Genomic DNA, 227,426 nt, shown 5'->3' with positions numbered 1-227,426 from the left:
CCGCGCTGGTCCTCTACGGCTCCGCCACCGGCGACACCGCCCTGCGCGACCTGGGCATCTACCTGTACACCACCGAGGCCAACGCGGTGCAGCAGTACTGGTTCGACGCCGACCACCGGGCCTTCCCGGCCAACTTCCAGCACGGCACCGTCGGCATGGTCTGGGGCAGCGGCGCCGCCTACTCCACCTGGTGGACCGCCAGCCCGGGCATGATCCACGGCATCAACTTCCTGCCCGTCACCTCCGGCTCGCTCTACCTCGCGCGCCGCAAGGACGACCTCGCCGCCAACCTCGCCGAGCTCAAGGCCAACAACGGCGGTGCCTTCACCGACTGGCGCGACCTGCTCTGGGAGGCCGAGGCGCTCACCGACCCGGCCGCGGCCAAGGCCGACTGGGACGCCGGCAACGCCGGCTACACCCCGGAGGAGGGCGAGTCCAAGGCACACACCAACCACTGGATCAACAACCTCGCGGCGCTCGGCGCCCCCGACACCACCGTCACCGCGGACAGCCCGACCGCGGCCGTCTTCAGCAAGTCCGGCACCCGCACCCACGTGGCGCACAACTACACCACCGCGGCGCGCACCGTCCGCTTCTCCGACGGCTACACGCTGACCGTCCCGGCCCGCTCCACCGCCAGCGAGCGCGGCTCCTTCCCCGACGGCGGCACCGGCGGCGTCAGCCCCTCGCCGACCCCGTCCCCGTCCGCCTCGGCCTCCACCTCCCCGTCCCCGTCGCCCTCCCCGTCGACCAGCACCCCGCCGCAGTCCACCGGCAACACCTTCTACCTGCAGAGCGGCGGCGCCCTGACCACCGCGTACGGCACCGGCGCCGGCGTCGACACCGTCCCGTCGGCCGGCGGCACCAACCACGACGGCGCGCCGTACCAGGCCAAGGTCTACGAGATCCGCAACGTCACCGGCACCCTGCGGGCCGGCGGCAGCACCGACTTCGACCTGTACCTCGACGCGGGCGCCTCGGTCGGCCTGGGCCAGCAGGCCCGGATCTCCTACGACCTGAGCGGCGACGGCACCTTCGACCGGGTCGAGACCTACCGCTACTTCGCCACCGACCCGGTCACCGGCTGGGAGAAGTACACCGGGGCCGCGGCCGGCCTGCAGTCCGCCACCGGCGCCCTCGGCAACCTGAGCAACGGCACCGTCCGGATCGAGGTCTGGTCCGCGATCGGCAACGCCGCCGCGCAGCTGCGGGTCGGCGCCACCCAGGCGCAGGCCAGTGCCTCCGTGGTGCGCATCCCGTTCAACTGACCCGCGCACGCACCGCTCCCCGGCGGGGGAGCGGTGCGTTCCGGAATTCGCGCGCATCGACTCCCGGCGGCGGGCTATGGTCCCGCGCCGGGAGGAACCAATGACTCACGACGACGGAATGTTCTGCGGGATCGACGTGCCCGTACTGCTGGCCGAGGCCGGAGTGCCCGGCTGCTCGGTCGCGGTCCTGGACGGCGGCCGGATCGTCCGGCAGCGGGCCTTCGGCGTCCGCTCGACCACGAGCGGGGAGCCGGTCACCGGGCGGACGATGTTCCAGGCCTGCTCGATCAGCAAGCCGGTCTCGATGCTCGTCGCACTGCAACTGGTGCGACGCGGCGTGCTCGACCTGGACGCCGATGTCGACGGGCGGCTGAACGGCTGGCGGATCCCGCTCAATGTCGACTGGCGAGCTGTCGTGACACTGCGTCAGCTGGCCAGTCACACCGCGGGACTCAGCGCGCCGGGCTACCCCGGCTACCCGCTCGGGGCGGAACTCCCGTCCACCGCACATGTCCTGGCCGGCACCGAGCCCGCGAACGGCCCCGGCGTACGGGTGGACGGTACGCCCGGCCTGCGGTACCGGTACTCGGGTGGCGGCACCACGGTGGTCCAACTGCTGATGGAGACCGCCACCGGCACCCCGGCCGCGCAGCTCCTCGACGAACTGGCGCTCTCGCCGCTCGGCATGGCCGACAGCACCTTCGCCGTGCCGCTGCCCGCGCAGCACGCGCCGTACGCGGCGCACGGCCACCGGGCGGGAGGCCGCCCGGTGCCCGGCGGTTGGCGCAACCACCCCGAACTGTGCGCGGCCGGACTCTGGTCCACCCCGGCCGACCTGCTCCGCTTCGCCCAGGGCGTCCAGGCCGCCTGGCAGGGGAAGCCCGGAGCCCTGCTGCCGGTCGAGGACATCGGCCGCATGCTCACCCCGCACTCCGAGCTGCCCGACGGGGTCGGTGCGAGCGGCGGCTTCCAGTGGATGGGCCTCGGACCCTACCTGCGGACCGCCGGCGGCGGGACCGCCTGGTTCGGCCACCCGGGTTCGAACGACGGCTTCCGCTGCCAGCTGATGGCGAGTACGGCCACCGGCCAGGGCGCCGCCGTGATGACCAACAGCACCTCGGGCGCGGCGGTCATCAGCCGGCTCCTCCCGGCGATCGCCCGCGCATTCGGCTGGTCGGACGTCGAGTTCGGCGAGCCCTACGACCCGCCGGGGCCTGCTCTCCTGGGGGAGCACGCAGGCACCTACACCGCCGCCTCCGGCCTGCGCGTCGAACTCGCCGACACCCCCGACGGCCCCACCGCGGCCATCGGCGGCCAGCCCGCGCTCCACCTGCTCGCCAACGGGCCGGGCGAGTTCGAGGCCGACGAGCTCGACCTGGTGCTCCGGCTCGTCGACCGTGATGTGCTCACCCTGGAAGAGGGCGGCGTCCGCATCGACTGTGCCCGGCCGGCCCGGTGACTCACCAGCGCTCGTACACCGAGAGCGGGTGGCCGTCCTTGCTCCACCGGACCGCGACCACCAGCCCCCGGTAGGTGAGCAGGTCGTCCAGGGAGCCCTCGTAGTCGCCCACCTCGTCGCGGAAGCTCCTGTCGTCGTCCTCGTCGCCGCTGCGGGCGTCGAGGACGTACAGCTCGTCCTCGTACTTGGTGGAGACGGTGATCGCCGTCACCCACTTCCCCTCGGCGTGCACGGCGGCGATGTCCTCCCAGGTGCCCGTGAGGTCGGCCCGCCACAGCTCGCCGCCGCCGGCCAGGTCGAAGGCGACCACCCGCTGCCAGTTGCCCTGGCGGCCCTTGTACTCGGCGACCGCGAACAGCCGGCCGTCGGCGACCGCGATCTGCGCCGGACGGCTCTCCGGGATCCGGCCGTAGTCGCCGACCAGGTCGATCCGGGCCCGGGGCCGGCCGGTCGGCCCGAAGGCGAGGAAGCCGTTCAGGCCGCTCCGGCCCGTCTCCGCGACCTGCAGTACCGGCGGGTCCGCCGCCAGGAAGTGCACCTGTGCGGCGCCGGACACGCCCCGGCGCGCCTCCAGCGGCCCGTCCCATCGCGGCTTCCCGTCCGCCGGGTCGAACGCGGCCAGGTGCTGCTCCGAGCCCGCGCAGACCAGGACGGCCAGCACCTGCGTGGGCGCGGCCGCCACGTCGGTCGCCGAACAGCCGGACGGCAGAGCGGCCGACCAGCGCGGGGCGCCGGTGCGCAGGTCGAAGGCCCGGACCCCGCCGCGGTCGGCCGCTTCGCCGGCGGACCCGGGGGCGCCGCCGAGGACGACGCCGAGCCCGCCGCCGGTGGCGGCCAGGTCCGAGCCGCGCTGCAGGTCGCTGCTCGAAGCGGCCCGGGCCGTGTGCCACAGCTCCCGGCCGTCGGCCAGGTCGATCGCGGCGACCGTCGCGCATCCCGGGCCCGTCGACCGCGACCCGCTCCCCAGCTCGCCGTGGACGACCAGCGCGACGCCGCCGTCCGCGGCCGTGCTCACCGCGCAGACGTCCGACCGGCCGGGTGGCACGTACTGCCAGCGCTGCGTGCCGTGCCGTACGTCGTAGCCCGTGACGGCGTCGAACCGGCTGCGCACCAGGGTGTCCCCGGCCAGCCAGGCGCCGTTGCCGTGCTCGGCGGCGGGCCGTTCGGCCTTCGCCTCCCACGCGGTGGTCATCGAGAACCACGGAATCCAGCCGCTGCCGGACGCGAAGAGCAGCACCACCCCGCCGAGCAGCACCGCCACGACGCCGAGCAGCACCGCCCCGGCCAACAGCTGCCGGACCCACCCGCGCCGTTCCCCGGCTCTGTCCGCCTGCGCCGCCATCCGTCCCCCTCCGTGCAGCAGTTCGAAGCTCCACAGCGTAGGTGATCGTCCCTCACCCGGGCCTTCGGACCTCGCGGCCGGGCGTCACCAGCGCTCGTACACCGAGAACGGCCGCACGCCCTCGCCCCAGCGCACACCGATCACCAGGCCCTGGTGGACGAACAGGTCGGCGAAGTCGTTCGGATGGCCGCCCAGGTCGTCGCGGAACCAACGGTCGTCCTGCTCCTCCCCGGTGCGGGCGTCGAGCACGTAGAGCTCGTCCCGGTACTTCCAGTTGGTGGCCACGGCGGTCACCCGGCCGCCCCCTGCGTGCAGCCCGGTGATGTCCTCCCGCGAGCCCGCGACGTCCGCCCGCCACACCTCGCCGCCGGTCGCCAGGTCGAAGCCGACGACCCGGGACCAGTCGCTCGCGCGGCTCTTGTACTCGGCCACGGCGAAGAGCCGGCCGTCGGCGACCGCGACCTCGGCCGGGCGGTCCTTCGGGATCCGGCCGTAGCCGCCGGTCAGGTCGATCCGGCCCTGCGGGCGGCCCTCCGGCGAGAAGGAGAGGAAGGCCCGCAGACCGCGCTCCTCCGGCTCCACCACCTTCAGCACCACCGGGTCGGCCGACAGGAAGGACACCTCGGCGGAACCGGTCACCCCGCGGCGGGCCTCCACCGGCACGAGCCACCGCTGCCTGCCGTCCACCGGGTCGAACGCGGCCAGCCTCAACTCGGAACGCTCGCAGGCCAGGACGGCCAGCACCTGCCGGGCCGCGACGGCGACCCGGCGGGGGGAGCACCCCGGCGGCAGCGCGGCCTGCCAGCGCGCGGCGCCGGTCCGCAGGTCGAAGGCCCGCACATCGCCCGCGGTGCGCGCCGTTCCCGGCGCTGACGCCCTGCCTGCCGGGGACGCCGGGTCGTCCGGTCGCCGGTCGCCGACGCCGAGGACCACGCCGAGTCCCGCTCCGGTGGCGACCAGGTCCGCCCCCGAGGCCAGGTCGTCGTACGCGGCCGCGCGGGTGGTGTGCCACAGCTCGCGGCCGGTGCCCAGGTCGATCGCCGCGGCGGTGGTGCACGCCTCGCCCTTGCCCTCCGCGGTGCCCACCTCGCCGAGGACGAGCAGCGCGACCCCGCCGTCCGCGGCCGTGCTCACCGCGCAGACATCGGCCCGCCCCGGCGGGACGTACTCCCACCGCTGGGTGCCCTTGCGCACGTCGAACCCGGTGACCGCGTCGAACCGGCTGCGCACCAGGGTGTCCCCGGCCAGCCAGGCGCCGTTGCCGTGCTCGGCGGCGGGCCGGTCGTTCCGCGCCTCCCAGACGGTGGTCACCGAGAAGCCGGGGAGGTACCCGGTGTTGGCCGTGATCGCCGCGACGAGGCCCCCGGCGACGACCAGGGCGATGCCGCTCGGGACCAGCCACCTGACCCGCCCGCGCCACCGTCCGGGCGCGGCACCCCCGGTACCGGTTTCGGTGCCGTCCCCGGTGCCGGTCCCGGTTCCGTCCGCGTCCGTCCGCTCTGCCATGCGAGCCCCCGCCCATGATCGTTCGAAGGGCTCAGCGTAGGCCAGGTGCCGATCGCCCGGCCGGGCGCCCGCGGAAACCCGTGTGCGGAGGCCGCGGCGGGTCTGCGAGCATGCCCGGATGCTTCCCGAGCTCGAAACCATGGTCGTCCGGCACACCCTCCGCCTCCCCGCTCCCGCCGGCCCGGGCGGCGAAGGAGGCGCCGCCGCACGGCAGTTGGACGCCGCGCTGCTGTCGGTGGGCTTCCAGCTGTCCGCCGAGGCACTCCGGTACCTGTCCGGGCTGTCGCGGCGGACCGCGCTCGACACCGCCGAGCGGACGCTGGCCGCCGTCCGGGAGCTGGTGGGCGACCACGTGCGGCACAACGTCTACTTCGTCGACTTCCCGGCCAACGTGCCGGACACCGTGGAGTTCTGGACGAGCTGCCTGGCGAAGGCGCTCGCCCGCCCGGCCTCCCGCGAGGGCACACCGGTGAGCCTGCCGGCGGGCGTGCTCAACCTGCTCGCCCTGCCCGGCTACGGCACCTACCAGCACGCGTACGAGGAGGTGCTCGCCCGGCACGCCGAACTGGTCGAGGCGGGTGGCGACCGGATCACCGTGCTGCACCTGGGTGGCGGGCTCGACGACGAGGTCTCCGCGCTCTACCTGGCGCTGGCGGGCAGCACCACCCCGCTCGGCGAGGAGCACCTGCGCGACCTGGGCGTGCTCGCCGGCCACTGCGTCGACGGCCCGCAGCCCGCGGCGATCCCAGTCCGGGAGATCCGGGCGCAGATCAACCGGGCCCGGCTGGCGGCCGGCGCGGACCTCCTGCTGGACACCGTCACCGACGTGCTGCGGCTGGCCTGCGCGCTCGGCGACGGCGACGTGACGCTGGCGCAGCCGACCCGGTTCGGCCGGTTCTCCCGGCCGGTCCGGCGGGCGCTGCTGGCCGGCCTGGACGCGGTGGTCGCCGCCGCGCCCGCGAAGCTCACCGACGTCCACGCGCACCGCGAGGCGTTCAAGCGGCTCGGCGAGCGCCTCCACCCGCACGAGTACCCGCGCTGGCCGCACGCGGCGCAGGTCTTCGCGGTCGCCCGCGGCGAGCTGCCGGCCCGCACCCTGGAGAGCCGCGTCGAGGAGCTGCTCGGCGCCGGAGAGACCGCCGAGGCGGCGCGGCAGCTGACGGCCGCACCCGGCAAGCTGTTCCGCGCCCTGGACCGGCTGCTGCGCGAGTGCGCCGACGAGGCCGAGCGGGACGCCGTGCTGGCCGCCGCCGCGCAGGTCGCCGAGAAGGTCTCCGGCCGCGTCCTGCTGTCCGTCCGCGAGCACTTCGGCAACCGCGCCCGGGAGGCGGGCCGGCGCCGGGTCTTCGTCAACCGGCTCGGGCGGGCCCACGTCACCGACGACACCCGTTCCGCCGTGGCCGGCACCGCGTCCGGACGCGTGCTCGACCTGCTGGACACCGAGCTGCGCCGCCGGCTCCCGGACCTCGGGCACCTGCTGGTCGACCCGGCCGTGCTGGACGTCGCGCTGCCGCTCAGCGGCCGGGCGGCCGCCGCGGGCTTCGGCGTGCTGCCGCGCGGTTCGCTCTCGGCCGTCGAGGGGGGCGAGCTGCTGCGCTTCTTCGTGTACTGGAAGGAGGCCGCCCGCACCACTGACTTCGACCTGTCGGCGCTGCTGCTGGACGCCGGCTACGGCACGGTCTGCTGGCTGTCGTTCACCGCGCTCACTGAGGTCGAGGGCGAGCACTCCGGCGACGTCACCGCGGCGCCGGACGGCGCCTCGGAGTTCATCAACCTGCGGCTGGGCGCGGTGCGCGGCGACTTCATCGTGCCGCAGGTCAACATCTACTCGGGCGAGGGCTTCGACGAGGTCGAGGAGTCCTTCTTCGGCTTCATGCTGCGCGACGCCGAGCAGGCGGGCCGGCCCTTCGAGCCGCGCACCGTGCGGCTGAAGTCGGACCTGCGCGGGCCGGGCCGGGTCGCGCTGCCGCTGGTGTTCCTGCGGGACGGCGCGGGCCGCTGGCAGGCGAAGTGGCTGCACCTGTACCTGAAGGGCAGCCCGCACGCCAACCAGGTCGAGGGCAACAAGGCCTCGGTGGCCACCCTGGTCCGTGGCGTCGTCGAACGCGAGTACCTCACCGTCCGGTACCTGACCGAGCTGCTGGCCGCCGACGTGACCTCCTGGGACGGCGGCGCGCTCCCGGCCGGCCCGGTGACCTTCATCGGCCTGGAGCGCCCGGACGGCCTCCACCCGGACTCCCGGGTGGTCACCCCGGAAAACCTGCGCGACCTGATCCCGGCCTGACTGCTAGCGTTGGCCCCGGCGAGGCCATGAACGGGCTTCCTTCTACCTTCCTCCAACGAATCAGCCCGTTCGCTCTCCTTGCCGCCGACTCCCGAAGCCGGGGTGCCTCACGGCGCCCCGGCTTCGTCGCTCTCACGCGGAGGAGCGGACCACCAGCTGGGTGGGGGTGATGACGGAGGTGGGGCTGGCCAGGCGGGGGTCGGCGGGGGCCGGGTCGGCGAGCCGGCGGAGCAGCAGCCGGGCCATCAGGCGGCCCATCTCCTCGATGTCCTGCCGGACGGTGGTGAGCGGCGGGTCGGTCCAGGCAGCGATCGACTGGACGTCGTCGAAGCCGACCACGGCGACGTCCTCGGGGACGCGCCGCCCGGCCTCGCGGAGGACCTTGAGCGCGCCGGAGGCCATCGCGTCGGAGGCGGCGAACACCGCGTCGAGGTCGGGGCAGCGGGCGAGCAGCTCGGCCATCGCGCGGCCCCCGCCGTCGGCGGTGAAGTCGCCCTCGGCGATCAGGTCGGGGTCGCCGTCGGGCAGCAGGTCGCGGTAGCCGTCCAGGCGGTCCAGCGAGGAGGTCTGGTCGAGCGGGCCGGTGATGGTGGCGACCCGGCGGCGGCCGAGCGACTTGAGGTGCTGGACGGCGAGCCGGGCGCCGCCGCGGTTGTCGCTGTCGACGTAGACCAGCTCGCGGTCGGACTCGGCGCCCGGCCAGCCGGGGCGGCCGCCGACGACGAAGGGGAGCCCGACCCGGCGGGCGGTGGCCGGCATCGGGTCGGAGTGGTGGAGCGAGAAGAGCAGGACGCCGTCCACGTGGCCGCCGGCGAGGTAGCGGCCGACCCGTTCGTAGTCGCGCTCGTCCTCGATCAGCAGCAGCACCATCTGGTTGTCGGCGGCGGACAGCTCGCGGCTGATGCCGCGCAGGTGCTGGGCGAAGAACGGGTCGGAGAAGATCCGGCTCTCCGGCTCGGCGACCACGACCGCGACGGCGCGGTTGCGGCGGGTGACCAGGGTGCGGGCGGCGAGGTTGGGGGTGTACCCCAGCTCGTCCACGGCCCGCTGGACCTTCTCCCGCAGGGCCTCGCGGACGCCCGCGCCGCCGTTGACCACGCGCGAGGCGGTGGCCCGGGAGACGCCGGCCCGTTCGGCGACGGACTCCAGCGTCGGGCGTGTGCTGTGATCGGGCACCGGGTCTCCTCTCCTCGGATTCGCTCGGATCGCGCGGACCGGTCGGATCGCGCGGATTCGCGGGGGCAGCTCGTACAGAGCTTATCCGGTGCGGCCGGTGTCCTGAGAGCGCTCCCAAGAATATTCCCGGCGGAGCTTCGCGGGCCCGGGAGGGCCATGTCCGATTCCCGCCAGTCGGGGCCCGTGTGATGGCGCAGACTGGAGGACGTGATCGACGACGAGACCAGGTACCGCGCGGTGCACAGCCGGGACGCCCGCTTCGACGGGGTGTTCTTCACGGCTGTCCGCACCACCGGGATCTACTGCCGGCCGAGCTGCCCCGCGGTGACCCCGAAGCGGGTCAACTGCACCTTCTACCCGACGGCCGCCGCCGCCCAGGGCGCCGGCTTCCGCGCCTGCCGCCGCTGCCGACCGGACTCGGTGCCCGGTTCCCCGGAGTGGAACCACCGCGCCGACCTGGTCGGCCGCGCGATGCGGCTGATCGGCGACGGCATCGTGGACCGCGAGGGCGTCGCGGGCCTGGCCGACCGGCTCGGCTACAGCTCCCGGCAGCTGCAGCGCCAGCTGACCGCCGAGCTCGGCGCCGGACCGCTGGCGCTGGCCCGCGCGCAGCGCGCCCAGACCGCCCGGCTGCTCCTGCAGACCACCGAACTCCCGGTCACCGAGGTGGCGTTCGCGGCCGGCTTCGCCTCCGTACGGCAGTTCAACGACACCGTCCGGGAGGTGTACGACCGCACCCCGAGCGGCCTGCGCGGCGAACGCGTTCCGCGGGCCGCCGCCCCCGCCACGGCCGGCACGCTGAGCCTGCGCCTCGCCCACCGGGGCGCGCTGGACAGCGAGCACCTGATCGACTTCCTCGCGCTGCGCGCCGTGCCGGGTGTCGAGGAGGTCGTCCCCGGCAACCGGCCCGGCGTCCGGACCTACCGGCGCACCCTGGCACTCCCGTACGGCCACGGCGTCGCCGAGGTGGACGGCCTCGGCCCCGGCGACGAGCCGCAGCGCGGCTGGCTGGACTGCCGGCTCACCCTCGCCGACCTGCGCGACCTCACCACGGCCGTGCACCGGCTGCGGGCCCTGTTCGACCTGGACGCCGACCCGGACGCGGTCGACGCCCGGCTCGGCGCCCACCCGGCGCTCGCCGCCCAGGTCGCGGCGCGGCCCGGGCTGCGCTCGCCCGGCCACGTCGACCCGCACGAGCTCGCCGTCCGCGCGGTGCTCGGCCAGCAGATCACCGTGACCGCCGCCCGTACCCTGGCCGGCCGGCTCGCCGCGAAGTACGGCGCCGAGCTGCCCGCGCCCAGTGGCGGGCTGCGGCTGCTCTTCCCCACCTCCGCCGCCCTGGCCGCCGCCGACCCGGAGGACCTGGCGATGCCGCAGGCCCGCCGCCGGGCGCTGCTCGGCCTGTGCGCGGCGCTCGCCGAGGGCGCCGTCCGGCTGGACGGCGGGGTGGACCGCGAGGCGGCCGCCGCCGACCTGCTCGCCCTGCCCGGCATCGGGCCCTGGACGGTCGGCTACCTGCGGATGCGCGCGCTCGGCGACCCCGACGTCTTCCTCCCCTCCGACATCGGCGTCCGGGACGGCCTGCGCCGGCTCGGGCTGCCCGGCGACGCCAAGTCGGCGGCCGAGACCGCGAACGGCTGGGCGCCCTGGCGCTCGTACGCCGTGCACCGGCTGTGGACCGCCGCCGGCGCCCCCGCCACCACTTCCGCCCCTGTTCCCGAGGAGACGGCATGACCACCGTGTTCACCCACCTGGAGAGCCCGCTGGGCCTCCTGCTGCTCAGCGGCGTCGACGCGGAGGACGGCTTCGCGCTGACCGCCGTCACCGCGCCCCGGCAGAAAGGCGCGCTCACCGAGCCCGCCGACGGCTGGACCCACGACCCGCAGCCGCTCGCCCCGGCGGTCGAGCAGCTCACCGCGTACTTCGCGGGCGAGCTCACCGAGTTCGACCTGCGGCTGGCGCCGGTCGGCACCGACTTCCGGCAGCGGATCTGGTCGGCGCTCGACGACATCCCGTACGGGAAGACCGTCACCTACGGAGAGCTCGGCGCGGCCGCCGGGCAGTCGCCGCGGGCCGTGCGCGCGGTCGGCGGCGCGGTCGGGGCCAACCCGCTGCTGATCGTCCGCCCCTGCCACCGGGTGATGGGCGCCAACGGCGCGCTCACCGGTTTCGCGGCGGGCGTGGACGCCAAGCGCTGGCTGCTCGCCCACGAGAGCGGCACCACGCTGTTCTGACCCTCATCCGGGGGTGGGGGTCCAGCGGACCGGCAGGTGCTTGAGGCCGTTCTGGAAGTTGGACACCAGGCGGACCGGGGCCGCGTCCGGGTCCGGCTCCAGGCCGGGCAGTCCGGCGAGGGTGTGGCGGAGCAGCGCCCGCATCTGCAGCCGGGCCAGCTGGGCGCCGACGCAGAAGTGCGGGCCGTGGCCGAAGCTGACGTGGTCGTTCGGCGTCCGGGTGATGTCGAAGCGGTCCGGGTCGGCGAAGACCGCCGCGTCCCGGTTGGCGGAGGCGTGCTGCACCACCACCTTGTCGCCGCGCCGGATCCGCTGCCCGCCCAGCTCCACGTCCCGGGTGGCGGTGCGGCGGAAGTGCACCACCGGCGGCCAGAAGCGGAGCATCTCCTCGACCGCCGAGGGCAGCAGCTCGGGTCGCTCCAGCAGCAGCCGGTACTGGTCGGGGTGGGCGAGCAGGGTGTGCAGGCCGCCCGGCAGGCCGTTGCGGACCGTCTCGTTCCCGGCGACCGCGAAGAGGAAGAACATCGTCTCGAACTCGGCGGCGTCCAGGCCGCCCTCGCGCATCCGGGCCAGCAGGCTGCCCGGCTGGGGGCGGGCGGCGAGCGCGTGGGCGTAGCCGAACATGTCGGCGAGCGCGGCGCGCGAGCGCGGGTTGACCGGGCGGCCGTCGGCGGTGGTCCGGGCGGTGGGGCGCAGCGCGAGGGCGGCCCGCCCCTGCTCGGTGAGACGGTCCGGGTCGGCGGTGCGGGCGTCGGCGTAGTCGGCGTCCTGGTAGCCGATCACCCGGTTCGCCCAGTCCAGCAGGAGTACCCGGTCCTGCTCCGGGACGCCCATGACCGCGGCCAGGGTGCGGACCGGCAGGTCGGCGGCGAGCGGGACGAAGTCCGCCCGGCCCGCGTCGCGGACCCGCCGGACGGCGTCGGCCGCCTGCCCGTCGACGGTGTCGGCCAGCTCGGCGAGGGCGCGCGGGGTGAAGGCGGCGGCGACGATCCGGCGCAGCCGGGAGTGGTCCGGCGGGTCCTGGTTGAGCATCATCGTCCGGGCGAAGTCCAGGTCGGCCGCCGAGTCGGGGTCGCGGATCTGGGTGGCGCCCAGGTGCGAGGAGTACGTGCCGGGGTCGCGCAGCACCGCCTTCACGTCGGCGTGCCGCAGCACCGCCCAGTAGCCGGGCCCGGCGGGCCACGGGCCGACCGCAGGCTCCTCCACCCAGCAGACCGGGGCCTGCGCGCGCAGCTCGCCGAACAGCCCGTACGGCACGCCGTCGGCGTAGGTCGACGGGAGGAAGATCCGGTTGACGCGCGCCTGGTCGAGGGTCACCCACCGACCGTACGGCCCCGCCGGCCCGCCGCACCAGGCATCCGCCCCGCCCGGTCGGCCGCTGCCCGCGGTGGGCCGACCGGCCGCTGCCCGCAGGGCCTAGGCGGGGGAGGAGAGGGCGCGGGCGAGCTGTTCGAGGGCGGGGAGGGCGTGGGCGACCGCGTCGCGGTCGGTGGGGCTGAGGCTCTCCAGGGCGTCGGCGAGGCGGCGCTCGTGGGCGCGCTGCCAGTCGTGGAGCTGCTGGCGGCCGGCGGCGGTGAGGGCGATCCGGGCGGTGCGGCGGTCTCCGGGGTCGGGCTGGCGGTCGACGAAGCCGGCGTCGAGGAGCTTGCCGATCAGGCCGCTGACGGTGTTGGGTGCGAGGCGTTGGCGGGCGGCGAGCTCGCCGACCCGCAGGGGCTCGGCGGCGAGCGTCTGGAGCAGTTCGACCTGGGCCATCGGCAGCGACTCCCAGGGGTAGTCGGTGCGGATGCTGCTGCGCAGGGCCCGCCGCAGGCGGGTGATGACGTCGGTGAGCTGCTGGGCTCGGGCGACGGCGGTGGCTCCCGGCTCGTCGGGTGCGGGCGGGGTCGGTGCGGCGTGGGACTGCGGCGGCATGGCGGACAGCGTATCGGTCGGCTCGGACGCAGCGGCGCTGACCAGGGAGTTGCGGGTTTCCCGGTCTGTTGCCGAATTGTTCCTTGGGCGATTATCTCGGGAGCAGATATATTGCTGAGCCGTGACCGCCACCACCGAACCGCCGCCCCGCTCCCGCACCGACGTCCTGCTGGACAGCCGGCTGCTCGCGGAGCGCCCCCGCCCCCGCGCGGTGGCGCGCTGGCGCCACGCGCACTGGCTCGCCGTCGGCACGGTCTGTCTGGGCGCCTTCCTCGGCCAGCTGACGGCCAGCGTCACCTCGCTGGTCTTCCCGGCGCTGCAGGAGCGCTTCGCGACCAACTTCGCGGCCGTCGAGTGGGTCTCGCTGGCCTACCTGCTGGTGCTGGTCGCGCTGCTGGCCCCGGTCGGCCGGCTCTCCGACCTGGTCGGCCGCAAGACCATGTACCTGGGCGGCTTCGCGGTCTTCGCGCTCGCCTCGCTCGGCGCCGGACTGTCGAACAGCCTGGCGCTGCTGGTGGCGTGGCGGGCGGTGCAGGCGGTCGGCGGCGCGATGATGCAGGCCAACAGCGTGGCCCTGGTGGCGCGCGGCGTGCCCGAGCACGCGATGCGCACCGCGCTCGGCATCCAGGCGGCGGCCCAGGCGCTCGGCCTGGCGCTGGGCCCGACGCTGGGCGGCCTGCTGGTGGCGCACGCGTCCTGGCGCTGGGCGTTCTGGATCAACGTGCCGATCGGCGCGCTCGGCCTGCTGGCCGGCTGGTACCTGCTGCCGCGCACCTACCCGGACGGCCGCCCGCCCCGGCCCCCCGCGGACGGCGAGTCCCGCTTCGACCTGCCCGGACTGCTGCTGCTCGCCGGCACCTCGACCGCGCTGCTGCTGGCCCTGTCGGCCGCCTCCGGCCTGCCGCTGCCGTGGTGGGCCGTGCTGGTCCTGCTGGCGGCGGCGGGCGTCCTCGGGGTGCTGCTGGCCCGGCAGGAGCAGCGCGCCGACCGGCCGATCGTCCCGCCCGGCCTGGTCAACACCCCGGGCATCCGGGCGGGCCTGGTGATCGCCCTGATCGGCTACCTGCTGCTGTTCTGCCCGCTGGTGCTGGGCCCGGTGATGCTGGCCGGCGCCGGGGTGGACCCCGCCGCCGCGGGCCTGGTCATCACCGCCCTGCCCGCCGCGTTCGCGGTCGCCGCCACGGTCGGCGGCGGCCTGCTGCCGAACGGCTGCGCCGACGCCACCCGCTGCCGCTGGGGCGCCCTCGCCGCGGCCGGCGGACTGCTCGCCCTCGCCGTCCTGCCCACCGGCCGGCTGACCACTGCGCTGCCGCTGCTCGCCCTCGGCTACGGCCTCGGCCTGCTGCTGCCCGCCAACAACGCGCTGGTGATGCGCGCCATCCCGGCCGAGAGCTCGGCGGTCGGCGGCGGCCTGGTGAACATGGTCCGCAGCCTCGGTACGGCGCTCGGCACCGCCCTGCCGGTGCTCGCCGTCCACCTGGCGGGCCCGTCCGGCGGCGGCCGGGGCGTCCTGCTGCTGCTGGCCGCCACCGCCGCCGTGGCGGCGGTCCTGACGGCGGTCGGCCGGACCGCCCGCCCCTGCTGAGGTCCGGCGGGCCGGGGGGCGTCGCGGGTCGGGCACGGGAACGCCGCGGGGCGCCGCCGGACCGGGCAGGTCCGACAGCGCCCCAGAGGTGTCACGGAGGGCTCAGGAGAGCGGCTTGGCGCCCCGCTCGGCGAGCATGCCGGTGATCAGGTCGATCTCCGACTTCTGCCCGTTCACCATGGTCTGCGCCAGGCGCTTCTCCACGTCGTTGCGACTGGCGTCGACGTACGCCTGCGCCATCTCCACGCCGCCCTTGTGGTGCTCGACCATCAGCTGCAGGTAGAACACCTCGGCCTCGCGGTCGCTCAGCCCGCGCAGCTTCGCCAGGTCGGTGTTGGTCGCCATGCCGGGCATCAGCGAGCCGTCGTGGGCCTCGTACGTGTGGCCCATCCACGCCATCGGCTTGGCCGGGGAGGCCTGGGTCAGCCCCCACTGGTCGAGCCAGCCCATCAGCATGCCGCGCTGGTTGGCCTGGGTGTTGATGATGTCGAACGCCAGGGTGCGGACCGCCGCGTCCTGGGTGCGGTCGCGCACGATGAACGACATGTCGATGGCCTGCTGGTGGTGCGCGGCCATGTCGCGGGCGAACCCGGCCTCCGCCGAGTCGGTCGCCGGGGCGGCCGCCGCCGGGGCGGTGCCGGAGGCGCTGCCGCCGCCGGCGACCAGCGCGGGCACGCCGAGCGCCAGCGCCACCGCGGCGGCCAGCGCGGCCGGCCACCACAGCGCCCGCCGCCGGCGGGCCGGGGCCTCGGCGGTCGGGTCGGCGGCGGTCGGGTCCGGCTCGCCGGTCACTGGCTGACGCTGCACGACGCGCCCGGCTCCTGGGTCTGCGGACCCTGGACGTACTTGGTGAAGAACTGCTCGACCCGCGGGTCGGACGCCTTGTCGACGATCAGCTGGGTGCCCCACGCGCTCAGCGTGATGGTGCCCTCCTCGTCGTTGTACGGGCTCATGAAGGAGTACGGGGTGACCTTGACCTTGTCCGACAGGGTCTTGACGTCGTCCGGGGTCGCCTTGGCGTTGTAGGTGACCCAGACCGCGCCGTGCTCCAGCGAGTGGACGGCGTTCTCGTTCTTCACCGGCTGGTCGTAGACGTTGCCCATGCAGTTGAGCCAGACCGGGTTGTGGTCGCCGCCGACCGGCGGGGTCTGCGGGTACGTGACCGGGGTGGTGACGTGGTTGCGGCCCAGCTTGTCGAAGGTCTTCACCCCGTCGATCGGGACGTTCGCCGCGTCCTTCTTCGCCTGGGCGGCGGCCTTCGCGGCGGCGTCCTTCTGGTCCTGGTCGTGCTTGGCGCTCAGGGTGATCCAGGCGACACCGGCGATCATCGCGGCGACCACGACGGACGAGATGCCGATGGTGATGGCCTTGTTGCGCTTCTCGCGGCGCTCCTCGGCGGCGCGCAGCTCGGCGATCCGCGCGCGGCGCTCGGCCTGCGTGGCCTTGCCGGACGCCTTGTTGTTCGACTGCTTCGAGGCGGAACCCATGGGAGTCATTCCTTGTCCCCGCCGCGCGACGTGCACGGCGGTGTGAGGGGGGTGGCTGGCAGCGGAGCCGCCGGCGCGCCCGGGACGGGGGCCGGCGGTGGGTTCCGCTCAGGACCGGTGGACCTGCAGGACGTGGAGGTCCGGCGCGTGGTCCGGGCCGGACGGCGGGGCCGGCGGCGGGCCGCAGGACAGCCCGGCCGGAGCGACCAGCCGGGGCAGCGTCACGGCGGCCGGCTGGGGCGGGGCGTTCGGAAGCTGCGCCTCCGGGCCGCAGAACGCGTGGCTGGAGCACCCGCTGCCCGGCAGCGGGTGCTCGCCGTCGGCGGCGCACCACACCAGCGGGTTGCCGTCCGCGTCCACCACCGCGACCGCGGCGTGGTGCGACGCGTGCTGCGCCGGACCGGCCGGACGGTCGGCCCGGGCGGAGCTCGCCGGGTGGTGCGCGGACAGCGCGCGGGCGTTGCCGGCGCACGGCAGCAGCGCGAGCAGGCCGACCAGCAGCAGGGACCACAGCACCACGGCCGGGCGGCGGTCCGCGACGGCGGACCTTCCCGGGGCGGGTGCGAGGGAGCCTGGCGCGGTCATGCGCACATATTAATCAGCCGAACGGGTGAAGCGGTGCCCCCCTGGGGACTTCATTTTCCGGCCGGACCCGGGTCGTTCGAGGGCAGGAAGAGCCTGTTCGGGGCGGTTTCGGACGCCACCGGCACCCGTCCCGCCGACGTGGCCGGAACCGCCACCCGGGGGGTCTCGCGATGTGCCCGAATCCCGGACACCGCCCTCGTCGTTGGGGAGAATGACGTCGAGCCAGGGAAACCCCGAACCCGCTCGGTGGACGGCACGCACGGCACACGGACGGCACACAGGGACGAGGAGCGGCCAGTTGAGCGACCACGGCGGCGCACCCCCACACCATCACCGGCCCGAGGACAGCTGGTGGCACGCGGTCTACGCGGGCCCCGCCGACACCCTCCCCGACACCCCGGACACCGCGACAGACACCGCCACCGTCGACGACTGGTTCGACTCCGCCGCCGGCCTGATCGGCCCCCCGCGCACCGAGACCCCACCCGCGAAGCCCGCCCGGACCGACCCCCGCTTCGCCCTCACCCAGCCCGCACCGGCGCCCGCACCGCCGCCGCCCGCCCCCGCACCGGCCCCCGCGCCCGCCCCGCTCCCGCCACCGGCGGTACCCGCACAGGGCGCGCCGCCTGCAGCCGCACCGGCGGCGCCCGCACACCCGCACCGGTCACCGACGCCGCCCCCGGCCGAGCCCGACGCGCACCCCGGCCCGGGAGCCGAGCCGTGGCCCGCCGTGACCGGGCCCACCGTGACCGGGCCCGCCGGGCCCGCGCCCGCTGCGCCTGGTGTCGCGGAGCCGCCCGCTCCGGCGGAGCCGGTGTGCACCGAGCGGGAACCCGCCGTACCGGTGGACGGGTCGCTGCCCGTCGATCCCGTCGCTCCGGTGGCGGAGCCGGTGCCGGCCGGGGCTCTGGCTGCCGGGCGGCGGGCGCGGGTGGAGGGGGCGTTGCCGCACGTGGGGGAGCGGCCGCCGACGTACGCGCCGGAGCCGACCGCGCTGCCCGCCGCCGATCCCGACGTCCTCGCGGCGGTCGTGCCCGACACCGTGGTGGACGGCGCGCAGTACGGCGGTACGGTGCTGCGCGCGGCGTCCGTCCGGGGCGATTCGGCGCGGTTCCGGGGTGAGCCGCGGCGCGATGCGCTGTTGACGGTCCGGTTCGGCAGCGGGGAGGACGGCCTGCTGCTGTGCGTGCTGGCGTCGCCCGCCAGGGAGGCGGACGCGCAGTGGGGTGCGGGCGCCGCCGCGGAGGCGGCCCGCCAGCTCGCGGGGGCGGTCGGCCGTTCCCGCGCCGAGCTCGCCGCGGACCTGCGGACGGGTGCCCGTGACCGGCTGCGGTACGGCCTGCAGCGGCTGGCGGTCCAGGCGGCGCTTCCGCTGCGCCGCGGGGATGCGCTGGACGACCGGCCGGAGGAGCAGCCGGACGTGCCCGGTGGCGAGCACGGTTCGCTGCACTGCGTCCTGGTCTCGCTGGACCCGGCGGCCTCGCACCGGGCCGCGTTCGGCACCGGCCCGGGCGGCCTGTACCTGCTGCGTTCCGGCCACTGGATCGACGCGTACGGGGCGCGCCTGCTGCACCACCCGGACGGCGAGCCGGTGCTGGCGGCGCAGGCGGTGCCGGGGCCGAGGCCGTTCCGCTTCCGGCTGGTGCCGGCGACCCCGGGCGACATCCTGCTGCTCTGCACGCCGGGGCTGGCGGTGCCGATCGCGGACGAGCCGGCGGTCGCGCACTTCCTGTCCAGTCACTGGGCGCATCCGCACCCGCCGGGCACGGTGGACTTCCTCCGCCAGGTCCAGGTGCGGGCCAAGGGCTACGCGGACGACCGGACCGCGGTCGCGCTCTGGACGGAGTGACCGCGGCCTTGCAGGCCGGTGCGGCGGTCAGCCGCCGAGCAGGGCGGCGGTGAGGGCGGAGACCTGGGCGGTGGCGCGTTCGCGGTCGGCGCCGGGCAGGCCGATGGCGATCGGGACGGCGAAGCCGTCCAGCGCGGCCCGCAGCTGTACGGCCCGGTCCTGGGCGGAGCGGGCGCCGTCGTCGGCGGCGGTGAAGACCCCGGCGGCGACGCCGGCGGTGATCAGTGCGACCAGGTCGGCCTGCCAGGGCGCCTCGATGTCCAGCTGTCCCTGCCGGATCTCGGCGCTGGCGGGGGAGCGTCCCCACACCTCCAGCCAGAGGATCCAGCGCGGGTCGCCGGGCCCCTCGGGCAGGTACAGGTCGATGTAGGCGGCGAGCCGCTCGCGGACGTCGCTGTCGGCGCGGGCGAGGGCGGCGCGGCGGCGTTCGCCGAGCTGCTCCTCGCTCCAGCGCAGGGTCTCCAGCAGCAGCTGGTCCTTGCTGCCGAAGTAGTAGAGCAGGTGGCCGGCGCTCATCTGGAGCTGTTTGCCGAGGCCGGCCATGGTCAGCTTGGCGAGCCCGTGCTCCGCGATCGCCGCTCGGGCCGCCGCGAAGACCTCTTCGCGCGGCCGGGCCGGACGTCGCGCCCGCACCTCGCCCATCTGCACTTCCTCCCGGATTCTCCGGGGTGTTCCCGGCTGCTCGGCCCGACCTCCCCACGATACGGCGCCCGCTCCGCGCGTCGTCGGCGCGGGCCGCCGGATCACCAGCCGCCGTGCTCCTGGCCGGACGCCTCCTCCTCGCGTCCGGCCTTCCGTCCCGCCTCGTACACCTTGCGGACGAAGTCGGCGGCCCGCTGCTGGTCGAGGTCGTCGGTGAGCCGCATCAGTTCGTCGGTGAACTCGATCAGCCAGTGTGTGGTCATGACCCCATGACACCCCGTCCGCCGTCGGCCTGCACGCCGTCAGCCCCGCCGGGGTTCCCAGCGGAGCAGGCGGCGGGCGAGGACCGCGACGGCGGCGAGCCAGGCGGCGATCATCAGCAGGGAGGGGCCGGCGGAGGTCCAGCCGTGCAGCAGGTCGAGGTGGGGGAGCGGTCCGCCCTCCCAGCTCTCCGTGCCGAAGTCGCGGCCGAACCAGGCCGTCCGCAGGCTCTCCACGACCGGGGCCAGCGGCAGCGCGTGGGCCGGGCCGCGCAGCCACTCGGGCAGCGAGGCGACCGGGCTGAACACGCCCGCGCCGAACATGCACAGCACCAGCACCGGGGTGGCCACCAGCGGGGCGACCTCGCTGCTCGGCGTGACCCCGGACAGGGCGATCGCCAGCACGGCGAACAGCAGGTAGCCGCCGACCAGGGTGAGCAGCAGCAGGACCGGGTCGGCGGGCAGCGGCGCGCCGAACCAGCCGACCGCCACCCCGCCGAGCACCAGCGCCTGCAGCAGGACCACCACGCCGCCCGCGCCCAGCTGACCGGCGAAGATCGCGGTCGGCGGGACCTCGGTGCCGCGCAGCCGCTTGAGGACCAGGTCCTCGCGGCGGGCGACCACGCCGTTCAGCAGGTTGATGAACGAGGTGACCAGCGCCAGCCCGAGCAGGCCGACCGCGACGTACCCGGCGGCGTTGACCCCGCCGATCTGCCGGCCGCGCAGCGGGGCGGCGATCACCAGGTTGAGCAGCACGGGCAGCAGGAAGCCGATGAAGGTGGAGCGCCGGTTGCGCCAGAACACCTTCCAGGAGAGGCCGAACTGCCCCTTGGCGTACGAGATCCAGGTCATCGCGGCAGCCCTGCCTTCGGACGGGAGTAGTCGGTGCGGTCGAGGTGCCCGGTCGGGGCGAGGTGCGCGGTGTGCTCGTTGCGGTCGGCGAGGTCGAGGAAGAGGTCCTCCAGGGAGCCGCCCCGGACCTCCAGGCCGTCCAGCTCCACGCCGCGGCCGGCGGCCCAGGTGTGCAGGGCGGCCAGCGCGGGGGCGCTGCGCGGCACGGTGTACACCGCGCGGCCGTCCGCGAGGGCGGGCAACGCGCCGTCCAGGGAGGGGAGTTCGCCGATCGTGCAGCCGCGCGGGACGGGCAGCGCGATCCGGTCGCCGCGGCCGGCGAGGACCTCGCCGACGGTGCCGGTGGCGGCGATCGCGCCCCGGTCCATGATGGCCACCCGGTCGGCCAACTGCTGGGCCTCCTCCAGGTAGTGGGTGGTCAGGACGACCGTGGTGCCGGCCGCCTTGAGCTCCTGGACGAGCCGCCAGGTGGTGCGCCGCGCCTCCGGGTCCATGCCGGTGGTGGGCTCGTCCAGGAAGAGCAGTTCGGGGCGGTTGAGCACGGCGAGCGCCAGGTCGAGCCGGCGGCGCTCGCCGCCCGACAGTTGGCCGATCCGGGTGGACGCCTTGGCCTCCAGGCCGACCAGGCCGAGGACCTCGGCCGTCGCGCGGGCCCCGCTGATGAAGGAGCGCCAGCTGTCGACCGTCTCCTTGACCGTCAACTCCTTGAAGAAGCCGCCCTCCTGGAGCATCACTCCGGTCCGGCGGCGGACCTTCGCGCCGTCCGCGTACGGGTCGAGGCCGAACACCCGCACCGTGCCGGCGGTCGGCGGGTGGTAGCCCTCCAGGACCTCCAGGGTGGTGGTCTTGCCGGCGCCGTTGGTGCCGAGCAGGGCGAAGAGTTCACCGCGCGCGATGGTGAAGGACACCCCGCGCACGGCCTCGTATTCGCCGTAGCTGCGCCGCAGGCCGTCCACTTCGACGACCGGCGGCCGGGAATTCTGTGAGCTGCTTTCAGGTGTCATGGAATACAGCGTGACCGGAGTCCCTGCTTTCATGCAAGAGGTGCTGTTTTCGCAGGTCAGAGCCCATTCAAAATGTCACGGTGAGGGTTGTGACATTTTCTCTGCGGCAATTCTGACATCCCGTACTGTTCCTGCCCCGGCGGACGGGCCATATTTGAGTCATCGCCGGGAGCGAAACGGAGAAATCCGAAAGAGCGACCGGGACGGAAAGCGGTGACCGACCCCCTGAGCGGGCCGGCGCCACAACCGGAGGGAGACCCCCATGGCCGAGAACCTGAACACCGAGAACGAGCAGTTCGACATCGAGGTCGAGGAGCTGGACACCGTCAACGGCGGCGTCAGCGTCTCCTCGCTCCTCTCCGCCGCCTGCCCGGTCTCCAGCTTCAGCTCCATCTCGAACTCCGCGGCCGAGACCGCCGCCGAGTAAGGGTTCCGTGCGCTGGGGTGGGACCGTCCGCGGTCCCGCCCCAGCACCCCGCCCGGCCCCGAGCATCAGACAGCGCAAGCGAAACGGAAGAAGGAGAGCCGGGCGACATGGACAGCCTCCGGCACGAGCTGACGCGGTTCATCCAGCAGCCCGCCGCGCAGCAGGACCCACCCGCGCTCTACCGCAGGCTGCTGGCCGAGGCACCCGTCCTGGACCTCGGCCCGCTGTACGTGGTCTCCGGGCACCAGGAGATCCTCAGCGTCCTGATGAACCCCGGCACCGCCGTCGACCCCACCACCGTCGGCCTCCCGCGAGCGGGCGGCACGGCGCTGGTCCAGATCGTCAACCGGATGCTGCCGATGCGCGACGGCGCCGACCACACCCGGCTGAAGCGGCTCGCCACCACGGCGTTCAGCGCCCGGCGGCTGGGGCAGATGCGACAGCGCATCGAGTCCACCACCGAGCGGATGCTCGCCCCGCTGCTCGCCTCCGGCGGCTTCGACCTGGTCGCCGACCTCGCCGTACCGCTGCCGGTCGCCGTCTCCTGCGCCATCCTCGACGTCCCCGACTCCGACCACGACCGGATCACCGGCTGGGCCGGCCTGGTCGCCCGCGCCCTGCTCGACCCCTTCCCCGACGAGGCCCAGGCCGCCGAACTGGACGCCGAGTTCGCCGAGTTCCACGCGTACGTCGAAGAACTCTGCGCCGCCCGCGCCGCCGACCCCGGGGACGACCTGATCAGCCGGCTCACCGTCGCGCGGGCCGAAGGGCGGCTCGACACCGAGGAGTTGCTCGCCTTCGTGGTGATGCTCTTCGCCAACGGCCTGGAGACGCTCACCTCCGGCCTCGCCGTCGCTGCCTTCCAACTGCTCACCACGCCCGGCCTGTCCGAGCGGCTGCGGGCCGAACCCGCCGCCGCCGAGGCCGTCTTCGACGAGGCGCAGCGGCTCGGCAGCCCGGTCCGGGCCAGCGCGCGGGCGCTCACCCGCGACGTCCAGGCCGGCGACACCCTCATCCCGGGCGGCAGCGTCGCCATGCTGCTGTACGCCGCCGCCAACCGTGATCCGCGACGCTACCCCGACCCCGACCGCTTCGACCCGGACCGGGCCGACCGGCACCACCTCGCGTTCGGCCACGGTCCGCACCACTGCCTCGGCGCGCCGCTGTCGCTGATGGCCGGCGCCGCCGTCCTGCGCGGCCTCGCCGCCGCCGACGCCGAACGGCGGCTCGGCACACCGCTCACCGAGGAGACGGTCCAGCGCAGCGAGCAGTTCGCGTTCGGCGGGATGCGCGAGCTGCCGGTGTTCTGCCCGCCCCGCGACGAACTGATCGGAGCGACGGCATGACCACCGCAACCACCCCGCCGGAGGCGGAGACCCCCGCCGGAACGACCCCGACGGCCGAGTCCGGCCCGGCACCCGAACCCGCACCCACGGCCACGGCCGAGGGCTCGCGCCCGCCCGCTCCGGCACAGCCGGGTGCCGGTGGCGACGGGACGCACACGTCTGCGGTCACGCAGGTCGCGCGTCCGTCCGCCGCCGGGCCGGCGGAGTCGCGGAGCCGGGCGGCGGTGGCCGCCGCGCGGGCGGCCGCGGTACTCGAACCCGGGCTGGACCAGCCGGTGCGGCTGATCGGCGCGCGGCTGTGGGTGGCGGGCGTCGCCCTGCTGCTCGCGGTCGGCGCGGGCGCGGGCTGGGCGGCGTTCGGTTCGCTGCCGCACACGCTGACGGTGAACGCCGTGGTCGCGCACGGCCCGGCCCCCGTGCAGGTCGCCGCCGACCGGGCGGGCGCCCTGTTCGAGACCCGGGTCCGTCCCGGGGACCGGGTGGCGGCCGGCCAGACCGTCGCGGTGGTCCGGACGGCAGGGGAGGGCGACGTCGAGGTACGCGCCGCGGGCCCCGGCACGGTCACCGCCCTGCTCGCCGCACCCGGTGCGCAACTCGCGCCCGGCAGCCCGGTGGTGGCGCTCGATCCGAGCGACGCCCCGGCGGTGGTGCGACTGGTCGCGACCAGTGCGAAGGACGCGGCGCGGCTGGCGCCGGGCCGGGCGGTGCTGGTGCCGCTGCCGGGTGGCGGCGTGGTCCGGGCGGTCGTCACGGCCGCGGACCCGCTGCCGGTGGCGGCCGGTTCGCTGGCCGGCACGCTGCCGGTCGCCCCGCCCGGCCTGCCCGCCGGGGACACCCCGGTGTGGCTGGCGTACGCCCAACTCCCGGACGGCATCACGGTCTCCGCGCCGTTCACGCTCCCGGTGAAGGTCGACCTCGGCGCCCGCCACCCGTACCAGGCGGTCCTGAACAAGGAGCCCCGCCGATGAGCATCGACATCCGCCCGGCCGGCCCCGACGCGAACGCGTCCACGGCCGACGGGCCCGACACCTCCGCCACCAGGCTTACGACGGTCACCGTCACCGGCGGAGCCCAGGCCGGGCAGACGACGGCCACCGTCACCGGCGGAGCCGGTTCGCGGAAGGTCTCGGCCGAGCCCGCCGCAGGCGGTGTAGCGGCTGCCGCCGGATCGCCCGGCGACGCCGATGCGCGCGCTGCTGCTTCCGCCACCGTCACCGGCGGAGCCGGGTCCCGCGGGGCGTCGGCCGAGCCCGCCGCAGGCGCAGGGCCGGCTGCCGCCGCTCCGTCCGGCGGAGCCGGTGCGCCGAAGGCGTCGGCCGAGCGCGCCGCAGGCGGGACGCGGGGGCGGCGGTACCTGCGGACGCCGACCGTGCCGCAGATGGAGGAGCAGGACTGCGGGGCGGCGTGCCTGGCCGTGGTGCTGGGGGCGTTCGGGCGGCGGGTGACGCTGCAGGAGGCGTCCCGCGCGTGCGGGGTGAGCCGGGACGGCGTGAGTGCCGCGGCGGTCGCCCGTGCGGCCGGGCGGTACGGGCTGGTGGCCCGGGGCCGTCGGGTGGTGCGCGGCGAGGGCCGGTCGGCCGGTCTGGACGCGGTGCCGGTGCCGTCGATGGTGCTGGTGACGGGTCCGCACTTCGCGGTCTTCGAGGGCATCCGGCGGGGCCGGGTGCACATCAACGATCCTTCGCTGGGCAGCTATTCGGCGACTCCGGCGGAGTTCTGGGACTCGTTCGCGGGGATCGCGGTGGGTTTCGAGCCGGGTCCGGACTTCGAGCGCGGCGGCCGTCGCTTTCCGCTGCTGCGGTCGCTGACCGCGCGCCTTCGCCCGTATCTGGCCCCGCTGCTGGTGGCCGTCCTGGTGGCGATGCTGGTCACCGTGCCGGGTGTGGCGGCAGCGTTCCTGCTGCGCGTGTACCTGTCGGCGGTGGTGACGGGTGGCGCGTCGGACTGGGCGGTGCCGTTGACGCTGGCGGCGGTCGGGGTGACCGGGCTGGTGCTGCTGGGGACGTGGCTGCGGCAGGCGCTGGTGAACCGGGTGCTGGAGGCGATGGCCGCGCATTCTTCGGCGGGTTTCCTGTGGCGGATGCTGCGGCTGCCGGGCGCGTTCTTCCACCGCCGGCAGTTGGGCGGTCTGGTGACCCGGGTGCAGTTGAACGACGGTCTGGCGAATCTGCTGTCGCACCGGGTGGCGTCCGCCGCCGCGTCGGCGGCGTCGTCGGCGGTGCACCTGGCGGCGCTGGTCTGGCTGGTGCCGGAGCTGGCCGCGGTGCCGGTCGCGGTGGCGGTGCTGGACGCGGTCGCGCTGCGGGTCGCGGACCGGCGGCGCGGCGGGATGATCCACCGCCTGCACGCGGAGCAGTACAAGCGCGACGGTGTGGCGTTCGCCGGGGTGTCGGCGATCGAGACGGTGAAGGCGGAGGGCGCGGAGGACTCGCTGTTCCGTTCGTGGGCGGGCTGGCAGGCGCGGGCCGCGCACACGGGTCAGCGGGTGGCGCAGGTGGTCCTGGTGCCGCTGTCGCTGCCGGGGGCGCTGAACTCGGCGGCGAGCGCGGCGGTGGTGGTGGCCGGTACGGCGCTGCTGATCGGTGGTTCGCTGTCGGTCGGGACGCTGCTGGCGTTCCTGCTGCTGCTCAACGGCTTCCTCCTGCCGGTGTCGCAACTGGTGGGCACGGGTGCGGAGTTCACGGTGGCGCGGGCACAGAACGCGCTGCTGGAGGACGTCGAGACGTCCGAGCCGGACCCGTACCTGGCGCCGGTGCTGGACGCCCCGGCGGAGCCGGTCGCGCTGCGCGGTGAACTGGAGCTGCGGGACCTGGCGTTCGGCTACGACCCGAACCGGCCGGCGACGGTGGACGGCGTCTCGCTGACCGTGGCCCCGGGGGAGTGGGTGGCGGTGGTCGGGTCCAGCGGCAGCGGCAAGTCGACGCTGGCCCGGCTGGCGGCGGGGGTGCTGCGGCCGTGGAGCGGCGAGGTGCTGCTGGACGGCCGGCCCCGCGAGTCCTGGCACCGGGCCGTGGTGACCGGCCAGGTCGCCTACGTGGAGCAGCAGTTGCGGTTCTTCGAGGGCACCGTCCGGGACAACCTGACGCTGTGGAACCCGGCCGCCGACGAGGGTGCCCTGCACCGGGCGCTGGCGGACGCGGAGGCGACGGAACTGGTGCGCCGGCGCGGCGGGTTGGACGCCGGGCTGGTGGAGGAGGACGCCCGCAACCTGTCCGGCGGCGAACGGCAGCGGCTGGAGCTGGCCCGCGCGCTGGCGCTGGACCCGGCCCTGCTGGTGCTGGACGAGGCGACCTCCGCGCTGGACGCGCACACCGAGGCGGCGGTCAACGCCAACCTGCGCCGCCGGGGCGTGACCTGCCTGGTGCTGGCGCACCGGGCGAGCACCATCCGGGCGGCCGACCGGGTGGTGGTGCTGGCCGGCGGCCGGGTCGTCCAGCAGGGCACTCCGGCCGAGCTCGCCGACCAGGACGGCCCGTACCGGGACCTGCTCGGCGAGGGCGGTCGCGGCGTCGGCGGCGACGCCCCCAACGGAACCGAGGAGTCGGCATGAGCACCGCGACGATCGACCCCGCAGCGCGCACGGCGGCGGAGGCCGCCACGAGCACTGCGGAGGGCACCGCCGCCGCGAACCGGGCCGCGCTGGCCTCGGCACTGGGGGGTCTGCAGCCCGGCGGTCGTCCGCCGGCAGCGCCGCGCGACCGCGCGGACCAGGCGCAGGCCGTCCTGCGGGCGCTCGGCTTCGAGGGCCCGGCGGAACTCCCGGGCGCGGTACGGAAGGCGGCCGATCCGCTGACCGCGCTGCTGCGGCTGCTGGGCGTCCGCTGGCGCCCGGTGACCCTGCCGGCCGGCCCGGACGGGCACGGCGACCCGAGCGGCACGGACGGCCCGATGGTCGGCTTCGCGGCCGACGACGGCCGCCCGGTCGCCCTGGTCCCGCGCCCGAACGGCCGCCACCGCCGGCACGACCCGGCCGCGCCGGCCGGCCGGCGCGGCGGGCCCGCGCTGGTGCGGCAGGCGCTGCTGCTGCACCGGCCGCTGCCGGCCGGGGCGCCGGGGCCGGGCGGGCTGCTGAGGTTCGCCCTGGCGGTGCCCGGGGCCAAGCGTGACCTGGGGGTGCTGTGCGCGGCGGGTCTGGCGTCGGCGCTGCTGGGTCTTCTGGTTCCACTCAGCACCGGTGTGCTGCTGCCCGGCCTGCTGCTGGCCGAGCGTCATCCGGTGCGGTGGTTGGCGGTGCTGCTGGGTTCGGCGGTGGTGGCCTCGTGGCTGCTGGTGCTGGTCCGCAACACCGCCGCGGTCCGGCTCACCGGCCGGGTGCAGCACGCGCTCGAACCCGCTGTCTGGGACCGGCTGCTGGCCCAGGACGCACGGTTCTTCCGCGACTGGACCACGGGTGACCTGGTGCACCGGGCCAATGCGGTCGCCCAGGCCCGGCAGGCGCTCTCCGAGGTGTTGGTGGGCGCGGTGCTGGGCGCGGTGTTCGCGTGCACGGGACTGTCGGTACTGCTGCTGATCGACTGGCGGCTCGGCGGGCTGCTGCTGCTCGCCGTGCTGGCGGTGATCGCCGGGCTGCTGCTGCTCGGCCGTCGGCGCCAGCGGTACGAGTCCGAGGTGTACGCGGCGCACGGGCGGCTGCACGGCACCCTGTACGGGCTGCTGCTGGGCATCGACAAGATCCAGACCGCCGGACGGGAGATCCAGGCCTTCGCCCGATGGGCCGTCCCGTTCGCCGCGCAGAAACGCGCGGACGCGGCCGCGATGCACGTCGATGCCGCCGCCGGGGCGCTCACCTCGGCCCTGCAGCCGCTGCTGCTCACGGTGCTGCTCGCCGGGGCGACGTTCGGTTCGGGCGCGGAGACCGCCCATCTGATGGCCGCGGGTGTCGCGGCCGGACAGGTGGCCCTCGCGCTCGGCCAGGTCACCCATGCGGCGGCGAGCGCGTACGGGGTGGCGCCGGTGCTGGACCGGCTCCGGCCGATCCTCGCCGAGCCCGCCACCGCCGTAGCCGGCGCCGGGTCCGGGGCCACGACGGTGGCCGAGGACCCGGGCCGGCTCGGCGGGGCGGTCGCCCTGGACGGGGTGACCTTCCGCTACCCGGGGACGGCCCTGCCCGCCCTCGACGGGGTGTCGCTGCACGCCGCGCCGGGGGAGTTCGTCGCGGTGGTCGGCCCGTCCGGGGCGGGCAAGTCCACCCTGATCCGGCTGTTGCTGGGCTTCGAGCAGCCGGAGGCGGGCGCCGTCCGCTACGACGGGCGGGACCTCGCCGGGCTGGACGCCCGGCTGGTCCGCCGCCAGGTCGGCTCGGTCCTCCAGCACGGCCGCATGCTCCGCGGCTCGCTGCTGGAGAACCTGGCCGGCGCCGATCCGGACGTCGAGGAGGACCGGATCTGGCGGGCCGCCGAACTGGCCGGCATCGCCGCCGACCTGCGCGCCCTGCCGATGGGCCTGGGCACCAGGGTCGGCGAGGACGCCCAGGGCTTCTCCGGCGGCCAGGTGCAACGCCTGCTGCTGGCCCGGGCCCTGGTGCGGGAGCCGTCCGTCCTGCTGCTGGACGAGGCGACCTCCGCGCTCGACAACGCCACCCAGGCCAGGGTCGCCGAGGCCGTCGCGGGCCTCGACCGCACCCGGATCGTCATCGCCCACCGACTGAGCACCATCCGCACCGCCGACCGCATCTTCGTGCTGGACGGGGGACGGGTGTCCGCCGAGGGCACCTACCGCGAACTGCTCGGCAACGACCCGCTGTTCACCCGCCTCGCCCGATTCCAGGAGATGTGAGATGTCGCTCGACCTGCAGACCTGGCTCCGCACCACCGGGAGTCCGGCCCCCACCGGCGGCACCGCCGCCGGACCCGTCCTGCTGCCCGACGTGGCCGGCGGCGACGAGCGGCTGCGCGCCGTGGTGTCCGCCGCCGCGTCCTTCGAGGAACGGGCCGCCGCCCGGGCGGACGGCGAGGCGCTGTTCGAACCCGACCCGGGGGAGGACCGGCGCTCCCGGGCCGCCGCCGTGGAGACCTGGCTGAGCCGGGCGGCCGGCGAGCAGCGCGCCGCGGGCGTGCTGCTGGACCACCTGGCCGAGACCGGGCGCCCGCTCGGCGAGGGCCTGCGCCGGGTGCGCCTGGCCGACCCGGCCCGGCTGCCGGCCTGGGCGCACGCCCTGGCCGCCTTCCTGCGCGCCCAGCCGACCGACCGGGCGTCCGGCCCCGGCGCCCTGGTCGAGGGCTTCGTCCGGGCCGCGGCCGCCCTGCTGCCGAGCGCCGCGGGCGGGATCCTGGGCGTCCCGGTCACCGAGGAGGCCCGCGCCGACCTGGCGAAGACCCTGACCGGGCGGCTCACCGAGGCGTGCAACCTGTCCTTCTGCCACGAGTTCCAGCTCTCCACCGGCCGCCCCCGGGCCACCGGGTGGGACGCCGAGGGCGGCCTCGACTCCTCGCAGGACGGCTGGCTGGCCCGGCTGGAGCGGCTGCCCGGCCTGGCGTTCCTGGTCGGCACGGTCTGCCTGCAGTGGCAGCACATGTACACCGAGATGTTCGCCCGGCTCGCCGCCGACCGGCACCTGCTGGTCGGGCGGATGTGGCAGGGCACCGACCCGGGCGCGCTGGCCTCCGTCCAGGGCGACGCGGGCGACCGGCACGCCGGCGGCCGCTCGGTGGCGCTGCTGCGCTTCGCCGACGGGCAGGGCGTGGTCTACAAGCCGAAGGACATGCGGCACGCCACCGCCTTCCTCGCGCTGGCCGCGCGGCTCAACAAGGAGCTGAGCCTGGACCTGCCGCTGCGCACCGTGCTGGTGCGCAGCGACCGGGGCGACGACGGCCACGGCGCCTCGCTGGACACCGGCTGCGAGAGCGACTACGGCTGGGAGGAGCTGGTGCCCAGCCGCCCGTGCGCGGACCGCTCCGGCTTCGCCCGGTTCTACACCCGCCTCGGCATGACGATCCGCCTGGTGCAGCTGCTGGAGGGCCGCGACCTGTGGGCGGACAACCTGCTCGCGGACGGCGAGCACCCGGTGCTGATCGACCTGGAGTGCCTGCTCTACCCGCGGGTCCAGGCCCCGCCGGTGCTCTCCGCCGCCCAGCACGGGCTGCTGGACGAGCTGGAGACCACCGTGGTCCGCACCGCGATGGCCTTCCAGGCATGGACCCCGGCCGGCCGGACCGACGCCCTGGACATCGGCTGCCTCTCCCGGGTCGGCAGCCTGGAGGTCGCGCCCGGCGTGCCCGCGCTGCCGCTGCCGCCGTACCGGCCGGTGGCCGACGGCGAGCCGGCCGACCCGTGGGAGTACACCGAGCAGGTGGTCGAGGGCTACCGCGAGATGCACCGGACGCTGTACCGGCTGCGCGAGGAACTCGCCGACCCCGAGGGCCCGTTGAGCGGGTTCCGGGGGGTCTGGGTGCGCTACATCTGGCGCCACACCTGGGACGGCTACAAGATCCTGCGGGCCTCCACCAGCCCGCTGGCGCTGGACGACGGCGCCACCCGCGAGACGGTGATCGCCGGTGCGCTGCGCGGCGCCGTGGTCGCCCGGGCGGGCGACCCGGACCGCGGCGACCTGCTGGAGGTGGTCCTCTCCGAGCTGGACTCCTTCCGGATCTTCGACATCCCGTTCTTCCGCTCGCTGACCACCTCGTCCTCGGTGTTCACCGCGGACGGCCGGGAGATCCCCGGGCACTTCCAGTCGACCGGCTGGAAGCGCCTGCAGCAGCGGGTCGCCGAACTGGAGGGCTTCGACCTGGAGGCGCACGTCGGCGTGCTGTCCGGTTGCGTGGACGCCGCCCGCCTGGGCACCGAGCTGTCCCGCCCGGCGCCGTCCCCGGTCCGCCGCCGCGCGGTGCCCGGCCCCGGCGAGCTGCTGGAGCGGGCCGCCGCGATCGGCGACCGGATCCTGACCGACCGCCGCCGGACTGGCTGGCTCGGCCAGAGCTGGTACCCGGGCACCGGCCTGCGCCAGGTCGAGGTGCTCGGCCCGGACCTGGTCTCCGGCACCCTGGGCATCGCCCTGCTGTTCGCCGAACTCTGGTCCGCCACCGGCGAACCGCGCTTCCACCGGGCCTCCCACCGGCTGCTCACCGAGGCCGCCGCCCTGGTCGACCCCGACGAGCCGCGCGCCTTCTCCTTCGCCGGCGACTCCCGGCTGGCCTCCGGCGCCCCGGTGCCCGGCGGCTTCGCCGGACCGGGCGCGCTGATCCACGGCCTGGCCCGCGGCGGCCTGCTGCTCGGCGAGCCCGGCTTCCTGAGCGCCGCGCAGGCCCTGGTGCCCGGTGCGCTCACCGTCGCCCGCTCGGCCTCCGACCGGCCCGGCCGCCGGGCCAAGGTGCCGCACGCCGACCTGCCGCTGGGCACCGCCGGCCTGCTGCTCAACCTGCTGCGGCTGCGCCGCGCGTCCGGCGCCGGGCACGCCCCGACGGACGAGGCGATCCGCACCCTGGCCGCCACCGCCGTCGCCGACCTGGGCGATCTCGACGCGCAGATCCCGGAGTTCGACTTCCTCGACCTGGTGCCGGGCGGCGCCGACTCGGTCGCCGCCGCGCTGGCCCGCACGCTGGCCGAGGCGCCCGCCCTGCTGGCCGACCCGGGCGCCGTCCGGGAGCGGCTCGCCGCGCACCGCTTCGCCACCGGCACCCGCAGCGGCCGCCTGGCCTGCCTGGACACCGCGGTCTCGCTCGGCGCGGACGCCGTCGACCAGGCCGACCTGGGCAGTCTCACCCCGCCGGTCACCGGCCCGGCGCTGGCCTCGCTGACCGGCCGCGCCCTGGTCGCCACCGCCGGCGAGGCGCTGACCGCCGCCGAGGCGGGCCTGCTGCACACCGTCCCCGAGGGCACCACCGCCCTGGTGCCCGGCCCGTTCTTCGACGGCCGGGAGGCCGCCGGCCTGCTGGTCCGTGAACTGATGGAGCGTCAGCAGGCGTACGGCACCTGGTTCCCGGACCGGGCCGCCGAGGACTCCGTCAACCTCGGCGCACTCGACGGCACGGTCGCCATCGGCCTGCTGCTGCTGCGCCTGTACGACCCGGCCGCCGCCCCGCTGGCCACCCTGCGCTGAGCGCACCCGGACCCGTAAGGAGGAGTGACCCGCCATGTCCGAACTCATCGGCTTCAAACGCCACTACACCCCGTACGTCGTCGACGGCGAAGCCGTCTACCTGGTCTCCGAACGCGGCGTCTCGGTGGTCGACGGCAACCTCGCCCAGGCCCTCGCCCCGCTGCTGGACGGCACCCGCACCGCCGAGCAGATCGGCGCCGCGCTGCACGGCACCGTCCCCGCCGAGCGGGTCGACGGAGCGGTCGGCAAGCTGCGGGCCGGCGGCTTCGTCGCCCCCGCCGACCCGGCCACCGACCGGCCCGGCGCCGCCTTCTTCGAGATGGCCGGGCTGGACGGCGACGCCGCGATGGGCGCGCTGCGCACCGCCCGGGTCCGGGTCGAGGTGTACGGCGACCTCGACGTCGAGCCCTTCCTCGCCGCGCTGGAGGCCGCCGGGGTCGCGGTCGACGACGGCGCGCCGTTCACCGTCGCCCTCACCGCGGACTACCTGCACCCCGGGCTCGCCGAGCGCAACCGCGCCGCGCTGGCCGACGGCCGGCCCTGGCTGATCGTCCGCCCGGTCGGCTCGATCGTCTGGACCGGACCGGTGTTCGTCCCCGGCGCCGACGGCGAGGAGGGCGCCACCGGCTGCTGGGAGTGCCTGGCGCACCGGCTGTCCGCCAACCGCCAGTCGCTCAGCTACCTGCAGCACCGGCTCGGCCAGGACGAGCCGATCCCGACCGCCGGCGCGCACCTGCCCGCCACCCTGGCCCTCGGCACCCAGCTGGCCGCCCTGGAGACCGCCAAGTGGCTGGCCGGCGCCCGGCCCGCCGAACCCGTGGTGCTCACCCTGGACACCGTCCTGCTGGAGACCGAGCGGCACCGCCTGGTCCGCCGCCCGCAGTGCGAGAGCTGCGGCGACGGCCGGATGGTGACGGAGCGTCAGCTGAAGCCGGTGCGCTTCGAGAGCCGGCCCAAGGCGTTCACCGCCGACGGCGGCCACCGCTCCACCACGCCCGAGGAGATGCTGGACACCTACCGCCCGCAGCTCAGCCCGATCACCGGCGTGGTCACCACCCTGGTCCCGGCCGCCCGGACGCCCACCGGGCTGAAGGTCTACGTCTCCGGGCAGAACCTCTCCCGGCAGAGCGGCGACCTGCGCCAACTGCGCACCGGCCTGCGCTCGGTGAGCTGCGGCAAGGGCCGCACCGACGTCCAGGCCCGGGCCAGCGCGCTCGGTGAGGCGATGGAGCGCTACTCCGGCGTCTTCCAGGGCGACGAGGCCCGCCGGCCGGCCCGCTTCGCCGAACTCGGCGACGCCGCGATCCACCCCTCCCGCACCCTGCTGTACAGCGACCGCCAGTACGCCGAGCGGCAGCGCTGGAACGTCAAGCAGTCGATGTTCAACATCGTCCCCGAGCGCTTCCGCGAGGACGAGGCGATCGAGTGGTCCCCGGCCTGGTCGCTGACCGCGCAGACCACCCGCTGGCTGCCCACCATGTCGATGTACTACGGCTACCGGCACCGCAACGGCTTCTACGCGGCCGGCGACTCCAACGGCTGCGCCGCCGGCACCTCCTTCGAGGACGCCGCCCTGCAGGGCTTCCTGGAGCTGGTGGAGCGCGACTCGGTCGCCCTGTGGTGGTACAACCGGGTCCAGCGCCCCGCGATCGACCTGGACGCCTTCGGCGACCCGTACATCGACAAGCTGAGGGACGTCTACCGCGGGCTGCGCCGCGAGATCTGGGCACTCGACCTGACCTCGGACTTCGGCATCCCGGTGGTCGGCGCGTTCTCCCGCCGCACCGACAAGAACCCTGAGGACGTGCTGATCGCCTTCGGCGCGCACCTCGACCCGCACATCGCGCTCACCCGCGCCCTCACCGAGATGAACCAGTTCCTCGGCCCGGTCGCCGGAGACGCCGAGGGCCGGGTCAACTACGCCGGCTCCGACCACGAGCAGAAGGCCTGGTGGACCACGGCCACCGTGGCCAACCAGCCGTACCTGCTGCCCGACCCGGCCGCCCCGGCCTCCGGCCCCGGCCGCTGGCCCGTGCTGGCCGGCGCCGACCTCGCCGACGACCTGGCGCTCGCCCAGCGGCTGGTCGAGGACCGCGGCATGGAGTTCCTGGTCCTCGACCAGACCCGCCCGGACGTGGGCCTGCCGGTCGCCCGGGTGATCGTCCCCGGCATGCGGCACTTCTGGGCCCGCTACGCCCCCGGCCGCCTCTACGACGTGCCGGTGGAGCTGGGCTGGCTGAAGGAGCCGACCCCGGAGAGCGAGCTCAACCCGATCCCGATCTTCATCTGACGCCGCGTGCGGAGCCGCCGGGCCGACGGGTCCGGCGCCCGCCCATCTGGGGAGAGGTACCCATGACCGTCATCGAACAGCTGCCCCCGACCCGGACCGCCGGGGGCGGACCGCTCCGCCGCCTGCTCCGGCTGCGCCCCGAGGTCGACGTCACGGCCCAGGGCGAGGACGTGGAGCTCGCCCACCCCTGGGGACGCCAGCGGGTCCACGCGCTCGGCGCCGCCACCGTCACCGCGCTCGACGCGCTCACCCGCGAGGACGCCGACCTGGACGAACTCGCCACCCGCCAGGTGCGCCTGCTCAAGCTGCTGGAGCGCTTCCCGTACCTGGTCACCACCACCGTCGCCGACCTGCTCGGCACCCCGCTGGCCACCGCCGTGCCGATCGCCCGGTCGGCCGCGCTGCCCGGCTTCGCCCGGGTCGGCGGTGCCGCGGTGCTCTCCCGCTTCGCCTACCTGCGCCGGCTGCCCGACGGCCACGGCGAGGCGTGCGTGCTGGAGTCGCCGATGGCGCCGTTCCGGCTCACCCTGCACCAGCCCGCCGCCGGCGCGTTCGTCGCCGCGCTGACCACCGCCCGGCCGGTGGCCGAGGCGGCGGCGATGGCGGGGCTGTCCGCCGAGGAGGGCGAGGCGCTGGCCGGACTGCTGGCCGGCGGCGGCTTCCTGGACGCCGGCAGCGGCTCCGAGGCGCCGCTGTGGGACTTCCACGACCTGCTGTTCCACGCCCGCAGCCGCCCCGGCCGGCACGACTACCCGACCGGCGGCGTCTTCGCCCACCAGGACATCGACCAGCTGCCCGCGGTCTCCGGCGCCGGAGCGCGCGAAGAGGGGCCCGGCATCGATCTGCCGGTCCCCGAGTGGGACACCGTGGTCGCCCGCGACCCCGCGCTCAGCGAGGTGCTGGAGGGCCGCCGCTCGGTGCGCCAGTACGCCGACACCCCGGTCACCCTGGAGCAGCTCGGCGAACTGCTCTACCGGGTGGCCCGGGTCCGCCGGATCATCCCCGGCGACCCGGCCGACCCGCACGGCTACGACGGCGTGGACCGCCCGTACCCGGCCGGCGGCGCCACCGGCGAACTGGAGATCTACCTGTCGGTGGTGAACTGCGTCGGCCTGGAGCCGGGCGTCTACCGGTACGACGCCGCCGCGCACCGGCTGCGCCACCGGGTCTTCCACCACCCGGGCGAGAAGCAGGCGTACCACGAGCTGATGACCGCCGCCTGGCGGGCCACCGCGTGCACCGTCGACCCGCAGGTGCTGCTCACCGTCACCACCCGGTTCGGCCGGCTGTCCTGGAAGTACAGCCAGATCGCGTACGCGCTGACGCTCAAGCACGTCGGCGTGCTCTACCAGACGCTGTACCTGGTGGCGACCGCGATGGGCCTGGCACCGTGCGGCCTCGGCTCGGGCGACACCGACGCGGCGGCCCGGGCGCTCGGCCTGGACTGGACGGCGGAGTCCTCGGTCGGCGAGTTCCTGATCGGCAGCCGTCCGGCCGACGTGCCGCGGACCGCGAACGGCTTCGCCGACATCGTCACCGAGGCCAGGGAGGGGTGAACGCACCGGTGCCCCGTCGCGCGCCGCAGGCGGACGGGGTACCGGGGGGACGGCCCGGCCTTACAGCCACCCGCACTCGCGGGCGATCCTGATCGCGTCGCAGCGGTTGCGCGCCCGGGTCTTGGCGATCGCCGCGGAGACGTAGTTGCGCACCGTCCCCGGGGAGAGCGACAGCGCGGCCGCCGCCTCGCGGATGGTCGCGCCGTCCGCTATTTCGGAGAGCACCGCCAACTCGCGGCGGCTGAGCGGCGTCTGCCGGTCGGTGCGGACCACGTCCAGCACCAGCCGGGGGTCGTACACCCGGCCGCCGCGCGCCAGTTCCCGGACGGCGGAGATCAGCGCCCCGGCCGGCACGTCCTTCAGCAGGACCCCGGCGACGCCGTCGGCCAGGGCGCGCTGCAGCTCGTCGGTGCGGCGCACGGCGGGCGCCAGCAGGAGCACCGCGGTGGTCGGGGCCGCCGCGCGGATCATCGCGGCGGTGGCCGGCCCGCCCGGGCCGGGGACGTCCAGGTCGAGCACCGCCACGGCGGGCCGGGTCCGGGCGGCCTCGGCGGCGGCGTCCTCGCCGCAGACCGCCTCGGCGACCACGGACAGGTCGTCCTCCCGGTCGAGCAGGGCGCCCAGCCCGGAGCGGAACAGGTGCTGTCCGTCGGCGAGCAGCACCCCGGTGGTGTCGCGGTCGGCCGCCGCCGGCACGGCGCGGACGGGGTGGAACGGGGCGGCCCGGTCGAGCGGGCGCTCCAGTGCGGTGGTCATCCGGCTACCTCGGGATCTCGGCGGGTCGGGTGCGCTGGCCGGAGAGGTCCGGTCAGCCCCAGCCCCAGGTGTCCTGGTGGCTGACGGAGGGCGAGGGGGAGGCCTCGACGTTGGCCGGGGTGCCGGCGCCGGGCAGCGGGCCGTTGGGCAGGGCCCCGGCCTCGACCGGTCCGCCGGCGGTGGTGCCGTCCGCCGTGACGACGACCGCGGGCCGGTCGGCCCCGTTCAGCTCGGCGGCGGTGGCGACGCCCGCCACGAGCAGCGAACCCAGTGCGGCAATCGCGACAAAACGGATGTTCAGCGTCATGAGGTTGCCCGATCCTCTCGCGTTCGGCTGTGCCCCGGGCTGCTCCGGAGCCAGATGGTGCGGCAGGCGGGCGTTTCAGGAACCTGGTCCGCGTCCCCCGTCGGGGGCTGCTCCCGCGGCTTTCGGTTCCGCCGTTCTGCCGACAACAACGAGAGTGGCCGCTCCGGGGGGTGGCTGTCAGCATTCGGAGCTGGCACCAGAGTGCCGTGACACCCTGAGGCCACCTCGACCCGGGCTCGACCGAGGCTCCAGCGGGGCTCCAGTGGGAGTCCGGCGGCGGGGTCGCTCAGTTCTCGGCGGGCGCCTCGTGCAGGCCCAGGGCGATCCACGGGTCCGCCTCGCACCGCTCCAGCCGCCAGCCGGCCAGCGGGCCGAACGGCACCGTCAGCACCCGGCAGGCGTGCCCCAGCAGGCGCTCCGCCTCCAGCAGCGAGCCGGCCGCGAGGAAGCACACCCCGGAGAGCTCCCCGGGCGCGGAGCGGAACCGGGCGTGCTCCAGCCGGGCCCCGGCCATCCGCAGCAGCGCCGACAGCGCCGAACGGACCGCGGGCTCGGCCGGCTCGGCCGTCCCCGCGGGCGCGGACAGCCCCACTCGGATCGCGTACATTCCTCCAGCCTGACTGATCGACAGGAGCGTGGGGCAGTAAGGTCGGTGTCACATCGACGCCTGGCATCAAGATGACAGTGCGCCGTCGGCCTTCACAGTTCGCCCATGAATCGGCCAGAATTGCCCGCAAGGGTGTTCTACGTTCCCCTCAGTAGCGCTAGTCTGACGCTCTGTCAGAAGATCAGTCCGAGACCCGGAACCGGTCCTCAGGAGGGCGAGATGGCGAGATCCCTGCCGCCGACCGGCCGACGGCCACGAGCGAAGGACGGCCGTTGACGAGCCCCGGCCCGGTCGGACTCGACCCCTTCGGCGAAGCGGTCTACCGCACCATGCTGCTCCACCCCGAGCTGGACGCCCACGGTCTCGCCGCACGGCTGGAGGCCAGCGAGCAGGAGATCCGCGAGGCCCTCGACCGGCTCGCCGACCTCGCCCTCACCCGGCCCACCGGCAGCGGCGACCACTGGCGCGCGGTCAACCCCGAGCGGGGCCTGGCCACCCTGCTCGCCCACCAGGAGGCCGAGGCCGCCCGGCGCCAGCTGGAGATGGAACGCAGCCGGGCCGCCATGGCCGGCCTGATCGCCGAGTACGCCAGCGTCCACAACCCCACCGAGCAGCGCGGCATCGAGGTGATCAGCAGCCTCGACCAGGTCCGCGACCGGCTGATCCAGCTCGCCTCCGACGCCACCGCCGAGGTGCTCTCCTTCGCCCCCGGCGGCCCGCAGCCCGCCCAGGTGATGGAGGCCAGCCGCGCCCTCGACCAGGAGACCCTGGAACGCGGCGTCCGGATGCGCACCGTCTACCAGGACAGCGTCCGCAACGACCCGCCCACCGTCCAGTACGCCCGCTGGCTGCACGGCCTCGGCGGCGCGATCCGCACCGCGCCCACCCTGCCGCTGCGGATGATCCTGGTCGACAACGCCACCGCGATCGTCCCGATCGACCCCGAGGACCCGCGCAAGGGCGCCGTCGTCCTGCACAGCCCCGGTGTCATCGCCGCCCTGCGCGCCCTGTTCGACCAGGTCTGGGAGCAGTCCCGCCCGCTCGGTGAGACCGCCCAGCGCGACCCGCGCGGCCTCACCGGCCAGGAGCGCGAACTGCTGCGCCTGCTCGCCGAAGGCCTCACCGACGAGCGCGCCGGCCAGCGCCTGGGCGTCTCGCTGCGCACCGTCCGCCGGATGATGGCCGACCTGATGGTCCGGATGGACGCCCGCAGCCGCTTCCAGGCCGGCATCCAGGTCGCCGCCCTCGGCTGGCTGGAGGCCCCGGAGGGCGCGGCCACCTGACGCCCCGGGCCGGGCGCGGAGTCCGGGCGGCGGCCCGCGGCCGGTGGTCTGTTACGGTCGTCGGGCCGGCCGCGGGACTCCGGTGCGACTTCCGGAACGTGCCTCTACAGCGATGATTCGCAGCTCGCGCCCCCATTCCCCGGCCGGCACCCCGGCGCCGAAATCCGGGCGACAGCCCCCCGGGGCGTTCTGTTACGGTCGACCGGCCGGCCGCGGGACTCCGGTGCGACTTCCGGAACGTGCCTGTAAAGCGATGATTCGCAGTTCGCGCCCCCATTCCCCGGCCGGCACCCCGACCGCCGACCGGAGGAAGCCGCATGGAGGGCTACGCCGACCTGATCGCCGCCGAGGACGTCCTGCTCTTCGTCAACGCCGCGATCACCGCCACCGGCCAGCGCGAGTTCCACTCCTCCGCGGCCGAGCAGCAGCTCTCGCTGGGCTTCCTGCACGAGTACGTGCTCGGCAACTACCGCGAGCCGTACGCCGCCGCCCTCGCGCTCGACATCAACCACCACAACGCCGCGCTGATCGTCCGCCGGCTGCTGGAGACCGCCGCCGACGCCACCCCCGAACAGCGCCGCACCGAGGGCCGGCTGATCGCCCGCCGGCTGCAACTGCTGCCTCCGCAGCGGGTCTACCGCCTGTTCGGCGAGCTCCGCCGGGCCGGGGTGAACAACCGCCGCACCCGCGCGATCCTGCGCGACTGGCTGGCCGCCCGGCCCGACCCCGCACTGGACGCCGTCAAGTACCGCGGCGGCCTCAAGCGCGTCCTGCGCCACGCCCACCTGGCACCGGCCGCACCGGAGTTGGGCGAGTTCCTGTTCGGCGCGGGCCCGCGCGGCCACTACTCGACGCCGCTGCTGAACAGTTGGCAGCGCGCCCACTACACCCAGGCCGCCCTCTACGAGCTGCCGTACACCGTCGCCGAGGGCTTCGCCCGCAGCCACCGCATCCCGCGCGCCGCCTTCCTGGAGAAGATCGCCCCCCGGCTCACCCGGCTCGAACGCCTCCGCCTGCAGGAGAACGCCCGCGAGCACCGCGCCGAAGCCGTCCGCGCCGACCGGACCGACCTCGGCCGGATGCCGCTCACCCGGCTCGCCCTCTACGCCCTCTCCCTGCCGCCCGCGCAGCGCATCGAGCGCCGCGGCGAGCTCACCGACGCCCTGCGCGCCGCCGCCCGCCGCACCGCCGGCCCGGAGGCCGGCCGCTGGGGCAAGGTCGCCGCCGTCCTCGACGACAGCTACTCGGCGTCCGGCTCCGGCACCAAGCGCCGTCGCCCGCTGGCCGTCGCCCTGGCCTGCCACTTCCTGCTCGAGGCCCTCGCCGAGCGGTACACCCCGCGGTGGACCTCCGGCCGCACCGACGCCCTGCTCGCCCGCCCGCACGGCGCCACCCCGCTCGGGCACCGCATCGTCGACGCCCTCGACACCGCCCCCGACCGGCTGGTGATCGTCTCCGACGGCTGGGACAACGCCCCGCCCGGCCTGGCCGCCGAGGTCCTGCGGATCTGGCGCACCCGGCTCGACCCCGACGCCCGAACCTCCGTCGTCCACCTCAACCCGGTGTACGACGCCGACGGCTTCGACGTCCGCCGGCTCGCCCCCACGGTGCCCACCGCCGGCCTGCGCGACGCCGAGGACCTGCCCGCCCTGGTCGAGTTCGCCCGCTTCGCGGACGGCCGCAGCGACCTCGCCGAGCTCACCGCCCACCTCGCCGCCCGCACCGACCGCTTCCTCACCACCCCTTCGCCCGAGGCCGCCCCGTGAAGACCGTCAGCCACCGACTCGACCTCACCGGCCTGACCACCGGCCCCGCCCAGGTCTGGGGCGGCGTCCGCCTGGTCCCGCTGCTGCGCGCCGAACCCGTTGCCGACCTGCGCCTGCACCAGCAGCTGTACGAGGACGAGGACGGCTGGGTCGAGAGCAGCCGCACCACCGCCTACACCTCGTACATCCCGCACGGCTTCGTCGCCCACTGGACCGGCGACGGCAGCCCGGCCGCCGCGTACGGCACCCAGCTCGGCGCCGACGCCCCCGAGCGGATGCGGCTGCCCCGGCACCGGCTCGCCAAGCGCACCGGCTCCGACCGGATGCGCTTCCTCCCGCTCCACCTCTCCCTGGAGGGTTACCTCTCCCTCCACTTCGGCGGCCCCACCATCGCCTGGGAGCACTGGTCCGCCCAGGCCCTGCGCCGCGGCCTCTCCCCGCGCGAGGAGGAGGCGTACGCCGGGACGCAGATCCGCGGACTCGCGGACGCCCTGCGGGTGTTCGAGATCCACCCCGGCCAGTGCGGCGTCCTGCTGTACACCGCGGACCTGCTCGCCGCCGCCTTCGTCGTCCCGCACCCCGACGACTACCGCGCCCTGCACCAGAGCCTGCTGCTCGACCTGTTCGGCGAACTCGTGCACCACTACGCCCTGCTGTCCGGACCCGTCCCGGACTTCCGCGCGGACCTGTCCGGCGCGGGCATCCGCACCCTCGCGGACCTGCGCGCCGCCGCCGGCCGGGCCGAGCGCGACTGGTCGGCCTTCCACGACGGCGTGATGGCCCGCGACCTGCTCGACGCCGAGTACCGGCTGCGGACCGTCCACCGGATGGGCCGCTTCACCCTCGGCCGCTTCCTGCCGGACTTCCGTCCCAAGCAGGAGAACCACATCGGCGAGACCGTCACCGACGCCGACGGCCGGGTCCTCTACCTCAAGACCTTCCGGCTCTCCGAGGCCCAGGTCCGCCGCGGTCACCTGCTCGACCGGCTCGCCGCCCACGACTGGCACTTCCCGAGCACCGCCACCGCCCTCGGCCTCACCGAACCCGCCCTCGCGCTCCGCCTCGAGAACGCCGGCTTCGGCCACCTCCTCCGCCAGGACATCCTCGACCGCTACCGCAAGACGGCCCGCAGCCGCTGAGCCGCTCCCGGGCCCGGCACGGGAGCGGCTCAGCCCGCGTGTGTCGGCGTCAGCCGACGGTCGCGGCGTACCCGGTCTCCGCGGCGAAGCCCCAACCCGGTGCGGCGTCCCACGGGTTGGCGAGGGTGTCGTCGGTGGCGTAGACGTAGCCCGCGCCGCGGCCGTACGCGGTGTCGAGGGCGCTGCGCATGGCGGGGGCGTCGGGGACGGCGTGGATCAGGTGCCAGAAGGCGGTGCCGCTGGGGTCGAAGGACGCGCCCGAGTAGTAGCCGGCCGTGGAGTTGAAGACGTTGCCGCCGAGCCAGCCGCTGCCGGTGTACGCGGCGTAGGTGTTCTCGAAGGTGACGAAGGTGTCGGCGGTGCGGTGGCCGGGCTCCAGGAAGCAGTCGGCGATGGCGGTGCCGGGGTTGTCGACGACCAGTTCCTCGGCGGCCGGGTCGATCGCGGCGACGGTCTGCTGCACGTACTGGCGCAGCGCGAGGTAGTAGTCGCGGGCGCTGTTGCCGGTGCCGCAGTCGCGGCTGACGGTGTCGAAGAAGATGCCGTCGACGTGCAGCTTGCCGTCCGCGGTCTTCAGGTAGTTGTCGACGGAGGCCTTCACGGCGGCGAGCGGGCGCCCGGCCCACTCGGTGTGGACGTAGCCGAGCACCTTGGTGTGCCCGCCGGTGGCGGTGGTCCGGGCGCGCAGCGCGTCGGCCTGGGCCTGCCAGCTCGCGTCGAACGGGTTGTCGCCGTTGTTCGGGTTGAGGACCACGACGGACGCGGCCGGGCTCGCGCCCTGCAGTCCCGTCACCATCGGGTCGCCCGGGTACACGTAAGCGGGCACCGCGATCTCCAGCCCCCGCGTCCCGGCACAGGCCTGCGGAACCCCGGCCCCGGCGGCCAGTGCCGCCCCTGCGAGAAGGGCCACCAGGCCCCGTACTCCTGCACGCATGTGCGGATCCCCCCTGCTTCGGACCGTCTGCCGACGGCCGTTCGGCTCATCGTACGCACACGCCGGAGCCGCCCGCGGAAAGGGCGGCCCCGGCGTTCTGTCGGTGCGTCAGGGGCGGGGCTGCTGCTGGGTGATGCAGTGGATGCCGCCGCCGTTGGCGAAGATCCCGGTGGCGTCGACCAGTTCGACGGTGCGGCCGGGGTAGGCCTTCTCCAGGACGGCCTTGGCCTCCTCGTCGCGCGGGTCGTCGAAGGCGCAGAGGATCACGGCGCCGTTGGCGACGTAGTGGTTGATGTAGGAGTAGTCGACCGGCTCGTCGTCCTCGTCGAAGAGGACAGTGGGGGCGGGGAGTTCGATGACCTCCAGCTGCCGGCCGGCGGCGTCGGTGGAGGCGCGGAGCAGGTCGACGATCTCCCGGCACACCTCGTGGTCGGGGTGCGCGGGGTCGGGCTGGACGTGCGCGAGGACCACGCCGGGGCGGACGAAGGAGGCGACGATGTCGATGTGGCCGCGGGTGCCGAACTCGTCGTAGTCGCGGGTGAGTCCGCGCGGGACCCAGACCACCTTGGTGGTGCCGAGGAAGGCGTTGAGCTCGGCCTCGACCTGCTCGCGGGTCCAGTCGGAGTTGCGGCCCTCGCCGAGCTGCACGGTGTCGGTGACCAGGACGGTGCCCTCGCCGTCGACGTGGATGCCGCCGCCCTCGTTGATCAGCTTCGAGGCGAAGCGCTGCACGCCGGTCAGCCCGGTGATGTGCTCGGCGATGTGCTGGTCCTTGTCCCAGCGGGCCCAGGACTGGGCGCCCCAGCCGTTGAAGATCCAGTCGGTGGCGGCCAGCCCGCCCTTGCCGTCGATCAGGAAGCTCGGGCCGATGTCGCGCATCCAGGCGTCGTCCAGCGGGCGTTCGACGATCTCCACCTCGGGGGAGACGTAGCCGCGGGCGACCTCGGTCTCACCGGTGTTGACGACCAGGGTGACCGGCTCGTAGCGGACGATGGTGTTGGCCACGGCGGCCCAGGCCTTGCGGCCGGCGTCCAGGTGCTCCGGGCTGTCGAAGGTGGGGTTCTCGGTGGGGAACGCCATCCAGGTGCGCTCGTGGGGGTGCCATTCGGCGGGCATCCGGAAGCCGGCGGCGGCGGGGGTGGTGGTCATGAGGGTCACAGGTCCTATGCGGGGGGGGGCGGGAGTTCAGAGGAAGTAGAGGCGGCTGAGCGAGACGCTGTCGGCCGGGTCGGACTTCAGCGGCGAGCCGTCGAGCGAGACCAGGCCGGTCTCGGAGACCTCGACGTGGCCGACCCGGGCGTTGCGCACCATCGAGCGCGGCCCGATGCCGCGGGTGCCTCGCACGCCCACCCGGCGCCTGCGGGTGGGGAGTTGGTCGGCGGCGACGTCCAGGTAGGAGGCCTCGGCGGCGGCCTGGGAGACGAAGGCGACCGAGATGTCGGCGGCGGTGGCCCCGTGCGCGCCGAACTGCGGGCCGAGGACCAGCGGTTCGCACCGGTCGGTGGAGGCGTTGGGGTCGCCGGTGACGCCGTACGCCGGGAAGCCGGCCTTCAGCACCAGCTGCGGCTTGGCGCCGAAGTGGTCGGGCCGCCACAGCACGATGTCGGCGAGCTTGCCGACCTCGATGGAGCCGACCTCGTGGGCCAGTCCGTGGGCGATGGCGGGGTTGATGGTGAGCTTGGCGATGTAGCGCAGCACGCGCTCGTTGTCGTCACCGCTCTCCGCCGTCCCGTACGAGCCGGTGCCGTCGAGCGGGCCGAGTTCGGCCTTCATCTTGCCGGCCATGGCGAAGGTGCGGCGGACGGTCTCGCCGGCCCGACCCATGCCCTGGGCGTCGGAGGAGGTGATGCCGATGACCCCGAGGTCGTGCAGGACGTCCTCGGCGCCCATGGTGCCGGCCCGGATCCGGTCGCGGGCCATCGCCGCGTCACCGGGCAGGTCGACCTTGAGGTCGTGCGCGGAGACGATCATGCCGAAGTGCTCGCCGAGCGCGTCCCGGCCGAACGGCAGCGTCGGGTTGGTGGAGGAGCCGATGACGTTCTCCACGCCGGCCATCTTGAGCACGTTGGGGACGTGTCCGCCGCCGCAGCCCTCGATGTGGAAGGCGTGGATGGTGCGGCCCTCCAGTACGGCGAGGGTGTCCTCCACCGACAGGCACTCGTTGAGGCCGTCGGTGTGCAGGGCGACCTGGACGTCGTACTCCTCGGCGACCCGCAGCGCGGTGTCCAGGGCGCGGGTGTGGGCGCCCATGTCCTCGTGCACCTTGAAGCCGGACGCGCCGCCCTCGGCGAGCGCCTCCACCAGCGGTGCCGGGTCCGAGGACGAGCCGCGCCCGAGGAAGCCGATGTTGACCGGCCAGGCGTCGAAGGCGTTGAACGCGTGCCGCAGCGCCCAGGGCGAGTTGACGCCGACGCCCCAGACCGGGCCGAACTCCTGGCCGATGATGGTGGTGACGCCGGAGGCCAGCGAGGCCTCCATGATCCGCGGCGAGAGCAGGTGGACGTGGGTGTCGATGGCGCCGGCGGTGGCGATCATGCCTTCGCCGGAGACGATGGTCGTGCCGGTGCCGACCACGACCTCGACGCCGTCCATGGTGTCCGGGTTGCCGGCCCGCCCGACGGAGGCGATCCGGCCGTCGATCAGGCCGATGGACGTCTTGCGGATGCCCTGGACCGCGTCGATCACCACCACGTTGGAGATCACCACGTCGCAGGTGTCGCGGACGGCGGCGGCCTTGAGGTGGAGGCCGTCGCGGGCGGTCTTGCCGAAGCCGGCCAGGAACTCGTCGCCGGGGGCCTGCGAGTCGGACTCGATCCGGATGATCAGGCCGCTGTCGCCGAGCCGGACCCGGTCGCCGGCCCGCGGGCCGTGGACGGAGATGTAGTCGTGCGGGGAGATGCTGGTCACGACTCCACCTCCGGGTCGTCGAAGTCGGTCAGGTAGCCGGTGGCGCGGGCCTTGGCGAGCGCGGCCTCCTTGGCGCCGGGGGCGTCCAGCGGGCCGTCGACCAGGCCGGCGAAGCCGATCGCGACCCGGGCGCCGCCGATCGGCACCAGGCCGACCTCGACGGTCTGCCCGGGGTCGAAGCGCACCGAGGAGCCGGCCGGCACCGCGAGGTGGGTGCCGTACGCGGCCGCCCGGTCGAAGGCCAGGCGCGGGTTGGCCTCGAAGAAGTGGAAGTGCGAGGTCACCGAGATCGGCACGGCCGAGGTGTTGTGGACCGGCAGGAGCACCGACTCCTCCACCGGGTCGTAGCCGGCGCCGGTGCCGGGCAGGGCGACGCCGGGGGCGTCGTCGCCGAGCGAGCCGGCGCCGCGGAACGGGTCGTTGACCACCGCGAGCCGGGTGCCGTCGTCGAACACCGCCTCCACCTGGACCACCCTGACCACGTCCGGCACGCCGGGCAGCACGTCGTCGGCGGAGAGCACGGTCCGGCCGGCCTCGATCGCCTCGGCGAGGCGGCGGCCGTCACGGGCCGCCTCGCAGACGGCGTCCGCGATCAGGGCGGTCGCCTCGGGCACGTTGAGCTTCACGCCGCGGGCGCGGCGCGCGCGGGCCAACTCGGCCGCTGTGAAGATCAGCAGCCGGTCCCGTTCGGTCGGGGTGAGTCGCACGGTTCCTCGCTTTAGAACGGCGTTCAAACATCCGCGGCCCATTGAACCCGGGGAGGGCCGCCGTGTCCAGCGTTGCTCTCGGCGGGGCGGCCCGCACCCGCGCGGCGTGTATCAGGGACCTGATATACATAAGGCGCCTTGTATTCATCCCGGAGGGGGAGACCCGTGCGTGCCATCCGCTACACCCGTACCGGCGGACCGGAAGTCCTGGAGACCGCCGAGATCCCCGCGCCCGAACCCGGCCCGGGCGAGGTCGCGATCGACGTCACCCACGCCGGCGTGCACTTCGCCGACGTGATGTTCCGGCGCGGCCAGTTCCCGCTGCCGCTGCCCGCCGTCCCCGGACTCCAGGTGGCCGGCACCGTCGCCGCCCTCGGCGAGGGCGTCACCGGCCTGCGGACCGGCCAGGCGGTGGCCGCGATCCCGATGGGCTTCGGCGGCCACGCCGAGCGGGTGGTCGCCGCCGAGACCTGCGTCGTCCCGCTGGAGGACGGGCTGGCCGGCCTCGCCCCGGAGCTGGCCGCCGCCACCGCCGTCAACGCGGCCACCGCCGTCGGCACCCTGCGCGGCGCCGCCCGGATCGCCCCCGGCGACCGGGTGCTGGTGCTCGGTGCGTCCGGCGCGCTCGGCCTGCTGCTCGGCCGGCTCGCCCGCGCGTACGGTGCCGAGCTGGTGGTCGGCGCCGCGAGCACCGCCGAACGGGCCGCCCGGGCCGTCGCCGGCGGCTGCCACCACGGGCTGACCTACGGCGAACTCGCCGCCCGCACGCCCGGGCTGACGGACGGCCGGGGCTTCGACGTGGTGGTCGACTCGGTGGGCGGGGAGCCGCGCGAACAGGTCCGCGGCCTGCTCGCCGTGCTCGGCCGGCACGTGGTGATCGGCAACGCCGCCGACCGCGACCTCGCCCTGGAGGCCAACCAGGTCTGGTACGACAGCTTCACCCTGGCCGGCTACAACATGGGCGGCGTGTACGGGCGGCGCCCGGACCTGTTCCGCGCCCAGTTGGAGGAGGGCCTGCGGCTGGTCGCCGACGGCACGCTCGCGGTCGACGTCCGGGAGATCGGCTGGGACGAGGTCGCCGCCGCGCACACCGCGCTGGAGCGCCGGGCCGGGGTCGGCGCCTACGTCCTGAAGGTCGGCTGAGCCCGGGGTGCCGCTACTGTCCTGTCCATGAGTACGGATCCTGCCGCGTTGCTGGCCGGTGCGGCCGGTAGCGGGCTGCGGCTCGGGCTGGCGCTGAAGCTGGCGGAGCAGGCGATGATGGCGGCCAAGGCGGAGGCGCTCCGGGAGCTGGAGCTGACGGTGCCGCAGTACGCGGTGCTGCTCCAGCTCTCGGAGAAGACCGGCATGTCCGGCGCCCAGCTGGCCCGGGGTGCGGCGGTCACCCCGCAGACCATGGCGGGCGTGCTGGCCAACCTGGAGGCGAAGGGCCTGATCGTCCGGGAGCCGTCCGAGCTGCACGGCAAGGTGCTGGTCACCCGCCTGAGCGAGCCGGGCCGAGCCCGTCTGATCGAGGCGGACGCCCGCGCGGTCGCCGTGGAGTCCGCGCTCTGGTCGGCCTTCGACGACACCGAGCGCGAGCAGTTCCGCACCTTCCTGCACCGCGCCGCCGCCGCGCTGAGCGGCCCGGACGGCCCTTAGGGTGCCGCCGGCGCCTGGGCGATGACCTGCTCGGCCAGGGTGCGGGCGGCGGCCGCCGGGTCGGTGGTGGGGCGGGTGGCGCCGGCGGCGAGGGCGCCGTCGATGAGCAGCAGCAGCTGGTCGCCGCCCGGGCCGGGCCGGGGGTGGCCGAGCCGGGCGAGCTCGGCGGCGAGCAGAGCGGAGACGTGCTCGCGGTAGGCGCGGGTGACGGCGTGCCCGGGGTGGTCGGGGTCGGCGAGGGCGAGGTCGGCGGCGAGGTAGCGGCAGCCGCGGAAGTCGTCCTGGGCGATGACCTCGCCGATCCGGTCGAAGACGGCCAGCAGCCTGGTGCGCGGGTCGTCGCCGGCGGCGTCCATGGTCTGCCGGTAGCGGGCCTCGTCCTCGGCGGCGCTGAGCCGCAGCACCTCGGTGATCAGGCCGTCCTTGCCGCCGAAGTGCTCGTACAGCGAGCGGCGGGCGACGCCCGCGCCCTTGAGCAGTGCGTCCACGCCGATGCCCGTGCCGTGCCGGTAGGTCAACTCCTGGGCGGCGTCGAGGAGGCGCTGGCGGGGGCCGGGTTCGGTGCGGGTGGTCATGGGTGCCAGGGTGCCAGGGGTTGACCGGTAGATCAACCGGTCTATATGGTCGAGGCATCAACGGTAGACCGACTGTTCTATCTATCGAGGAGTTCCGATGCTGCCTCGCACCACCGCGGACGTGATCGACCGCTTCAACCTGGCCTTCGTCCGGCACGACCCCGATCTGCTCGACGACCTGGTCGCCGAGGACTGCGTGATGGAGTCCGTCAGCCCCGCCCCCGACGGCAGCCGGACCACCGGCCGCGCCGAGTGCCTGGCCTTCTGGCGGACGCTCGCCGCCGACCGCACCACCCGCTTCGAACCCGGCGAGGTCGTGCTGATGGGGGAGCGGGCCACCATCCGCTGGCGCTACCACTTCGGCGACCGGGAGCACGTCAGCGGCGTCAACCTGATGCGGATCGCCGACGGCCGGATCGTCGAGGCCCTCGGCTTCACCAAGACCGGCGACCTCCCGCTCGCCACGGACGCCGCGTGAACGCCGTCCCCGCGCGGATGCGCAGCTACCACGTGGACAGCGGCGCCGGCATCGACGGTCTCGCCCTGCGCGAGCACCCCGTCCCGGTGCCCGGGCCGGGCCAGGTGCTGGTCGCCGTCCGCGCGGTCTCGCCCAGCTACCGCGACCTGCTGGTCCTCGGCGGCAGGTACGTGCTGCCGGTCCGCCCGGACGTCGTGCCGGTCGCGGAGGGCGCGGGCGAGGTCGTCGCGCTGGGGCCCGGCGTCGGAACCGTCCGGGTCGGCGACCGGGTGATGGCGACGCTCTTCCCCAGCTGGCAGGACGGCCCGTTCGGCCCGCAGCACCTGCCCCAGCTCGGCGGCACGCTCGACGGGCTGCTCACCGAGTACGCGCTGCTCGACGAGCACGGCCTGGTCCCCGTCCCCGCCCACCTCTCCTACGCGGAGGCGGCCACCCTGCCCTGTGTCGCGGTCACCGCGTGGAACGCGCTGACCGGCGACGGCGGGCTGCGCCCCGGGCAGACCGTGGTCACCCAGGGCTCGGGCGGCGTGTCGCTGTTCGCGCTGCAGCTCGCGCGGGCGCTCGGCGCCCGGGTGGCCGCCACCACCGGCGGGCCGGCCAAGGCCGGGCGGCTGACCGCGCTCGGCGCGGACCGGGTGGTCGACCACCGGGCCGAACCGGACTGGCCGGCCGCCGTCCGCGCGGCCACCGGCGGTACGGGCGCGGACCGGGTGGTCGACGTGGTCGGCCGGCTCGACGAATCGGTCCGGGCCGTCACCCTCGGCGGGCACATCGCGATGGTCGGCTTCCGCTCGGAGACCGCCCCGCCGATCGACGCCCGGCGGCTCTTCGCCTCCGGCGCGGTGCTGCGGCCGGTCGCGGTCGGCAGCCGGGCCCAGTTCCGCGCGCTCGACCGGGTCGTCGAGGAGCACCGGATCCGGCCGGTGATCGACCGGGTCTTCCCCTTCGAACGGGCGGCGGACGCCTTCCGGCACTACGCCTCCGGCACCGCCTTCGGAAAGGTGGTGATCGAACTTCCTCCGAACTGACGACACCTGATGTCGCGTCCGCACCCGGTGCCGCGCCCGCACCGCCAAACCTGTCGAACGGATCATTCGCACCCCTCCGAGCCCCGCTTCACCCCAGGTGGCCGGGGATGCACTGTTGCAAAGCGCTCGGAGTGGGCATGAGGATGGTCAGCAAGCGGCCGTCGACAGTGGGGGACTGGAGGACGGCCGTCCACAGAAGGGCGGGGGCGTACGTGATGGATGGTCAGGCAAGGTTCCCGCGGCAGCGGTCGGCCTCGCAGTCGGACGCGATCGGGCCGGTGCGGCCGGTGGCCGGCCCGCCCCCGGTGCACGAGCCGGGGTGCGCGCTGCACCACCGGCTGCACGCCTCGGTGGACGCCGCGGACCTGGTCGCGGTCGGCGCCATCCGGCGCCGGCTGCGCGCGGCACTGGACCGCTGGGGCGTCCCGCAGCTCGCCGACACCGCCGAGCTGCTCGCCTCCGAGCTGGTCACCAACGCCCTGGTGCACACCGGCCACGGCGCGGTGTTCGACGCGGTCCTCACCCCGGAGCAGAAGCTGCGGATCGAGGTGCAGGACGGCACCACCCGGCTGCCGGGCCGCCGGCAGCCCAGCGACTCCGCCACCTCGGGGCGCGGCCTGCTGCTGGTCGAGGCGCTCGCCGACGACTGGGGCGTGCAGCTGCGCGGCGACGGAAAGGTCACCTGGTTCGAGCTCGCCGCGGCGTGAGCGGCGGCACGGGGGACGGCGCGCGAAGCGCAAGAGCGCCTCGGCCAATATCGTGTGCGATCTTCGCCACTCGGCGCACCGGGATTGCCGCCTTGCCGAACATACGAGAGGCTAGTGAGAATGTGTGCCGGTAGGCACACCCGATCGAGCGCGGTCCTCCACCCGGACCGCCCGGCACGGCAGCGGCAGGAGAAGCATGGCGACAGAGCCCGAAGCGCCTGGGCCCGCCCGCCGCACCCCGCCGGCCCAGGTCTCCAGGAGCATCGCCGCAGCGAACCCGCTGCGCACCGCCCCGGGCCTGGCCGCCGGCCGGATCGTGCCCGCGGTCACCCGGGGTCTGCCCACCCGCAGCGGAGAGTCCACCCCCGACTGGCTCGAGCCGGCGATGGCCGCCAACGGCATCGGCTCCTTCGACTGGGACATCCGCCGCGACGTCCTGGAGGGCGACCAGCGCGCCTGCGCCATCCTCGGCCTGGACGGCTCCGCCTTCGACCGCACCTCCGGCTCCTTCCTGTCGATGCTGCACCCCGAGGACGCCCCCGTGGTGCGCCGCCGGGTCGAGCGCGCCGTCGCCGAGCTCGGCCAGTGCGGCGCCTACTACCGCACCGTCTTCCCCAACGGGGAGCTGCACGCGGTCCGCTTCCGCGGCCGGGTGCTCGCCGACGCCTTCGGCCGCGCCTCCCGGATGGTCGGCTTCGTCTGGGACGCCACCGTCGAGCTGCACAAGCGCGAGCGGGCCGGCGAGCTGGCCGCGCTGCGCGAGGACCGCTCCCGCTTCATCAAGGAGGCCGCCCGCGCGCTCTCCGAGGCGGTCACCGTCCGCGACGTGGCCCGGGTCTTCACCGAGCTCCCGCTGCCCGGCCTGCCGCCGGACGGGCTGGCCCTCGCCTCCCTGGAGGCCGGCCGGATCGCCCTGCTCGGCGCCAGCGGCTACGACGACGGGCTGCGCGAGAGGTTCGACCGGGCCCCGCTGCACCCCAACCACCCCGCCGCCGAGGCGATCCGCGGCCGCGCGCCGGTGTTCGTCTCCAGCCTCGACGAGTACCGGGCCCGCTACCCGGAGGCGGCGCCGTTCGCCAACGACAGCGGCCGCTCCGCCTGGGCCTTCCTGCCGCTGGTCGCCAGCGGCCGGCCGATCGGCGTCTGCGTGATCTCCTTCGACGACGACCGCGAGCTGGACGCCGACGAGCGCACCCTGCTGTCCACCCTGGGCGGCCTGGTCGCCCAGTCGCTGGCCCGCGCCCGGCTGCACGACGCCGAGCACGAGCTGGCGGCCGGCCTGCAGCGGGTGATGCTGCCGCGCACCGTCCCGGCCGTGCCCGGGGTCACCACCGCCGTCCGCTACCTGGCGGCCGGCTCCGGCCTGCAGATCGGCGGCGACTGGTACGACGTCGTCCCGCTGCCCGGCGGCCACGTCGGCCTGGTGATCGGCGACGTCCAGGGCCACGACGTGCACGCCGCCGGCATCATGGGCCAGCTGCGGATCGCGCTGCGCGCGTACGCCGCCGAGGGCCACCCGCCGGCCGCCGTGATGGCCCGCGCCTCCCGCTTCCTCGCCGACCTCGACACCGACCACTTCGCCACCTGCACCTACGCCGAGGTCAACGTCGACTACGGCGTGGTGTACGCGGTCCGGGCCGGCCACCTCGACCCGGTGGTGCGCCGCGGCGACGGCACCGCGCACTCCGTCCCGGTGGCCGGCGGCCTGCCGCTCGGCGTCGCCCCCGACGAGGAGTACCGGGTCACCCGCTTCTCGCTGGACCCGGGCGAGACCGTGGTGCTCTGCACCGACGGCCTGGTCGAGGCCCGCGACATGGACCTGGACACCGGGTACGAGCGGCTCTGCGACGCGGTCGCCGGGTACCTGCCCGCCGTCGGCGAATCCCCCCGCGAACCGCTGGAGGAGCTGGCCGACCGGATCACCGCCCGGGCCGCCGACTCCAGCGAGCGCGAGGACGACATAGCGCTGCTGCTGCTCCGCTGGGACGGGCCGGCCGGCGGCCTGGCCGCCCAGCAGCTGCGCCGCCGGATCGGCCAGGCCGACCTGGCCCGGATCTCCGAGCTGCGCGGGGAGCTGCGGGACGCGCTGCGCCGCTGGGGCGTCCCCGAGATGATCGACACCGCCGAGCTGCTCGCCTCCGAGCTGGTCACCAACGCGATCCGGCACACCGACCGGGACGCGATGTTCACCGCCCGGCTGTACCAGGACGGCGGGCGCCCGCGCCTGCGGGTCGAGGTCGAGGACGAGTCGGACCTGTGGCCCACCCGGCGCACGCCGGGCGAGCAGGCCTCCTCCGGTCGCGGCCTGATGCTGGTCGAGGCGCTCGCCGACGGGTGGGGCGTGGAGCCCCGCGGCACCGGCAAGCGCATGTGGTTCGAACTCAGCTGAGCCCGGCTCAGCCGAACTGCTGCTCCAGGTCCTTCAGCTTCTGCTCCAGGGAGTCCAGCCGGGGCAGCGTGATGGTGTCCTCCTCCGGCGTCAGGTCGACGCTGCGGCGGACCGGCAGTCCGGCCGGGGCGACGGCCGGCCCGCCGGGCCCGGTCGGCTCGGCTATGGCGGGCTCCGAGCCGGTCGACACGGGCTGCGGGGCCTCCAGCTGGCGGGCCGCCGAGCGGTGCCGCCAGCCGCCGGGCTGGCGCCCGATCGCGCGGATCTCGGCCCGCTCCCGGCGGCTGGCCATCCGCCGCCGCTCGCGGTTCTCGGCGGCGGTCCGCTTGTCGTCGCGGACCTCCTCCACCGCGTCGTCGAGCGTGCGGACGCCCTCCAGCAGCATCAGCGACCAGGCCGCGTACGTCTCCAGCGGGGCGCGCAGCCAGCGGACGATCCGGATCTGCGGCAGTGGGCGCGGCACCAGCCCCTGCTCGCGCAGCGCGGCCCGGCGGGTCTGCTTCAGCGCCCGGTCGAACAGCACGGCGGCGGAGAGCGACATGCCGGCGAAGAACTGCGGGGATCCGGCGTGGCCCAGGCCGCGCGGGGCGTGCACCCAGTTGAACCAGGCGGAGGCGCCGGCGAACAGCCACACCAGCAGGCGGGAGCCGAGCGCCGCGTCGCCGTGGCTGGCCTCGCGGACCGCGAGGACGGAGCAGAACATCGCGGCGCCGTCGAGGCCGAACGGGACCAGGTACTCCCAGCCGCCGGAGAGATTCAGGTTCTGCTGGCCGAAGCCGACCAGGCCGTGGAAGGAGAGCGCGGCCGCGACACCGGCGCAGCAGAACAGCAGCACGTACGAGGCGCCGCCGTACAGGGATTCCTTGCGCCGTCGGCGTTCCTCGGAGCGTTCCCAGGAATCCGGTCCGCCGGCGGCGGCGACCTGCGCCCGGGTGCGGGCGACGGCGACCACGGCGGAGGCGGTCAGCAGGACGGCCAGCCCCAGTCCGGCCCAGCCCAGCGGTATGTCCGACAGTCTCATAACCTGAACCAGCCTCGCTTTCCACCTGGTGGCGGCCGCCTCCGTGACAGCGCCCACCATCATCTCGGAGGAATTGCGGCGAGGACGACCGGTTCGGGATCAATACGTCATTCGGGGACAATCCCCGAACTCGCGGTCGAGATTCGATCGGAATGTCGCCGCTATTTCTCGCGGGGGCAGCTGAAACAGGCTTCCTCGGGGCGGACGGTGTAGTAGAGGCAGCAGCTCACCCTGTCCCGCAGCCACCGGCCGTCCGCCTGCCGGAAACCCGCCGCGCCGACGAACGGCGGGTGGCCGGGGCCGGCCGGCAGCAGGGCGTCGAGCTCGGCCGTCGCCCGGTCCTCCTCGCCGAGCAGGCCGCCCACGTACCAGAGGCCCTCGACGACGTCGTCCGTGGTCATGCCCCACAGGGTGTGCGGCCCGCGCCGGACCCGGGGGCGGAAGGCGGCCAGCACCGGCGTCAGGTGCTCGGCGACCGCGGCCAGCAGCTCGGCCCGCAGCGCCGCCTCGTCCGGCACCACCCGGGCGCCCGGCGCCGCGGCCGCCGGATCGTCCGGCAGGCAGGCGAACTCCACCGGCTGGACGGTGAGTTCACCGGTCGAGCGGTTGATCGACACCCGCTCGACGGGCAGCCGGGGCACCCGTCGCTCCAGGAACCACGGCACGGTGAAGGCCAGCGCCAGCGGCCAGGTGTACCGGTGCAGGCAGAACCCGGCGGTGACGTCGGGGCGGGCGGCCCGGCCGTACAGCTCCAGGCCGAGCTCGGCGTCGAAGGCGATCATCGCGTCCAGCGCGGCGCCGCCGCCGGCCAGGTCGGCGGCGGCCGTCCAGCCCCCGCCGGACCGCGGCGGCGCACCGTGGATCCGCAGGTCCGGAAGGGCCGCGGACAGCCGGGCCCAGCTGCCGGCCAGGGGTGCGGCCCGGCCGTGGGCGGCGGCGCGCGGCTCGACGCTGCTCGCGGTCATGCGGGGCCCCCTGGGAAGGGCCGACCGGAGCTCGGCGGAGCCCGGACGGCATGCGGTGAGGACCTGCCCGGGGGCTCCCCGGGCAGGTTAGGCTCACCTTAGCTGATGCCGTCCCGCACGTCCTGCCCGATGCGGCCGTCCGGGGGACCGGCGGGCGCGGGCACGATGCCCAGGCGGCCCACCAGCCACACCGGCACGCCCCCGAGCGCCTGCACCAGCCGGGCCGCCTCGGCGCGCAGCCGGGTCGCCTCGGGCGGCTCGCACACCTCGGCGAGCGAGGCGAGCGCCGGGGCGACGCCCACCGTGAAACCCAGGTCCTCGCGCAGCTGCAGCGAGGCCCGGAAGCCCTCCCGGGCCCGCTCCAGGTCGCCCGCGCGCTGGGCGAGCGCGGCCAGATGACGCCAGGTCGAGGAGCGCAGCAGCCGGTCCCCGCGCTGCTCCGCCGCGTCGTGCGCCCGCCGGTACGCGGACTGCGCCGCGTCCGGGTCGTGCAGCAGGTTCTCGGCGACCAGACCGCGCCGGAAGTCCAGCAGCGGCCGGCCCGGCGCGTCCGGCGGCAGCAGCGCGGAGGTCCGGCCGAGCGCGGCCTGCGCCTCGTCGAGGCGGTCCCGGCGGCCCATCACGCTCGCCGTGTACGCCAGGAACCCGCGGGCGCAGGAGGCGGCCGCCCGGTGCTCGGCACCGGCCACCCCGGCCTCGGCCTGCCGCAGCGCGTCCTCCGCCCGCTCCCAGTGCTCGGCGGTGAACAGGCACTGCTCGATGAGGAGTTCGGCCCGCAGCAGCGCTGCGGAGGGGTCCCGGCCGGCCTGGGGCCGCAGCAGATCCGCGGCCTCCTGCCAACACCCGCGCGATCTCAGCCGCCACACGACGTCCGCCATGCCCCCCGGGGCCGTACCGTGCACCGACAACGCCACCTCCTTGTGTGCGCCATCCAGTAAACGGAGTGCTGTGTGGCGGCAATTCAACACGGGGGCGAGCTTGTGCACCAGATCACGAACGCGACAGATTCCGGAACCGGGAGCTCCGTCCGGGGCCGGTCAGGACGTCCAGCCGGTCGCCATCAGGGCCTCCGCCGCGCCGTTGGCGGGCTGCGGGATCCCCGCCTCGTCCAGCGTGAACAGGGCCACCAGCAGCTGTTCTCCGCGCACCACGGCCTGCCGGGAGAAGCCGGCCAGGGCGAACATCGCCGCCGCGACCTGCTCGCTGTGCAGCGTCTCCAGCCAGAGGCACTCGACCTCCCGGACGTCCGTCGGCTCCTCCCAGGTGTCCACCCGGGCCACCATCCGACCACCCAACAGAGTGACGGACCCGCTGTCCTGACCCTCCGTCACCTCCAGGTCGTCGAAGCCCAGCCACTGCAGGTAGCGCGCCGCGGTCAGCACCGCGTCCTGCGCGCCGCGCACCGGCTGCGGGCGGAACGGCGGCCGCAGCACCCGGGCCGAGCCGGAGGCGCCGGGCAGCGGGTCGGCGGAGGCCGAGGGAACGATCGCGGTGGTGTGCGGGCGCACGCCGGCCCGGCCCGGGTACGGCGTGCCGGCCGGCCCGGTGCCCGCCGGCCGCGGGGCCCGGTCGACCGGGAGCCGCACCGTGGCGCCGCAGTTGCAGGTGAACTCCGGCTGCGGCCACTGGTCGCTGCGGCCGCAGTGCGGGCAGCGCATCGACAGCCAGGAGTCCTCCCAGGAGCGGAACCGCACCTGCACCGGCACGCCGCCGCGCAGCAGCGGCACCCGCAGCTGCGCGCCGCACGGGCACGGCAGGCTCGGCGGCTCGTAGAGGTGCTCGATGCGGCAGGCGGGGCAGCGGATCGGTCCCGGGGCGGGGGATGCGCGGTACTCGTCGGTCATGGATGACACCGTCCGTTCCGGGTCTGCTGGGCAGGTCCGGCTCCCATCTTCGCTGATCGGAGGCGTGCTGGGCGCGGAATGAGGTATTCCTCAGGGAGAGTTCAGGGACGCTTCGGGTCGGCCGCCGTCCAGCGGGCGAGGTCCTCCGGGGTGTCGAGATCGTCCGGGGCGGCGATGTCCCCGCACTCGACCAGGACCAGCTCGCCCGGGTGGGCGGCGAGCAGCGCGCGGGCGCCCGCGTCGCCGCTCGCCCCGGCGGCCGCCTCGGCGAGAAAGCGCCGGCCGATCAGCACCGGGTGGCCGCGCCGGCCGTCGTACGCCGCGGCCGCGAGCCCGGCGCCGGCCCGGTGCGCGGCCAGCAGCCGGGCGGCGGCGGCCGGGGTGACGCCCGGGGTGTCGACCAGCAGGACGAGCACGGCCGGCGCGTCCGCCGGGAGGGCGGCCAGCCCGGCCCGCAGCGAGGAGCCCATGCCGGTCGCCCAGTCCGGGTTGTCGACGAGTCGACAGTCGCCGGTGTCCACCCGCTCGCGGACCTCGTCGGCGGCGGCGCCGAGGACGGCGAGCAGCGGGGCGCAGCCGGCGTCCCGGGCGACCGCGAGGGCGTGCTCCAGCAGCGGCCGGCCGCGGTACGGCAGCAGCGCCTTCGGCCGCCCGCCGAGGCGCCGCCCGCCGCCCGCCGCCAGGACCAGCGCGGGGATACGGTCTTCCATGGCGCCAGTCTCCCGGCCGGTCCGCTCCGTCACAGTTGGATGATCACACAACAAGAAGGCGCAGGTCGGGCGGGCACCCCGGCCGTTCGCCCGCTTCACCTTCCGGCGCCGGGCGCCTGTACTGGGCGGATGGCACGCAGGACAGAGCACGCGCACGACGGCATCGAGCCGCTGGCCGACCGGTTCGGCCGGATCCACACCGACCTGAGGGTCTCCCTCACCGACCGGTGCAACCTCCGCTGCACGTACTGCATGCCGGCCGAGGGCCTGAACTGGCTGCCCCGGGCCGAGGTCCTCACCGACGACGAGATCGTCCGGCTGATCACCGTCGCCGTCCGGCGGCTCGGCATCCGCACCGTCCGGCTGACCGGCGGCGAACCGCTGCTGCGGCGCGGCCTGCCGGGGCTGGTCGCCCGGATCGCCGAGCTCGGCCCCGAGCTGTCGCTGACCACCAACGGCATCGGGCTGGCCCGGACCGCGGGCGAGCTGAAGGCCGCCGGGCTGCGCCGGGTCAACGTCAGCCTGGACACCCTGCGGCCCGAGCGGTACGCCGAGATCACCCGGCGGGACCGGATCGCCGACGTCCTCGCCGGCCTGGCGGCGGCCCGGGACGCCGGGCTGGACCCGGTGAAGATCAACGCGGTGCCGGTGCGCGGCGTGAACGACGACGAGATCCTCGACCTGGTGGAGTTCGCCGGCGCGCACGGGTACCGGATGCGCTTCATCGAGTCGATGCCGCTGGACGCGCAGGGCGCCTGGGACCGGCAGCGGATGGTCACCGCCGACGAGATGCTGGAGATCCTCGGCACGCGGTGGGAGCTGGTGCCCGTCGGACGGCACGGCAACGCGCCGGCCGAGGAGTGGCGCCTGGCCGGGACGGACACCGTGGTCGGGGTGATCGCCTCGGTGACCCGGCCGTTCTGCGGCGGCTGCGACCGCGTCCGGCTGACCGCCGACGGGCAGCTGCGCAACTGCCTGTTCGCGACCGAGGAGTCCGACCTGCGGGCGCTGCTGCGCGGCGGCGCGGACGACGCGCGGATCGAGGCGGCCTGGCGCAACACCATCGCCCGCAAGGGCCCGGGCCACGACATCTCCTCGGCGGACTTCGTGCAGCCGGCCCGCCCGATGTCGGCGATCGGCGGCTGAGCGGCCGTTTCTTCGTGCCGGACTTGACCCGGTGTGGGTGGGCTGGTCTCCTGGTGCGCCGTCAGTCCTCACCACCCCCGGGGGAGCCCCGTGCGCGCGCGCCGTACCGCCGTCCTGTCCGTCCTGCTGCCGGTGCTCGCGCTGGCGGGCTGCACCTCCGGCGGGAAGACCTCCAACGAGTCCGTCCCGTCCGGCCAGGCGCAGGGCACCAATCCGCTGCAGAACCCCGACGGCACCAGGCCCGGCCTGGCCCCGATCACCTCGGCGGCCGACCGCGCGGCCGGGATCGCGCTGATCGCCAAGGTGAAGACCGCCGCCCCCGGCCCGAAGACCGGGTACGACCGCGACCAGTTCGGCCCCGCCTGGACGGACAACGTGGACGGCGTCCCGCTCGGCCACAACGACTGCGGCACCCGCGACGACGTCCTGGCCCGGGACGGGCGGGCCGTGGAGCACAAGGACGGCTCGGCGTGCGTGGTCACCGGGATGACCATCTGGGACCCGTACACCGGCAAGAACGTCCAGTGGACGAAGGCGCAGGCGTCGAAGATCCAGATCGATCACGTGATGCCGCTCTCCTACGACTGGCAGCAGGGTGCCGCCCAGTGGGACAAGGCGAAGCGGGTCCAGATCGCCAACGACCCGCTCAACCTGATCCCCGCCGACGGTTCGCAGAACGCGTCCAAGGGCGACTCCGGCCCGGCCTCCTGGCTCCCCGCCAACCAGGCGGTCCGGTGCTCGTACGCGGTGCGCTGGGCGCAGGTCTCGCTCAAGTACCAGCTGCCGGTGACCCCGGCGGACAAGCAGGCGATGCTCCAGCAGTGCGGCGGCTGACCGCCCGGTTCAGCCGACCCTGACCACGTACTTGCCCTCGCCGCGCCCGGCGGCGAGCAGGTCGTGGACGGCGGGGACGGCGGCCAGGCCGGGCAGTTCCACCACCGGGACGGCCAGGCCGTGCCCGGCGACCAGGTCGAACGCGCGGCGCTGGGCGCGGGCGACCCGCGCGGGGTCGGCGGCGAGCAGGACGCGGTGGCTGAACCCGGTGACGGTGAGGTTGGCGCCGAGCAGCCGGCCCGCTGGGGGCAGCGGATCGAGGGTGCCGCCGCCCGCGTTGCCGAACAGCACCACCCGGCCGCCGGTCACCGCGAGGTCCAGGTCGAGGCCGAGCGCCTCGGTGCCGAGCGGGTCGAGGACCAGGTCGACGCCGCGCCCGCCGGTCGCCGCGCGGACCTGCCCGGCGAGTTCGGGCCCGCGGGCGAAGGCGTGGTGGTAGCCGAGGCCGCGGGCGGCGGCCGCCTTCTCCGGCCGCCCGACGGTGCCGATCAGGGTGCCGCCGCCGAGCAGCGGGACCAGCCGGGCGAGCGCGCCGCCGATCCCGCCGCCCGCCGAGTGCACCAGCACGGTGTCACCGGGCTCGAACCGGCCCGCGTCGGTGAGCAGCAGCAGCGCGGTCGCCAGGCCGAGCGGGACGGCGGCGGCCGTCGCGGTGTCCACGCCGTCGGGCAGCGCCACGGTCGCCGCGGCGCTCGCCAGCGCCACCTCGGCGAAGCCGCCGCCGGTGGTGGCGGCCGCCACCCGGTCGCCGACCGCGAACCCGCTCACCCCTTCGCCGAGCTCCCGGACGGTGCCCGCGACCTCCTTGCCCGCCCGGTACGGCCACGCCGGCACGTAGGCCGCGTCGCCGCGCCGGGACATCACGTCGACGAAGTTCACCCCGGCGTGGGCGACGTCGATCGCCAGCTCGCCGGGGCCGGGCCGCGGCACCTCGACGTCCTGGACCAGGCTGTGCTCGGCCCCGCCGGGCCGGGTCATCTCGAGAGCGCGCATGTCCGTCTCCCCTCACGGAAGCTACGATGTTCTACGAACATCGAAATTACACCCATCTTCGATGGTTGTCGAACATGGAGGTGCCGGATGCCCCGCTCCCGACCGGGCCGCGCCCCGCTCGCCCACCCCGCGACCGAGGAGATCGACCTCCTCGACGTCCTGCACGCGCTCGCCGACCCCACCCGGATGACCATCGTGCGCATCCTGCGCGCCGAACCCGAGCGCGCCTGCGGCACCTTCCCGGTCGACGTCGCGCCGTCCACGCTCAGCCACCACTTCAAGGTGCTCCGCGAGGCCGGCGTGGTCCGCCAGCGCGAGGAGGCCAACCGCCGCCTCACCGCGCTGCGCGCCGCCGACCTGGACGCCCGCTTCCCCGGCGTGCTCGACGCCGTCGTCACCGCGTACGAGCGCACCGTATGAGGAGGGCCCCTCGGAGCGGGATGCTCCGAGGGGCCCTGCGGGGGTGTCCGTCAGCTGGTGGCGGCCGCCGAGGAGGTGCCACCGCTCGGGGTCGCGGTCAGGTCGTAGAGGGTGGTGTTGTCCACCGTCTTGGCGGTGTAGTTGGCCGCCACCCAGGAGGCGATCTGGGAGGAGAGCGACTGGCTGCCGCCGCCCATCCCGCCGCCCATGCCGCCACCGCCGATGAAGTAGTGGATCTTTCCTTCCTTCACGTACTGCTGGAACTGCTCCAGCGTCAGCGACGGGTCGGTGCCGTTGAAGCCGCCGAGCGCCATCACCGGCTTGCCGGTGGCGAGCTGGAAGCTGGCCTGGTTCTGCGAGCCGACCGCGGCCGCCACCCAGGTGTAGGAGTCGGCGTCCTGCTTCAGCAGGGCCGCGAGCTCGCTGCTCACCCGGGAGCCGTTCAGCAGGCCGCCCATCCCGCCGGCGCCGCCCATGCCGCCGCGGCCGTCCCGGCCCTCGCCGCCGGGGAACTGGCCGGTGCCGGGGAACTGCCCGCCACCGGGGAACTGACCGGTGCCGCCGTTCTGCGTGCCGCCGCCCGGGAGCTGTCCCGTGCCGTTCTGGGTGCCGCCCGGGAACTGCCCGCCACCGGGGAGCTGCCCGGTGCCGTTCTGGGTGCCGCCGCCGGGCAGCTGACCGCCGCCCGGGAACTGGCCCCGGCCGCCGTCGCCCGTGCCGCCGGGCATCATGCCCCGCCCGCCGCCGCCCGGACCGAAGCCGCCGCCCTGGACCTGCGGACCGGCCGTCACGATCGAACCGGAGTGCCCGACCGACACGGTCTGCACCGCGTACGCCGCCGGGCCGCCGAGGCCCGCCGCCAGCGCGGCGAGTCCGGCCACCGCCGCGATCCGCGCGCCGAGTGCCCGGCCCGCCTGCGCGGCCGCCACCAGCGCGACCGCCGCCGCGATGCCGCCCAGCAGCACCGCCCAGCGCAGCCACGGCAGGAAGTCGGCGCTGCGCCCGAGCAGCACGAACGACCAGATCGCGGTCACCGCGACCACCGCGCCGAGCACCGCCGCGTACGGCAGCCGGTGCCGGGCCCGCCAGAGGCCGTCCACGCCCATGCCGACCACCGCGGCGATCGCCGGGGCGAGCGCCACCGTGTAGTACTGGTGGAAGATGCCGGACATGAAGCTGAAGGTCAGCGCGGTGAAGACCAGCCAGCTGCCCCAGACCAGGAACGCCGTCCGGGCGCCGTCGGTGCGGCCGTAGCGACGGGTCGCCCAGAGGCCGAACACCAGCAGGATCAGCGCGGCCGGCATCAGCCAGGCGATCTGCCCGCCGATGTCGCCGTCGAAGAGCCGGGTGATGCCGGTGGTGCCCCACATGCCGCCGCCGGCGCCGCCCCGGCCGCCACCGCCGCCGCCGACGCTGCCGGTCTCGTCACCGGTGAGCCGGCCGAAGCCGTTGTAGCCGAAGGTGACGGAGAGGAAGGAGTTGTCCTGCGAGCCGCCGATGTACGGCCGGGCGGACGCCGGGACCAGCTCGACGATCGCGACCCACCAGCCGCCCGCCAGGACCATGGCGAGTCCGGCCAGCAGCAGCTGCTTGATCCGGCGGCCGAGCCCGGTCGGCGCGACCACCAGGTAGACCAGAGCGAAACCGGGCAGCACCAGGAAGGCCTGCAGGGTCTTGGTCAGGAAGCCGAAGCCGAACATCACGCCGGTGAACAGCAGCCAGCGGGTGGACGCGGTCTCGGTCGCCCGGACCAGGCCGTAGGCGGCCAGGGTCATCAGCAGCACGAGCAGCGCGTCCGGGTTGTTGAACCGGAACATCAGCGCGGCCACCGGGGTCAGCGCCAGCGCCGCGCCGGCCACCAGGCCGCCGAGCGCGGAGAAGCGCCGGCGCACCGTCGCGTACACCGTGGCGACCGTCGCCACGGCCATCAGGACCTGCGGGGCCAGCAGGCTCCACGAGTTCAGCCCGAAGATCCGGGCGGAGAGTGCCATCGGCCACAGCGACATCGGCGACTTGTCGACCGTGATGAAGTTGGCGGCGTCGGAGGAACCGTAGAAGAACGCCTTCCAGCTCTGGCTGCCGGCCTGCACCGCCGCCGAGTAGAAGGCGTTGGCCCAGCCCGAGGCGGAGAGGTTCCAGAAGTAGAGCACCGCGGTGGCGGCCAGCAGGCCGAGCAGCGCGGGCCGCGCCCAGGCCGGGTCGTCGGGGCGTCCGCGCCAGGCGCGGGCGGGGAGGGTGCGCAGCCGGCCGGCCCAGGAGGCGGGGCCCTTGGGGCCGGGCTCGGGGAGGTCGACCGGCGGGAAGAGCGGTTCGACCGCGGCCTGCGGAGCCTGCCGCTCGGACGGCTCCGGAGGCGGGAAGTTCGCAGCCTCGGGCCACGGAACACTGGACGGAGGTGGGGAACTCGACGTGGTCATGGAGGCTACGCTCCGGGGTCACGCTGAGATTCTCATGAAGCCCGGCTATGAGCAGGGTGTGATCCTTGATCACGTTCCGTCGGGGTCAGCTGAGAGCCTGCGGCCGCGGCTGGTCCAGGCGCTTGCCGAGCCACTCCAGGGCGGGCGGGATCTCCCGGGTCCAGGTGTGGAAGTTGTGTCCGCCGGTGTCCAGGGTGATGGTCGACACCTGGGTGGGGGCCCGGAAGGCGGCCACCATCTGCTGGGTGGCGGGGTAGTTCTCCTCGTTGTAGCTGGTGGCCAGGAGCAGCGAGACCGGCGGCGGGGGCAGGTGGCGGATCCGCCACAGCAGGTCGTTCTCCCGCTTCACCTCGGGCCGGCCGCCGAACAGGTCGCCGGTGGTCGGGTCGTTGCCGGTCTCGTAGTAGCCCGAGAGCGAGACGGCCGAGCGGTAGGCGTCCGGCTTGCGCATCGCGAACTTCAGCGCGCAGTAGCCGCCGGTCGAGTCGCCGATCGCGGCCCGGGCCTCCGGGCGGTCGGTGACCCGGTACGCGGCGGACATCGCCCGCGGCAGGTCCTCGGTGAAGAAGGTCTCCACCTGCGGCCCGCCCGGGACGTCCATGCACTCGGTGTCGCGGTTGCCCACCAGGGTCGGCTTCATCATCACCAGGACGGTCGGCGGCAGCTGCTTGGCCTCGATCGCCTTCAGCGTGGACGCCGGGTACTCCAGCAGCGAGATCAGCTTCTCCGCCGACCCCGGGTAGCCGGAGAGCACCAGCGCCATCGGGAAGCGGGTGTTCGCGTACGCCGGCTGGAAGTACTGCGGCGGTAGGTACACGTACGCCGGCTTGCCGACCAGGCCGGAGGCGGCGCCTCGGATCTCCACCTTCTGGATCATGCCGGAACGTTCCTGCACCGATCCCTGGGAGGAGTACATCTTCTGCTCGCCCGTCACCGAGACGGCCTTGGCGCCCGGCTGATGGTCCACCACCGTGCCCGGACCGCCGTCCAGCCCGAGCAGGTCGCTCCAGGTGGTGTAGAAGCCGAAGTACGAGTTGGCCACCAGGCCCATCGCCGCCAGCACCGCCAGCTGCGTCCCGAGGAACGCGCCCAGCCGCCCGAGCACCGGCCGCCACCCGCTGCCGCCCAGCCGGGGCCACAGCCCCATGGTGGCGGCGAACGCGGCCACCGCGACGACGGTCGCGACGATCTGCAGGGGGAGTCCGGTGAGGCTGGGCACACGATGATCGTAAAGGGACCTGACAGCTGACTCTCAGTCGGCTCCCAGCAAACGGCCGCAGGACGCCCTCCACCTGGGTGATCAGTGAACGTCCGAAGCCGCGGGGCGGCCTGACGATCCGGGCAGGGCGCGCAGGGCGAGCGGCACCGCCGCCGCCGGGAGCAGCGCCAGCACCAGGGCCGGACCGGGCGGCGGCGACGCCATGAGCAGCAGCGCGGCGACCGCCGTCCCGAGCGTCGGCCCGACGTTCAGCGCGGTCTGCTGCAACCCGCCCGCGACCCCCGCCGCGGACGCCTCCGCGTGACGCACCACCACGGCCGTCGCCGTCACCATCACCGCCCCGAAGCCCGCCCCCATCAGCAGGAAGCACCCGCCGGTCGCCGGTGCCGACGCGGCGCCGTCCAGCCGGGCGAGCAGGGCAGCCCCGAGCGCCAGCAGCACCAGCCCGACCGCCACCGTCCGGCGCGGGCCGTACCGGCGGGCGGCCAGCGCCGACACCGGCGCGCCGACCACCATCAGCAGCGGCAGCGGCAGGGCCCGCAGACCCGCCGTCAGCGGATCCAGCCCCTGCACCTCCTGGAGGAAGAAGTTGCCCACGAAGAGCGTGCCGAACAGCGCCGCCGACGCCGCCACCAGCACCCCGAGCGAACCTGCCACCGGCCCTTCGCCCAGCAGCCGCGGCGCGAACAGCGGGTGTGCCGCCGTCCGCAGCCGGCGCGCGAACGCCGCCGCGGCGGCGGCGCCCAGCAGCAGGGCGAGGGCGGGCCACCCGGCGGCCTCCCGCCACGCCGTCAGGGCGTACACCGGCGCGGCGAGGGACAGCGCGAGCAGCGCGGCGCCGGGCAGGTCCAGCGGCGTCCGCTCGCGGCGCGCCGGCACCGGCAGCCGCAGGGCGAACGCCGCCGCGCCGACCAGCAGGGTCGGCCCGACGTTCAGCAGGAACACCGGCCGCCACCCCAGCCAGGCCGTCAGCGCCCCGCCCAGCAGCGGCCCGGCGGCCGCCGCCAGACCGATCGCCCCGGTCCGCAGCGCGATGGGCATCCCCAGTCGGTCCGGCGGGTACGCGGCCCGCAGCATGCCCAGCGTGGCCGGCTGCAGCAGTGCCCCGAACACCCCCTGGGCGACGCGCAGCGCCACCACCCAGCCGATCGACGGCGCCAGCCCGATGCCCGCCGAGGCCGCGCCGAACCCCAGCACGCCGACCGCGAACAGCCGGCCGTGCCCGTACAGGTCGCCCAGCCGCCCCGCCACCACCAGCAGCGCGGCCACCGCGATCAGGTAGCCGGTGCCGGTCCACTGCACCTGGGCGACGGTGGCGCCCAACTCCCGCTGCAGGGTGGGCTGGACGACCGTCAGTACGGTCCCGTCCAGGGCCACCAGGGCCGCGCCGGCGATCGAGCAGGTCAGCGCCAGGCGTCGGCGCGGGCCGACGCTCACCGGGCCACCGGGCCGAGGTGCGCCTCCAGCAGCCGGCCCAGCATGCCGTCGAGGTCGTCACTGCCGGACGCCAGCTGCAGGCTCCGCCAGCTCCACAGCTGGGCCACCCCGTGCAGGTTCGCCCACAGCGCGGCGGCCGCCACCTGCGGCTCCGCCACCCCCGGGCACGCCTGCGCGACCAGCCCGGCCAGCCGGTGGAACAGCGGCAGGCTGGTGTCGCGCAGCCCGGACGTCCCGCTCTCCAACAGGTCGTGACGGAACATCAGTTCGTACATCCCCGGGTTCGCCAGCGCGAACTCCAGGTAGCCGCGGGCCAGCGCCGCCAGCTGCTCCCGCGGCCCGGCCCCGGTGGCCCGGGCGGCCTGTGCGGCCAGCGACGTGAAGCCCTCCCGGGCGATCGCCGACAGCAGCTCCCGGTGGGTGGGGAAGTAGCGGCGCGGTGCCCCGTGGGACACCCCGGCCCGTCGGGCGATCTCCCGCAGCGACAGCGCCCCCGTGCCCTCGGCCGCCACCAGCTCCACCCCGACCGCGACCAGCCGCTCCCGCAGCCCGCGGTCCTGTTCCTGCGCAGCACTCATAGACACTGTCTACCAGGATGGCGTAGACAGTGTCTATTCGGCGGTGGCCCAGGGGAGGCGGGGTCAGGCGTTCAGGGTCAGCGCGACGTAGGGGACGGTGTCGCCGGGGAGCAGGTAGCGCTCGGTCTCGGTGAAACCGTGCCGCAGGGCGAAGCGCAGTCCGCTCTCGTTGCTCGCCAGCACGACCGTCTCGACGCCCTCGCCGCCGAACTCCCGGGCGCGGGCGAGGCCGCGCAGGTAAAGCTCGGTGCCGAAGCCCCGGCCCCGGTGCCCGGGCAGGACGCGGGCGATGACGGTGGCGGCCGGGGTCTCCTCGCAGGGCGGCCGTACGGTGCTGCAGCCGACCGGGGTGTCGCCGAGGTAGGCGACCTCCAGGTGGTAGCGGCCGGCCCGGTCGCGGACGTCGTCCGGGCTGAGCGGGTCGGTCGGGATGATCACGTTGTGGACGTGCCGCCAGTCGGCGAGTTCGGCGTCGTCGGCGGGCTGGATCACGCGAAGGTTCGACATCGCAGCAGCAAAGCCGCGCGGGGCGCGGTGCGTCAACGCAATTCGCGGCTCGACGGATGGAGCGGGAGCGCGCTCTCGCCCTGCCAGGTGGGAGAGCGCTCTCCCGCTGTGTTCCCCAGCCTGCCCCGGCGGGCGGGATGCGTCAAGGGCGATCGGCCGTGCCGTTTCCACCTGCGGAGTTGGCCGCCAAGTTCCGGAACCGGAGTTCTCGTCTGAAGCCTTGACGTGGACCGGCTGGCGGGCAACCATCTCCTCACTGAGAGAGCGCTCTCCCATGTGGACCGCGCCCGTCGTGCCACCGTCCGGCCACCCCTCGGACCTGGCGCGCCCCGGCGTGCAGCCGCGCCCCCACCGCCCACTCAGGAGAGTCCCCCGATGCTCGCTCCACCCACCGCTCAGCCGGTGCCCCGCCGCCGCTCGACCCCACCGCGCCGGCGGTGGCTCGCCGCGCCGCTCGCCGCCTCGATGGTGTCCGGACTGCTGCTGTTGTGGCCCGGGACGGCCGCGCACGCCGCCGACACCGTGATCTCGCAGGGCAAGACCGTCACCGCCTCCTCGATCGAGGGCGGCGGCACCCCGGCGGCCGCCGCGGTCGACGGCAACACCGGCACCCGCTGGTCCAGCACCGCCACCGACCAGCAGTGGCTGCAGGTCGACCTCGGCGCGACCGCGTCGATCTCCAAGGTCGTCCTGCAGTGGGAGTCGGCGTACGGCAAGGCGTACCAGATCCAGACCTCCGCCGACGGCAGCAGCTGGACCACGGTCTACTCCACCACCACCGGCGCCGGCGGCACCGAGACCCTGAACGTCACCGGCTCCGGCCGCTACGTCCGGATGAACGGCATCACCCGCGGCACCGGATACGGCTACTCCCTCTGGGAGTTCCAGGTCTTCGGCTCCTTCACCGGGAGCGGCGGCGGCAGCTGCGACAGTGCCAACGCCGCCCAGGGGAAGACCGCCACCTCCTCCTCCACGGAGAACTACGGCACCCCGGCCGCGAACGCCGTCGACGGCAACACCGGCACCCGCTGGTCGAGCGCCAACACCGACCCGCAGTGGCTGCAGGTCGACCTCGGCAGCGTCCAGCAGATCTGCCGCGTGGTCCTCAACTGGGAGTCGGCGTACGGCAAGGCGTACCAGATCCAGACCTCCGCCGACGGCGCCGCCTGGACCACCGTCTACTCCACCACCACCGGCGCCGGCGGCACCGAGTCGCTGGACGTCACCGGCTCCGGCCGGTACGTGCGGATGAACGGCACCCAGCGCGGCACCGGGTACGGCTACTCGCTCTGGGAGTTCCAGGTCAACACCGGCGGCGGCACCACCACCCCGCCGACCACCCCGCCCACCACGCCGCCCGGCAACTGGAGCACCGTCCTCGACGAGGACTTCTCCGGCGCCGCCGGCTCCGCGCCGAACGCCGCCAACTGGACGGTGCAGACCGGCACCGGCTACCAGGGCGGCCCCGCCAACTGGGGCAGCGGCGAGGTGCAGACCGACACCAACTCCCCGGCCAACGTCGGCCTGGACGGCAACGGCGCGCTCAACCTGACCGCCGTGAAGAACGGCACGGCCTGGACCTCGGGCCGGGTCGAGTCCAAGCGCTCCGACTTCGCCGTGCCGGCCGGCGGCCAGCTGCAGATCTCGGCGACCGTCCGCCAGCCCAACCCGGCCGACGGCGTGGGCTACTGGCCGTCGTTCCGGGCGATGGGAGCCAACAACCGCGGCAACTTCACCGCCTGGCCGGGCGCCGGCGAGAGCGACATCCTGGAGAGCGTCAACGGCCGCAGCCAGCTGTCCGCCACCCTCCACTGCGGGACCGCCCCGGGCGGCAACTGCAAGGAGTACGACGGCATGACCAGCGGCCTGGCGAGCTGCACCGGCTGCCAGACCGGCTTCCACACCTACTCGATGATCCTCGACCGGACCGTCTCCGACGAGCAGATCCGCTGGTACCTGGACGGCAAGCAGGTCTGGCAGGTCAACGAGTCCCAGGTCGGCGTCACCACCTGGGACAACGCGGTCCACCACGGCTTCTACCTGGTGTTCAACCTGGGCATCGGCGGCGGCTACCCCAACGCGGTCTGCAACTGCACCTCGCCGACCGACGCCACCTCCTCCGGCGGCACCATGGCGATCGACCGGGTGACCGTCTCCACCACCAGCGGCGGCGCACCCGCCGCGCTCACCGACCCGGCGGTGCCCACCGGCGCCTCCACCGTCAAGGTGACCGGCTCGCAGGGCAACTGGCAGCTCATGGTGAACGGCCAGCCCTACCAGCTCAAGGGCATCACCTGGGGCCCGGCCATGTCCACCGCCGAGGCGCACATGCGCGAGCTCAAGGCGATGGGCGTCAACACCCTGCGCACCTGGGGCACCGACGCCGCCTCCAAGCCGCTGCTGGACACCGCCGCCGCGTACGGCATCAAGGTGGTCAACGGCTTCTGGCTGAACCAGGGCGCCGACTACGTGGGCGACACCGCGTACATGGACTCCACCCTGGAGTCGATCAAGCAGTGGGTGACCACCTACAAGGACCACCCGGGCGTGCTGCTCTGGGACGTCGGCAACGAGGTGCTGCTCACCACCCAGGACCACACCTACCCGAACGGGCTGACCGTCGAGCAGGAGCGCGTCGCGTACGCCAAGTACGTGGAGCGGATCACCCAGGCGATCCACGCGATCGACCCCAACCACCCGGTGACCTCCACCGACGCGTGGACCGGCTCCTGGGCGTACTACAAGAACCACACCCCCAGCCTCGACCTGCTGGCCGTCAACTCCTACGGTTCGCTCTGCAACGTCAAGAACGACTGGATCAGCGGCGGCTACACCAAGCCGTACATCATCACCGAGGCCGGCGAGGACGGTGAGTGGGAGGTCCCGAACGACGCCAACGGCGTGCCGACCGAGCCCTCCGACATCGCCAAGCGCGACGCCTACCTGAACAACTGGACCTGCATCACCGGGCACCAGGGCGTGGCACTGGGCGCGACCGTCTTCCACTACGGCACCGAGAACGACTTCGGCGGCGTCTGGTACAACACCACCCCGGCCGGCTGGCGGCGCCTCGCCTTCCACTCGGTGGTCAAGGACTACGCCGGCAACGTCGGCTCCAACACCCCGCCGGTGATCTCCTCGATGACGCTGAGCAACACGGCCACCGTGCCGGCCGGCGGCACCTTCGACATCACCGCCAACACCACCGACCCCGACGGCGACCTGATCCGGTACACGCTCTACTACTGCGACAAGTACGCGGGCGGCGGCACCGGCCTCTCCCAGGTGGTCTTCAAGGAGACCTCGCCCGGCCACTTCACCGCGACCGCCCCGAAGAACCTCGGCGTGTACAAGGTGTACGTCTACGCCTTCGACGGCCACGGCAACGTCGGCATCGAGACCAAGTCCTTCCGGGTGGTCGCGCCGACCCCGCAGGGCACCAACGTGGCCAAGGGGAAGACCACCACCGCCTCCACCTTCCAGGCCCAGGGCAACGGAGCGCCGTACCCGGCGTCCAACGCCACCGACGGCAACTGGAACACCCGGTGGGCCAGCGAGTGGGCCGACCCGCAGTGGATCCAGGTCGACCTCGGCCAGCCCACCGCCGTCAAGCACGTCCAGCTCGGCTGGGAGGGCGCCTACGGCAAGGCGTACCAGATCCAGGTCTCCAACGACGGGACCAACTGGACCACCGCGTACTCCACCACCAGCGGCACCGGCGGCGTGGACGACCTCGACGTGACCGCCAACGGGCGCTACGTGCGGGTGAACATCACCCAGCGCGGCACCGCCTACGGCGACTCGCTGTACGAGTTCGGCGTCTACGCCTGACCCGCAGCGCCGCCCGATCCGGACCCCACCGGATCCAGACTCCCGGGGCGGGCCTGGCCCGAGTGCCCGCCCCGGGGCAACCCCCACCCATCCACCACCTGGAGGTCCGATGCGACCCCGTTTCCTGTCCCGAGGCAGGCCACGGCCCCGGTGGGCGGCACTGACCGCCTCCCTGGCCGCGGTGCTCGCCCTCGCGGGCGTGGGCACCACCAGCCAGCAGGCCGCCGCCGCCGACGGACTGATCTCGAAGTCCCGGCCGGTGGTCGCGTCCTCGGTCGAGAACGCCGGCTTCCCGGCCGCCGCGGCGGTCGACGGCGACCCCAACACCCGTTGGGCCAGCGCCTGGAGCGACCCGTCCTGGCTGCAGATCGACCTGGGCGCGGGCGCCCAGGTCAGCTCCGTCGAGCTGGACTGGGAGGCGGCGTACGCGTCCGCCTACCAGCTCCAGGTCTCCAACGACACGACCGCCTGGTCGACCGTCTACTCCACCACCGCCTCGACCGGCGGCGTGCAGAAGCTCAACGTCTCGGCCTCCGGCCGGTACCTGCGGCTCTACGCCACCGCGCGCGGCACCGGCTACGGCTACTCGCTGTACGAGTTCAAGGTGTTCGGCCAGGTCGCCCAGCCGTCCACCGGGTACGTGCTCGCCAACCCGCAGGTGACCGGCGTGACGCCGTCCACCAAGGTGCCGCCGCACGCGTACTTCCACGAGTTCCAGGCCAACTGCTCGGCCAACCACGACGCGCCGGACGACCCGATCGTCTTCCCCGGCCAGGCCGGCGCCTCGCACATGCACACCTTCATGGGCAACACCACCACCAACGCGGCCTCCACCGTGGCCTCGCTGCAGGCGGGTTCGACCACCTGCACGGCGCCGGGGGACAAGTCCGCGTACTGGATGCCCACGCTGTACAACGGCTCCACCCCGATCGACCCGGTCGGCCCGCAGGTCATCTACTACAAGACCAACGTGGTCGACTACACCTCGATCCGGCCGTTCCCGACCGGGCTGCGCTTCGTGGTCGGCAGCCCGACGGCGACGTCCACCCAGTTCGGCACCGACCCCGGGTACGTGGCCGGCTGGGAGTGCGGGGAGAGCTACCACAACATCGACCTGCCGATCAGCTGCCCGGCCAACTCCCAGCTCAACATCCGCTACCAGGCCCCCAGTTGCTGGAACGGACTGTACCTGGACACGCCGGACCACAAGAGCCACATGGCGTACCCGATCGACGGCGTCTGCCCGGCCGACCACCCGGTGGCGCTGCCGATGATCGAGTTCAAGATGGCGTTCCCGGTGCCCGCCGGTGACCTGCCGCAGCTCCACCTGTCGAGTGGACGGGGCTTCTCCTTCCACTACGACTTCTTCAACGCCTGGGACGCCCCGACCCTGGCCGCCCTGGTGAACCACTGCATCGTCGGTGGCCTCCAGTGCAACGCGCGCGGCTACGACGAGGCGCACCCCGAGCGGGGCGCGGCGCTCGACGAGAACTACCGCCTGCCCGCCTGATCCACCCGGAAATCGATCCACCCGGAAATCGCCGGACCCGGGGCGCGTGCCGCCCCGGGTCCGGCCCGTACCCGCGAGGGAGCGCCGTGCGCCGAGCAGTCGCAGCAGTCGCAGGAGTCCTGGTGTCACTGGCGCTGGCCGCGGCGGCGGCCGGCTGCGCCGCCGCACCGCCGGCGCCGGGCCCCTCGCCCGCCGCCGCCCCGCCCACCGCCGCCGCCCGGCAGCCCTCCCGGGCGGCGCTGATGGTCTGCGGCGGCGACGTGGAGCGGGAGGTGACCGGTGCGCTGGGCACCGCCCTGCTCACGCCGCTGACCGGCAGCTGGGTGGATCCGCGGTACACCTGCCCGTACGTCTTCCCGGGCGCCACGCTGGCCCTGGTGGTCGACCAGACCGCCGACCGGCCGGCCGCCGAGGCGCTGTTCGAGCGGCGCCGGGCCGAGGCGGCCGGCGCGACGGCGGTGGACGGCCTGGGGGAGGCGGCGTTCGCCCGGCCGGACGGCTCGGTGGTCGTCCGCAAGGACTCGATGCTGCTGCTGGTGGACGTGGCCGGGCTGCCGGCCGGCTTCGGCACGCCCGTCCGCAGCCGGGCGAACATCGCGCTGACCGTGGCCACGGCCGTGATGACCTGCTGGCGGGAGCATGCCTGATCAGGCCGGTTCCGCAACTCTCCGGCCAACTATGGGAGAGCGCTCTCCCGACGTGCTATAAAGGGCCCATGAGCGAAGCCACTCCCGCGGTCGGACGCCGCTCGGCCACCCTCGAGGACGTCGCCCGGGAAGCCGGTGTCTCCCGGGCCACGGTGTCCCGGGTCGTGAACGGCGTGCGCAATGTGGACCCGGCCATCCAGGAAGCGGTCCGCCGCGCGGTGGCCAGCACCGGGTACACCCCCAACAGCGCGGCCCGCTCGCTGGTCACCCGTCGCCCCGACACCCCCCGGCGGGCCGCCACGGTCGCCCTGGTGGTCACCGGGGCCGGCGAGGACAGCCCCGAGGGCCCGGGCGCCGCGGTCTTCACCGACCCCTTCTTCGGCCGGGTGGTCAGCGGGGTCTTCGCGGCCCTGCGGCCGCACGGCATGCACCCGGTGCTGATGCTGGCCGACACCCCGGCCTCCCGCGAGCAGGTGGTGTCCTACCTGCACGAGGGCGGCGCGGACGGCGCGCTGGTGGTCACCACCCACGCCGAGGACGCGCTGCCCGCCGCGCTGCTGGCCTCCGGCCGGCCGGCGGTCCTGTTCGGCGCCCCGGACGCGGCGCTGCCGCTCAGCTACGTCGACCTGGCCAACCGGGACGGCGCCCGGCTGGCCGCCGACCACCTGGCCGCCCGCGGCTGCCGGCGGGTGGTGACCATCGCCGGCCCGTCCGGCGTCCAGGCCGGCCGGGACCGGCTGGCCGGCTTCCGCGACGCGATGGCCCGGCACGGCCACCCGTTCACCCCCGCCGTGGAGGCGGACTTCACGCACGCCGGGGGCGAGCGGGCGATGGCCCGGCTGCTGGCCGAGGAGCCGGACCTGGACGGCGTGTTCGCCGCCAACGACCTGATGGCCCGGGGCGCGCTCGCCGTGCTCGCCGAGCACGGCCGCCGGGTGCCCGAGGACGTCGCCGTGGTCGGCTTCGACGACAGCAGCGCCGCGCTCTCCGGCCGCCCCTGGCTGACCACGGTGCGACAGCCGGTGGAACGCATGGCCGAGGAGATGACCCGGATCCTGCTGACCCGGCTCGCCGACCCGGCCGCCCGCCCCACCTGCGTGATCTTCGAACCCGAACTGGTGGTCCGGCAGTCGGCCTAGGGTGTGCGGGTGAACCTTCCCGACATCCGCAGCGTCCGCGCCCTGCACGCGCGCTACGCGCCCACCCCCGAGGCCCTCGACCTGGTCCTCACGCACTGCGAGATCGTGGCCCGGATCGCGGTCTCCCTCGCCGGACGCGCGGGGCCGGAGGTGGACGTGGAGCTCGTCGAGGTCGGTGCCCTGCTCCACGACATCGGCGTCTACCGCGTCGGTGACGGCCACTACATCCGGCACGGGGTGCTGGGGCACGAGATCCTCCGGGCGGAGGGGCTTCCCGAGTCGCTGTGCCGGTTCGCCTCCTGCCACACCGGGGTGGGGCTGACCCGGCGGGACGTGACCGAGCAGGGGCTTCCGATCCCGGTCGCCGACTACCTGGCGGGGAGCACCGAGGAGCGGCTGGTGATGTACGCGGACAAGTTCCACTCGAAGAGCAGCCCGCCGAGGTTCCTCGACGGGGCCGCGTACGCCGCGCGGGTCGCGCGGTTCGGGGTGGACAAGGCGGTGGCGTTCCGCTCGCTGGCCGCCGAGTTCGGCGAGCCGGACCTGGGCGGGCTGGTGGCCGAGTACGGCCACGGCTTCGAGGAGGGTGCGGCCCTGCTCCGCTGAGCCGGCCGCGGAGGGCCCGGCAGGGGCTCACGACGGCCCGTCGTGAGCCCCTGCCGGGCCGGTGGGTCAGCCCAGGCTGGTGGACATCGCGTTCAGGAGGGTGGACGAGGTGTCGTCGTTCTCCAGGGCGAAGGCGAACATGCCGCCGAGGCCCTTGGCCTTGGCGTAGGCGCCGCGGGCCTGGATGGCCTGCGGGTTGTCGCCGGTCCAGAAGTTGGTGCCGTCGTAGATCCAGGCGCTCTCGGTGACCGGGTCCCAGTGGGTGTTCGCGGCGGTCGGGGTGAGCTCCCGCCAGCTGGCGAGGCCGGCCTCCTGGCTGCCGGGCTTGGCCGCGGTCGGGCCGGTCGCGCTCTGGTACAGGCCGAAGTTCGAGCCGGCCGGTACGCCGGTCCAGCCGCGCCAGTAGAACGGGACACCGAGGATGATCTTGTTGGCCGGGAAGCCGCCCGCGATGCCGTACTCCGGCAGGCCGGTGGTGTACGCGGTCAGCGTGGTGTCCACGTTGTACTTGCGGGTGCCGGGCGCGATCGGGGTGGTGGGGTCGGCCGGGCTGTCGTGCAGCGGGTCCTGGTGGTTGGTCGGGCCCTTGGCGTCCCACGCGCCGTGCATGTCGTAGGTCATGATGTCGGCGTAGTCCAGGTACGCGCCGATCCGGTCGGTCTCGATGTACTGGATCTTGTCCTGGCCGGAGGGCAGCGCCGCGGTGAGCAGGAAGCGCTTGCCGATGCTCGCGCCGTAGGAGTCCAGCTGGCTGCGGAACTCGGCGAGCAGGGCGGTGAAGTTCGCCTTGTCGGCGGTGGACCAGTGGTTGCCGGTGTGGCCGCCGGCCGAGCCCGGGTACTCCCAGTCGATGTCGATGCCGTCGAAGACGCCCGCGGCGCTGGCGGCGCCGCCGGAGGCGTCACCGGCCACCCCGGTCGGCAGGTTGCCCTTGAGGAACATGTCGATGCAGGAGGAGACCAGCTTCTTGCGCGAGGCGTCGGTGGCGGCCGCGTCGGAGAAGTACTTGGAGTAGGTCCAGCCGCCCAGCGAGAGGGTGATCCGCAGGTTGGGGTTCTTCGCCTTGAGCTGGCGCAGCTGGTTGAAGTTGCCCTTCAGCGGCTGCTGCCAGTCGTCGGCGGAGCCGTCGACCGAGATGGCGTTGGAGAAGTCCATCTGGTAGTCGGCGTACGCGTCGGCGGCGCCGTCGCCCGCGTTCGGGTTGTCCTCGTGGGTGGCGTCGGAGGCCTTGACCGCCTCGAAGCAGTTGAGGTTGGTCGGGTGGATGTTCTCGAACGCGTAGCTGATCACGTCGAGCTTGGCGGCGGCGCCCGAGGTGTCGACGTTCTTCGGGTAGTAGGCGGCGTCGTAGACCGACCACTGGTCGAAGTAGGCGGACCTGAGCGGGGTCGCGGCGCCGGCGGCGGCCGTGCTGGTGGTCACCGCGGCGGACTGCTGGGAGGCGTGCCCGGCCTTGTCGTACGCCTGCACGGTGAAGGTGTACGAGGTGCCCGGCAGGAGCGAGGTGACCGCGATCGAGGTGCCCATCGAGGTGCCGACCAGTTGGCCGTTCGACCAGACCTTGTAGCCGACGTAGTTGTCGGTGGAGTCGGTGGAGGCGTTCCACTTCAGCGCGACGGCGTTGGCGGTGGTGCGGGTGACGGCCACCCCGCCGGGGACGGTGATCTTCCCGTCGCCGCCGGGGCCGTTGCCGGTGCCGGAGGTGGGGCCGGCGCTGCCGGACGGGCTCGCCGAGGTCGAGGTCGAGGCCGAGGCCGAGGCGCTGGCACTCGCGCTGGCGCTGGCGCTCACGGACGGGCTGGTCGATGCGGTCGGGCTGGTGGAGCCGCCGGCCGGGCCGGTCAGGGTGAGGTCGTCGGCCCGGTAGGTGCCCTGGCCGTACCAGCCGTGGGTGAAGACGGTGACCGAGGTGGTCGAGGCGCCGGTCTTGAAGGTGGTGCTCAGCTGGGTCCAGCCGGTCGCGGAGGGCGCCCAGGTGGAGGCGTTGACGCCGGTGCCGGTGGCGCCGAGGTACACATAGCTGCCCTGCACCCAGCCCGCGAGGGTGTAACTGGTGTTGGGCTGGACGGTGACGGTCTGGCTGCACTGGGCGGTGTCGGAGGCCGAGGCCGCGCCGGAGAGCGCGTAACTGCCGCTGTGCACCGGGGTGGTGACGACGGATCCACTGACACAGGTCCAGCCCTGCAGGCTGCCGGTCTCGAAGCCGGCGTTGGCCAGCAGGTTCACGGCGGCCGCCGAGGCGGTGCCGAGCGAGGCGGCGAGCGCGGCGCTGCCGCCGGTGAGCACGGCCGCCAGGGCGAGCGCGCCGGCCCGGCGACGGGGAGCGGCCCGGAGCGCCTGGGGGCGCACGGGCGTTGCTCGGTCGAGCATGAGGTTTACCTCCGGATGAGTGGGGTTGTCCGGTAGGTGTGGGAGCCTCGGTGGGGGATGCCGGGGTCAAGATTGGACTGGACCATTGATCGCCGTCAAGGGGTCGTGGACGCACGGGAGCGCCCCGCCCGGGGGCGGCCGAGGTGGCCGACCGCCCGGACGGGGCGCTCAGGTGGTGCTCCGTCAGGGGAAGGAGACCACGTTGGACGGGGTGGTCGAGGTCCCCGAGGTCGGAGCGCCGGTGTTGTTCACCACGTGGGCGAACTGGCCGTTGCCGCCGAGCGAGTTGACCAGGATGTCGTGCAGCTTCACGCCCGCCTTGACCGGGACCTCGAAGCCGTGGTCCATGATGATCGTCGGGTCGACGTTGAAGTAGCAGTAGCTGCCCAGGCCCCAGCCCTCGTGGGTGTTGACGGCGTCGTCGACCTTGTAGGCCGCGTAGCCGCGGGTGCTGCCGTTCTGGATCGCGGCCTGGTTGGGCGCGTCGTACGCCTTCTCGTTCTGGAAGAAGATCGTCCGGCCGCCGTTGCCCTTCCACCAGACGTCGTACTTGTTGAAGTGCTCGACGAACAGGCCGGTCGCCAGGACGTCGTTGCCGCCGACCACGAAGCCGTAGTCGGAGCGGTTGCTCTCCCAGCCGACACCCGCGCCGTGGTCCGCGCGCCAGATCCAGGTGTGGTCGACGACGGTGTTGTTGGCGTTGATCACCATGCCGTTGGTGGCCTTGCCGGCGGTCACGCCGCCGACCCGGACGAAGACGTCCTGGATGACGATCGGGTCGGCCGCGTGGCTCGCGCCCGGCCCGGCCTCGCCGACCTGCAGCAGGGCGGGGGAGTTGACGGTGCCGGCGTCCAGCAGCAGGCCGGAGACCTTGACACCGTCGACGTCGGCGACCTTGATCGCGGTCACGCCGTTGTCCGGGATGACGGTGGCCAGGCCGAGGCCGAGCACCACGGTGTCCGGGCGGGTGATGTTGATCGTCTGGTCGACGTGGTAGACGCCCGGGGTGAACAGCAGGTTGAGGCCCTGCGCCAGCGCCTGGTTGATGGTCGCGGCGGTGGCGCCCGGCTTGACCACGTAGAACTGGTTCAGCGGCAGCGAGGCGCCCTGCGGCGCGCCGTTGCCCCAGGAGACGCCGCGGGCGTTGGTGCGCTTGGCCGGCACGAAGACCTTGTAGTCGCTGCCGTCCAGGTAGAGGAACGGCTTCTCCTGCGAGATCGGGGTGGTGTCCAGCGTGGTGTACGGCGGGTCGGGGAAGCCCTGCGCGGGCGCGCCCTGGACGCCGGAGAAGGTCTGGTTCCAGACGCCGTTGGAGAAGCCGCCGATCGAGCTGTCGCGGGTGTACCACTGCTGCTGCGAGTAGTTGCCGACCTGGCCGTCGATCTTCGAGTCGGCGATGTAGCCGCCGGAGGCCCAGCCGTAGCTCGCCGGGGCGAGGTTGAGGCCGCCCTCGACGTGCATCCGGCGGAACGGCGCGGCCTGCGAGACGGCCCAGCGGTCGGTGCCGCTGACCGGCTTGAGGTGCAGGTTCTCGGCGGAGCGCCAGAAGTTCTGGGTGGCGTTGCCGTTGAACCAGCCGGCGTCGACGGTGACGTCGCCGTTGAAGGTGGTGTCGTCCGGGTTCAGGCCCAGGCCCGCGATCGAGGTGTAGAAGCCGATCTGGGCGTTGATGTTGCTGTAGGTGCCGGGCTTGAACAGCAGCGCGTAGCGCTCGGTGCCGAACTGGTTCGACTCCTGCTTGGTGAAGACCTCGTCGACCTTGGCCTGGATGTTCGGCGTGGACGGGTCGAAGACCAGCACGTTCGGGCCGAGGTCGCCGCCGCCCTGCACCGGCGGGACCGAGGTGCCCCCGGTGTGCACCGCGAACTCCCAGAGGGAGTAGCCGTATCCGGTGCCGCGCTGGGTGCCGTACATCCGGACGTAGCGGCCGGAGCCGTTGACGTTGAGGGTCTCGTTGCCGCCGGTGCCGGTGGTGGTCGAGTAGACGGTCGACCAGTTGGTGCCGTCGTTGGAGGTCTGGATCTGGTAGGCCTTGCCGTAGGCGGCCTCCCAGTTCAACTGGACCTGGCAGAGCTGCTGTTCGGTGCCGAGGTCGACCTGCAGCCACTGCGGGTCGGCGGCGGCGGAGGCCCAGCGGGTGCCGGTGTTGCCGTCGACCGCGTTGCCGGCGGCGGTGCCGCCGTTCTCGGTGCTGGACGAGGTCGCGGCCTTGCCCTGCGCCGCGTTGGCCGTCCCGCAGCCGGTGCCGCCGCCGGTCGTCGAGCCGAAGACCTGGAACTCCCAGAGGGAGTAGCCGTATCCGGTGCCGCGGGTGATGCCGTTCATCCGGACGTAGCGGCCGGAGCCGGTGACGTTCAGGGTCTCGGTGCCGCCGGCGCCGGTGGTGGTGGAGTAGACCGTGGTCCAGGTGGCGCCGTCGGCGGAGGTCTGGATCTGGTAGGCCTTGCCGTAGGCGGCCTCCCACTGCAGGACGACCTTGCTGATCGAGGCCGACGCGCCGAGGTCGACCTGCAGCCACTGCTGGTCGCTTGCGGCGCTCGACCAGCGGGTGCCGGTGTTGCCGTCGACCGCGGCGGCCGCCGGGGTGCCGCCGTTCTCGACCGAGGACGAAGTGACGGTCCTGCCCTGGGAGATCAGGGTGTCCGCGGCGTGGGCGGCGGAGCCGGGCAGGGCCAGGACGGTCCCGGCGAGCATGGCGAGTCCGACGACGCCGGCCGAACCGCTGCGCGAGCGTGCTGAGGTGAGCCTCACGGGCTACTCCTCCGGTGGGGGTGGGGTGGGAGTCTGGGTGGGGTGGGGCGCCCCGCCAACCGGAGTCTCCGGGAGCGCTCTCAAAGGTGTCAAGGTTCCGGCGAAGTTCCGGAACCAGCAGCTCACGGCTTTACTCGATGCTTGGATCAGATTGTGAACTAAGTGCCCAGCTCCCAGGCCCGGACCGCGCCGAAACCGCCGTGAAACGGCGTTGAAACGGAATCCGGCGCCGTCTCAGGACGCGGTACGCGGAATCCGCCGCTCCCACTCCCGTTCGAAGACCACGTCGGCGCCCTCCAGCGCCCGCAGACGGTCGCGGGTGGTGAAGTGGGTGGCGTCGCAGGAGATCTCGGACCGGGTCTGCACGGTGACGTCCCATCCGATGTCCGGCCGCTCCATCCGGATCGTCCGGTCCGAGCGGGTCCGCGCGCTCAGCGGGTCGTCGGACCGGATCCGGTACGCCTCCAGCGCGTGCTCCTCGTGCACCAGTCCGTCCGGATAGGCGTGCGAACCGCCCCGGTCGGGGGCGGCCTCCAGCCGCCACTCGCCCTGTGCGACATCGTGCACCACCAGGCGCTCGGGCCGGGCGGTGAGCGGCTCGGTGGACCGGACGCCGAGCGGCGCGGACTGCTCGGGCGCCTCGAAGGTGATCGGCGCACTGCCCGCGTCGGCCGCCAGGTGGCGGACCGGCAGGGTCAACACGCTGTGCCCGGGGTCGAGTTCGAATCCGGACGGGTCGGGCTGCGGCCACACCCAGGGCCAGTACGCGGAGGACAGCGCCAGCCGGATCCGGTGCCCGGCGGGGAAGTCGTGGGCGATGCCGACGAGTTCGAGCCCGACGTCCTCGACGGCGCCCGGCTCCCACTCGGCCACCAGGTCCCGCCCGGCCCGCGCGGCGAGGTTGAGCACCCCGCGGGTGACCAGGGTCGACGACCCGTCAGGGGCCACGTCGCACAGCCGGGCGACCAGCTGCCCGCGCCGGGCCTGGCTGCGCACCCGCAGGCTCAGCGACGCCCGGCCGAGGATCTCCACCGGCTCGGGCAGCGGCGCGGAGTCGAAGCAGACCGAGCGGCCGTCCTCCTCGCGCTGGTCGGGCGGCAGGTCGGCGGCGTTCCCGGACGGGACGAAGCGGCCGGCGTCGATGCCGGTGTGCTGCGGGGAGCGGACCGGCACGAAGCGGTCGCCGGACGGGGTGCCGGCGGTGCGCAGCGCGTCGTCCAGGCCGTAGCGGACCTCGCGCACGTCGGGCGAGGGCCAGCTCTCGTCGCCGACCCAGCGGCCCGGCCGGTTGGCGTAGCCGGTGGCGGGCGGGACGGACTCGTTCATCCAGGTGCGCAGGGCGGGCTCGGCCATGACGCCGGTGTCCTCGTCCTTCAGCCAGTGGTCCCACCAGCGCAGGGTCTCCTGGAGGAAGCCGATCGCCGGCCCGGGCGGCAGGCCCTGGTCGGGGTACTGGTGCGGCCAGGGGCCGATCAGCCCGCGGACGGGCGCCCGGAGGTGCTCGACCAGCCGCAGCACGGTGTCCCGGTGCGGGTCGGCCCAGCCGCCGACGGCGAGCACGGCGGCCCGGACGCCCGCGTGGTCCTCGCGGACGCTGCCGCGCCGCCAGTAGGCGTCCCGGGTCTGGTGGGCGAGCCAGGGGTGGATCTGGGGTTCGAGGGCCTCCAGACGCTCCAGCCACATCGACTTCCAGGCGTCGCCGACGTACCGCGGGTCCGGCGGGCGGGCGGTGAGGGCGAGCAGGGCGGCCGACCGGGCGTGCATGTCGACGGCGAGCAGGGAGCCGCCGATGTAGTGCCCGCCGTTGTCGTAGGGGTCGTCGCTGGAGCAGACGGTGACCACGGCCCGCAGGGCGGGCGGGGCGAGGGCGGCGAGCCGCAGGCTGCCGGAGCCGCCCCAGGAGGTCCCGAACATGCCGACCCGCCCGCCGCACCAGGGCCGGTCGGCCAGCCACTCGATCACCGCGACGCCGTCGGCGAGCTGCTGCCCGGAGTAGTGGTCGCCGGGCAGCCCGCCGGAGTTGCCGTGGCCGCGGGCGTCGACCCGGACGGAGGCGTAGCCGTGCCCGGCGTACCAGGGGTGCCGCTGGGCGTCGCGCGGCGCGGTCCGGTCGCCGAGCCGGTCCGGCAGGTACTCCAGCAGGGCGGGCACCGGGTGGTCGGTCACCGGTCGCCAGACCCGGGCGGCCAGCTCGGTGCCGTCCGGCAGCGGGATGCGCAGGTCCTCGCGGGTGACGGAGTGGGGGTACGCGTCGGGGTGCCGCATGGCCGTCTCCACTCCGCCGGGTGATCACTTGATTCCGACCATAAGGGATATGTACGGCCATTTCCCGGCTCGGCGTGCGCCCCGGCGCGCGCCTGGGGCTCTCAGTTGCGAATGACTTGCAATTGCCAGCCGATCGACGAAAGGATGTCCGGGCTCACCTCGGCCGTGCCACCCGGAAGGACACCCCAGATGCCAGCCCCCAGCCGTCTCCGTGACCGACTCACCCGCGAGGAGTGGATCCGTCTGGCCGGCATGGGTGGCTTCGTGCTCCTGCTGCACGTGGTCGGCTGGGTCACCCTGCTGGCGGTCATCGCGCCCAGGCACTACGACGTCGGCGGCCAGGTCTTCGGCGCGGGCATGGGCCTGACCGCGTACACCCTCGGCATGCGGCACGCCTTCGACGCCGACCACATCGCCGCGATCGACAACACCACCCGCAAGCTGATGGGCCAGGGCAAGCGGCCGCTGTCGGTCGGCTTCTGGTTCTCGCTCGGCCACTCCTCGATCGTCTTCGGGCTGTGCGCGCTGCTCGCCTTCGGCATCCGCTCGCTGGCCGGGCAGGTCGAGTCGGACGAGTCGACGCTGCACGCCGCGACCGGGCTGATCGGCGTCTCGGTCTCCGGTACCTTCCTGGTGCTGATCGGCCTGATCAACCTGGGCGCCTTCAACGGCATCCTCAAGGTGTTCCGCAAGATGCGCCAGGGCGAGTTCGACGAGGCCGAGCTGGAGCGCCAGCTCGACAAGCGGGGTTTCCTCAACCGGATCCTCGGCCGGGTCACCCGGGCGGTCACCAAGTCCTGGCACATGTACCCGGTCGGCCTGCTCTTCGGTCTCGGCTTCGACACCGCCACCGAGGTCTCGCTGCTGGTGCTGGCCGGCGGCGCGGCGGCCTTCTCGCTGCCCTGGTACGCGCTGCTGGTGCTGCCGATCCTGTTCGCCGCCGGCATGAGCCTGCTGGACACCATCGACGGCTCGTTCATGAACTTCGCCTACGAGTGGGCCTTCTCCAAGCCGATCCGCAAGATCTACTACAACCTGACCGTCACCGGCCTGTCCGTCGTGGTCGCCCTGGTGATCGGCGTGATCGAGCTGGTCGGCCTGCTCGCCGAGAAGCTGGACATCACCTCCGGCCCGGTCGGCTGGATCGCCGAGCTGGACCTCAACCTGGTCGGGTACGCGATCGTCGGCCTGTTCGTGGTCACCTGGGCCGGGGCGCTGGCGTTCTGGAAGTTCGGCAAGGTCGAGCAGAAGTGGTCGGCGGCGCTGCCCGCCGAGCGGAGCGTCGTCGAGGTGGACTGACGCTCCGTCACCGAGGCTGTCGAGCCGGGTCGCCCGCGGGCGGCCCGGCTCTTCTGTTCGGTGCCAAGAGTTAACGTCGGGCATCTTGTCGTGTCATCTTCTACGCGCGTATCTTCAGGCTCCGGATCTACGCGAGTAGTCCGCTGACCGACCCTCAGCCGACCCGGCCGCCCCCACGGCGTCCGGGCGTCCGGGCTGCCCATGAAGGAGTCCTGCACGGTGACCAAGTCCACCGCCCACCGCCCCCGTTCGCGCAGGAAGCTGCTGCGCGCGACCGTTCCCGCGGCCGTCGCGGCCTCCCTGGTCCTGGTGCCGCTGCCCGGCGCGGTCGCCGCCCCCTCCACCGGCGCGGTGATCGCCGAGGTGTACGGCGGCGGTGGCAACTCCGGCGCCACCCTGAAGAACGACTTCATCGAGCTGGGCAACCCGAGCGGCGCCGCCTTCGGCCTGACCGGCTACAGCGTCCAGTACCTGACCGGCACCCCGGGCGCCAACAGCCAGTGGGGCGTCACCCAGCTGACCGGCTCGATCGCCCCCGGCGGCCGCTACCTGGTCGCCGAGGCGGCCGGCGCCGGCGGCACCGTCGACCTGCCCGCCGCGGACGCCTCCGGCAACCTGGCGCTCTCCGGCACCAGCGGCACCGTCGCGCTGGTCTCCGGCACCGCCCCGCTCACCTGCAAGACCGCCGCGGACTGCGGCGCCGACCCGCGCGTGGTCGACCTGGTCGGCTTCGGCACCGCCGTGGTCCGCGAGGGCTCCCCGGTCACCGGCGCCTCCAACACCGCCTCGGTGGCCCGCGGTTCGTCGCTGGCCGACACCGACAACAACGCCGCCGACCTGAAGTCCGGCGCCCCGAGCCCGGTCAACGGCAAGGGCGAGGCCCCCGACCTCCCGGACGGCGGCTCCGGCTCCACCGGCCCGACCGAGCCCGGCACCGTCCGGATCCACGACATCCAGGGCGCCACCCGGCTCTCGTCGAAGACCGGCAAGACCATATCCGGCGTCCCCGGCATCGTCACCGGCGTGCGCGGCTACGGCTCCAAGGGCTTCTGGATGCAGGACCCGAACCCGGACGCCGACCCGGCCACCAGCGAGGGCGTGTTCGTCTACACCGGCAGCGCCACCCCGGCCGTCAAGGTCGGCGACGCGGTCCTGGTGACCGCCAAGGTCGCCGAGTACTACCCCAACTACAACGGCGGCAGCCAGTCGATCACCGAGCTGACCAGCCCGCAGGTCACCGTGGTCTCCTCGGGCAACGCGGTGCCCGCGCCGGTGCTGCTGGACGACTCGAGCATCCCCGCCGCGTACACCCAGGACGCGGCCGGCGGCTCGATCGAGAACCTGCCGCTGAAGCCCGCGGACTACGCGCTCGACCTGTACGAGTCGCTGGAGGGCATGAACGTCCAGGTCGTCCACGTCCGCGTGGTGCAGGCCACCGACAAGTACAACGAGCTGTGGGTGGACGCCCGCAACCAGGACCGGCCGACCCGCCGGGGCGGCGTCGTCTACCTCGGCTACGACCAGCCCAACCCGGGCCGCCTGATGGTCCAGTCGCTCGTCCCGGTCGCCGAGCAGCCGTTCCCGCAGCTCAACGTCGGCGACGAGCTGGAGGGCGTCACCGCCGGTCCGCTGGACTACAACCAGTTCGGCGGCTACACCGTCGCCGCCACCACCATCGGCAAGACCTGGGACAGCAAGCTCCAGCGCGAGGTCGCCGACCCCGCCAGGCCGAGCCAGCTCACCATCGCCACCTACAACGTGGAGAACCTCGACCCGAGCGACCCGGACGAGAAGTTCGCCCAGCTGGCCCAGGGCGTGGTCACCAACCTGCGCTCGCCCGACATCGTCACCCTGGAGGAGATCCAGGACAACAACGGCGCGGTCAACGACGGCACGGTGGACGCGAGCCAGACCGTCGCCAAGTTCCTCGCCGCGATCAAGGCGGCCGGCGGCCCGGCCTACGACTGGCGCTCCGTCGACCCGGAGAACGGCAAGGACGGCGGCGAGCCCGGCGGCAACATCCGCCAGGTCTTCCTGTTCAACCCCGACCGGGTCTCCTTCACCGACATCGCCGGCGGCGACTCCACCACCGCCGTGGACGTGACCGGCACCGGCAAGCGCACCTCGCTGACCGCCTCGCCCGGCCGGATCGACCCCGGCAACGAGGCCTGGAACAGCAGCCGCAAGCCGCTGGTCGGCCAGTTCAGCTTCCACAACAAGCCGGTCTTCGTGATCGCCAACCACTTCAACAGCAAGGGCGGCGACCAGGGCATCGACAGCCGCTTCCAGGCCCCGGGCCGCAGCTCCGAGGTGCAGCGCATCAAGCAGGCGACCGTCGAGCAGGCCTTCGTGGCCAAGCTGCTGGCCGCCGACAAGAACGCCCGGGTGGTCTCCCTCGGCGACTTCAACGACTACCAGTTCTCGCCCGCGCTGGACGCCCTCACCAAGGACGACGTGCTGCGCGACCTGGTGATCCAGCTGCCCGAGCGCGAGCGCTACTCCTACGTCTACCAGGGCAACTCCCAGGTCCTCGACCACATCCTGGTCAGCCCCACCCTCAAGTGGCACGACGTGGACTACGAAGTGGTGCACATCAACAGCGAGTTCGCCGTCCAGGCCAGCGACCACGACCCGCAGGTGGTCCGCATCAAGCCGTGACCCGGCCGGCTCCCCGTACGCTGTCCGGATGATCAGGCCGATAGAGCTCGTCGTCCTCGACTGCGACGGGGTGCTGGTGGACAGTGAACGGATCGCGCTCGGCGTCCAGGTCGCCCTGGGCGCCGAGTTCGGCTGGCCGCTGACCGAGCAGGACGTGGTGGAGCGCTTCATCGGGCGCTCCACCGCATCGATCGGGGAGCAGGTCGCGGAGCGGCTCGGCGCGGCCGCCGCGGCCGCGTGGGGGCGGCGGTTCGAGGAACTGCACCGGGAGCGGGTCGACGCCGGGCTCCGGCCCGTGGACGGCCTGCCCGAGGCGCTGGACGCCATCGCGCTGCCGACCTGCGTGGCCTCCAGCGGCTCGCACGAGAAGATGCGTCACACCCTGGGCCGGACCGGCCTGTACGACCGCTTCGAGGGCCGGATCTTCTCCTCGACCGAGGTCGCCCGCGGCAAGCCCGCCCCGGACCTCTTCCTGCACGCCGCCCGGCGGATGGGCGTCGACCCGGCCGCCTGCGCGGTGGTCGAGGACAGCGCGCCGGGTGTCGCGGCGGCCCGCGCGGCCGGCATGCGGGCCTTCGGGTACGCGGGCGGGCTCACCCCCGCCGAGCGGCTCGCCGGGCCGGGCACCGTGGTGTTCCACGACATGCGCGAGCTGCCGGGCCTGCTGGAGCCCTGAGACGCGTGGGCGCCCCGGCCCTGAGGGTGGGAGCCGGGGCGCCGGTTCGGGAGGCGGTCAGCGGCCGAGGGCCTTGAGGACCGCGCCGGCCATCGCCGCCTCGCCGGTGGCGTTGGGGTGGAACGGGACGGTCGGCGAGCCCGGCAGCGCGCCCTCCACCCAGCGGTCGTCCGAGCAGACGTCGTGGCCGCGGGTCGGGGTGAGGGTGTCCACGTAGGTGGCGCCGTTCGCCTTCGCGGTGGCGGCCAGCATGGTGTTCACCTTCCCGAGCACGCCCCGCAGGTAGGCCACGTCGCCGACGGTGACCGGCTGCCGGCCAAAGCAGTCCCGCTCGTTCTCCGGCAGTACCGAGGGGTAGCCGACCACCAGCACCCTGGCGTTCGGCGCCTTGGCGTGGATCTTCTGCAGCACGGAGGCGAGTTGCGGCGCCGCGCCGTCGACCCGCTTCGCCAGCGAGTCCTCGCCCCAGACCCACGCCCACTGGCTCCAGCTCCAGTGCCCGTCGGCGTAGTGGTCCTTGCACGGGGTGCCCAGCGGGTTGACCACGGCGCCCGCGATGCAGGTGGCGATCACGTCGGCGATGCCGAGGTCCGAGGTGCCCAGGTCGTTGCCGCCGATCCCGAGGGTGACCAGGGTGGTGTCCGCGGTGACCGCGTTCAGCTGCGGGTCGTTGACCCGGAACGGGCCGTCCCACTGCGCCTCGGTCATCGCCTTCACCTTCGCCGCGCCGCAGGTGACGTCGGTGTACGAGCCACCGATCCGGGCCGCCACCAGGTGGCCGTAATTGCGGTCGGAACGCAGGCACAGGCCCGCGTACTGACCCGGGACACCGGACCCGGCGGCGTACGAGTCGCCGAGCGCGACGTACTTTCCCCCCGCCGCGGCGGCGTGCGCGGGGGACGTGGCGCCGGACAGGGCGGCGGCCAGCAGGACGCCGCTGACCAGGACGGACGAGCGCTTCAGGGCAGGACGGAGCACGGTTCCTCCTGGGGGAGAGGACGGTGGGGGTGGGTGCCGTACCAATCGGTAAGTTACCGACGCGTCAAATCGCTGTCCAGATTTTCGACACGATTTCCCGAAAGCCCGTCAGCGGTATTAGGAATTCCGCTCCGGTGCGTAGCGGAGGCAATTCTGATACGCCGTGGAGCGGAATTCCGGGCGGGGGAGGTTGACCGCCCGGCCGGAAGGACGCAGGATCATGGCACCCCACCGCCCCGGAAGGACCCGCCGCATGGCATTCGACGCCGACGTGATCGTGATCGGAGCCGGCCTCGCGGGCCTGGCCGCCACCGCCGAACTCGCCGACGCCGGGCGGAAGGTGATCCTGCTCGACCAGGAGCCCGCGGTCTCGCTGGGCGGCCAGGCGCACTGGTCCTTCGGCGGCCTGTTCCTGGTCGACTCGCCGGAGCAGCGCCGGATGCGGATCCGCGACTCCCGCGAGCTCGCCTGGCAGGACTGGCTCGGCTCGGCCGGCTTCGACCGTCCCGAGGACGCCTGGCCGCGCCGCTGGGCGGAGGCGTACGTGGACTTCGCCGCGGGCGAGAAGCGCGCCTGGCTGCACGCCATGGGCGTGCGCTTCTTCCCGGTGGTCGGCTGGGCCGAGCGCGGCGGACTGCTGGCCAGCGGCCCCGGCAACTCGGTGCCGCGCTTCCACATCACCTGGGGCACCGGCCCCGGCCTGGTCGAGCCGTTCGCCCGCCGGGTCCGCGAGGCGGCCGCCCGCGGCCTGGTCGAGCTGCGCTTCCGCCACCGGGTGACCGGCCTGTCCGCCTCGGCGGGCGCGGTGGACACCGTCAGCGGCGAGGTCCTGGCGCCGAGTCGGGTCCAGCGCGGCGAGTCCAGCTCCCGCGAGGTGGAGGAGGGCTTCGAGCTGCGCGCCCAGGCCGTGGTGGTCGCCTCCGGCGGCATCGGCGGCAACCACGACAAGGTGCGCGCCGCCTGGCCGAAGCGGCTCGGCACCCCGCCGGCGCGGATGCTCTCCGGCGTGCCCGCGCACGTCGACGGGCTGATGCTGGACGTCGCCGAGGCGGCCGGCGGCCGGCTGATCAACGGCGACCGGATGTGGCACTACACCGAGGGCATCGAGAACTGGAACCCGATCTGGCCCGCCCACGGCATCCGGATCCTGCCCGGCCCGTCCTCGCTCTGGCTGGACGCCCGCGGCCGCCGGCTGCCCGTCCCGCTCTTCCCCGGCTTCGACACCCTCGGCACCCTCGAACACATCATGACCACCGGGCACGACCACACCTGGTTCGTGCTCACCCAGAAGATCATCGAGAAGGAGTTCGCGCTCTCCGGCTCCGAGCAGAACCCCGACCTCACCGGCAAGTCCGTCCGCGACGTGCTCGGCCGCGCCCTGCCCGGCGCCCCCGGCCCGGTCGAGGCGTTCAAGCGCAACGGTGTGGACTTCGTGGTCGCCGACACCCTCGGCGAGCTGGTCCGCGGCATGAACGCCAAGACCCCGGACACCCCGATCGACGAGGCCGACCTGCGCCGCGAGATCGAGGCCCGGGACCGCGAGATCGCCAACCCCTTCGCCAAGGACCTGCAGGTCACCGCCATCCACGGGGCCCGCCGCTACCTGGGCGACAAGCTGATCCGCACCGCCGCCCCGCACCGGCTGCTGGACCCCAAGGCCGGGCCGCTGATCGCGGTGCGGCTCAACATCCTCACCCGCAAGTCGCTCGGCGGCCTGGAGACCGACCTGTCCGGGCGGGTGCTCACCGCCGACGGCACGCCCCTGGAGGGCGTCTACGCGGCCGGCGAGGCGGCCGGCTTCGGCGGCGGAGGGGTGCACGGCTACCGCTCGCTGGAGGGCACCTTCCTGGGCGGCTGCCTGTTCTCGGGCCGGAACGCAGGACGGGCGGCGGCCGCAGCCACCGCCTGACCCGCGCCGTGCCCGGCGTTACTTGTCGATGTACATCGAGTCCATGAACTCGATCAGCTGGCGGTCGGTCACCCGCATGCCGTCGCGGTGGCCGGACGCCAGGTCCTTCTCGCTGATCATGCCGACCAGCATCTCGCCGTCGATCACCGGGATGCGGCGGATCTGGTGCTGCTCCATCTTCTTCAGCACGTCGTCCATGGAGTCGTCCGCGCGGACGCAGTGCAGGTGACCGGCCAGCTCCATCGCCTTCATCGTCATCGGGTCCTTGCCCTCGGCGATACATCGGGTGACGATGTCACGGTCGGTGATGATGCCCTTGAGCTTGCCGTCGCTGCCGCAGATCGGCATCGCGCCGACCCCCATGTCGCGCATCATCATCGAGGCGTCCATCAGGGTCTGGTCGGCACCGACGCACTGGGCACCGGCATGCATGATGTCACGGGCTGTGATCACGGATCTTCCTCTCCTCGTCCGCGCGCAAGCCGCGGAGGGTGGTGGTCCTGCCACCGTAGGACGAGGTCCCGCCGCCCGCGCGGGGAGTTGCTCCGGGGCCCGGCGGCCGGACGGCCCGGGCACTGCGGCAGAATCTGGTGACCGCCCGTGTCCGGCCACCGCCGGACCGCAGCCCTCGCGGTCCGCGGCCGACGACGGCGGCGGGCCACCACGGAAGGACACTTGATGGCCCGTCGAGCCGACCGGCAGCCCGCCGCCGCCCCCGCCGCACCGGTGACCGTGACCGTCTGCCGGGGCTGCTGCTGCGGCACGACGGCCAAGCACCCGGGGGTCGACCATGCGGGTCAGCTGGCCCGGCTGCGGGCCGGCGTCGGCACCGCCGGACAGGTCCGGGCGGTGGACTGCCTGGACGCCTGCGGGCACTCCAACGTGGTGGTGGTCAGCCCCTCCGCCGAGGGGCGCAGGGCGGGCGGCCGGCCGGTCTGGCTGGGCTGGGTGCTGGCCGAGGACATGATCGACGAGATCGGCGAGTGGGTCCGGGCCGGCGGCCCGGGCATCGTCCCGGCGCCGGGCGTGCTCGACCTGCAGGAGTTCCAGGTCTCCCGCCGGGTCCGCGACGGCCTCCCGGGCTGACCGCGCACCCCGCACCCGGCCGGTCCGGCCCGCCGGTCGGCTGCCATCCTTGAGGGCATGACCGAACTCGACGGGCGGCCGGTGGACCCGGCGGAGCTGCAGGTGCTGGCGCTCACCAACTACGGGCACTTCACCACCGTGCGGGTGGAGGACGGCCGGGTCCGGGGGCTGGCGCTGCACCTGGAGCGGCTGACCGCCGACTGCCGGGCGCTGTTCGGCACCGAGCCGGACCTGGACCGGGTGCGGGCGTACGTCCGGCGGGTGCTGCCCGGGGCGGGCACGGTCAACGTACGGGTCACCCTGTTCGACCCGGCGCTGGACCTCGGCACCATCGGCGGCCCGGCCCACCCGCGGGTGCTGGTCACCACCCGCCCCGCCGGCCCGCTCGCCGCGGGGCCGGTCCGGGTGCGCACCGTCCCGTACGTGCGCGACCTGCCGCAGGTGAAGGGTGTCGGGCTGTACGGCGCGCTGCGGCACCGGCGGGAGGCGCTGCTGGCCGGCTTCGACGACGTGCTGTTCACCGACCCGGCGGGCCGGCTGACCGAGGGCGGTACCTGGAACCTCGGGCTGGTCCGGGACGGCCGGGTGGTGTGGCCGCGCGGCGAGATCCTGGTCGGCACCACCATGCGGCTGCTGCAGCGGGCGGACGAGGGCTGGTCGGCGGAGGACGTCCGCTCGGCGGACGGCTTCGAGGCGGCGTTCGCCACCAACGCCGCGGTCGGCGTGCGGGTGGTGTCGGCGGTCGACGGGCGGCCGCTCGCCGGGGAGCACCCGGTGGTCGAGCGGCTGCGCGCCGCGTACCGGGAACTGCCCGGCGAGCCGGTCTGACGCCGGACCGGGTGCCGGAGGTCCGGATCCGGTCAGACGGTGAACCAGGCCTTGCCCTCGGGCGAGTTGACCGCCCGCAGGATGGCGATCGCGATCACGATGCCGAGCAGGCCGGGGACGGAGCCGCTGAACAGGGCGACGATCCCGTTCAGCACCGCCAGGCCCTCGATGGCCGTCACCGTGACGCGCACCCAGCGCAGCCGCCGGGGCACCAGGGCGGCGCAGATCGCCAGCACGAGGGCGAGGAACAGGGTGATGCCGCCGATCGCGCCGAGCACCCCGGAGTCGTCGTCGCCGTTGCTCAGGCCGAGCAGCAGCAGGCCGACCAGGCCGTTGGCGAGCACCTGGAAGACCAGGCCGCCGATCGCGAACTTGAGCTGGCGCGGCATCGGCCCGCCGTACTGATGAACCGTCATGTCCGTTGTCCCCCCGGAGCCGTCGAACTCTTCCCGTGTGGAGAGGATGAGCGGACGGCCCCGGGGTGTCAACGGTGCGTGTGATCAGCTCTCGAAGCCGAAGCCGGCCAGCCGGAGCGCGCCCCGGAGCGTGAGCCGGACGTCGTGCACGCCGGAGGCGGGTGCGGCGAGTTCGGCCGTCAGCCCGGTCCACTCCTGCGGGCCGCCGGTGGGCGGGACCGGGACGGTGGTGACCGTGCCGTCCAGCTCCACCTCGACGGCGGCGGAACCGGGCAGCGCGCGGGCGACGGTCAGCCGGATCCGGCCGGCCCGGCCGCCGAGGTCGCAGTCGTGGAACAGCAGCCGGGCGAGCCCGGCGCCCTCCACCGCCTCGCCGCCCTCCGCGCGGCTGCGCTCGACCAGCCGGGCTCCCGAGGCGTCGTCGAAGTCGCGGGCGAGCACGGTCGTCCCGTGCGCCGGTCGCGGCGCGGACTCCGCGGCCGGCAGCGCGAGTTCGGCGGTGGAGCGGAGGTCGCCGGCGCTGGCGCCGGCGGCCAGCAGCTGGCGGCCGCCGGGGGCGGCCCAGCGGTGGTGGGCGACGTCCCGGTGGCCGAGCGCCTCCAGCGGCACCGCGAACTCCACCTCGCGGGCCTCGCCCGGCGCCAGCTCCACGCGCCGGAAGGCGTGCAGGCGCAGCGGTGCGCTGTGCCGGGCCTCCAGTGCGCGGGCGTACAGCTGGACGGTCTCGGTGCCCGCGCGCCGCCCGGTGTTGGTGACGGTGAGCGCGGCGACCACCCGCCCGCCGTCGAGCGCGACCCGCAGCGGGCCGTACCCGAAGGCGGTGTAGCCGAGGCCGTGGCCGAAGGGGTACAGCGGCTCCTCGCCCAGGTACTGGTAGGTGAGGCGGCCGGAGATGATGTCGTAGTCCAGCAGGCCGGGCAGCGACTGCCCGGCGCGGTACCAGGTCTGCGGCAGGCGGCCGGTGGGCGCGGCGTCGCCGAGCAGGACGTCCGCCAGCGCGGCGCCGCCCTCCTGGCCGCCGTGCGCGGTCCACAGCACGGCCGGGACCTCGCGGGCCGCCCAGTCGACGGCGTACGGGTAGCCGGAGACCACCGCGAGGACGGTGCGCGGGTTGGCGGCGCGGGCGGTGCGCAGCAGCTCCTCCTGCTGCGGGGGGAGGGCGAGGTCGACCCGGTCCTCGGTCTCCCGGCCGTTCAGGTGCGGGTCGTTGCCGGCCACCACGACCACCGTGTCGGCCGCGGCGGCGATCCGGGCGGCCTCGGCGGCGCCGGCCGACACCAGGCGGCAGACGAACGGCTCGGCCTCCTCGTACGCGGTGGTGTACGTGGTGAGCGCGCCGGTGCCGGCCGCCACCGCGATCCAGCGGCCGCTGCCCAGGTGCTGGATCCGGGTGCGGCCGTCCTCGCCGCGCTCCAGTCGGAAGGCCTCCTGGACCACCCACGCGTCGGGGTGGTCGGCGGTGGCGGCGAGCAGCCCGTAGTCGTCCTTGGTGAGGTAGCGGCCGTCGTGCGCCTGCACGGTGGTGACGCCCCGGCCCCAGTCCTGGACGGCGAAGACCTCGCCCTCGCCGACCGCGGGCGCGGTGGCGGCCAGCAGGCCGTCGGGGCCCGCGCTCAGGTAGCCGCCGGTGGTGGTGGAGCGCAGCGCGATCCGGTCCAGGCCGTCGGTCCAGCTGACCCGTTCGGCGCCGAGGCGGGCGCGCAGCGCGTCCAGCAGGGTGGTGCGGTGGGTGAGCGAGCCGCTGTACCAGTCGCGCAGCACGTCGTCGCCGAGCGGGCCGACCACCGCCAGGGTGCCGGTGGGGGCGAGCGGCAGCAGCGCGTCCTCGTTGCGCAGCAGCACCACGGCCTGCCGGGCGCTCTCGCGGGCCAGCGCCCGGTGCTCGGGGCAGTCGACCACGGCCTGGCCGGTTCCGGCGTACGGGTCGAGCCCCGGGTCGAGCTCGCCGGTGCGGATCCGCAGGGTGAGCAGCCGGGCGACGGCCGCGTCGATGTCGGCCTCGTCGACCAGGCCGCGCTCCAGCGCCTCGGTGAACCGGGCGACGGTGACCTGCGGGTCGGCGCCGTGGTCGGTGAAGCTGTCCACCCCGGCGCGCAGCGCGGCGGCGTGGCCGGTGGCGTGGTCGGGGTAGTGGCGCTGCGCGGCGACCAGGTTGGAGGGGGCCTCGGCGTCGCTGCACACCAGCAGGTCGGCGCCGTGCTTCCAGCGGCGCAGCTCGTCCTTCAGGTAGCCGCTGACGTGGGCGGGCCGGCCGTTCACCACGTTGTACGAGGGCATCACGGCGGCGATCGCGCCGGACTCCACCGGGCCGCGGTAGCAGGGGAGTTCGTACTCGTGCAGGACGCGCTGGCGCAGGTCGGAGGAGCTGGTGGTGCGGTCGGTCTCGTTGTTGTAGCCGAGGAAGTGCTTCAGGGTGGGGGCGGTGCGCCAGTACACCGGGTGGTCGCCGCGCAGGCCCCGCGCGTACGCGGTGGCGAGTTCGGCGGTGAGCAGCGGGCACTCGGCGTAGCCCTCCTCGTTGCGGCCCCAGAGCGGGTGGCGCAGCGGATTCACCACCGGGGCCCAGACGTTGAGGCTGACCGGGGCCTCGCGGCCGGGTGCGGGCGGGCGCTCGTGGAAGGCCCGGACCTCGGTGGAGACGGCCTCGCCGACCGCGCGGACCAGCTCGGGGTTCCAGGTCGCGCCGAGGCCGACCGCCTGCGGGAAGGAGGTCGCCCCGCCGAGCCAGGACACCCCGTGCAGCGCCTCGGTGCCGGTCACGTGCGCGGCCAGGCCGAGCCGCGGGACGGCGGGCGCGTACTGGTGCAGCAGGGCGATCTTCTCGGCGGGTTCGAGCCGGGAGAGGAGGTCCTTCACCCGTTCGTCGACGGGCAGCCGCGGGTCGCGGAACGGGGCGTCTGACATGGCGGCGGTCCTCCGGTGGGCTGACGATCGAAGCGCTTCGAAGTTCGCAGCCCGCCGGGGTGGTGTCAAGGCGCGCACCTGGCCCGAAGCGGCCCGTACCGCCTGTGTCGCGGTCAAGTCCTGAACTGTGAAGCTCGTGCAAACCCTTGTGCGGCGGCTCCGGCTGGCCTAGCCTCGGCGCCACGTTGAAGCGCTTCGACAGTGCGCTCGACGGACCCGGTCCCGCACCACCCCAATCGCCGCCCCCGCGCCAGGACGAAGGGCTCCTCCCACCATGAACAGCGCTGACAGAGCCGCGCTCGCCGCCAACCCCTCCCGCCGACGGCTGCTCGCCGGTGCGGTCGCCGCGGTCGCGGCGGCCACCGGCGGCGGGCTGCTTTCCGCCTGCTCCTCGGGCAAGGGCGGCTCCACGGCCAAGGGCGGCGTCGCCGGCAACGACACCCTGGCGAGCGTCCTCCCCGCGTACGCCGCCTCCACCGTGGTCACGCCCGACATCCCGAGCGTCAACGGCTCCACCCCGGCGTTCCTGAAGTTCCCCGCCGAGCTGAAGGCATCTGTGGCCAACAAGCCGGGCAAGGGCGGCAGTTACACCTTCTTCACGCCGCTGTGGGGAGCGGACCCGGGCAGCGGCTCCAAGTACTTCACCGCGATGGACGACGCACTCGGCATCAAGGTCAAGTGGCAGCTCCAGGACGGCGTCACCTACCAGGACAAGCTCGGCGCGGTGCTGGCCGGCGACAACGTCCCGGACCTGTTCTGCATCCCGGGCTGGAACATCCTGGGCCAGATCCCCAACGCCATCGGCGCCAAGGCCGCCGACCTCGGCCCGTACCTCTCCGGCGAGAAGATCAAGAAGTACCCCAACCTGGCCGCGATCCCCACCGGCGCCTGGCAGATGTGCGTCTTCGGCGGCAAGCTGCGCGGCCTGCCGATGCCCAACCGTCCGCTCGGCGGCGTGGTGCCGTACTACCGGGCCGATCTGCTGGAGGCCAAGGGCATCACCCAACTGCCCAAGACCGCCGACGAGTTCCTCAAGCTGGCCAAGGACCTCACCAGTGCCGACGCCAAGGTCTGGGCCTGCGACGACATGTGGTGGACCGCCCAGGTGCTGTTCAACCTGGTGCCCGGCTCGATGCCCAACTACTGGAAGCAGGACGGCGGCAGGCTGGTCCACCGGATCGAGACGCCGGAGTACCTGGAGGCGCTCTCCTGGACCCAGAAGCTCTACGCCCAGGGCAGCGTCCACCCCGACGCGGTGGCCGGCAAGTCCAACGACGCCAAGACCCGCTTCACCTCCGGCCAGACGCTGTTCATGAACGACGGCGACGTGATGCGCGGCATGATGAACGAGCAGGCCAAGGCCAACCCGAAGTTCCGGATGAAGCCGATGGACTTCTTCGCCCACGACGGCGGCAGGCTGGAGCTGTACGTCGGCCAGCCGGCCGGCATCTTCAGCTTCCTGTCCGCCAAGCTCTCCGGCGCGCAGATCGAGGAGCTGCTCGGCGTCGCCGACTTCGCGGCCGCCCCGTTCGGCAGCAAGGAGTTCCTGCTGGAGAAGTTCGGCGTCGAGGGCACCCACTACACCAAGGACGCCTCCGGCACCCCGGTGCAGACCGAGCTCGGCACCAAGGAGGTCGTCTCCTCCTACGAGTTCGTCGCCTCCCCGGCCCCCGCCATCGCCTGGCCCGACCAGCCGCAGGCCGCCACCGACTTCGCCAACTGGATGGGCCGGATGATGGCCTTCGGCAAGAAGCCGATGTTCTACGGCATGCAGGTCCAGGAGCCGACCCGGCTCGCCTCGCTCTACACCCGGTTCAAGGACATCGAGAACGACGTGGTCCGCGGCCGCAAGAAGATCAGTGACATGCAGGACGAGGTCGCCAACTGGAAGAAGAACGGCGGCGACGAACTGCGCGCCTTCTACCAGGACATCCTCGACAAGAACGGCAGCGGGAGCTGATGAGCACCGTCCTCGGCAGCCGCCGGGCCGACCGGGGGGAGGCCGCCGCGCCGGCGGCGGCCGCCCCCCGGGGCATCACCCGGTGGCAGCGGTTCAAGCGCGACCGGGTCCTGGTCCTGATGACCCTGCCCGCGCTCGCGCTGCTGGTCGTCTTCAACTACGTCCCGCTGCTGGGCAACGTCGTCGCCTTCGAGGACTACGACGTCTACGGCGGCGGCATCACCGGCAGCGAGTTCGTCGGGTTCGACAACTTCGCCGCGGTCTTCAACGACGACCAGTTCTGGGCCGCCGTCACCAACACCCTCTCCATCACCGGCATCCAGCTGCTGCTGTTCTTCCCGGTGCCGATCGCGCTCGCCCTGCTGCTCAACAGCATCATGAGCGGCCGCGTCCGCACCGCGGTCCAGTCGATCCTGTACCTGCCGCACTTCTTCTCCTGGGTGCTGGTCATCACGGTCTTCCAGCAGATGCTCGGCGGGGCCGGCCTGATCGCCCAACTGCTGCGCCGGCACGGCGTCCAGGGCTTCGACCTGATGACCGACCCGGGCCTGTTCAAGTTCCTGATCACCGCCCAGGCGGTGTGGAAGGACGCCGGCTGGGGCGTGATCATCTTCCTGGCCGCGCTCAGCTCGGTCAGCCCCGAGCTGTACGAGGCCGCCGCCGCCGACGGCGCCGGCCGGTGGCGGCGGATCTGGCACGTCTCGCTGCCCGCCCTGCGCCCGGTGATCGCCCTGCTGCTGGTCCTGCGGGTCGGCGACTCGCTCACCGTCGGCTTCGAGCAGATCCTGCTGCAGCGCGACGCGGTCGGCGTCGGGGTCTCCGAGGTGCTCGACACCTACGTCTGGTTCCGCGGCATCCGCAGCGGCGACTTCTCCTATGCGGCCGCGGCGGGCCTGGTCAAGGGAGTCTTCAGCTTCCTGATGGTGGTCCTGGCCAACCGGGTGGCCCAACGCCTCGGTGAGGAAGGGGTCTACAGCAGATGAGCACGACGACCCGACCCGTGTGGGAGGAAGAGCCGAGTGCGGTCGGCAAGGGGTTCAAGGGGCTCGGCCTGGGGGCCATCTGCCTGCTGATCCTCGGGCCGCTGTGGGTGGTGGTGCTGACCAGCGTCTCCGACGCCCGGACGATCACCGAGGCCGGCGGGCTGGTGGTGGTGCCCGGCGGCCTGTCGGTCCGGGCGTACCAGGAGATCCTCACCGGCGGCGCGGTCACCCGCGCGGTGGTGGTGAGCCTCGGGCTGACCGGGGTCGGCACGGCGGTGTCGATGCTGGTGTCGGTGCTCGCCGCGTACGGGCTCTCCCGGCGCGGGACGTGGGGCCACCGGCCGATCCTGCTGGCCATGATGGTGACGATGTTCTTCGGCGCCGGGCTGATCCCGACCTACCTGCTGATCCAGAACCTCGGGCTGATGGACAGCTACTGGTCGCTGGTCCTGCCGAGCGCGGTGAACGTCTTCAACCTGCTGGTGCTGCGCGCCTTCTTCATGGGCGTCGCCCCGGAGCTGATCGACAGCGCGCGGATCGACGGCGCCGGCGAGTGGCGGATCCTTCTGCAGATCGTGCTGCCGCTCTCCCGGGCGGTGGTCGCCGTGGTCGCGCTGTTCTACGCGGTCGGGTACTGGAGCGCCTGGTTCAACGCCTCGCTGTACCTGAACGACCAGCACCGCTACCCGCTGCAGAACATCCTCAACTCCTTCGTGCTGCGCCAGCAGGCGCCGACCGGCATGTCGCAGGCCATCAACACCGGTGCGGTGCCCGCGCTCTCGGTGCAGATGGCGGTGATGGTGCTGGCCCTGGTGCCGGTGGTCTGCGTGTACCCGTTCGTCCAGAAGCACTTCCAGAAGGGCATGCTGATCGGCGCCGTCAAGGGCTGATCGCACCGCACCGTCCGAGGAGGACCCGCTGATGCCATCCCTTGCCGACGCCACCCGGGGCCGGATCCTGTTCGGCGGCGACTACAACCCCGAGCAGTGGCCCGAGGAGACCTGGGCGGAGGACGTCCGGCTGATGAAGGAGGCCGGCGTCACCACGGTGACGGTCGGCGTGTTCTCCTGGGCGCGGCTCGAACCCGCGCCGGGGATGCGCGAGTTCGGCTGGCTGCGGCGGCTGCTCGACCTGCTGCACGCGGGCGGCGTCGAGGTGTGCCTGGCCACCCCGACCGCCTCCCCGCCGGCGTGGCTGGGGCGGCTCCACCCCGGCACGCTGCCGGTCACGGCCGACGGGACCACCCTGTGGTGGGGCTCGCGGAACCAGTACTGCCCCTCGTCGGCCGCCTACCGGCGGTACGCGGGCGCGCTGGTGGCCGACCTGGCGGCGGAGTTCGCCGACCACCCGGCGGTGGTGATGTGGCACGTCAACAACGAGTACGGGCCGGTCTGCCACTGCGAGGAGACCGCCGAGCGCTTCCGCGGCTGGCTGCGCGACCGCCACCGGACCTTGGAGGGGCTCAACTCGGCCTGGGGGACGGCCTTCTGGAGTCAGGGCCACAGCTCCTGGGCGACCGTGATCCCGCCTCGCAGCGCGCCGTACCTCCCGAACCCGGCCGCGGTGCTCGACTTTCGGCGGTTCTGCTCGGACGTGCTGCTGGAGTGCTTCACCGCGGAGCGCGACCTGATCCGGCGCCACCGGCCGGACGTGCCGGTCACCACCAACTTCATGACCCTCTACCCGCACGTGGACTGCTGGTCCTTCGCCGCGGCCGAGGACTTCGTCTCGCTGGACAGCTACCCCGACCCGGCGGATCCGCGGGCCGCGGTGTACGCCTCGCTGGGCCAGGACGTGGCCCGGTCGGTCGGCGGCGGCAGGCCCTGGATGCTGATGGAGATGGCGGCGGGCGCCGTCAACTGGCGCCCGGTGAACCGGGCCAAGCCCGCCGAGCGGCTGCGGCTGGAGGCCCTGCAGTCGGTGGCGCGGGGCGCGGACGCGATCCACTTCTTCCAGTGGCGGGCCTCGCGCTCCGGGGCGGAGAAGTTCCACTCGGCGATGCTCCCGCACGCCGGCCCGGACACCCCGCAGCACCGCGCGGTCCGCGAGCTCGGACGGGAGCTCGGCCGGCTCGGCGAGGCGGTCGGCGGCGAGGTCGCGGCCGACGTCGCGGTGGTGCTGGACTGGCCGAACTGGTGGGCGCTGGAACAGCGCGGCCGGCCGAGCGAGCGGGTCGAGCTGCCCGGGCTGCTGCTCGCCTGGCACGGGGCGCTGTGGGACGAGCACCTGACCGTCGACTACGTCCGCCCGGACGCCGACCTCCGGCGCTACCGGATGGTGGCCGTGCCCAACCTCTACCTGGCCGACGACCCGGCCGTGGACAACCTGGTGGCGTACGCCGACGGCGGGGGCACGCTGGTCAGCGGCTTCCTGACCGGCGTCGCGGACGGGAACGACACCGTCCGCGAGGGCGGCACGGACGCCCGGCTGCGCGCGGTGCTGGGGGTGCACCCGCTGGAGTGGCGGCCGCTCGGCGAGGAGAGCGTGCCGCTCACCGGCCTGGACGGCGCCGCGACGCTGTGGAGCGAGGCGCTGCGGGTCGAGGAGGGGACGGAGGTCCTGGCCCGGCTGGCCGACGGCACCCCGGCGGTCACCCGCAGGGGGAGGGCCGTCTACCTGGCGACGCTGCCGGATCCGGCGCTGCTGCGGCGGCTGCTGGGCGGCGCCGCGGCAGCCGCGGGTGTCCGGCCGGAGGTCGAGGGCCTGCCGGACGGCGTCGAGGCGGTCCGGCGGGGCGGGCTGCTCTTCCTGCTCAACCACACCGGCGCGGCCGTCCGGATCGCGTCCGGCGCCGGGCGGCACGAGGTGCTGACCGGCCGGGAGCTGCCGCCGGACGCCGAGCTCGGCCCGTACGACGCGTGGGTGCTGCGGTAACGCGGGGGTTCCACCGGGTGCATCGCCCGGTGCGGTTCTACGATCGAGGACGGTCCTTCCATGTCCAGCCCGGCCCATGGCCTGTTCGACACCGCTCCCGCCGACGACTGGCGGGACGGCTACCTGTGCGGCAACGGCCGGCACGGCGCCGTGGTGCACGGGGACTCCGTCGTGGTGACGCACCACGACCTGGTGCTGCCCGATCCGCTGAGCGGCGTGGAACCGCCCCTGCTCGCGCCCCGGTTGGAGGCGATGCGGGACGCGCTGCTGGCCGGCGACCAGGAGCGCGCGGTGCGGCTGTTCGGCGGCGACTGGGAGCCGCGGTTCGTGCAGCGGTTCCATCCCGGCTTCGCGGTGCGGATCCGCCGGCCGGACGCGGCGCCGGCGGAGGGCTTCCGGCGCACCGTGGACTTCGCGACGGGCGTGGTGGCTGCGGAGTGGACGGACGCGGCGGGGCGATGGCGCTCGGAGTGCTTCGTCTCGCGGGCGGACGACGTCGTGGTGCAGCGGCTGGTGGCGCCCGAGGGGGCGGGCGTCAAGGCGGAGATCGGCGTGGACGGCCGGCTGCCCGGCGTGCCGGAGGAGCTGCGGGCCGCGGTCCGCTCGGTCTACCGGCCGGCGCAGGTGCCGGCGGCGGAGGGCGGCGGGGCCCGCGACGAGGCGCTGCTGCGGCTGCGGGCCCGCTACCCGGGGAGCGAGCTCGGCTACCGCGGGGCGGTCAGGATCCTCGCGCCGGGCGGTGCGGTGCGCTGCGACGGGCCGCGGGTGCACGTCCTGGGCGCGCCCGAGGTGCTGCTGCTGACCCGGGTGGCGCGCGGCCCGGTCGGCCCGGTGGACGGCGACCCGGCCCGGCTGGACACCGGCATGTACGAGCTGCCGCAGGGCCACGCCGAGCTGCTGGAGCGGCACCTGGCCGCGCACCGGCCCGCGTACCAGCGGGTCACCCTCGACCTGGGCGCGGACCCGGCCGAGCGGGCCCGTCCGGTGGCCGAGCTGCTGGCCCGGCAGGAGGCCGACCCGTCCGCGGTGCAGCCCGCGCTGCTGGAGGCGCTGTTCGCGGCCGGCCGCTACCACCTGCTGTCGGCCTCGGGCCACCGTCCGCCCCGGCTGTGCGGGCTGTGGACGGGGGACTGGGACACCGCCTGGGGCGGCGCGTTCACCACCAACGCCAACCTGAACCTGCAGCTGGCGTCCGCCGCGGTCGCCGACCTGCCGGAGGCGGTGCATGCGCTGGCCGCGCTGGTCGCCGACCAGCTGCCCGACTGGCGGACCAATGCCGCCCGCCTGTTCGGCACCCGGGGCGTCGTCGCGCCCGCGCACACCGACGGCGCCAACGGCCTGCAGTACCACTTCAACCACAGCTGGGCGCACCACCTCTGGACGGCGGGCGCCGACTGGCTGCTGCACCCGCTGCTGGAGCACGCCGAGACCACCGGCGAGGCGGTCGACTGGCTGGCGTCGGCGCTCGGCGAGGTGGCGGAGTTCTACCAGGACTTCCTGACCCGGACCGGCCCGGACGGCGCACCCGTCCTGGTGCCGTCCTACTCGCCGGAGAACCACCCGGTCGACCCGGCGACCGGCGCGCCCCTGCCCGGGGCCGCCTCGGTGAACGCCACCATGGACCTGGCCGCCGCCCGGCACGCGCTCGCCGCCGCCGCCCGCCGCACCGCCGACCCGGACGCGGCCGCCGCCTGGCGGACCCTCGCCGAGCGGCTGCCCGGCTACGCCGTGAACGCGGACGGCGCGCTCGCCGAATGGGCCTGGCCCGGCCACCGCGACGGCTACGACCACCGGCACGTCAGCCACCTCTACCCGGTCTGGCCGCTGCACGCGATCACCCCGGAGGACACCCCGGAGCTCGCCGACGCCGCCCGCCGGGCGCTGCGGCTGCGCGGCGACGAGAACCACTCCGGTCACGGACACCTGCACCGCGCGCTGGCCGCCGCCCGGCTCGACGAACCGGCGCTGCTGGCCCGGCCGCTGGCGCACCTGCTCGGCGACGGCTTCTGGTACCGCTCGCTGATGAGCAGCCACTACCCGGGCCGCGAGGCGTACAACGCGGACGTGGCGCACGCGCTGCCCGGGGTGCTGATCGAGGCGCTGGTGCGCTCCACCCCGGAGGAGGACGGGCGGCCCGCCCGGCTGGTGCTGCTGCCCGCGCCGGTCGCCGGGCTGGAGCGCGGGGTGCTGCGCGGCGTGCGCACCCGGTTCGGCGCCACCGTCGAGGAGCTGGCCTGGGACGGCGAGCGGGTCTCGGTGACCCTGCGGGCCCCGGCCGAGCGCCGCTTCGAACTGCGGGTGGTGCCGGGCGGGAAGCCCGCCGAGCCGGTCCGGCTGACCGCCGGCGCCGCCCGGACGCTGGTGTTTCCGCTGGTCTGAGGGCCCGTCGGGCTTTGCGAAGACATGGGGGAGTCTTGCGGTGCGCCAGACCGACACGACCGGGCCCGTTCACCGGACGTCCGGGTGCGGGCCACCGCGCGCTGGAACGCTCCGGCCATGGATATCCCACGCATGGGCGTGCCCGCGAGGCTCGCCGACCGGATGAGCACCGCGGAGCAGCACGAGTACCTGCGCAGCAGGCTCTCCCGGCGCACCCTGCTGCGCAGCGGCGCGGTGACGGTCTCCGCGCTGGCCGTCGGCGGGGTGCTCGGCAGCGGCACCGCCACGGCGGCCCCGGTCGACACCACGGCCGGGATCGACGGCGCGATGGTCGCCCCGATCGGCCGTCACCTCGCGTTCGGCGCCGAGCCGGACACCCAGATCCGGATCTCCTGGCAGGTGCCGGCGCCGGTGAAGAAGCCGTATCTCCGGATCGGCAGGCACCCCTGGGACCTCGGGCAGAAGATCGAGGCCGAGGTGCGGGCGCTGCACACCCCCGCGCTGACCTCGACCGGCACCCCGGTCGACCAGTACTACCTGCACGTCGCGGTGGACCGCCTGCAGCCCGACACCACGTACTACTACGGCGTCGGCCACCAGGGCTTCGACCCCGCCTCGCAGCAGGCGATCTCCACGCTGTCGACGTTCCGCACCGCGCCGTCCCGGCACGGGCGGCACAACCGGCCGTACCCGCCGTTCACCTTCACGGCCTTCGGCGACCAGGGCGTCAGCTCGCACGCGGCCGGCAACGACCACGTGATCCTGGCCCAGAACCCGGCCTTCCACCTGCACGCCGGCGACATCTGCTACGCCGACCCGATGGGCCAGGGCCAGGACGCCGACAAGGTCGCGTACACCGCCACCGCCTGGGACGCCTTCCTGGCGCAGACCGAGACGGTCGCCGCCAAGGTGCCGTGGATGGTCGCGTACGGCAACCACGACATCGAGGCCTGGTACTCGCCGCACGGCTACGGCGGCGACAACGCCCGCTTCTTCCTGCCCACCGACGGCCCGGACCCGCGCAACGCGCCCGGCGTCTACTCCTTCCGCTACGGCAACGTCGGCGTGGTGTCGCTGGACGCCAACGACGTCTCCTACGAGATCCCCGCCAACCTGGGCATCACCGCCGGACGGCAGACCGCCTGGCTGGACCGCAAGCTGCGCGAACTGCGGGCGGACGAGGGCATCGACTTCATCGTGGTGTTCTTCCACCACTGCGCCTTCTCCACCACCCACCAGCACGCCTCCGAGGGCGGTGTCCGCGAGGCGTGGGTGCCGCTGTTCGAGAAGCACCGGGTCGACCTGGTGATCAACGGCCACAACCACGTGTACGAGCGGACCGACGCGATCCTCGGCAACAAGGTCGCCAAGGCGGTGCCCAGCGGCGGGACGGTCGAGCCGGCCCGGGACGGCGTGGTGTACGTGACCGCGGGCGCGGCCGGCCGCAGCCTGTACAGCTTCGACGCGCCGGACAGCTACGAGGGCCACGAGCAGCGGGTCGACGAGGTCGCCACCTACCACTTCGCCAAGGGCGGGGTGAAGGTGCCCGAGACGGTGGAGTGGTCGCGGGTGCGCTACACCGGCTACTCCTTCATCAAGGTGGACGTCACCCCGGCCCACCCGGGCCGCACCGCGACCATGCGGGTCACCGCGCTGGCCGAGAACGGCACCCAGGTCGACCACTACACGGTGGCGCGCCGCGCGGGGGAGTGCGCCTCGTAAACTGCCTGCTCATGACCGTGCTGCGCTCCGCTCTGCTCTTCGTCCTTGCCGCTTTCCTGGAGATCGGCGGAGCGTGGTTGGTCTGGCAGGGCGTGCGCGAGCACCGGGGCTGGGCGTGGATCGGCGCGGGCGTGGTCGCGCTCGGCGCGTACGGCTTCGTCGCCACGCTCCAGCCGGACGCCGCCTTCGGCCGGGTGCTCGCCGCGTACGGCGGGGTGTTCGTGGCGGGCTCGCTGCTCTGGGGGGTCGTCGTGGACGGCTTCCGGCCCACCCGTTACGACGTGGTGGGTGCGCTGATCTGTCTGGCCGGGGTCGCCGTGATCATGTACGGCCCCCGCCGCTGACCCGCTGTTGCTGTCGCGCCCCCGTCGGCCCGTCCGGGCCGGTGGGGGCGTTCGGCGTTTCCGGGTCGTGACGCGAGGGTTGACGCGTCCTCAGCATCGACCCTAAGTTCAAGCCTCGCAATAAGGTTCAGACCAATTCCGGCGGCCGATGTGACGGCCCGTCGGCTGAACCGGCGTGCCCCCACGCGTCCCTGCTGCCAGAGGGAGTCCCCCATGCTCAGAAACGTTTCCCGCGCCCTCGCCGGCGCCGTCGCGCTACCCGTCGCGGTCGCCGGCCTGCTGCTCGCCGGCAGCTCACCGGCCGCCGCCGCGGCCAACCCCGGGCCCGGGTTCCCGGCGCACTACGCGGCGCCGTACATCGAGACCTGGAAGTCCCCGTCGGTGATGGCCGACGTCCGCAACGCGACCGGCCTGAAGTACTTCACCCTCGCGTTCGTGATCGCCGACGGCAGCTGCAACGCCACCTTCAACGGCAACACCCCGATCACCGACGCCGGTTGGACCGGCGCGGTGAACAGCCTGCGGGCGGCCGGCGGCGACGTGATCGCCTCCTTCGGCGGCGCGGCCGGCACCGAGCTGGCCCAGGCCTGCACCAGCGTCTCCGCGCTGCAGGCCCAGTACAAGCGGGTGGTCGACACCCTCAACCTCACCAGGATCGACCTGGACATCGAGGGCGGCGCGCTGAACGACACGGCCGCCAACGACCGCCGCAACCAGGCCCTGGCCGGCCTGCAGCAGAGCTACGCGGCGGCCGGCAGGAAGCTCGCCGTCAACTACACCCTGCCGGTCGACCCGGGCGGCCTGCTGCAGAACTCGCTCGACCTGCTGAACAACGCCAAGTCCCGTGGCCTGGACGTCAACCTGGTCAACATCATGACCATGGACTACGGCCCGGCGCTGGACATGGGCCAGGCCGCGATCGACGCCGCCAACAGCCTGCACACCCAGCTCGGCCGGATCTGGACCACCAAGACCTCCGACCAGCTGTGGGCGATGGAGGGCAACACCCCGATGATCGGGGTCAACGACACCACCGTCGAGGTGTTCACCACCGGCAACGCCACCACCCTGGAGAACTTCGCGGCGAGCCGCGGCATCCAGCAGCTCGCCTTCTGGGCGATCGGCCGGGACAAGGCCTGTGCCACCAACGGCACCCTCTCCGACTCCTGCAGCGGCACCCCGCAGTCCCAGTACCAGTTCAGCCGGATCTTCAACACGATCACCGGCGGCACCACGCCCCCGCAGCAGCGGACCGGCCGGATCACCGGCTACGGCGGCAAGTGCGTGGACGTGGCCGCGGCCTCCACCGCCAACGGCGCCGCGATCCAGCTGTACGACTGCAACGGCACCGCCGCGCAGACCTGGACGGTGGCCACCGACGGCTCGCTGCGCGCGCTCGGCAAGTGCATGGACATCACCGCGGCCGGCACCGCCAACGGCACCCAGGTGCAGCTCTACGACTGCAACGGCACCGGCGCCCAGAAGTGGCAGGCCGGCGCCAACAACACCCTGGTGAACCCGGCCTCCGGCCGCTGCCTGGACGCGACCGGTCCCAGCTCGGCCAACGGCACCCGGCTGCAGATCTGGGACTGCTTCGGCGCCGCCAACCAGCAGTGGAACCTCCCCGCGTGACCGGCGTGACCACCCACCCGCTGCCCCCCAGGAGTTCTCGATGAGTCCGACAGCCCGCAGGAGGGTCGTCCCGCTGAGCAGCGTGCTCGGCCTGCTCGCCACCACCGTCTCCGCGGTGGTCCTCACCCCCGCGTCCGCCGCCCACGCGGCCGTCCCCACCGGTTTCGTCACCGTGGTCGCCAAGAACAGCGGCAAGTGCGTGGACGCCGCCGCGGCCGGCACCGCCAACGGCACCGTCGTCCAGCAGTACGCGTGCAACGGCACCGGCGCGCAGAACTGGCAGTTCCAGGACGCCGGCGGCGGCTACGTCCGGGTCAACGCGCAGGGCGACCCCGGCAAGGTCTGGGACGTCACCGGCGTCTCCACCGCCGACGCCGCCAAGGTCCAGCTGTGGACCTACGGCGGAGGCGCCAACCAGCAGTGGCTGCCGGTGGCCGAGGCCGGCGGCACCTACCACCTGGTCAACCGCAACAGCGGCAAGTGCCTGGACGTCCCGTCCGCCTCCACCGCCGACGCGGTCCAGCTGCAGCAGTACACCTGCAACGGCACCACCGCGCAGTCCTTCACCCTCGGAGTCCAGAACGTGCCCGGTACACCGGACTTCGGGCCGAACGTGACGGTCTTCGACCCGTCGATGCCGGCGTCCAGCATCCAGGCCAAGCTCAACTCGGTCTTCTCCCAGCAGGAGTCCAACCAGTTCGGCACCGAGCGGCAGGCGCTGCTGTTCAAGCCCGGCAGCTACGCGGTCGACGCCAACGTCGGCTTCTACACCCAGGTCGCCGGCCTCGGCCTGTCGCCCGACGACGTCACCATCAACGGCGCGGTGCACGCCGAGGCCGACTGGTTCCAGGGCAACGCCACCCAGAACTTCTGGCGCTCCGCCGAGAACCTCTCGGTCAACCCGACCGGCGGGACCGACCGCTGGGCGGTCTCCCAGGCCGCGCCGTACCGCCGGATGCACGTCCGCGGCAACCTGCAGCTGGACGACGGCGGCTGGTCCAGCGGCGGCTTCATCGCCGACTCGAAGATCGACGGCCAGCTGCGCTCCGGCTCCCAGCAGCAGTGGCTCTCCCGCAACGCCCAGTGGGGCAGCTGGACCGGCTCCAACTGGAACATGGTCTTCGTCGGCGACGTGAACGCGCCCGCCAACACCTTCCCCAACCCGCCGTACACCACCGTCGGCCAGACCCCGGTGGTCCGCGAGAAGCCCTTCCTGTACGTGGACGGGGCCGGCGCCTGGCAGGTGTTCGTCCCGGCGCTGCGCAGCAACAGCAGCGGCGTCACCTGGGCCGGCACCCAGCCCGGCAGCTCGCTGCCGATCGACCGGTTCTACATCGCCAAGCCCGGTGCCACCGCCGCCGACCTCAACGCGGCCCTGGCGCAGGGCAAGAACCTGCTGATCACCCCGGGCGTCTACCACCTCGCGCAGACGCTGAACATCACCCGGCCCGACACCGTGGTGCTGGGCCTCGGCCTGGCCACGCTGATCCCGGACAACGGCGTCACCGCGGTGAACGTCGCCGACGTGGACGGCGTCAAGCTGGCCGGCCTGCTGATCGACGCCGGACCGGTCAACTCCCCGGTGCTGATGCAGATCGGCGCCGGCGGTTCGAGCGCCGACCACGCGGCCGACCCGACCTCGCTGCACGACGTGTTCTTCCGGATCGGCGGCGCCGGTGTCGGCAAGGCCACCCAGTCGCTGGTGGTCAACAGCAACAACGTGATCGGCGACCACCTGTGGATCTGGCGCGCCGACCACGGCAGCGGCGTCGGCTGGACGGCCAACACCGCCGCCAACGGCCTGATCGTGAACGGCCGTTCGGTCACCATGTACGGCCTGTTCGTGGAGCACTTCCAGCAGCACCAGGTGATCTGGAACGGCGAGAACGGCCGCACCTACTTCTTCCAGAACGAGATGCCCTACGACCCGCCGAACCAGGCGGCCTGGACGAACGGCTCCACCCGGGGCTACGCGGCCTACAAGGTCGCCGACTCGGTGGTCGACCACGAGGCCTGGGGCCTGGGCAGCTACTGCTACTTCAACGTCAACCCCGGCGTGGTGGCCGAGCACGCCTTCGAGGTGCCCAACCGGTCGACGGTGCGGTTCCACGACATGGTGACCGTCTCGCTGGGCGGCACCGGCACCATCAACCACGTGATCAACGGGACGGGCGGACCGTCCAACTCGTCGAGCAACGTGGCGAACCTGGTCGCCTACCCGTGACCGACCGGCGGCCGGGCCGGGACTCCAGGCCCGGCCCGGCCGCCGTGTCTCAGGCCGGCTCCCAGCGCCAGCCGTTGTTGTCCACGCACTTGATGGCCCGGCCGCTCGCGTCCGTCCCGTACACGCCGTGGTCGGAACTGCGGCAGTACTGGCCGGCCTTGTAGCAGTTGCCGGCGTTGGAGAGGGGGTGGCAGCCGCCGGCCTGCGGCTGGGTCGGCTGCGGGGCCTGGGTGGTGCGCGTCGGGGTGGGAGTCCTGGTCGCGGCGGCCGTCCGGGTCGGCGTGGCCGCCGGCGCGGCCTGCGCGGGGACCGCCGTCGCGGTGGGCGTCGGCGTCGGGGTGGGCGTCGGCGACGCGGTCGGAGTGGGCGACGGCGTCGCCGGCACCACCGGGGACGGGCTCGCGGGGGCGCTCGCGGCGGTGGTGGACGGCCGGGCCGGCGGCGGCGCGACGGGCTCCGGGTCGCAGGCGGTGGTGAACAGTGCCGCGGCCAGGGCAGCCCCGAGGAGGGCGGCCCTGACGGCTCGTGGCACGGCGCGGTCGGTGTGGTGGCGGGTCATGGCGGCTTTCGTCCGGGGACGGGATGCCGGTCATCCTGGCGAGTGCCGCCGCGGCGCACCGGCGGAGTGATCCAGTCGTTGCCCGCCGGTGACCGGACCGCTACTGGCGGTAGGTGGTGAGGAAGCGGCCGATCCGGCTGATCGCGGTCTCCAGGTCGTCCGCGCGGGGCAGCGTGACGAAGCGGAAGTGGTCCGGGCGGGGCCAGTTGAAGCCGGTGCCCTGGACGATGTGGATCTTCTCGCGGAGCAGCAGGTCCAGCACGAACCGCTCGTCGTCGACGATCTTGTGCACCGCCGGGTCGAGCCTGGCGAAGGCGTACAGCGCGCCCTTGGGCTTGACGCAGCTGACGCCCGGGATGTCGTTGAGCGCCCGCCAGGCGACGTCCCGCTGCTCGGTGAGCCGCCCGGTGGGCAGCACCAGGTCGTTGATCGACTGGTGGCCGCCGAGCGCGGCCTGGACGGCGTACTGGGCGGGCACGTTGGGGCACAGCCGCATGCCGGCCAGCATGGTCAGGCCCTCCAGGTAGTCCTTGGCGAGCTCCTTCGGGCCGGAGACCGCCAGCCAGCCGCTGCGGTAGCCGCACACCCGGTAGGACTTGGACAGGCCGTTGAAGGTGAGGGTGAGGACGTCGTCGGCGAGCGCCGCCAGGCAGTGGTGCTCGGCGCCGTCGTAGAGGATCTTGTCGTAGATCTCGTCGGCGAGCACCATCAGGCCGTGCCGGCGGGCGAGTTCGAGGATGCCCTCCAGGAGCTCCTTCGGGTAGACCGCGCCGGTCGGGTTGTTCGGGTTGATGACGACGATCGCCTTGGTGCGGTGGCTGATCTTGGCGGCGATGTCCTCCAGGTCCGGGTACCAGTCCGCCTCCTCGTCGCAGAGGTAGTGGACCGCCTTGCCGCCGGCCAGCCGGACCACGGCCGTCCAGAGCGGGAAGTCCGGCGCCGGGACGAGCACCTCGTCCCCGTCGTCGACCAGGGCCTGCACCGCCATCTGGATGAGCTCGGACGCGCCGTTGCCCATGTAGACGTCGTCCACGGTGACCCCGGCGACCCCGCGCTGCTGGTAGTACTGCACCACCGCGCGCCGGGCGGGCAGGATGCCGCGCGAGTCGCTGTACCCGTGCGCGTTGGGGAGGTTGCGGATGATGTCCTGGACGATCTCCTCGGGCGCCTCGAAGCCGAACGTCGCCGGGTTGCCGGTGTTCAGCCGGAGCACGCTGTGCCCGGCCTCCTCGAGGGCGTTGGCGGTGTCCACGACCGGGCCACGGATCTCGTAGCACACGTCCTTGAGCTTGCTGGACTGGCGGAACTCCATCAGGGGCCTCCCGGACCGGTCGCCGGGCCACCGCGGCCGGCAATGCTTTGTTCTACCAAGTAGTCGCTTGGAAAGTCCAACCTATTGGCTATGCTGACCGCATGCCACGCCGAAGCTACGACCAGTACTGCGCCGTCGCCCGCGCCCTGGACGCGGTGGGCGAGCGCTGGAGCCTGCTCATCGTCCGGGAGCTGCTCGGCGGTCCGCGCCGCTACACCGACCTGCACGCCGACCTGCCCGGCGTGTCCACCGACATCCTCGCCGCCCGGCTCAAGCAGCTGGAGAGCGAGGGCCTCGCCGAGCGGCACCGGATGGAGAAGCCCGCCAACGCCGTCCTCTACCGGCTGACCGACCGCGGCCTGGCCCTGCGCGGCGTCGTCGAGGCGCTCGCCGCCTGGGGCACGGACGAGCTCGGCGAGCCCCGGCCGACCGACGCGGTGCGCGGCCACTGGTACACCGGGCAGCCGGTGGCGGACGGCTGACCGCCGCCCGGGCGTCCCGGGTGGTGGACCGGGGGTGTCGCGCGGCGCGGCGCGTGGTTAGCGTCGCCGCATGACCACCGAACCCGCGTACCAGCTCGCCCAGATCAACATCGCCCGGATGCTCGCCCCGCTGGACAGCCCGCAACTCGCCGACTTCGTCGCCGCGTTGGAGCCGCTCAACGCCGCCGCCGACCGGGCCGAGGGCTTTGTGTGGCGGCTGGCCGACGGCGAGTACGGCGGCAACGCGACCGGCTCGCGGATCTACGGGGACGACTGGCTGCTCGTCAACATGTCGGTCTGGCGCGACCCCGGGACGCTGGAGGCGTACGTCTACAGCCCGGAGCACCGGCCGGTGCTCAAGCGGCGGCGCGAGTGGTTCGAGCGGCCGGCCGAGGCGATGACCGCGCTGTGGTGGGTGCCCGCCGGGCACCGGCCGACCGTCGCCGAGGCCGAGGTGCGGCTCGACCTGCTGCGGGCGAAGGGCCCCACCGCCGAGGCGTTCACGCTGAAGGACCGCTTCCCGGCGCCGGACGCCTGACCCGGGAAAACTGTTGATCCGTCAGCGCCGCTGTGGTTGAGTGACGCTCCGGCGCACGGAGCGCCGCAGGCCGCCGCGGGCGGAGGAAGGAGGCGTCGCGATGCATCCCGTTCACACCCCGGCGCCTCCGCGTACCGGCCGCTGAGCCGGCCCAGGCGCCTCCCGACTGCTCCGGAGGCAGCGTGTTCTTCCGTCCCACCGTCGAGTCCGACCTCGACGCCGTCCTCTCCGTCACCGTCACCGACCCGATCAGCTGGGCCGACCCCGAGCGGTACCGCCGCTTCCTGGACGCCGGCAGCTACCGGCCCGCGCACACCTGGATCGCCGAGGACGCCGACGGGCGGATGCTCGCCCGCGCCGTCTGGTGGACCTTCCCCGAGGGCGACCGCCCGCTCGCCCTGGACTGCATCTGGGTCGACGAGTCCGTCGCCGACCGGGTCGCCGTCGCCGCCGCGCTGCTGAGCGCCGCGCACCGGGCCTTCCCGGCCGGGAGCCTGCCCGAGTACCACCTCTTCCTTCCGCCGGGCTGGCGGCAGGACCCGGCCGTCGCCGCCGCGGTGCGCTGGCGGCAGGACGCCGCGGCGCGCGCCGGGCTCGGCGCCGAGCTGGAACGGCTGCGCTACGAGTGGACGCCGGAGCTCCCGGTGCCCGCCGACCGCGGCCTGGTCGAGTTCCGGGCCGAGCCCGACGACGCCGCGTTCGTCGAGGTGTTCCGGCGGGTCGCCGTCGGCAGCCTCGACGACGACACCCGGCGCGGCCTCGAACGGGCCGACGCGCAGGCGCAGGCCGAGGACACCCTGGCCGACTACCTGCGGATGCCCGGCGAGCGGGCCTGGTGGCGGCTCGCGTACACCCCGCAGGGCGAGGTCGCGGGCTTCGCCATCCCCTCCGCCAACCAGGGCGGCCCGGTGGTCGGCTACCTCGGCGTCGTCCCCGAGCAGCGCGGCCGCGGACTGGTCGACGACCTGCTCGGCGAGATCACCCGCTCCCACGCCGGCCGCGGCGCCCAGCGGATCGGGGCGGACACCGACTTCGGCAACGCCCCGATGGCCGCCGCCTTCGACCGGGCCGGCTACCGCAACTTCGGCGTCCGCCTGGTCCTCTCGGCGGCCGCGCACTGACCCGACGGCCGGCCGGGCCCTGACCCGCACCGGGCCGCGCGGGCCCGCCCTACCGAGGGGTAGGGCCCGCGCGGCCCGGATCGCGGGTGCGCGTACCATCGGTGGGCCATGGAGAACACACCCGCATCCCCCGTGTCCAGTTACGTCGCCGTCGGTGACTCCTTCACCGAGGGCATGTGCGACGACCTGCTGCCCGACGGCCAGTTCCGCGGCTGGGCCGACCGGGTCGCCGCCGCCCTCGCCGCCGAACGGCCCGGCCGGGAGTTCCGGTACGCGAACCTCGCGGTGCGCGGCAAGCTGATCGGCCAGATCTGCGAGGAGCAGGTCGGCACCGCCGCGACGATGGGCACCGACCTGGTCACCCTCGCCGGCGGGCTGAACGACGTGCTGCGGCCCGGCTGCGACGTCGACGACGTCGAGGAGCGCCTCGGCAAGGCCGCGGCGGCCCTGATCGCCGAGGGCCGGACCGTGGTGATGTTCACCAGCACCGACCCGACCCGCCGACTGCCCGGCTCCACCCGGCTGCTCCCGGCGATCCTGCGGATGAAGGCCTTCGTCGAGTCGATCGCCCGCGACAACCCCGGCCGCGTCGTGGTGGTCGACCTGTACACCGCGCCGTGCTTCGACGACCGCCGGATGTGGGCCGAGGACCGCCTGCACCTCTCGCCGGAAGGCCACCGCCGGGTCGCCGCCGCCGTCCTGGAGGCGCTCGGCCGACCCGCCGCCGAGGACTGGCGGGCCCCGCTCCCCACCGCCGCGCCGCGCGGCCGGGGCGAGAAGCTGCGCGACGACCTGCGCTGGCTGCGCCTGCACCTCGGCCCGTGGATCGGCCGCCGGCTGCGCGGCCGCTCCTCCGGCGACGGCCGCCCCGCCAAGCGGCCCGAACTGCTCCCGTACGAGGGCTGAACTGCTCCCGTACGAGGGCTGAACACACCCGTCCGCCGCGCGTCCGGCCGCCCGTCGTGCCGCCGCGCCCGGGATTCCGCCCGGCCCGACCGGTCGGTCCGGACCTGCCAGAATGGCGGAGTCCCGCGAGGAGAACCAGAGAAGGTGCCGGCTTCGTGACCATGCCAGTCGAACGCAAGATCGCCGATGAGCTGGGCGTCCGCGAAGGGCAGGTGAAGGCGGCCGTCGACCTGCTCGACGGCGGCTCCACCGTGCCGTTCATCGCCCGCTACCGCAAGGAGGCCACCGGCGCGCTCGACGACGCCCAACTGCGCACCCTGGAGGAGCGGCTGCGCTACCTCCGCGAGCTGGAGGACCGCCGGACCGCCGTCCTGGAGTCGATCGAGGCCCAGGGCAAACTGGACGACACGCTGCGCGCCCAGGTCCTCGCCGCGGACTCCAAGGCCCGCCTGGAGGACATCTACCTCCCGTTCAAGCCCAAGCGGCGCACCAAGGCGCAGATCGCCCGCGAGGCCGGCCTCGAACCGCTCGCCGACACCCTGCTCGCCGACCCCACCAAGGACCCGGCCGCGGTCGCCGGCGGCTACCTGAACGAGGCCGTCGCCGACACCGCCGCCGCCCTGGACGGCGCCCGCTCGATCCTGGTCGAGCGCTTCGGCGAGGACGCCGACCTGGTCGGCTCGCTGCGCGAGCGGATGTGGACCCGCGGCCGCCTGGTCGCCAAGGTGCGCGACGGCAAGGAGCAGGACGGCGCCAAGTTCGCCGACTACTTCGACTTCGCCGAGCCGTACACCAAGCTCCCCTCGCACCGCATCCTCGCCATGCTGCGCGGCGAGAAGGAGGAGGTCCTCGACCTCGAACTCTCCCCGCTGGACGGCTCCGAGGCCACCGACCTGCCCGGCGAGAACGACTACGAGCAGCGGATCGCCGCCCGCTTCGGCGTCGCCGACCGCGGCCGCCCCGGCGACAAGTGGCTGACCGACACCGTCCGTTGGGCCTGGCGCACCCGGATCCTGGTCCGGCTCGGCATCGACCAGCGCACCCGGCTGCGCTCCGAGGCCGAGGACGAGGCCGTCCGCGTCTTCGCCGCCAACCTGCGCGACCTGCTGCTCGCCGCCCCCGCCGGCACCCGCGCCACCATGGGCCTCGACCCGGGCTTCCGGACCGGCGTCAAGGTCGCGATCGTGGACGCCACCGGCAAGGTCGTCGCCCACGACACCGTCTACCCCCACCAGCCCGCCAACAAGTGGGACGCCGCGATCGCCACCCTGGCGGCCCTGGCCAAGAAGCACGACGTCGACCTGGTCGCCATCGGCAACGGCACCGCCTCGCGCGAGACCGACAAGCTCGCCGGCGACCTGATCACCCGTCACCCCGACCTGAAGCTCACCAAGGTGATGGTCAGCGAGGCCGGCGCGTCCGTCTACTCGGCGTCCGCGTTCGCCTCGCAGGAACTGCCCGGCCTGGACGTGTCGATCCGCGGCGCGGTCTCCATCGCCCGCCGACTGCAGGACCCGCTGGCCGAGCTGGTGAAGATCGACCCGAAGTCGATCGGCGTCGGCCAGTACCAGCACGACCTCAGCGAGGTGAAGCTCTCCCGCTCGCTGGACGCCGTCGTCGAGGACTGCGTCAACGCCGTCGGCGTGGACGTCAACACCGCGTCGGCGCCGCTGCTCACCCGGGTCTCCGGCATCACCGGCACGCTCGCCGACAACATCGTCGCGCACCGCGACGCCAACGGGCCGTTCCGCACCCGCAAGGCGCTCAAGGACGTGGCCCGGCTCGGCCCGAAGGCGTTCGAGCAGTGCGCGGGCTTCCTGCGCATCCCGGACGGCGACGACCCGCTGGACGCCTCCGCCGTGCACCCCGAGGCGTACCCCGTGGTGCGCCGGATCCTCGCCGCGACCGGCGGCGACCTGCGGACCCTGATCGGCAACGGAGCCGTCCTGCGGTCGCTGAAGCCCGCCGAGTTCGCCGACGACACCTTCGGCGTGCCCACCGTCACCGACATCCTCGGCGAGCTCGACAAGCCCGGCCGCGACCCGCGCCCCGCGTTCCAGACCGCGACCTTCAAGGAGGGCGTCGACAAGATCGGCGACCTGGAGGTCGGCATGGTGCTGGAAGGCGTCGTCACCAACGTGGCGGCGTTCGGCGCGTTCGTCGACATCGGCGTGCACCAGGACGGCCTGGTCCACGTGTCCGCGCTGTCGAAGAACTTCGTCAAGGACCCGCGCGAGGTCGTCAAGCCCGGCGACATCGTCAAGGTCCGGGTCACCACCGTCGACGTGCCGCGCAAGCGGATCGGGCTGACGCTGCGGCTCGACGACGACGTGAAGTCCGGCGGCGGCAACGGTGGTGGCGGCGGTGGCGAGCGGCGCGAGCGCGAGCGCGGGCAGCGCCCGCCGCGCCAGGACCGCCGCGGCGCCGGCGGCAACCAGCCGCCGGCGGCCAACAGCGCGATGGCGGACGCCCTGCGCCGGGCCGGCCTGACCAAGTAGCACGAACCGCCAGGGGCGCGTGGGACCGCGCGACCAGCCACCCGGTACCGGGACGGCCGGCCGCGCCGTCGCACGCGCCCTAGCGGTACTGCTCCACCGCGAGGTCCACGAGCTCGCCCCACCACCCGTCGGGGCCGCGCATCAGGAGCCGCTTGGCCTCCGCCGGCTCCATCGCGCGGACCTCCACGACCTGCTCGCCGTCCGCGGGGTTGGTCGGCGTGGAGTCGACCACGACCTCCGCCCAGCCCCACAGCCACGCCTTCTCGGGGTGCGGCTGCCACGGCTTGTACGGCACCGGGAGGTCGGTGACGGCGCGGTGCGCGCCGAGCCAGGTCGCCGGCCCGACCAGGCGGGCGCCCGCCTCCTCGCGCAACTCGCGTTCCAGGCAGGTCTCCACGGACTCGGCGGCCTCCCGGGTGCCGCCGGGCAGGAACCAGTGGCCGCGGGCGTCGTGGCACAGCACGACCAGCCCGTCGGTGAACCCCACCAGGTGGATGTTGGTGATCAGCCGGTCCGGTGGCAGCTCGGCGGAGAACTGGGCGTCGATGCCGCCCCAGGCCCAGCGCTGGGGTGCGTGCAGGATCGGGAACCGGGCTGCGAGGGCCGCGAGTTCCGCTGCTCTGTCCGTGGTGTCCGTCATTGATCGATCGTAGTGCCCGATGATCCCCGACGCCGGGATATTCGCTGTTCGGAGGTGGGGGGCGGGCTGGCATCATGTCGGCGGAGACTAGGGGGCAGGCAACCATGGCACTGGACGATCGGACCGCGACCGCCGTCGGCTTTCTGCTGCGGATGGCGGACGACGGGGTCGCCGAACGGGTCCGCACCCGGCTCGGCCTCGACGAGGGACGGGCCGCCGCCGGGGGCGTCGTCGACAACTCCTTCCGCGGCGAGGTGCGGCAGGCACCCGCGCAGGTCCGGCTGTGGCTGCTGCAGGCGGACGACCCGGAGGTCAACGCGACCCTGTTCGGCATGGGCCTGCTGCCCGCCGGCCTGGCCCGCGACGTGGTCGCCGGCGTGCCGTTCGGGCCCGGGGACGCCGGCCGGAGGATCGAGCGCAGCCCGTACGTCACCGCGGTCCGGCCGGACGACGAGCGGCTCGGCGAGGGTCTCGCCCTGCCCCGGATCCTGGACCGGCTGTACGGGGCGGTCACTCGAGGATCGCTGAAGCGGGCCCGGCGGGCGGCGCAGGAGGTGCGCACCGCGGACTGGCCCGGCGTCGCGGCGGCCCACGCCGAGCGGCCGCTGCCCGGGTACGCGCGCTGGGCGCTCGCCGAGCGCTTCGACTGTCCGCCCTCGCTGCGGACGGCCTTCGGCACGCACGCCAAGTTCACCCACCGGCTGCGGGAGGCCGGGATCGTCGAAGGCCTGGACGACCTGGTGACCGGGGTGGCACCGGCGATCACCGCGCTGCCGCTGCTGGACGTCCTGTACCGGGCGCAACCGCGCGTGGTGGACCGCAGCGCGGCGGCGGTCCGCCCCCTGGTGCACGAGCGGCTCGGCAGCCACGTCGAGGCCTGGGCGATCGTGGCGCAGCTCCTCCCCGAGTTCATCGGCACCACGGCCGAACTCGTCGACCTGGCCGCAGCCATCGCCGGCCCCGAGCCGGAGGGGTCGTCGGGATGAGCATGCACGTGGTCGACCTGACGGATCGGCGGGCCCTGGCGGAGTGGCGGCCCGCGCCGCCGGAGGTGGTGGCGCAGGCACGGCGGCTGAAGGAGGCGGCGCTGCTGGACTTCGGGTTGACCGAGTCCGCGGTGGCGTCGTGGCTGTACGCGAAGTGCCATCACCAGCTGCCGACCACGGCGGTGGAGACGGCGGCGGTGGTGGCGTCCGGCGACGGGACGTGCCTGCTGCTGTACAACCCGCGGTTCTTCGTGGAGATCGGCCTGGCGGGGGTGAAGTTCGTGCTGTTCCACGAGGCGCGGCACCTGTTGCAGCGGCACCTGTTCGCCGAGCCGGAGCTGCGGGCGGATCCGGTGTTCCGGGTGGCGACCGAGGTGTCGATCAACCACGTGGCGATGGTCCGGCTCGGCCGGTCCGGCCTGCCGGTGGTGGACGGCGAGCCGGTGGGGATCGACCCGCGGGAGATCCACGCCGGGTACGTCGTGGACCTGACCGCGCAGGGCCTGGACGCGCTGGCGTACCCGGATTTCGTGGCGACCGACCAGAGCGTGTACCGGGAGCTGCTGCGGATGACGGATCCGCCGGTGCCGGCCCACCGGTGCCTGCACCTGCTGCCGGGCGGCGTGCCCGCCGACCAGGAGACGGTCGACCGGATCGGGTCCTCGGTGCTGCTGAACACGCTGCTGGCGGCGCGCCGCGGCCAGGCCCTGGCGGAGCGCGAGCTGCTCGACCTGCTGGACCGGACGGACGGCGCGTCCGAGCGCGCGACCCGGCTGTGGGGCACGCTCGGCGCGGGCGCGCTGCGCGGCACCACCACGGCGACCCGCAAGGTCGACTGGTGGCAGCGCTGGCTGGTCGACGTGCTGGCGAGCAAGCTGTCCGAGGGCGAGCGGCTGGTCTACCCGAAGAAGCGCGGCGCCTTGCTGGCGGCGCTGGGGCAGCCGCCGACGCTGTCGCGGCGCGGGCCGGTGCGCACCAAGGTGCTGGTGGTCGCGTACGACACCTCGGGTTCGATGCCGGGCCACGTGGTCGAGTGGCTGACCGAGCTGGTCGGCCGGATCGACGGGGTGGAGGCGCACTGGCTGTCGTTCGACGGCGTGGTGATGCCGTTCCGGCCGGGCGAGCGGGTGTACGGCGGCGGCGGGACGAGTTTCCAGGCGGTCGCCGACCACGTGGAGGGCCGGACGCCGACCGCGGAGGGGCGGGTGTTCGAGGAACGCCCGGACGCGGTGGTCGTGCTCACCGACGGCTACGCCCCGCACATCACCCCCGCCGAGCCCGACAAGTGGATCTGGCTGATCACCGAGGGCGGCGACGACTGGCCCGACCACCACACCCCGCAGATGGCCTGCCACCGGGTCACCACAGGAGCATCATGACCACCACCACGCCCGCCGCCCGGACCTGGCGGCCGAGCGCCACCTACCCGGCTCCGCCGGAGGGCTGGACCGGCACCTCGCCGCTGGAGTCCTTCATCGACGCGATGATCGAGCTCGGCCAGACCGGCCAGGTCTTCGGCGAGCACGGCATCGGCAAGACGTCGACCTTCCATTCGCACCTGGCCGCGGCCTACCCGGACGCGGTGCTGGTGGTCGTCCCGGCGGCCAACCTGACCCCGGACGACCTGCTGGCCAACGCCCCGGTGCGGGATGAGGCCACCGGTGAACTGGTGCTGCGGCAGCTGGTGATGAGCCAGCTGAAGCCGGGCCGGCCGTTCGTGCTGCTGATCGACGACTCGCTGCAGGCGGGGGAGACGATCCAGTCGCAGCTGATGCAGATCGCCTGCAACTGGACGCTCGGCGGGTACGACCTGCGGGCGCTGGGCTGCATCGGGGTGTTCCTCACCGACAACGAGTCACTGGCGGAGACCAGCGCCCGGCGCAGCGACCTGGCGATCCTGGACCGGATGGTGACCCTGCGGATCACCGCCAACGACACCGCCTGGCGGCACCGGCTGGCTGCGGTCCACCGGGACTGGGACCTGTCCAAGGTGTTCCGGATCTGGGCGTCGCTCGACCCGGCGATGCGCGAACTGCTGTCGCCGCGCACCCTGGAGCACGTGCTGGCGATGGCGCGGGAGGGCTTCCCGCTGGTGTGGGGACTCCCGCTGGTCAACGGGGAGCGGATGCGGCTCGCCGAGCCGGGGAAGGACGGCAGGCCGGGCCGGGACCGGACCGGCGAGGTCCTCGACCGGATCGCGGCCGCCGTCGGCGTGCCCAATCCGGACCGGATCGCCGACCCGGTCCGCCGGCTGGTCGAGGCGGCGCTCGCCAACCGCTGGGCGGTCCTGCTGCAGGGCCCGCCCGGCTGCGGGAAGACCGAGCTGGTCCGGGAGCTGACCCGGGCGGCGCTGGGCCACGACGCGCTGTACTTCTCGATGCCGGTGACCAACGTCGAGGACCTCTGCGCGCCCGTCCCCACCCCGGACGGCGCGCTGGAGAACCTGCTCGCCGCCGACTTCACCGGTGCCGGGCCGAAGGCGATCATCTGGGACGAGTACAACCGGCCCAAGGACAAGGCGGCCTTCGCCAAGCTGATGGAGATCACCCAGGAGTGGTCGATCGCCGGCCGCCCGATCGAGGGACTGCGCGCCCAGATCGCCCTGCAGAACCCGCCGTACCACCTGGGCCGCAAGCTGCTGGTCGCCCGCAACAACATCGCCCAGGCGACTCGGTTCACCGCCTCGCTCACCGTCACCCCGGCGGACATCCCGGCCAACGAGTGGTGATCCGGCACTACGGCCGGGACGCCGAGACGGTGCTGGAGTGGTGGAAGAACGACCTCGACGAGGACGGCCGGGCGTGGATCACCAAGCGCACCATGGAGCGCCTGATCAAGCTCCACCGGCGCGGCCTGCCCCTGCAGTTGGGCACCGTCTACCTGGGCGACGGCGAGTACGCCCCGGTGCCGCTGACCGCGCTCACCGACCGGCTCGCCGGGAGGCAGGTCACCGGGCTGAAGGAGATCGCCCGCGACCTGGACGGCTGGCTCGCCCGGCTGCGCTCCGCCGCGGCGGCCGGGGCGGCCGGGGCCGGGGCCGGGTCGGAGGGCAACAACGACACCGACGTGGTCCACCAGGCGGTGGCCAACGCCGAGTTGAGCCAGTTGGAGAAGCACCGCAAGGCGGTGGCGGCGCTGGTCGCGCTGCTGCCGGCGAAGCTGCGCTCCACCTACCTGGTGGGTGCCTCCGCCGAGCAGCAGCGGTACTGGATGAAGGTGTTCGCGCAGATGAGGAGTTGACGGAGGGTCAGGGCGGCGGCGGGGTGCGGTGGACGCTGCGCACCGCCGCCACGTCCGGGGCCACCGCCGGCGGCGGGACGGCCGCGGCGAGCGCGTCCAGGCGGCGCCGGACGGTGGTGGCCACGCCCTTGCCGAAGACGTACCGGGTGGGGGTGGCCGCGTGCGGCGCCAGGTCCAGCAGGCGGTGCGCCTCCCGGCTGCGGGCACCGGTGTTGGCCAGCACCAGGTGGCCCAGCCGGTGCGGGGCGGCGGTCAGCGCGGTGCCGATCCGGTCGGCGGCGGCGTGGTCCAGCCGGTTGTCCGGCGCGCCGAGCGCGGCGGCGGCCCGGACCCGTCCCAGGTCGAGGAGCTCCACCCCGGCGGCGGCCGCGGCGGCCACCAGCCCGGCGAGCGCCTCCGGGCCGATGCCCGAACTCGCCAGCGACAGGCGGCGCAGCCGGCCGTACGGGGCGCGGGCGAGCGCGGCGGCGATCGTCCGGGCACCCGGGTCGCCGAGGCCGGCGGCCGCGGCGTACAGCTCCTCGGTGGCTCCGGCGGCGACCAGGCGGGCCAGCGGCTCGGCGCCGGACGGGCCGAGCGGGTTGCCGCCCAGGTAGAGCCGTTCGAAGGTCCGCCCGCCGGCGAGCAGCGCGTCGGCCAGGGCGGTGAGGCCGGGCGCGTCCAGGCCGGTCTGCACCAGGTCGAGGGTGCGCAGGCGCTCGGCGGCGGAGATCAGTTCGGCGGCCGCCTGTCCGGCCCGGACGCCCAGCGGGTTGCGCTTGAGCCAGAGCGCCCGGACGGTCTGCGGGGAGGCCCGCAGCCGGTCGGCGATCCGGCAGGCCCCGGCGGCGGTGATGGTGTTGCAGCCCAGGTAGAGGGTGTGCACCCCGGCGTCGGCGGCACGGGCGGAGACCGCCTCGGCGCCCTCGTCGCCCAGGCCGTCGGTGCCCAGCAGGAGGTGGCGGACGGGGGAGTCGCCCGCGCCGTCGGCCACCGCTTCGGCGACCAGCCGGGCGCCGTCCGGGCCGAGCTGCTGCTTGCACAGGTCGAGCCGGCCGTCCGGCAGGGCCGTGCCGGCCGGGAAGTCCAGGCGGCGGTCGGTCGGCACACCGGCGCGCAGCCAGGCCAGCAGCGGCTCCAGGTCGGCGACCGGGCGCGGCACCACACTCGGGACACCCGCGAATTCGGCGCCGTCGGTCACCACTCCGCCACCCGGTAGTCCTTGAGGAAGACGCCGGAGAGCGGGTCGCCCGCCTCGCCCCGGACGATCGGGTCGTACACCCGGGCCGCGCCGTCCACGATGTCCAGCGGGGTGCGGAAGCCGTGCGCGGCCAGCCGGGACTTCTTCGGCAGCGGGTTCTCGTCGGTGATCCAGCCGGTGTCCACGGCGCACATGTGCACGCCCCGGCCCGCCAGTTCGGCGGCGCTGGTGCGGGTCAGCATGTTGAGCGCCGCCTTCGCCATGTTGGTGTGCGGGTGGCCGGGCATCTTGTTGCGGACCGCGAACCGGCCCTCCACGGCGGTCACGTTGACGATGTACCGGGACGGGTGCGGGGAGGCCAGCAGCAGCGGCAGCAGGCGGTCGCAGAGCAGCGCCGGCGCGAGCGCGTTGACCAGCTGGGTCTCCAGCACCTCCGCCGGGTCCAGGCCGCCGAGGGTCGCGGACCAGGAGTTGGCCGGCGCGGTGTCGGGGAGCAGCCCGGCCTCGTCCACGGCGGGCAGCACCCGGCCGTCCATCGCGGCGGGCGCCAGTTCGGCGGCGGGCCAGGCGGCGGTCAGCGCGGGCATCGGGGTGAAGCCGGGCGCGTGCGAGACCAGGGCCGGGGTCGGGCCGTCCTCGCCCGCCGCGAGCACCGCGTACGCCTCGGGCGGGCGGCGCAGGGTCTGGGCGGCGTTGTTCACCAGGATGTCCAGCGGCCGGCCGTCGGCGCGCAACTGCTCGCACAGGCCCAGCACCTGGCGCGGGTCGCGCAGGTCGATGCCGACCACCCGCAGCCGGTCCAGCCACCGCTCGCTGCCCTCGGCCGCCCGGAAGCGGCGGACCGTGTCGTGCGGGAAGCGGCTGGTGACGATCAGCTCCGCGCCGTCCCGCAGCAGCATCAGGGCCAGCTGGAAGCCGATCTTGACCCGGCCGCCGGTCAGCAGCGCCCGGCGGCCGCGCAGGTCGGTGGAGAGCGCCCGGCGGGCCGTGTTGTCCGCCGCGCAGGCCGGGCAGAGCAGGTGGTAGAAGCCGTCCACCTGACGGTAAGTCGACTTGCAGACATAGCAGCGCCGGGAGCGGCGCAGCTCGCCGACCGGTCCCGCGGCGGCCTGCGGCGCCAGCGGCGCGTCCTCCCGGCGGGCCCTGGCGCCGGTGGCGGTCGCGGCGAGCAGCGCGGCATCGGCGTCCGTCGCGGTCTCCCGGCGCTCCTGCCGGCGGCCGCGACGGCCGTCCCGGACGAAGGACTCGGCGACCCGCTCGGCCCGCAGCCGCACCGGATGGTCGGCCGGCAGCGCCCGCAGCCGCCCGACCGTCCGGTCGAACGCGGCCAACTCCGCGTCGTCCAGCTCGACCTGCGACATCGTTCCTCCGGGGTGCGGCCTGCATCGGGTGCCGCCCGGGGGCCGGATTCGAACCGGCGTCTGCGCGATGCCATCGCGCCGCGTCTGCCTCTGCGCTACGCCCGGGGGTGAGAGGGATGCTAGCCGCTCGGCCGCGGCGGTCGGCAAGCGGATTGTGTCGGTGGGCCCGGCCGGATTCGAACCGGCGTGTTCCGGATCCGTAGTCCGGCGCGACTGCCCGCTGCGCTACGGGGCCCGAGTGCCGCCCGGGGGCCGGATTCGAACCGGCGTGCTCCGCTTAGCAGGCGGCGCGCCTGCCTCTGCGCTACGCCCGGGGGCGAGAGGGATGCTAGCCGCTCGGCCGCGGCGGTCGGCAAGCGGATTGTGCGCTGGTGGGCCCGGCCGGATTCGAACCGGCGTCCCCCCGGTTCTGGAGACCGGTCGCGTCTGCCTCTGCGCTACGGGGCCCTGAAGCGGCGCCACCCGGGGGCCGGATTCGAACCGGCGGGTCCGCCTTGGAAGGGCGGTGCGCCTGCCTCTGCGCTACGCCCGGATGACGCTACGGATGGTAGCGCGAGCCAGGGTGTGGACCCGACCGGATTCGAACCGGCGTGGACGTCCTTGAAGGGACGCTGCGACTGCCTCTGCGCTACGGGCCCGCGGTGGGGAGCCGCCCGGGGGCCGGATTCGAACCGGCGTGCTCCGCCTTGTGGGGGCGGCGGCGTCTGCCTCTGCGCCTACGCCCGGGCGCGGCCGTGATGCTACCGGGCCGGGTCCGTCCCCGGCTACCAGGTCGGTGCCGGGACGGTGGTGACCCCCAGGGTGCTCTGCGCGGGCAGCAGGCCCGACTGGATGACTGTCAGGAACAGCGGGACCATCAGCTCCATGAAGCGTTCGGTGCCCGCGGTGCCGAGGGCCCACCAGGGTGCGGCGGCGAGCTGGTCGGTGAGCCGCTCGACCTCGTTGCGCCCGGCCCGGCCCCGGTCGGTGGCGGCGCCGTCCGCGTCGACCCAGCCGCGGGTCGCCAGCCGCTCGGTCGCGGCGGTCCACTCCTGCTCGGTCCAGCCGCGGCCGGCGAAGTTGGCGGCCGGTGCGGCCCCGATGGCCGCGAAGGAGACCAGGGACTCGCACGGATCGAGCCCGGCGGCCATCAGCGCGGCCAGGTGTCCGTCGCCCCGGTGCTCGCGCAGGACGGCGAGGGCCTGCCAGAGGTCGAGGTGGGGCTCGTCGGCCGGGCCCAGCGCCGCGTTGGCGGCGGTGAGCGGTCGCCCGGCGCTGTCGGCGGCCGCGGCGTCGGCGGCCCGTCGCGCCAGGCCGGCCAGTTCGGCGAGGTCGGGCATCCCGGCCGGCTCGCCGAACAGGGCCCGGTAGGCGGCGTCCACGGCCCGCAGGCGGGCGTCCAGGACGGCCGCCGGATCGGCCACGGCCCAGACGGCGGGGACGTGGCGGGCGACCGCGGCCGGGCTGAAGCTGTAGAAGGTGGCGGCGGTGAGCTCCGCGCCGACGGCGCCCAGCGGGGCGGCGCGCCAGGCGAAGTAGCTCGGCCAGCGGTCCTCGACGTCGTACCCGAGCCGGGCCGCTTCGGCGAACGCCTCCGGCGCGAAGTACAGCACCGCGTGGGCGGGTTCCAGGTGGTGCCAGGCGCGGCGGGGCAGGGCGCGGTCGAAGGGCACGGTGCCTCCCGGGTGGTGTTCGGGGTGGGACGACCACCGATCGAACACCACCCGGGCGGGCCTGTCCAACGGGAATTGACGGATGATCAGCCCGCGTACTGGGCGAAGATCTTCGAGAACTCGTACGGGCTCTGCGCAACGTTGGTGCACTTGTAGAGCGGGCCGCCGGTGCAGGCGTTGCGGTCGCGGGTCATCTCCCAGAACGCCAGCACGCCCAGGTGCTTCTGCTTGGCGAAGGCCACCAACTGCTGGGCGTCGGCCTGGTTGTAGACGCCGTGGTCGTCGTTCTCGCCCAGCATCGGGGTCACGCCGGTCATCGCCCACAGCTGGGCGTCGGTCTTGGCGGGGTAGAGCGCCTTGATCTGGTCGTGGGTGGACTGGGCGGCCTGCACGGCGTCGTCGCCGTAGTCGGTGGCGGGCCGGTTGTAGTCCATGGCCATCACGTTGACCAGGTCCAGGTTTACGCCCTTGTCGCGGGCGGAGCGGACCACGGAGACACCCTCGGCGGTCAGGCCCTCCGGCAGCACCGGCAGGGTGAGCGACACCTTCAGGCCGGGGTGCGCCTGCTGCAGCTTGGCGAGCGCCGCCGAACGGCGGTCGTTGGCGGCGGTGTCGAGGACGGCGGCGCCCTCGATGTCGAAGTCGACGTACTTCAGGTTGTACGCCTTCACCACCGCGTCGTACTCGGCGAACAGCGAGTCCACCGTCGAGCAGGCCTGGGCGAGTTCGGTGCCGGAGGCGCCGCCGAAGGAGACCTTGACGTCGCCGCCGGCCGCGCGCAGGGCGTCGATCTGGTCCTTGCCCCAGCCGCTGCGCGGGTCGTAGGCGTTGAACCAGGTGGCCTTGCAGCCGGTGGAGGTGACGAACGCCAGCGTGAAGGACTTCAGGTTGCCCGCCGCCGCGAGGTCCGTGAGCACCGGGGTCGGCCAGGAGCCCAGGTCCACGTACGGGGCGACCGGGACGGCGACGTTCGGCGGGGGAGTGGTGGCGGTCGACGACGGCGACGCGGAGGCGGACGCCGAGGCCGAGGCGGACGGGGACGGCGAGGAGCTGCTCGGCGGCGGGCTGGTCGGCGTGCCGCCCGGGCCGGAGAGCACGATGTCGTCGGCGGTGTACGCGCCCTGGCCGTACCAGCCGTGCAGGTAGACGGTGACGCTGGTGGTGGCCGCGCCGGTGGTGAAGCTGGTGGACAGCTGCTGCCAGGAGCTGCCGCCGGGCGTCCAGGTGGCGGGGTCGGTGACGCCGCTGCCGGTCGCGCCGAGGTACACGTACTGGCCCTGCACCCAGGCGCTCAGCGCGTAGGTGGTGTTCGGCTGGACGGCGACGGTCTGGCTGCACTGGGCGGTGCTGGACGCGGAGGCCGCCCCGCGCAGCGCGTACGAGCCGCTGTGCACGGGCGAGTTGACGACCGAGCCGGTGCCGCCGGCGCAGCTCCAGGCGCCGAGCGCGCCGGACTCCAGGCCGGGGTCGGCGAGCAGGTTGGTCGCGGCGGCGTCGGCGGTGGCGCCGAGGCCGGCCAGGCCGCCGGCGGCGAGTGCGGCGGCGCAGAGCGCGGGAACGAGGGCGGAACGCCGCCGGGCGGCGTGACGGTGGAGCTCGCGTGGCATGGGGGTTGCCTTTCGGACGTGCCGCGGCGGCCGGGACGTGGACGGGGCGTCACGGGCGGCGCGGATGTGGGGGATTCGGTCCTGACGCGGTGCCGGGTCGGGCGGCTCCGCGTTCAAAATGGACTGGACCACTTGTGCACGTCAAGCGAACTCATCCGGTTTGACCGGACCTTAAGGTTCCGGCCCGCCGCGCTTCAGCCCCGCCGCTTGACTTCGAGTGCACTCCAAGGGACAGGCTGGTTCCCGCACGACCGGTTCGGAACGAAGAGGAGTGAGGGCGATGCGTACCACCACACTGGGCAGCGGCGGACCCGAGGTCGGCGTGGTCGGGCTCGGCTGCATGGGGATGACCTGGGCGTACGACCCGAACGGCCGGGACGACTCGACCTCGGTGGAGGTGATCCGGGCCGCGCTCGACCTGGGGTCCACGCTGATCGACACGGCCGACATCTACGGCCCGTACGACAACGAGGAGTTGGTCGGCAAGGCGCTGACCGGCGAGTTCCGCGAGCGGGCGGTGCTGGCCACCAAGGTCGGCCTGGTGCCCGGCACCGGCGGGGCGCGGGTCGGCAACGACGGCCGGCCGGAGCACGTGCGGCGCTCGATCGACGACAGCCTGCGCCGCCTGGGCACCGACCACGTCGACCTGTACCAGCTGCACCGGGTCGACCCGGCGGTGCCGATCGAGGAGACCTGGGGCGCGCTGGCGGAGGCGGTGCAGGCCGGCAAGGCGCTGCGGATCGGCCTGTCCGAGGTGACGGTGGAGCAGATCGAGCGGGCACGGGCGGTGCACCCGGTGGCCTCGGTGCAGTCCGAGCTCTCGCTGTGGACCCGCGACGCGCTGGACGAGGTGCTGCCGTACACCGAGGAGCACGGCATCGCCTTCCTGCCGTTCTCCCCGCTCGGCCGGGGGTTCCTGACCGGCCGGTTCGCCTCGGCCGAGGACATCCCGGCGGACGACTGGCGCTCCAACCTGCCGCGCTTCCAGGCGGACGCGCTGGCGGCCAACCTGGCGCTGGTGGAGAAGGTGAAGGAGATCGCCGCCCGGCACGGGGCGACGCCCGCGCAGGTGGCGCTGGCCTGGGTGCTGGCCCAGGGCCGGTACGTGGTGCCGATCCCGGGCACCAAGACGCCCAAGTATCTGGCGGACAACGCCGGTTCGGCCGACGTGCGGCTCACCGCGGCCGACCTGGCGGAGCTGGACGCCCTGCCCCCGGCGGTCGGCTCCCGCTACTGAGCCGGTGCGGGCCCCGCCGCGCGCAGGACGCACGGCGGGGCCTGCCGGAGGCTCAGCGCTCGCGGATCCAGATCTGTCGGCGGCCGGTCTCGGACGGTGCGCCGATCGGGACCTCCTCGACCCGGTCGAAGCGGTAGCCGATCCGGCGCGGGACGCCGGCGCTCGCGGTGTTCGCCTCGTCGCAGTGGATCTCCACCCGCCCGATCCCGGGCAGCGCGAGCGCGGCCTCGGTGAGCGCCCGGGCCGCGCCGGTGGCGATGCCGCGCCCGGTGTGCGCGGCGTCCACCCAGTAGCCGAGCTCCAGCGCGCCCGCGCCGATCCGGCCGTGCAGGCCGAACGCGCCGAGCACCGCGGCGGGGTCGGCGGCGGTGTCGACCACGTACATGAAGTCGGTGCCCTCGTCCCAGATCCGCTCGCCGGCGGCGGCCATCTCCACGCTGTGCGCCATCTCGGGGGCCCGGCCGGCCCAGGGCATCCAGGGGCGCAGGTGCTCCAGGTTGGTGGTGACGGTGGCGTTCAGGCCGGCGGCGTCGGAGCGCCGGCGGCGGCGCAGCCGGTAGCCGTCGAAGAGCGGCAGCAGCTCGGGCGGGCGGCCGGTGGTGACCGGTCGGGGCGTGCTGTCAGGGGCGTCCGGGGAGTGGCTCATGATCGGAGTATGGGCCACCCGGTACCGCCCTGACCAGCGCTTTCCCCGACCGGCCGGTGCGGATCGGAGCCGGATCAGTGCCGGATCGGCGTCGGGTCGGAGCCGGATCGGCGTCGGGTCAGAGCCGGATCGGCGTCGGGTCAGAGCCGGACCAGGACGTCCTCCAGCGGTTTGCGCAGCAGGTCCGGCACCCGCGCCCCGGGCGCGGGGTAGCCGACCGGGATGACGTACGCGGCGCGCTCCTCGGCCGGGCGTTCGCACACCTCGTTGAGGAAGCGCATCGGGCTGGGCGTGTGGGTGAGGGTGGCGAGCCCGGCCTGGTGGAGGGAGGCCAGCAGCAGCCCGACCGCGATGCCGACGGACTCCTTGACGTAGTACGGCCGGGGCGTGTCGGGGCCCTTGTGCACCTCGAAGACCACGATGACCGCGGGCGCGTCCTCCAGGAACGGCTTGTGCCAGTCGGTGCCGATCGGGGCGAGCGCGGCCAGCCACTCCTCGGACGCCCGGCGGCCGTAGAACTCGCGCTCCTCGGCCTCGGCCGCCTCACGCAGCTTCCGCTTGCGCTCGGGGTCGGTGATCACCACGAACCGCCAGGGCTGGACGTGCGCCCCGCTGGGCGCGGTGGCGGCGGTCCGGACCGCCCACTCCAGCACCCCGTCCGGGATCGGATCGGTGGCGTAGTCGCGGACGGTCCGGCGCTGGGCCATCACGTCGTGGAAGGTGCGGCAGCGGTCCGCCGCCTGTTGGGCGGGCACCGTCATGGGTCGGAGCGGGACGGTCGGGTGGGCCGTCGCCGATGCACTGTCAACCATGGTCGCCAGCACAGCACATGACGGTGCGTCGGGGGAAGGGCCTCAGCGCTCGTGGACCAGACCATTCTCGACGACCAGCCGCCGGTTGACCGACACGGTGTCCAGCATCCGCCGGTCGTGGGTGACCAGCAGCAGGGTGCCGGTGTACGAGGCGAGCGCCGACTCCAGCTGCTCGATCGCGGGCAGGTCCAGGTGGTTGGTCGGCTCGTCCAGCACCAGCAGGTTGACCCCGCGGGCCTGCAGCAGCGCCAGCGCCGCGCGGGTCCGCTCGCCGGGGGAGAGGGTGGCGGCCGGGCGCAGCACGTGCGCGGCCTTCAGCCCGAACTTCGCCAGCAGGGTGCGGACCTCCTCCGGGTTCTGGTCCGGCACGGCGGCCTGGAAGGCGTCGGACAGCGGCTCGTCGCCGAGGAACAGGCCGCGGGCCTGGTCGACCTCGCCGACCAGCACGCCCGAGCCCAGGGTGGCGTTGCCGCCGTCCAGGTCGAGCCGGCCGAGCAGCGCGGCCAGCAGGGTGGACTTGCCGGCGCCGTTGGCACCGGTGATCGCCACCCGGTCCGCCCAGTCGATCTGCAGGTCGACCGGGCCGAAGGCGAAGTCGCCGCGGGTGCAGGCGGCGCCGCGCAGGGTGGCGACGACCGAGCCGGAGCGCGGCGCGGAGGCGATCTCCATCCGCAGCTCCCACTCCTTGCGCGGCTCCTCCACCACGTCCAGGCGCTCGATCATGCGCTGGGTCTGCCGGGCCTTGGAGGCCTGCTTCTCGGTGGACTCGGCGCGGGTCGCGCGGGCCTTCTTGTCGTTGTCCGAGCCCTTGCGGCGGGCGTTGCGGACGCCGTGCTCCATCCAGTTGCGCTGCATCTGCGCGCGGGCCTCCAGCGAGGCCTTGGTGTCGGCGTACTCCTCGTAGTCCTCGCGGGCGTGCCGGCGGGCGACGGCCCGCTCCTCGAGGTACGCCTCGTAGCCGCCGCCGTACAGGTTGACCTGCCGCTGGTGCAGGTCCAGCTCCAGCACCCGGGTGACCGTGCGGGCCAGGAACTCGCGGTCGTGGCTGATCAGCACGGTACCCGCGCGCAGGCCCTTGACGAAGGCCTCCAGCCGCTCCAGGCCATCCAGGTCGAGGTCGTTGGTGGGCTCGTCCAGCAGGAAGACGTCGTAGCGGGAGAGCAGCAGCGAGGCGAGGCCCGCGCGGGCCGCCTGGCCGCCGGAGAGCGCGGTCATCGGCAGGTCGAGCGAGACCTTCAGGCCGAGCTGGTCGGCGATCTCCTCGGCCCGCTCGTCCAGGTCGGCGCCGCCCAGTTCCAGCCAGCGGTCCAGGCTCGTGGCGTACGCGTCGTCGGCGCCGGGACGGCCTTCGACCAGGCCCTCGGTGGCCTCGTCCAGCTCGGCCTGGGCGGCGGCCACGCCGGTGCGGCGGGCCAGGAAGGCGCGCACCGACTCGCCGGGGCGGCGGTCCGGCTCCTGCGGCAGGTGGCCGACGTTGGCGGTGGCGGGGCTGAGCCGCAGCTCACCGCCCTCGGGGGTGTCCAGCCCGGCGAGCAGCCGCAGCAGGGTGGACTTGCCCGCGCCGTTCACCCCGACCAGGCCGATCACCTCGCCCGGGGCGACGACCAGGTCCAGGCCGGAGAAGAGGGTGCGGTCGCCGTGGCCGGCGCTCAGATCCTTGGCGACGAGAGTGGCAGTCATGATGGGCCGAGTTTAGTCGGCCCCGGCGGTGCCCCCGAAAAACCCTTTGCGCCGTCCTCGGGCGGTCCCTACCGTTGGGGGCGTCGGAAAGAACTCCCCACGTCTGGAGAAGGCCCTTGCTCCTCTGAAGTCACGAGACACCGCGCCACGCCGCCACCGAGATGGCAGGCGTGCGGTCGGGTGTACGACTTCAGCGTCGAGCGGGCCGTTTTCTGTTTTCCGGACCCCTGCGTTCTCGTACCCCCGCGGTGTCTCCCCGTGCAGTCCCCACACCCACGGCGACCACGCAGGAGGCCCCCACCATGGCGCAACCGACCACTTCCATTCTCTGCACCGAGCTGTCCTTCGAGTGGCCCGACGGCACCCCCGTGCTGGACGGCTTCCACCTCGCGGTCGGCCCCGGCCGGACGGGCCTGATCGGCCTGAACGGCGCGGGCAAGTCCACCCTGATCCGGCTGATCGCCGGCGACCTCACCCCGACCTCCGGCACCGTCCGGATCGCCGGCGAGGTCGCCTACCTGCCGCAGAACCTCACGCTGGCCAACGACCGGAGGGTGGACGAGGCGCTCGGCATCCGGGCGGCCCGCGAGGGCCTGCTCGCCATCGAGTCCGGCGACACCGACGAGCGGCACTTCACCGCGGTCGGCGACGACTGGGACGTCGAGGAGCGCGCCCGCGCCACCCTCGACCGGCTCGGCCTCACCGCGCTCGACCTCGACCGCAGCACCGCCGACCTGTCCGGCGGCGAGGCCGTGCTGCTCCACCTCGCCGCGCTGCTGCTGCGCCGCCCCGACGTGCTGCTGCTCGACGAGCCCACCAACAACCTGGACCGGGTCGCCCGGGCCCGGCTGTACGAGGCGGTGGCCAGCTTCCCCGGCGTGCTGCTGGTGGTCAGCCACGACCGCGAGCTGCTCCAGCACGTCGACCAGATCGCCGACCTGCGCGGCGGCGAGGTCACCTGGTACGGCGGCAACTTCGCCGCGTACGAGGCGACCCTGGCGGCCGAGCAGGAGACCGCGGAGCGGCTGGTGCGCAACGCCGAGGCGGACGTCCGCCGGCAGCAGCGCGACCTGGTCCAGGCCCGGATCCGGTCCGACCGCAGCGCCAGCTACGGCAAGAAGATGGCCGTCACCCGCAACGACCCCAAGATCATCGCGGGGGCGATGAAGCGCAAGGCCGAGGTCACCGCGGGCCGGCTCGCCGGCATGCACACCGACCGGCTGAACGACGCCAAGGACCGGCTCACCGCCGCCGAGGAGGCGGTGCGCGACGACGCGGAGATCCGCATCGACCTGCCGCGCACCGCCGTCCCCGCCGGACGCACGGTGCTCACCCTCGACCGGGTGCGGCTCGCCCACGGGCCGGTCGCCGACCTCGAACTGCGCGGCCCCGAGCGGATCGCGCTGATCGGGCGCAACGGCTCCGGCAAGTCCACCCTGCTGCGCACGATCGCGGGCGAACTCGCCCCGGTCGAGGGCGAGGTGGGCGTGCCGGTGCCGATGCGGTACCTGCCGCAGCGGCTCGACCTGCTGGACGAGCGGCTGAGCGTCTTCGGCAACGTGAGGGCGTTCGCCCCGGCGCAGAGCGACAACGCCGTCCGGGCCCGGCTGGCGCGCTTCCTGTTCCGCGGCGCCCGGGCCGACCAGAGCGCGGCGACGCTCTCCGGCGGCGAGCGCTTCCGGGCGACGCTCGCGGCGCTGCTGCTCGCCGACCCGCCGCCGCAGCTGCTGATGCTCGACGAGCCGACCAACAACCTGGACCTGGCCAGCATGCGCCAGCTCACCCAGGCCCTGGCCGGCTACCGCGGGGCGCTGATCGTGGCCAGCCACGACCTGCCGTTCCTGCGCGGGCTCGGCATCACCCGCTGGATGGAACTCGAGGGAGGCGAACTGCGCACGGTGGACCCGCGGTGACCGCCGCCCTCCGCCTCCCGGGCCGGGTCCTCGTGGTGGACCCGGCCCCGGGCGGCCTGGCCCTGCCGGAGCTGGACGCCCTCCACGGGCTCGGCCTGGAGCCCACCGTCAACCTCCGCCGGGTCGCCGACTCCGGCCTGCGGGCCGAGATCGCGGCCCGGTGGACGACGGTGGACTTCGACGGGTTCGCGGAGGAGCAGCTGGCGTGCGCCCTCGAGTCCGGCGGGGCCGGGTTCGACGCCCTGAAGTGCCGGGCCGGAATCCCGCTCACCGCCGCGGTCCTGGCCCGGGCCACCGCCGCCGGCCTCGGACGCCGCCTGGTCCTGGTCGGCCGGGCCGCGTCCGGGGCCGACACCTTCGACGCCGGGGCGGCCGACCGCCTCGGCGTCGCGATCCGCACCACCCCGGGCGCCAACGCGGCGGCCGTGGCGGAGCTGACGCTGGCGCTGGTCCTCGACGCGCTGCGCGGAGTCTCCCGGCGGTCGGACGCGCTGCGCGCCGGCCGCTGGGGCGACGCGGTCGACGGCCTGCCCACCGGCAGTTTGGCGGGCGCCCGGCTCGGCCTGATCGGCTCCGGGGCGATCGCCCGGCGGGTCGCGGAGCTGGGCCGGGCGTTCGGGGCCGAGGTGCTGGTGCACGGATCGCCCCGGTTCACCGCCGAGCGGGCGGCCGGCTGGCCGGGGCGGCGGGTGCGGACGGTCGAGGAGCTGCTGGCCGCCTGCGACGTGGTGTCCGTGCACGTGCCGGCCACCGCGGAGACCCGAGGACTGATCGGGCGGGAGCGGCTGCGGCTGATGCGGCCCGGGTCGGTGCTGGTGAACACGGCCCGGTCCAGCGTGGTCGACGAGATCGCGCTGGACCGGGCACTGCGGGACCCGCTGTCCGGCCCGTCCCGGGCGGCCGTCGACGTCTTCGACGAAGAGGGGCCGGGCTTCGCCTCGCCGCTCGCGGACAACCCGTTCTGCACGCTGTCCCCGCACGCCGCGGGCATGACCCGGTCGGCGATGGAGGAGTCCTCGCGGCGCCTGGTGCGGGCCTTCGCGGAGTTCCTGGGGGAGGCCGGACCGGCCGGCCGATGAGGGGCCAGGAGGGGGCCGATTGCGAAATGGTGACGGTCCATTCTGTTCATAGAACTGTTTGGCTGTTCACGGACAGGCTCTGACTCGGCTACCCAGCAGCTACCCGACTGGAGTACAGAGTGAGCCCCTCCTCCTCTTCCCCGCGCCGACGCACCCTCACCGCCGGCGCCCTGGCCGCCACCGCCGCCCTGGTCGCGGCCGGTGTGCAGTTCACCACCGTCGCCGACGCCGCCAACGGCCGGGACACCGCCATCGCCAAGGCGAAGGCCAACGTCTCGCGCAACGCCGACCTGTTCGGCTTCGGCGCCGGCCAGGACCTGCAGGTCAAGGACGTGATGATCGACGCGGACGGCACCCAGCACGTCCGCTTCGACCGCACCTACCAGGGCCTGCCGGTGATCGGCGGCGACCTGGTGGTCCACCAGGACTCGCACGGCCGGCTCAAGGACTCCTCGCGCGCCAAGGGCCACAACCCGGCCGTGAAGACCACCGTCCCCGCCGTCCCCGCGCAGACCACCGCCGCCAAGGCGCTCGGCGCCGTCGGCCAGGACGTCACCGCCGCCACCTCCACCCCGCAGCTGGTCGTCTGGGCCGCCGACGGCACCGCCCGGCTCGCCTGGCAGACCACCGTGAGCGGCACCGGCAAGCAGGGCCAGCCCTCCGGCCGGATCGTGGTCACCGACGCCATCACCGGCGCCGAGATCGAGCAGCTCGCCACCGAGCACCAGGCCTCCGCCACCGGCACCGGCCACTCCGAGTACACCGGCGACATCACCTTCGCCGACACCCTGCAGGCCGACGGCACGTACGCGCTGATCGACCCGGTGCGCGGCCACGTCACCAAGGACGCCCACAACCTGTCGTCCAGCAGCATCAAGGCCACCTCCGGCACGCTGTACACCGACGCCGACAACGTCTGGGGCGACGGGAAGAAGTTCTCCACCGACCGCGCCACCGCCGCCGTCGACGCCCACGCCAACACCGCCTGGACGTACGACTACTACAAGAACACCTTCGGCCGCAGCGGCATCAAGAACGACGGCAAGGGCGCCACCGTCTTCGTCCACGTCGGCACCAACTGGGACAACGCCCAGTGGTCGGACGCCTGCTTCTGCATGATGACCGGCGACGGCGACGGCACCGTCGACCCCGAGCAGGTCGACCTGGACACCATGGGCCACGAGATGACCCACGGCGTCACCAGCGCCACCGCCAACCTGCGCTACAGCGGCGAGTCCGGCGGCCTCAACGAGGCCACCAGCGACATCTTCGGCACCATGGTCGAGTTCTACGCCAACAACGCGGTCGACAAGGGCGACTACCTGTTCTCCGACCAGTCCACCCCGCCGTGGCTGCGCCGCTTCGACAAGCCCTCGCTGGACGGCCGCTCGGCCGACTGCTGGAGCAAGTCGGTCGGCCGCCTGGACGTGCACAACTCCTCCGGCGTCGGCAACCACTGGTTCTTCCTCGCCAGCGAGGGCAGCGGCGCCAAGACCATCAACGGCGTCAGCTACAACTCGCCGACCTGCAACGGCAGCACCGTCACCGGCATCGGCAACCAGAAGGTCGCCGCGATCTGGTACCGGGCGCTGACCGTCTACATGACCTCCACCACGGACTACAAGGGCGCCCGCACCGCGTCCCTGAACGCCGCCAAGGACCTGTACGGCAGCGGCAGCACCGAGTACAACGCGGTCGCCGCCGCGTGGAGCGGTGTCAACGTCGCCTGACCCCTTCTCCGTACGCACGGGAACGGCCCGGTCCGCCACGGACCGGGCCGTTCCGTCGTGCCGTAGGACGTCAGAGCTGGGTGACGGTGACGTCGTCGCACCAGCCGTACCCGGTGCCGCTGCGGGCGTAGCAGTAGATCTTCGCGGTGGTGGCGTTCGCCCCGGTGGTGAAGGTGGTGGAGCCCTGCGCGTACGCGGTGGCGGTGAAGGCCGCCCGGGTGGTGGAGCCGAGCGTGTCGTACTGCTTCACACCGAGCGAGAGCTCGCTGCCGGCCGCCGACACCTTGCCCCAGCCGGACAGCCGGTACGTGGTGCCCGGCTTGACGGTGATCACCTGCTCGGCCGCCGCCTGGGCCGGGCCGACCTTCACCGCGTACGTGCCGGAGTGCGCGTTGGCGGTGTCCAGCACCACCCCGCCGTAGTACGTCCACGGGGCGATCGCGCCGGACTCGAAGCCGCCGTTGCGCACCGGGTCGGGCGCCGCACAGGCCGCGTCGTCGAAGGAACCCGCCTGCTGGAAGCCCTGGTCGGGCCGGCAGACCTGCGGGACGGGCGCGCCGAAGAAGTCCTGCCCGCCGTTGGAGGTCACCACCGCTCCCGCGCCGCGGGCCGGGGAGCCGGCCGCCAGGGCGAAGTCGGCAGCGGCGGTGCCCGCCTGGTTGACGAACTTCGGGTCGGCGGTGACCTTGCCCGGGTCGGTGGGCTCGTTGGCCGGGTGGTTGCCCCAGAACAGGTTGGAGTCCCAGGTGAAGTCGCCCGGCTTGTAGGTGCTGGACCCGAAGCCGGTGTACCCGCCGGTGCCCAGGTTGGCGAACACGTTGCCGGACATCAGGGTGGTCGAGGTGCCCGAGCCCTGCTGGATCACCGCCGCGGTCGAACCGCTCGGCAGGTAGGCGGTGTTGTTGTACATCCGGGCGTTCTTCTCGCCGACCGCGAACAGCCAGCGGCTCCTGTCCGCCCGGCTCAGGTTGTACCGGACCACCGTCCCGGTCGAGCTGGACCCGGCACCGCACGCCCCGCAGAACAGCATGAAGCCGCCCTCGTTGTCGTGGCTGTAGTTGTACTGGAACAGCGCGCCGGTGTTGCCGTAGTCCGAGTCGAAGGCCATGCCGTCGTTGTTGTCGGACAGCCGGCGGACGTGGTGGACCTCGTTGTACTGGATCACGCTGTCGTCCGAGTTGATGGTCCAGATCCCGGCGTTGGAGCCCATCGGGCGCATCGCGATGTCGTACGCGGTGTTGTGCTCGACCAGTCCGTGGGACGCGGCCCGCAGCACGATGCCGTCGCCGCCGGTGTCGCTGATGGTGTTGCCGCGGAACACCATGCGGGTGGACGGCCGCCAGTTCACCGTCGAGCCGCAGCCGTCGCCGGTGCCGTACTGCGGGCGGCACATCCAGGTGGTGCGGTTGGTCAGGCCCTCGCGGTCGACGCTCCTGATGGTGGAGTTCTGGACCAGGACGTCGTCGAAGTTGGTGGGGGTGGTGGTGCCGGAGACCCGGAACTGGATGCCGTTGGACCACTTGGTGGCGTCGCCGTTGACGTTGTGCACGTAGACGTCGTCGACCAGGTAGTGGGTGCCGACGCCGTCGGGGAGGTCGGCGACCTCGACCAGCAGGCCGTTGCGCTCGCGCTTGGTGGCGTTGGTGTCGGCGAAGGTGATCTCCAGGTCGCGGATCTCCCACTGCTCGACGTTGTACAGGTGGACGGCGGCCTTCTCGGTGGAGGCGGGGTCGCCGGCGACCACCGGGCGGGCGGTGCCGGTGCCGTACGCGGCGAGGGTGATCGGCGACCCGGCGGTGCCGGAGCCCTGGGGCTTCAGCGTGCCGGTGCAGGTCGCGCCGCGCTTGAGCAGCAGCTTGTCACCGGGCTGGAGGACGTGGGCGTTGGCGGTGGCCAGACTGTTCCACGGGCTGGTCTGACTTCCGGTACCGTCCGAGGCGGCCGAGCAGTCCAGGTACCAGGTGGTGGGGGCGGCGGCCGCGGTGGTGGCGGGAAGGACGGGGAGGAGCAGCGCTGCGGCGACGACGGTGCCGGTGAGCGCGGCGCGGTGCAGGAGCATGGTGGGGACTCCCGAGAATGGAGAGGGTGGGGGTGGGCGCCCGCCCCGCACCGTAGGTTTGGCCGTGTGATCGAGTCAATACATGCAGAGCACTCGATCGAAAGCCGATCGAATGATACAAATTGATCGGACAGGTTCGTGTGCATGACCGAGTCAGTGAAGGGGACCCGATGAGCAGCTCGGCGGACGAACGGCGGGCGCGGATCCTGAAGGCCGTCCGCGAGCTCGGCAGCGTACGCGTCGTCGACCTCGCCGACCGCCTCGCCATCCCGGCGGTCACCGTCCGCCGCGACGTCGCCGCCCTCGCCGACGCCGGTGAACTCCACCGCTCGCACGGCTCGGTCGCCCTCCCCGACAGCGGCCCCTCCGGCCACGCCGGCCCCGGCCGCGACCGGGTGATCGGCATGCTGGTCCCCACCGTCGGCTCCTACTTCGACGAGGTGATCGCCGGCGCCCGCGCCGCCGCCACCGCCGCCGGCGCCCGCCTCGTCCTCGGCATCGCCCCGTACGAGGCCCGGGACGACCGCGCCCAGGTCGACCGGCTGCTCGAATCCGCCGTCGACGGCCTGCTGCTCACCCCGAACTGGCGCCCCGACCAGGACCCCGACCAGCACGACTGGCTCGGCGACCTGCCCGTCCCCGCCGTCCTGGTCGAGCGCAAGGCCCTCCCCGGCAGCCCCGGCGCCGAGCTCGACGCGGTCGGCTCCGACCACCGCCACGGCGTCCTGCTCGCCCTGCGCCACCTCGCCGCGCTCGGCCACGGCACCGTCGCGCTCGCCGCCCGCGACGACACCTGGACCGCCCACCAGGTCCGCACCGGCTACGCCGAGGGCGTCCGCCTGCTCGGCCTCGAACCGCACCCGGTGATCGAGACCCACCGGCCCGGCACCCCGTTCGGCCTGACCGACTCCGAGTGGTCCGCCGACCAGCTGGCCGGCGCCGTCGAGCAGGGCATCCGCGCCTTCATCGTGCACAACGACCAGGACGCCATCCAGCTCCCGCCGCTGCTGCGGGTCCGCGGCCTGCGGGTGCCCGACGACGTCGCGCTGATCTCCTACGACGACGTCTTCGCCGCCCTCGCCGCGCCCCCGCTCACCGCCGTCTCCCCGCCCAAGCGCACGGTCGGCGCCACCGCCCTGGAGCTGCTGCTCCGCCGCCTCGCCGCCGCCGCCCCGATGCCGGGCCACCACCTCGAACTCCTCCCCGAGCTCAAGATCCGCACCTCCTGCGGCGGCAGCTGACGGCTCGTCCCCCGCCCCCCGACCCCCCGGCCCCCGGGGCCTGCGGCCGGTCAGAGCAGCACGAGCAGCTTGGTGCCCGTCACCAGCTTGCGGTTGACGGAGGTCGACTGGACGAACACGGTGTACGCCGGGTTGTCGCCCGGCTTCACCGTGGCCTCCGCCTGCGGCAGGCCGAGGAGCTGACGGGCCGCCGGGCCCGAGAACACCCGGCCCGTCATCCGGCCGGTGGCCGGGTCCTTCTCCGCCACGGCGAGCTGCTTGTTGCCCTGGATCTTCTCGCGCTTGGACAGCTCGTAGAAGGCGCAGCCGGTCTTGTACGTGTGGCCGGCGCTGGTGACGAACTCGCGGATCGGCGACTGCTGGTCGACCGGGATGAGGATGTACTTGCCGTTGTCCATCGCGTCGAGGTTGGCCTTCACGTCGGCCGCGCTCAGGTCCTGACCCATCGCGAAGAGGTTCTTGGTGCCGCGGACACCCTGCTCGCGGCCGCGCAGGAAGCTGGTGGCGGCCGACTTGACGGTGCCGATCGCCTCCTCGACGCCCTGGGTGGAGTCCGCGTCCCAGATCGCGATGTTGCCCGCGGGGAAGCCGTACTCCTGGGCGGTGCGCTTGGCCAGCGAGTTGGGCACCAGGATCGCCGACGTCCAGTGGTCCGGAAGCGCGTCCATCGCGCCGCGGATGCGGCCGAGCCACTTGTCGAGGACCGCGGCGCCCCGCTTGCCGCCCATCCGGACGTGCATCTGGCCGGTCTCCGAGCAGCCCGAGGCGTTCTCCTCGCCGTCGGTGACGACGACCTGGAGGAAGGAGTGCTCGCCGTACCCCTCCCAGATGTTCTTGAGGTCGTCGATGGACTTCACGGCCGCCTCGATCAGCGCCGTCGCGCCGTTCTCGACCCGGTAGAGGCCCCGCAGGGACGGCAGGTGCTTGACGTCCATGTCCCAGACCAGGTTCTCCACCTCGTGGTCGAAGGAGTAGAGGCTGATCCGGGTCTCGTGGCCGAGGCGGTCGGACTCCTCCTGGAGGCCCTTCACGAACTCGTCCACCACCCGGACGAGCTGCGCCTCGTGCTTGCGCATCGACCCGGAATTGTCCACCACCAGCGAGACGTGGTTGACCTTGTGCTTGATCTTCTTGGAAGCCATGGAAATACCCCTTCCCAACGCCTTTTCGGCGCCCCCTCCGACGTTGGTTCCACACTACGGTGCGGCACTGACAGTCCCCTCCGACCTGGGCTGACACCGGATCTGACGGACATTCCGGGAATTCCCCGGCCGTGCGCGGAGGTGATTTCCGGGGTGCCCGGCCGGGAATGCGTCGCCCCGCCCCGACCGGCCCAATACCGGCCGGATGCCGGTCGAATGCCCGGCCGGTCGCCGGGCCGATTCCCCCGGCCGGTCGGCCGGGGTCCGCGTACGCCGCGCGGAGGAGGCGGCGGCCCGCCGGATCGGCCCGCCGGGCGATCCCGGCCGCGCCCGGCCGCGGCTAGCGTGGCGGGCATGACGGACCTGGGCGACCTCGTGCAGCGCACCGCCGACCGGCTCGCCGAGCAGCGGGCGGGCGTGGTGGTGGCCGCCGTCGCGGGCGGCGCGACCGAGATCCGCGGCGCCGGCCGCACGGGCGGCCACGACGGTGCGGTGCCCGGCCCGGACACGGTGTTCGAGATCGGCTCGGTCACCAAGGTGTTCACCGCGCTCGCACTCGCCCGGCTCGCCGTGGCCGGCGCCACCGCCCTCGACGAACCGCTCGCCGACCTGCTCCCGCCCGGGGCCCGCGTCCCCGCCCGCGACGGCGTAGCGATCACCCTGCGCGACCTCGCCACCCACACCTCCGGCCTGCCCCGCCTCCCGAAGGGCATGCTGCTCGGCGCCCTGCTCCGCCCGCACGCGCCCGACCCGTACGCCGGCTGCACCGCCGACCGGCTGCTGGACGGCCTGGCCCGCACCCGGCTCGGCGCCGTCCCGGGCCGGCGGTTCCGCTACTCCAACCTCGGCGCCGGGCTGCTGGGCCTCGCCCTCGCCCGCCGCGCCGGCGGCACGTACGGCGACCTGGTCGGACGGCTGGTCACCGGCCCGCTCGGCCTGGCCGACACCCGGCTCGACTCCGACCCGGCCCGGACCGCGCAGGGCCACTCCGCCCGGCTGCAGCCCGTCCCGCACTGGCACCTCGCCGACCTCGCCGGGGCCGGCGGACTGCGGTCGACCGGCGCCGACCTGGCCCGCTTCCTCCAGGAGCAACTGGACCCCGGTCGGGGGCAGTCGGCCGAGGCGATCGCCCTCACCCGGACCGTCGAGCACCCGGTCGCCCCGGTGGCCGCGGTCCACCTCGGCTGGATGAGCCTGCGCCTCCACCCCCGGCAGGGCGGCCACCGGCGCTACTGGCACAACGGCGGCACCGGCGGCTTCACCTCGTACCTCGGCTTCGACCCGGAGCACGGGGTCGGCGTGCTGGCCCTCGCCAACACGGCCCGCTCGGTGGACTCCGCCGCCGAACTGCTCACCGATCTGCAGAGCGCCGCCTGACCCGGCACCGAGGCGCGGCGTCTCAATAAATCGGACATATCGCCCTAGTCTGGCCCGCATGACGGACCTGGACTTCGCTGACACGACCGACTTCGAGAACGCCGACCGCGGCTTCCTCGGCACCCTCGCGGACCCGCGGATCACCGGCCCGGACGGCCGGGTGGTGTGGGACGCCACCGCATACGCCTTCCTGGACGCCGAGTGCCCGGACACCGCCAACCCGAGCCTGTGGCGGCAGGGACAGCTCACCGCCCGGCACGGCCTGTACGAGGTCACGCAGGGCATCTACCAGGTGCGCGGCCTCGACATGTCCAACATGACCCTGGTCGAGGGAGACACCGGGGTGATCGTCGTCGACCCGCTGATCTCCGTCGAGACCGCCGCCGCGGCCCTGGCCCTGTACCGCGAGCACCGCGGCGACCGCCCGGTCACCGCGATGATCTACACCCACTCGCACGCCGACCACTTCGGCGGCGCCCGGGCGATCGTCCCGCACGGCCAGGACGGCACGGTCCCCGTCCTCGCGCCCGCCGGCTTCCTGGAGCACGCCGTCAGCGAGAACGTCTACGCCGGCACCGCGATGACCCGCCGCGCCGTGTTCATGTACGGCATGGGCCTGCCCGTCGACCCCGCCGGGCAGATCGGCTGCGGCCTCGGCGCCGCCGGATCCACCGGAACGGTCAGCCTGGTCGCGCCGACCCTCGACATCACCCGCACCGGCCAGCGGGAGACCGTCGACGGCGTGGAGATCGTCTTCCAGCTCACCCCGGGCACCGAGGCGCCCTCCGAGATGAACTTCCTCTTCCCGCAGCGCCGGGCCCTGTGCATGGCCGAGAACGCCACCCACACCCTGCACAACATCCTGACCCTGCGCGGCGCACTGGTCCGCGACCCGCGGATCTGGGCCCGCTACCTCTCCGAGGCCCAGGACCTCTTCGCCGACCGCGCCGACGTGGCCTTCGCCTCCCACCACTGGCCGACCTGGGGCCGGGAGAACATCACCGCGTTCCTCACCGCGCAGCGCGACATCTACGCCTACCTCCACGACCAGACGCTGCGCCTGCTCAACCGCGGCCTCACCGGCCCGGAGATCGCCGAGGAGATCACCCTGCCCCCGGCGGTCGAACGGACCTGGTCCACCCGCGGCTACTACGGCTCCGTCAGCCACAACGTCAAGGCGATCTACCAGCGCTACCTCGGCTGGTTCGACGGCAACCCCGCGCACCTGTGGGAGCACCCGCCGGTCGAGCAGGCCCGCCGCTTCACCGCCGACTACGGCGGCATCGCCGCGATCACCGCCAAGGGCCGCGAGTACGCCGCCGCCGGCGACCTGCGGTTCGCCGCCACCCTGCTCAACCACGCCGTCTTCGCCCAGCCCGACCACCACCCGGCCCGCGAGGCGCTGGCCGAGGTCTACGACCGGCTCGGCCGCGGCGCCGAGAACGGCACCTGGCGCAACTTCTACCTCACCGCCGCGATGGAACTGCGCGGCACCCTCGCCAAGGTCGACATCAACCTCGGCAACCCGGAAGTGGCCGTCGCCCTGACGATCGAGCAGCTGATCGACTCGCTGGCGATCCGGATCGACGGCCCGCGCGCCTGGGACACCCGCCTCACCGTCGACTGGCGGATCACCGACCTGAAGCAGGCCTGGCGCCTCACCCTCTCCAACGGCGCCCTCACCTACCGCACCCTCCCGCCCGCCGCCGACCCGGAGCACCCCGCCGACCTCACCCTGACCCTCACCAAGCCCCAACTCCTCGGTGTCCTCGCCGGCAAGGGCCTGGACGGCATCACCCTCGACGGCGACCCCACCGTCCTCGCCCGCCTGGTCGCCCTCCTCGACACCCCGGACCCGAACTTCGCCATCGTCACCCCCTGACCCCCCACCACCCGCGCGGCCCGGAAACCCCGGACGGGGCCCGGGCCGCGTGCGGTTCCGCTACCGCGGGTGGAGCGAGCGCAGGAGGGTTGCCCCGGTGGGGAGTCGGGGCGGGAGCGGGGCGGCGGTGGGGTGCCAGGGGGCCTCGTACTCCCAGGAGACCCAGGTGCCCTCGGGGAGCAGGCGCAGGCAGTCGGCGATCGGGAGGACGCCGGCGCCGAGCGGGAGCGGGGTGAGGTCCGCGGGCGAGGCGATGTCCTTGACCTGGACGTAGCCGAGGTGCGTGGCGAGTGCGCGGTGGGTCTCGGCGGGTGTCTCGCCCGCGAGGTGGGTGTGCATCAGGTCCCACAGGGCGCCCGCCGCGGGGGAGCCGGCGGTGGCGAGCAGGCGGGCGAGGTCGTGGCCGGAGCGGTGCGAGTCGTGGGTCTCCACCAGGATCCGGACGCCGAGTCCGGCCGCCCGGGCGGTGGTGGCGGTGAGCCGGCGGGCGGCGCGGGCGTCCGCCTCGGCGGCCGGTCCGTCGCCGCCGCGCGGGAACACCCGGACGTACGGGGCTCCGAGGTCGGCGGCGAGCTCCAACTGGCCGTTCAGCTCGGCGAGTACGGGCGCGTCCGGGCCGGGCTCGGCGATGCCGACGTACGAGGCGACGGCGAGCGGGGCGATCCCGGCGGCGGTGAACGCGCTTGCCGCGGTGCGGCGTTCGGCGGCGGTCAGGCCGGGGTGGACGGGTTCGCCCGGCGCGGAGCGCAGTTCGAGGCCCTGCCACCCGCTGTCGGCGGCCAGCCGCAGCACCTCGGCGAGCGGCAGCCCGGGGACGCCGAGGGTGGAGAAGGCGATCGGCACGGCGGGTCTCCCGGCTAGTCGGCGCTGACGGTGACGGCGGCGGTGGCGAGCGTCGCCCGGTGCGTGCCGCCGTCGGGCCAGTGGACGGTCACCTGCCAGGCGCTGCCGGAGGGTTCGGCGGTGACCGTGGGCGGGGCGGCGGGCCGCCCGGTGGCGGTCAGTCGGACGGCCGCCACGGACAGCCCGTCGCCGACCGTGCCGTGCAGCTCCGGGACCGCCGCGCCCGGGCCGTACGCGGTGCCCGCCGGGACGTCGGTGACCGCGGCGGTGGTGAATCCGCGCAGGCCGTGCACCTCGCTGAGCAGCGGCGCGTCCGAGGTGTCCGACGGGGCGGACCCGGTGGCGGGGACCGGTACGGCGCGGACCCGGGCGTGCAGGCCCTCCGCCTCGGAGGTGACCCGGCTGCCCGCCGCGGCCCAGCCGCTCGCCCGGACGGGGGTGTCGGCGGGGGCGCCGGTGACCAGGTGGACGCGGAGCTCGTCGGCGCCGCGGGCGAGGGTGAGCGAGGTGACGGTGGTGCCGGGGCGGGGGTGGTGGGCGGAGGCGGCCCAGCCGGGGCCGGCGCCGAGCGGGGTGATCCGGCCGCGTTCGGTCGGCGTGCCGTCGAGGAGCAGCGCGAAGCGGTTGTCGCCGTCGGTCGGCCCGGTCCGGGTGGAGTGGGCGAGCGGGGCGTAGAGCGGGTCGTCGGGGGCGGGTTCGGGTGCGCTGCCGGCGGCGAGCTGGTCGTCGCTGCCGTGGTTGTGCAGCCGGACCAGGCCGTCGGCGGCGGTGGACTGGATCAGCCAGCCCGCCGTGGGCAGTGCGGTGACCGCGTCCGCGCGCTCGCTCGGCCCGGGCTCCTCGACGGCCGTCCAGACCGGGTGGTCGGCGGGCAGCAGCAGTCCGAGGAAGCCCTTGGACGCCCAGTACGGGGAGGCGGGCCCGGAGTAGGGCTGGACCAGCGGCGGGTAGGGGCCGTGCCAGCCGAGGGTGAGCAGGCCGTCGGCGCCGACCGCGCCCCGGTCGAGGAAGTAGCGCAGGGCGCCGGAGGCGAGCCGGCGGGTGGCGCCGGGGGAGAGCGGGGTGCGGTCGGCGAGCGCCCCGGCCCACAGCGGCGCGGCGGCGGCGAACCGGTAGCTGAGCGAGCGGCCCTGGTGGACGGGTGCCCCGCTGCGGTCGAAGAGCCGGGCGTACCCCTCCAGGTGCTCGGCGAGCCGGGCGCCGTAACGCTCCAGCAGGTCGGCGTCCTTGCCCGCCCAGGCGTGCAGCACCGGGTACAGGTGCAGCGCCCAGCCGTTGTAGTGGTCGAGGGCGCGGGGGCGGCCGTCGGTGTACCAGCCGTCGCCGAGGTACCACTGCTCGATCGCTTCGAGTCCGCGGTCGACGGCGGCCCGTGCCGCGTCGGTCGCGATGCCGGCCTCGGCGAGGAAGCCGCCGACGGAGAGCGGGAAGAGCCACCAGTTGTTGTCGTGCGGCTGCCGGTGGAGCGCGTCGGCGAGCCAGCGGCCGGCCCGTTCGCGGACGCCGTCGTCGAGGCGGTCCCACAGCCAGGGGCGGGTGAGGCGCAGGGCGACGGCGACGGAGGCGGCCTCGACCATGGGCTGGGAGCGGTCCTCGATCCGGCCCCAGGACTCGGTGTCGCCGTCGGCGAGGTCGCGTTCGGCGGTGGGGGTGCGGGTGCCGGCGTCGAGGCCGGCGGCGTAGCGCTCCAGCAGGCCGTGCGGGTCGGCGCCGCCGGCGCCGGCGACCCGGAAGGCGGCGAGCAGGAAGGTGCGGGCGTAGCCCTCCAGGCCGTCCGAGCGGTGGCCGGACCAGCTGGGGCGGGTGCCGGGCAGGTTGATCAGGGCCTGGCCGGGGCTTGCGTGCGGGTGGACGGCGGCCAGCAGCCGGTCGGCGGCGGCCTCCCAGTGCGCCCTGGTCCAGCCGGTGTACGGGCTGAGCTCGCGGTCTTCGGGGGGCAGCTGCATCGCACGTCCTTGGGTGGCCGGGGGCGTCGTGGGCGCGTGGGTGTCGTGCCGAATCTAGGAAGCGGGTGATCGGGAGTCAAGAGCAGCTGATCAAGCGATCGCGTTGATCGGATCGTGACCTGGCCCTCCAGGGGCCATTTTCCAAGCTCAAGGGCGGTTGATCGGCCGATCGGCCGCTGATCACATCGGATCATTTGATCCAGATCTCTTGACTCCGATCGCGACCCGACCCAAGATAGCGGTCAACCCAGCCCGACCAGGCCAAACCCGCAGCAATTCGGGCAATCCCCCACAGGAGCCGAGCATGCCCTCTTCCGCTCTCCACCGCCGCAGAGCCCTCCGCGCCGCCGCCGGCGCCACCGCCACCGTCCTGTGCGTGACGCTGCTGGCCGCCTGCGGCAGCAGCGGCGACAAGGGCGCGACCGCGGCCGACGCCAACGACGGCAAGCCGGTCTCGCTGACCTTCTGGGGCTGGGCCAAGGGCACCAAGGACGTGGTGGCCGCGTTCAACGCCTCGCACCCGAACATCCAGGTCACCTTCGAGGAGATCCCCTCCGGCAACGCCGGCGGCTACGCCAAGATCTCCAACGCGGTGAAGGCCGGCAACGCCCCCGACGTGTTCAACGTCGAGTACCCGCAGCTGCCGGACTTCGTCAGCCAGGGCGCCGTCCAGGACATCAGCAAGCTGGTCTCCGCCGACCTGAAGAAGAAGTACCTGTCGCAGGCGGTCGACCTGACCACGCTGGGCGGTTCCACCTTCGCCCTGCCGCTGGACGCCGCGCCGCAGGCCTTCTACTACCGCAAGGACCTGTTCGAGAAGGCCGGCGTCGCCGCACCGAAGACCTGGGACGAGTTCCGCACCGCCGCCGAGAAGCTGAAGGCCGCCGACCCGAACACCCGGATCGCCACCTTCTTCCCCGACGACCCGTCCACCGTCGAGGCGCTGAGCTGGCAGAACGGCGCCCACTGGTTCGCCACCGCCGGCGACACCTGGAAGGTCGACCTGGCCGGCGCGGAGACCAAGAAGGTCACCGACTACTGGCAGAAGCTGATCTCCGACGACCTGGTCCGCTCGATGCCCTCGTTCAGCCAGCAGTGGACCGCCTCCCTGCAGAAGGGCGAGACCGCCGGCTACGTCGGCGCCGCCTGGGGCGGCGGCGTGCTGAAGGGCACCGTCCCGGACGCCTCCGGCAAGTGGGCGGTCGCCCCGGTCCCGACCTGGGACGGCCAGCCGGCCAGCGGCATGCTCGGCGGCTCGACCTTCGCGGTCTCCAAGGACAGCAAGAAGGCCAAGGCCGCGGTCGAGTTCGCCACCTGGGCCACCACCACCCCCGAGGGCATCCAGGCCCGGATCGCCACCGGCACCTCCTCGATGTTCCCGGCCGCGCCCGACCTGGTGCCGGTCGCCAAGGCCGCCTTCAAGACCGACTTCTACGGCGGCCAGGACATCTACTCGGTCTACGTGGATGCCGCGAAGTCCATCAAGCCGAACTGGACCTGGGGCCCGGCGATGAGCGCCACCAACGGCTCGCTCAAGGACTCCTTCGGCAAGCTCGCCCAGGGCGGCACCGTCTCCGGCGCGGTCGACACCGCCCAGCAGGCCACCGTCGCCGAGATGAAGAACCGCGGCCTCAAGGTCAACGGCTGATGTCGACCCCCGCGCCCGCTCCCGCGCAGGCCTCCCGCGCCGCCGCCCGGCGGCGCGGGCGGTACGGGGCGCCGGCCCTGCTGCTCGCCCCGTTCATGGTGCTGTTCACCGCCTGCACGCTGGTCCCGATCGGCTACGCGGTCCACCTCAGCCTGTACACCGAGCACCGCTCGGGCCTCGGCTTCGGCGGCTCCGAGACGGTCTTCACCGGCCTGGGCAACTACACCCGGGCGCTCGGCGACGCGGCCTTCCGGGCCGGCTTCTGGAACACCGCCCAGTACTGCCTGCTGTACATCCCGCTGATGATCGGCCTGTCGCTGCTCACCGCGTTGCTGCTGGACTCCGCGCTGGCCCGCGCCAAGCGCTTCTTCCAGCTCGCACTGTTCCTTCCGCACGCGGTGCCCGGCATCATCGCCGCGCTGGTCTGGGTGTACCTGTACACCCCGGGCATCAGCCCGGTGATCGACGCCCTGAACGGGGTCGGCGCCGAGGTCGACGTGCTCGGCCACCCGCTGTCCGCCGTGGTCAACATCGCGGTCTGGGAGTGGACCGGCTACAACATGGTGATCTTCTACGCCGCGTTGCAGGCCATCCCGCGCGAGGTGCTGGAGGCCGCCGTGGTCGACGGCGCCGGCCCGCTGCGCACCGCGCTCAGCGTCAAGATCCCGCTGATCCGGGCCTCGATCACGATGGTCGGCCTGTTCACCGTGATCGGCTCGCTGCAGCTGTTCACCGAACCGATGATCCTGCACGACGTCGCCCCCGGCGTGGTCTCCACCTGGACCCCCAACATGTACGCCTACTCGGCCGCGTTCGAGCGCAACGACTACGGCCTGGCCGCCGCCTCCTCGGTGTTGCTGGCCCTCGCCGCCGCCGTGCTCTCCTTCGTCGTCACCCGGGCCTCCCGGGGCCGCAGCCGCAAGGAGGACGCCGCATGAGCGCCACGCTGACCCCGTCCCGCCGTACCGCGCCCGCCACCGGTCGGGCCGCGAACCCCCGTCCGCCGCGCCGCCCGTGGACGCTGTCGAAGACCGCCGTCAACGGCGCCCTGGTCCTCGCGACCGTCTACACCCTGCTGCCGCTCGGCTGGCTGATCACCGCCTCCGCCAAGAACACCGGCGACCTGCTGGTCGGCCGCACCCTCACCCCCGAGCGCTTCCACCTCGGCCAGAACCTGCACGACCTGGCCACCACCGGCGACGGCATCTACTTCCGCTGGTACCTCAACTCCCTGCTGTACGCCGGGCTCGGCGCGGTGCTCTGCGCGTTCGTCTGCGTCTGCGCCGGGTACGCCTTCCACGTGTACCGCTTCCCCGGCAAGGAGCAGCTGTTCGGCCTGGTCCTGCTGGGCGTGCTGGTGCCCACCACCGCGCTCGCCCTGCCGATGTACCTGCTCGCCTCCGAGCTGCACGTCGTCAACACCTTCTGGGCGGTCTTCGTGCCCTCGCTGGTCAACCCGTTCGGCGTGTACCTGGCCCGGGTGTTCTGCGCCGGCTACGTGCCCGGCGAGGTGCTGGAGGCGGCCCGGATGGACGGCGCCGGCGAGCTGCGCACCTTCTGGTCGATCGGCCTGAAGATGGTCATGCCCGGCTTCGTCACCGTCTTCCTGTTCCAGTTCACCGCGATCTGGAACAACTTCTTCCTGCCGCTGGTGATGCTCTCCGACAACCGGCTCTTCCCGGTCAGCCTCGGCCTGTACGCCTGGAACACCCAGACCCACGCCTTCCCCGAGTACTACCCGCTGGTCGTCACCGGCTCGCTGCTCGCCGTCCTCCCGCTGGTGATCGCCTTCGTGGTCCTACAGCGGCACTGGAAGGCCGGTCTGACCGCCGGCAGCGTCAAGTAACCAGCCCGCCACCACCGTTCACGACTCCGATCGGGAGCCCCCGATGCCCAACGCCCTGCCCGCGCCCGCCCAGGCGCCGCCCGGCCCCGCCGTCCCGGCCGCCCGGCACCGCCCGCGCGCCCTGCTCGCGATGCACCGCGACCTGGCCGCGAAGCTGATCGACGACACCGCGATGGCCGCGCTGATCGCGGCCGCCGACCTCGACCCGGCGCTGGTCGTCGACGACTTCACCGCCCCCGGTGCCGCCGCCGCCCTCGCCGAGGCCGAGGTGATCGTCTCCAGCTGGGGCTGCCCGCCGCTGGACGAGGCCGTGCTCGCCGCCGCGCCCCGGCTGCGCGCCGTGGTCCACGCGGCCGGGTCGGTCAAGCACCACATCACCGACGCCTGCTGGCGGCGCGGCATCCAGGTCACCTCCGCCGCCTGGGCCAACGCCCTGCCGGTCGCCGAGTACACCCTCGCCGCGATCCTGTTCGCCAACAAGCCGGTGCTCCGGCTGGCCGCCGACTACCGCGAGCGCCGCGCCCCGCACGACTGGCAGGCCGCCTACGCGCGCACCGGCAACTACCGGCGCACCGTCGGCATCGTCGGCGCCTCCCGGATCGGACGCCGGGTCCTGGAGCTGCTCCGGCCGCACGACTTCGAGGTCCTGCTGCACGACCCGTACGTGGACGCCGCCGGCGCCGCCGAGCTCGGCGCCCGCAGCGTGGAGCTCGACGAGCTCTGCGCGCTGAGCGACGTGGTGAGCGTGCACGCGCCCGAACTCCCGGCCACCCAACACCTGATGGACGCCCGCCGGCTCGCCCTGATGCCCGACGGCGCCACCCTGGTGAACACCTCGCGCGGCTCGCTGATCGACCAGGACGCGCTCCTCGCCGAGCTGCGCACCGGCCGGCTGAACGCGGTGCTCGACGTCACCACCCCCGAGGTGCTGCCCGCCGACTCCCCGCTGTACGAGCTGCCGAACGTCCTGCTCACCCCGCACGTGGCGGGCTCGCTCGGCACCGAGCTGCACCGGATGGCCCAGGCCGCCGCGGACGAACTCGCCCGCTACGCCGCCGGGTTGCCGTTCGCCCACCCGGTGCTGGCCGACCAGATCGACCGGACGGCCTGACGCCGGGTCAGCGGGCCACCCGGAAGCCGATGTTGCCGCTGGAGCTGTCCGGGGTGTTGGAGCTGCGGGCGCCCAGCCGGTAGCGGTTGCAGTACGAGGCGTGGCACATGTGGGAGCCGCCGCGCATCACCCGCGAGGCGCCGTCCGGCGGTCCGGCCGGGTCGGTCCGCGGCCCGGTCAGGTGGAAGTCGGCGCTGAACCGGTCGGCGCACCACTCCCAGACGTTGCCGACCGGGTTGTACAGCCCGAAGCCGTTCGGCCGGTAGGAGCGCACCGGCGCGGTGCCGCGGTGCCGGCCGGTCTGCACGGTCGGGAAGACGCCCTGCCAGATGTTCAGCAACTCCCGCCCTCCCGGCGCCAGTTCGTCGCCCCAGGGGTAGCGCTGCTGCTCCCGGCCGCCGCGCGCGGCGTACTCCCACTCGGCCTCGGTGGGCAGCCGGGTGCCCGACCAGGCGCAGTACGCCTGCGCGTCGTGCCAGGAGACGTGCACCACCGGGTGCTGCTGGCGGGCGGCGAAGTCGGACCCCGGCCCCTCCGGCGCCCGCCAGCTGGCCCCCGCCACCGCCCGCCACCACGGGGTGGCGGCCACCGGCGGGGAGACGGCGCGCAGCCGGTCGGTCAGGAACCCCTCGAAGACGAAGCTGGACCCGAAGCGCTCCGCCTCCGTCAGGTACCCGGTCTCCCGGGCGAAGGACGCGAACTCGGCGTTGCTGACCGCGGTCGGCGCGATCGCGAAGCCGGAGACCGTCACCGGCCGGACCGGCCCCTCCCCGTCCGCCGCGATGCCGTCCGGGTCCTCGGCGCCCATCAGGAACGTGCCGCCGGGCAGCGCGATCAGCTGCCGTGCGGCGCGCAGCGCCGCCGCCGAGGGCGGGGCGGCGACGGGCAGCGGCAGCCCGAGCTCGACGGGTTCACGTCCGGGGGTGCAGCAGGACAGCATCGCGGGGGCCTTTCGGGCGGGGTCGGTCAGGAGGTCCGGTCGGCGGCCAGCTGCGCGGCCAGCGCCGGGATGCCGAGCGCCTGCTCGTCCGCCGAACTGGCCTGGTACAGCTTGTTGGTGAGCTGGTACGGGTCGGCCACCAGGTCGTAGTACTCGCGGAAGGCCACCGCCCCGGTGCCGGCCGGCCGGCCGTCGGCGTCGGTGTGGAGCTTGTAGTACTCGGTGTACTGCTCGGTCCTGCTCAGGTACGAGGACCAGGTGTGCGGGCTCTTCGCCTGGTGCACGCCCTGCTCCCACCACTCCACCAGCAGGTGGTCGCGGCTGTAGGAGCCGAGCAGCGAGTGGCCGTCCAGCGACCAGTTCGGGGTGATCCCGGCGGCCTGCAGGACGGTCGGCGCGATGTCGATGTTGGCGACGATCCGGTTGTCGGTGGTGCCGGAGCCGAGCCCGCCGGCCGGCCAGGAGAGGTAGAACGGCACCTCCACCGACGGCAGGTAGGGCACCGACTTCTTCAGCCAGCCGTGGTCGGCCCAGGTGTAGCCGTTGTCGCCCAGGTAGATCACCAGGGTGTTGTCCAACTGGCCGAGCGCGGCCAGCTTGTCGTGGAACGCCTGCACCGCGTCGTCCACCGACAGCAGGGCGCGCAGCTGACGGGTGCGCAGCGCCTGCGCGTCGGCCAGGGTGGCGCCGGCGGTCTGGATCCACTCGGGCTTGTCGCTGCGGTCCGCCTCGGGCACCGAGGGCCGCCCGTTCCAGGCCGGGACGGCCGTGTTGGCGTACTTCGGCTCCGGGGTGTTGGGCTCGTGCGAGGCCTTCGGCGCGACGAACGCGAACCAGGGCCGACTGTCGGTCGCGGCCTTGTCCAGGAAGGCCAGGGTGCGGTTCCTGATGACCGTGGTGGAGTACCCGGCGATGGTGTGGACGGTGCCGTTGTCGTTGTACGTCCCGTCGTTGTAGACGACCGGGTCCTCCAGCAGCCACTCCTCGAAGTGCGGCGGATTGTCGGCCACGTTCCAGGCGTTGAGGTACTTGCCGAACAGGCCGGTGCGGTAGCCCGCCTGCTTCAACGCCCGCTGCAGGGTGGCGCTCTGGTCGAGGTTGTACGGGTGGCCGTTGTCCAGCACGCCGTGGTTGTGCGCGTAGCGTCCGCTGAAGATCGAGGACCGGGACGGCGCGCACAGCGGGGTGGTGACGTGCCCGTCGGTGAAACGGACGCCGTTCCCGGTCAGCCAGGCGACGGTGTTGGGCGTGGCCCACTCGGTGTGCTTGGGCTGGTCGTCGGTCAGGATCACCAGGATGTTCGGGCGGGTCGCGGCCGCGGCGGCGGGCGCCGCGGCGATCGAGGCCGCCGCGGGGACGGCGGTGGCGGCCGCCACGGCGGCGGCGCCGGCCAGGAATCCCCGGCGGCCGAGCTGCGGTTCGTCGTTCCGGCTCATGTGGGCCCTTTCACGGAAAGAGGATGTGAATTCGGGAAACGCGGAACACTTCTCGGCGGGGGAATTCACCGCCATGGCAGGGACCTTAGGGGCGCCGGTCGAACCGGGTGAAGCGGTCGCCGCCAATCAACGCACGGATTTCATGCCGCTGTTGCAATGTTGCGCTGTCCACAGAATGGAACGCCCGCGCACGGTGCGCGGACGTCAGGGCAGGATCGCCGGAGCCCCCACGCCCACCTGGAAGGACGCCCCCCGTGACCGTCGTCGAGGTCCCCGGTTCCAAGTCGGTCACCGCCCGCGCGCTGTTCCTCGCCGCGGCCGCCGAGGGCACCACCACCCTGCTGCGACCGCTCGCCTCGGACGACACCGAGGGCTTCGCCGAGGGCCTGCTGAAGCTCGGGTACCGGGTCGAGCGCGAGGAGCGCGAGTGGCGGATCGAGGGCCGCCCGCAGGGACCGGCCGGCGACGCCGAGGTGTACTGCCGGGACGGCGCCACCACCGCCCGCTTCCTGCCGGTGCTCGCCGCCGCCGGCCGGGGCAGCTACCGCTTCGACGCCTCCGCGCAGATGCGCCGCCGCCCGCTCGGCCCGCTCACCGCCGCCCTGCGCGACCTCGGCGTGCGCCTGCACCACGAGGAGCAGGAGGGCCACCACCCGCTGCGGATCGACGCCGACGGTGTCGCCGGCGGCGAGGTCACCCTGGACGCCGGCCTGTCCTCCCAGTACCTGACCGCGCTGCTGCTGCTCGGCCCGCTCACCCGCGACGGCCTGCGGATCACCGTCACCGACCTGGTCTCCGCGCCGTACGTGGAGATCACCCTGGCGATGATGCGCAGCTTCGGCGCCACCGTGGAGCGCGACGGCAACGTCTTCACCGTCCCGGCCGGCGGCTACCGGGCCGCCGCGTACCCGGTCGAGCCGGACGCCTCCACCGCCTCCTACTTCTTCGCCGCGGCCGCCGTCACCGGCCGCGAGGTCACCGTGCCCGGTCTCGGGCGGGGCGCGCTCCAGGGCGACCTGCGCTTCGTCGAGGTGCTGGACCGGCTCGGCGCCCGGGTTTCGGTGGAGGCCGACCGGGTCACCGTCGCAGGACCGGCGGGCGGGATGCTCTCCGGCGGCACCGTCAACATGCGCGACATCTCCGACACCATGCCGACGCTCGCCGCGATCGCCCCGTTCGCGGCCGGGCCGATCCGGATCGTCGACGTCTACAACACCCGGATCAAGGAGTGCGACCGGCTCGACGCCTGCGCGCAGAACCTGCGCCGGCTCGGCGTCGACGTCGCCACCGGCCGCGACTGGATCGAGATCCGCCCCGGCAACCCGGCCCCCGCCGAGATCGCCACCCACGGCGACCACCGCATCGTGATGTCCTTCGCGGTCACCGGCCTGCGCACGCCCGGCATCACCTTCGACGACCCGGGCTGCGTCCGCAAGACCTTCCCCGACTTCCACCAGGCCTTCGCCGCCTGGGCCGCGACCGAGGACTAGGCGGCGGCTTCCGGGGCGGACCCGGCGGCTTCCGGGGCGGGCCCGGAGACCGGGCGGGTGCGGGTGAAGAGGCGGGTGCCGAGCCGGTCCAGGCCGACCACGGCGGCGGCCAGCAGGACGAACTCCACCGTCAGTTGGCCGATCTGCCCGGCCACCCAGCCGTAGCCGTGCTCGGTCGGGTCGAGGAAGAAGTACGGGTACTTCAGCGGGAAGCCCGGGAAGAGGATCGCCCGGGCCTCGGTGACGACCGCGTACCCCAGCGGGAAGGCCAGCCACAGCGGCAGGTCGCGCCAGCGCGAGGCGTTGCGCGGCTTCAGCACCAGCCAGTCGGCCAGCACCAGCAGCGGCGTGGTGTAGTGCAGGAAGAAGCTCGACCAGTTCTGCAGCCGCTCCGGGCCGGAGACCAGGCCCGGCAGCGGGTTCTCCCCGTGGTTGAGCAGGACGTGCGCGACGATCCCGGTGATCGTGATGTACAGCACCGCCGCCCCGCGCAGCCGCGGCGCGGGCGCGTCCGCGGTCGAGCGCTTCACCGTCCAGTACGCGGCGCCGAGGAAGTAGCCGAGCACGACGACGTTGCTCTGGATGGTGAAGTAGACGAGCGAGCTGTTGCTCAGGACCAGTCCGAGGAAGGCCGAGAGCGCGATGGCCAGCCGCCACCACAGTGCGGGACGGGTCCAGACGTTCATGCGCCGCACTCTACCCACCGGTAGCCAACCGCCGGAAGCACCTGCCGGTCACCCGGAGGTCACCCGGAGTCCATCACGGCCGCACGAAACCCGAGCGGTACGCGACGATCACCGCCTGGGTGCGGTCGCGGGCGCCGAGCTTCGCCAGCACCGAGGCGACGTGCGACTTCACCGTCTGCGCGCCGATCAGCAGCCGCTCGGCGATCTCCAGGTTGCTGAAGCCCGCCGCCATCAGCCGCAGCACCTCCCGCTCGCGCTCGGTGAGCCGGGCGATCCGGCGGGCCGTCTCGGTGTCCCCGTCCGCCGGGCTCCCGTCCGCCGCACCGGGGTCCGCCACGCTGCTGCGCACCGCGGGCGGGAAGAGCAGCGACTCGCCGTGCGCCGCCAGCCGGACCGCGTGCACCATCTCCTCCGGGCGGGCCCGCTTCAGCAGGAAGCCCGCCGCGCCCGCGCGCAGCGCCCGGTGGACGTGGTCGTCGTGCTCGAAGGTGGTCACCACCAGGATCCGCGGCGGCGGGTCGAGCGCGGCCACCAGCTGCTCGGTCGCCCGGATCCCGTCGACCCGGGGCATCCGGACGTCCATCAGCACCACGTCGGGCCGCAACTCCCTTACCAGCGGCACCACTTCGTCCCCGCTCGCGGCCTCGCCGACCACGGTCAGGTCCGGCTCCGCCTCCAGCACCACCCGCAGGCCGGTGCGCACCAGCCGCTCGTCGTCCGCCACGACGATCCGGATCATGCGGCGCCCCCGGTCGGCAGGACCGCCGCGAGCCGCCAGCCGGTGCCGTCGGCGTCCGGGCCGGCGGTGAACTCCCCGCGCAGCGCCGCCGCCCGCTCCGCCAGCCCGCGCAGCCCCCGGCCCCCGCCGGGTCGGCTGGGCCGGCCGGTGCCCAGGGGGTTGGTCAGCTCCAACTCCAGCCTCTCTCCCCGGCGTTCGATCCGCAGCTCGGCCTCGCCGGCTCCCGCGTGCCGCAGCACGTTGCTCAGCCCCTCCTGCACGATCCGGTAGGCCTCGCGGGAGAGCTCCGGCGCCAGCGCGTCCAGGCCGGGGCCGGTCCGGGCCCGTACCCGCAGGCCGGCCAGGCCGACCTGCCGCAGCAGCAGCTCCAGCCCGCCCCCGCCGAGCACCGGGCCGACCCCGCCCCCGTCCTGCTCCTCGCGCAACAGGCCGAGCACGGCGTCGAGTTCACCGACCGCGTCGCGTGCGGTCCGTTCGATCGCGGCCAGCGCCTCGGCGGCGAAGGCCGGATCGCGTTCCAGCACCCGGCCCGCCGCCGCGGCCTGGATCGCCACCGCGCTCAGCGCGTGCCCGATGGAGTCGTGCAACTCGCCGGCCAGCCGGTTGCGTTGGGCGAGCACCAGGGTGCGCCGTTCGGCCTCGGCGATCCGCTCGGCGGGCGTCGGCCCGAGCAGTGGCGGAGCGCAGCGGGCCAGCAGCGCGCCGGCCCCGGCGCTGGTCAGCACCACCAGGGCGGTGAGCGCCGCCGCGAGCAGTGCGGGTGCGGGCGGATGCGGTCCGAACCACAGCCGCAGGCGCTCGTCGTCGGGGCGGACCAGCAGGACCACCACCGCGGGCGGGACGGCCAGCGACATGCCCGCCACCACCCCGCCCAGGCCCAGGTGCAGGACGAACCAGAGCGCGGTCCGCCGGCGGGCCGCCCAGCAGCGGTCCACCACCGTGGCGAGCTCCCCGCCCGCGCCCGCGCACAGCGCCCGGGCCGCCGCCGACTCCAGCACCCGCACCACCGGCACCAGCGCGGTGACCGCGGCGGCCGGCAGCGCCAGCGGCAGGGCGGCGAGGTCGAGCAGCACCGCGCGCCGCGGCCCGTCGCCCGGGACCAGCGGGGTGAGCACCACCACGGCGAGCATCCAGTACGGCATCAGCAGCGCGCCGCCGAGCACCAGGTGCACCCACCGCAGGGCGGCCCGCCGTCCGATCAGTGCGCTCATCGCGCTGACTCTACGTCAGCCGCCGCGGATGCACGTTCGACCAGGGCCAGGGCGCCGACCACCAGCAGCAGCAGCCCCGCGGCGACCTGTGCCGCCCCGGCCAGCAGGGCCGCGGCGGGCAGGGCGTGGGCGGCGTCGCCGGCGCCGCCGAGGACCGTGGCGAGGAAGGTCCAGCCGCCCCAGCAGAACAGCCCGCCGCCCGCGGTCCACACGGCCACCAGCAGCGGAACCACCCGCCCGCCCGGCCGCAGCCGGAACACCAGTGTCAGGTGCGAGCCCGCCGCGCCCACGGCGGCCAGCGCCAGTACGCCCGACATGATCCGCCCGCCCCGGCCGAGGTCCGCCGCCACCGTCGCGGACAGCGCCAGGTCGGAGCCGCCCAGCCAGGCGAGGTGCAGCGCCAGCGCGGGCAGCACCAGGACGGCACCGGCCGCGGCCAGGGTCCGCTGCAGCGGCAGGGTCGCCGTCCCCGGCATCCCGCCGACCCGCCCGCCGAGCAGGGCCGCCCAGCGCTCCCGCCCGTACAGCGCGAACCCGGCCGTCAACGCGACCGCCTGCACCGCGAACCCGCCGTAGACCAGCAGGTACACCCAGGGGGCCAGCCAGTCCGCGCCCGGCCGGGCGGGTTCGGCACCCAGCATTGCGGCCGCGCCGATGTTCAGGACCAGTGCGACCATCAGCGGACCGAGCAGGCCGGTCGCCACCCACATCGGGAACGCCACCAGCCCGCCCGGCAGTCGCCGCCCCCACGGCCGGACGAAGGCCAGGGCCAGCGCCACCGCCGTCGCGTCCAGGCCGAAGGTCAGCAGGTTCAGCCACCACAGCGCGGTGGCCCCGGTGGGTGTGGAGTCCGTGATGCCGACCGTGCTCCCGCTCAGCCAGAGCAGCTTCAGGGTCAGGTACGGCGCGGTGGCCGCGATCGCGGCCGCGCACAGGCCGCGCCGCAGCGGGCCGGAAGGGGTGAGGTCCATGCGGACGACTCTCCCGCCGCGCCCCGGGCCGGCACGTCCCCCCTGGTCGGGATCCGCCTCCCCCGCACGGGGGAGCCCCCGCGCCCCGGACTCGTCCTCATCGGGGCCGGACGCCCACCAGGCGGACCAGGAACCGGTCGACCTGCTCGGCCAGCGGCGGCCAGCCGCGGTCCGGTTCGTTCACCCGCATCGACACCGCCCCGTGCACGGCGGCCCGCAGGTCGAGCGCCACCGCGGCCGGGTCGTCCTCGGGTGCCAGCCCGGCCTCCATGCAGCGGCGGACGGCCGCCTCGGTGCTGCGCGCCAGCACCTCCTTGAAGTGCAGGTCGGCGCGGCGGTTCAGGGTCGACTCGTGCAGCACCTTGTACAGGCCGGGGTGCTCGTGCGCCCATGCGCCCAGGACCAGGGTGCGGGCCCGCAGGCCCGCCGCCGGGTCGTCCGCCCGCTCCTCCGCCTGCCGCACGGCCAGGGCGAGGTCCTGGTGGCAGCGTTCGAGTGCGGCCAGCACCAGGGCGTCGCGGTCCGGGAAGTGCAGGTAGACGGAGGTGGCGGCCACGCCGATCGCGCGGGCGACGGCACGCAGCGACAGCGGCTGGTCGTCGCCCAGTTCGTCCAGCTGCCGGAGGGTCTCGGCGATCACCTCCTCGCGGAGGCGCTCGCCCTGCCCGCGCGGGTTGCGGCCGCGCGGCCTGCGTTCGGAAGGTGACTCGGCATCCACGGGACGTGATTGTATCCGGGCAGCCGTTGCCCTACAGTCGTAGCGCTACAGCTGTTCACATAAGGGGGAGTCATGTCGGGCACCGAGCTCGAAGCCAACAAGCGGACCGTCCTCGCCTTCTACCGGGCGGCCATCGACGAGAAGGACGCCGACGCGGCGGTCGGCCTGCTCGGCGACCGCTACACCCAGCACAATCCACGGATCGCCGACGGCGTCGACGGCTTCCGCGACTTCGTCGCCACCCTGCGCCGCGACTTCCCGCTCCTGCGCGCGGACGTCAAGCGGCTCGTCGCCGAGGGCGACCACGTCGTTGCCCACGTGCACGGAATCCGCGTCCCCGGTGGCCCCGGTACGGCCATCGTCGACATCTTCCGTTTCGAGAACGGGCGCATCGTCGAGCACTGGGACGTCATGCAGCAGGTCCCCGCGGAGTCGCTGAACCCGCACGGGATGTTCTGACGCGGGGCGCCCCGGTCGGCGGGCTGCTCAGAAGATCAGGCGGGGCTGTTCGTGGGTGTGGGACTCGATGCCGGTGGCGGCCTGGTCGACCAGGGCGTGGGCGAGCTGGGAGCAGGCGCGGGCGGCGGCCAGCTCCTCGCCGATGACGGAGTCGGGGCTGTCGTCGGGGCTGCGGCGGGCGGTCCCGGTGCCCTGCACGCCGGGGGCGCTGAAGCCGCTGAGTGAAGCGGTGCAGGTGGTGCGGGTGTCGTCCTCTTCGAAGTTCAGGTCGACGATCCAGTGGTTGTGCATCACGGGCCACCTTCCTCGCGCGAAGCGTCGTCAGCCCCAGAATCCGCCCGCCGGAGGCGCATCGCAAGGCCGGGGCGACCGGCCGCCCCAGGGCCTTGTTACCGGCCGGTCACTTCTCTATCATCGCCACTGTGACAGCTTCACTGTCAAAGACGGAGGACAGGGCGATGGGGCCGCTGGCCGGAGTGCGCGTACTGGAACTCGCCGGGATCGGCCCCGGGCCGTTCGCCGCCATGCTGCTCGCCGACCTGGGCGCGGACGTGGTCCGGGTCGACCGCCCCGGGCCGCCCGCGATCGGGCCGGACCCGGCGTTCGACCTCACCAACCGCAACAAGCGCTCGGTGCAGGTCGACCTGAAGTCGCCGGACGGGCCGGGCCTGGTGCTGGGCCTGGCGGCGCGGGCCGACCTGCTGATCGAGGGCTACCGGCCGGGCGTCGCGGAGCGCCTGGGCGTCGGCCCCGAGGCCTGCCTGGCCCGCAACCCGGCGCTGGTGTACGGCCGGATGACCGGCTGGGGCCAGGACGGCCCGCTCGCCGCCCGGGCCGGCCACGACATCGGCTACCTGGCGACGTCCGGCATCCTCGGCCTGATCGGCCCGGCCGACGGGCCGCCGGCGATCCCGGCGAACCTGCTCGGCGACTACGCCGGCGGCTCGCTGTACCTGGTGGTCGGGCTGCTCGCCGGCCTGCAGCACGCCCGGCGGACCGGCGAGGGCCAGGTGGTGGACGCCGCGATCGTGGACGGCGCGGCGCACCTCGGCGCGATCCTGTGGGGCCTGCTGGGCGCGGGCCAGTGGCAGGACCGGCGCGGCGTGAACCTGCTGGACGGCGGCGCCCCGTTCTACGACACCTACCGGGCGGCGGACGGCGGCCACCTGGCCGTCGGCGCGCTGGAGCCGCAGTTCTGGGCCGAGTTCGCCGCGCTGCTGGAGCTCGGCGAGGACGCGCCCGGGCAGTGGGACACGGAGCGCTGGCCCGAGCTGCGGGCCCGGATCGCGGACCGCTTCGCGAGCCGGACGCAGGCCGAGTGGACGGCCGTGTTCGAGGGCTCGGACGCCTGCGTGGCACCGGTCCTGACGCTCCGGCAGGCCGCCGCCCACCCGCACCTGGCGGCCCGCGGCACCTACACCGACCACGAGGGCCTCACCCAACCCGCCCCGGCCCCGCGCTTCTCCGCCACCCCGACCGCGCTGCGCCGCCCGCCGGCGAAGCCGGGCGAGCACACGGCCGAGGTGTTCGCGGACTGGGCCGTCGAAGCGCCGTGACCTCCCCCCGCGGGACCGACGAAAGGCAATCGCTGTGCAACGCGAGCTGTACGAGCCGGAGCACGAGGCGTTCCGGGAGACCGTGAAGGCGTTCCTGGCGAAGGAGGTGCTGCCGCACCACGACCGCTGGGAGAAGGAGGGCATCGTCGACCGGGAGGCGTGGCTGGCGGCCGGCCGGGCGGGGCTGCTGGGCACCGCCGTCCCCGAGGAGTTCGGCGGCGGCGGGGTGCCGGACTTCCGGTACGCGTCGGTGCTGGCCGAGGAGTTCGTCCGGGCGGGCGCCAGCGGCCTGGCGATCGGCCTGCACAACGACATCATCGGCCCGTACCTGACCTCGCTCGGCACCGAGGAGCAGAAGCGGCGCTGGCTGCCGGGGTTCTGCTCGGGCGAGCTGATCACGGCGATCGCGATGACCGAGCCGGGCGCCGGCTCCGACCTGCAGGGCATCCGGACGACCGCCACCGACGCGGGCGACCACTACCTGCTCAACGGCTCGAAGACCTTCATCTCCAACGGCATCCTGGCCGACCTGGTGGTGGTCGTCGCCCGGACCACCCCCGAGGGCGGCGCGCACGGCCTGAGCCTGCTGGTGGTGGAGCGCGGCATGGCGGGCTTCGAGCGCGGCCGCAACCTGGACAAGATCGGCCAGAAGGCGCAGGACACCGCCGAGCTGTTCTTCCACGACGTGCGCGTCCCCAAGGAGAACCTGCTCGGCGAGGAGAACGGCGCCTTCTACGCCCTGATGCGCAACCTCGCCCAGGAGCGCCTGGCCATCGCGGTGGCCGCGATCGCGGGCGCCGAGCACCTGCTGGAGCTGACCACGGAGTACGTGAAGCAGCGCACCGCCTTCGGCAAGCCGCTCGCCAAGCTGCAGCACGTACGCTTCGAGATCGCCGAGCTGGCGACCGAGTGCGCGGTCACCCGCACCTTCGTGGACCGCTGCGTCACCGAGCACAACCGCTACGCCCTCACCCCCGTGGACGCCTCGATGGCGAAGTGGTGGGCGACCGAGCTGCAGAAGCGCGCCGCCGACCGCTGCCTGCAGCTGCACGGCGGGTACGGCTACATGAGCGAATATCCGGTCGCCAAGGCCTTCACCGACGGCCGGATCCAGACCATCTACGGCGGCACCACCGAGATCATGAAAGAGATCGTCGGCCGCTCCCTCCTCGGCTGACCGACCAACCCCGGGCCAACCCCGAAAGGTATGCACCCCATGACGACCGAAGCGTACGTCTACGACGCGATCCGCACCCCACGCGGTCGCGGCAAGGCCAGCGGCTCGCTGCACGGGACCAAGCCGATCGACCTGGTGGTCGGCCTGATCCACGAGATCCGGCGCCGCTTCCCGTCCCTGGACCCGGCGGCGATCGACGACATCGTGCTCGGTGTGGTCTCGCCGATCGGCGACCAGGGCTCGGACATCGCCCGGGTGGCGGCGATCGCCGCCGGGCTGCCGGACAGCGTGGCCGGCGTGCAGGAGAACCGCTTCTGCGCCTCGGGCCTGGAGGCGGTCAACCTGGCCGCGGCGAAGGTCCGTTCGGGCTGGGAGGACCTGATCCTGGCCGGCGGCGTGGAGTCGATGTCCCGGGTCCGGATGGGCTCGGACGGCGGCGCCTGGTTCGCCGACCCGATGACCGCGTACGAGACCGGCTTCATCCCGCAGGGCGTCGGCGCCGACCTGATCGCCACCATCGAGGGCTTCGGCCGGACCGACGTGGACGCCTTCGCCGCCGAGTCGCAGGCGCGCGCCGCCAAGGCCCAGGCGGACGGCCTGTTCGACCGCTCGGTGGTGCCGGTGCGCGACCGCAGCGGCCTGGTGGTGCTGGAGCGCGACGAGTTCATCCGCCCGGGCACCACGGTGGAGACGCTGGCCGGCCTCAAGCCCTCCTTCGCGGGGATCGGCGAGGCCGGCGGCTTCGACGCGGTGGCGCTGCAGAAGTACCACTGGGTGGAGTCGATCGACCACGTCCACCACGCGGGCAACTCCTCCGGCATCGTGGACGGCGCGGCGCTGGTCGCGATCGGCTCGAAGGAGATCGGCGAGCGGTACGGGCTGACCCCGCGCGCCCGGATCGTCTCGGCGGCGGTCTCCGGCTCCGAGCCGACCATCATGCTGACCGGCCCGGCGCCGGCCACCCGCAAGGCGCTCGCCAAGGCGGGCCTGACTGCCGCCGACATCGACCTGGTCGAGATCAACGAGGCGTTCGCCGCGGTCGCCCTGCGCTTCGTCCGCGAGATGGGCTTCCGCGCCGACCAGGTGAACGTCAACGGCGGCGCGATCGCGCTCGGCCACCCGCTGGGCGCGACCGGCGCGATGCTGATCGGCACCCTGATCGACGAGCTGGAGCGCCGCGACCTGCGCTACGGCCTGGCCACCCTCTGCGTGGGCGGCGGCATGGGCATCGCCACCGTCATCGAGCGCATCTGAGACCCGGGAGACCTACCACCATGACCGACGTGACCGACGCAGCCGCCATCCGCTGGGAGCAGGACCAGGACGGTGTGGTCACCCTCGTCCTCGACGACCCGGCCCAGTCCGCGAACACCATGAACGCCGCCTTCACCGACGCCCTGGAGGCGACGGTCGAGCGGCTGAAGGCCACCGAGAACCTGCGCGGCGTGATCATCACCTCCGCGAAGAAGACCTTCTTCGCCGGCGGCGACCTGAAGCTGATCTCCGCCGCCCGCCCCGAGGACGCCGAGCAGGTGTTCGCCAACTCGATGCGGATCAAGCGCGCGCTGCGCACCCTGGAGACCCTCGGCCGGCCGGTGGTCGCCGCGATCAACGGCGCCGCGCTCGGCGGCGGCCTGGAGATCGCCCTGGCCTGCCACCACCGGGTCGCGCTGGACGCCCCCGGCTCGAAGATCGGCCTGCCCGAGGTCACCCTCGGCCTGCTGCCCGGCGGCGGCGGCGTGGTCCGCACGGTGCGCCTGATGGGCATCACCGACGCCCTGCTCAAGGTGCTGCTCCAGGGCCGCCAGTACCGCCCCGCGCAGGCGCTGGAGAACGGCCTGGTGCACGAGCTGGCCGCCGACCGCGAGGAGATGCTGGCCAAGGCCCGCGCCTTCGTGGACGCCAACCCGGAGGCCGTCCAGCCCTGGGACGTCAAGGGGTACAAGATCCCCGGCGGCACCCCCTCGTCGCCCGCGTTCGCCGCCAACCTGCCCGCCTTCCCGGCGAACCTGCGCAAGCAGCTGGCCGGCGCGCCGTACCCGGCGCCGCGGAACATCCTGGCGGCGGCGGTCGAGTCCACCCAGGTGGACGTCGACACCGCGATGGTGATCGAGGCCCGCTACTTCACCGAGCTCGCCTGCGGCCAGACCTCGAAGAACATGATCCAGGCCTTCTTCTTCGACATGCAGGCGGTCAACTCCGGCGCCGGCCGCCCGAAGGACGTCCCGGCCCGGACGGTGCAGAAGGTCGCCGTGCTCGGCGCCGGCATGATGGGCGCGGGCATCGCGTACTCCTGCGCCAAGGCCGGCATCCAGGTGTTCCTCAAGGACGTCACGCCGGAGGCCGCCGAGCGCGGCAAGGCCTACTCGGCCGGCCTGCTGGACAAGCTGGTGGCCCGCGGCCGGATGACCCCGGAGGCCCGCGAGGAGTTCCTGGCCCGGATCACCCCGACCGCCGAGGCCGCCGACCTGGCGGGCTGCGACGCGGTGATCGAGGCGGTGTTCGAGAACCCCGAGCTGAAGCACAAGGTGTTCCAGGAGGTCCAGGGCGTGATCGCCCCGGACGCGCTGCTCTGCTCCAACACCTCCACGCTGCCGATCGGCCTGCTGGCGGAGGGCGTCGACCGCCCGGCCGACTTCATCGGCCTGCACTTCTTCTCGCCGGTCGACAAGATGCCGCTGGTCGAGATCATCGTCGGCCCGCAGACCGGCCGGGAGGCGCAGGCCCGCGCCTTCGACCTGGTCCGGCAGATCGCCAAGACGCCGATCGTGGTGAACGACTCCCGGGGCTTCTTCACCTCCCGGGTGATCGGCCAGTTCATCAACGAGGGCGTGGCGATGATCGGCGAGGGCCTCGACCCGGTCTCGGTCGAGCAGGCGGCCGCCCAGGCCGGCTACCCGGCCAAGGTGCTCTCGCTGCTGGACGAGCTGACCCTGACCCTGCCGCGCAAGATCCGCAACGAGTCGAAGCTCGCCGTCGAGGCGGCCGGCGGCACCTGGCACACCCACCCCGGCGAGGTGGTGATGGACCGGATGCTGGACGAGTTCGACCGCCCCGGCCGCAGCGGCGGCGCCGGCTTCTACGAGTACCAGGACGGCCGCCGCACCCGGCTCTGGCCGGGCCTGCGCGAGCACTTCGCGGTGCCCGGCAAGGAGATCCCGTTCGAGGACATGAAGGAGCGGATGCTCTTCGCCGAGGCGCTGGACTCCGTCCGCTGCCTGGACGAGAACGTCCTCACCTCGGTCGCCGACGCCAACGTCGGCTCCGTCCTCGGCATCGGCTTCCCGGCCTGGACCGGCGGCGTGCTCCAGTACATCAACGGCTACGACAGCGGGCTGCCGGGCTTCGTCGCCCGGGCCCGGGAGCTGGCGGCCGCGTACGGCGAGCGCTTCGAGCCGCCGGCGACGCTGGTGCGGATGGCCGAGGAGGGCGCGACCTTCCGCGACTGACGCCCGGAGCGGGCCGCCCGGTCACTCCGGCCGGGCGGCCAGCTCCTCGGCGAGCGAGCGCTGGAAGGCGGTCACCAGGGCCTGCACCACCATCGGCTGGATCCGGTCGGTGAGCGCCTTCATCCGCTCCAGCTCCTCCGGCGCGGGGGAGCTCTCCCGGTACGGCTTCCACACCGTCTCGCGGAACAGCCGGTGCAGGTCGTGCGCGGTGGCCTGGCTGTGCAGCCGCACCACCGCGCGGGCCGCGACCAGGGTCTCCAGCGGGATCGGCACGTCCAGCACCTGGACGCCGAGCGGCAGCAGCCCGGGCTCGATCTTGAAGACGTCCGGGTCGGCGGTGCGGTGCAGCGCACCCATCGCGGCCAGGTTGTCCAGGTCGGCGTCGGACAGCGTGCGCCCGGTGCGGCGCTCCAGCTGCTCCCGGGTGGCCTCCTCGGCGCTCTCCGGGGTCCAGGAGGCCACCAGGGCGCGGTGGATCGCCAGGTCGAGGGAGTTGATGTCGGCCGGGAGCTGGGCCAGGTAGCGCTCGATCGCGGCGAGCGTGAGGCCCTGGCGCTGCAGCTCCTCGATCAGCTCCAGCCGGCCCAGGTGCTCGGGGCCGTAGAGGCCGACCCGGCGCGGGCCGAGCTCGGGCGGGGGCAGCAGGCCCTTGGTGGCGTAGAAGCGCAGCGTCCGCACGGTCACCCCGGCCCGGGCGGCCAGTTCGTCGACGGTCAGCCGGGTCGGCGCCTCGTTCAAATGCCCAACTCCCCGTGCCCGAACGCCCGAACCTTGGTGCAGCAGTCTTGCTGTGACAGCGTCAGTGTGACACCGTCGCAGTGCGGCAGTCCACTCCCAGACCGGCCGTCCCGGACCGGGGAGAGCGCCCGGGACGGCCGCCTGGGCGGCGGGGTCAGAGCGGCAGCAGTTCCGCGTGGTGCCGCCGGGTCACCTCGGGGTGGGCGCGCAGGTAGCCCTTGAGCTCGTTGCGGCCGAACTCGGCGTACAGCGGGTTGGCCGGGTCGGCGGTGGCGCCGGGCGCGTGGTGGGCGTGCGGGAATTCCAGCGGCTCGATGTGCGCGTCCAGGCGCGGGTTGTAGAAGAACGGCACCGAGAAGCGCTCGCGGGCCCCGGGCGGGCTGATCACCCGGTGGCTGGTGGCCTTCAGGTAGCCGTCGGTGGCGACCTCCAACAGCTCGCCCAGGTTGACCACGAAGGCGCCCTCCATCGGCGGCACGTCCAGGAACGAGCCGTCCGGGCGGGCCACCTGCAGGCCGCCCACGGTGTCCTGCAGCAGCAGGGTGATGAAGCCGTAGTCCTTGTGGGTGCCCACGCCCTGCCCGGCGCCGTCCGGTGCGGTGCCCGGGTAGCGGACCAGCTTCAGCCGCAGGTGCGGGTGCCCGGCGAAGGCCTCGTCGTAGAAGTCCGGGTCGGCGCCGATCGAGGCCAGCAGCTCGTGCAGCAGCCGGTCGGCGACCGCGCTCAGCCGGTCGATCCAGTTCAGTGCGGCGGCGCGCAGCTCGGGCAGCGCCGCGGGCCACTGGTTGGGGCCCTCCAGCCACCAGTACGGGGGCTCGCCGGGGCCGGGGACGTGCGGCGGCCGCTCGGCGCCGATGTCCAGCTGGTCGCGCCAGTCCTGGCTGCCGCCGGTGCGCTCGTCGCCGGTCCTGGTGTAGCCGCGGAAGTGCGGGGAGTTCAGGTTGCTCACCGCCAGCCGGTCGGCCTCGGGGAGCTCGAAGAAGGCGCGCATCGCGTCGGTGAGGGCGGTGGTCTCCGCCTTGGTGACGCCGTGGCCGGTCAGCTGGAAGAAGCCGACATCGGTGGCGGCGGCCCGCAGGGCGTCGTGCAGGCGGGTCCGGTCCTCGGGGGTGCCGTCGGCGAGCGACAGGTCGATCACGGGGAGGCCGGTGGAACGGGACTGCTGCGTCATGGGTGACATCCGCGAAGGTCGGTGCCCCGGCGGAGCCCGGCGGTCGCCGGGGTCGCTGCCGCAGCCGCCGCCGGGTCGGGCGGTCGGGCGGAGCCGGGGAGCAGGGTGTGTGCCCACAGGAGAGGGGCGGGGAAGGGAAGGAACGAGGTCAGCCGGAGCGTCGACAGGACATGCTCGTGACGCGGAGCAGGTCCACGTGGCGACGGCTGACGAGTATGAGCACGTCACCAGAGTAGAGGACCGTCCCGGGGGCGGGCGAACACCCGTCCGGCCGCCCCGGTCACCGGGCGAGGGCCCGGGCGGCCAGGTCCCGCAGCTCGGTCTTGCGGACCTTGCCGCCGGCCGTCAGCGGGAAGCCCGGCACCACCCGCAGGTACCGGGGCGTCTTGTCGTGCGCGAGCCGGCCCCGGCAGAACGCGGCCGGCTCCTCGATGTCCAGCGCGGCGGCCGGGTCGCGGAGCACCACGAAGGCGCAGACCTCCTCGCCGAGGTGCTCGTCCGGTACCCCGACGACCTGCACGTCCGCGATCGCCGGGTGGGTGTGCAGGAACTCCTCGACCTCCCGCGGGTAGACGTTCTCGCCGCCGCGGATGATCACGTCCTTGATCCGGCCGACCACCGCCAAATAACCGTCGGAGCGCATCACCGCCAGGTCGCCGGTGTGCATCCAGCCGTCCGGGTCCACCGCCTCGGCGGTGCGCTCCGGCTCCTCCAGCAGCCGGTGCCGGCCCGGTTCGCCGATCCACACCGCCTCGCGCAGCGCCGGGCAGTCGGTCGCGGCCTCGGCGGCCATCGCGCGGTGGTCGCCGTCCCGGTACGAGGGCTGCGCCACCAGCACCGAGACGCCCGCCCGGCGCAGCACGTACGCCGGCTCCCGGGTGCGGTACGCCGGGTCGACGCTGACCAGGACGGCCCCGAGCCGGGCCGTCGCGTACTGGGTGAGCACCCACTCCGGGCAGTTCGCCGCCCAGACGGCGACCCGGTCGCCCGGCCGCACCACGAGCGCCCGCAGGCCGCGGGCCGGCCGGTCCACGTCGGCGGCCGGCGCGGACCAGGTCCAGCGCCGCCCGGTCTCCACGTCGACCAGCGCCTCCCGGTCGGGGAAGGCCAGGGCGGTGCGGTCCAGCCGGGCGCGGATCGTCTCGGCCGGCGGCGCGGGCTCGTCGTCGCCGTGCTCCTCGGACAGCTGCTGCTCGGCCACCGCCACCGCCTCCACTCGGATCCGCGTCGCGCCCGACCAGGCTTGGCCAAGTGCGACGGATCGTCAAGAGTGCGCGCCGGGCGGGTCCTCGGCCTGCGCGTGCGGGAACGGGCAGCCACCCGGACGGCCGTCCTCGAAGGTGCCCAGCTCACTGATCCGGTAGCCGTTCGGGTAGCCGCGCACCTGCCGCCCGTCCCGGGCCAGGCTGGGCCGGCGGCGCGGCGGCAGCAGCCGCACGAACCGCCCGCGCAGCCGCATCCCCGCGCGCGCCGCGAAGCGCAGCGCCGCGGGCGGGCGCGGGTAGCCGAACGCCTCCCGCAGCGGGTCGTCCAGCAGGCACAGCGAGGCGTACCGCATCGCCGCGCCGAGCGGCCGCGGGTACCAGCTCGCGGTCAGGTCCAGGGTGGCGTCCGAGACGTCCCGCCCGCCCCGGTCGAAGGCGAAGTGGGCCCGCTCGTAGCCGTCCAGCAGCCGCTCGAACTCCTGGTACGTCTCCGGGACGTCGCGCAGCCCCATCCGGCGCCCCAGCTCCCGGTAGTAGTTGACCGAGGCCCGCACCTCGACGGGGGAGTACGGGCGCCAGCCGAACTCGTCCAGCCAGCGCTTGGGCACCACCACGAAGGTGGACAGCACGTAGACGAAGTCCTCGTTCGTGATCTCGTACCGGCGGTGCATCCGGTTCATCCGGCGCACCGCCTCCCGGCCCTGCTCGGAGTCGAAGCCGTGCTCGACCACCGCCTCCAGGATCAGCACCGTGTCGTCGTACCGCTTCTGGGTGCGCGCGGTGAACTCGCCGGTCTGCGCCAGCAGTCGGCCGATCGACGGCACCGCGTAGGTGCGGTACAGCGCGAAGCCGAGCGCCTGCGTGGTGTCCCACGGGAACTCGTACTGGCTGCTGATCCGGTAGATCTCGGTGTACTCGGTCTCCGGATCGAGCTGCCGGATCCGCTCCAGGTGACGAGCCATCACCAGCCCCCTCTGCTGCGCGCGGCCGCCCCGGGCGGACGGCCGCAGCGACTGTACCGGCGCCGGGCGCTGTACGCTGGCCGCGGCCGCGACTGGCGAAGGTGGACCACCACCGGGGAACGGCCGTGACACCGACGCGAGCGCCGACCGCCTGGGCGCCTCCGTCAGCGACCCACCGCTGAGGAGGCCCGGCCCGTGAACCCCCCGTCCACCGCCATACCGCTGCGCCACGGCACCAACCCGCACCAGCGCGCGTCCCACGCCGTCCCGGTCGCCGAGGACCGGATGCCGATCCGGGTGCTGAACGGCGAACCCTCGTACATCAACCTGCTGGACGCCCTCAACGCCTGGCAGCTCGTCCAGGAGGCCGCCCGCACCCTCGGCCGGCCCGCCGCCGCGTCCTTCAAGCACGTCTCACCCGCCGGCGCCGCCCTCGCCGGCCCCCTCGACGCGGTCACCGCCGAGCTGCACGGCCTCACCGGCACCGCCACCGGCCCGCTCGCCTCCGCCTACCTGCGCGCCCGCGACGCCGACCCCAAGTCCTCCTACGGCGACCTCGCGGCCGTCTCCCACCCCGTCGACGCCGAACTCGCCGAACTGCTCGGCGGACTCGTCTGCGACGGTATCGTCGCCCCCGGCTACGAACCCGGCACCGCCGCGCGGCTCGCCCGCAAGAAGAACGGCCGCTTCCTGGTCGTCGAGGCCGACCCCGACTACACCCCGCCGGTCTGGGAGGCCCGCGAGGTGCACGGCCTGCGCCTCACCCAGGAGCGCGACCGCACCCCCGTCACCGCCGAGCTGCTCGACGGACCCGACCTCCCCCCGCAGGCCCTGGAGGACGTCCTGCTCGGCCTGGTCACCTTGCGCTACACCCAGTCCAACTCGGTCTGCTACGTCCGCGGCGGCCAGACCCTCGGCATCGGTGCCGGCCAGCAGTCCCGGGTCGACTGCACCCGCCTCGCCGGCGCCAAGACCGACACCTGGTGGCTGCGCCGCCACCCCGCCGTCCGCGCCCTCGCCTTCCGCCCCGAGGTCCGCCGCCAGGAACGCATCAACTGGCGGATCCGCCACCTCGAAGGCGACCTCACCCCCGACGAGCACACCCGCCTCGCCGCCGCCCTCACCGCTCCCGCCGGCGAACTCACCGCCGCCGACCGCCGCGCCTGGCTCGCCCGGCTCACCGGCGTCGCCTTCGTCTCCGACGGCGCCCTGCCCTTCCGCGACAACGTCGACCACGCCCACCGCCGCGGCGTCACCACCATCGCCGAACCCGGCGGCTCCGTCCGCTCCGCCGAGGTCGCCGCCGCCTGCGCGGACCTCGGCATCACCCTCACCCGCACCTCCCTGCGCCTCTTCCACCACTGAGCGCGGCGCTGTCACCGGCGGCTGGGATGATCACCCCCGGTCGACCGGAGAGGAACGAGGACATGCTGGAGGACAGGGCGCGGCGGCTCGCCGCGAAGATCCTGGCGCACGCACCCGAGGGCTGGACGGGCGCGGTGCTGACGGCCACCGCGAACGCGGGCAGCATCGGCTGCGCCGGCGGCTACGAGCGGCCCGGCGCGGCCTTCCGGAACCCCACCCTGCCGAACACCTTCGACGAGCTGCGCCTGCTCGCCGCCGACGTACGGGCGGCCCGGGGCTGGCAGGAGATCTGCCTGGAGATCACCTGCCGGCCCTCCGGCGAGTACCGCCTGACCGTCTGCGAGGACACGCTCACCACCGACCCCAACCCCGACGGCGGCGCGCTGCTCGTGCTGGACCCCGACTTCCGGCCGCCGCAGCCCGGAGCGGCCCCAGGCGGCAGTACGGTCGCGCCCGCGGGCGACCCCGACCTGGCCGTCGCCCGCCTCCGGGAGTACGTGCGGCAGCGCGCCGGCCTCCTCGACGAGCCGGGCGAACTGCCGCCGCCGGCCACCGAGGCGGCCGTCGCGGAGACCGAGCGCCTGCTCGGCACGACGCTGCCCGCCGACCTCCGCGCGCTCTACCGGATCGCCGACGGCGACGGGGGCGGGTACCTCTTCGACACCTACGGCTGGATGCCGGTGGCGAGCCTGCCGGACGCCCACCGGTGGGTCCGGCAGGCGCCCTGGTTCGGCTGGGAACTCGGCTGGCACGCCGTGGTGCTCGACGCAGACCCGGCCGACACCGTACGGCGCTGCGGCGGACACCCCGGCTGGATCCCGTTCGCCACCGGCGAGGACGGCAACTACCTCGCCGTCGACCTCGCCCCCGCCCGCGACGGCCGCCCCGGCCAGATCGTCCGGGTCGGCCGCGACTTCGACGGCGGCCCCGCGTACGTCGCCGAGTCGCTCACCGCCCTGCTCGGCGAACAGCTGGAACTGCTGGCCGCCGGCGCCTACGACATCGACGACGACTTCCTCGACCTGCGCCTGCCGCCGCGCCGCCGCGGCCCCCGGGAGCTGATCGGCAGCACCCCGGACCAGGTGGAGCCCACCCACCAGGCCGTCCACCTCAACGACGCCCCCTCCCCGGTGGACCTGCGCCCCTTCACCGCCGCGCCCGCGCTGCGACGGCTCCGCCTCAACCGCTGCTCCACCACCGACCTCGCCCCGCTCCGCGAGCTGCCCGTCGAGGACCTGCGCGTCCACCTCGCGGACGGCGACCTCGACCCGCTCGCCGGGCACCCGCACCTGGCGGCCCTGGAGCTCGGCTCCACCGTCCCGGTCGACCTCGCCCCGCTGCGCACCGTCCCGCACCTGCACGGCCTCGACCTGGCCGCCGCCGTCGTCCCGGACCTCGGCGTCCTCGCCGAGCTGCCCGGCCTGCGCTACCTCTCGCTCGAACGGAAGCAGTGGGCCGAACTGATCGACGGCGGACGGGTGCCCGGCACGCTCGCCGCCGCCCGCCTGGCCGGCGGGGACGTGACGCTCGACGAGGCGCTCGACTGGGCCGCGCGCCTCGGCCACGACACCGGAGCCCTGCGCGTCACGGGCACGGCCGATCCGGACGGGCCGGGCGGCCCGCGGGGACGGTCAGCAGCAGGGCGGTGATGTTGTCCTCGCCGCCCGCGGCCAGCGCACGGCCCACCAGGCCGCGGGCGGCCGCGAGTTGATCGGCGGCACGGTCGCGGGGGAGAGTGGCGCGCAGGTCGTCCGGGTGCGGGAGGTGGCGCCACAGGCCGTCGGTGCACAGCAGCAGCCGGCCCGGGACCGACGGGCGCAGGCTCGCCACCGCCGGCTCGGGCGGCTGGGCACCGGCCCCCAACCAGGCCGTCAGCGCGTCGAGTTCGCCGGTGTCGTCCTCGGTGAGCACCCTGCCGGGGCCGTGTTCGGGCAGCCAGTACGCGCGGCTGTCGCCGACGCCCGCGCACCAGAGGCCGGCCGGTCCGGTGATGCCCGCGAGGTAGGTGCAGGCGGGCGCGTTGTCGGCGGTGCCGCCGGGGGCCAGCGCGGCGACCGCGCGGGCGGCCCGGGCGGCGGACTCGGCGAGCGCGGTCTCCGGGAGCGCGCCCTCCCGCAGCAGGGCGGCCAGCGCCGCCGCCCCGGTCTCGGCCGCGACCTGGGCCGCTCGGTCGGCGCGCGGCGCCATCGACACCCCGTCGCAGACCACCCCGACCGACCACGGGCCGACGGCGGTCAGCGCGAAGGCGTCCGCGTTGGTCGCCTTCCGCAGCCCCCGGTCGGCGACCGCGGCGGAGCCGCACCCGTCCGCCGCCTCCAGTCGCGCCCGGAAGGCGGGTTGGGCCGCCCCGCAGTCCCAGCACCGCCCGTCGGGGGCGACCGTCCCTCCACACACCGCGCAGTTCGGATTCCCTGTCCTCATCGGCACCCATCCTGGCAGAACGCGCCGACTTCACGGACTGACGCGCGGTCACCCCCGCGGCGGCAGGCGCGCGGTCACCCCCGCGGCGGTCGGTGTGCGGTCACCCCCCGGCGGCCGGGGCACGATCGGCCGCCGTCCGGGCGGCGTGCTCGACCCGGGCGCGGTGGGCGGCCCAGCGCTCCCGGTCGCCCGGCGGGAGGTTGCTGTCGCGTTCGCGCAGCCCGGCCGCGCCGTCGATCAGCTCCCGCACCACGTCGGCGTGCCCGGCGTGCCGCCCGGTCTCGGCGACCATGTGCAACAGTGCCTGCTGCAAAGTGAGTTCGGGGTGCGGCTCGAACGGGACGCGGCCGACCGCGTCGAGCGCCAGGGCGTCGATCACCGCGTCGGCGTGCGCCCAGGCCGTCCGGTAGCCGTCGACGATCAGCTCGCGGCTCTCCTCCGGGGTGGCCCAGAAGTCCGCGTCCGGTTCGGCGTCACCGGTGATCCAGAGTGGCGGCGCGTCGAACGGCCGCCCGAAGGTGGCGCCGAAGTACAGCGCCTCCGCGCCGGTCAGGTGCTTGACCAGGCCGAGCAGGTTGGTGCCGGTCGGGGTCATCGGCCGCCGGAGGTCGTACTCGGACAGGCCGTCGAGCTTCCACAGGACCGCCTGGCGGGCGTCGCGCAGGTAGCGGTGCAGATCGGACTTCGGGTCAGGTGCCGAGGATCGGGTCATGCGGCGAGTCTGCCGTGCCCGCGCCGCCGGGCCACCGGATTTTCCGGCCCGCCCGGCCGGTCCGAATTCGCTTGCGGCACGGTCTCCACGGCTGCCTATGATGCGGACGTGCAGCGATATTAGAGGCAGTCCGCGCGCCCTTTCGGGGCGTGCCCGACCATCCGCGTGGTGAGTTCCCCCCGGATGGGACTGCCTCCGTCCTGCCTTCCTCCCGGTGATTCCCGTTCCCGTTCTCCCGGTCGGGCCCGCGTGCGGCGGCGGTCAGCCACCCTCTCCTTGCGACCCCGATGGGACCGACCGTGACCGACATCCTCGACGCGTCCTCGCGCGAACTGACCGCGATCCTGGCGACCGCCCCCGACCTGCGCGAGGGCCCCGCGCTGGAGGAAGTGCTGCGGATCCTCGCCGAGCGGCGGACGATGGACCTGTCTGCCCTCCCCGCAGGCCGGCAGGCCGCGCTGATCCGGGCCCGGTCGGCCCGCCTGCTGCCGGGCGCCGACCGGCTGGCCGAGCTGCTGGAGTCCGCCCGCGCGGACGGGCGGCGGCTGACCGTGAAGTTCGGCATCGACCCGACCGCCGCCGACGTCCACCTGGGCCACGCGGTGCCGATGATCCTCGCCAGCCGGTTCCAACGGATGGGCCACCGGGTGGTGTTCATCGTCGGCGACATCACGGCGAGGATCGGCGACCCGTCCGGCCGCAGCGCCGACCGGCCCCCGCTGACGGACGAGGACATCCGGCGCAACCTGGCCGGCTACCGGGAGCAGGTCACCCCGTTCTTCGACTTCGACCGCGCCGACTTCCGGTTCAACAGCGAGTGGCTGGCGCGGGTCGGGCTGCCGGAGTTCATCGGCGTGCTGGCGCGGCTGCCGCTCGCGGCGTCCCTGCAGCGCGAGGACTTCCGTACCCGGCTGGCGGCCGGCAGCGGGCTGACCATGGCGGAGCTGGTGTACTCGGTGGTGATGGCGCTCGACTCGGTCGAGATCGACGCCGACATCGAACTCGGCGGCCTGGACCAGCTGTTGAACCTCCAGATGTGCCGCCGGGTGATGGAGAACGCGGGCCGGGAGCCCGAGGTGGTGATCGCCACCGGTCTGATCGAGGGCACCGACGGCACCGGCGCGAAGATGAGCAAGAGCAAGGGCAACTACGTCGGACTCGCGTTCGGCCCGCAGGACGTCTTCGGCCGGCTGATGTCCGCGGCCGACCGCCTGCTGCCGGACTACCTCCGCGCGCTCACCGAACTGCTGGACCCAGAAGTGGAGTTGCTGCTGGAGCTGGCCGAGCGGCGGCGGATCCACCCGATGGGCGCGAAGACCCTGCTGGCCTCCGACGTGACCGGCACCGTCCACGGACGGCAGGCCGCCGCCGGGGCCCGCGAGGCCTTCCGGGCCCGCTTCTCGACCCGGCGGTTCTCCGACCTGGCCGGCCTCCCGGCCGCCGCGGTCGCCGAACACGCCGCGACCGGCCCCGCCGAGCTGCTGACCGGCGTCACCGGCGCGGTCGGCAGCCGCAACCAGGTTCGCCGGGTGGCGGCCGGCGGCGGTCTGCGGCTGGTCGCCGAGTCCGCCGCCGGCGGGCAGCGGACGGCCGTCCTCGCGGAGGCCGACGCCGACCTGCCACTGGCCGAACTCCTCCGCGCCCGGCCCGGGTTCGCCCCGGCCGAGGGGCTGCGGGTGTTCCTGAAGTGCGGCCGCCGGCTGGTCGAGCTGGCGAGCTGACCCGGCCGGTCAGGTGGAGCTCCACCCTGCGCGGTGCAGCCGCTCCACCCCGTCCAGCAGCAGGTCCAGCGCGAACTCGAACTCGAACTGGTCGTCGCAGCCCGGCCCCACCACCGAACCCCGGTCGTGCGGCCGGGCGGCGACCACCTCCGCGATGTGCGGGAACGCGGCGGCGAGCGCCGCGGCCTCCGCCGGCGACGGCGCCCCGCCGCCGCCCGGCGGGGCGGGGAACAGCTCCTGGCTGAAGCCCCACACCCGGCTGCCCAGCGCGTGCATGGCGTGGTGGGCCAGGTCGGCCGAGAGGCCGCCCGCCCGGAACAGGCCGATCACCGCGTCCAGGTAGCCCAGTACCCCGGGCGTCGGCGCGGACCGCGACTCGATCACCCGGGACGCCCACGGGTGCCGCAGCAGCGCCCGCCGGGTGGTCAGGATCCGTGAACGCACCGCCGCCCGCCAGTCCCCGCCGGCGTTGTCGCCGTTGTCGCCGTCGATCTCGCCGACGATGAACTCCACCATGCCGTCCAGGAGTTGCTCCTTGTTGGCGACGTGCTTGTAGAGCGCCATGGGGACCACCCCCAGCTCCTGCGCGAGCCCGCGCATGCTCAGCGCGTCGATCCCGGCGCGGTCCGCGTGGGCGACGGCGGCCCGCAGCACCCGCTCCCGGCTGAGCGGCGTCCGGCGCGCCTCGTCCTGCTCCGTCCGCTGGGCCACGGCCCACCCTCTCCTCTTGACGAGTGTACGCCGTACACCCTACCGTCCCGACCATGAGGTGTACGCCGTACACCTCGCTCGGTTTCGCACGGATGAAGGAGTCCCCGTGACCGCCACGAGACGGCGCGCCGCAGCTGTGGGCGCGTGCTACCTGGTCACCCACGTCACCTCGATCGCCGCGCTCGCCCTCTACACGCCGGTGCTGAACGACGCCGGCTGGGTCACCGGCCCCGGTCCGGACACCCGGATCCTGCTCGGCGCCCTGTTCGAGGTCGTCCTCGCGCTCGCCGTGGTCGGCACGGCGGTCCTGCTCCTGCCGGCCGTCCGCCGGCACGGCGAGAGCGCCGCCGCCGGGTACGTCGCCCTGCGCACCCTGGAGGCCGCCGTCATCACCGTCGGCGTGGTCGCCCTGCTCGCCGTGGTCACCCTCCGGCAGCACCCCCCGGCCCCGGGCGACACCACCACCGTCGCCAGGGCGCTGGTCGCCGTCCACGACTGGACCTTCCTGGTCGGCCCCAACTTCGTCCTCGGCACCAACACGATCCTCGCGGCGTACCTGATGCTCCGCTCCGGCCTGGTGCCCAGGGCCGTCGCGGTGCTCGGCCTGGTCGGTGGCCCGCTGATCCTCGCCTCGGCCGTCGCCGTCCTGTTCGGCGCCTACCGGCAGGTCTCCGCGGCCGGCTCGCTCACCGCCGTCCCGGTCTTCGCGTGGGAACTCTCCCTCGCGCTGTACCTCCTCCTCCGCGGCTTCCGCCCCGCGGCCGAGCCGGCGCTGAACTCCCTGAACACCGCTGACGGCGCAGGTCAGGACGCCGCCCCCGCCCTACGCTGATCACGAAGGAGCGTTCGGATAGGTACGGGGGGACGACCGTGGAGAAGCAGTGGCCCGAGGGACGGGTGGCCGACCCGGAGGCGGCCCGCGAGCGGTACGACGCCGATCTGCGCAGGCTGCGCGACGGCCTGGCGATCCCCTGGGTGGGGGTGAAGGACGCGCACCTCGGCCTCGGGCTGGTCCTGCTCGCGAGCGTGCTGGTCGGAGTCTTCGTCGCTCCCGCGGTCGGGGCCCTGGTGCTCGCGCCGTTCGGCGCCCTCTTCCTGGTTGTCCTCGCCGTCCAGCGCCTCCGGGGCCGGCGCGTCGCCGCCGCGGCCCGAAGCGCCTACATCGTCGCCTTCGGCTGGCTGGCCCTCTTCTGAACCGCGCAGCGCGCCTGTCGAATGAATGTTCGAGGAATTGCCTAGGCTGGACCCATGGACTTCCATCTGCAGGGGTCGCTGTTCGACGCGGCCGGCGAGGTCGGCCTCGGTCCGCTGCGCGGGGTGCGGCGCACGGTGCTCGGCGACGGGGCGTGGATCGACGTGCTGCCGGGCTGGCTGGGCGGTGCGGACGCGCTGTTCGAATGTCTGGCGGCCGAGGTGCCGTGGCGGGCGGAGCGGCGGGAGATGTACGACCGGGTGGTGGAGGTCCCGCGGCTGCTCGCGTACTACCGGGAGGGCGCCGAGCTGCCGGATCCGGTGCTCGACCAGGCGCGCTCGGCGCTCAGCGGGTACTACGCGGAGGAGCTCGGCGAGCCCTTCGCGACCGCGGGGCTCTGCTACTACCGCGACGGCCGTGACAGCGTCGCCTGGCACGGCGACCGGATCGGCCGCGGCGACCGCGAGGACACCATGGTGGCGATCGTCTCGGTGGGGGAGGCGCGCCCGCTGCTGCTGCGGCCCCGGTTCGGCGGCGGGCCGACGGTGCGCCGGGCGCTCGGCCACGGGGACCTGATCGTGATGGGCGGATCCTGCCAGCGGACCTGGGAGCACGCGATCCCGAAGAGCACCCGGTCGGTCGGCCCGCGGATCAGCATCCAGTTCCGTCCGCGCGGCGTGCGCTGAGACTCCGTCCCGCTGTCGCTCCCCTGTCGTACTGTCACATCCGGTACTGCCAAGCGAAACCGACACCGAGGACCCGCCGATGCGCACTCTGATCAGCACCGCTTTCGTCTCGCTCGACGGCGTCGTCGAGGCCCCCGGCGGCGAGCCCGGCTACCGCAACTCCGGCTGGACCTTCAAGGACGTGGAGTTCCTCCCCGAGGCGTACGAGATCAAGGGGCGGGAGCAGGAGGAGGCCGGTGCCATGATGCTCGGCCGGGTCAGCTACCAGGCGTTCAGCGCGGTCTGGCCGGACATGGCGGACTTCGCGCGGTACAAGGTCCTGCCCAAGTACGTGGTCTCCACGACGCTGACCGACGCCGACCTGGTGGACAACTGGGGCGAGACCACCATCCTGCGCACCCTCGACGAGGTGGCCGCGCTGAAGGAGACCGACGGCGGCCCGATCATCATCCACGGCAGCGCCACCCTCACCCGCGACCTCTCGGACGCCGGCCTGATCGACCGCTACCACCTGCTGGTCTTCCCGCTGCTGCTGGGCGCGGGCAAGCGCCTGTTCAGCACCACCGACAAGGACACCCAGCACCTCAAGCTGGTCGAGCACGAGGTCTACCCGAACGGCCTGCAGAAGCAGGTCTTCGACGTGGTCCGCTGACAGCGCGGCGCGCATGCGGCCGGCCGGCCCGCCCGGCGGTTCGCCCGCTCGGGAGGGCCGGCCGGCCGCGGTGCAGGTCCTACGCCACCGGCTTCGACGTGATCATCGCGAACGGCGCGCCCTGCGCGTCGGCGACCACCGCCATCCGTCCCGCCATCATGTCGAACGGCGCGGCCAGCAGCAGGCCCTCGCGCTTGACCAGTGCGTCCACGGCGGAGTCCACGTCGTCGACCGCGAAGTAGGTCAGCCAGTGCGGCGGGGTGCCGGTCGGGTCGTTGGCGAGCAGCGTCACGCCGCCGACGGCCCGGCCGCCCACCCGCAGCTCCCAGTACGAGTCGGCGCCGTCCACCGGCTCGATCTCGATGCCGAACGCCTCGCCGTAGAACGACGCGGCACCCGGCACGTCGTTGGTGTGCAGCTCGTTCCAGGTCAGCGCGCCGGACTCGTTGACCACCTGGGCGCCGAAGAACTCGCCGGGCTGCCAGACGCCGAACACCGCGCCCTGCGGGTCGGCGGCGACCAGCATCCGGCCGAGGTTGCCGACGTCCATCACCGGGGCGAGCAGGGTGCCGCCCGCGGCGACGATCGCGTCCTGGGTGGCCTGGGCGTCGGTGCTGGCCAGGTAGCCGGTCCAGACGGTCGGCGGCTCCGGCATCCCCTCGGGGGCCATCGCCGGCCCGATGCCGGCGACCGCCCTGCCGTTCAGCTCGCAGACCGCGTACCCGCCGAACTCGGCCGGCCCGGGCCGGCCCTGCCAGCCGAAGAGGTCGGCGTAGAAGTCCAGCGCGGCCTGCTGGTCCTTCGCCATCAGGTCGACCCAGCACGGGGTGCCGGTCGCGTAGGGGGTGGTGACTTCGGGCATGCCCACTCCTAGCTCTGGGGTGTTCCTGCGGGCCCAGCCTTTCGCCGCGACCGCCCGGCCGCCACTCGACGCACCGTGTGCCCCCACGATCCGTGCCGGTGTGCGTGCTATACGTGAGGTGATCAGCGGTGGAACGACCCGAACACAGAGGAGACGGCATGGCCGAGCGCCAGAACGGCACCGTGAAGTGGTTCAACGACGAGAAGGGCTACGGCTTCATCACCCCCGAGTCCGGTGCCGACCTCTTCGTGCATTTCCGGTCGATCGAGGGGGCCGGATTCAAGTCCCTGGTCGAGGGGCAGCGGGTGTCCTTCGAGGTGGTCCAGGGCCCGAAGGGCGCCCAGGCCGACAAGGTCCAGGTCGAGGGGTAGCCCGGACCTGCCCCTGGCTCAGGAGGCGCTGACGGTGCGGGAGTTGACCATGTTCAGGCACTGGTAGGAAACTTTACTTTCTATTACCCTCCCGTAGTGGCGGCTTGGCGCGGCGCCCGCACCGGACGGGGCGTGACGCGCTCAGTCGAGAGCTCTGACCCGGCCGCCGCGATGGTGCGGTCATCGCTCCTCCGGCGTGCGTGCAGGCCGGTGCCCAGCTCTCGCCGTTCTAGGTCAGGGAGTCCAGGAATGCATCAGGGAGTCGTGGCCAGGCGTGCCCGGATCGGCGTGTACGCCGCCGTGCTCGCGCTGGTCGGGGGTCTGCTGCTCGGGTGGTCCGAGCGGGCGGGAGCGGCGGTCGACCCGCTGCTCTCGAAGGGGAAGGCGGCGACGGCCTCGTCCACCGAGGGGTCGTCGTACGCCGCGGGCAAGGCGTTCGACGGGAGCACCACCACCCGCTGGGCCAGCGCCGAGGGGAAGGACCCGCAGTGGCTGCGGGTGGACCTCGGCGCCAACGCCACCGTCTCGCGGGTGAAGCTGAGTTGGGAGGCCGCATACGGCAAGGCGTACCGGCTGGAGGTGTCGGCGGACGGGACGACCTGGACGACCGTCGCCGAGGAGAAGGCCGGCAACGGCGGCACCGACGACTGGACGGGCCTGTCCGGCAAGGGCCGCTACGTGCGGATGTACGGCACCGCCCGCGGGACCTCGTACGGCTACTCGCTGTTCGAGATGGAGGTCTACGGCGTGGTGGACGGCGGCCCGCCGCCGAGCGGCGCGTTCACCGTGGTCGCGGCCGGTGACATCGCCGCCCAGTGCACCGCCTCGGACAGCGGCTGCGCGCACCCGAAGACCGCCGCGCTGGCGCAGCAGATCGACCCGAAGTTCTACCTGACGATGGGTGACAACCAGTACGACGACGCCCGGTTGTCGGACTTCAAGAACTACTACGACAAGAGCTGGGGCGCGTTCAAGGCGAAGACCCACCCGGTGCCGGGCAACCACGAGACCTACGACCCGGCCGGCTCGCTCTCCGGGTACAAGTCGTACTTCGGCAGCATCGCGTACCCGCAGGGCAAGAGCTGGTACAGCTTCGACGAGGGCAACTGGCACTTCGTCGCGCTGGACTCCAACGCCTTCGACCAGAGCGCCCAGATCGACTGGCTGAAGGCCGACCTGGCGGCCAACGCCAAGAAGTGCGTCGCCGCGTACTGGCACCACCCGCTCTACTCCTCCGGCGGCCACGGCAACGACCCGGTCTCCCGGCCGGTGTGGAAGATCCTCTACGGCGCCAAGGCCGACCTGGTGCTGAACGGCCACGACCACCACTACGAGCGCTTCGCCCCGCAGGACCCGGACGGGAAGGCCACCGCCGACGGCATCGTCGAGATCGTCGGCGGGATGGGCGGCGCCGAGCCCTACCCGATCGAGACGGTCCAGCCCAACAGCCAGAAGCGGATCAGCGGTGACTACGGCGTCCTGAAGCTGGACTTCACCGACACCGGCTACGGCTGGACGTACGTCGGCACCGACGGCCAGGTCAAGGACAGCAGCCCGAAGTACAGCTGCCACTGATGATGTACCTGGCCACCACCGGCCGCGGCTCGGACGCGCCGCCCCGCCCCACCGGGGTGGGGCGGCGCGTCCCCGGCACGGTTCTCGCGCTCGGCGCGGTCAGCCTGGTCACCGACGTCTCCTCGGAGATGGTCACCGCCGTGCTGCCGCTCTACCTGGTGCTGGGCCTCGGCCTGTCACCCCTCCAATTCGGCTTCCTCGACGGGATGTTCAACGGCGCCACGGCGCTGGTGCGGCTGCTCGGCGGCCGGCTCGCCGACCGCGGCGACGGCCGGCACAAGGCCGTCGCCGGGGCCGGCTACCTGCTCTCCGCGCTCTCCCGGCTCGGCCTGCTGCTGGCCGGCGGGGCGGCCGGCGGGATCGCCGCCGCGCTGGCCGCCGACCGGCTGGGCAAGGGCGTGCGGACCGCGCCCCGGGACGCGATGATCTCGCTCAGCGCACCGCCGGAGGCACTCGGCCGGGCGTTCGGCGTGCACCGCGCGATGGACACCACCGGCGCGCTGATCGGCCCGCTGGTCGCGTTCGCGGTGCTGTGGGCGACGGCCGACGCGTACGACGCCGTGTTCGTGGTCAGCTTCGCCACCGGGCTGCTCGGGGTGCTGGTGCTGGCCCTGTTCGTCCCGGGCCGGACGGGCCTGCCGGTGCCCGTCCCGGCGCCTGCGCCCGTCCCGGTGCCGGCGCCTGTGTCGGCGCGGGTGGCCCGGCCCGCGCGGCCGACCGCCCGGCGGGCGCTCGCCGACCCGGTGTTCCGGCGGGTGGTCGCGGCCGCCGCCCTGCTCGGCGCCGCGACGATCGGCGACTCCTTCCTCTACCTGCTGCTGCAGCGCCGCCTCGACCTGCCGCCCGAGTACTTCCCCCTGCTGCCGCTGGGCGCCGCGGCCTGCTACCTGCTGCTCGCCGTCCCGGCGGGCCGGATCGCCGACCGGACCGGCCGGCGGACCCCGTTCCTGTACGGGCACGGCGCGCTGCTCGCCGCGTACCTCGTCCTGCTGGCCCCGCCCGGGTGGGCGACCGTCGGGCTGGTCCTGGTGCTGCTGGGTGTGTTCTACGCGGCCACGGACGGCGTGCTGATGGCCCTCGCCGGTCCGGTGCTGCCGCCGGAGCGGCGGGCGGGCGGACTCGCCGTCCTGCAGACCGGCCAGGCCCTGGCCCGGCTGGTCGGCGCGGCCGGCTTCGGCGCCGCGTGGACCTGGTGGGGTGCGCGCCCGGCCCTGGCGGTGGCCGCACTCGCGCTGGCCGCGGGGCTCGCCGCGGCCTGGCGGATCCTGCCGGAAGGGAAGACCTCGTGACGACGACCTCGGAGCCGACGGTGGACGGGAACGACGAGCCGACGGCGCGTCCGGTGACGGAAGGCCCGATACCCGGCCCGACGCCCGGCCCGACGCCCGGTCCGACGCCCGGTCCGACGGTGCGTCCGGTGACGGCGGCGCGGGTGGCGGTCCTGGTGGCCGCCGTGCTGGTGCTGCTCGGCGGATCGCTCGGATACGTCCTGCACGCGCAGCAGCGCGGCGGCGGGCACCGCGCGGTCGCGGCGGACGCCTCGTTCACCCTGGACGCGCCCGGCGTCTACTACCGTGACGCGGCGTCGGGCCGGGTCGCCCGCCGCGGGGGACCGGCCGACGGGCCGTCCTGCGAACGGTTCTACGCGGCGGGCGACCGGGTGCTGTGCCTGCGGGCGCTGCCCGGCACCCCGGCCCGCACCGAGGCGGTGGTGTACGACCGGCGGTTCACCGTCATCCGGACGGTCACCGTGCCCGGCATCCCGAACCGGGCCCGGGTCTCCGCCTCCGGGCAACTGCTGTCCTGGACCACCTTCGCGGTCGGCGACTCCTACGCCGTCAGCGGCTTCTCCACCCGCACCTCGATCCTCGACCTGCGCACCGGCTACCTGGTCAAGTCGATCGAGACCCTCCCGCTCACCGTCGACGGCGCCCGGTACCACGCGGCCGACGTCAACTACTGGGGCGTCACCTTCGCCGCCGACGACAACCGCTTCTACGCCACCGTCTCCACCGGCGGCCGGACCCACCTGGTCGAGGGCGACCTCAAGGCCTGGTCCGCCCGGACCCTGCGGGAGAACGTCGAGTGTCCGTCCCTCTCCCCGGACGGCACCCGGATCGCCTTCAAGAAGAAGGTCTCCGCCGACCCGGCCGCCCCCTGGCGCCTGTACGTCCTCGACCTCGCCGACCTGCGCGAGCACCCGCTCGCCGAGCCGCACAGCGTCGACGACCAGGCCGCCTGGCTGGACGACCGCACCCTCGCCTACGCCCTGCCGGCGGGGGAGGGAAGGCCGGGCAGCGACCTCTGGACCGTCCCCGCCGACGGCACCGGCACCCCGACCCTCCTCGCCCCCGGAGCCTCCTCCCCGGCCGCCGTGCCCGCCCCCGGGAGCTGACTGCGGGGGGCTGCCGCTGCCGGCGGCGTCCTCTTCCTCAGCCCGGAGGACGAGACCGGCCTGATCAACGTCGTCTGCAGCCGCGCCGTCCGGAAGGCCGACCGCCGCACCGTCCTGGAACGCGCCGGCCTCCCGGTCCACGGCCGCATCGAACGCCACCACGGCGCCACCGACCTCGTCGCCTCCCGGATCTCCCCCTCCGCCTCGGCGTCCGACCACCCGCTGGAATTGGTCCGTGCCCGTCCGAGGGCGGGCCTATGATCACCGACCGGGGGCGGGCTGCGGGGGGACACCCGTGTGCGTACTCCTGCGGCGGTGCACCGGCACCGCCGGTCCAGCGACCGGGAGAACGCTCGGTGATCCTCACGAAACACGCGGGTCGCGGACTCGCATCCTGCGCGGCCGCACTCGCCGTCGCGGTCCTGCCCGCCGTCCCCTGGACGGCCCCCGCCTCGGCCGCGACAGCGGGCGGGCCGACGCCTGCCGTCCTGAGCTCCTCGGGCAGGTTCGTCGATTCCTTCACCCTCGACCCGAGCCGCAACACCGACCCGATGTACGGGCTCAACGTCGGGCTCGACGCGCGCGAGCAGTCCGGTACGGCCCACCCGGTCTCCTGGACCCGGACCACCGGGGTGTGGAGCGGCACGACCCCGCCGAAGCCCTGGACCGCCCAGGTGGGCAACCCGTCCTATCCCAACCGGCTGGTCTTCGCCGACCGGACCTCCGCCGTGATGCTCGGCGCGCCGGCCCTCGCCGACCCCACCACCGGCACGTACACGGTCTCCACCACGGTCGACCCGGTGGTGGGCGACACCGCCGGCAGCGACTGGGCCTCGCTCGTGCTCAGCCGCAGCCACCGCTCCACGGGCTACGTGACCAACGCCGACGTGGACCTCGCGCTGACCGTCACCTCGAGCGGAGGGCTCGCGCTGTTCCACGGCGGCCCCACCCCGTTCTGGACCGGCCAGGTGGCCGCCGGGTCGGGCAGCTTCGCCGTCTCGCTGACCGTCTCCACCGGAGCGGACCGCAAGGTCGCCCTCAAGGTGAACGGCACCGACTTCGACGCGACCGCCCCGGCAGGCGTCACCCGCTGGCCGAGCAGCGCCTACCTGTACCTCGGCGCCTACCTGGGCACCTCGACCGAGCGGACCACCTTCGGCGACGCCCAGGGCGGCGGTCTGACGGTCAGCAACGTCGACACCTCAGCCTCCGCCAGCCCGAAGACCTTCGTCGACACCTACGACAACGCGCCGAACGGTACGCCCGACTCCGGTCTCAACGACGACCTGAGCGCCCGCCAGCCCAGCCTCGTCACCGCCCACTACAGCGCGGTGTCGGGCGCCCCCGGCCTGCCGACCGAACCGGCCGCCGGATCGGTGCAGGTGAACAACCCCGCCCACCCGAACGTCCTGTCCTTCCCGCACGGCCCGGCGGCCGTCCGGCTCGACAAGCCCGCCACCGCCGACCTCTCCGGCACCTACACGGCGCAGGCCGTGCTGACCCCCGCGGTCGGCAGCCGGACCGCGGCGGACTGGGCCTCGATGGCGGTCAGCGGCTCGGCCCGCAACACCGGCTGGGTCGAAGGCGCCGACGTCGCCCTGGGCCTGCGGATCCGGGCCAACGGCGCACTGCAGCTCTTCCAGCACGGGACGGCGACCTGGGCCACCGAACAGAGCGTCACCCCCGCCGACTCCTACCGGGTCTCGATCGCGGTCGCCGCCGGATCGGCGCGGCAGGCGACCGTCACGGTCAACGGGACGAGCTTCCAGGTCCAGACCTCGTCGCAGCTCCCGCGCGACGGCTACCTGTACCTCGGTTCGCACACCTCGGGCGGCAACGTCGGCACCGTGGAAGACCTCCGGGTCTCCATGCTGGGCGGGCTCGACTACTTCGGCTACTACGACATCATGGACCCGGAGCAGAGCATCGACCACAGCTCGGAGGTCGCCGCCTGGACCAACATGAACGAGTACGGCGCGCAGGACCCGAGCAAGGGCTTCCTCGACTACTGCGCACCCGCCGCCTGCGTCATCGACACGGCGCCGGCCCTCTCGGACAAGGAGGAGGGTCTGAACCCGAACGGGCTCGCCCGGCTCCAGGCCCTGCACGACAGCGTCGGCTCGAACCTGGACAAGGTCTCGGTGATCTACCTGATCGACGAGCCGTACACCAACCTCACCGAGTGGAAGGACCATCCCGCGCTGAGCGCGCAGCAGGTCCAGCAGATGGTCGACTGGGTCCGGGCGGTCTTCCCGGGCAAGCTGGTCCAGCTCACCCTCGACCAGCCGAGCGTGTACCAGCCGACGGCCGTCATCCCGACGGGGGTCGACCTGGTCGGCTTCGACCACTACTGCCAGGGTCGGGCCGTCATCCGGACCGAACTCACCCAACTGGAGAGCAAGCTCACCTCGCCGGGCCAGCACGTGGTCCTCTTCCCGGAATCCCTCGTCAACGGCCTGTGGGGTTGTGGCGCGGCCACCGACGCGACGCTGGCCGCGGCCAACGCCGAGTACCGGGCGATCGCCGCGGCGGACCCGCGCGTGGTGTACCTGGAGGGCTTCCGGTGGCTCGGCCCCGAGCATCCGACGTCCCTGCCGTTGACCGTCCGGGCGCAGCAGGCCATCGGCACCGGCGTCGTCAACGCGACGAAGACCCCCGCCGCCGACTCGGTCGGCATCTACCGCCCCGGCAGCGGCACGGCGGCCTCGGTCTTCGCCGAGGCCAACCCGGACGGGTCGACCATCGGTTCGGCCGCCTTCGGGGGCGCCGGCGACGTGCCCCTGGTCGGGCACTGGAGCGGGCCCGGGGTCGACACCATCGGCGTCTACCATCCCGCCACCCAGACCTTCGAGCTGAGCGGCGACAACGCCACCGCGACCGTCACCGCCAAGTTCGGCGCCCCGGGTGACATCCCGCTGGTCGGCGACTGGAGCGGCCAGGGCAGGACCACCGTCGGCGTGTACCGGCCCAGCACCCAGACCTTCCTCCTCAGCAACGACAACGTCACGACCGCCTACACCATCGGGATGGGCAACCCCGGCGACCTTCCGCTGGTCGGCGACTGGGGCGGCAACGGCAGGACCACCGTCGGCGTGTACCGGCCCAGCACCAGGGGCTTCTACCTGAGCAACAGCAACACCGAGGCCCGCGTCGACCACAGCATCGTCTTCGGCGACGCCGGCGACGTCCCGATCAAGGGCGACTGGGACGGCACCGGCACCGACTCGATCGGCGTCTACCGGCCCGGCACCCGCGGCTTCTACGGCGCGGCGAAGGACTCGACCACGGTCGCGTTCTCCGCCGTCGTCGGGGACCAGGGCGACACCCCGCTCACCGGCAACTGGGGCTGACCCGCACGAGGTCCGGGGCGGGCGGCCCGCCCACCCCGGACCTGCCTCGCAGCGGTCGTCCGGGCGTGGCCGCATAGGCTGGCCGGATGGCGAAGAAGCGGGTGCGGCGGTTGGTGGTCGGCGGTGACGCGTACCTGTGGACCGGGCGGATCGGGCATGTCGGGATCGGGATCGGGAGCGGGGCCGAGGTGCGGCGGTGCGTGCACCTGCGGATCCTCGCCGGGCGGCGGGCCGTGCTGCCGGTGGTGATGGTGTCGGCCGGTCCGCCCGGTCCGTGGGGTGCGGCCACCGACTGCTCGTACCCGACGCCGGGCACCGTACGGGCGGTGCTGGAGCTGGCGCTCGCCGAGGGGTGGGATCCGCGGGCACCGGACCCCGGGTTCGCGATGCTGGGGGCGCTCGACGGCTGGGAGTTGTACGCGCCGGAGGACGAGCACCCCCGCTACTGGCTGTACCAGCGGCTGCTCGCCGAGGTCCCGCCGGCGGACGAGCCCGCGCTGCTCGCCCGGATCATGCGCGACCCGGACCCGGCGATGGCCGCCGGAACCCTCACCTGGCAACTGGACTGCCGGGCCGAGGAGTTGCTGGGCGACGCCCAGGCGTTCCACGCCTGGGCGGAGCAACTGGGCCGGATCGGGACGGACTTCCACCGCGCCAAGCTCGCGGAGTGGGAGCTGTTCCGTGCGGTCACCGCCGGCGAGCCGTGGCCCGAGGCGGCGCTGCTCACCGCCTCCGACCGCAGCCAGCGTCAACTCGCCGAGCGGGCGGTCGATCCGGCCGCCCTCGACCTGCTGGCCCGCGAGGGCCGCACCCGCCGCGTCCGCAACCGGGCGGCCGCCCGCCTCGCCGAGTCCCGAAGGCGGAGCTAGGCCTCCCGGACGGCCGGCAGGCCCAGGTCGACCGGCCCGCGGCCGGGGCGGGTGCAGGTGTCGTGGCAGTCGGCGTCCAGGCTGCAGCACAGCGAGCAGATGGTGCCGGCGTGGAACGGGCAGTCGGCGGTGTCGGGGATCTCGTACGAGCCCTCGCAGACCGCGCACTGCCGCGTGTCGGTCGAATCGACCAGGCCCGCTTCGGGGTTGGGGCGGGCGAGGTAGTAGCGGCCCTTGGTGGCCCAGGCGATCAGCGGGCACAGGGCCATGGCGAGGACCAGGGCGATGAACGGGCTGAACGCCTGCGCGTAGGAGCCGAACCAGCCGAAGAACGCGGCGATGGAGACGGCCGCGGCGACGCACATGGCGCCGAACCCGGCCGGGTTGACGGCGTACAGGTGGGCGCGCTTGAACTCGATGTGCCTGGGGCTCAACCCGAGCGGCTTGTTGATGACCAGGTCGGCGGTGACCGCGCCGATCCAGGCGATGGCCACGTTGGAGTAGAAGCCGAGCAGTGTGCCCAGCGCGCTGAACATGTCCAGTTCCATCAGCAGCAGCGCGATGCCGCAGTTGAGGAAGATGTACCAGACCCGTCCGGGGTGGCGGTGGGTGATCCGGGAGAAGAAGTTCGACCAGGAGAGCGAACCGGAGTACGCGTTGGTCGAGTTGATCTTGATCTGGGAGACCACCACGAACAGCCCGGCCACCGGCAGTGCGGCGGCGCCCAGCCAGGGCCGCAGCGACTCCACGTAGGGGGCGATCGGCTCCAGCGCCTTCGCCTCGCCGACCGCGCCGAGCGCGGCGAAGGCGAGCAGGGCGCCGCCGAGCTGCTTCAGCGCGCCGATCACCACCCAGCCGGGCCCGGCGGCCAGTACCGCGAGGTCCCAGCGCCGGGCGTTCGCGGTCGTCCGGGCGGGCATGAACCGCAGGTAGTCGGCCTGTTCGCCGATCTGGGCGATCAGCGACAGGGCCACGCCGGTGCCCAGCCCGAAGCCCATCAGGGTGAAGTCCGAGCCGACCCCGTGGGTGCCGCCGAAGGAGGCGAACTCCCGGTACGAGGACGGCGATTCGACCGCCAGGACGACGAACGGCGCGACCAGGCCGACGATCCACACCGGCTGCGTCCAGGACTGCATCCGGGCGATCCAGGCCATCCCCTTGAAGACGATCGGGATGACGATCAGGGTGGTCAGCAGGTAGCCGACGGGCAGCGGGACGTGCAGCACCTCGTGGAAGGCCTGCGCCATGATCGAGCCCTCGAGGGCGAAGAAGATGAAGGTGAAGCTCGCGTACACCAGCGAGGTCAGCGTCGAGCCGAAGTAGCCGAACCCGGAGCCCCGGGTCAGCAGATCCATGTCGACGCCGTTGGCCGCGCAGGCGCGGGCGATCGGGATGCCGGTCAGGAAGATGACCACGGCGGCGGTGAGGATCGCGGCCAGCGCGTTGGTGAAGCCGTACGACATGACGATGCCCGCGCCGATCGCGTAGTCCGCCAGGTAGGCGATCCCGCCGAGGGCGGTGGAGGCGACTGCCAGCGGCGACCAGCGGCGGAAGGAGTGCGGGGCGTAGCGGAGCGAGTAGTCCTCCAGGCTCTCGTCCGCCGCGGACCTGGCGTACGAGCGCCGCGGCCCCGCGGCAGGGGACGGAACCGGGGCGGGGGAGTGCGCGGGCGGGCTGCTGATCTCGGTCATCGCCGCTCCAGGGAGTCGGGTGCAGGTGACCGGAGGTTAGGGACGCGGTGTGAAGCCCGCGGTGCCCGCGCCGTTTCGCGCGGGTAACCCCTCGGTGCGGCGGGTGGGGACGGCTGCCGTAGGGTGTGCGCTCACCGATGCCGTGATCATGCAGGAAGTGGGTCGTTCGTGAGTGCCGTCAAGCCTGTCCGGGTGTCCTTCGGGGTGCTGCGGGAGCACCCGTCGCTGGTGGTCTTCCCGCTGCTGCAGGCCGGGGTGCTGGCGGTGGTCGGTTCGGGCGCGGCGCTGCCGGTGCTGCTCCGGGACGGGGCGCCGGACACGCTGTCGGTGGGTGACGCGGCCCTGCTGGGGGCCGGGTACCTGCTGGCGGGCTTCCTGCTCACCGTGTGCAGTGCGGCGATGGTGTGCGCGGTGGCCGCCGCACTGCGGGGCGAGCCGGTCCGGGTGGCGGGGGCCTTCCGGCAGGCCGCGGGGCAGTGGCGGCGGCTGCTGGCGTGGAGCCTGCTGAGCGCCACGGTCCTGATGCTGCTGCGGCAGTTGAACCGGGTTCCGGTGGTGGGCTGGCTGCTGGAGGAGCTGTTCGAGGCGGGCTGGAGCGTGGCCACGTACCTGGCGCTGCCAGCCATGGTGATCGACGGCCTGGGCGTGGTCGAGAGCACCCGCCGGTCGGCCCGGATGCTCAGGACGACGTTCTCGCGTCAGGTCTACGGCTCGGTCTGGATAGCCGTGCCTGTGCTCCTCTCGGCGCTGATCGGGTTCGTGGCCTTCATGCTCGGGGTGGAGTCGAACAGCCTCGCCCCGGCGGTCGCCGCCGGGGTGTTCGCGGCACTGCTGCTGGTGGCCGCGCTGCTCGCGGCGGCCACTGTCTCCGGGATCTTCCGGACGGTCCTCTACCGGGACGCGTCGGTCGCCTGAGGCTTGCGGCCGGCGCCGGGCGGGCCGGCGAAGGCCTGGGCGATGGGGAGCCAGGTCTGGGCGGTGGGGCCGGTGGCGGTGAGGGCGAGGTCGTCGCGGTGGCGGCGCTGGGTGGCGAGGAGGCAGAAGTCGAGGGCGGAGCCGGTGACCCGGTCGCCCGCGTCGTCGGGGCCCCAGGTCCACAGGTCGCCGCCGGGGGAGCGGAGTTCGACCCGGACGGGGGCCTCGGGGGCGGGCAGGCCGTGGGCGGCGAAGGCGAAGCCGAGGGTGCGCACGGAGAGGTGCGCGATGTGGCGCAGCCGGTCGGTGGGTTCGCGGGTGGCGCCGAGGGCGTCGGCGACGTCCTGGCCGTGGGCCCAGGTCTCCATCAGGCGGGCGGTGGCCATCGAGGGGGCCTTCATCGGCGGCCCGAACCAGGGCAGCCGGGTGTCGGCGGGGACGGCGGCGAGGGCGGCGAGCAGGTCCTCGCGTCCGGTGCGCCAGCGGTCGAGGAGTTCGGCGGGCGGTTCGCCGACGCCTTCGGCGGCGCCGCGGTCGACGGCGCCGAGGCCGTCGGTGAACTCCCGTCCCAGGGCGGCGGCGAAGCCTTCGGGGTCGCGGGCGGCCAGCAGGGACCAGCGGTCGGTCCAGGCGAGGTGGGAGAGCTGGTGGGCGACGGTCCAGCCGGTGGCGGGTGTCGGGGTGGCGAGCCCGGCGGCGTCGAGCGGGTCGACCAGGCGGTCCAGGTCGGCGTTCTCGGCGCGCAGGTCGTCGAGCAGGGCGGTCAGGTCTGCCACGGTGGTTCGTCCTCTCCGGAAGGTCGCACGCCATTCCTACCAGTCGGGAACACCGGTGAGTAGGGTGCGCGGGAATGCTGGTGGGGGCGGCTGTCGCGTGTGAGAATCGGCGCCGTGACCGGGGCGTACGGCATCTCTTCCGCGGCGGCCGCGCTCGATGGCGAGGCGGCCGCGCTGGTCCGGGCTGCGGTGCTGGGCGATCTGGCCCGCCGGGTGGTGGCGGAGTGCGGGGCGGACGTCGGCCTGGTGGGCGTGCCGGACCGGGCGGACCGGCCGGGCCGGATGGTGCTGCGGCACTGGGCGGGTACCCGGGCGGTGCTGCTGCACGACCTGGACGTGCCGATCGGCACCGGTCTGGGCGGCCGTGCGCTGGCCGAGCGGGCGCCCAGCTGGGTGCCGGACTACCGGGCGGCGAGCACCATTTCGCACCACTACGACGCCGCGGTCGCGGCCGACGACCTGTACGCGATGCTGACCGTCCCGCTGGTGCAGGACGGGGCGGTGCACGGGGTGGTGTACGCCTCGATGCGGTCGGTGGTGCCGTTCGGCGACGTGCGGATCGCGTCGGTGGCGCGGCTGGCCGCGACGGCGACCCGGGCGCTGGCCTGGGCCGGCCCGCCGAGACCGGCGGCGGGTCGGCAACCGAGGCTGACACCAAGGGAGTTGGAGGTGGTCCGGTGGGCGGCGACCGGCCGGTCCAACCCGGAGATCGCCGCCCAGCTCGGCCTGACCCGCAACACGGTGACCGGCTACCTGAAGGACGCCATGCACAAGGTCGGCGCCCGCAACCGGACCGAACTGGCCCTGCGGGTGCGGGAGACCGGCCTGGTCAGTTGACCTTGCGGTCGCGGCCGGTCCAGTACGGCTCGCGCAGCCGGAACTTCTGCAGCTTGCCGGTGGCGGTGCGGGCCAGCTCGTTGCGGAACTCCACCGAGGTCGGCGCCTTGTAGCCGGCCAGCCGCTGCTTGCAGTGCGCGATCAGCCCGGCCTCGTCGACAGCGTGGCCCTCGCGGAGCACCACCAGGGCCTTGACGGTCTCGCCCCACTTCTCGTGGGGCACGCCGATCACCGCGACCTCGGCGACCGCCGGGTGGTCGTACAGGCAGTCCTCCACCTCGATCGAGGAGACGTTCTCGCCGCCGCTGATGATGACGTCCTTCTTGCGGTCGGAGATGGTCAGGTAGCCGTCGGTCAGGGTGCCGCCGTCGCCGGTGTGGAACCAGCCGTCGCGCAGTGCCTCGCCGGTCGCGGCGGGCTGGTCCCAGTAGCCCTCCAGCACGGTGTTGGACCGGGCCACCACCTCGCCCTGTCCGTCGACCTTCAGCTCGGTGCCGAGCGCGGGCGCGCCCGCCTGCACCAGCTTCTCGGCCCGTTCGACGGCGGGCAGCGCGTCCCACTCGGCGCGGCCGCGGTTGACGGTGAGCACCGGGGAGGTCTCGGTCAGGCCGTAGATCTGCATGAACTCCCAGCCCAGCTCGGACTCCATCCGCTGCACCATGGAGGTCGGCGGCGGCGCCCCGGCGACGATCATGCGGACCCGGTCCCGGCCGGGGACCGGCCCGTCCCAGTCCGCGGCGGCGTCCAGCACCATGGCGACCACGGCGGGCGCACCGCACAGGAAGGTCACCCCGTGCCGCTCGACCCGGCGCAGGATCTCCGCGCCGTCGACCTTGCGCAGCACCACGTGCTGCGCGCCGAGGCCGGTGAGCGAGAACGGCAGCCCCCAGCCGTTGGCGTGGAACATCGGCAGGGTGTGCAGGTACACGTCCCGGTCGCTCGCGCCGAAGTGCAGGCCCATCAGCACCGCGTTCAGCCACAGGTTGCGGTGGGTCAGCTGAACGCCCTTGGGGCGGGCGGTGGTTCCGCTGGTGTAGTTGACGGTGGCGGTGTCGTTCTCGCCGATCGCGTGCCGCACCGGCTCCCGGTCGAAGTCGTACAGCAGGGCGTCGCTCTCCGCGCCGAGCACGAAGCGGTGCTTCACCGCGACCCCGGCCAGCGCCTCGTCCAGCTCGGGGTCGACCAGCAGCACCGAGGCGCCGGACTGCTCGACGATGTACGCGACCTCCTCGGCACGCAGCCGGAAGTTGACCGGCACCAGGATCCGGCCGTGGCCGCTCACCCCGTACAGCGAGGTCATCAGGCGCGCCGAGTTGTGCGAGACGACGGCGACCCGCTCGCCGGGGCCGACACCGAGCCGGTCCAGCCCGGCGGCCTGCGCCCGGGCCAGTTCGGCCATCCGCCGGTAGCTGACCTCGCCCCAGGAGGCGGCCGGCTGGACGGGCTCGTCGACGATCCCGATCCGGTCGCCGTAGACCTGCTCGGCCCGGTCGAGGAAGTCCATCACGGTGAGTGGAGTCTGCATGCGGTCACTGTGCCCGCCGCACCCCGGCCCCAACACCCCCGATCGGGGGTGCCGCCCGCCGTCCGGGTGACAGGTGCCGCCTCCCGTGCCCGGGCCGCGGTCCGTGGTACCTCTTGGGGCGGGGGCCGAGCGGAGAGGCGGGCTGCGGATGGTGTCGATCGCCGTCGTCGGGGCCAACGGGAACATCGGGCGGTGCCTGGTCACCGAGGCGCTGGCCCGCGGGCACCGGGTCACCGCGGTGGTCCGCGACCCGGACCGCTACCAGGGCCTGGCGATGGAGGTGCTGCCCGGCGACGTGCTGGAGCCCGAGGACGTGGCCCGGGTGGCGGCCGGGCAGGACGCCCTGGTCAGCGCGGTCGGCGGCGGCCGGGTGGTCGCCGACGCGGCCCGCTCGCTGGTCGCGGGCCTGCGCGAACTGGACGACGCCGCACCGCGGTTGCTGGTGGTCGGTGGCGCGGGCAGCCTGCTGGTGGGCCCCGGCGTCCGGGTCTGGGACGACCTCGGCCTGCCCGCCCCGCTGCGCCGGACCATGCACGCGCACGGCGAGGCGCTGGAGTACCTGGAGACCGTCGCCGACCTGGCGTGGACCGTGCTCAGCCCGGCCGAGCTGCTCGAACCGGGCGCGCGCACCGGCCGCTACCGCACCGGCACCGACCACCTGATGGTCGGCGCCGACGGACGCAGCCGGATCACCGTCGCGGACTACGCGGTCGCCCTGGTGGACGAGCTGGAGAACCCGCGCCACCTGGGCGAACGCTTCACCGTCGGGTACTAGGCGAACGCTTCACCGTCGGGTACCGGAGGTCGCTATCCGAGCTGGATCGAGCGCTTGGCGAGGCCCATCCAGAAGCCGTCGATCACGCTGCGCTGCTCGCCGAGGTCGGCCTCGCCCGCGCCGAGGGTGACGAACAGCGGGGCGAAGTGCTCGGTGCGCGGGTGGGCGAGCCGCCCGGCGGGGGCCTTGTGCTCGAAGTCGAGCAGCGCGTCGAGGTCGCGGGCCTCCAGCGCGCGGCGCCCCCAGTCGTCGAACTCGGCCATCACGGAGCTGACCCGGCCCTCCATCGAGAGGGCGCGCAGGTTGTGGGTGAAGAAGCCGCTGCCGACGATCAGGACGCCCTCGTCGCGCAGCGGGGCGAGCTTGCGGCCGATCTCCATCAGCTTCCGCGGGTCGAGGGTGGGCAGCGAGACCTGGAGCACCGGGATGTCGGCGTCCGGGAACATCTCCACCAGCGGGACGTACGCGCCGTGGTCCAGGCCCCGGTCGGGGATGTCCTGGACGGGGGTGCCGGCGCCGCGCAGCAGCTTGCGGACGTCCTCGGCGAGCCGCGGCGCGCCGGGCGCGGCGTACTGCACCTGGTAGTAGTGCTCGGGGAAGCCCCAGAAGTCGTAGACCAGCGGCACGGTGGTGGTGGCGCCGAGGGCGAGCGGCGCCTCCTCCCAGTGGGCGGAGACCATCAGGATCGCCTTGGGGCGCGGCAGGTCGGCGGACCAGGCGGCGAGCTGGCCGGGCCAGACCGGGTCGTCGGCGAGCGGCGGCGCGCCGTGCGAGAGGTAGAGCGCGGGCATGCGCTCGGGGGCGGCGGCGGTGCTCATCGTCTCCTCCGGATGGTTCAAATTTGAACTGACACTGTCGACGGTACACCTGAGTTCGAATTTGAACAACAGGAGTAGAGTGGGGCCCATGACCGAACCCCGCTGGCTCAACGAGAACGAGATGGCCGCCTGGCGCGGGTTCGTCGCCGCCACCAACCTGGTCGCGCGCCACCTGGAGCGGCAGCTCAAGGACGACGCGGGCCTCTCGCACACCCAGTACGAGATCCTGGTCCAGCTCTCCGCCCAGCCCGACGGCTCGCTGCGGATGACCGACCTCGCGGACCGGCTGATCACCTCCAAGAGCGGCCTGACCTACCAGGTCACCCAGTTGGAGAAGGCGGGCCTGGTGGCCCGCCGCTCCTGTCCCAGCGACGTCCGGGGCGTCTTCGCCGAGATCACCGACCAGGGCTGGGAGGCCCTGCGCGAGGCCGCGCCCGGTCACGTCGCCGCCGTCCGCGAGGCGCTGATCGACGTCCTCACCCCCGAGCAGCTCACCGCCCTCGCGGACAGCCTCGGCACGGTCAGCGACCGGCTGCGGGCCAACGACCGCTGAGCGCCGGCGGCCGCTGAGTGCCGGCGACCGACCGCTGCGCCCCGCGCGGGCCGAGGGTCGCCGATCCCCGCCGCGGCCTCAGTCGACCACGGCCGCCCGGACGCACAGCACGTCCGGCAGGTGCGAGGTCAGCAGCGACCAGCTGTCGCCCTCGTCCGCCGAGCCGTACACCTCGCCGTTGCGGTTGCCGAAGTACACGCCGGCCGGCTCCCCGTCGTCGGTGCACAGCGCGTCGCGCAGCACCACGCCGTAGTGGTCCTCGGCGGGCAGGCCGGTGCTCAGCGGCTGCCAGCTGCCGCCCGCGTCGCGGGTGCGGTACACCCGGCAGCGGTGGTCGACCGGCAGCCGGGCGTAGTCGGCCTCCAGCGGGAAGAGGTAGGCGGTGCCGGCGGTCCGCGGGTGGGCGGCCAGGCCGAAGCCGAACGAGGCGGGCAGGTCGTCGGCGATCGAGGTCCAGCTGCGCCCGGCGTCGTCGCTGCGGTAGACCCCGCCGTGGTTCTGCAGGTACAGCCGGTCCGGGTCGCCGCCGTCCACCGCGACCTTGTGCACGCACTGCCCGAACTCCGGGTACTCGTCCGGCAGGAACTCCGCGCGGATCCCGGTGTTGGACGGCGCCCAGCTCGCCCCGCCGTCCGCCGAGCGGTACACCCCGCCGGTGGAGACGGCCACCGTCAGCGCCCGCGGGTCGCGCGGGTCGGTGACGATGGTGTGCATGCCCTGGCCGCCGAACCCGGCGTCCCACTCGGCGCGTTGCGGGTGGTCCCAGAGCGCGTCGACCAGCTCGAAGCTCTCCCCGCCGTCGGCGGAGCGGAACAGCGCGGCGGGCTGGGTGCCCGCGTACACCACGCCCGGCGCCTCCGGCCCGGCCGGGTGCAGCTGCCACACCCGCTCCAGCGAAGTCCCGGTCCGCTCCGGGAACTTGACGGCCGGTCGGGCCGGCTCCCGCCAGTTCGCCCCCAGGTCGTCCGACCACCAGACCGACGGGCCCCAGTGGCTGCTGTCCGCGCCGGCGAGCAGCCGCGTCCGGCCGCCGCGGCGGTCGATGCCCACCGAGTAGACCGCGTTCATCGGGAAGTGCGGCCCGGAGAACTCCCACTTCACCCGGTCGGGGCTGCGCCCCAGGAACAGGCCCTTCTGCGTTCCGACAGCCAACAGCACTTCCGGCATGGCGACTTCCCACCTGGATCGACGGACGGGCCCCCGGCCGCCAGTCTCCTCCCGGCGGCCGGGCGTCGCACGTTACCGCGCCGCACCGACAGCCCCGATTGCGTCGCTCAGACCGTCAGCAGGTCCGCCGCGGCCTGCGGGTCGTTCTCCCGCATCCGCCGCTGCGGCCGCCGGACCAGCAGGTAGGCCACGCCCGCCAGGCCCACCGCGCCGATGCCGAGCAGCGCCGCCCACACCTGGTACCAGGGCGCCCCCGGCGGTGCCAGTACCGCGCGCGGCCAGCAGATGTTGACCACCTCCAGGCCGGTCCACAGCACCGCCAGCACGTTCAGCGGGGTGCCGAGGCGCCCGTACGAGACCTCGCCCGCCGGGCGCCAGGTGCCGCGCAGCCGGGCCGTCAGGGCGGCGACGCAGAGCAGGAAGAACGGCAGGAAGGTGGCGGCCGTGCCGAAGGTGATCAGGCTGCCGATCGCGGTGGACTCCAGGCCCAGCGGCAACGCCGCGCAGCTGATCACGGTGGCGGCGACCAGGCCGCCGATCGGCGCCTGCTGCCGGTTGACCCGGCGGACCTTGTCGGCGAACGGGAACACCCCGTCCCGGGCCAGCGAGTAGAGGCCGCGGGCCGCGCCGCCCTGCGAGGCCATCAGGCAGGCGGTGAAGCTGACCAGCACCACCACCACGAAGGGCTTGGCCGACCAGTCGCCGAACCCGGTGGTGACCGCCGTGGTCACCGGGTCCAGGTCGGTGCCGGCCACCACGGCGGCCGGGTCCGGGTGGGCCAGGGCCACCGACACCGCGTTCAGGATCACCACCGCGCCGACGCTGAGCAGCGCCCAGCGCATCGCCCGGGGCACCTGGCGGGCGGCGTCCCTGGTCTCCTCGGCGGTGGACACGCACGCGTCGAAGCCGATGAACGCCCAGCCGCCGACCGCGACCACCGCCAGGAACGCCGCCGCGCCGCCGGTGCCGTTCGCCGCCGGGGCGTCCAGGGTGTCCAGCAGCAGGCCGAAGCCGTGCTCGCGGAAGAACAGCAGCAGCGCCAGCCCCACCCCGACCGAGGCGACCACCTCCGCGGCGATCCCCAGCGAGACGAACCGGCGCAGCAGGTCGATGCCGTACGCGTTCACCAGGGTGCAGAACAGCATGAAGCCGACCGCGGTGAGCACCAGCTGCGGCGGGGTCGGGACGGCGCCGAACAGTGCGAAGAACCACGGTGCGGCCAGGTACGCCACCGTGGTGTTGGCGAACATCACTGCGAACTGCCACATCCAGCCGGTCAGCCAGGCGAAGGACGGGCCGACCAGCCGGCGGCTCCACTGGTACGCGCCGCCCGCCAGCGGCCACTGCGAGGCCAGCTCGGAGTAGACCCCGACCACCAGCAGCTGCCCCAGCAGGCAGACCGGCAGGGCCCACACCCAGGCGCCGCCGTCCACCGCCATGCCGACCTGGGCCACCGCGTACAGGCCCACCACCGGGGAGACCACGGCGAAGCCCATCGAGATGTTGCCGAGGACGCCGAGGCTGCGGCGCAGTTCCTGCCGGTAGCCGAGGGCGGCCAGCCGGTCGCCGTCGGTTCTGCGGTCAGTGTCGGGAGCGTCGTTCATGCCGGGTCACCTCGCCGTTCCGTTAAAACTAACTTTGTTAGTCCGGGACGGTAGCCGCTCCCGGCCGGAAGCGGAAGACACCGACACCAGGCTGTAACGTGACCCGTCGGGAACACGGGCCACGGAGGGGCGGGAACGGTGGGGCGACCGAGCAGGGCGCTGCTGAGCAGGGAGATCATCGCGGCGGCCGCCCTCGACCTGGTCGACCGCGACGGCCCCGGCGCGCTCACCATGCGCGCCCTCGCCGACCGGCTCGGCGTGAAGGCCGCCTCGCTCTACAACCACGTCGCCGGCAAGGACGAGCTGCTCGACGCGCTCGCCGAACTCGTCAACGCCGAGATCGACCTCACCCCGCTGGACGACCCCGACCGCCGCGCCGGCTTGGCCGCCTACGCCCGCGGCTACCGCGCGGTCTTCCTGCGCCACCCCCACACCATCGCGCTGCTCGCCCGCCGCCGGGTCGAGGCCGGCCGCCAGCTGCTCACCTACGACGCGCTGCTCGCCGCCCTGGTCCGGGCCGGCCTCGACCCGGCCGACGCCGCCGAGACCGCAGCCGCGCTCGACTACCTGGTCCTCGGCTCCGCGCTGGAGACCTTCACCGCCGGCTTCGCCCGCGACGCCGCCGACTACCGCCCCGGCTACCCCGCCCTCGCCGACGCGCTGGAGGCCTCCGCGGCCCGCGGCCCCGGCCTCGACGACCGCGGCTTCGAACTCGCCCTGCGGCTGCTGCTCGCCCGGGTCTGACCGCGCCGCCCGAGAGGCACGGCCGGAACGCGAACGGGCGCCCGGCCGTCGGCGTGCGACGGCGCGGGCGCCCGCGGGGGAGCGGTGCCGGTCGGGCTACTCGGCGGCGGCCGCCGCCTTCTGCTCGGCGACGTTGGCGTGCACCTCGGACATGTCCAGCGCCCGGGCCTGCTTGATCAGGTCCTCCAGGGCCGGCTCCGGCAGCGCGCCGGGCTGCGCGAACACCAGCACGCCCTCGCGGATGATCGCCAGCGTCGGGATCGACCGGATCTCGAACGCCGCCGCCAGCTCCTGCTGCGCCTCGGTGTCCACCTTCGCGAAGGTGATGTCGGTGTGCTTGTCGGAAGCACGCTCGAAGATCGGCCCGAACATCCGGCACGGACCGCACCACGCCGCCCAGAAGTCGATCAGGACGAACCCCTTGCCGTCCTCGCCCTGGACCACCTCGTCGAAGTTGTCCTTGGTCAGCTCGACCGTGCTCATCAGCTTCCACCTGCCCTTCGGGAGTCTGTCCGGTGGCGTCAACGGCACCGGCCGCCAGGCTATTCCGTGCCCCGTTGAACCCCGCCGCCGTCCGGCGCGTACCCCCGGGTGGACGGGTGCACACCGCGCCCGTCGACAGCCCAGGGACGCACCATGACGCGCAGCACTCCCACCCACGCCGTCAAGCTCGCCCGCGTCGCCGCCGGGGTCGCGGCCGTCGCCGCCCTGGCCGCGGGCTGCGGCTCCGGCGGCAGTTACGGCGGCAGCTCCGGCAGCAGCAGCGGCTCCCCGCCCGCCTCGACGGCCCCCGCCCAGCAGCCCGCCCTGACCACCGCCGACACCCCGCTCGGCACCGTGGTCACCGACGGCCAGGGTCACACCCTCTACCGCTTCGACAAGGACACCAACGCCCCGTCCGTGTCGAACTGCACCGGCACCTGCGCCACCACCTGGCCGCCCGCCGCCGGTGGCGCGAACCCGCAGCTCAAGGGCATCGACGCCAAGCTGGTCTCCACGGTCACCCGGGCCGACGGCACCCAGCAGCTCACCCTGGACGGCTGGCCGCTCTACCGGTACGCCGCCGACACCAAGCCCGGCGACACCAAGGGCCAGGGCGTGAACGGCATCTGGTTCGCGGCCACCCCGACCGGCGCCAAGGCCGGCACCGGCACCCAGCCCGCGACCCCGCCGCCCGCGAGCCCCAGCGGCGGCTACGGCTACTGACCCGGAGGGTGCGGCGGGCCCGGAAGGTGAGGCGGGCCCGGAAGGTGCGGCGCGGGCGCCCGCGCCGCACCCCTGTGGTTATCGACCGCGGACGCCCCCGACTTGAGGGGCCCGGCGGGGGAGGCCCCGCTTCCTGTCGACCCGGGAGGAGCAGGTGCGCGAGGATGGCGCCGTGACCGAGCATCCACGCCCGGCCGGTCACCCCGGTCGCGGCGGGCCGCCCGGCGCCGTGCCGGACGAGGAGCTGATGCGGGCGCTGTACCGCGAGCACGCCGGACCGCTCTTCGGCCACGTCCTGCGACTGGTCGCGGGCGACCGGCAGCGCGCCGAGGACGTGGTGCAGGAGACGATGCTGCGCGCCTGGCGCACCATCGACCGCCTGGACACCACCCGCGAGAGCCTGCGCCCCTGGCTGGTGGCGGTCGCCCGGCGGATCGTGATCGACGGCCACCGCCGCCGGCTCGCCCGCCCCCGCGAGGTGGACCCGGCACCGCTCGCCGGCCTCCCCGCCGAGGACGGGCTCGATCGGGTGCTGCGCCTGATGACCGTGGCCGACGCCCTCGGCGACCTCACCGACGCCCACCGCGAGGTGATCGTGGAGACCTACTTCAAGGGCCGGACCGTCGACGAGGCGGCCGACCTGCTCGGCATCCCGCCGGGCACCGTGAAGTCGCGGATCTTCTACGCGCTGCGGGCCCTGCGGCTCGCACTCGAGGAACGAGGGGTGACACCGTGACACCGCGCCCGGAGGACCACCACGACGCGGCCGCGTACGCGCTCGGCGTCCTCTCCCCGGACGACCGCGGACGCTTCGAACGGCACCTCGCCGGCTGCCCGCGCTGCGCCGCCGAACTGGACGGCCTCGCCGCCCTCACCCCGCTGCTGGCCGACCTGGCCGCCGAGTCCGGGCCGGAGCCGCTGCCCGAACCCCGCCCGCAGCTGCTGGACCGGCTGGTCGCCGAGGTGACCGCCGCCCGCCGCAGGGGCCGGATCCGCCGGCTGGCGCTGGCCGCCTGCGCCGCCGTCCTGGTCGTCGGCGGTCCGGCCGCCACCTGGGCGCTCACCCAGCCGACCGCCCAGGTCGCGGTCGCCCAGCAGCAGTTCACCGCCACCGACCCTGGCACCGGCGTCTCGGCCTCGATCGGCGTGGCCCCCCGGGCCTGGGGCAGCGAGGTCACCCTCGCGCTCGGCGGCGCCCGCGGGCCGCTCGCCTGCGAGCTGGTGGCCGTCGCGCCGGACGGCGCCCGGCAGACCGTCACCACCTGGTCGGTCCCGGCCGACGGCTACCGGGACGGGCCGGTGCGCACCACCGGCGGCGCGGCGCTGGGCCCGTCCGGCATCGACCGCTTCGAGGTGCGCACCCTGGACACCGGCCGCCTCCTGGTCGCCGTCCCGGCCCACGGCTAGCGCGCGGCCGCGAGGCGGCGCAGGGTGCGGCCGCAGTGCCGGGCGTACTGGTGCTGGAGGAACGGGACGAGCGGCCCGGCGAGCCGGGTGTACCAGCGGCCGGGGCGGCTGAAGGCGGTCACCGTGAACCACACCTTGCCGTCGGGGGCCAGCTCCACCTGGAACACCTCCTCGCCGCACTCGGGGTGGCCGGCCAGCGTCCCGTACGAGAAGCCGATCCGGTCGCTCTCGTACGCGGTCCACACCACCCGGCACGGTGCGCCGACCCGCAGCGGGCCGACGCCGATCGCGCAGCGGACCGGCAGCCCGACCTCGGCGCGGGCGCCGTCGGTCTCGACGTGGACGCCGGCCTCCCGGTGCATCCGGAAGGTGGTGACGGCCTCCCCGGCCGCCTCCAGCACCTCGCGGCCGTGGCCGATCAGCGCGCGGTGGTGGAGGTGGTTGTAGCCGGCGGGGAGCGGGCCGGGCCGGGTGACGGCGCCGACCTCGGGGTAGTTGTGCGCGGTGTTCATCGGTGGGTCTCCGGTCGGTGGGCGAGACGGCGCCAGGCGAGGACGGCGCACAGGGCGAAGCCGAGTGCGTTGCCCAGGCCGTGGGTGGCGGCCATCCAGGTCAGGGTGGGGTGGGGCAGGTCGGCGGCCTCGCCGGCCGCCCACCACAGGGCGAGCAGCATGGTGGCGGCGAGCACGGCCGAGGAGGTGGCGAGCAGGACGGCGGTGAGCCGGTCGGGCGCGCGGTGGCGCAGGTCGCGCCAGCCGATCAGCCCGACCAGCCACATGCCGGCGGTGAGGACCAGCGCGCCGAGCAGCTCGGCCCAGTCGTCGACGAAGTAGCCGGCGAGGACGAGCAGGGTGCCGGCGGGGACGCTGAGCGCGGCCCAGCGGGCGGCGGCCCGGTCGGGGGCGGCGCGGCAGACCAGTCCGGCGACCAGGGCGGCGGTGAAGCCGGCGAAGTGGAAGTGCGGCACGGTGAGCGCCAGGATGTCGAGGTCGAAGCCGAGCAGCCGGTGGCCGGAGCGTTCGGCGACCAGGGCGAGGCCGGCGACGGACGGCGCGGCGAGCGCGGTGACGGCGGCGAGCTCCCGGCAGAGGTCCGCCGGTCCGGCGGCCCGCCGCAGGGCGGCGGCGCGGCGGAGCGCGAGCACCGCGAGCAGGGCGGTGGCGGCGGCGTAGCAGGCGGCGAGTGCGGTGGCGAGCGGTCCGCGCGGCAGCCAGAGGCAGACCGCGCCGGGTGCGGCGAGCAGCGGCCACCACCGGGCGAGCCGGGCGGCGGGCCCGTCGAGCAGGCCGAGGCCGAGCGGCAGCACGACCAGCATGCCGAGCAGCACGATGAGGTCGACCAGAATGGTCATCGGGGGTCCCCCGTGGTCGAACGTTCCGTTGAACGTGTTCAAATCGAAGCGTCGCCGACTCTACCCCGGCGAATTGAACATGTTCAACATCGGGGTGGGCTGGACCCCGGGCGGGTCGGCGCGCACGCTGGAATGACCGGAACGCCGGACCCGCACCCCGGAGGTGGCGGCCATGCACACGCTCGTCGGATGGCACATCGAGATGGAGTTCCAGGAGGACGGCGACCGGACGAAGGCCGCCGCCATGGTCCGCCTCGCGGACGGCACCGAACTCCGCGCCCACGGCTACAGCACCCGCCACCATGCCGACGCCCCGCAGCTGCGGGTCGGCGAAGAGGTGGCCGGCGCGCGGGCGCTCAACGAACTCGCCATGCAACTGCTGACCAAGGCCCACGGAGAGCTGAAGGGCAGGTCCCCCGACTCCCCGCTGATGTGACCCGCCCCACCGGCTGAGCGGGCCCCCGGCCGTCCGGCGGCCCGGTCTACCCGGCCTCGACGGGCGCGGCGGCCGGAACGGCCGTGCCCGGCCGCCGGGTGCGCTCCGCCCAGCGCGCCGCGGGCGCCATCGCCGCGCCCGCGGCGACGAAGACCCCGCCCAGCACCAGCCAGCCGGGCGGGCCCCAGCCGAGCACCAGCGTGGTCAGCAGCGCCGGGCCGAGCGTCCTCGCCACGGCCACCCCGGTCCCGAAGAAGCCCTGGTACTGGCCCTGCCGGTCGGCCGGGGCCAGACCGAAGCCGATCTCCCACGCACCCGACGCCAGCATCATCTCGCCGAGCACCTGGACCGCGCCCGCCGCCGCCAGCACCCCGGCCGCCGCCCAGCCCGAACCGCCCGCCGCCGAGGCCGCGAACCCCGCACAGGACAGTCCCAGCAGCAGCCCCGCCCGGCGCACGTACCGGCCGGCCGAGCCGACCGACGTCACGCCCCGGGCCACCCGCACCTGGAACGCCACCACGCTCAGCGTGTTCAGCACCAGCAGCGCGGCCGCCGTCCAGTCCGGCGCCGCCGTCCAGCGGACCACCCACAGCGGGAGGACCAGCGACAGCAGCGGCATGTACAGCAGCATCACCGCGTTGATCAGCGCCACCAGCGCGTACGGGCGGTCCCGCAGCACCGCGAGCCTCGGCTCGCCGGGCGAGGGCGGCACCGGCGGGACGGCCGGCAGCCGCAGCAGCAGGACGGCCGCCAGCAGGAAGCTCGCCGCGTCCAGCCCGAAGACCGTCAGGTACCCGGCGCGGGTGTCGACGTGCAGCGCCACGCCGCCCATCGCGGCACCCACCGCGAGGCCCGCGTTCACCGTCGACTGCAGGTACGCCCGGATCTCCGTCCGCCGCTCCGGCTCCACCAGACCCGCCAGCAGCGCCTGCCGGGCCGCCGACAGGCCGGTCTGCACGCAGCCGTACACCACCGCCGCCAGCACGAACCCGGCGAACGAACCCACCGCCAGGAACACCGTCACCGCGACCGCGGTGGCCACCGCGAGCAGCACCGCCGTGCCGCGCGGGCCGCGCCGGTCCGCCAGGTGCCCCAGCGGCACCCCGGCGAACGCGCCCACCGCCCAGCCCACCGTCAGTCCGACACCCACCTGCGACGCCGACAGCCCCACCACCCGGGTGAAGTACAGCGCCGAGGTCACCAGGTACGCGCCGTCGCCCAGTGCGCTCGCCAGCTGTGCCCCGGCCAGCCGCCGCCCCACCCCCGCGGGCGGTATCAGCCTGCTCCCCATCCCGGCCCCCGTCCCGGCCCGCCCCCGGGCCGCAAGTGATCGACGCTCAGCGTAGGCCGTCTCCCACGGGTCACGCCGCGCGTTCGCCGCCGGAGCACGCACGCCTCCGGCTCCCGGCCGGGCGGTGCCCGACGCACGGCCTCCGGCCGGGGGAGCGCCCGCCGGTCCGCCGTGATCCGGACGGGTCGGCCCGGGCCGTGCGACCGTCCCCGGGTCAGTGGCCGGGGAGGCGGTTGTCGGCGGCGAGGATGTTTCCGTGCTCCGGTGCGCCGGTCAGGCGGCGCAGGTCGCCGACGGCGGGGTCGGAGATCGAGACCGTCAGGGTGTACGGCGGCTGCCCGGTGACCGTGCCGTTCGGGTCGGCCGGCGGGACCAGCCGCTGCTGGACCGCGTGGCCGTCGAAGCCGGGGCAGAGTGCCTCGACCGGCAGGGTCACGGTGGCGGAACCGCCGTTGTCCGGGCCGACCCGGACCGTCCCGCCCCGGCCGCGCGGGGTCGTGTCGCTGACCGTGACCGGCAGGTGGTGCGCTCCGCCGACCAGCCCGTCCGGGCCCTCGATCTCCACGGCCACGCCTTCCGGGCCGAGCGGCGCGGAGAGCTCCAGCAGGTGGTGGGAGCCCGCACCGAGCAGGAGGGCGAAGGTGTAGTGCCCCGGGTCGTCGCCGCCGAGCGACATGAAGCCGTACGAGCCGAGTTGCAGCTCCGGGCCGGCCGCGGCCTCGTCCTGCTCGGCGTACCCGACGGGCACCGGCGCGGCGGTGGACGGCAGGGGGAAGTGGTGGAAGTCCTTCTGCCCGCAGTGGCTGCCGTCGGAGACGCCGCCGCCGGGCAGCGGGACGTCGGCCGTCGGGCGCGGCGAGGCCTGGGCGGCCCGGTCCCGCAGCCCGGCCAGGCCGTTGATCAGGCCGAGCTGCGGGCCGGCCAGCACGGTCAGCGCGGTCACCGCGACCACCACGGCCGCCAGCACCACCTGCCACGGCCTGGCCCGGCGCCGCCGGCCGAGGTCCGCGGCCGGGCGGACGTCCGTCGGCGACCAGCGGCGGCCGCCCGGGTCGACCGGGGGCTCGACCCGCCAGCGGGCGGTGAGCATCCGGGTGCGGGCCGAGGGCTCCTGAACGGCGGCGCCGCGGACGAACGACTCGTCGAGGACGAGCCCGTCGAACGGGTCGCCGTCCGGCTCGGGCCGCCCGTCGGGACGCGGATCCGGATCATCGGCTATCGGCACCGCGCCAGTATGCCCGCAGCCCCCGACAGGCCCGCACGCGGTGTCAGGAGACCCCGTCCGCCAGGTCGGTGAGCGGGACGGCCGGGTCGGCGAGGCGTCCGGCGTCGACCGGTCGGCCGGAGCGGCACAGCGCGCGGATCGGGTCGACGACGTCCCAGACGTTGACGTTCATCCCGGCCAGCACCCGGCCGTCGGCGGCCAGCCAGAAGGCGATGAACTCCCGGCCCGCGACGTCGCCGCGGAACACCACCCGGTCGTAGCCGCCGGGCTCGGCGTAGCCGGTGTACTCCATGCCGAGGTCGTACTGGTCGGTGAAGAAGTACGGCACCCGGTCGTACACCGCGTCCAGGCCGAGCATCGACCTCGCGGCGACCGCGGGCTGGTTGAGCGCGTTCGCCCAGTGCTCCACCCGGATCGGCCGGCCGTACAGCGGGTGGAAGGCGTTGGCGACGTCGCCCGCGGCGAACACGTCCGGGTGCGAGGTGCGCAGGTGCTCGTCGGTGCGGACGCCGTTGTCCACCGCCAGGCCGGCGGCCTCCGCCAGCCCGGTGTCGGGGGAGATGCCGACACCGACCACCACCGCGTCGGCGGGCACCGCGGTGCCGTCGCCCAGCAGCACCGCGTCCGGCCGGATCTCCGCGACCTGGACGCCGAAGCGCAGGTCCACGCCGTGGGCCCGGTGCAGGTCCGCGAAGACCTGCGCCACCTCGCGGCCGAGCACCCGCAGCAGCGGCAGCTCCGCCGCCTCCAGCACGGTGACCTCGCAGTCCGCCGCCCGGGCCGCGGCCGCCGCCTCCAGCCCGATCCAGCCCGCGCCGACGATCACCACCCGGGCGCCCGGCCGGAACGCGGCGCGCAGCCGGTCGCTGTCCTCCACCCGGCGCAGGTACAGCACGTGCTCGGCGTCCCCGCCCGGCACCGGGATCCGGCGCGGCGAGGAGCCGGTCGCCAGCAGCAGCCGGGCGAAGCCGAGCCGCTCGCCGCCCGCCAGGGCGACCGTCCGGGCGGCCGGGTCGACGGCGGTCACGGTGGTGGACAGCCGCAGGTCCACGTCGTGCTCGCGGTACCAGTCCGCCGGGTGGACGAAGATCTTCTCCCGCCCGGCCCTGCCCAGCAGGTAGTCCTTGGACAGCGGCGGCCGCTCGTACGGGCGCTCGCCCTCCTCGCCGATCAGCACCACCGGCCCCGCGTGGCCCTCCGCGCGCAGCGCCTCGGCGGCCTTGGCGCCCGCCAGGCTCGCCCCCACGATCACGAACGCGTCATCCATGCCGTCTCTCCTTCCCCGGGTCGCCGCCCCGACGCCCTCCCCGACCTTCGCACCCGCGACCGCCCACCCGGACGAGCCGCGCCAGGGGCGGATGTCGTGCCCACCCGATCGGAACCTGAACACCTAGGCTGGGCGGGAGCCAGTGACCTCGGAAGGAGACGGCTGGATGGGTGAGCAGACGGCCAGGGTGCGCTGTGTTCCGGCCGCGCCGTGCTGGGTCAGCCTGATGGCCCGTGACCTGGAGACCGCCAAGGCGTTCTACGGGCCGCTGCTGGGCTGGGAGTTCGTCCCCGGTCCGGACCGCTGGGGGCCCTACCTGCGGGCCGCGGTCGAGGGCGTCGAGGTCGCCGGGATCGGCGTGGTCGCCGGCGACTGGCAGCCCCCCGTCGCCTGGACCACCTACTTCGGCACCGAGAGCGCCGACACCGCCGCGGAGGGCGTCCGCGAGCGGGGCGGCACCCTGGGCGTCGGCCCGCTCGCCTTCGACGCCGGACGGCTGGTGCTCGCCGCCGACCCGGCCGGGGCCGCGTTCGGCATCTGGGAGGGCGAACCCGGCGACGACAGCTGGACGGCCACCCCGGGCGCACCCGTCTGGATCGAACTGCGCACCGGCGACCCGTTCGCCGCCGCGCTGTTCTACGGCGAGGTGTTCCGCTGGGACGGCCGCGACCCCTCGCACTTCGAGGTCCGGTACGAGCACGAGCGGGTCGTGCTGCGCTCCGAGGGCCGCAGCGTCGCCGCGCTGCACACGGCGAAGGACGTGGCGCCGCACTGGGAGGTGTTCTTCTCCGTCGCCGACACCGACGCCGCCGTCCGCCGGGCCACCGAGCTCGGCGGCCGCGCCGCCGGCGGGACCACCGACACCCCGTACGGCCGGGTCGCCCGCCTGGCCGACCCCGAGGGCGGTCTCTTCTCGGTCATCGGCCCCGCACTCTGACCCCTCCGGGGCCCGGTCCCGTCGGCGCGTGCGTCCGGCCGCCGCGCCGTCGACCGCTCCGCGGGACCGCCCGGCGGGCTTCGGGTGTCCGGTTCGGCCGGAGGCCCGGTGGCACGCCCGCGGGGGCGGAGGGCAGGCCGCGCGGCCTTGCGGCCTCGGCCCCCGTGCAGCCGTCGCCCGGGGCCGGCGGCTCGGTCAGCCGGTCTGGTGGGCGAAGAGGCGGTGCAGGGCCTCGGGGAGGTCGTCCGGGCCGGTGACCGGGTGGTGGAACTCGAAGCGGGCGTCGAGCATCGGCCCGTCCGGGCCGGCGCCGAGGAGGCGCACGCGCAGGCCGTGCCGGTCGAGCGCGACCGGCCGGACGTCGGCCAGCTGGTGGGCGGCCAGGTCGCGGGCGGCCGACGGGTGGGCGAGGGCCTGCGCGCCGAGCGCGTACAGCTGGTCGGCGTGGGCGGTGGCGAGGTGCTGGAGCAGTCCGGCCTCCTCGCCCGCGACCGGGTCGGGGGCGGCGCCGGCGAGCAGCGCCGGGTCGACGCAGCACTCGCTGCCCCAGAGGTCGTCGACGGCGAGGTGGTCGGGGTGGAGGTGGAGCACGGCCCGCCCGGTGGGGGAGTGGCGGGGGAAGTGCGCGGCGATCCGTTCCCGGGAGTCGGCCGGGGCGAGGGCGAGCCGTCCCTGGACGTGGACGCGGCCGCGGATGCGGTGGGGGACGGCGACGGGGGCGACGTCGACCGCCTCCAGTTCGGCGACGGGCCGCTGGTCGTGGGAGAGGGCGGCGACGGCGGCGATCCGGTAGAGCGGCGAGTCGGTGTCGACGAGGACGGCGACCGTGCCGTCGGGCAGGACGGTGCAGGCGACCAGCGGCGAGATGCCGGGCCGGGCGGTGAGGTCGACGCCGGGCACGTCGAGCACCACGGAGGAGGCGAACTCCAGCAGGGTGCGGGCCCGTTCGGCGGCGGCCGGGACGGGCGCGGCGCGTCGGCGGGCGGGTCGCGTCGCGACGCGGGCGGCGACGGACTGGTGGTCGGCGTCGGGCATCCAGGCCTCCTCGATCAGGTAAGGCGAGGCTAACCTAAGTCGAGAGTCCTTGGGAAGTGGCGGCGGCCGCGCGCCGCGCGGAGCTCAGGCCTCGGCCCCCAGCATGCGCAGCACCAGCACCCCGTACCGCCGCCCGAGCTCCTCCGGCGACTCGCTGCTGCGGTCGGTGTACCAGCGGGCGACGTCCACGCCGAGCGAGGTGACCGCGCGGGCGGCGGTCCGCAGGTCGGGGACCTTGAAGGCGCCCGCCTCGACGCCGCGCGCGATGATCCGCTGCACGGTCTCCTCGATCCGGATCCGCAGCGCGGCGACGGCCGTGAAGTCCTCCTCGGGCAGCGCGTGCAGCTCGTTGTTGACGATCCGTCCGACGGTGTGGCCGCGGGCGTGCCAGCGGGTGAACTCCTCGACCAGGGTGCGCATCTGGGCCACCGGGTCGTCGCCGCCGGCCTCCGCGCGCTCGACCAGGTCGAGGGTGGCCTGGTGGCCGGTGCGGGAGATCTCGGCCAGCAGGGCGGCCTTCGACGGGTAGTGGATGTAGAGCGCGGCCGGGCTCATCCCGGCGGCGGTGGCGATGTCGCGGGTGGTGGTGGCGTGGAACCCGCGCCGGGCGAAGGAGTCGACCGCGGCCAGCAGCAGCCGCCGCGCCGCCTCGGTGCTCTCCCCGGGCCACAGGTCGGCGGTGGCTTGCTCGCTCATGGGCCCAATCCTCGCAGATCCGTCGCGACCGGCCGGTGCCGGGCTGTTGACAGTGTGGCCCCGCACCAAGATGCTGAGCAAGCGCTTAGTCAGCCTCATAGTGAAAGGTCCGGCGATGACCCTCTCCTTCAAGGGCCAGGTGGCCGTGGTCACCGGAGCCAGCCGTGGCATCGGCCTCGGCATCGCCCGCGAACTCGTCCAGCGCGGCGCCAAGGTCTGCGTCACCGCCCGCGGCGCCGAGCCGCTGGCGGAGGCCGTCCGCGAGCTCGGCGGCCCCGACCACGCGATCGCCGTCGCCGGCCGCGCCGACGACGCCGCGCACCAGGAGGAGGCGGTCGCCCGCACCATGGAGGCGTTCGGCCGGCTCGACCTGCTGGTCAACAACACCGGCATCAACCCCTCGTACGGCCCGATCCTGGACACCGACCCGGACGCCGCCGCCAAGATCTTCGCGGTCAACGTGCTCGCCCCGCTCGCCTGGACCCGCAGGGCCCGCGACGCGTGGATGGGCGAGCACGGCGGCGCCGTCGTCAACGTCGCCTCGGTCGCCGGCCTGCGCGCCTCCCAGGGCATCGGCATGTACGGCGTCTCCAAGGCCGCCCTGATCCGCCTCACCACCGAGCTCGCCGTCGACCTCGGCCCCGGCATCCGGGTCAACGCGGTCGCCCCCGCCGTGGTGAAGACCAAGTTCGCCGAGGCGCTGTACGAGGGCCGCGAGGAGAAGGTCGCGGCCGCCTACCCGCTGCGCCGCCTCGGCCTGCCCGAGGACATCGCGGGCGCCGTCGCCTTCCTGCTCTCGCCGGAGGCCGGCTGGATCACCGGCCAGACCCTCGTCCTGGACGGCGGCCTCACCCTCGGCGGCGGGCTGTGACCGGCCCGGCCGGCCGCGAGGAGGCCGGACGATGAACGCCTTCACCGGACAGGGCGCCGTGGTCACCGGCGCCGGCCACGGCATCGGCGCGGCGTTGGCGACCGCCCTGGCGGCGGCCGGTGCCCGGGTCGTGGTCAACGACCTGGACGCCGACGCGGCCCGCGAGGTCGCCGAGTCGATCGGCGGCGTGGCGGTCCCCGGCGACGCCGCGAGCGAGGAGGGCGTCGCCGACCTGGTCGCCGCCGCCCGCCACGCCCTCGGCACCGTCGACCTGTACTGCGCCAACGCCGGCGTCGGCCCGTCCGGCGGCCCGGACGCCGATCCCAAGGTCTGGGAACTCTGCTGGGACGTCAACGTGCTGGCCCACGTCCGGGCCAGCCGCCTGCTGCTCCCGGACTGGCTGGAGCGCGGCCGCGGCCGCTTCCTGTCCACCGTCTCCGCGGCGGGCATGCTCACCATGCTCGGCTCGGCGCCCTACTCGGTCACCAAGCACGCGGCCCTCGCCTACGCCGAATGGCTCTCCGCCACCTACCGGCACCGCGGCATCAAGGTCCACGCGCTGTGCCCGCAGGGCGTCCGCACCCGGATGCTGGACTCCACCGGCGAGGCGGGCAAGGTGCTGCTCATCCCCACCGCCATCGAACCGGCGCAGGTCGCCGAGGCGGCCCTCGACGCGATGGCCGCCGACCGCTTCCTGATCCTGCCGCACCCCGAGGTCGCCGACTACTACGCGGCCCGCGCCACCACCCCGGACCGCTGGCTGGACGGCATGAGCCGCCTCCAGCAGGCCATCGACAGCCGCGAGGAGTCCGCATGAGGGCCTGGCAGGTCACCGAACTCGGCGAGCCCGACCGGGTCATGCGGCTGGCCGAGGAGGTCGCCGAACCCGTCGCCCGCGACGGGCAGGTGCTGGTCCGGGTCCGGGCCGCCGCGGTCAACTTCCCGGACGCGCTGATGGTCCGCGGCCACTACCAGGTCCGCCCGCCGCTGCCGTTCACCCCCGGCGTCGAGCTCTGCGGCGAGATCGCCGACGGGCCGCGCCGCGGCGAACGCGTCCTCGGCACCGCCGCCGTCCCCGCCGGGGCCTTCGCCGAGTACGCCCTGATGGACGCCGCCGGCGCCTTCCCCGCGCCCGACGCCCTCGACGACGCCGAGGCCGCCGCCCTGCACATCGCCTACCAGACCGCCTGGTTCGGCCTGCACCGCCGGGCCGCGCTGCGCCCCGGCGAGACCCTGCTGGTGCACGCCGCCGCAGGCGGGGTCGGCAGTGCCGCCGTCCAGCTCGGCAAAGCCGCCGGGGCGACCGTGATCGGCGTCGTCGGCGGCCCGGAGAAGGCCGCCGTCGCCCGCGGGCTGGGCGCCGACCTGGTGATCGACCGGCACGGCGAGGACTTCGTGGCCGCCGTCCGCGCCGCCACCGGAGGGCGCGGCGCCGACGTGGTCTTCGACCCGGTCGGCGGCGACGCGTACACCGGCTCCACCAAGTGCATCGCCTTCGAGGGCCGGATCCTGGTCGTCGGCTTCGCCGGCGGCACCATCCCCGCGCCGGGCCTCAACCACGCCCTGGTGAAGAACTACGCCATCCTCGGCCTGCACTGGGGCCTCTACAACACCCACGACCCGGCGGCCGTCGCCCACTGCCACCGCGAGCTCACCGCGCTGGCCGCCAAGGGCGTCGTCAAACCCCTGGTCAGCGCCCGCCACCCGATGGCCGGAGCCGCCTCGGCCGTCCAGGCGGTCGCCGACGGCACCACCACCGGGCGGCTGGCGATCGTCCCGTAGGAACGCGTCAGGGGCGCGGGGAACCGAACCGGTTCCCCGCGCCCCTTCGTGCCGCGGTCAGCCGAGGTGGCGCTTGAGCTCCCGGCGGGCCAGCGAGCGCTTGTGCACCTCGTCCGGGCCGTCGGCCAGGCGCAGGGTGCGGTTGCCGGCCCAGAGCTGGGCGAGCGCGGTGTCCTGGCTGACGCCGGCCGCGCCGTGCGCCTGGACGGCCTTGTCGAGGATCCACTCGACCGTCGCCGGGACGGCGATCTTGATCGCCTGGATCTCGGTGTGCGCGCCCCGGTTGCCGACGGTGTCCATCAGCCAGGCGGTCTTGAGCACCAGCAGCCGGGCCTGCTCGATCCGGACCCGCGCCTCGGCGATCCAGTCCTGCACCACGCCCTGCTCGGCGAGCGGCCTGCCGAACGCCACCCGCTCGACGACCCGGCGGCACATCAGCTCCAGCGCCCGTTCGGCGACGCCGATCGCCCGCATGCAGTGGTGGATCCGCCCCGGCCCGAGGCGCGCCTGGGCGATGGCGAAGCCCGAGCCCTCGTCGCCGATCAGGTGGCCGGCCGGCACCCGGACGTCCTCGAAGAGGATCTCCGCGTGGCCGCCGTGGTCCTCGTCCGGGTAGCCGAAGACGGTCATCCCGCGCACCACCGTCACCCCGGGGGTGTCGCGCGGCACCAGGATCATCGACTGCTGCCGGTGCGCGGGCGCGGCCGGGTCGGTCTTGCCCATCACGATCAGGATCCGGCAGTCCGGGTTCATCGCCCCGGTGATGTACCACTTGCGGCCGTTGACCACGTACTCGTCGCCGTCGCGCTCGATCCGGGTGGTGATGTTGGTGGCGTCCGAGGAGGCGACGTCCGGCTCGGTCATCGCGAAGGCGGAGCGGATCTCACCGGCGAGCAGCGGCTCCAGCCACTGCTTCTTCTGCTCCTCGCTGCCGAACTGGGCGAGCAGCTCCATGTTGCCGGTGTCGGGCGCGGCGCAGTTGAGCGCGGGCGGCGCGAGCAGCACGGAGCGCCCGGTGATCTCGGCGAGCGGCGCGTACTGCAGGTTGGTCAGCCCCGCGCCCTCCTCCCCGGGCAGGCTGTGCTTGTCCACGAAGAACAGGTTCCACAGGCCGCGGGCCCTCGCCGCCGCCTTCAGTTCGCCGATCACCGCCGGGACGGTCCACGGTTCCCGGGCGGGGTCGGCGAGTTGGGCGGCGAGCACCGGCTCGGCCGGGTACACGGACTCGTCCATGAAGGCGAGCAGCCGGCCGCGCAGCTCCTCGGTGCGGGCGTCGTACGAGAAGTCCACGGTTCAGCTCTCCTTGAGTGATTCCAGTCCGAACTGCACGAAGGCGGGCACCAGTTCGCCGATCCGGTCGAAGCCGGCGCCGACCGTGCCGCCCTGGCTGTGGCGGTAGTGGATGCCCTCCAGCACCACCGCGAGCTTGAACGAGGCGAAGCCGGTGTACCAGCCGAGCCCGGAGACGTCCCGGCCGGACAGCTCGGCGTAGCGCCGGACGAGTTCGGCGGCCGAGGGGAAGCCGGGGGCGAGCGCCGCGCCGGGCAGCACGCCGTCGAAGCGCCGGGCCAGCTCGGTGTACATCACCAGCAGGCCGACGTCGGTCAGCGGGTCGCCGAGGGTGGACATCTCCCAGTCCAGCACCGCCCGGATCCGGTCGTCCGGGCCGACGAGGACGTTGTCGAGCCGGTAGTCGCCGTGCACCAGGGTGGGCGCGGGCGAGGCCGGCAGGGCCTCGGCGAGCCGCGCGGCGAGGGCGTCGAGCCCGGCCACCTCGCGCGAGCGGCTGGCGTCCAGCTGCTTGCCCCAGCGGCGCAGTTGGCGCTCCAGGAAGCCCTCGGGCCGGCCGAAGTCCGCCAGGCCGACCGCGTCGGGGTCGACGGAGTGCAGCTCGACCAGGGTGTCCACCAGGTGCAGGCCGAGGGCGTGGGTCCGCTCCGGGCCGAGGGCGGCGAGCTCGTCGGCGTCGCGGTGCGCGGTGCCGGGGACGTACCGCATCAGGTAGAAGGGTGCGCCGATCGGCTCGGTGTCCTCGACCAGCAGCAGCGGCTCGGGGACCGGCACGGCGGACGGGTGGAGCGCGGCCAGCACCCGGTACTCGCGGGCCATGTCGTGGGCGGTGGCGAGCACGTGGCCGAGCGGCGGGCGGCGGAGCACCCAGCGGTGCTCGCCGTCCTCCAGCAGGTAGGTGAGGTTGGACCGGCCGCCCTCGAAGAGGCGGGCCCGCAGGGGGCCGGTGACGGTACCGGGCAGGTCGGCGTCGAGCCGGGCCCGCAGCCGGTCGAGGTCGAGGCCGGGCGGGGTGTCGGGCACGGGGGTCCTCCTCGCGGGGGTGAAAAGCGTGACTAAGCGCTTGCTTAGCATAGGCGGAGGAGCCCCGGGGCGGAAGAACGGAAACGGGGCCCGACCGGTCCGGTACCGGTCGGGCCCCGCTCGGCGGTGCTGGTCCAGGGGGTCAGTGACCGCCCTCGTCGACCACCTCGACGTCCTCGATGTTGCGCTGGATCGCCTCGGCGGGCAGCGCCACCCGGGTCGCCCAGGCGTAGACGGCCACCGAGAAGGCGGTGACGGCGGCGATGTCCCAGCCCAGCGGCAGGTTGCCGGTGCCGTCGCCGAAGCCGCCCTGCCAGGAGATCAGGCCCATGCCGACCAGGTAGACCGGCAGCCACTGGGCGGCCCGCCACTCCAGCTTCGGCGCGTTCGGCAGGCCCTTGCGGATGGCGTACGCCGCGTAGCTGCCGAGCAGCAGGTAGCCGATCAGGATGGCGACCGCCAGGCGGGAGAGGGTGTGCCAGCCGGCCCAGTAGATGATCAGACTGGAGACCACGAACGCCAGCGGGGCGATCAGGCCGCCGCCGGGCAGGCGGTACGGGCGCTCGTGGGCGGGCAGCCGGCGGCGCAGCGCGCCGAAGGCGAGCGGGGCGCCGGCGTACATCAGCACGCTCGCGGAGACGATGAAGCCGACCAGCTCCTGCCAGCTCGGGAAGGGCAGGAAGCAGACCACGCCGGTGACGAAGGAGATGGTCAGGCCGAACCACGGCACGCCGCGCTTGTCGATCCGCTCGAACAGCTGCGGGGCGTAGCCGTTCTTGGAGAGGCCGTAGGAGATCCGCGAGGTGGAGGTGGTGTAGATCAGGCCGGTGCCGCCCGGGGAGACGATCGCGTCGAAGTACAGCACCCAGGCCAGCCAGCCCAGGCCGACCAGGGTCGCCAGGCCGGCGAACGGGCCGCTGATGCCCGGGAAGTCGAGGTTGCCCCAGCCGTTGACGAAGGAGCTGACCGGCAGTGCGCCGATGAAGACCACCTGCAGGCCGACGTAGATCAGGGTGCCGATGGCGACCGAGCCGAGCACCGCGCGCGGGATGTCGCGCTTGGGGTTCTTGCTCTCGCCGGCCAGCTGGATGGCCTGCTCGAAGCCGAGCAGGGCGAAGATGATGCCGCTCGCGCTGACCGCGCTCAGCACGCCCTTGACGCCGAACGGCGCGAAGCCGTGCGAGGTGAAGTTGGAGCCGTGGAAGTTGGTGACCGCGAGCACCAGGATGGTGCCGAGCGGCACGGCGATCTTCAGCCAGGTGGTGATCGAGTTGGTGTGGCTCAGCACCCGGACGCCGAGGAAGTTGACCGCGACGAAGATCGCCATCAGGAACACCGCGACCACGAAGCCGCTGGTGGTGAGGGTGCCGTTGTCGTTCAGGAAGCCCTTGGCGAACTCCCAGTGGCCGGCGTAGCCGATCATCGCCTCGACCTCGATCGGCGCGACGGTGGCCGCCTGCAGCCAGGAGAACCAGCCGAACGACATGCCGGCCAGGCCGCCGAAGGTGTAGTGCGGGTAGCGCGCGGTGCCGCCCGCCACCGGGAACATGCCGCCGAGCTCGGCGTGCACGAAGGCGAGCAGCACGATCGCGACCGCGCCGATGCCCCAGGAGATCATCGCGGCCGGGCCGGCCACGACGACGGCGTTCTTCGCGCCGTACAGCCAGCCGGAGCCGATGATCGACCCGACGGATGCCCAGAGGAGTCCGATCAGCCCGACCTCCCGGCGCAGCGAGCGCCCGGGCTTTCCGGTCGGTGGGGAGACTGAGGAGACCAGCTGGTCGACAGATGCCATGGGGGTAACAGGACCTCTCGGTGAGGGGCAGGGGTGCTGAGAGGTGCCCCACGCTAGGCAGCTGTCATGGCCCGGCAACAGTCCTCGAATCCGAATAGTTATATTCGGGCTCCCATTTTTGCAAAATCGAGATGCTTGGCATACGTGCAGGTCAGGGCAGGTTTCACGAGAATTTGAGCGTCACTTGAGGAATCCCCGCTGATTGCATCTATTCACGGTGGCGTGCATAAGAATGAAAGGAATCGGGCGGCGCCGCGCCGGTTACCGACGGGGACTATGTCTCACCATGCGGATGCATGACGTCTCGTCAGCCGCCGCGGACCGGGTCGCCGAGCGCGTTGACGGCGTACCAGACGCCCGCGTACTCCTCGCTCTCCTGGCCGGCCGTGTCACCGGAGACCCGGTCCGCCGCGCAGCGGTACAGCGGGTGGCCCTTGTAGAGCACCTGGGCCGTACCGTCACCGCGCTGCGCCGCCCCGAGCAGCCCCTCGTCCACCCCCGCGCCCGCCACCGGATCGCCCAGGGTGAGCAGCGCGGGCCACGCCTCGGCGCAATCCGAGGCGCAGGTCGAGCGGGTCGAGGAGTCGGCGCCGTACAGGTAGAGCGTGCGGCCCTGGTCGTCCACCAGGATCGGGCCGAGCCGGCCCACGCTGACCAGCGACACCACCGTGCCCGCGCCGGTCGCCGACGGCGAGGCGGACGGCGACGCCTGCGCAGCCGCGGACGCCGCGGCGGTCTGCGCGGCCTGGGCGGCCTGCGTCGCGGCCGCCGACGGGGAGACCGCGGACTGCTCCGGGCTCGGCGAGAGCGCCGGCAGCGGGGAAAGGGTCGGCGGCGGGGCGCACGCGCCGGCCGCGGCGGCCAGCAGGACGGCGGCGACCGGGACGGCGGAAGGACGGTACCGGGTCACGGGGACTCCTACGGACGGGAAGGGGTACGGGCGGTACTGCCTCCACTACCGCCCGGCACCGCCCGCCCGGCCACTCCAGGGGCCGCCCGGTCGGCGGATGGAGTGAGCCCGCTGCCCTGGATGGTCGACCCCGGCCGGTCCGGTCGACACTGGGCATGAGGCCCTGCCACCGTGACGAGGCCCCGCAGGAGCAGCCACGCGACAGGGGGTGCCCCGATGACCGCGCCCGCGATCCGGGTCGCCGGACTGACCAGGCGGTTCGGCGAGGTCACCGCACTCGACGCGATCGACTTCGCGGTGCCGGCCGGCACCGTCTTCGGCCTGCTCGGACCGAACGGCGCCGGCAAGACCACCGCGATCCGGATCCTCACCACGATCCTGCGGCCCACCGCGGGCCGCGCCGAGGTGCTCGGCCAGGACGTGGTCGCCGCCGCCCCCGCCGTCCGCCGGCTGATCGGCCTGGCCGGTCAGTACGCGGCCGTCGACGCCAACCTCACCGGCCGCGAGAACCTCCGGCTGATCGGCCGGCTCACCCGCCTCCCGGCCGATCGGCTCGCCCCGCGCGCCGCCGAACTGCTCGACCGCTTCGACCTCACGGGAGCCGCCGACCGGCCGGTCCGCACCTACTCCGGCGGCATGCGCCGCCGCCTCGACGTCGCCGCCGCGCTGGTCGCCGACCCGCCCGTGCTCTTCCTCGACGAACCCACCACCGGACTCGACCCGCAGAGCCGCACCGCCCTGTGGCAGCTGATCCGCGAACTCGTCGCCGACGGCACCACCGTCCTGCTCACCACCCAGTACCTGGAGGAGGCCGACCGGCTCGCCCACCGGGTCGCCGTCCTCGCCGAGGGCCGGGTGGTCGCCGACGACGCGCCCGGCGTCCTCAAGGCGCGGCTCGGCACCACCGTCATCGAACTCGGCATGGGCGAGGACCCGCGCGCCGCCCGCGCCGCCGACCTGGTCCGCGACCGCCTGCGGCTGGCCCCCGAACAGGAGGGCGCCCTCCTCCGGCTCGCCACCCCCGACGGCTCGCTGCTGCTGCTCGACCTGCTCCACCTGCTCGAGGGCGAGGCCCTCGCCCCGCGCACCATCGCCGTCCGCGAGGCCAGCCTGGACGACGTCTACCTCGCCCTCACCGGCCACCGCACCGGAGGCCCGACGTGACCGCGACCCCCCTGAAAGCCCGCACCGGTGCCGCCGTCGGCACCGAACCGCTCGGCGAACGGCTGCTCGCCCCCGTCCGCGACGGCCTCGCCGTCACCGGCCGCAACCTGATCGCCCTGCGCCGGGTGCCGCGGCTGCTGATCTTCTCCACCGTGCAGCCGATCGTCTTCGTGCTGATGTTCCGCTACGTCTTCGGCGGCGTCGTCGGCGCCGCCCTGCACGGCGTCCCGTACGTCGACTACCTGATGCCCGGGGTCTTCGTGCAGGTCGTCACCTTCGGCGCGGTCAACACCGCGATCGGACTCGCCACCGACCTGCAGACCGGCCTGATGGAGCGCTTCCGCTCCCTGCCGATGGCCCGCTCGGCGGTCCTCTCCGGCCGCACCACGGCCGACCTGGCCCGCAACGTCTTCGTCGTCCTGCTGATGACCGGCGTCGGCTTCGCTGTCGGGTTCCGGGTGCACACCGGCGTCTGGGGCTACCTCGGCGGGGCGCTGCTGGTCCTCGCCTTCGGCTTCGCGATGTCCTGGATCTTCGCGGTGGTCGGCCTCGCCGTCCGCGACCCCGAGACCGCGATGGCCGCGTCCTTCCCGGTGCTCGCGCCGCTGGTCTTCGCCTCGTCCGCGTTCGTCCCCGTCGCCACCATGCCCGGATGGCTCCAGGTGTTCGCCGAGCACCAGCCCGTCACCATCACCGCCGGCGCGGTCCGCGCCCTGATGCTCGGCGGCCCCGCGGCCGAGCAGGTCTGGCACGCCCTCGCCTGGGACGCCGGCATCGTCGCCGTCTTCGCCCCGCTGGGCGTCTGGCTCTACCGGCGGGCGGTCTGAGGGCTCTGAGAGCTCTGAGGGCGGAGGCCCGGTCCGGTCGCTATTCGGCGGGCGCCGGGGCCTCCGGGGCGTGGGGTTCGGGGGCGGCCGGCTCGGCGGACCAGACCGTACGGCCGCCCCCGCGCCAGCCCACCAGATCGGGATCGTCCAGGTCCGGATCGGCCACACCCGCCCGGCGGACGAACTCGGCGACGTCCTCCGCCGTGAACGCCTTGCCGACCGTCCGCCCGTAGATCTCCACCCGGCGGTACGGCTTGGCGCCGTGCGTCGGCGGCCGCACCACCACCGGCGGGTGGAAGATGTCCCCGCCGCCGGCGGTGCCGTCGCGTGAGTCATTCATGCATCCAGTGTCCCTCGATCCGGTCCGCTCCTCCCGGGCGGCGACGGATCGACCAGCAGCCGCGCCCGGTGCAGCGGCGGCGGCTCGCCCGGCAGCCGGGCCAGATGCCAGTAGATCCGCAGCACCGTGCGCAGGATCCCCCGCACCCTCACCAGCAGCAACGCCGCCAACGGCAGCTCCAGCAGCAGGGCGGTCAGCAACGCGGCCCGCAGGTCCCGGGTGCCCCACGACAGCAGCACGTCGAACCACGCGTCGCACAGCAGCAGCACCGCCGCCGCCTGCGCCCACGGCACCAGCAGCTGCCGGCGCCGCCAGCCGTACCACGCCGTCGCCGCCAGCGCGCACAGCAGCGCCACGTCGAAACCCACCCACGCCGCCCGCCACTGCCGCGACTCGTACCGCACCGGCAGGTTCGCCGCCAGGTAGCCGATCCACGGCAGCAGGACCGCGCAGCACACCAGCAGCAGCGTCAACCCGCGACGCCGCCGCCTGGCCGCCTTCCGCTCGTAGTCCGCCCCGAGCACCGCCGCCAGGTCGAGGTGCCCGCACCGGGGACACTCCGGGGGCTCCTCGGCCATGCACGCTCCTTCCGGGGAGAGCGACGGATACCAGCACTGGGGACCGCAGAGCCCGGCCCGTTCGGCCTCCGGCCGGGTCGGGGCGGTCGGTCACGCGAGCAGGTTCACCCCTGTGCGGAAGAGAGCCGGGAGGGCGGCTGCGGCGGGCACGATCCGGTCGGCGAGGAGCGTTCGGCGGCGGGCCCACAGCAGGGACTCCGTGAGCAGCCGGTAGTCCCGGCTCGCCCGGCGCCACGCGCGTTCGTACGCCTCCGGGCGCCCCGCGACCACGCACCGGACCAGCGCCTCGGCGGACGCCACCGCCACCGCCACGCCCTCGCCGGTCAGCGCGTCCACGTACCCCGCCGCGTCGCCGACCAGCAGCACCCGCCCCGCGACCCGCGCCGTCGCCCGCTGCCGCAGCGGCCCCGCGCCGCGGACCGCCGACACCGCCGCCGCCTCCGGCAGCCGCTCCACCAGCCGCGGGAACCGCGCCAGCTGCCGGTCGAACGGCGCCCGCTCGCCGCTCAGCACCGCCACCCCCACCACCCCGTCGGCGACAGGTGTCACGTACGCCTCCGCGTGGCGTGCCCAGTGCACCTCGACCAGGTCGCTCCACGGCGGGACGGCGTAGTGCCGGCGCAGCCCGTACCGGGCCGGCGGGCCGTCGCGCTGCGGCAGGTGCAGGCCGAGGGCGCGCCGCAGCGGCGAGTGCAGCCCGTCCGCCGCCACCGCGTGCCGCGCCGACAGCCCGCCGAGCCGCACCCCGGCGGCGTCCTGCTCGACCTCGGCCACCGCCCGGCCGCGGACGGTCCGGACGCCCAGCTCCGCCGCCCGCGCCGCCAGGGCCGCCTGCAGTTCGGTGCGGCGCACCCCGAGCCCCGGGCCGGCCGCGAACCGGGCCTCCGCGCACCGGGCGCCGTCCGCCTCGACGTAGCGGATCCCGTGGAAGGGCCGGCCGCGCAGCTCCACCCCCAGCTCCCGCAGCGGCCGGACGGCGGAGGGCATCAGCCCCTCGCCGCACGCCTTGTCCACCGGGGCGGGCCGCTGCTCCAGCACCACCGTCTCCAGGCCCGCCAGCGCCGCGTGGATGGCGGTCGCCAGCCCGGCCGGCCCGCCGCCGACCACCAGCAGGTCGATCACGCCGCCACCCGGCACAGCGTCAGCGCCCGCTCCTCGCAGCGCACCCGTACGGCCAGCAGCCACGCGTTCAGCACCGTGAAGCAGAACGCCGTCACCCACGCCGTGTGCACCAGCGGCAGCGCGAACCCCTCGACCACCACCGCCACGTAGTTGGGGTGGCCCAGCCACCGGTACGGTCCGGCGCCGACCAGCGGCAGCCCCGGAACCACGATCACCCGGGTGTTCCAGCGCGGCCCGAGGGTCGCGATGCACCACCAGCGCAGCGCCTGCGCGCCGAGCACCGCCGCCAGCATCGGCCAGCCCAGCCACGGCAGGAACGGCCGTTGGCCGAACCACACTTCGAGCAGGCAGCCGGCCAGCAGCCCGGTGTGCAGCAGCACCATCGGCGGGTAGTGGCCCCGCCCGTACTCGGTGCCGCCGCGCGCCAGGCTCCACGCCGCATTGCGCCGGGCCACCACGAGTTCGGCCAGCCGCTCCACGGCGACCAGCAGTACCAGCACGGTGTACGCGAGCATCGCCGACTACCAGCGCAGCAGCACGAGTTCGGACGCGAACCCGGGCCCGAGCGCCAGCATCAGCCCGTACCCGCCCGGCGGCGGTGGCGACTCGGCGGCCAGCGCGTCGCGCAGGATGTGCAGCACCGACGCGGACGACAGGTTGCCCACCGACGCGAGCGAGCGGCGGCTCAGGTCCAGTGCGGACGGCGGCAGTCCCAGTTCCTCCTGGAGCGCGTCCAGGACCCGCGGGCCGCCCGGATGGCAGATCCACGCCGCCACGTCGGCCGGCTTCAGGTCGTGCTCCGCCAGGAACGACGACACCTCCTCGCCGACGTGCAGCCGCACCAGCTCCGGCAGTTCGGCGCCGAGGACGATCCGGAAGCCCTCGTCGCCGATGTCCCAGCCCAGCAGCCGCTCGGTCCCCGGGTACAGCCGGCTGCGCGAGGCCACCACCTCCGGACCGGCCCCGGCGAACGCCGGATGCCGCGGGCCGGCCGCGAGCAGCGCGCCCGCGCCGTCGCCGAACAGTGCGGTGGCGACCAGGTTCGCCGTCGACCGGTCCTTGCGCTGCAGGGTGAGCGAGCACAACTCCGTCGCCAGCAGCAGGGCCACCCCGTCCGGGCGGCCCAGCAGGAAGTCGTGCAGGCGGCCGACCGCCGCCGCGCCCGCCGCACACCCCAGACCGAACACCGGCACCCGCCGGACGTCCGGCCGCAGACCCAGCCGGCCCGCGAGCCGCGCCTCGATCGACGGCGCCGCGATACCCGTCACCGAGGTCGACACCACCAGGTCCACCTCCGACGCCGCCACGCCCGACGCCGCCAGCACCTGCTCGACGGCCGCGCCGCCCAGCTCCAGCGCGGCCGCGATGAACGCGTCGTTCGCGGCGCCGAAACCGGCCAGCCCGGCGTACGCGTCCAGCGGCAACGCGAGGTGCCGGGTCGTCACCCCGGCCGCGCCGTACACCCGGTCCAGCACCGCCCGGTCCGCGCCCGGGGGCCGCAGCGCGGCCAGCGCATCCGCCAACTCGCCCTGCCCGTAACGGTGGGGCGGAAGGACCCCGCTCACTGCCGCGATCCGTGTCACCGGCCCAGAATAGGGAAGAACCCGACATCCACCCGCCAACCCACCCACACCGGGCGCGTCCCGCGCACGTCGTGCGCACCGCGCCGCATGCCCGATCGGGCTCGTACCTGCGGCGATCCCCGCAGGAGGCGGCCGCCGGCGCCGGTCGCTGCACGCCGCCGCTCCGCGGGTGCGGCCCGGCTCCGACGTGCGGCTCGTGTCCGTCGTGTCGGCGGGGGCGGCCGTCGGGGCGGCTCTAGCATCGGGGCGTGCCGAGCGTGAGTGTCGTGTCGCGGGCCGGGGTGTCCGGGTTGGTGCGGGCGTGTCATCCGTTGCCGGCGGCGGCGGTGACGGTGCTCGCCGGGGTGCTGGCCGCGGCGGTGGGGCGCGGGGCGGCGGGGACGGCGCTGGTGGTGGCGGCGGTCGGGGCGGGGCAGCTGTCGGTCGGTTGGAGCAACGACTGGATCGACGTGGCCCGTGACCGTACCGCCGGCCGGGTCGACAAGCCGTTGGCCGTCGGCGAGTTGCCGCCGCGGTCGGTGGCGGTGGCGGCGGGCTGTGCGCTGGTGCTGTGCGTGCTGCTGTCGCTGGCGAGCGGGTTGCTCGCCGGGTCCGCGCATCTGGTGGGCGTGGCCGCGGGGTGGGCGTACAACGTGCGGTTGAAGCGGACGGTGCTGTCCTGGCTGCCGTACGCGCTGGCGTTCGGCCTGTTGCCGGCGTTCGTGGTGCTCGGTCTGCCGGGTGGGCCGCGTCCGCCGGGCTGGGTGCTGGGGGCGGGGGCGCTGCTGGGTGCGGGCGCGCATTTCGCCAATGTGCTGCCGGATCTGGACGAGGACCGGGCGGCGGGCGTGCTGGGGCTGCCGCAGCGGCTGGGCCGGGTGGCCTCCGGGGTGGTGGCGGCCGTGCTGCTGACGGCCGCCACCGTGGTGCTCGCCGTGGGCCCGCCCGGTCCGCCGGGTCCGGCGGCGTGGGCGGCGCTGGCCGTGACGGTGCCGTTGGCGCTGGCGGCCGTGGTGGCTCCGCGCTCCCGGCTGCCGTTCGTGGCGGCGATCCTGGCCGCCGCGGTGGACGTGGCGCTGCTGGTCGGCACCGCGTTCGGCTGACCTGCAGGTCGGGGTACGGCTACAGGTCGGGTACGGAGCCCCGGCCGCCGCCGCCTTCGCCGTCGGGCCAGCGCGGTTCCTCCTGCGGTCGCGAGAGGTGGGGGAGCGGCTGCATGCCTTCGGTGCGGGACCAGGTGCGGTACTCGGCGGCCGTCGCCTCGCCGACGTGGCGGCGGTCCTCGGCGGGGCGGAAGGTCAGCGGGGGTTGGACCCGCTCGCCGAGTTCGCCGCGGTCGGCGCGTTCGCCCCGTTCGCCGGCGACTTCGAGCAGGTCGAGGATCAGCCGGTCGGTGAGCGGCCGGTCCAGGTGCTGGGCGACGTCCTCGGAGCCCCAGCGGATCACGGTCTCCGCGGCGCGGGTGAGCCCTTCGGTGCTGGCGGTGGGGAGGGCGAGCGCCAGGGTGGCGCGGACGATCTCGACGGCGTCCTCGGAGCGCACGGTCACCGCCTCCTCTCGCAGACGATGCAGTGTCCGGCGGTGCCGGCGACGGTGAGCACCAGCAGGCTGGTGTTCTGGGTCTGGCGCAGGCATTCGTGCCGGTCGAGGTGCGCGTACTGCTGGGTGGACATCAGGTCGCGGACGAAGACCTCCCAGTGGTCCTGGGCGCGGGCCCAGTCGTTGCGGTGGGCGATGCGCACCCACGCGTCGGCGAGGCCCTGTTGGGCGTGGGTGCCGTGGAAGTAGCCGGCGAGGTCGTCGATCAGGCCCGGGGGGCGCAGCCGCTGGACCAGGGTGCGGCGGCGGAAGATCGTCCGGGTGGAGATGGCCTTGACGCTGCTGATCCGCTGGGCGATGACGTGTCCGGCGAAGCCGCCGATGATGGCGGGCACCAGCAGCCAGCCGATCAGCGAGGCGATCCAGAGCAGGACGCTCTCGGGCGGGACGATCAGGGTGAACGTGCGGTAGACCTTGTCCGGGCCGGCGGCCCGGGCGGCGAACAGGTACAGCACGCCGAGCGTCGCGAGCATCGGCAGGCCCCAGTCGAGGATCCACTGGGTGACGCCGGTGAGGGCCTTGCGCGAGCGCCAGGTCCGCCGGATCCGGCGGGTCGCCGGTTGTCGCTGGTGCGGCAGTTTGAGATGGGTGGGGATCGGGATGGGTCCGCCGACGGGCAACTGCCCTCCTCCTGGTCCGCGTCGATGAACAGATCATCCACGCCGACCCGGGCCGACGGATCCTCCCCGGTGGGACCGTTACCGGATCCTGACCGTCCGTCAGAATCCTTGGGGCTAGATGTACTGACCACGGAGGTTGGTGACGGGGTTCACGGCGGTGTGATCTTGAAATGAGTGAGGGCCTTCTGGCCAGGTGTGGATTGCGACATCTGCA

General features: G+C 74.2%; 191 protein-coding genes, 5 tRNA genes, 5 pseudogenes and 1 riboswitch (1 of these 202 running past the window's edge). Of the genes and pseudogenes, 103 read left to right on the top strand and 98 right to left on the bottom strand.

From position 1 onward, the window contains the following. Both ACGFX4_RS14430 and ACGFX4_RS14425 read left to right on the top strand, forming a co-directional pair. Positions 1-1,268 carry the final stretch of a glycosyl hydrolase gene (locus tag ACGFX4_RS14430; protein ID WP_393073173.1) on the top strand. Its footprint begins 1,624 nt before the window's first position, so 1,268 of the gene's 2,892 nt are visible here — the last part of the coding sequence; its start codon lies off the left edge, out of view; its stop codon occupies positions 1,266-1,268. Positions 1,269-1,368: 100 nt separating this feature from the next. Next, complete coding sequence (locus ACGFX4_RS14425) at positions 1,369-2,727, top strand: serine hydrolase domain-containing protein (protein WP_393073171.1); 1,359 nt, start codon at positions 1,369-1,371, stop codon at positions 2,725-2,727. A 1-nt stretch (position 2,728) separates the two neighbouring features. Here ACGFX4_RS14425 and ACGFX4_RS14420 read toward each other — a convergent pair whose 3' ends face one another. Both ACGFX4_RS14420 and ACGFX4_RS14415 read right to left on the bottom strand, forming a co-directional pair. Then, the gene (locus ACGFX4_RS14420) at positions 2,729-4,069 is read right to left on the bottom strand and encodes a PQQ-binding-like beta-propeller repeat protein (protein ID WP_393073169.1); all 1,341 of its coding nucleotides are present in this window, start codon (positions 4,067-4,069) and stop codon (positions 2,729-2,731) included. Between the two features lie 84 nt (positions 4,070-4,153). Further along, a complete protein-coding gene (locus ACGFX4_RS14415) occupies positions 4,154-5,575 on the bottom strand; it encodes a PQQ-binding-like beta-propeller repeat protein (protein ID WP_393073167.1) in 1,422 nt (473 codons plus the stop codon). A 118-nt stretch (positions 5,576-5,693) separates the two neighbouring features. Between ACGFX4_RS14415 and ACGFX4_RS14410 the strand changes: the two genes are divergently transcribed. Further along, positions 5,694-7,859: a hypothetical protein gene (locus tag ACGFX4_RS14410; RefSeq protein ID WP_393073165.1), complete on the top strand. Its 2,166-nt coding sequence runs from the start codon at positions 5,694-5,696 to the stop codon at positions 7,857-7,859. Between the two features lie 132 nt (positions 7,860-7,991). On the opposite strand, the gene ACGFX4_RS14405 is transcribed toward ACGFX4_RS14410, so the two are convergent. Next, the gene (locus ACGFX4_RS14405; RefSeq protein ID WP_345696462.1) at positions 7,992-9,035 is read right to left on the bottom strand and encodes a LacI family DNA-binding transcriptional regulator; all 1,044 of its coding nucleotides are present in this window, start codon (positions 9,033-9,035) and stop codon (positions 7,992-7,994) included. Between the two features lie 207 nt (positions 9,036-9,242). Between ACGFX4_RS14405 and ACGFX4_RS14400 the strand changes: the two genes are divergently transcribed. Then, positions 9,243-10,769, top strand: coding sequence for an AlkA N-terminal domain-containing protein (locus ACGFX4_RS14400; protein WP_393073163.1), 1,527 nt, complete (start codon positions 9,243-9,245; stop codon positions 10,767-10,769). After that, positions 10,766-11,269 carry a methylated-DNA--[protein]-cysteine S-methyltransferase gene (locus ACGFX4_RS14395; RefSeq protein WP_393073161.1) on the top strand — a complete coding sequence of 168 codons (504 nt, stop codon included), beginning with the start codon at positions 10,766-10,768 and terminating at the stop codon, positions 11,267-11,269. The genes ACGFX4_RS14400 and ACGFX4_RS14395 overlap by 4 nt, the downstream gene beginning before the upstream one ends. Positions 11,270-11,272: 3 nt before the next feature. Here the strand turns inward: ACGFX4_RS14395 and ACGFX4_RS14390 are convergent, their stop codons facing one another. Further along, on the bottom strand, positions 11,273-12,586 hold the full coding sequence (locus ACGFX4_RS14390; RefSeq protein ID WP_393073159.1) for a cytochrome P450: 1,314 nt from the start codon (positions 12,584-12,586) through the stop codon (positions 11,273-11,275). Between the two features lie 99 nt (positions 12,587-12,685). Beyond that, a complete protein-coding gene (locus ACGFX4_RS14385; RefSeq protein ID WP_393073157.1) occupies positions 12,686-13,183 on the bottom strand; it encodes a MarR family winged helix-turn-helix transcriptional regulator in 498 nt (165 codons plus the stop codon). Between the two features lie 121 nt (positions 13,184-13,304). Between ACGFX4_RS14385 and ACGFX4_RS14380 the strand changes: the two genes are divergently transcribed. Further along, positions 13,305-14,768 carry an MFS transporter gene (locus ACGFX4_RS14380; protein WP_393073155.1) on the top strand — a complete coding sequence of 488 codons (1,464 nt, stop codon included), beginning with the start codon at positions 13,305-13,307 and terminating at the stop codon, positions 14,766-14,768. Positions 14,769-14,870: 102 nt separating this feature from the next. Here ACGFX4_RS14380 and ACGFX4_RS14375 read toward each other — a convergent pair whose 3' ends face one another. The 3 genes from ACGFX4_RS14375 to ACGFX4_RS14365 form a co-directional block, all read right to left on the bottom strand. Then, the gene (locus ACGFX4_RS14375) at positions 14,871-15,575 is read right to left on the bottom strand and encodes a DUF305 domain-containing protein (protein ID WP_393073153.1); all 705 of its coding nucleotides are present in this window, start codon (positions 15,573-15,575) and stop codon (positions 14,871-14,873) included. Further along, a complete protein-coding gene (locus ACGFX4_RS14370) occupies positions 15,557-16,255 on the bottom strand; it encodes a DUF3105 domain-containing protein (RefSeq protein WP_393073151.1) in 699 nt (232 codons plus the stop codon). Before ACGFX4_RS14370 ends, ACGFX4_RS14375 begins: the two co-directional genes overlap by 19 nt. 108 nt (positions 16,256-16,363) lie before the next feature. Beyond that, positions 16,364-16,840, bottom strand: a complete 477-nt coding sequence (locus ACGFX4_RS14365) for a hypothetical protein (protein WP_393073149.1) — start codon at positions 16,838-16,840, stop codon at positions 16,364-16,366. Between the two features lie 298 nt (positions 16,841-17,138). On the opposite strand from ACGFX4_RS14365, the gene ACGFX4_RS14360 reads away from it, so the two are divergent. Then, entirely contained in the window at positions 17,139-18,689 is a 1,551-nt protein-coding gene (locus ACGFX4_RS14360; RefSeq protein ID WP_393073147.1) for a hypothetical protein, read from the top strand. Positions 18,690-18,716: 27 nt separating this feature from the next. Here ACGFX4_RS14360 and ACGFX4_RS14355 read toward each other — a convergent pair whose 3' ends face one another. The 4 genes from ACGFX4_RS14355 to ACGFX4_RS14340 form a co-directional block, all read right to left on the bottom strand. Next, a complete protein-coding gene (locus tag ACGFX4_RS14355) occupies positions 18,717-19,331 on the bottom strand; it encodes a TetR family transcriptional regulator C-terminal domain-containing protein (protein WP_393073145.1) in 615 nt (204 codons plus the stop codon). Between the two features lie 101 nt (positions 19,332-19,432). Then, a complete protein-coding gene (locus ACGFX4_RS14350; RefSeq protein WP_393073143.1) occupies positions 19,433-19,594 on the bottom strand; it encodes a hypothetical protein in 162 nt (53 codons plus the stop codon). Between the two features lie 39 nt (positions 19,595-19,633). Continuing rightward, on the bottom strand, positions 19,634-20,443 hold the full coding sequence (locus ACGFX4_RS14345; protein ID WP_393073141.1) for an ABC transporter permease: 810 nt from the start codon (positions 20,441-20,443) through the stop codon (positions 19,634-19,636). Beyond that, positions 20,440-21,447, bottom strand: coding sequence for an ABC transporter ATP-binding protein (locus tag ACGFX4_RS14340; RefSeq protein WP_393073139.1), 1,008 nt, complete (start codon positions 21,445-21,447; stop codon positions 20,440-20,442). Before ACGFX4_RS14340 ends, ACGFX4_RS14345 begins: the two co-directional genes overlap by 4 nt. Before the next feature lie 262 nt (positions 21,448-21,709). Between ACGFX4_RS14340 and ACGFX4_RS14335 the strand changes: the two genes are divergently transcribed. The 8 genes from ACGFX4_RS14335 to ACGFX4_RS14300 all read left to right on the top strand — a co-directional run bounded on the left by ACGFX4_RS14335 (position 21,710) and on the right by ACGFX4_RS14300 (position 36,103). Next, complete coding sequence (locus ACGFX4_RS14335) at positions 21,710-21,874, top strand: hypothetical protein (protein ID WP_393073137.1); 165 nt, start codon at positions 21,710-21,712, stop codon at positions 21,872-21,874. 107 nt (positions 21,875-21,981) lie between these two features. Next, positions 21,982-23,220: a cytochrome P450 gene (locus ACGFX4_RS14330; protein WP_393073135.1), complete on the top strand. Its 1,239-nt coding sequence runs from the start codon at positions 21,982-21,984 to the stop codon at positions 23,218-23,220. Further along, positions 23,217-24,188 (top strand): hypothetical protein, encoded by a 972-nt coding sequence (locus ACGFX4_RS14325; protein WP_393073133.1) that lies wholly within the window; start codon positions 23,217-23,219, stop codon positions 24,186-24,188. Before ACGFX4_RS14330 ends, ACGFX4_RS14325 begins: the two co-directional genes overlap by 4 nt. Beyond that, entirely contained in the window at positions 24,185-26,770 is a 2,586-nt protein-coding gene (locus ACGFX4_RS14320; protein WP_393073131.1) for an ATP-binding cassette domain-containing protein, read from the top strand. Before ACGFX4_RS14325 ends, ACGFX4_RS14320 begins: the two co-directional genes overlap by 4 nt. Further along, positions 26,767-28,995: an ATP-binding cassette domain-containing protein gene (locus ACGFX4_RS14315; RefSeq protein ID WP_393073129.1), complete on the top strand. Its 2,229-nt coding sequence runs from the start codon at positions 26,767-26,769 to the stop codon at positions 28,993-28,995. Before ACGFX4_RS14320 ends, ACGFX4_RS14315 begins: the two co-directional genes overlap by 4 nt. Position 28,996: 1 nt before the next feature. Next, on the top strand, positions 28,997-32,257 hold the full coding sequence (locus ACGFX4_RS14310) for a DUF4135 domain-containing protein (protein WP_393073127.1): 3,261 nt from the start codon (positions 28,997-28,999) through the stop codon (positions 32,255-32,257). Positions 32,258-32,291: 34 nt separating this feature from the next. Next, entirely contained in the window at positions 32,292-34,547 is a 2,256-nt protein-coding gene (locus ACGFX4_RS14305) for a TOMM precursor leader peptide-binding protein (protein ID WP_393073125.1), read from the top strand. 62 nt (positions 34,548-34,609) lie between these two features. Continuing rightward, complete coding sequence (locus ACGFX4_RS14300) at positions 34,610-36,103, top strand: SagB family peptide dehydrogenase (RefSeq protein WP_393073123.1); 1,494 nt, start codon at positions 34,610-34,612, stop codon at positions 36,101-36,103. Between the two features lie 60 nt (positions 36,104-36,163). On the opposite strand, the gene ACGFX4_RS14295 is transcribed toward ACGFX4_RS14300, so the two are convergent. From ACGFX4_RS14295 to ACGFX4_RS14285, 3 genes are all read right to left on the bottom strand, one after another. Beyond that, a complete protein-coding gene (locus ACGFX4_RS14295; protein ID WP_393073121.1) occupies positions 36,164-36,859 on the bottom strand; it encodes a response regulator transcription factor in 696 nt (231 codons plus the stop codon). Between the two features lie 52 nt (positions 36,860-36,911). After that, positions 36,912-37,166 (bottom strand): hypothetical protein, encoded by a 255-nt coding sequence (locus ACGFX4_RS14290; RefSeq protein ID WP_393073119.1) that lies wholly within the window; start codon positions 37,164-37,166, stop codon positions 36,912-36,914. A 286-nt stretch (positions 37,167-37,452) separates the two neighbouring features. After that, entirely contained in the window at positions 37,453-37,773 is a 321-nt protein-coding gene (locus ACGFX4_RS14285; RefSeq protein WP_393073117.1) for a hypothetical protein, read from the bottom strand. Between the two features lie 272 nt (positions 37,774-38,045). On the opposite strand from ACGFX4_RS14285, the gene ACGFX4_RS14280 reads away from it, so the two are divergent. The 3 genes from ACGFX4_RS14280 to ACGFX4_RS14270 all read left to right on the top strand — a co-directional run bounded on the left by ACGFX4_RS14280 (position 38,046) and on the right by ACGFX4_RS14270 (position 41,961). Next, positions 38,046-39,056, top strand: coding sequence for a LuxR C-terminal-related transcriptional regulator (locus ACGFX4_RS14280; protein ID WP_393073115.1), 1,011 nt, complete (start codon positions 38,046-38,048; stop codon positions 39,054-39,056). A 317-nt stretch (positions 39,057-39,373) separates the two neighbouring features. Beyond that, positions 39,374-40,822, top strand: a complete 1,449-nt coding sequence (locus tag ACGFX4_RS14275; RefSeq protein ID WP_393073113.1) for a hypothetical protein — start codon at positions 39,374-39,376, stop codon at positions 40,820-40,822. Next, positions 40,819-41,961, top strand: a complete 1,143-nt coding sequence (locus ACGFX4_RS14270) for a hypothetical protein (protein ID WP_393073111.1) — start codon at positions 40,819-40,821, stop codon at positions 41,959-41,961. The genes ACGFX4_RS14275 and ACGFX4_RS14270 overlap by 4 nt, the downstream gene beginning before the upstream one ends. Before the next feature lie 49 nt (positions 41,962-42,010). On the opposite strand, the gene ACGFX4_RS14265 is transcribed toward ACGFX4_RS14270, so the two are convergent. The 4 genes from ACGFX4_RS14265 to ACGFX4_RS14250 all read right to left on the bottom strand — a co-directional run bounded on the left by ACGFX4_RS14265 (position 42,011) and on the right by ACGFX4_RS14250 (position 46,509). Further along, a complete protein-coding gene (locus ACGFX4_RS14265) occupies positions 42,011-42,871 on the bottom strand; it encodes a spherulation-specific family 4 protein (RefSeq protein ID WP_393073109.1) in 861 nt (286 codons plus the stop codon). A 132-nt stretch (positions 42,872-43,003) separates the two neighbouring features. Continuing rightward, positions 43,004-44,044: an agmatine/peptidylarginine deiminase gene (locus tag ACGFX4_RS14260; protein WP_393073107.1), complete on the bottom strand. Its 1,041-nt coding sequence runs from the start codon at positions 44,042-44,044 to the stop codon at positions 43,004-43,006. A gap of 36 nt (positions 44,045-44,080) precedes the next feature. Beyond that, positions 44,081-45,802, bottom strand: a complete 1,722-nt coding sequence (locus tag ACGFX4_RS14255; protein WP_393073105.1) for an urease subunit alpha — start codon at positions 45,800-45,802, stop codon at positions 44,081-44,083. Continuing rightward, positions 45,799-46,509, bottom strand: a complete 711-nt coding sequence (locus ACGFX4_RS14250) for an urease subunit gamma (protein ID WP_393073103.1) — start codon at positions 46,507-46,509, stop codon at positions 45,799-45,801. Before ACGFX4_RS14250 ends, ACGFX4_RS14255 begins: the two co-directional genes overlap by 4 nt. Positions 46,510-46,674: 165 nt before the next feature. Here ACGFX4_RS14250 and ACGFX4_RS14245 point away from each other — a divergent pair, with 165 nt between their 5' ends. After that, a complete protein-coding gene (locus tag ACGFX4_RS14245) occupies positions 46,675-47,652 on the top strand; it encodes a zinc-binding alcohol dehydrogenase family protein (RefSeq protein WP_393073101.1) in 978 nt (325 codons plus the stop codon). A gap of 27 nt (positions 47,653-47,679) precedes the next feature. Further along, the gene (locus ACGFX4_RS14240) at positions 47,680-48,150 is read left to right on the top strand and encodes a MarR family winged helix-turn-helix transcriptional regulator (RefSeq protein ID WP_393073099.1); all 471 of its coding nucleotides are present in this window, start codon (positions 47,680-47,682) and stop codon (positions 48,148-48,150) included. On the opposite strand, the gene ACGFX4_RS14235 is transcribed toward ACGFX4_RS14240, so the two are convergent. Then, the gene (locus ACGFX4_RS14235) at positions 48,147-48,725 is read right to left on the bottom strand and encodes a TetR/AcrR family transcriptional regulator (RefSeq protein ID WP_393073097.1); all 579 of its coding nucleotides are present in this window, start codon (positions 48,723-48,725) and stop codon (positions 48,147-48,149) included. The genes ACGFX4_RS14240 and ACGFX4_RS14235 overlap by 4 nt on opposite strands. Before the next feature lie 97 nt (positions 48,726-48,822). On the opposite strand from ACGFX4_RS14235, the gene ACGFX4_RS14230 reads away from it, so the two are divergent. The 4 genes from ACGFX4_RS14230 (at position 48,823) to ACGFX4_RS14215 (ending at position 53,327) form a co-directional block, all read left to right on the top strand. Continuing rightward, on the top strand, positions 48,823-49,203 hold the full coding sequence (locus tag ACGFX4_RS14230; RefSeq protein ID WP_393073095.1) for a nuclear transport factor 2 family protein: 381 nt from the start codon (positions 48,823-48,825) through the stop codon (positions 49,201-49,203). Continuing rightward, on the top strand, positions 49,200-50,231 hold the full coding sequence (locus tag ACGFX4_RS14225; RefSeq protein ID WP_393073093.1) for an NAD(P)-dependent alcohol dehydrogenase: 1,032 nt from the start codon (positions 49,200-49,202) through the stop codon (positions 50,229-50,231). Before ACGFX4_RS14230 ends, ACGFX4_RS14225 begins: the two co-directional genes overlap by 4 nt. Positions 50,232-50,446: 215 nt before the next feature. Then, on the top strand, positions 50,447-50,938 hold the full coding sequence (locus ACGFX4_RS14220) for an ATP-binding protein (RefSeq protein WP_393073091.1): 492 nt from the start codon (positions 50,447-50,449) through the stop codon (positions 50,936-50,938). A 196-nt stretch (positions 50,939-51,134) separates the two neighbouring features. Continuing rightward, positions 51,135-53,327, top strand: a complete 2,193-nt coding sequence (locus ACGFX4_RS14215; protein ID WP_345696425.1) for a SpoIIE family protein phosphatase — start codon at positions 51,135-51,137, stop codon at positions 53,325-53,327. A 7-nt stretch (positions 53,328-53,334) separates the two neighbouring features. On the opposite strand, the gene ACGFX4_RS14210 is transcribed toward ACGFX4_RS14215, so the two are convergent. From ACGFX4_RS14210 to ACGFX4_RS14190, 5 genes are all read right to left on the bottom strand, one after another. Beyond that, complete coding sequence (locus ACGFX4_RS14210) at positions 53,335-54,348, bottom strand: DUF2637 domain-containing protein (RefSeq protein WP_393073089.1); 1,014 nt, start codon at positions 54,346-54,348, stop codon at positions 53,335-53,337. Between the two features lie 161 nt (positions 54,349-54,509). Then, positions 54,510-55,313, bottom strand: coding sequence for a (2Fe-2S)-binding protein (locus tag ACGFX4_RS14205; protein WP_393073087.1), 804 nt, complete (start codon positions 55,311-55,313; stop codon positions 54,510-54,512). A 98-nt stretch (positions 55,314-55,411) separates the two neighbouring features. After that, positions 55,412-56,191, bottom strand: coding sequence for a hypothetical protein (locus ACGFX4_RS14200; RefSeq protein WP_393073085.1), 780 nt, complete (start codon positions 56,189-56,191; stop codon positions 55,412-55,414). Positions 56,192-56,350: 159 nt separating this feature from the next. Further along, positions 56,351-57,157, bottom strand: a complete 807-nt coding sequence (locus ACGFX4_RS14195; RefSeq protein ID WP_393073083.1) for a hypothetical protein — start codon at positions 57,155-57,157, stop codon at positions 56,351-56,353. A gap of 101 nt (positions 57,158-57,258) precedes the next feature. Further along, a complete protein-coding gene (locus ACGFX4_RS14190; protein ID WP_393073081.1) occupies positions 57,259-57,867 on the bottom strand; it encodes an NTP transferase domain-containing protein in 609 nt (202 codons plus the stop codon). A gap of 129 nt (positions 57,868-57,996) precedes the next feature. Between ACGFX4_RS14190 and moaA the strand changes: the two genes are divergently transcribed. After that, entirely contained in the window at positions 57,997-59,013 is a 1,017-nt protein-coding gene (moaA, locus tag ACGFX4_RS14185) for a GTP 3',8-cyclase MoaA (RefSeq protein WP_393073079.1), read from the top strand. Between the two features lie 90 nt (positions 59,014-59,103). Next, complete coding sequence (locus tag ACGFX4_RS14180; RefSeq protein ID WP_393073077.1) at positions 59,104-59,847, top strand: HNH endonuclease family protein; 744 nt, start codon at positions 59,104-59,106, stop codon at positions 59,845-59,847. Between the two features lie 9 nt (positions 59,848-59,856). Here the strand turns inward: ACGFX4_RS14180 and ACGFX4_RS14175 are convergent, their stop codons facing one another. Next, a complete protein-coding gene (locus ACGFX4_RS14175; protein WP_393073075.1) occupies positions 59,857-60,840 on the bottom strand; it encodes a zinc-binding alcohol dehydrogenase family protein in 984 nt (327 codons plus the stop codon). A gap of 87 nt (positions 60,841-60,927) precedes the next feature. Between ACGFX4_RS14175 and ACGFX4_RS14170 the strand changes: the two genes are divergently transcribed. Further along, the gene (locus tag ACGFX4_RS14170) at positions 60,928-61,260 is read left to right on the top strand and encodes an ArsR/SmtB family transcription factor (RefSeq protein ID WP_393073073.1); all 333 of its coding nucleotides are present in this window, start codon (positions 60,928-60,930) and stop codon (positions 61,258-61,260) included. A gap of 50 nt (positions 61,261-61,310) precedes the next feature. On the opposite strand, the gene ACGFX4_RS14165 is transcribed toward ACGFX4_RS14170, so the two are convergent. The 5 genes from ACGFX4_RS14165 to ACGFX4_RS14145 form a co-directional block, all read right to left on the bottom strand. After that, entirely contained in the window at positions 61,311-63,677 is a 2,367-nt protein-coding gene (locus ACGFX4_RS14165; protein ID WP_393073071.1) for a glycosyltransferase family 39 protein, read from the bottom strand. An 85-nt stretch (positions 63,678-63,762) separates the two neighbouring features. Then, the gene (locus ACGFX4_RS14160) at positions 63,763-64,896 is read right to left on the bottom strand and encodes an alpha/beta hydrolase (RefSeq protein WP_393073069.1); all 1,134 of its coding nucleotides are present in this window, start codon (positions 64,894-64,896) and stop codon (positions 63,763-63,765) included. Positions 64,897-64,977: 81 nt separating this feature from the next. Further along, entirely contained in the window at positions 64,978-66,333 is a 1,356-nt protein-coding gene (locus ACGFX4_RS14155; protein ID WP_393073067.1) for an MFS transporter, read from the bottom strand. Next, positions 66,330-66,911, bottom strand: coding sequence for a TetR/AcrR family transcriptional regulator (locus tag ACGFX4_RS14150; protein WP_393073065.1), 582 nt, complete (start codon positions 66,909-66,911; stop codon positions 66,330-66,332). Before ACGFX4_RS14150 ends, ACGFX4_RS14155 begins: the two co-directional genes overlap by 4 nt. 63 nt (positions 66,912-66,974) lie before the next feature. Beyond that, entirely contained in the window at positions 66,975-67,418 is a 444-nt protein-coding gene (locus ACGFX4_RS14145) for a GNAT family N-acetyltransferase (protein WP_393073063.1), read from the bottom strand. 465 nt (positions 67,419-67,883) lie between these two features. Between ACGFX4_RS14145 and ACGFX4_RS14140 the strand changes: the two are divergent. From ACGFX4_RS14140 to ACGFX4_RS14110, 7 genes and pseudogenes are all read left to right on the top strand, one after another. Continuing rightward, positions 67,884-68,753, top strand: a pseudogene (locus ACGFX4_RS14140) (discoidin domain-containing protein); the annotation flags it as partial. Positions 68,754-69,125: 372 nt separating this feature from the next. Next, positions 69,126-71,249: a discoidin domain-containing protein gene (locus ACGFX4_RS14135; protein ID WP_393073187.1), complete on the top strand. Its 2,124-nt coding sequence runs from the start codon at positions 69,126-69,128 to the stop codon at positions 71,247-71,249. Between the two features lie 109 nt (positions 71,250-71,358). Continuing rightward, a pseudogene (locus tag ACGFX4_RS14130) lies at positions 71,359-71,787 on the top strand (discoidin domain-containing protein); the annotation flags it as partial. After that, positions 71,786-72,759: pseudogene (locus tag ACGFX4_RS14125) on the top strand (DUF1996 domain-containing protein); the annotation flags it as partial. The pseudogenes ACGFX4_RS14130 and ACGFX4_RS14125, both read left to right, overlap by 2 nt. 122 nt (positions 72,760-72,881) lie before the next feature. Further along, positions 72,882-73,406 (top strand): hypothetical protein, encoded by a 525-nt coding sequence (locus ACGFX4_RS14120; protein ID WP_393073061.1) that lies wholly within the window; start codon positions 72,882-72,884, stop codon positions 73,404-73,406. A gap of 68 nt (positions 73,407-73,474) precedes the next feature. Further along, positions 73,475-74,545, top strand: a complete 1,071-nt coding sequence (locus tag ACGFX4_RS14115) for a LacI family DNA-binding transcriptional regulator (protein WP_393073059.1) — start codon at positions 73,475-73,477, stop codon at positions 74,543-74,545. Between the two features lie 9 nt (positions 74,546-74,554). Continuing rightward, positions 74,555-75,151: an HD domain-containing protein gene (locus tag ACGFX4_RS14110; RefSeq protein ID WP_393073057.1), complete on the top strand. Its 597-nt coding sequence runs from the start codon at positions 74,555-74,557 to the stop codon at positions 75,149-75,151. A gap of 66 nt (positions 75,152-75,217) precedes the next feature. Here ACGFX4_RS14110 and ACGFX4_RS14105 read toward each other — a convergent pair whose 3' ends face one another. The 3 genes from ACGFX4_RS14105 to ACGFX4_RS14095 all read right to left on the bottom strand — a co-directional run bounded on the left by ACGFX4_RS14105 (position 75,218) and on the right by ACGFX4_RS14095 (position 82,537). Continuing rightward, positions 75,218-77,521 carry a glycosyl hydrolase family 18 protein gene (locus ACGFX4_RS14105; RefSeq protein ID WP_393073055.1) on the bottom strand — a complete coding sequence of 768 codons (2,304 nt, stop codon included), beginning with the start codon at positions 77,519-77,521 and terminating at the stop codon, positions 75,218-75,220. 183 nt (positions 77,522-77,704) lie between these two features. Beyond that, positions 77,705-80,215 (bottom strand): discoidin domain-containing protein, encoded by a 2,511-nt coding sequence (locus tag ACGFX4_RS14100; RefSeq protein WP_393073185.1) that lies wholly within the window; start codon positions 80,213-80,215, stop codon positions 77,705-77,707. Between the two features lie 291 nt (positions 80,216-80,506). Beyond that, positions 80,507-82,537, bottom strand: coding sequence for a CocE/NonD family hydrolase (locus tag ACGFX4_RS14095; protein WP_393073053.1), 2,031 nt, complete (start codon positions 82,535-82,537; stop codon positions 80,507-80,509). 189 nt (positions 82,538-82,726) lie between these two features. On the opposite strand from ACGFX4_RS14095, the gene ACGFX4_RS14090 reads away from it, so the two are divergent. The 3 genes from ACGFX4_RS14090 to ACGFX4_RS14080 all read left to right on the top strand — a co-directional run bounded on the left by ACGFX4_RS14090 (position 82,727) and on the right by ACGFX4_RS14080 (position 87,170). After that, entirely contained in the window at positions 82,727-83,836 is a 1,110-nt protein-coding gene (locus ACGFX4_RS14090) for a HoxN/HupN/NixA family nickel/cobalt transporter (protein ID WP_393073051.1), read from the top strand. 201 nt (positions 83,837-84,037) lie between these two features. Beyond that, positions 84,038-86,494 (top strand): endonuclease/exonuclease/phosphatase family protein, encoded by a 2,457-nt coding sequence (locus ACGFX4_RS14085; protein WP_393073049.1) that lies wholly within the window; start codon positions 84,038-84,040, stop codon positions 86,492-86,494. A gap of 28 nt (positions 86,495-86,522) precedes the next feature. After that, complete coding sequence (locus ACGFX4_RS14080; protein ID WP_393073048.1) at positions 86,523-87,170, top strand: HAD family hydrolase; 648 nt, start codon at positions 86,523-86,525, stop codon at positions 87,168-87,170. A gap of 57 nt (positions 87,171-87,227) precedes the next feature. On the opposite strand, the gene ACGFX4_RS14075 is transcribed toward ACGFX4_RS14080, so the two are convergent. Continuing rightward, positions 87,228-88,148 (bottom strand): SGNH/GDSL hydrolase family protein, encoded by a 921-nt coding sequence (locus ACGFX4_RS14075; RefSeq protein WP_393073046.1) that lies wholly within the window; start codon positions 88,146-88,148, stop codon positions 87,228-87,230. A 253-nt stretch (positions 88,149-88,401) separates the two neighbouring features. Here ACGFX4_RS14075 and ACGFX4_RS14070 point away from each other — a divergent pair, with 253 nt between their 5' ends. Next, the gene (locus tag ACGFX4_RS14070) at positions 88,402-90,057 is read left to right on the top strand and encodes an FAD-binding dehydrogenase (RefSeq protein ID WP_393073044.1); all 1,656 of its coding nucleotides are present in this window, start codon (positions 88,402-88,404) and stop codon (positions 90,055-90,057) included. 18 nt (positions 90,058-90,075) lie between these two features. Here ACGFX4_RS14070 and ACGFX4_RS14065 read toward each other — a convergent pair whose 3' ends face one another. Continuing rightward, on the bottom strand, positions 90,076-90,510 hold the full coding sequence (locus ACGFX4_RS14065) for a CBS domain-containing protein (RefSeq protein ID WP_345696399.1): 435 nt from the start codon (positions 90,508-90,510) through the stop codon (positions 90,076-90,078). A 225-nt stretch (positions 90,511-90,735) separates the two neighbouring features. On the opposite strand from ACGFX4_RS14065, the gene ACGFX4_RS14060 reads away from it, so the two are divergent. Then, positions 90,736-91,143: a (2Fe-2S) ferredoxin domain-containing protein gene (locus tag ACGFX4_RS14060; protein WP_393073042.1), complete on the top strand. Its 408-nt coding sequence runs from the start codon at positions 90,736-90,738 to the stop codon at positions 91,141-91,143. 57 nt (positions 91,144-91,200) lie between these two features. Next, entirely contained in the window at positions 91,201-91,971 is a 771-nt protein-coding gene (locus tag ACGFX4_RS14055) for an aminotransferase class IV (protein WP_393073040.1), read from the top strand. A 32-nt stretch (positions 91,972-92,003) separates the two neighbouring features. Here the strand turns inward: ACGFX4_RS14055 and ACGFX4_RS14050 are convergent, their stop codons facing one another. Both ACGFX4_RS14050 and ACGFX4_RS14045 read right to left on the bottom strand, forming a co-directional pair. Next, on the bottom strand, positions 92,004-92,387 hold the full coding sequence (locus tag ACGFX4_RS14050; protein ID WP_393073038.1) for a hypothetical protein: 384 nt from the start codon (positions 92,385-92,387) through the stop codon (positions 92,004-92,006). An 84-nt stretch (positions 92,388-92,471) separates the two neighbouring features. Next, complete coding sequence (locus ACGFX4_RS14045) at positions 92,472-95,291, bottom strand: beta-glucosidase (RefSeq protein WP_393073036.1); 2,820 nt, start codon at positions 95,289-95,291, stop codon at positions 92,472-92,474. Between the two features lie 274 nt (positions 95,292-95,565). Between ACGFX4_RS14045 and ACGFX4_RS14040 the strand changes: the two genes are divergently transcribed. The 9 genes from ACGFX4_RS14040 to ACGFX4_RS14000 all read left to right on the top strand — a co-directional run bounded on the left by ACGFX4_RS14040 (position 95,566) and on the right by ACGFX4_RS14000 (position 109,409). Continuing rightward, positions 95,566-97,251, top strand: a complete 1,686-nt coding sequence (locus ACGFX4_RS14040; protein ID WP_393073034.1) for an extracellular solute-binding protein — start codon at positions 95,566-95,568, stop codon at positions 97,249-97,251. Next, positions 97,251-98,234, top strand: coding sequence for an ABC transporter permease (locus ACGFX4_RS14035; RefSeq protein WP_393073032.1), 984 nt, complete (start codon positions 97,251-97,253; stop codon positions 98,232-98,234). Before ACGFX4_RS14040 ends, ACGFX4_RS14035 begins: the two co-directional genes overlap by 1 nt. Then, positions 98,231-99,124 (top strand): carbohydrate ABC transporter permease, encoded by an 894-nt coding sequence (locus ACGFX4_RS14030; RefSeq protein ID WP_393073030.1) that lies wholly within the window; start codon positions 98,231-98,233, stop codon positions 99,122-99,124. The genes ACGFX4_RS14035 and ACGFX4_RS14030 overlap by 4 nt, the downstream gene beginning before the upstream one ends. Positions 99,125-99,155: 31 nt before the next feature. Then, positions 99,156-101,108: a beta-galactosidase gene (locus ACGFX4_RS14025; RefSeq protein WP_393073028.1), complete on the top strand. Its 1,953-nt coding sequence runs from the start codon at positions 99,156-99,158 to the stop codon at positions 101,106-101,108. A gap of 60 nt (positions 101,109-101,168) precedes the next feature. Next, positions 101,169-103,487 (top strand): glycoside hydrolase N-terminal domain-containing protein, encoded by a 2,319-nt coding sequence (locus tag ACGFX4_RS14020; RefSeq protein ID WP_393073026.1) that lies wholly within the window; start codon positions 101,169-101,171, stop codon positions 103,485-103,487. 117 nt (positions 103,488-103,604) lie between these two features. Next, positions 103,605-105,209, top strand: coding sequence for a fibronectin type III domain-containing protein (locus tag ACGFX4_RS14015; RefSeq protein WP_393073024.1), 1,605 nt, complete (start codon positions 103,605-103,607; stop codon positions 105,207-105,209). Positions 105,210-105,220: 11 nt separating this feature from the next. Next, entirely contained in the window at positions 105,221-105,553 is a 333-nt protein-coding gene (locus ACGFX4_RS14010; protein WP_393073022.1) for a YnfA family protein, read from the top strand. A gap of 213 nt (positions 105,554-105,766) precedes the next feature. Beyond that, a complete protein-coding gene (locus ACGFX4_RS14005) occupies positions 105,767-107,185 on the top strand; it encodes an RICIN domain-containing protein (protein WP_393073020.1) in 1,419 nt (472 codons plus the stop codon). Between the two features lie 40 nt (positions 107,186-107,225). Then, positions 107,226-109,409: an RICIN domain-containing protein gene (locus ACGFX4_RS14000; protein WP_393073018.1), complete on the top strand. Its 2,184-nt coding sequence runs from the start codon at positions 107,226-107,228 to the stop codon at positions 109,407-109,409. Between the two features lie 49 nt (positions 109,410-109,458). Here ACGFX4_RS14000 and ACGFX4_RS13995 read toward each other — a convergent pair whose 3' ends face one another. Next, complete coding sequence (locus ACGFX4_RS13995) at positions 109,459-109,968, bottom strand: hypothetical protein (protein WP_393073016.1); 510 nt, start codon at positions 109,966-109,968, stop codon at positions 109,459-109,461. Between the two features lie 100 nt (positions 109,969-110,068). Next, positions 110,069-111,280, bottom strand: coding sequence for a pyridoxal phosphate-dependent aminotransferase (locus ACGFX4_RS13990; protein WP_393073014.1), 1,212 nt, complete (start codon positions 111,278-111,280; stop codon positions 110,069-110,071). Positions 111,281-111,381: 101 nt separating this feature from the next. On the opposite strand from ACGFX4_RS13990, the pseudogene ACGFX4_RS13985 reads away from it, so the two are divergent. The 5 genes and pseudogenes from ACGFX4_RS13985 to ACGFX4_RS13965 form a co-directional block, all read left to right on the top strand. Continuing rightward, a pseudogene (locus tag ACGFX4_RS13985) lies at positions 111,382-111,735 on the top strand (winged helix-turn-helix transcriptional regulator); the annotation flags it as partial. A gap of 97 nt (positions 111,736-111,832) precedes the next feature. Beyond that, entirely contained in the window at positions 111,833-112,300 is a 468-nt protein-coding gene (locus ACGFX4_RS13980) for a DUF3291 domain-containing protein (RefSeq protein WP_393073011.1), read from the top strand. A gap of 182 nt (positions 112,301-112,482) precedes the next feature. Next, positions 112,483-113,421 carry a GNAT family N-acetyltransferase gene (locus ACGFX4_RS13975; RefSeq protein ID WP_393073009.1) on the top strand — a complete coding sequence of 313 codons (939 nt, stop codon included), beginning with the start codon at positions 112,483-112,485 and terminating at the stop codon, positions 113,419-113,421. 108 nt (positions 113,422-113,529) lie between these two features. Next, positions 113,530-114,327: an SGNH/GDSL hydrolase family protein gene (locus tag ACGFX4_RS13970; protein ID WP_393073007.1), complete on the top strand. Its 798-nt coding sequence runs from the start codon at positions 113,530-113,532 to the stop codon at positions 114,325-114,327. 161 nt (positions 114,328-114,488) lie between these two features. Beyond that, the gene (locus tag ACGFX4_RS13965) at positions 114,489-116,825 is read left to right on the top strand and encodes a Tex family protein (RefSeq protein ID WP_393073183.1); all 2,337 of its coding nucleotides are present in this window, start codon (positions 114,489-114,491) and stop codon (positions 116,823-116,825) included. Positions 116,826-116,904: 79 nt separating this feature from the next. On the opposite strand, the gene ACGFX4_RS13960 is transcribed toward ACGFX4_RS13965, so the two are convergent. Next, entirely contained in the window at positions 116,905-117,465 is a 561-nt protein-coding gene (locus ACGFX4_RS13960) for an NUDIX hydrolase (RefSeq protein ID WP_393073005.1), read from the bottom strand. Between the two features lie 104 nt (positions 117,466-117,569). Between ACGFX4_RS13960 and ACGFX4_RS13955 the strand changes: the two genes are divergently transcribed. The 3 genes and pseudogenes from ACGFX4_RS13955 to ACGFX4_RS13945 all read left to right on the top strand — a co-directional run bounded on the left by ACGFX4_RS13955 (position 117,570) and on the right by ACGFX4_RS13945 (position 121,691). Beyond that, complete coding sequence (locus ACGFX4_RS13955; RefSeq protein WP_393073003.1) at positions 117,570-118,451, top strand: hypothetical protein; 882 nt, start codon at positions 117,570-117,572, stop codon at positions 118,449-118,451. Next, positions 118,448-119,830: a hypothetical protein gene (locus tag ACGFX4_RS13950; RefSeq protein WP_393073001.1), complete on the top strand. Its 1,383-nt coding sequence runs from the start codon at positions 118,448-118,450 to the stop codon at positions 119,828-119,830. The genes ACGFX4_RS13955 and ACGFX4_RS13950 overlap by 4 nt, the downstream gene beginning before the upstream one ends. Beyond that, a pseudogene (locus ACGFX4_RS13945) lies at positions 119,827-121,691 on the top strand (AAA family ATPase). Before ACGFX4_RS13950 ends, ACGFX4_RS13945 begins: the two are co-directional and overlap by 4 nt. Positions 121,692-121,698: 7 nt before the next feature. Here ACGFX4_RS13945 and ACGFX4_RS13940 read toward each other — a convergent pair. The 9 genes from ACGFX4_RS13940 to ACGFX4_RS13900 form a co-directional block, all read right to left on the bottom strand. Beyond that, positions 121,699-122,871: a ribonuclease inhibitor gene (locus ACGFX4_RS13940; protein WP_393073000.1), complete on the bottom strand. Its 1,173-nt coding sequence runs from the start codon at positions 122,869-122,871 to the stop codon at positions 121,699-121,701. Next, entirely contained in the window at positions 122,868-124,232 is a 1,365-nt protein-coding gene (locus ACGFX4_RS13935) for an SDR family NAD(P)-dependent oxidoreductase (protein WP_393072998.1), read from the bottom strand. The genes ACGFX4_RS13940 and ACGFX4_RS13935 overlap by 4 nt, the downstream gene beginning before the upstream one ends. 33 nt (positions 124,233-124,265) lie before the next feature. Then, positions 124,266-124,338 (bottom strand) — tRNA-Ala (locus ACGFX4_RS13930). Between the two features lie 55 nt (positions 124,339-124,393). Next, positions 124,394-124,468, bottom strand: a tRNA-Arg gene (locus ACGFX4_RS13925). Positions 124,469-124,601: 133 nt separating this feature from the next. Then, positions 124,602-124,680 (bottom strand) — tRNA-Trp (locus tag ACGFX4_RS13920). Between the two features lie 12 nt (positions 124,681-124,692). Further along, positions 124,693-124,765: transfer RNA gene (locus ACGFX4_RS13915), tRNA-Gly, on the bottom strand. A gap of 117 nt (positions 124,766-124,882) precedes the next feature. Beyond that, a tRNA-Val gene (locus ACGFX4_RS13910) sits at positions 124,883-124,960 on the bottom strand. Between the two features lie 36 nt (positions 124,961-124,996). Then, positions 124,997-125,884: a hypothetical protein gene (locus ACGFX4_RS13905; RefSeq protein WP_393072996.1), complete on the bottom strand. Its 888-nt coding sequence runs from the start codon at positions 125,882-125,884 to the stop codon at positions 124,997-124,999. Positions 125,885-125,970: 86 nt separating this feature from the next. Continuing rightward, positions 125,971-127,491: a carbohydrate binding domain-containing protein gene (locus tag ACGFX4_RS13900; protein ID WP_393072994.1), complete on the bottom strand. Its 1,521-nt coding sequence runs from the start codon at positions 127,489-127,491 to the stop codon at positions 125,971-125,973. Positions 127,492-127,771: 280 nt separating this feature from the next. Between ACGFX4_RS13900 and ACGFX4_RS13895 the strand changes: the two genes are divergently transcribed. Next, positions 127,772-128,728 (top strand): aldo/keto reductase, encoded by a 957-nt coding sequence (locus ACGFX4_RS13895; RefSeq protein ID WP_393072992.1) that lies wholly within the window; start codon positions 127,772-127,774, stop codon positions 128,726-128,728. A gap of 52 nt (positions 128,729-128,780) precedes the next feature. Here ACGFX4_RS13895 and ACGFX4_RS13890 read toward each other — a convergent pair whose 3' ends face one another. The 3 genes from ACGFX4_RS13890 to ACGFX4_RS13880 all read right to left on the bottom strand — a co-directional run bounded on the left by ACGFX4_RS13890 (position 128,781) and on the right by ACGFX4_RS13880 (position 131,866). Next, positions 128,781-129,374: a GNAT family N-acetyltransferase gene (locus ACGFX4_RS13890; protein ID WP_393072990.1), complete on the bottom strand. Its 594-nt coding sequence runs from the start codon at positions 129,372-129,374 to the stop codon at positions 128,781-128,783. A 140-nt stretch (positions 129,375-129,514) separates the two neighbouring features. Further along, entirely contained in the window at positions 129,515-130,186 is a 672-nt protein-coding gene (locus ACGFX4_RS13885) for a nitroreductase family protein (protein WP_393072988.1), read from the bottom strand. A gap of 42 nt (positions 130,187-130,228) precedes the next feature. Next, complete coding sequence (locus tag ACGFX4_RS13880; protein ID WP_393072986.1) at positions 130,229-131,866, bottom strand: ABC-F family ATP-binding cassette domain-containing protein; 1,638 nt, start codon at positions 131,864-131,866, stop codon at positions 130,229-130,231. A gap of 302 nt (positions 131,867-132,168) precedes the next feature. On the opposite strand from ACGFX4_RS13880, the gene ACGFX4_RS13875 reads away from it, so the two are divergent. The 3 genes from ACGFX4_RS13875 to ACGFX4_RS13865 all read left to right on the top strand — a co-directional run bounded on the left by ACGFX4_RS13875 (position 132,169) and on the right by ACGFX4_RS13865 (position 136,588). Beyond that, positions 132,169-133,779: an ABC-F family ATP-binding cassette domain-containing protein gene (locus ACGFX4_RS13875; RefSeq protein ID WP_393072984.1), complete on the top strand. Its 1,611-nt coding sequence runs from the start codon at positions 132,169-132,171 to the stop codon at positions 133,777-133,779. Next, complete coding sequence (locus ACGFX4_RS13870) at positions 133,776-134,858, top strand: NAD(P)-dependent oxidoreductase (RefSeq protein WP_393072982.1); 1,083 nt, start codon at positions 133,776-133,778, stop codon at positions 134,856-134,858. The genes ACGFX4_RS13875 and ACGFX4_RS13870 overlap by 4 nt, the downstream gene beginning before the upstream one ends. A gap of 119 nt (positions 134,859-134,977) precedes the next feature. After that, positions 134,978-136,588: a M4 family metallopeptidase gene (locus tag ACGFX4_RS13865; RefSeq protein WP_393072980.1), complete on the top strand. Its 1,611-nt coding sequence runs from the start codon at positions 134,978-134,980 to the stop codon at positions 136,586-136,588. Positions 136,589-136,658: 70 nt separating this feature from the next. Here ACGFX4_RS13865 and ACGFX4_RS13860 read toward each other — a convergent pair whose 3' ends face one another. Beyond that, entirely contained in the window at positions 136,659-138,647 is a 1,989-nt protein-coding gene (locus ACGFX4_RS13860; protein ID WP_393072978.1) for a carbohydrate binding domain-containing protein, read from the bottom strand. A 170-nt stretch (positions 138,648-138,817) separates the two neighbouring features. Between ACGFX4_RS13860 and ACGFX4_RS13855 the strand changes: the two genes are divergently transcribed. Further along, a complete protein-coding gene (locus ACGFX4_RS13855) occupies positions 138,818-139,888 on the top strand; it encodes a substrate-binding domain-containing protein (RefSeq protein ID WP_393072976.1) in 1,071 nt (356 codons plus the stop codon). Positions 139,889-139,938: 50 nt separating this feature from the next. On the opposite strand, the gene ACGFX4_RS13850 is transcribed toward ACGFX4_RS13855, so the two are convergent. Further along, positions 139,939-141,030 (bottom strand): VWA domain-containing protein, encoded by a 1,092-nt coding sequence (locus ACGFX4_RS13850; protein ID WP_393072974.1) that lies wholly within the window; start codon positions 141,028-141,030, stop codon positions 139,939-139,941. A 354-nt stretch (positions 141,031-141,384) separates the two neighbouring features. Here ACGFX4_RS13850 and ACGFX4_RS13845 point away from each other — a divergent pair, with 354 nt between their 5' ends. Further along, positions 141,385-142,407, top strand: a complete 1,023-nt coding sequence (locus ACGFX4_RS13845; protein WP_393072972.1) for a serine hydrolase domain-containing protein — start codon at positions 141,385-141,387, stop codon at positions 142,405-142,407. 58 nt (positions 142,408-142,465) lie between these two features. Then, complete coding sequence (locus ACGFX4_RS13840) at positions 142,466-144,289, top strand: alkyl/aryl-sulfatase (protein WP_393072970.1); 1,824 nt, start codon at positions 142,466-142,468, stop codon at positions 144,287-144,289. A gap of 60 nt (positions 144,290-144,349) precedes the next feature. Here ACGFX4_RS13840 and ACGFX4_RS13835 read toward each other — a convergent pair whose 3' ends face one another. Together ACGFX4_RS13835 and ACGFX4_RS13830 are read right to left on the bottom strand one after the other, a co-directional pair. Next, positions 144,350-145,132, bottom strand: a complete 783-nt coding sequence (locus ACGFX4_RS13835; RefSeq protein WP_393072968.1) for a sugar phosphate isomerase/epimerase family protein — start codon at positions 145,130-145,132, stop codon at positions 144,350-144,352. A gap of 14 nt (positions 145,133-145,146) precedes the next feature. Continuing rightward, complete coding sequence (locus ACGFX4_RS13830) at positions 145,147-147,078, bottom strand: DUF2264 domain-containing protein (protein ID WP_393072966.1); 1,932 nt, start codon at positions 147,076-147,078, stop codon at positions 145,147-145,149. 304 nt (positions 147,079-147,382) lie between these two features. Between ACGFX4_RS13830 and ACGFX4_RS13825 the strand changes: the two genes are divergently transcribed. Genes ACGFX4_RS13825 through ACGFX4_RS13810 form a run of 4 tightly spaced genes read left to right on the top strand, consistent with a single transcriptional unit; the run spans position 147,383 to position 151,683 of the window. Continuing rightward, the gene (locus ACGFX4_RS13825; RefSeq protein WP_393072964.1) at positions 147,383-148,726 is read left to right on the top strand and encodes an ABC transporter substrate-binding protein; all 1,344 of its coding nucleotides are present in this window, start codon (positions 147,383-147,385) and stop codon (positions 148,724-148,726) included. Further along, complete coding sequence (locus ACGFX4_RS13820) at positions 148,726-149,664, top strand: carbohydrate ABC transporter permease (protein ID WP_393072962.1); 939 nt, start codon at positions 148,726-148,728, stop codon at positions 149,662-149,664. Before ACGFX4_RS13825 ends, ACGFX4_RS13820 begins: the two co-directional genes overlap by 1 nt. Continuing rightward, a complete protein-coding gene (locus ACGFX4_RS13815; protein ID WP_393072960.1) occupies positions 149,661-150,572 on the top strand; it encodes a carbohydrate ABC transporter permease in 912 nt (303 codons plus the stop codon). The genes ACGFX4_RS13820 and ACGFX4_RS13815 overlap by 4 nt, the downstream gene beginning before the upstream one ends. 43 nt (positions 150,573-150,615) lie before the next feature. Then, a complete protein-coding gene (locus ACGFX4_RS13810; RefSeq protein ID WP_393072958.1) occupies positions 150,616-151,683 on the top strand; it encodes a hydroxyacid dehydrogenase in 1,068 nt (355 codons plus the stop codon). Between the two features lie 7 nt (positions 151,684-151,690). Here ACGFX4_RS13810 and ACGFX4_RS13805 read toward each other — a convergent pair whose 3' ends face one another. Both ACGFX4_RS13805 and ACGFX4_RS13800 read right to left on the bottom strand, forming a co-directional pair. Then, positions 151,691-152,623 (bottom strand): formylglycine-generating enzyme family protein, encoded by a 933-nt coding sequence (locus tag ACGFX4_RS13805; protein WP_393072956.1) that lies wholly within the window; start codon positions 152,621-152,623, stop codon positions 151,691-151,693. Positions 152,624-152,649: 26 nt separating this feature from the next. Continuing rightward, positions 152,650-154,059 carry a sulfatase gene (locus ACGFX4_RS13800; protein WP_393072954.1) on the bottom strand — a complete coding sequence of 470 codons (1,410 nt, stop codon included), beginning with the start codon at positions 154,057-154,059 and terminating at the stop codon, positions 152,650-152,652. A gap of 254 nt (positions 154,060-154,313) precedes the next feature. On the opposite strand from ACGFX4_RS13800, the gene aroA reads away from it, so the two are divergent. Then, on the top strand, positions 154,314-155,549 hold the full coding sequence (gene aroA / locus ACGFX4_RS13795; protein ID WP_393072952.1) for a 3-phosphoshikimate 1-carboxyvinyltransferase: 1,236 nt from the start codon (positions 154,314-154,316) through the stop codon (positions 155,547-155,549). Here the strand turns inward: aroA and ACGFX4_RS13790 are convergent. The 5 genes from ACGFX4_RS13790 to ACGFX4_RS13770 form a co-directional block, all read right to left on the bottom strand. Beyond that, complete coding sequence (locus tag ACGFX4_RS13790; protein ID WP_393072950.1) at positions 155,546-156,235, bottom strand: Pr6Pr family membrane protein; 690 nt, start codon at positions 156,233-156,235, stop codon at positions 155,546-155,548. The genes aroA and ACGFX4_RS13790 overlap by 4 nt on opposite strands. 73 nt (positions 156,236-156,308) lie before the next feature. Further along, positions 156,309-156,974, bottom strand: coding sequence for a response regulator (locus tag ACGFX4_RS13785; RefSeq protein ID WP_393072948.1), 666 nt, complete (start codon positions 156,972-156,974; stop codon positions 156,309-156,311). Next, the gene (locus ACGFX4_RS13780; protein ID WP_393072946.1) at positions 156,971-158,185 is read right to left on the bottom strand and encodes a sensor histidine kinase; all 1,215 of its coding nucleotides are present in this window, start codon (positions 158,183-158,185) and stop codon (positions 156,971-156,973) included. The genes ACGFX4_RS13785 and ACGFX4_RS13780 overlap by 4 nt, the downstream gene beginning before the upstream one ends. Further along, the gene (locus ACGFX4_RS13775; RefSeq protein WP_393072944.1) at positions 158,182-159,156 is read right to left on the bottom strand and encodes a hypothetical protein; all 975 of its coding nucleotides are present in this window, start codon (positions 159,154-159,156) and stop codon (positions 158,182-158,184) included. Before ACGFX4_RS13775 ends, ACGFX4_RS13780 begins: the two co-directional genes overlap by 4 nt. Positions 159,157-159,253: 97 nt before the next feature. Further along, entirely contained in the window at positions 159,254-159,874 is a 621-nt protein-coding gene (locus ACGFX4_RS13770) for a TetR/AcrR family transcriptional regulator (RefSeq protein ID WP_393072942.1), read from the bottom strand. 72 nt (positions 159,875-159,946) lie between these two features. Here ACGFX4_RS13770 and ACGFX4_RS13765 point away from each other — a divergent pair, with 72 nt between their 5' ends. Next, positions 159,947-160,333 (top strand): ester cyclase, encoded by a 387-nt coding sequence (locus tag ACGFX4_RS13765; protein WP_393072940.1) that lies wholly within the window; start codon positions 159,947-159,949, stop codon positions 160,331-160,333. 27 nt (positions 160,334-160,360) lie between these two features. Here the strand turns inward: ACGFX4_RS13765 and ACGFX4_RS13760 are convergent, their stop codons facing one another. Next, entirely contained in the window at positions 160,361-160,624 is a 264-nt protein-coding gene (locus ACGFX4_RS13760; RefSeq protein WP_393072938.1) for a DUF1876 domain-containing protein, read from the bottom strand. A gap of 167 nt (positions 160,625-160,791) precedes the next feature. On the opposite strand from ACGFX4_RS13760, the gene ACGFX4_RS13755 reads away from it, so the two are divergent. Genes ACGFX4_RS13755 through ACGFX4_RS13740 form a run of 4 tightly spaced genes read left to right on the top strand, consistent with a single transcriptional unit; the run spans position 160,792 to position 166,515 of the window. Continuing rightward, on the top strand, positions 160,792-161,889 hold the full coding sequence (locus tag ACGFX4_RS13755; RefSeq protein ID WP_393072936.1) for a CaiB/BaiF CoA transferase family protein: 1,098 nt from the start codon (positions 160,792-160,794) through the stop codon (positions 161,887-161,889). A 34-nt stretch (positions 161,890-161,923) separates the two neighbouring features. Next, complete coding sequence (locus ACGFX4_RS13750; RefSeq protein ID WP_393072934.1) at positions 161,924-163,066, top strand: acyl-CoA dehydrogenase family protein; 1,143 nt, start codon at positions 161,924-161,926, stop codon at positions 163,064-163,066. A gap of 39 nt (positions 163,067-163,105) precedes the next feature. Next, a complete protein-coding gene (locus ACGFX4_RS13745; protein ID WP_393072932.1) occupies positions 163,106-164,320 on the top strand; it encodes an acetyl-CoA C-acetyltransferase in 1,215 nt (404 codons plus the stop codon). Between the two features lie 29 nt (positions 164,321-164,349). Beyond that, complete coding sequence (locus tag ACGFX4_RS13740) at positions 164,350-166,515, top strand: 3-hydroxyacyl-CoA dehydrogenase NAD-binding domain-containing protein (protein WP_393072930.1); 2,166 nt, start codon at positions 164,350-164,352, stop codon at positions 166,513-166,515. Between the two features lie 21 nt (positions 166,516-166,536). Here ACGFX4_RS13740 and ACGFX4_RS13735 read toward each other — a convergent pair whose 3' ends face one another. The 4 genes from ACGFX4_RS13735 to ACGFX4_RS13720 form a co-directional block, all read right to left on the bottom strand. Beyond that, a complete protein-coding gene (locus ACGFX4_RS13735; protein ID WP_393072928.1) occupies positions 166,537-167,253 on the bottom strand; it encodes a MerR family transcriptional regulator in 717 nt (238 codons plus the stop codon). A gap of 154 nt (positions 167,254-167,407) precedes the next feature. Continuing rightward, on the bottom strand, positions 167,408-168,424 hold the full coding sequence (locus tag ACGFX4_RS13730; protein WP_393072926.1) for an isopenicillin N synthase family dioxygenase: 1,017 nt from the start codon (positions 168,422-168,424) through the stop codon (positions 167,408-167,410). Between the two features lie 280 nt (positions 168,425-168,704). Beyond that, positions 168,705-169,625, bottom strand: coding sequence for an AMP-binding protein (locus tag ACGFX4_RS13725; protein ID WP_393072924.1), 921 nt, complete (start codon positions 169,623-169,625; stop codon positions 168,705-168,707). 63 nt (positions 169,626-169,688) lie between these two features. Further along, positions 169,689-170,591 carry an oxygenase MpaB family protein gene (locus ACGFX4_RS13720; RefSeq protein WP_393072922.1) on the bottom strand — a complete coding sequence of 301 codons (903 nt, stop codon included), beginning with the start codon at positions 170,589-170,591 and terminating at the stop codon, positions 169,689-169,691. 78 nt (positions 170,592-170,669) lie between these two features. Continuing rightward, positions 170,670-170,755, top strand: a riboswitch (ZMP/ZTP riboswitch). 31 nt (positions 170,756-170,786) lie between these two features. Here ACGFX4_RS13720 and ACGFX4_RS13715 point away from each other — a divergent pair. Together ACGFX4_RS13715 and ACGFX4_RS13710 are read left to right on the top strand one after the other, a co-directional pair. Continuing rightward, on the top strand, positions 170,787-171,956 hold the full coding sequence (locus ACGFX4_RS13715) for a phosphoribosylaminoimidazolecarboxamide formyltransferase (RefSeq protein WP_393072920.1): 1,170 nt from the start codon (positions 170,787-170,789) through the stop codon (positions 171,954-171,956). Between the two features lie 62 nt (positions 171,957-172,018). Continuing rightward, positions 172,019-173,605, top strand: a complete 1,587-nt coding sequence (locus tag ACGFX4_RS13710; protein ID WP_393072918.1) for an SMI1/KNR4 family protein — start codon at positions 172,019-172,021, stop codon at positions 173,603-173,605. On the opposite strand, the gene ACGFX4_RS13705 is transcribed toward ACGFX4_RS13710, so the two are convergent. Together ACGFX4_RS13705 and ACGFX4_RS13700 are read right to left on the bottom strand one after the other, a co-directional pair. Beyond that, a complete protein-coding gene (locus ACGFX4_RS13705) occupies positions 173,541-174,350 on the bottom strand; it encodes a PP2C family protein-serine/threonine phosphatase (RefSeq protein ID WP_393073181.1) in 810 nt (269 codons plus the stop codon). The genes ACGFX4_RS13710 and ACGFX4_RS13705 overlap by 65 nt on opposite strands. A gap of 127 nt (positions 174,351-174,477) precedes the next feature. Continuing rightward, positions 174,478-175,089, bottom strand: coding sequence for a DinB family protein (locus tag ACGFX4_RS13700; RefSeq protein ID WP_393072916.1), 612 nt, complete (start codon positions 175,087-175,089; stop codon positions 174,478-174,480). Positions 175,090-175,388: 299 nt separating this feature from the next. Here ACGFX4_RS13700 and tyrS point away from each other — a divergent pair, with 299 nt between their 5' ends. After that, the gene (tyrS, locus tag ACGFX4_RS13695; protein ID WP_393072914.1) at positions 175,389-176,810 is read left to right on the top strand and encodes a tyrosine--tRNA ligase; all 1,422 of its coding nucleotides are present in this window, start codon (positions 175,389-175,391) and stop codon (positions 176,808-176,810) included. 9 nt (positions 176,811-176,819) lie between these two features. On the opposite strand, the gene ACGFX4_RS13690 is transcribed toward tyrS, so the two are convergent. After that, on the bottom strand, positions 176,820-177,521 hold the full coding sequence (locus tag ACGFX4_RS13690) for a TetR/AcrR family transcriptional regulator (RefSeq protein WP_393072912.1): 702 nt from the start codon (positions 177,519-177,521) through the stop codon (positions 176,820-176,822). Between the two features lie 106 nt (positions 177,522-177,627). On the opposite strand from ACGFX4_RS13690, the gene ACGFX4_RS13685 reads away from it, so the two are divergent. The 4 genes from ACGFX4_RS13685 to ACGFX4_RS13670 all read left to right on the top strand — a co-directional run bounded on the left by ACGFX4_RS13685 (position 177,628) and on the right by ACGFX4_RS13670 (position 180,051). Further along, positions 177,628-178,353: a DUF4386 domain-containing protein gene (locus tag ACGFX4_RS13685; protein WP_393072910.1), complete on the top strand. Its 726-nt coding sequence runs from the start codon at positions 177,628-177,630 to the stop codon at positions 178,351-178,353. 38 nt (positions 178,354-178,391) lie between these two features. Continuing rightward, positions 178,392-178,715, top strand: a complete 324-nt coding sequence (locus tag ACGFX4_RS13680; protein WP_393072908.1) for a hypothetical protein — start codon at positions 178,392-178,394, stop codon at positions 178,713-178,715. Between the two features lie 54 nt (positions 178,716-178,769). Next, positions 178,770-179,399, top strand: a complete 630-nt coding sequence (locus ACGFX4_RS13675; RefSeq protein ID WP_393072906.1) for an alpha-ketoglutarate-dependent dioxygenase AlkB — start codon at positions 178,770-178,772, stop codon at positions 179,397-179,399. Between the two features lie 79 nt (positions 179,400-179,478). Next, the gene (locus ACGFX4_RS13670; protein WP_393072904.1) at positions 179,479-180,051 is read left to right on the top strand and encodes a dihydrofolate reductase family protein; all 573 of its coding nucleotides are present in this window, start codon (positions 179,479-179,481) and stop codon (positions 180,049-180,051) included. 79 nt (positions 180,052-180,130) lie between these two features. Here the strand turns inward: ACGFX4_RS13670 and ACGFX4_RS13665 are convergent, their stop codons facing one another. Then, positions 180,131-180,913, bottom strand: coding sequence for a VOC family protein (locus ACGFX4_RS13665; RefSeq protein WP_393072902.1), 783 nt, complete (start codon positions 180,911-180,913; stop codon positions 180,131-180,133). A gap of 158 nt (positions 180,914-181,071) precedes the next feature. Between ACGFX4_RS13665 and ACGFX4_RS13660 the strand changes: the two genes are divergently transcribed. From ACGFX4_RS13660 to ACGFX4_RS13635, 6 genes are all read left to right on the top strand, one after another. Further along, the gene (locus tag ACGFX4_RS13660) at positions 181,072-181,284 is read left to right on the top strand and encodes a cold-shock protein (RefSeq protein WP_393072900.1); all 213 of its coding nucleotides are present in this window, start codon (positions 181,072-181,074) and stop codon (positions 181,282-181,284) included. A gap of 249 nt (positions 181,285-181,533) precedes the next feature. Beyond that, positions 181,534-182,859, top strand: a complete 1,326-nt coding sequence (locus ACGFX4_RS13655) for a discoidin domain-containing protein (protein WP_393072898.1) — start codon at positions 181,534-181,536, stop codon at positions 182,857-182,859. Between the two features lie 2 nt (positions 182,860-182,861). Further along, the gene (locus ACGFX4_RS13650) at positions 182,862-184,148 is read left to right on the top strand and encodes an MFS transporter (RefSeq protein WP_393073179.1); all 1,287 of its coding nucleotides are present in this window, start codon (positions 182,862-182,864) and stop codon (positions 184,146-184,148) included. A 119-nt stretch (positions 184,149-184,267) separates the two neighbouring features. Then, entirely contained in the window at positions 184,268-185,254 is a 987-nt protein-coding gene (locus ACGFX4_RS13645; protein WP_393073177.1) for a hypothetical protein, read from the top strand. Between the two features lie 356 nt (positions 185,255-185,610). Beyond that, positions 185,611-188,604, top strand: coding sequence for a hypothetical protein (locus tag ACGFX4_RS13640; protein WP_393072896.1), 2,994 nt, complete (start codon positions 185,611-185,613; stop codon positions 188,602-188,604). 86 nt (positions 188,605-188,690) lie between these two features. After that, positions 188,691-189,473, top strand: coding sequence for a hypothetical protein (locus ACGFX4_RS13635; RefSeq protein ID WP_393072894.1), 783 nt, complete (start codon positions 188,691-188,693; stop codon positions 189,471-189,473). Here ACGFX4_RS13635 and ACGFX4_RS13630 read toward each other — a convergent pair. Beyond that, positions 189,470-191,164, bottom strand: a complete 1,695-nt coding sequence (locus ACGFX4_RS13630; protein WP_393072892.1) for a purine-cytosine permease family protein — start codon at positions 191,162-191,164, stop codon at positions 189,470-189,472. The two genes, ACGFX4_RS13635 and ACGFX4_RS13630, sit on opposite strands and share 4 nt — an antisense overlap. A 168-nt stretch (positions 191,165-191,332) precedes the next feature. On the opposite strand from ACGFX4_RS13630, the gene ACGFX4_RS13625 reads away from it, so the two are divergent. Beyond that, positions 191,333-192,079: a DUF6159 family protein gene (locus ACGFX4_RS13625; RefSeq protein ID WP_393072891.1), complete on the top strand. Its 747-nt coding sequence runs from the start codon at positions 191,333-191,335 to the stop codon at positions 192,077-192,079. On the opposite strand, the gene ACGFX4_RS13620 is transcribed toward ACGFX4_RS13625, so the two are convergent. Beyond that, positions 192,055-192,855 carry a TIGR03084 family metal-binding protein gene (locus ACGFX4_RS13620; protein WP_393072889.1) on the bottom strand — a complete coding sequence of 267 codons (801 nt, stop codon included), beginning with the start codon at positions 192,853-192,855 and terminating at the stop codon, positions 192,055-192,057. The two genes, ACGFX4_RS13625 and ACGFX4_RS13620, sit on opposite strands and share 25 nt — an antisense overlap. A 114-nt stretch (positions 192,856-192,969) precedes the next feature. Between ACGFX4_RS13620 and ACGFX4_RS13615 the strand changes: the two genes are divergently transcribed. After that, positions 192,970-193,692, top strand: coding sequence for a LuxR C-terminal-related transcriptional regulator (locus tag ACGFX4_RS13615; protein WP_393072887.1), 723 nt, complete (start codon positions 192,970-192,972; stop codon positions 193,690-193,692). Here the strand turns inward: ACGFX4_RS13615 and ACGFX4_RS13610 are convergent. Then, entirely contained in the window at positions 193,685-195,217 is a 1,533-nt protein-coding gene (locus ACGFX4_RS13610) for an AMP-binding protein (protein WP_393072885.1), read from the bottom strand. The genes ACGFX4_RS13615 and ACGFX4_RS13610 overlap by 8 nt on opposite strands. 148 nt (positions 195,218-195,365) lie before the next feature. Between ACGFX4_RS13610 and ACGFX4_RS13605 the strand changes: the two genes are divergently transcribed. Continuing rightward, positions 195,366-195,992: an NAD(P)-dependent oxidoreductase gene (locus ACGFX4_RS13605; RefSeq protein ID WP_393072883.1), complete on the top strand. Its 627-nt coding sequence runs from the start codon at positions 195,366-195,368 to the stop codon at positions 195,990-195,992. A 32-nt stretch (positions 195,993-196,024) separates the two neighbouring features. Here the strand turns inward: ACGFX4_RS13605 and ACGFX4_RS13600 are convergent, their stop codons facing one another. Further along, entirely contained in the window at positions 196,025-196,810 is a 786-nt protein-coding gene (locus ACGFX4_RS13600) for a dioxygenase (protein WP_393072881.1), read from the bottom strand. Positions 196,811-196,898: 88 nt separating this feature from the next. On the opposite strand from ACGFX4_RS13600, the gene ACGFX4_RS13595 reads away from it, so the two are divergent. Then, complete coding sequence (locus ACGFX4_RS13595; protein ID WP_393072879.1) at positions 196,899-197,363, top strand: MarR family winged helix-turn-helix transcriptional regulator; 465 nt, start codon at positions 196,899-196,901, stop codon at positions 197,361-197,363. Positions 197,364-197,441: 78 nt separating this feature from the next. Here the strand turns inward: ACGFX4_RS13595 and ACGFX4_RS13590 are convergent, their stop codons facing one another. Continuing rightward, positions 197,442-198,530 (bottom strand): WD40/YVTN/BNR-like repeat-containing protein, encoded by a 1,089-nt coding sequence (locus tag ACGFX4_RS13590; protein ID WP_393072877.1) that lies wholly within the window; start codon positions 198,528-198,530, stop codon positions 197,442-197,444. Between the two features lie 107 nt (positions 198,531-198,637). Further along, positions 198,638-200,134, bottom strand: a complete 1,497-nt coding sequence (locus ACGFX4_RS13585; protein ID WP_393072875.1) for an APC family permease — start codon at positions 200,132-200,134, stop codon at positions 198,638-198,640. Between the two features lie 138 nt (positions 200,135-200,272). Between ACGFX4_RS13585 and ACGFX4_RS13580 the strand changes: the two genes are divergently transcribed. Beyond that, positions 200,273-200,878, top strand: coding sequence for a TetR/AcrR family transcriptional regulator (locus ACGFX4_RS13580; RefSeq protein WP_393072873.1), 606 nt, complete (start codon positions 200,273-200,275; stop codon positions 200,876-200,878). A 96-nt stretch (positions 200,879-200,974) separates the two neighbouring features. Here ACGFX4_RS13580 and trxA read toward each other — a convergent pair whose 3' ends face one another. Beyond that, on the bottom strand, positions 200,975-201,361 hold the full coding sequence (gene trxA / locus ACGFX4_RS13575; RefSeq protein WP_345696320.1) for a thioredoxin: 387 nt from the start codon (positions 201,359-201,361) through the stop codon (positions 200,975-200,977). 153 nt (positions 201,362-201,514) lie between these two features. Between trxA and ACGFX4_RS13570 the strand changes: the two genes are divergently transcribed. The 3 genes from ACGFX4_RS13570 to ACGFX4_RS13560 all read left to right on the top strand — a co-directional run bounded on the left by ACGFX4_RS13570 (position 201,515) and on the right by ACGFX4_RS13560 (position 203,491). Further along, on the top strand, positions 201,515-202,084 hold the full coding sequence (locus ACGFX4_RS13570; RefSeq protein ID WP_393072871.1) for a hypothetical protein: 570 nt from the start codon (positions 201,515-201,517) through the stop codon (positions 202,082-202,084). Between the two features lie 154 nt (positions 202,085-202,238). Then, positions 202,239-202,820 carry a sigma-70 family RNA polymerase sigma factor gene (locus ACGFX4_RS13565; protein ID WP_393072869.1) on the top strand — a complete coding sequence of 194 codons (582 nt, stop codon included), beginning with the start codon at positions 202,239-202,241 and terminating at the stop codon, positions 202,818-202,820. Beyond that, positions 202,817-203,491, top strand: a complete 675-nt coding sequence (locus ACGFX4_RS13560; protein WP_393072867.1) for a zf-HC2 domain-containing protein — start codon at positions 202,817-202,819, stop codon at positions 203,489-203,491. The genes ACGFX4_RS13565 and ACGFX4_RS13560 overlap by 4 nt, the downstream gene beginning before the upstream one ends. Here ACGFX4_RS13560 and ACGFX4_RS13555 read toward each other — a convergent pair. After that, positions 203,488-204,003, bottom strand: a complete 516-nt coding sequence (locus tag ACGFX4_RS13555) for a DUF1990 family protein (RefSeq protein WP_393072865.1) — start codon at positions 204,001-204,003, stop codon at positions 203,488-203,490. The genes ACGFX4_RS13560 and ACGFX4_RS13555 overlap by 4 nt on opposite strands. Next, positions 204,000-204,842: a YndJ family protein gene (locus tag ACGFX4_RS13550; protein WP_393072863.1), complete on the bottom strand. Its 843-nt coding sequence runs from the start codon at positions 204,840-204,842 to the stop codon at positions 204,000-204,002. Before ACGFX4_RS13550 ends, ACGFX4_RS13555 begins: the two co-directional genes overlap by 4 nt. Positions 204,843-205,014: 172 nt before the next feature. On the opposite strand from ACGFX4_RS13550, the gene ACGFX4_RS13545 reads away from it, so the two are divergent. After that, complete coding sequence (locus tag ACGFX4_RS13545) at positions 205,015-205,278, top strand: DUF1876 domain-containing protein (RefSeq protein WP_393072861.1); 264 nt, start codon at positions 205,015-205,017, stop codon at positions 205,276-205,278. Between the two features lie 46 nt (positions 205,279-205,324). Here ACGFX4_RS13545 and ACGFX4_RS13540 read toward each other — a convergent pair whose 3' ends face one another. From ACGFX4_RS13540 to ACGFX4_RS13530, 3 genes are all read right to left on the bottom strand, one after another. Continuing rightward, positions 205,325-206,569, bottom strand: a complete 1,245-nt coding sequence (locus ACGFX4_RS13540) for an MFS transporter (RefSeq protein ID WP_393072859.1) — start codon at positions 206,567-206,569, stop codon at positions 205,325-205,327. A 214-nt stretch (positions 206,570-206,783) separates the two neighbouring features. Further along, entirely contained in the window at positions 206,784-207,794 is a 1,011-nt protein-coding gene (locus ACGFX4_RS13535; protein ID WP_393072857.1) for a hypothetical protein, read from the bottom strand. A gap of 43 nt (positions 207,795-207,837) precedes the next feature. Then, positions 207,838-209,061 carry an NAD(P)/FAD-dependent oxidoreductase gene (locus ACGFX4_RS13530; protein WP_393072855.1) on the bottom strand — a complete coding sequence of 408 codons (1,224 nt, stop codon included), beginning with the start codon at positions 209,059-209,061 and terminating at the stop codon, positions 207,838-207,840. A gap of 166 nt (positions 209,062-209,227) precedes the next feature. Here ACGFX4_RS13530 and ACGFX4_RS13525 point away from each other — a divergent pair, with 166 nt between their 5' ends. Then, positions 209,228-209,998 carry a VOC family protein gene (locus ACGFX4_RS13525; RefSeq protein ID WP_393072853.1) on the top strand — a complete coding sequence of 257 codons (771 nt, stop codon included), beginning with the start codon at positions 209,228-209,230 and terminating at the stop codon, positions 209,996-209,998. A 195-nt stretch (positions 209,999-210,193) separates the two neighbouring features. Here the strand turns inward: ACGFX4_RS13525 and ACGFX4_RS13520 are convergent, their stop codons facing one another. Together ACGFX4_RS13520 and ACGFX4_RS13515 are read right to left on the bottom strand one after the other, a co-directional pair. Then, the gene (locus ACGFX4_RS13520) at positions 210,194-211,033 is read right to left on the bottom strand and encodes a DUF2470 domain-containing protein (RefSeq protein ID WP_393072851.1); all 840 of its coding nucleotides are present in this window, start codon (positions 211,031-211,033) and stop codon (positions 210,194-210,196) included. An 84-nt stretch (positions 211,034-211,117) separates the two neighbouring features. Further along, positions 211,118-211,729: a TetR/AcrR family transcriptional regulator gene (locus ACGFX4_RS13515; protein ID WP_393072849.1), complete on the bottom strand. Its 612-nt coding sequence runs from the start codon at positions 211,727-211,729 to the stop codon at positions 211,118-211,120. Between the two features lie 115 nt (positions 211,730-211,844). Here ACGFX4_RS13515 and ACGFX4_RS13510 point away from each other — a divergent pair, with 115 nt between their 5' ends. The 3 genes from ACGFX4_RS13510 to ACGFX4_RS13500 are packed head-to-tail and all read left to right on the top strand — an operon-like array spanning position 211,845 to position 214,382. Continuing rightward, entirely contained in the window at positions 211,845-212,600 is a 756-nt protein-coding gene (locus tag ACGFX4_RS13510; RefSeq protein WP_393072847.1) for an SDR family oxidoreductase, read from the top strand. Between the two features lie 31 nt (positions 212,601-212,631). Beyond that, positions 212,632-213,417, top strand: coding sequence for an SDR family oxidoreductase (locus ACGFX4_RS13505; protein WP_393072845.1), 786 nt, complete (start codon positions 212,632-212,634; stop codon positions 213,415-213,417). Then, positions 213,414-214,382 carry an NADPH:quinone oxidoreductase family protein gene (locus tag ACGFX4_RS13500; protein ID WP_393072843.1) on the top strand — a complete coding sequence of 323 codons (969 nt, stop codon included), beginning with the start codon at positions 213,414-213,416 and terminating at the stop codon, positions 214,380-214,382. Before ACGFX4_RS13505 ends, ACGFX4_RS13500 begins: the two co-directional genes overlap by 4 nt. 57 nt (positions 214,383-214,439) lie before the next feature. Here ACGFX4_RS13500 and ACGFX4_RS13495 read toward each other — a convergent pair whose 3' ends face one another. The 4 genes from ACGFX4_RS13495 to ACGFX4_RS13480 all read right to left on the bottom strand — a co-directional run bounded on the left by ACGFX4_RS13495 (position 214,440) and on the right by ACGFX4_RS13480 (position 219,400). Next, positions 214,440-215,672, bottom strand: coding sequence for an acyl-CoA dehydrogenase family protein (locus ACGFX4_RS13495; RefSeq protein ID WP_393072841.1), 1,233 nt, complete (start codon positions 215,670-215,672; stop codon positions 214,440-214,442). A 3-nt stretch (positions 215,673-215,675) separates the two neighbouring features. Further along, positions 215,676-216,746 carry a phosphotransferase family protein gene (locus ACGFX4_RS13490; protein ID WP_393072839.1) on the bottom strand — a complete coding sequence of 357 codons (1,071 nt, stop codon included), beginning with the start codon at positions 216,744-216,746 and terminating at the stop codon, positions 215,676-215,678. Between the two features lie 91 nt (positions 216,747-216,837). Next, positions 216,838-218,490, bottom strand: a complete 1,653-nt coding sequence (locus ACGFX4_RS13485) for an APC family permease (RefSeq protein ID WP_393072837.1) — start codon at positions 218,488-218,490, stop codon at positions 216,838-216,840. 307 nt (positions 218,491-218,797) lie between these two features. Next, positions 218,798-219,400, bottom strand: a complete 603-nt coding sequence (locus tag ACGFX4_RS13480; protein WP_393072835.1) for a hypothetical protein — start codon at positions 219,398-219,400, stop codon at positions 218,798-218,800. A 216-nt stretch (positions 219,401-219,616) separates the two neighbouring features. Here ACGFX4_RS13480 and ACGFX4_RS13475 point away from each other — a divergent pair, with 216 nt between their 5' ends. Together ACGFX4_RS13475 and ACGFX4_RS13470 are read left to right on the top strand one after the other, a co-directional pair. Continuing rightward, positions 219,617-220,564 carry an ABC transporter ATP-binding protein gene (locus ACGFX4_RS13475; RefSeq protein ID WP_393072833.1) on the top strand — a complete coding sequence of 316 codons (948 nt, stop codon included), beginning with the start codon at positions 219,617-219,619 and terminating at the stop codon, positions 220,562-220,564. Then, positions 220,561-221,391 (top strand): ABC transporter permease, encoded by an 831-nt coding sequence (locus tag ACGFX4_RS13470; RefSeq protein ID WP_393072831.1) that lies wholly within the window; start codon positions 220,561-220,563, stop codon positions 221,389-221,391. The genes ACGFX4_RS13475 and ACGFX4_RS13470 overlap by 4 nt, the downstream gene beginning before the upstream one ends. Positions 221,392-221,431: 40 nt before the next feature. Here ACGFX4_RS13470 and ACGFX4_RS13465 read toward each other — a convergent pair whose 3' ends face one another. The 5 genes from ACGFX4_RS13465 to ACGFX4_RS13445 all read right to left on the bottom strand — a co-directional run bounded on the left by ACGFX4_RS13465 (position 221,432) and on the right by ACGFX4_RS13445 (position 225,014). Next, on the bottom strand, positions 221,432-221,731 hold the full coding sequence (locus ACGFX4_RS13465) for a hypothetical protein (protein ID WP_393072829.1): 300 nt from the start codon (positions 221,729-221,731) through the stop codon (positions 221,432-221,434). Next, positions 221,728-222,309, bottom strand: coding sequence for a hypothetical protein (locus ACGFX4_RS13460; protein ID WP_393072827.1), 582 nt, complete (start codon positions 222,307-222,309; stop codon positions 221,728-221,730). The genes ACGFX4_RS13465 and ACGFX4_RS13460 overlap by 4 nt, the downstream gene beginning before the upstream one ends. A 90-nt stretch (positions 222,310-222,399) precedes the next feature. Then, a complete protein-coding gene (locus tag ACGFX4_RS13455; protein ID WP_393072825.1) occupies positions 222,400-223,431 on the bottom strand; it encodes an NAD(P)/FAD-dependent oxidoreductase in 1,032 nt (343 codons plus the stop codon). Then, positions 223,428-223,946: an isoprenylcysteine carboxyl methyltransferase family protein gene (locus tag ACGFX4_RS13450; RefSeq protein WP_393072823.1), complete on the bottom strand. Its 519-nt coding sequence runs from the start codon at positions 223,944-223,946 to the stop codon at positions 223,428-223,430. The genes ACGFX4_RS13455 and ACGFX4_RS13450 overlap by 4 nt, the downstream gene beginning before the upstream one ends. A 6-nt stretch (positions 223,947-223,952) precedes the next feature. Continuing rightward, a complete protein-coding gene (locus ACGFX4_RS13445) occupies positions 223,953-225,014 on the bottom strand; it encodes a type III polyketide synthase (RefSeq protein ID WP_393072821.1) in 1,062 nt (353 codons plus the stop codon). A gap of 326 nt (positions 225,015-225,340) precedes the next feature. Between ACGFX4_RS13445 and ACGFX4_RS13440 the strand changes: the two genes are divergently transcribed. Then, positions 225,341-226,096, top strand: coding sequence for a UbiA family prenyltransferase (locus tag ACGFX4_RS13440; protein WP_393072819.1), 756 nt, complete (start codon positions 225,341-225,343; stop codon positions 226,094-226,096). Positions 226,097-226,115: 19 nt separating this feature from the next. Here the strand turns inward: ACGFX4_RS13440 and ACGFX4_RS13435 are convergent, their stop codons facing one another. Both ACGFX4_RS13435 and ACGFX4_RS13430 read right to left on the bottom strand, forming a co-directional pair. Continuing rightward, positions 226,116-226,541, bottom strand: coding sequence for a hypothetical protein (locus tag ACGFX4_RS13435; RefSeq protein ID WP_393072817.1), 426 nt, complete (start codon positions 226,539-226,541; stop codon positions 226,116-226,118). Beyond that, positions 226,538-227,212 carry a DUF6313 family protein gene (locus ACGFX4_RS13430; RefSeq protein WP_393072816.1) on the bottom strand — a complete coding sequence of 225 codons (675 nt, stop codon included), beginning with the start codon at positions 227,210-227,212 and terminating at the stop codon, positions 226,538-226,540. The genes ACGFX4_RS13435 and ACGFX4_RS13430 overlap by 4 nt, the downstream gene beginning before the upstream one ends. Positions 227,213-227,426 lie beyond the last annotated feature (214 nt).

It is taken from the genome of Kitasatospora sp. NPDC048365 (genome assembly GCF_043200835.1).
Classification (GTDB): Bacteria; Actinomycetota; Actinomycetes; order Streptomycetales; family Streptomycetaceae; genus Kitasatospora; species Kitasatospora terrestris.
Note: the sequence above shows the minus strand (reverse complement) of the source record. Positions and strands in the feature narration are given on the sequence as shown.

Coding starts and splice junctions, on each gene's coding strand:
- ACGFX4_RS14425 (WP_393073171.1), top strand. CDS start 1,369: ATGACTCACGACGACGGAATGTTCTGCGGGATCGACGTGCCCGTACTG.
- ACGFX4_RS14420 (WP_393073169.1), bottom strand. CDS start 4,069: ATGGCGGCGCAGGCGGACAGAGCCGGGGAACGGCGCGGGTGGGTCCGG.
- ACGFX4_RS14415 (WP_393073167.1), bottom strand. CDS start 5,575: ATGGCAGAGCGGACGGACGCGGACGGAACCGGGACCGGCACCGGGGAC.
- ACGFX4_RS14410 (WP_393073165.1), top strand. CDS start 5,694: ATGCTTCCCGAGCTCGAAACCATGGTCGTCCGGCACACCCTCCGCCTC.
- ACGFX4_RS14395 (WP_393073161.1), top strand. CDS start 10,766: ATGACCACCGTGTTCACCCACCTGGAGAGCCCGCTGGGCCTCCTGCTG.
- ACGFX4_RS14385 (WP_393073157.1), bottom strand. CDS start 13,183: ATGCCGCCGCAGTCCCACGCCGCACCGACCCCGCCCGCACCCGACGAG.
- ACGFX4_RS14370 (WP_393073151.1), bottom strand. CDS start 16,255: ATGGGTTCCGCCTCGAAGCAGTCGAACAACAAGGCGTCCGGCAAGGCC.
- ACGFX4_RS14365 (WP_393073149.1), bottom strand. CDS start 16,840: ATGACCGCGCCAGGCTCCCTCGCACCCGCCCCGGGAAGGTCCGCCGTC.
- ACGFX4_RS14355 (WP_393073145.1), bottom strand. CDS start 19,331: ATGGGCGAGGTGCGGGCGCGACGTCCGGCCCGGCCGCGCGAAGAGGTC.
- ACGFX4_RS14350 (WP_393073143.1), bottom strand. CDS start 19,594: ATGACCACACACTGGCTGATCGAGTTCACCGACGAACTGATGCGGCTC.
- ACGFX4_RS14345 (WP_393073141.1), bottom strand. CDS start 20,443: ATGACCTGGATCTCGTACGCCAAGGGGCAGTTCGGCCTCTCCTGGAAG.
- ACGFX4_RS14340 (WP_393073139.1), bottom strand. CDS start 21,447: ATGACACCTGAAAGCAGCTCACAGAATTCCCGGCCGCCGGTCGTCGAA.
- ACGFX4_RS14335 (WP_393073137.1), top strand. CDS start 21,710: ATGGCCGAGAACCTGAACACCGAGAACGAGCAGTTCGACATCGAGGTC.
- ACGFX4_RS14330 (WP_393073135.1), top strand. CDS start 21,982: ATGGACAGCCTCCGGCACGAGCTGACGCGGTTCATCCAGCAGCCCGCC.
- ACGFX4_RS14325 (WP_393073133.1), top strand. CDS start 23,217: ATGACCACCGCAACCACCCCGCCGGAGGCGGAGACCCCCGCCGGAACG.
- ACGFX4_RS14320 (WP_393073131.1), top strand. CDS start 24,185: ATGAGCATCGACATCCGCCCGGCCGGCCCCGACGCGAACGCGTCCACG.
- ACGFX4_RS14315 (WP_393073129.1), top strand. CDS start 26,767: ATGAGCACCGCGACGATCGACCCCGCAGCGCGCACGGCGGCGGAGGCC.
- ACGFX4_RS14310 (WP_393073127.1), top strand. CDS start 28,997: ATGTCGCTCGACCTGCAGACCTGGCTCCGCACCACCGGGAGTCCGGCC.
- ACGFX4_RS14305 (WP_393073125.1), top strand. CDS start 32,292: ATGTCCGAACTCATCGGCTTCAAACGCCACTACACCCCGTACGTCGTC.
- ACGFX4_RS14300 (WP_393073123.1), top strand. CDS start 34,610: ATGACCGTCATCGAACAGCTGCCCCCGACCCGGACCGCCGGGGGCGGA.
- ACGFX4_RS14295 (WP_393073121.1), bottom strand. CDS start 36,859: ATGACCACCGCACTGGAGCGCCCGCTCGACCGGGCCGCCCCGTTCCAC.
- ACGFX4_RS14290 (WP_393073119.1), bottom strand. CDS start 37,166: ATGACGCTGAACATCCGTTTTGTCGCGATTGCCGCACTGGGTTCGCTG.
- ACGFX4_RS14285 (WP_393073117.1), bottom strand. CDS start 37,773: ATGTACGCGATCCGAGTGGGGCTGTCCGCGCCCGCGGGGACGGCCGAG.
- ACGFX4_RS14275 (WP_393073113.1), top strand. CDS start 39,374: ATGGAGGGCTACGCCGACCTGATCGCCGCCGAGGACGTCCTGCTCTTC.
- ACGFX4_RS14260 (WP_393073107.1), bottom strand. CDS start 44,044: ATGACCACCACCCCCGCCGCCGCCGGCTTCCGGATGCCCGCCGAATGG.
- ACGFX4_RS14240 (WP_393073099.1), top strand. CDS start 47,680: ATGAGTACGGATCCTGCCGCGTTGCTGGCCGGTGCGGCCGGTAGCGGG.
- ACGFX4_RS14235 (WP_393073097.1), bottom strand. CDS start 48,725: ATGACCACCCGCACCGAACCCGGCCCCCGCCAGCGCCTCCTCGACGCC.
- ACGFX4_RS14230 (WP_393073095.1), top strand. CDS start 48,823: ATGCTGCCTCGCACCACCGCGGACGTGATCGACCGCTTCAACCTGGCC.
- ACGFX4_RS14220 (WP_393073091.1), top strand. CDS start 50,447: ATGGATGGTCAGGCAAGGTTCCCGCGGCAGCGGTCGGCCTCGCAGTCG.
- ACGFX4_RS14215 (WP_345696425.1), top strand. CDS start 51,135: ATGGCGACAGAGCCCGAAGCGCCTGGGCCCGCCCGCCGCACCCCGCCG.
- ACGFX4_RS14210 (WP_393073089.1), bottom strand. CDS start 54,348: ATGAGACTGTCGGACATACCGCTGGGCTGGGCCGGACTGGGGCTGGCC.
- ACGFX4_RS14205 (WP_393073087.1), bottom strand. CDS start 55,313: ATGACCGCGAGCAGCGTCGAGCCGCGCGCCGCCGCCCACGGCCGGGCC.
- ACGFX4_RS14200 (WP_393073085.1), bottom strand. CDS start 56,191: ATGGCGGACGTCGTGTGGCGGCTGAGATCGCGCGGGTGTTGGCAGGAG.
- ACGFX4_RS14195 (WP_393073083.1), bottom strand. CDS start 57,157: ATGACCGACGAGTACCGCGCATCCCCCGCCCCGGGACCGATCCGCTGC.
- ACGFX4_RS14190 (WP_393073081.1), bottom strand. CDS start 57,867: ATGGAAGACCGTATCCCCGCGCTGGTCCTGGCGGCGGGCGGCGGGCGG.
- moaA (WP_393073079.1), top strand. CDS start 57,997: ATGGCACGCAGGACAGAGCACGCGCACGACGGCATCGAGCCGCTGGCC.
- ACGFX4_RS14175 (WP_393073075.1), bottom strand. CDS start 60,840: ATGCGCGCTCTCGAGATGACCCGGCCCGGCGGGGCCGAGCACAGCCTG.
- ACGFX4_RS14170 (WP_393073073.1), top strand. CDS start 60,928: ATGCCCCGCTCCCGACCGGGCCGCGCCCCGCTCGCCCACCCCGCGACC.
- ACGFX4_RS14165 (WP_393073071.1), bottom strand. CDS start 63,677: ATGACCACGTCGAGTTCCCCACCTCCGTCCAGTGTTCCGTGGCCCGAG.
- ACGFX4_RS14150 (WP_393073065.1), bottom strand. CDS start 66,911: ATGAGTGCTGCGCAGGAACAGGACCGCGGGCTGCGGGAGCGGCTGGTC.
- ACGFX4_RS14145 (WP_393073063.1), bottom strand. CDS start 67,418: ATGTCGAACCTTCGCGTGATCCAGCCCGCCGACGACGCCGAACTCGCC.
- ACGFX4_RS14135 (WP_393073187.1), top strand. CDS start 69,126: ATGGGAGCCAACAACCGCGGCAACTTCACCGCCTGGCCGGGCGCCGGC.
- ACGFX4_RS14115 (WP_393073059.1), top strand. CDS start 73,475: ATGAGCGAAGCCACTCCCGCGGTCGGACGCCGCTCGGCCACCCTCGAG.
- ACGFX4_RS14105 (WP_393073055.1), bottom strand. CDS start 77,521: ATGCTCGACCGAGCAACGCCCGTGCGCCCCCAGGCGCTCCGGGCCGCT.
- ACGFX4_RS14100 (WP_393073185.1), bottom strand. CDS start 80,215: ATGCTCGCCGGGACCGTCCTGGCCCTGCCCGGCTCCGCCGCCCACGCC.
- ACGFX4_RS14095 (WP_393073053.1), bottom strand. CDS start 82,537: ATGCGGCACCCCGACGCGTACCCCCACTCCGTCACCCGCGAGGACCTG.
- ACGFX4_RS14090 (WP_393073051.1), top strand. CDS start 82,727: ATGCCAGCCCCCAGCCGTCTCCGTGACCGACTCACCCGCGAGGAGTGG.
- ACGFX4_RS14085 (WP_393073049.1), top strand. CDS start 84,038: ATGAAGGAGTCCTGCACGGTGACCAAGTCCACCGCCCACCGCCCCCGT.
- ACGFX4_RS14080 (WP_393073048.1), top strand. CDS start 86,523: ATGATCAGGCCGATAGAGCTCGTCGTCCTCGACTGCGACGGGGTGCTG.
- ACGFX4_RS14070 (WP_393073044.1), top strand. CDS start 88,402: ATGGCATTCGACGCCGACGTGATCGTGATCGGAGCCGGCCTCGCGGGC.
- ACGFX4_RS14060 (WP_393073042.1), top strand. CDS start 90,736: ATGGCCCGTCGAGCCGACCGGCAGCCCGCCGCCGCCCCCGCCGCACCG.
- ACGFX4_RS14055 (WP_393073040.1), top strand. CDS start 91,201: ATGACCGAACTCGACGGGCGGCCGGTGGACCCGGCGGAGCTGCAGGTG.
- ACGFX4_RS14050 (WP_393073038.1), bottom strand. CDS start 92,387: ATGACGGTTCATCAGTACGGCGGGCCGATGCCGCGCCAGCTCAAGTTC.
- ACGFX4_RS14045 (WP_393073036.1), bottom strand. CDS start 95,291: ATGTCAGACGCCCCGTTCCGCGACCCGCGGCTGCCCGTCGACGAACGG.
- ACGFX4_RS14040 (WP_393073034.1), top strand. CDS start 95,566: ATGAACAGCGCTGACAGAGCCGCGCTCGCCGCCAACCCCTCCCGCCGA.
- ACGFX4_RS14035 (WP_393073032.1), top strand. CDS start 97,251: ATGAGCACCGTCCTCGGCAGCCGCCGGGCCGACCGGGGGGAGGCCGCC.
- ACGFX4_RS14030 (WP_393073030.1), top strand. CDS start 98,231: ATGAGCACGACGACCCGACCCGTGTGGGAGGAAGAGCCGAGTGCGGTC.
- ACGFX4_RS14025 (WP_393073028.1), top strand. CDS start 99,156: ATGCCATCCCTTGCCGACGCCACCCGGGGCCGGATCCTGTTCGGCGGC.
- ACGFX4_RS14020 (WP_393073026.1), top strand. CDS start 101,169: ATGTCCAGCCCGGCCCATGGCCTGTTCGACACCGCTCCCGCCGACGAC.
- ACGFX4_RS14015 (WP_393073024.1), top strand. CDS start 103,605: ATGGATATCCCACGCATGGGCGTGCCCGCGAGGCTCGCCGACCGGATG.
- ACGFX4_RS14010 (WP_393073022.1), top strand. CDS start 105,221: ATGACCGTGCTGCGCTCCGCTCTGCTCTTCGTCCTTGCCGCTTTCCTG.
- ACGFX4_RS14005 (WP_393073020.1), top strand. CDS start 105,767: ATGCTCAGAAACGTTTCCCGCGCCCTCGCCGGCGCCGTCGCGCTACCC.
- ACGFX4_RS14000 (WP_393073018.1), top strand. CDS start 107,226: ATGAGTCCGACAGCCCGCAGGAGGGTCGTCCCGCTGAGCAGCGTGCTC.
- ACGFX4_RS13995 (WP_393073016.1), bottom strand. CDS start 109,968: ATGACCCGCCACCACACCGACCGCGCCGTGCCACGAGCCGTCAGGGCC.
- ACGFX4_RS13990 (WP_393073014.1), bottom strand. CDS start 111,280: ATGGAGTTCCGCCAGTCCAGCAAGCTCAAGGACGTGTGCTACGAGATC.
- ACGFX4_RS13980 (WP_393073011.1), top strand. CDS start 111,833: ATGACCACCGAACCCGCGTACCAGCTCGCCCAGATCAACATCGCCCGG.
- ACGFX4_RS13970 (WP_393073007.1), top strand. CDS start 113,530: ATGGAGAACACACCCGCATCCCCCGTGTCCAGTTACGTCGCCGTCGGT.
- ACGFX4_RS13965 (WP_393073183.1), top strand. CDS start 114,489: ATGCCAGTCGAACGCAAGATCGCCGATGAGCTGGGCGTCCGCGAAGGG.
- ACGFX4_RS13960 (WP_393073005.1), bottom strand. CDS start 117,465: ATGACGGACACCACGGACAGAGCAGCGGAACTCGCGGCCCTCGCAGCC.
- ACGFX4_RS13955 (WP_393073003.1), top strand. CDS start 117,570: ATGGCACTGGACGATCGGACCGCGACCGCCGTCGGCTTTCTGCTGCGG.
- ACGFX4_RS13950 (WP_393073001.1), top strand. CDS start 118,448: ATGAGCATGCACGTGGTCGACCTGACGGATCGGCGGGCCCTGGCGGAG.
- ACGFX4_RS13935 (WP_393072998.1), bottom strand. CDS start 124,232: ATGTCGCAGGTCGAGCTGGACGACGCGGAGTTGGCCGCGTTCGACCGG.
- ACGFX4_RS13900 (WP_393072994.1), bottom strand. CDS start 127,491: ATGCCACGCGAGCTCCACCGTCACGCCGCCCGGCGGCGTTCCGCCCTC.
- ACGFX4_RS13895 (WP_393072992.1), top strand. CDS start 127,772: ATGCGTACCACCACACTGGGCAGCGGCGGACCCGAGGTCGGCGTGGTC.
- ACGFX4_RS13890 (WP_393072990.1), bottom strand. CDS start 129,374: ATGAGCCACTCCCCGGACGCCCCTGACAGCACGCCCCGACCGGTCACC.
- ACGFX4_RS13885 (WP_393072988.1), bottom strand. CDS start 130,186: ATGGTTGACAGTGCATCGGCGACGGCCCACCCGACCGTCCCGCTCCGA.
- ACGFX4_RS13880 (WP_393072986.1), bottom strand. CDS start 131,866: ATGACTGCCACTCTCGTCGCCAAGGATCTGAGCGCCGGCCACGGCGAC.
- ACGFX4_RS13875 (WP_393072984.1), top strand. CDS start 132,169: ATGGCGCAACCGACCACTTCCATTCTCTGCACCGAGCTGTCCTTCGAG.
- ACGFX4_RS13860 (WP_393072978.1), bottom strand. CDS start 138,647: ATGCTCCTGCACCGCGCCGCGCTCACCGGCACCGTCGTCGCCGCAGCG.
- ACGFX4_RS13855 (WP_393072976.1), top strand. CDS start 138,818: ATGAGCAGCTCGGCGGACGAACGGCGGGCGCGGATCCTGAAGGCCGTC.
- ACGFX4_RS13850 (WP_393072974.1), bottom strand. CDS start 141,030: ATGGCTTCCAAGAAGATCAAGCACAAGGTCAACCACGTCTCGCTGGTG.
- ACGFX4_RS13845 (WP_393072972.1), top strand. CDS start 141,385: ATGACGGACCTGGGCGACCTCGTGCAGCGCACCGCCGACCGGCTCGCC.
- ACGFX4_RS13840 (WP_393072970.1), top strand. CDS start 142,466: ATGACGGACCTGGACTTCGCTGACACGACCGACTTCGAGAACGCCGAC.
- ACGFX4_RS13830 (WP_393072966.1), bottom strand. CDS start 147,078: ATGCAGCTGCCCCCCGAAGACCGCGAGCTCAGCCCGTACACCGGCTGG.
- ACGFX4_RS13825 (WP_393072964.1), top strand. CDS start 147,383: ATGCCCTCTTCCGCTCTCCACCGCCGCAGAGCCCTCCGCGCCGCCGCC.
- ACGFX4_RS13820 (WP_393072962.1), top strand. CDS start 148,726: ATGTCGACCCCCGCGCCCGCTCCCGCGCAGGCCTCCCGCGCCGCCGCC.
- ACGFX4_RS13815 (WP_393072960.1), top strand. CDS start 149,661: ATGAGCGCCACGCTGACCCCGTCCCGCCGTACCGCGCCCGCCACCGGT.
- ACGFX4_RS13810 (WP_393072958.1), top strand. CDS start 150,616: ATGCCCAACGCCCTGCCCGCGCCCGCCCAGGCGCCGCCCGGCCCCGCC.
- ACGFX4_RS13805 (WP_393072956.1), bottom strand. CDS start 152,623: ATGCTGTCCTGCTGCACCCCCGGACGTGAACCCGTCGAGCTCGGGCTG.
- ACGFX4_RS13800 (WP_393072954.1), bottom strand. CDS start 154,059: ATGAGCCGGAACGACGAACCGCAGCTCGGCCGCCGGGGATTCCTGGCC.
- ACGFX4_RS13790 (WP_393072950.1), bottom strand. CDS start 156,235: ATGAACGTCTGGACCCGTCCCGCACTGTGGTGGCGGCTGGCCATCGCG.
- ACGFX4_RS13785 (WP_393072948.1), bottom strand. CDS start 156,974: ATGATCCGGATCGTCGTGGCGGACGACGAGCGGCTGGTGCGCACCGGC.
- ACGFX4_RS13780 (WP_393072946.1), bottom strand. CDS start 158,185: ATGAGCGCACTGATCGGACGGCGGGCCGCCCTGCGGTGGGTGCACCTG.
- ACGFX4_RS13775 (WP_393072944.1), bottom strand. CDS start 159,156: ATGGACCTCACCCCTTCCGGCCCGCTGCGGCGCGGCCTGTGCGCGGCC.
- ACGFX4_RS13765 (WP_393072940.1), top strand. CDS start 159,947: ATGTCGGGCACCGAGCTCGAAGCCAACAAGCGGACCGTCCTCGCCTTC.
- ACGFX4_RS13760 (WP_393072938.1), bottom strand. CDS start 160,624: ATGCACAACCACTGGATCGTCGACCTGAACTTCGAAGAGGACGACACC.
- ACGFX4_RS13755 (WP_393072936.1), top strand. CDS start 160,792: ATGGGGCCGCTGGCCGGAGTGCGCGTACTGGAACTCGCCGGGATCGGC.
- ACGFX4_RS13745 (WP_393072932.1), top strand. CDS start 163,106: ATGACGACCGAAGCGTACGTCTACGACGCGATCCGCACCCCACGCGGT.
- ACGFX4_RS13730 (WP_393072926.1), bottom strand. CDS start 168,424: ATGACGCAGCAGTCCCGTTCCACCGGCCTCCCCGTGATCGACCTGTCG.
- ACGFX4_RS13720 (WP_393072922.1), bottom strand. CDS start 170,591: ATGGCTCGTCACCTGGAGCGGATCCGGCAGCTCGATCCGGAGACCGAG.
- ACGFX4_RS13710 (WP_393072918.1), top strand. CDS start 172,019: ATGCTGGAGGACAGGGCGCGGCGGCTCGCCGCGAAGATCCTGGCGCAC.
- ACGFX4_RS13700 (WP_393072916.1), bottom strand. CDS start 175,089: ATGACCCGATCCTCGGCACCTGACCCGAAGTCCGATCTGCACCGCTAC.
- ACGFX4_RS13675 (WP_393072906.1), top strand. CDS start 178,770: ATGGACTTCCATCTGCAGGGGTCGCTGTTCGACGCGGCCGGCGAGGTC.
- ACGFX4_RS13670 (WP_393072904.1), top strand. CDS start 179,479: ATGCGCACTCTGATCAGCACCGCTTTCGTCTCGCTCGACGGCGTCGTC.
- ACGFX4_RS13665 (WP_393072902.1), bottom strand. CDS start 180,913: ATGCCCGAAGTCACCACCCCCTACGCGACCGGCACCCCGTGCTGGGTC.
- ACGFX4_RS13660 (WP_393072900.1), top strand. CDS start 181,072: ATGGCCGAGCGCCAGAACGGCACCGTGAAGTGGTTCAACGACGAGAAG.
- ACGFX4_RS13655 (WP_393072898.1), top strand. CDS start 181,534: ATGCATCAGGGAGTCGTGGCCAGGCGTGCCCGGATCGGCGTGTACGCC.
- ACGFX4_RS13650 (WP_393073179.1), top strand. CDS start 182,862: ATGTACCTGGCCACCACCGGCCGCGGCTCGGACGCGCCGCCCCGCCCC.
- ACGFX4_RS13635 (WP_393072894.1), top strand. CDS start 188,691: ATGGCGAAGAAGCGGGTGCGGCGGTTGGTGGTCGGCGGTGACGCGTAC.
- ACGFX4_RS13630 (WP_393072892.1), bottom strand. CDS start 191,164: ATGACCGAGATCAGCAGCCCGCCCGCGCACTCCCCCGCCCCGGTTCCG.
- ACGFX4_RS13610 (WP_393072885.1), bottom strand. CDS start 195,217: ATGCAGACTCCACTCACCGTGATGGACTTCCTCGACCGGGCCGAGCAG.
- ACGFX4_RS13605 (WP_393072883.1), top strand. CDS start 195,366: ATGGTGTCGATCGCCGTCGTCGGGGCCAACGGGAACATCGGGCGGTGC.
- ACGFX4_RS13600 (WP_393072881.1), bottom strand. CDS start 196,810: ATGAGCACCGCCGCCGCCCCCGAGCGCATGCCCGCGCTCTACCTCTCG.
- ACGFX4_RS13595 (WP_393072879.1), top strand. CDS start 196,899: ATGACCGAACCCCGCTGGCTCAACGAGAACGAGATGGCCGCCTGGCGC.
- ACGFX4_RS13590 (WP_393072877.1), bottom strand. CDS start 198,530: ATGCCGGAAGTGCTGTTGGCTGTCGGAACGCAGAAGGGCCTGTTCCTG.
- ACGFX4_RS13585 (WP_393072875.1), bottom strand. CDS start 200,134: ATGAACGACGCTCCCGACACTGACCGCAGAACCGACGGCGACCGGCTG.
- trxA (WP_345696320.1), bottom strand. CDS start 201,361: ATGAGCACGGTCGAGCTGACCAAGGACAACTTCGACGAGGTGGTCCAG.
- ACGFX4_RS13570 (WP_393072871.1), top strand. CDS start 201,515: ATGACGCGCAGCACTCCCACCCACGCCGTCAAGCTCGCCCGCGTCGCC.
- ACGFX4_RS13555 (WP_393072865.1), bottom strand. CDS start 204,003: ATGAACACCGCGCACAACTACCCCGAGGTCGGCGCCGTCACCCGGCCC.
- ACGFX4_RS13550 (WP_393072863.1), bottom strand. CDS start 204,842: ATGACCATTCTGGTCGACCTCATCGTGCTGCTCGGCATGCTGGTCGTG.
- ACGFX4_RS13545 (WP_393072861.1), top strand. CDS start 205,015: ATGCACACGCTCGTCGGATGGCACATCGAGATGGAGTTCCAGGAGGAC.
- ACGFX4_RS13540 (WP_393072859.1), bottom strand. CDS start 206,569: ATGGGGAGCAGGCTGATACCGCCCGCGGGGGTGGGGCGGCGGCTGGCC.
- ACGFX4_RS13530 (WP_393072855.1), bottom strand. CDS start 209,061: ATGGATGACGCGTTCGTGATCGTGGGGGCGAGCCTGGCGGGCGCCAAG.
- ACGFX4_RS13525 (WP_393072853.1), top strand. CDS start 209,228: ATGGGTGAGCAGACGGCCAGGGTGCGCTGTGTTCCGGCCGCGCCGTGC.
- ACGFX4_RS13520 (WP_393072851.1), bottom strand. CDS start 211,033: ATGCCCGACGCCGACCACCAGTCCGTCGCCGCCCGCGTCGCGACGCGA.
- ACGFX4_RS13515 (WP_393072849.1), bottom strand. CDS start 211,729: ATGAGCGAGCAAGCCACCGCCGACCTGTGGCCCGGGGAGAGCACCGAG.
- ACGFX4_RS13510 (WP_393072847.1), top strand. CDS start 211,845: ATGACCCTCTCCTTCAAGGGCCAGGTGGCCGTGGTCACCGGAGCCAGC.
- ACGFX4_RS13505 (WP_393072845.1), top strand. CDS start 212,632: ATGAACGCCTTCACCGGACAGGGCGCCGTGGTCACCGGCGCCGGCCAC.
- ACGFX4_RS13500 (WP_393072843.1), top strand. CDS start 213,414: ATGAGGGCCTGGCAGGTCACCGAACTCGGCGAGCCCGACCGGGTCATG.
- ACGFX4_RS13490 (WP_393072839.1), bottom strand. CDS start 216,746: ATGCTAAGCAAGCGCTTAGTCACGCTTTTCACCCCCGCGAGGAGGACC.
- ACGFX4_RS13485 (WP_393072837.1), bottom strand. CDS start 218,490: ATGGCATCTGTCGACCAGCTGGTCTCCTCAGTCTCCCCACCGACCGGA.
- ACGFX4_RS13475 (WP_393072833.1), top strand. CDS start 219,617: ATGACCGCGCCCGCGATCCGGGTCGCCGGACTGACCAGGCGGTTCGGC.
- ACGFX4_RS13465 (WP_393072829.1), bottom strand. CDS start 221,731: ATGAATGACTCACGCGACGGCACCGCCGGCGGCGGGGACATCTTCCAC.
- ACGFX4_RS13460 (WP_393072827.1), bottom strand. CDS start 222,309: ATGGCCGAGGAGCCCCCGGAGTGTCCCCGGTGCGGGCACCTCGACCTG.
- ACGFX4_RS13450 (WP_393072823.1), bottom strand. CDS start 223,946: ATGCTCGCGTACACCGTGCTGGTACTGCTGGTCGCCGTGGAGCGGCTG.